Origin of the sequence: Nocardioides sp. URHA0032 (assembly GCF_000620645.1) — a bacterium.
Classification (GTDB): domain Bacteria; phylum Actinomycetota; class Actinomycetes; order Propionibacteriales; family Nocardioidaceae; genus Nocardioides.
On the sequence record NZ_KK211159.1, the window covers coordinates 226,062 to 393,176 of the forward strand.

Here is a 167,115-nt window from a genome sequence, read left to right on the forward strand (position 1 = left end):
GCTCGGCCGGGCGTGGGTCGAGCTGATCGCCCGGATCGAGGGCCCAGCCGTCCAGGAGCTGAACGTCGTCTTCGCGACCGACTGGTTCACCGAGACCGGGGAGAACCTGCAGGGCCTGGTCGCCGCCGTACCGCCACCCCCGACCGACCGCCCGGGTGCGCTCACCGGCGTCGGCGTCCAGGTGGTGCCGAGCGGCCCGGGGTTCGCGACCGAGAACAACCTGCGGCTGTTCAACAGCATGCTGTACTCCGCCGAGCGTCGGCTCTCGCTGACGAGCCCGTACTTCGTGCCGGATGACTCGCTGCTGTACGCCGTGACGACCGCCGCCCAGCGCGGTGTCGACGTCGAGCTGTTCGTCAGCGCGACCGCCGACCAGTTCATGGTCGCCCACGCGCAGCGCTCCTACTACGAGGGACTCCTGACCGCCGGGGTGCGGATCTGGCTCTATCCCGAGCCGTTCGTGCTGCACGCGAAGCACTTCTCGGTCGACGACCGGGTCGCCGTCGTCGGGTCGAGCAACATGGACATGCGCTCGTTCGCGCTCAACTACGAGGTCGTGATGATGATGACCGGCCCGGAGATCGTGGCCCGGCTCGCCGAGGTCCAGGACACCTACCGCGCCCTGTCGACCGAGCTCACCCTTGACGACTGGCAGGGGCGAACCCGCGGGCAGCGGTACGTCGACAACGTGATGCGGCTCACCGCCACCCTGCAGTAGGCCGGATACTGGCCGGCATGACCCAGTCCCGCCGGCGTGCCGCGCTCCTCGTCGTGCTGCTCGCGGTGGTGGTCAACCTGCCCCTCCTGCACAGCTGGTACCAGGACCAGAAGATCGCCTCGTCCGGCAAGGACGTCACCGCCACCGTCGTCGACGACCGGGTCGTGGACGGCGACCAGTTCTGGCTGTCCTTCACGTTCCCGCAGGACGTCGACCCCGACCAGAAGTCCTGGCAGGCCGAGGTGAGCGAGGAGGCGTACGACGACGCGGTCGCCAGCGGCCGGATCACGGTGCGCGTGGCCGACCACGACCCGTCGGCGTACCGCGCGGAGGGCACCGTCGACAGCCGGGTCCCGCTGGTCCTCACGCTGGGCGCCGACCTGATCCTGCTGCTGGTCGTGCTGCTGATCTGGCGGTACGGCGGCCCGCGGCGCGCGCTGCTGCGCGCGGTGGCGCTGGGGGACGTGGAGAGATGCCCACCGGAGACGCTGCTCGAGCGGATCGGCGGGGAGGACTACCTGATCAGGGGCGAGGTGCTCGAGCTGGGGGAGGGCACGGTGACCCTAGACCTGGGCAACCGCTCGATCGTCGTGGTGCTCGACGGACACGCGAACCCCGTCGGCCACCAGCAGGCCGCCCAGGTGCGGGCCCGGCTCGTCAGCTGAGTCGCCGCGCCGTGCCAGCCCGGTGAGGAGCACCCCGACCATCGCGAGGGGTGCGAGGAGCACGAAGGCCATCAGGGCGAGCAGGACGAGCTGTGGTGCGGACATGTCACGCAGGTCCCCCGTCGGGGGGTCAGCGCAAACCTTCCGGCGGCGTGTTCTGGACGACACCGAGGACGTCGGGGTCGCCGCACGCCTCGGCGTACGCCGCGATCCGGCCGCGGATCTCCCGGCCCAGCAGCCACCGCCCGATCGGGTCGGCGGCCGGGCGCAACCAGGACGGGTTCGCCGTCCACGTGTACTTCCAGACCGCCCGGGTGCCGGCGACGCCGTCCCGGGTCTCGGGGGTGAACCGCCACCCGCCGCCGAACGACGCGAAGAACCACGGCCCCCTCTCCATCGTCATGCCCACCGAGGTGGGCGGTCGGTACGACACGTAGCGGCTCACCATCGAGGGCCCGACCCGGGCGCGGGTGTAGGTGCGGACGCCCGCCGCGGGCTGCTCCGCGCCCAGCAGGTGCTGCTTGCGGATGAACGGGTCCCAGCGCAGGCGGACCGCGCCCGTCGTCTGCGAGACGGCGAACGCGGTGTCGGGCGGCACCGGGACCCACGCCTCGGCCGTCACCTGGGGCATGGCACCAGCCTGCCACCGAGCGAGCACATCGAATCCTGCCGGGCCGGGTAGGGAGTCGCCATGACCCGCTTCTCCGCCGACACCCGGGCCGAGGCCGTGGTCGCCGCGCACCGCGCCGACATCTGGGCGGCCCTGACCGACCCGGCGCTGGTCGCCGAGCTCACGCCGTTCGTCCGCCGGATCACCGCCGACGGCGACCACTGGCGCTGGGAGCTGTCCGGGCTCACCGTGCTGGGCGTCGGCGTCGCGCCGGCGTTCACCGAGCTGGTGACGTACGACGAGCCGAGCCGGATCGAGTTCCGCCACGACCCGCCCGCCGGCACGAGCGAGCGGTCGGCGGTCGAGGGGTGGTACTCCCTCGAGGACGCCGAGGGCGGCACCCGCCTGGTCACGGCCCTCGAGATCACCCTGGACCTGCCGCTTCCACGGGCGTCCGAGCGCGCGGTGCGCGGCGCCATGAGCCGGGTGATCGACCAGATGGGCGACCGGTTCTCCAGGAACCTGCTCGCGCACCTCGGCGCCGAGGAGGTCGCGTAGGGACGGCGCACGCGTCCGACTTGCCGGTAACCGACCGGCAGCGAGAGGGTCGGGACATGGCCGCCACCCCCTCGTCGTATTCGATCACGATGCGCCTGCACACCGCGCCCGACCACGGGGTCGTCGGTGCGGTGGCGACGACGATCACGCAGGCCGGCGGCATCGTGACCGCGATCGACGTCGCGGAGTCCAGCCACGAGCGGCTCGTCGTGGACGTGACCTGCTCGGCCAGCGACGCCGCGCACGCGAAGGTGCTCGAGGCGGCCGTCGACGCCCTCGACGGGGTCGAGGTCCACCGGGTCAGCGACCGGACGTTCCTGATGCACATCGGCGGCAAGATCGAGGTCACCTCGAAGGTCCCGCTCCGCAACCGGGACGACCTGTCGATGGCCTACACCCCCGGCGTCGGCCGGGTCAGCATGGCGCTGGCCGAGCACCCGGAGGACATCCCGCGGCTGACCGTGAAGGGCAACTCGGTCGCGGTCGTCACCGACGGGTCCGCCGTCCTCGGCCTGGGCAACATCGGCCCCGGTGCGGCGCTGCCGGTGATGGAGGGCAAGGCCGCGCTGTTCAAGCGGTTCGCGGACATCGACGCGTGGCCGATCTGCCTGGCCAGCCAGGACACCGACGAGATCGTGAAGGCGGTCGAGATGATCGCCCCGGGCTTCGGCGGCATCAACCTCGAGGACATCGCCGCACCGCGCTGCTTCGAGATCGAGCGCCGGCTGCGCCAGTCGCTCGACATCCCCGTGTTCCACGACGACCAGCACGGCACCGCGATCGTCGTGCTCGCCGCCCTCACCAACGCGCTGCGCGTCGTGCGCAAGGAGCTGCCGTCGGTGCGGGTCGTGGTGTCCGGCGGGGGAGCGGCGGGCACGGCGATCGTCACCCTGCTCATCGCCGCCGGGGCCACGGACGTGGTCGTGGTCGACCGCGCCGGGGCGCTCGCGGCCGACGACGACTCGCTCGCGCCGGCGCACCGGCAGCTGGCCGCCGTCACCAACCCGCGCCGGGTGCGCGGCGACCTGCACACGGTCCTGCACGGCGCGGACGTTTTCATCGGGGTGAGTGCCCCCGGCGCGCTGAAGGCCGAGTGGATCCGGGACATGGCCCCCGATGCGGTCGTGTTCGCCCTCGCGAACCCCGATCCCGAGGTCGACCCCGCCGAGGCGGACAAGTACGCCGCCGTCGTCGCCAGCGGCCGATCGGACTACCCGAACCAGATCAACAACGTGCTGGCGTTCCCCGGCGTCTTCAGGGGGCTCCTCGACGCCCGCGCGCACGAGGTCACCATCGACATGCTGCTGCGCGCCGCCGACGCGATCGCGCACGTGGTCGACGACGACGAGCTCAACCCGAACTTCATCATCCCCACCGTCTTCCACCCCGACGTGCCCAAGGCGGTCGCCGCCGCGATCCGCGGCGACTGAGCGGCCGTCGCGGGCGCCCTGACCCGGTCGGGTCGGCCGTCAGCCGCCGCCCTCGCTGGCGTAGAGCGCCGCGCCGACCACGCCGGCCTTGTTGCGCAGCGTGGCGGGCACGATCTCGGTGTCGAGGTCGAGCAGCGGGAGGAACTCCTCGCTCTCCTTGCTCACCCCGCCGCCCACGACGAACAGCTCGGGGGAGAACAGCATCTCCAGCGTCCGGTAGTACCTCGTCAGCCGGTTCGCCCAGTGCTCCCACGAGAGCCCCTCGCGCTCGCGGGCGCTGTTGGCGGCACGCGACTCGGCGTCGTGCCCATCGACCTGGAGGTGACCGAGCTCGGAGTTCGGGACCAGGACGCCGTCGTGCACCATCGCCGAGCCGATGCCGGTGCCGAGGGTCGTGACGATCACCAGGCCCGAGCGGCCACGCGCGGCGCCGTACCGCACCTCGGCGAGACCGGCGGCGTCCGCGTCGTTGACGACGTGCACCTCCCGGCCGGTGGCCTCCGTGAGCAGCTTGTCCGCGTCGGTGCCGACCCAGGACTTGTCGATGTTCGCTGCCGAGTACACGACGCCGTGGCGGACGACGCCGGGCACCGTCACGCCGACCGCGCCCTTGCAGTCGGGGAACTGGGCGAGCAGGTCGACGAACACGTCGCGCACGTTGTCGGGCGTGGACTTCTCCGGAGTGCGGATGCGAACCCGCTCCCCGGCGAACTCACCGGCGTCGAGGTCGACGGGCGCGCCCTTGATGCCGGTGCCGCCGAAGTCGATGCCGAAGGGTTGCTCCGTCATGGCGCCAACCTACGCTCCTGGACTCGCCGCATGGCTGGCGAGGAGACCCGGATGCTGCTCGAGGACGAGCCGGGCTGGCAGATGAACGCCGACCGCGAGAGGTACCGCGCGCTACTTGGCCGGTGAGGCCTTCGTGGCCGGGGCGGCCTTCTTCGCCGCCCGCTTGCGCGGCGCCCGCTGCGAGCGCAACCGGACCCGCGGCTGCCCACCCTCGGGGTGGTCGAGGTCCAGGTAGCTCTGTGCGCCGGCGAGCGCGCTGAGCCGCGGGAAGCCGTAGTGCCGCGGGTCGAAGGCCGCGTGCGTCTTGCCGAGGTAGGTGCCGACCGCGCCGAGCGGTGCCCAGCCGTCCTCCTGCCCGGTGCTGCGAACGGCCGCCTCGAGGATCGTGCGCAGGTCGGGCAGCGAGTCCTCCTCGGCCTCCGCGTCGCTGTCGTCGGGGGTGTCCTGCTCGTCGCGCAGCACCTCGAGGAAGATGAACTTGTCGCACGCCGCCTGGAGCGAGGCGGGGGTACGCCGCCGGCCGAGGCCGTAGACGGTCTTGCCGGACTCCCGCAGCCGGGTGGCCAGCCGGGTGAAGTCGCTGTCGCTGGACACGATCGCGAACGCGTCCAGGTTGCCGGAGTACAGCAGGTCCATCGCGTCGATGATCAGCGCGGAGTCCGTCGAGTTCTTGCCGACCGTGTTCGCGAACTGCTGGACGGGCTGGATCGCGTGCCGCGCCAGCTCGCCCTTCCAGCCGCCGAGCTGTGGGGTCGTCCAGTCGCCGTACGCCCGCTTGACCGTCGGTACGCCGTACCGGGCCAGCTCGGCGAGCAGTGCGGCGGAGTGCGAGGAGGACACGTTGTCGGCGTCGATGAGGACGGCGAGGCGGACGGCGGCGGGCTCGGTCACGCCCCACTCCTACCACCTCCGGGTAATCCGGGTGCCGCGCGCCGCGCGAGGTGTCACGCTCGGCACGTGCCCACCCAGCTCCCCCTGGCGCGCCACCTCGACGGACTCCGCTCCGCGATGGTCGCGTTCGTCCGGTACGCCGACCGCGCCGGCCTGCGCGCGCCGGTGCCGACCTGTCCCGGGTGGACGGTGCGGGACCTGGTCGCCCACCAGGGCATGGTGCACCGCTGGGCCGCCGGCCTGGTGCGCGGCGAGCGGGACATCGACCCCGACGTGCTCGAGGCCGCCGGCCAGGAGGAGTCGGACCCGCTGGAGTGGCTGCGCGACGGCGTGATCGAGCTCGCCGACACGCTGACCCGGGCGCCGGCCGACGTGCAGGCGCCGGTGTTCCTCCATGACGCACCCGCGCCGCGGGAGTTCTGGGCCCGCCGGCAGTGCCACGAGACGACGGTGCACGCGGTCGACGCGCTGTCCGCGGCGCTCGGCCGGTCACCGGATCCCGCCGAGACGTGGATCGAGGTCGACCTGGCGGTCGACGGGATCGACGAGCTGCTCGGCGGCTTCCTCACCCGGCCGCGCTCGCGGCTGCGCTGCGAGGAGGAGTCGGTGCTCGTCGTCGCGCCCGACGACGCGCCCGACTGGTGGCGGCTGCGACTGGGCCCGCGCCCGGCCGTCACCGAGCGGCTCGTCGGCCCGCGCCGCGGCCTCGGCGACGCCGACTGGGTGCTCAACGGCACCGCGGTCGACCTCTACCTCTCCCTCTGGAACCGCTCCGGCCGGCCCGCGCTCGAGGGGACCTGGCGCGAGCAGGCGGCGGTCACCTGGTCCTGACCCGATGAGTCCGCGGCGCGGCCCGGGTCAGAGCTGGCCGACGCTTGCTATGCGTGTGTTCAAGTTTGAATAGATGACGGATCCAGGGAGTCAGGATGATCGAGGCACGGGGGCTCGTGCAGACGTTCCACACGGGACGCGGGAAGAACGCCAAGGAGGTCCGGGCCGTCGACGGCGTCGACCTCGATGTCGCCGAGGGCGAGGTGGTCGGGTTCCTCGGCCCCAACGGCGCCGGCAAGACCACGACGCTGCGGATGCTGACGACGCTGCTCCGGCCGACCGCGGGCACCGCCACGGTCGCGGGCTACGACGTCGTGAGGGAGCCGGTCCAGGTCCGGCGCAGCATCGGCTACGTCTCGCAGGTCGGCTCGACGTTCTCCGGTGCGTACGCCGGCGACGAGGTCGTCGACCACGGGATGCTCTACGGGATGAGCCGGGCCGACGCCGTACGCCGGGGCCAGGAGCTGTTCGAGCGGCTCCAGCTCGACGGGCTCTGGACCCGCCAGCCCAAGAACATGTCCGGCGGCCAGAAGCGCCGCCTCGACGTCGTGATGGGGCTCATCCACGACCCGACGCTGGTCTTCCTCGACGAGCCGACCACCGGGCTCGACCCGCAGGCGCGGGCGAACCTCTGGGACCACATCGGCGACCTGCGCGCGCGGCACGGTGCCACGGTCTTCCTGACCACGCACTACCTCGACGAGGCGGACGCGCTCGCGGACCGGATCCTGATCATCGACCAGGGCCGGATCGTCGCCGCCGACACCGCGGACAACCTCAAGGCCCAGGTCGCGGGTGACCTGGTCGACCTCGAGGTCGCCGCCGACGACCAGGTGGGCCTCGCGGCCGCGAAGCTGGGCGCGATCGCCGACGGGGTCGAGACGGACGGCCACCACGTGCGGGGGCGCGTGGGCCGCGCGGGGCGCGTCGTACCCGGGCTGCTGCGGGAGCTGGACGCCGCGGGCGTCACCCTCGACTCGATCGAGGTCGCGCGGCCGACCCTGGACGACGTGTTCCTCACCCTCACCGGCCGGTCGCTGCGCGACGCCGAGGCCGGCTCGGAGAAGGACGACGACAAGGAGCAGGTGCCGGCATGAGCTTCACGCGAGAGAGCACGATCGTGTTCCGGCGGCAGATCCGGATGAACCTGCGCAATCCCGCGTGGGTGCTGATCGGGATCATGCAGCCGGTGCTCTACCTGGTGCTGTTCGGCCCGCTGCTCGAGCCGCTGGTGTCGTCGTTCGGCACCGGCACCGACAACGCCTACACGTTCCTCGTGCCGGGTCTGCTGGTGCAGCTCGGCATGTTCGGCGCGTTCTTCGCCGGGTTCGGCCTCATCGGCGAGTGGCGCGAGGGCGTGATCGAGGCCGAGCGGGTGACTCCTGCCAACCGCTCCGCACTGCTCGTCGGCCGGCTGATGCGGGACGTCAGCCAGCTGTTCGTCCAGGCGGTCATCCTGGTCGCGCTCGGCTACGTGATGGGCCTGCGCGGCTCGTTCGGCGGCATCGTGCTGGGGATCCTGATCACGCTGATCATCGGCGCGGCCTGCGCGGCCGCCTCGAACGCGCTCGCCCTGACCACCAAGAGCGAGGACGTGATGGCGCCGATCATCAACATCGTGATGATGCCGGTGCTGCTGCTCAGCGGCATCCTGCTCCCGATGACGATCGGGCCGGAGTGGCTGCAGAACGTCAGCGACCTGATGCCGTTCAAGTACGTCGTCGACGCGGTCCGCGACTCCTTCTCGGGGAGCTTCGGCACCTCATCGGTCCTCTGGGGCACCGTCTGGGCGGTCGTCCTCGCGGTGCTGGGGACCTGGTGGGGCACCGCGACGTTCCGCAAGGAGAACGCCTGACGGAGACGCGCCAGCCGATCCGTCGATGGTGGTCGAGCGAGCTGCACGGCTGGGCTCTCGACGAGCTCGCCCACCGAGGCAGCCCGGAGGCCGCTTTACAATTCATCTCCACTTGTCAAGTCGCTTGACATTTCGTACGGTTCTGTCAAGCAACCGACGAGGCCTACGGAGGCATGGGGATGTCCGAGCAGATCGCGAACAGCACCGTCCGGGCGGGGTCGACCGACTCCTGGCGGGACCGCAAGCGCTACCTCTGGCTGATCGGCCTGGTGGTGCCGTCGCTCGCCTTCATCGGGTACGCCGCCTGGGCGCTGACCGGCTGGGGCATCTGGTTCTGGATCGGCCCGGTCGTGATCCTGGGCGTCGTCCCGGCGATCGACCTGGTGGCCGGGCTCGACCGGTCCAACCCTCCCGACGACGTGATCGAGGCGCTGGAGCGGGACCGCTACTACCGCTGGATCACCTACCTGTTCCTGCCGATCCAGTACGCCGGCTTCGTGGGCGCCATGTGGCTGATCGCCGGTGACGACCTCTCGACGTTCGCCAAGATCGGCCTCGCCGTGAGCATCGGCTGCATCGGCGGCATCGGCATCAACACCGCGCACGAGCTCGGCCACAAACGCGAGGAGAACGAGCGCTGGCTCTCGAAGGTCGCGCTGGCGCAGAGCTTCTACGGGCACTTCTACATCGAGCACAACCGCGGCCACCACGTCCGGGTCGCGACCCCGGAGGACCCGGCCAGCAGCCGGGTGGGCGAGAGCTTCTACCAGTTCTGGCCGCGCACGGTCGGCGGCTCCCTGAGGTCCGCGTGGAACCTCGAGAAGCGCCGCTACGCCCGCAGGCAGCAGCACCCGTTCCGGATCGGCAACGACGTGCTCAACGCCTGGCTGATGTCGGTGGTCCTCTGGGGCGCGCTGGTCGCCTGGCTCGGTGTCGGGATCCTGCCGTACCTGGTGGTCCAGGCCGTCGTCGGCTTCTCGCTCCTCGAGGTCGTCAACTACATGGAGCACTACGGGATGCTGCGCCAGAAGGTCGGCGTCGGCGAGCGCCAGCGCTACGAGCGGGTCGACCCCACCCACTCGTGGAACTCCAACAACATCGCGACCAACGTGCTGCTCTACCACCTGCAGCGGCACAGCGACCACCACGCCAACCCGACCCGCCGCTACCAGTCCCTGCGCGACTTCGAGGAGAGCCCGGTGCTGCCGACCGGGTACGCCGGCATGATCGTGCTCGCGATCGTCCCCGCCGTCTGGCGCCGGGTGATGGACCCGCGGGTGCTCGCGCACTTCGACGGCGACCTGTCGCGCGCCAACCTCAGCCCCCGCAAGCGCGACAAGATCCTCGCGAAGTACCCCCCGCCCGCCCCGGCCGGCACCTCGGGCGGTCCGGGCGGCGCCGCCGCCGGCGTACCGGCCGAGGAGGTGCTGGCCGCCCGCTGCCCGGGCTGCGGCTACACGTACCGGGTCGAGGAAGGCGACGAGCACGAGGGCTTCGCGGCCGGTACGCCGTGGGCGGACGTGCCCGACTCGTGGTGCTGCCCGGACTGCGGCGTCCGGGAGAAGGTCGACTTCGTCCCGCTGACCGAGGCGGTGGCGTGATTCCTACACTGGAGGCCATGGCCTCCGCGATGCGTGACCGCGTCGTCGAGGCCGCGGTCGCGATGACCACCGAGTCCGGGTGGGCGGCCGTCACCATGGGCTCGATCGCCGAGCGGGTCGGCGTCAGCCGGCAGACCGTCTACAACGAGGTCGGCACCAAGCCGGGCCTGGCCGAGGCGATGATCCTGCACGAGCTGGACCGGTTCCTCGGCATGGTGACGGCGGCCTTCGACGAGCACCCGGCCGACCTGGTCGACGCGATCCGCGCGGCGTCGCGCGGCGTCCTGGAGCTCGCGCAGGACAACCTGCTCCTGCACGCGGTCGTCTCGGCGACCCACGGCGCGGACACCGAGCTGCTGCCGCTGCTGACCACCCACGCCGAGTCGCTGCTCGCGGCCGCGAAGCTCGTCGTGCGCGACCGGGTCGCGCCGTACGACGTCCGCCTCGACGAGACGCACCTCGACGCTGCCATCGACATGGTCGTCCGGGTGGTGCTCAGCCACGTGATGCAGCCGTCCGGCCCGCCGGCGCGGACCGCCGAGGACATCGCGTGGATCGCCGCGCGAGTGCTCCGCGGCTAGGACGCTCACGCAGCGGCGCGGGCCTCGGCCACCTCCGCTGCATCCCTGAATGCGCGAGGCGTGATCCGCGGGTGCTCGAGGCCGAGCCGGTCGACGTGGTCGGCCCGGCATCGGGGTTTTCGACGATCTCTCCTAGGCTCTTCGAAGTGAGCGACTCCTCCGGATTGCCCGGCGTACGCCTCGGCACGGTGACCGGCCGGGCCGTGGTCCTCGCCGCCGTCCTCGGATCGGGCATGACGATGCTCGACGGCACCGTCGTCAACGTCGCGCTGCACACGATCGGCGAGGACCTCGACGCCTCGCTGGCCCAGCTGCAGTGGGTGTCCAACGCCTACCTGCTGTCGCTGGCCAGCTTCATCCTGCTCGGCGGCTCGCTCGGCGACCGCTTCGGACGGCGCCGGGTCTTCGTCGTGGGCACGGTCTGGTTCGCGATCGCCTCGCTGCTCTGCGGGATCGCGCCCTCGCCTGGGGTCCTGATCGCGGCCCGCACGCTCCAGGGCGTCGGCGCCGCGCTGCTGACACCGGGCAGCCTGGCGATGATCCAGGGCGCGTTCGTGCGCGAGGACCGCGCGAAGGCGATCGGGTCGTGGTCCGGGCTCGGCAGCATCGCCGCCGCGATCGGGCCGTTCGTGGGCGGTGCGCTCGTGCAGTACGCCAGCTGGCGCTGGATCTTCCTGATCAACCTGCCGATAGCGGTCGTCACCGTCGTCACCGCGCGGCGGGCGGTGCCGGAGACGCTCGACCCGCAGGCACCCCGGGAGTTCGACGTCGTGGGGGCGGTGCTCGCCGCACTCGCCCTCGGTGGCCTGACCTACGCGCTCATCGAGTGGGGGAGCCCGCTCGCCCCGTGGGCCGTGCTGGTGATGGTGCTCGCCGCTGCCGGGTTCCTCGTCGACGAGCGCCGCAGCGACCACCCGATGCTGCCGCTCGGCATCTTCCGGGACCGCACGTTCAGCGCCGCGAACCTGATGACGATGGTCGTGTACGCCGCGCTCGGCGCGGTGCTGTTCTTCCTGGTGCTCCAGCTCCAGACCGTGAGCGGGTACGGCGCGCTCGAGGCCGGCGTCTCGACGCTGCCGATCACGCTCTGCATGCTGTTCCTCGCCCCGCGCGGTGGCGAGCTCGGCACCCGCATCGGCCCGCGCATCCCGATGACCGTCGGTCCCCTGGTGATGTCGGCCGGCGCCCTCCTGCTGATGCGGGTCGGCGCGGACGTCAACTACTGGACGGACGTGCTGCCCGGACTGACCGTCTTCGGCCTCGGCCTGGCCCTGATGGTGGCGCCACTGACCGCCACCGTGCTGGCCGCGGCCCCGGACGAGCACGCGGGCATCGCCAGCGGCGTCAACAACGCCGTCGCCCGGGCCGGCTCGCTGCTCGCGGTGGCCGCGCTGCCGGTCGCCGTGGGCCTGATGGGCGCGGACTACGCGGACCCGGCGGTCTTCGACGCGGCGTACGGCCAGGCCGTGATGATCTGCGCCGGGCTGCTCGCGCTCGGCGGCGTGATCTCGTGGGTGACGATCCGCGACGCAAGGGTCTAGACTCGGCGACGTCGGTGCGCATCACGAAACGAGTTCCACCATGCGCAACAAGTCGTCCCACGTCCAGACCCTGACCCGGCTGCTGGAGCAGTCCCGGTACGAGGTGCTGCCCACGCCCTCGACCGAGGACAAGGTGCTCGCCCACGTGCCCCGGGACGTGGGGGTGACCGTCACCGCCTCGCCGGGCAAGGGCCTGGAGGCGACGCTTGACCTGGCGGAGCGGCTGACCGGCCACGGGTACGCCGTGGTGCCGCACCTCGCCGCGCGGATGGTGTCCGGCCGCGCCGAGCTCGCGGAGATCTGCGAGCGGTTGACGGGGAAGGGCATCACCCGGATCTTCGTTCCCGGCGGGGACGCCGACCCGGCCGGGGACTACCCCGACGCGCTGGCGCTCCTCGAGGACCTCGCGGACCTCGGCCGGCCGTTCGCCCACGTCGGGATCACCGGCTATCCCGAGTCGCACCCGACCATCCACGACGACCTGACCGTGCAGTCGATGTGGGACAAGCGGCGCTTCGCCACGCACGTCGTCAGCAACCTGACGTTCGACCCCGCCGTGATCCACGACTGGGTGCACCGGATGCGCGGGCGCGGCATCACGATGCCACTGCTGCTGGGCATCCCGGGCCCGGTGGACCGCACCAAGCTGCTCGCGATGGCGACCAAGATCGGGGTGGGCGAGTCGACCCGGTTCCTCGCCAAGCACAAGGGCACGTTCGCCCGGCTCGCGGCGCCGGGTGGCTTCACCGGCGAGCGGTTCCTCGAGAAGTGCGCACCGACCCTCGGCGAGCCCGCAGCGCTGGTCGAGGGGTTGCACGTCTTCACGTTCAACCAGGTCGCGGAGACCGAGGCCTGGCGGCAGGACCTGCTCGCTCGCCTCCGCAACCGATGAGTCGAGGAAGCGGGCCCAGCGGGACCGGGTGGCGCACCTTCTCTACGACGTGAGGCGCTGGACCGACGGAGGCACCGGCAGGTCGGCCGACCAGGGCGCCGGGACCGGAGGGTCGTAGGACGTGCGGACCGGCACCAGGCCGCTCCATACGTCCGGCTCGGCACCTGCCTCCGCGGGCGTGGCCGGCCACTCGGCGGCGACCTTCAGCAGCCAGTTGTCGGCGCCGATCGGCAGCGACAGCGCCGTGGTGCTCGCGAGCTCCTTGCGCGTCGACGCCCGGACCTCGGTCGTCCGACCAGGGAGCAGGGTCTCGCTGAACACGTCGAGCGCCGCCTCCTTCGGGTCCACGGCAGTGAGCGATCCGCGGATCGTCGCGGACCGGTAGTTGACCGACGACTCGAACGTCGTCGGCGCGACCACGAGGGCGTCCAGGGCGAAGACCGTGAGCACGGCGGCCGCGCCGGCGCCGACGGCCCGCAACGCACCTGCGCCGGTCGAGCCGTGCAGCAGGACCCGGTCGCCGTCGCGCGCGTAGAGCATGGGTACGGCGAGCGGCGCGCCGTCCACGACCGTCGAGAGCACGCCGGCCCACTGGGAGTCGAGCAGTGCGTCGAGCGCGGAGCGGTCGGTCACGCCGTACTCGCTGAGGCGGTTCAGGTGGGACGTCATCCGAGCTGGCCGTCCGGACGACCCGTTCGGACGACGTCCGGCGGGGCGGGCGCGAGGTCGAGGGCGTGCACGTCCTGAGGAGGGGTGTGGTCGTTCGCGAACGCCAGGTGCCGCTCCAGCAGCTCCCGGACGTCGTCGGCGCGGGGATCGTCGTCCCCGATCACGCCCTCCATGGGCGCAGGCTAGCCGCTGACCGAGATGACGGTCTTGTCTCCGGTGCGGCCGACGGCGTGCTCGAAGGCCGCGGCGGACCGCTCGAGCGGGAACCGGTCGCTCACCAGGTCGTCGAGGTCGACCCCGGTGGTCGCGAGCCGGATCGCCCGCGGGTAGGTCTCGTGCATCCGGCGCACCATCGCGAAGGTCAGGCCCTTGCGGCGCGCCGGGGCGGCGGGGAACGCCGACAGGGGCGTCGAGGGGATCCCGCCCAGCGCGAGTCGGGCGCCGGGCCGGGCGCACGCGACGGCCGTGGCGATGCCGGCGTCGGCGCCGGCCATCTCGACCACGACGTCGACGCCGCGGCCCGCGGTCGCGGCCATCAGCTCGCCCTCGACCTCCTCGGGCGACCAGGCCGCGTCGGCCCCGAAGCGCAGGGCGGTACGCCGCCGGTGCGCCAGCGGCTCGGACACGAAGACCCGTGCCGCGCCGGCGCGGCGGGCGACCGCGGCGGCCAGCACCCCGATCGGGCCGGCTCCCACGACCAGCACGTCGTGGCCGGCGCGCACGTGGGCGTGGTCGACCGCGTGGATGGCGACACCCAGCGGCTCGAGCAGCGCGCCGGCGTCGTCGCTCATCCCGTCGGGGAGCGGGAACAACAGCTCGTCGGGCCACACCAGCCGCTCCTGCAGGCCGCCGTCGAGGCTCTCGTGCCCGGCGAACCGGATGTTCGGGCACAGGTTGCCGTGGCCCTCCAGGCACTGCTCGCAGCGCCCGCACGGGATCGCGGGGTCGACGGCGACGCGACGCCCGGCGTACGGGCCGTCGAGGGCGCGGCCCGCGAACTCGTGCCCGGGCACGACCGGGTCGCCGATCGAGACCTCGCCGGTGCCGCCCTCGGCGTACCAGTGCAGGTCCGACCCGCAGAGCCCGACCGAAGTGACCGCGACCGTCGACCAGCCGGCGGGCGGCGCGCCCGGGTCGTCGGCCTCCTCGATCCGGAGGTCCCCGACGGCGTGGAGCTTCGCGACACGGTGCACGCGCCACATCATCCCCGCTGGGCGCCGGCGCCGCCTCGTCAGGCGACGAAGATGCAGAACGGGTGACCGGCGGGGTCCGCGAACACGTACAGCGGCTCCTCGTCGTCCGCCGTGCGGTCGAGCAGGACCGCGCCGCCGAGCTGCAGCACGCGCTGGCGCTGGAGCTCCAGGCTCGCCACGTCGGGGACCGCCATGTCCAGGTGCAGCATCATCTGCTGTTCGCCGGGCCGGTCCGCCTCCGGCGTCCACACCGGCGCGACGTACTCCGGGTTGGCCTGGAAGGCGAGGCCGTGCGGGCCGTCGTTCGGCCGGAGCACCAGCCAGTCCTCCTCCTCGCGGTGCGTCTCGTCGCCGGGCCGGTACTCGTAGCCGAGCAGGTCGCGGTAGAAGTCGCCCAGCCGCCGCGGGTCGTGGCAGTCGAGCACGGTCTGGCGGACGACGGGGTGGCTCACCCGGCGACGGTACGACGCAGTGCGTCCTCGAGGCGAGCGTCGCCGGTCTCGACCACGGTGAGCGGCAGCCCGATCCGCTCCGCCGCGGAGGACGCCAGCCGGCGCAGCTCGTCGTCGGGGCGCTGCGCGAGCCAGACGACCCGCGTGTAGTTCCCGAAGTAGGCCTCCCGCAGCTCCGGCCAGCGGTCCAGGCCGAGCTCCTGCTCGACGGTCCGCGCGAAGGACCTCACCAGGAAGTCCGTGAGCAGGTAGGTGCCGGGCTGCGCGTCGAAGAACGTCTCGATCCGCGATGCGCCCGCGTAGAGGTCGTAGCAGTGCAGGCCGGGCAGCCGGGCCAGCCCGAGCTCCTCGCACACCTCGTCGAGCGCGCCGTACGTCCCGCAGTCGGCGTACCCCACCACGACGGAGTCGTAGGTCGAGGCGAGCGTGCTCGCCAGCGCGCGCACCTCGCCCGCGATCAGCTGGGGCTGGTTGTGCAGCAGCGGCGGCAGCGGGTGGACGTCGACCGGCCAGTGGTTGCGGTCCACGATCTCCTTGCAGGGCTGGGCGATCGCCCCGCAGGCGATGAGGGCGACCCGGTCAGAACCCGAGCTGGTCGACGAACCGGTCGTTGAAGTCGGTGCGGTCGGAGAGCTCGACATAGGTCACCTCCTCCAGCAGCGCCTGGGCACCGGCGCGCTCGCGCACGGAGAGCAGCGCCATCTTCGCCCCCTCGCCCGCGACGTTGCCGGCGGCCACGATGCGCAGGACCGGCAGCTTCGGCACCAGCCCGATGCGGACGGCCGACGCGGCCGAGAGGTAGCTGCCGAACGAGCCGGCGAGCAGCACCTGCTGCACGTCGCGGTGCTCGAGGCCGAGCTCCTCGAGCAGCAGCGTCCAGCCGGTCGAGATCGCGGCCTTCGCGAACTGCAGCTCGCGGACGTCGCGCTGCGACAGCACCACGCAGTCCTCGGGCTCGGCGTCCGGTGTCGGGCGGTGCAGGACGAACACCCGCTCCTGGGCCCCCTTGGAGTTGCTGAGCATGGTGAGCCGGTCGGCCAGCGCGGGCGCCACCTCCTTGGCGACGTCGTCGGCGACGTACCGCCCGGACGCGTCGAGCAGGCCCGCCTTCACGAGCTCGGCCACGGCGTCGACGAGACCCGAGCCGCAGAGACCCTTCGGCTCGACGTCACCGATGACCCCGAGCTCGACCGTGTCGCCGAGCCGGACGACCTCGATCGCGCCGTCGGCGGCGCGCATGCCGCAGCGGATCGCGCCGCCCTCGAATGCCGGGCCGGCCGGCGCGGCGGTCGAGAGGATCCGGTCGCCGTCGCTGACGACGATCTCGCAGTTGGTGCCGACGTCGATGAACAGCCGGGTGCGCTTGTCGCGGTCCATGCCGGTGGCGAGCATGCCGGCGACGATGTCGCCGCCGACGTACGCACCGAGAGCGGGGAAGAGGGTGGCCCGGGCCCGGGGGTGGAGGGTCAGGCCCAGGTCGGAGGCGAGCAGGTCCGGCGGCTGCGCACTCGACATGATGAACGGCGCGACGCCGAGCGGCTCCGGGTCGATCCCGAGGGCCAGCGCGGTCATCGTGGCGTTGCCGGCGACGGCGACCTCGTAGACATGGGTCGGGTCGACGCCGCCCTCGTCGCACACCTGGGCGGCCAGCGTCGCGAGCGTCTCCTGGGCGGCGGTCTGCAGCCGACCCAGCGCGGCCGGGTCCATCATCGTGGCGCTGATCCGGGTGATCACGTCGCCGCCGAACGGCTGCTGCCGGTTGAGCATCGAGGCGACCGCGACCGGCGTGCCGGTGCCGACGTCGAGCAGCGTCGCGACGACCGTGGTGGTGCCGAGGTCGAAAGCGATGGCGTACTGCTGCCGGGTCGTGTCGCCGGGCTCGACCTCGATCAGCGCCTCGTCGACGACGACCGCGGTGACCTTGAAGTCGGCCTGCCGCAGCACGGTCGGGAGCCGGCGCAGCAGGTGCAGGTCCGGCACCGGCTCGAGGTCGTCGACCGCCGCGAGCAGCCGCGCCAGGTCGGTGCGCTGGTCGGCGAGGGTGGGCTCCTCGAGCTCGACGTACCGCTTCTGGATCGCCGGTCGCAGGATCACCTGCCGGCCGACCCCGACGGTGGCGGCCTTGGGCCGGGTGGTCAGAGGGGGTACGTCGACGGTCAGGTCCCGTGTCGCGTTGACCAGGCAGGCGAGCCGCCAGCCGGCGTCCAGCTGGTCGCGGGTGAACGTCTTGACGTCGTGGCGCGTGATCGGGCTGGGGCCGTCGATGCGCACCTTGCACTTGTGGCAGGTCCCGTGGCCGCCGCAGGTGGAGTCGATCGCGATGCCGTTCCACGACGCGGCGTCGAAGACGGTGACGCCGGGCGGCACCCGGACGGTCCGCTGGGCATCCTCGACGGTGAACGAGAGGTCGACCCGGCCGGTCCCGTCGGGCTGAGCGCCGTCGTGGAGCTCCGTCACGCGCTCGCTGCCGCCTTCGCCCGGTGTGCGGCGATCCACGCCATGCCCCACTCGTCGTGGCCCAGGAAGACGTCGGCGGCCTTGACGGCCTCGACGATCTGCGGGGTGCGGGTGTCCATGATCGCGCTGGTGAGCCCGGCGGTCATCGCCATCGGCAGCCACGCGGCTCCGAGGGTGTGCCGGTCGGGCATGCCGAACGACGTGTTGGACGCGCCGCAGGTCATGTTCACCCCGTGCTCGTCGCGGATCCGGCGCATTGTCTCGAAGGTCACCAGCGTGGTGGAGGTGTCGGCGCCGATGGGCATCGCGAGCGGGTCGATCACGATGTCGGCCTGGGCGATGCCGTACTCCTCGGTGGCCACCCGGATGATCTTCGCGGTGAGGTCCAGGCGCTTGTCGGCCTCCATCGGGATCTCGTCGTGGTCGTTGGGCAGCGCGATGATCGCGGCGTCGTACCTCTTGACCAGCGGCAGGATCGCGGCCAGCCGGTCGTCCTCGGCGGTGACGGAGTTGACCAGCGCCCGGCCCTGGTAGACCGACAGCCCGGCCTCGAGCGCCTCGACGACCGAGGAGTCGATGCAGATCGGCAGGTCGCTGATCGACTGGACGAGCTGGATCGCCTTCGCGAGCAGCTCGGGCTCGTCGGTGAGGGGGACGCCCATGTTCACGTCGAGCACGTCGGCGCCGCCCTCGGCCTGCGCGATGACGTCCCTCTCGATCGCGGACAGGTCGCCCGCGCGCAGCTGCTCCTGGAAGATCCGGCGGCCGGTGGGGTTGATCCGCTCGCCGATCAGGCAGAACCGCTGGTCGTGGCCGAGCACGACCTCGCGGGTCGCCGACCGCAGGACCGTGTGGAGCGGCTCGCTCATCCGGGGTCCCCTCGAAAGTGCGGGCTGGAGGAGCGAAGCGGGGGAAGCTCGCAGCTTCGAGGGGTGGTCATGCGGGGACCTTCGCGCGCCGCGCCTCGAGCATCGCCTTGGCCTTCTTGACCGTGGCCGAGGCGTCGGCGGCGTACCCGTCGGCGCCGACGGCGTCGGCGTACTCCTGGGTGACCGGGGCGCCGCCGACCATGACCACCACGGAGTCGCGGAGGCCGGCCTTCTCGAGGGCGTTGATGTTGGCCTTGAACATCGGCATCGTGGTGGTGAGGAACGCCGAGAAGCCGACGATGTCGGGCTGGTGCTCCTCGATCGCGGCCACGAACTTCTCCGGCGCGACCTGGACGCCGAGGTCGATGACCTCGAAGCCGGCGCCCTCGAGCATGATGTTGACGAGGTTCTTGCCGATGTCGTGCACGTCGCCCTTGACCGTGCCCATCAGGAACTTGCCGACCGTCTGCACCCCGGTCTCGGCGAGCAGCGGCCGGAGCCGCTCCATGGCACCCGCCATCGCCCGGCCCGCGATCAGCATCTCGGGCACGAAGAAGTCGCCGCGCTCGAACCGCGCGCCGACCTCCTCGAGCGAGGGGATGAGCGCGTCGAAGAGCAGCGTCTGCGGCTCCATCTCGATCGACAACCCCTCCTCCGTCAGCTCGAGCACCCGGGGTGCGTTGCCGACCAGGGTCTCGTCGTAGAGGCCCTGCAGGATCTCCTCCGGTGAGGTCATGCCACACCCTCCTTGGGTGCTGAGCCGCGCAGCAGCGTCGACAGCTGCGTGGCGTGGGACGACAGGTTCTTTCCGAGCTCCTCGAGGCGGTCCTCGAGGCGTGTGGTGGGTCCCGAGATGCCGAGCGCGGCGACCACGTCGCCGCGGGCACCGTGGACCGGTACGGCGACGCCGCTCAGGCCGATCTCGAGCTCGCCGTCGGTGACCGCCCAGCCGCGCTGGCGGGCGCGCTGCCCGTCGCGGACGAGGAGGGCGGGGTCGGTGATGGTGTTCTCGGTCAGCGCCGCGAGCGGCCCCGCCGGGACCGGCAGCGCCTGCCAGGCGTAGAACACTTTGCCGAGCGCGGAGGTGTGCGCCGGCACGTCGATCTCGGTCCAGTCGCGGGTGCCGAGCAGGTAGCGGCTGTCGACCTGGGCGACCTGCACGACCTTGTCGCCGCGGGCGACCGAGAGGTGCACGGACTCCGAGGTCTCCTCGCCGATCCGCTCCAGCGCCGGTCGCGCGAGCCGGACCAGCTCCTCCCACGGGTCGTGGCGGGCGGCGTACAGCCAGAACAGGCTGCCGGCGACGTACGAACCTCCGGCGTCGCGCTCCAGCAGGCCCCCGCGCTCGAGCGCCGCGAGCATCCGGGAGGTGGTCGACTTCGCGAGCCCGCTCGCGGCCTGGAGGTCGGCGAAGCTCAGCGGCGCGTCGGCGTGCACGACCGTCTCGACCAGCGCCGCCGCGCGGTCGACGGCCTGGGTGCCGGTGCTCGCCTCTGCCCTCGTGGATGACACGTGCTTCCGTCCTGTTCCATGTTGTGGAACGCTGGTCCCACATGATGAGGTTAGGCAGGAGGAGCGATGTTCCGCAACCGGATGCCCCGTTACGAGGTGCTCTCCGAGGACGCGATGGCGACGCTGGACGCCGGTTGGCGCCGGCTGGTCAGCGAGATCGGCGTCGAGTTCATGGACGCCCGGGCCCGGGACCTGTTCGCCGCGGCCGGGCAGCGGGTGGAGGAGAACACCGTCTTCCTGGACCCCGACTTCGTGCTGGAGCAGGTCGCGAAGGCGCCCCGTGAGTTCGACATCCAGGCCCGCAATCCCGAGAACTCCGTGCACATCGGTGGCGACGCGATGGCCTTCGGTGCCGTGTACGGCCCGCCGTTCGTGCGCCAGGGCGACGTGCGCCGCGACGGCACCATGGAGGACTTCCGGAACTTCGCCAAGCTCTCGCAGTCCTTCGGCGTGCTCGACTCCGCCGGCGGCGTCGTGACCGAGCCGAACGACACCCCGCTCGACAGCCGGCACCTCGACATGACGTACGCGCTGCAGACGCTCACCGACAAGATCTACATGGGCAACGTGGTCTCCGGCGTCAACGCTCGCGACACGATCGCGATGACCGAGATCCTGTTCGGCTCGCGCGAGGCGATCGAGGAGACCCCGGCGCTGATCTCGCTGGTCAACTGCAACAGCCCGCTGCGCTGGGACGACCGGATGCTCGAGGCGCAGTTCGAGTACTCGGCGGCCAACCAGCCCGTCGTGCTCACGCCGTTCATCCTGATGGGCGCGATGTCGCCGGTGACGATCCCGGCCGCGCTCGTGCAGCAGATGGCCGAGGCGCTGTCCGGCATCGCGCTCTCGCAGCTGATCCGGCCGGGCTGCCCGGTGGTGTTCGGGTCGTTCCTCTCCAACATCGACATGCAGTCCGGCTCGCCCACGTTCGGCACGCCGGAGTCCGGCATCGGCCTGCTCTGCACCGGCCAGATCGCACGGCACTTCGGGCTGCCGTTCCGCACCGGCGGCGGCCTGACGTCCTCGCAGGTGCCGGACGCGCAGGCCGGCTACGAGGCGATGATGACGCTGCTGCCGACGTTCCTCGCCGGCGCGAACTGGGTGATGCACTCCGCCGGGTGGCTCGAGGGCGGCCTGGTGTCGGGCTACGAGAAGTTCGTCATCGACTGCGAACTCGTGCAGATGCTCCAGCACGAGTTCACGCCGCTGGAGATCGACGAGGCGTCGCTGGCCTTCGACGCGCACCAGGAGGTCGGCCACGGCGGCCACTTCCTCGGCGCGATGCACACGATGGAGCGCTTCCGCACCTGCTTCTACCGCCCGTTCCTCTCCTCCTCCGAGAACTACGAGCGCTGGATGCGCAACGGCGCCAAGGACACCGCGGCCCGGGCCGCGGACATCTGGCAGAAGCGCCTCGAGGAGTACGAGCAGCCGCCCCTCGACGAGGCCGTCCGCGAGGAGCTCGAGGCCTACGTCGTACGCCGTCGCGCCGAGCTCGGGGACTGACCCGCTCTCACGGTCGAGTCGGGGGTTCTGACGGTCGAGTCGGGAGTTCTGACGGTGGAGGTGCCGCGGTCCAGACCGGCTCGCCGGGGTACGTTCAGGATCCGGGCGGTCGGGGAACCGTGCCGGCATGACGACGCTGCAGGACCGACCGGTGCGGGAACGCCGGCCGCACCCCGCCGCATCCACGCCGACGTCCCGACGCGAACGGGACGAACCGCGGCGGGCGCCCACGGTGGCGCTCTCGGAGCTGATGGGCCGACGGCCCGACCTCCACGACGTCTACCCGCCCGCGACGATCGCGGCCGACTCGATCCTCTGGTCGGCCTGAGCAGATCCGTGGGTTGTCCGCCGAAACCCGCTCGACACGCCGTGTCGCCTCGGCGTGTCGCGCGGGTTTCTCCGGTCAGCCGGAGAAACCCGCCCCGCTACCGGAACACCACCGTCCGCGACCCGTTCAGCAGCACCCGCGACTGGGAGTGCCAGCGGACCGCGCGGGAGAGGACCTGCGCCTCGACGTCGCGGCCGGCGCCGACCATGGCGTCCTGGTCGTAGGAGTGGTCGACGCGCATCACGTCCTGCTCGATGATCGGGCCCTCGTCGAGGTCGCCGGTCACGTAGTGCGCGGTCGCGCCGACCAGCTTCACGCCGCGGTCGAAGGCCTGGTGGTAGGGCTTCGCGCCCTTGAAGCTCGGCAGGAACGAGTGGTGGATGTTGATCGCCCGGCCGGACAGCGACCGGCACAGGTCGTCGGAGAGGACCTGCATGTAGCGGGCCAGCACGACCAGGTGGACGTCCAGCTCCTTCACCAGCGACAGCAGCCGCGCCTCCGCCTCCGGCTTGGTGTCGGGCGTGACGGGCACGTGGAAGAACGGCACGCCGTACGACGCCGCCATCTCGGCGGCGTCCTCGTGGTTCGAGACGACGGCCGGCACCTCGATCTGCAGGGAGCCGGTGGAGGTGCGGAACAGCAGGTCGTTGAGGCAGTGCAGGTGCTTGGACACCATGATCAGCGTCCGGTACGGCGCCCGCGCGTCCCAGAGCTCGAAGCGCATCTCGAACTCCGCGGCGATCGGCGCGAACTCGGCGCGCAGCTCCTCGGCCGTCGCCGGCCCCGGCACCTCGACGTCGATGCGCATGAAGAACGTGCCGCTGAGCCGGTCGCCGAACTGCTGGCTCTCCAGGATGTTCCCGCCGCGCGCGACCAGGAACCCGGACACGGCGTGCACGATGCCGGGCCGGTCCGGGCAGGAGAGGATGAGCACGAAGTCGCCGGCCGCGATGGTCGGGGGCGCGAGAGAGGGCACGGGACAACCTTCGCATCAGTGTTGCGCTGGCAGAAACGCGTCCTGCGATACGCAACAGATCTCCGCTACTGTCGCCATCGTGAACGACGCGAGCGCCGGCGTCCAGTCCGTCGACCGGGCGCTGACCATCCTCGCGGTCCTCGCGCGCGTCGGCGAGGCCGGCGTCACCGAGATCGCGGGTGAGCTCGGCGTGCACAAGAGCACGGCGTTCCGGCTGGTCTCGACCCTCGAGTCGCACCGGCTGGTGGAGCAGACCACCGACCGCGGCCGCTACCGCCTCGGGGTCGGTGTCCTGCGGCTGGCCGGCGCTACGACCGCGCGGCTCGACCTGGTCCAGGAGGCGCGACCGGTCTGCCGCCAGCTCGCGGCCGACACCGGCGAGACGGTCAACATCGCCGTCCTCTCCGAGAGCTCGGCGCTCTACCTCGACCAGGTCGCGGGCACCTCGGCATTGCAGCCGCACAACTGGGTCGGGCAGCACATCCCGCTGCACGCCACCAGCAACGGCAAGGTGCTGCTCAGTGGACTGGACGAGAAGCGGGTCGCGGAGGTGCTCGGCTCGCTGTCGCGCTACACCCCGCTCACCATCACCAAGAAGGCCAAGCTGCGCGCCGAGCTCGAGCAGGTCCGCGCGCAGGGGTACGCCGTCGCCGTCGACGAGCTCGAGGAGGGACTGACCGCGGTCGCCGCCCCGATCCGCAACGCGCACGGTGACGTGATCGCGTCGATGAGTGTCTCCGGCCCGACGTTCCGGCTCCCGGACGCCCGCGTCGACGAGGTGCTGCCGCAGCTCGTCGAGGCCGCTGCCGAGGTCTCTCATCGGCTCGGCTGGGGTCACCGCTGAGTCACAAGTCGGCTGCGGCGCTTGACGACCGGGTGACCGGACTCCATATTCAGGACAACAAGTAAGTTGCGCTGAGAGCATCGAGTTGCGTGATACGCAACTCAGGATGGGGTCGCAGGTGGCCGAGCTCTACCTCGACGGCGCGTGGACGAGCGCGCAGGGTGAAGCGCGCCGCGAGATCCGGTGCCCGGCCGACGGCTCGCTCGTCGCCGAGGTCGACGAGGCCGGCGCCGAGGACACCGAGCGCGCGATCGCCGCGGCGCACCGCGCCTTCCACCACGGATCCTGGCCGCTGCGGTCCGCCCGGGAGCGCGGCGACCTGCTGCTCACTGTCGCCGACCTGCTCGAGCGGGACGCCGACGAGGTCGCGCGGATGGAGTCGCTCGACACGGGGAAGCGCTTCGTCGAGAGCCAGTACGACGTCGCCGACGTCGTCGCGGTCTTCCGTCACTACGGGCGGGTCGCCGCCGAGGACGCCGGCCGGATGGTCGACACCGGGAACCCCGACGTCGTCAGCCGGATCGTGCACGAGCCGGTCGGCGTCTGCGCGCTGATCACGCCCTGGAACTACCCGCTCCTCCAGGTCTCCTGGAAGGTCGCGCCCTGCCTGGCGGCGGGCAACACGTTCGTCCTCAAGCCCAGCGAGCTGACCCCGCACACCGCGATCCACCTGATGCGGCTGCTCGAGGAGGCCGGGCTGCCCGCGGGCGCCGGCAACCTCGTCCTCGGCGCCGGCGCGACGGCGGGTGCGCCGCTGGCCGTCGACCCCCGCGTCGACCTCGTCTCCTTCACCGGCGGTCTGGAGACCGGACGGCGTCTGATGGCGGCCGCGTCCGGGACGGTGAAGCGGGTGGCGCTCGAGCTCGGCGGCAAGAACCCCAACCTGGTGTTCGCCGATGCCGACCTCGAGGTCGCCCTCGACTTCGCGCTCACGGCGGTCTTCCTGCACTCGGGCCAGGTCTGCTCCGCGGGCGCGCGCCTCGTCGTCGAGGAGTCGATCCACGACGACTTCGTGGACCGGCTGGTCGAGCGCGCCGAGCGGATCCGTCTCGGCGGCCCGTTCGACGACAAGGCCGAGACCGGCCCCCTCACCAGCGCCGCCCATCGCGACAAGGTGGAGGCGTACGTCGCCCGTGGGATCGCCGAGGGAGCCGTGCTCAGGACGGGCGGGCGGCGCCCCGACGACCCGGCGTTGGCGGACGGCTTCTACTACCTGCCGACCATCCTCGACGGCTGTCGCAGCGACCTGTCGGTGACCCAGGACGAGTCCTTCGGCCCGGTGCTGACCGTCGAGACGTTCCGCGACGAGGACGAGGCGGTGCGGATCGCGAACGACTCGATCTACGGCCTGGCCGGGGCGGTCTGGACCCAGGACGCGGGCAAGGGCCAGCGGGTCGCGGCCCGGCTGCGGATGGGCACGGTCTGGATCAACGACTACCACCCGTACGTCCCGCAGGCGGAGTGGGGCGGCTACAAGCAGTCCGGGATCGGCCGCGAGCTCGGCAACGCCGGCCTCGAGGAGTACCGCGAGACCAAGCACGTCTGGCACAACATCCGCCCGGCCGAGCAGCGCTGGTTCCAGGGATGAGCCGCGACCGGTACGACGTCGTCATCGTGGGTGGTGGCTCGGCCGGGTGCGCGCTCGCCAACCGGCTCTCCGCCGATCCCGGCACCTCGGTGCTCGTGCTCGAGGCCGGGCGCTCGGACTTCCGCATCGACCCGTTCATCCACATGCCCGCGGCGCTGCCGTTCCCGATCGGGAACCGGCTCTACGACTGGAAGTACGAGACCGACCCGGAGCCGAACCTCGACAACCGCAAGGTGTTCCACGCCCGCGGGAAGGTGCTCGGCGGCTCGTCCTCGATCAACGGGATGATCTTCCAGCGCGGCAACCCCCTCGACTACGAGCGCTGGGCCGCCGAGCCGGGGATGAAGGAGTGGGACTACCTCCACTGCCTGCCGTACTTCAAGAAGATGGAGAACTGCCTCGCCGGGGCGGACCGCTGGCGGGGCGGCGACGGCCCCCTCGTCCTGGAGCGCGGACCGGCCGACAACCCGCTGTTCGGCGCGTTCTTCGAGGCCGTCCAGCAGGCCGGCTACCCGCTGACCGACGACGTCAACGGCTATCGCCAGGAGGGCTTCGCGCGGTTCGACCGCAACATCCATCGCGGCCGCCGGCTCTCCGCCGCCCGGGCCTACCTCCACCCCGTGAAGGACCGGAAGAACCTGAAGGTCGAGACCCTCGCCTTCGTGACCGGCGTCCGCTTCGACGGCAAGCGCGCCGTCGGCGTCGACTACGTGCGCGCCGGCCGCGCCCGCCGTACGGCGCACGCCGGCGAGGTCATCCTCTGCGGCGGCGCGATCAACAGCCCGCAGCTGCTCCAGCTGTCGGGCATCGGGGACGAGGACCTCCTGAAGCAGCACGGCATCCCGGTCGTGCACCACCTCCCCGGCGTCGGCGCGAACGCGCAGGACCACCTCGAGGTCTACATCCAGCACGCGTCGAAGCAGCCGGTCTCGATCGCGCCGGGCCTGAAGTGGCGCAGGCGGCCGGGCATCGGCTACCAGTGGCTCGTCCACCGGAGCGGCCTCGGCGCGACCAACCACTTCGAGGGCGGCGGCTTCTGCCGCAGCAACGCCGACGTCGACTACCCGAACCTGATGTTCCACTTCCTCCCGGTCGCGATCCGGTACGACGGGTCCGCGCCGACCGAGGGCCACGGCTACCAGGTGCACATCGGCCCGATGTACGCCGACACCAGGGGCCACGTGAAGATCCGGAGCCGCGACCCCCGGCAGCACCCCTCGATCCTCTTCAACTACCTCTCGACGGCGAACGACCGCCGCGAGTGGGTCGAGGCGGTCCGGGTCGCACGCAGCATCCTCAACCAGCCCGCGTTCGCGCCGTACAACGACGGTGAGCTCTCGCCCGGCGCCCAGGTCGAGACCGACGAGCAGATCCTGGACTGGGTCCGCGCGGACGCCGAGACCGCGCTGCACCCCTCGTGCACCGCGAAGATGGGCGTCGACGAGATGTCCGTCGTGGATCCCGGCACGATGCGCGTGCACGGCGTCGAGGGTCTCCGTGTCGTTGACGCCTCGGTGTTCCCCTTCGTCACCAACGGCAACATCTACGCCCCCGTCATGATGGTCGCCGAGAAGGCGGCCGACCTGATCGCCGGCAACACGCCCCTCCCGCCCGCCGACGTGCCGTACTACCGCTACCGCGACGGCATGCCCCTCAACCCGGAGGAACTCTCATGAGCGACGCCGCACTCACGGTCAAGAACCTCTGGAAGATCTTCGGCCGGGGCGCCGACAAGGTCGTCGGTACGCCGGACGCGGACCTCTCGCGCGCCGACCTGAAGGAGAAGACGGGGTGCGTGGTCGGCGTGCGCGACGTCTCGTTCGACGTCGCCCCGGGCGAGGTGTTCGTGGTCATGGGCCTGTCCGGCTCCGGCAAGTCCACCCTGGTCCGCTGCCTCACTCGGCTGATCGAGCCCACCTCCGGCGAGGTCGTGATCGACGGCCGCGACATCACCGGGGCCAGCGAGAGCGAGCTGCGCGACCTGCGGCGTACCCATGCCTCGATGGTGTTCCAGCACTTCGGGCTGCTCCCGCACCGTCAGGTGATCGACAACGTCGCCTACGGCCTGGAGGTCCGGGGCATGAGCCGCAAGGAGCGCCGGGCCAAGGCCGGGGAGGTCGTCGACCTGGTCGGTCTCAGTGGCTACGAGATGTCCTACCCCGACCAGCTCTCCGGTGGGATGCAGCAGCGGGTGGGCCTGGCTCGCGCGCTCGCCAACGACCCGTCGCTGCTGCTCTTCGACGAGCCGTTCTCCGCGCTCGACCCCCTGATCCGGCGGGACATGCAGAACGAGGTGATCCGGCTCCACCACGAGCTCGGCAAGACGATGGTCTTCATCACCCACGACCTGCAGGAGGCGCTCAAGCTCGGCGACCGGATCCTCATCATGCGCGACGGCGCGATCGTCCAGATCGGTACGCCGGACGAGGTGGTCGGCGCCCCGGCCGACGACTACGTCAAGGACTTCACCTCCGACGTCCCGCGCTCGCACGTCCTCACGCTGAAGTGGGTGATGCGGGAGCCGCGGCCCGACGACTCCACCGAGGGTCCGGTGATGAGCCCGGACACGATCGTCCGCAAGGCCGCCCACGCCGCGCTGGCCTCCGAGCACCCGCTGCGGGTGGTCGACGGTGACCAGCTGGTCGGGATCGTCGACGACGACGCGATCCTCCGGGTGGTCGTGGCGGAGGAGTCGATCGCATGAGCGTCGCCACCGCGGGCGCGAGGACCCGGGTCCGCAGCGACGACGCGGTCGTCGCGGCGCTGCGTGCCCGGTGGCGCCTGTGGGCGCTGCTCGCGGTGGTGGTCGGGTGGATCGTCATCTGGTGGTTCGCCGAGGGCAAGCACACGCTCGAGATCTCGACGTCGGCCATCACCGACGTGCACGCGCGGCTGCAGGACCTCAGCGACTCGGTGTCGAACGCGTTCGCGTCCCAGTCGAACTGGCTGGTGGCCGCGGTGAACTACTTCGCCGACAAGCTGGACCTCTGGTTCACTCGGCTGCAGCACCTGTTCACCGTCGCGCCGTTCCCGCGGCCGCTGCCCCAGGTCGGCTGGCTCGGCACCATCGCCCTCGCGGCGCTCGTGACGTTCGCAGTCTCCGGCTGGCGGCTGGTGCTGCTGGTGGTGCCGGCGTTCCTGCTGTTCGGGACCCTCGGCTACTGGACCGACTCGATCGACACCCTGCTGATCACGCTGTTCTGCGTGGTCATCGCCTGCGTCTTCGGCATTCCGCTCGGCGTCTGGATGGCCCACAGCAAGGTAGTGACGGCGATCGTCACGCCGGTGCTCGACGTGATGCAGACGATGCCGTCGTTCGTGTACCTCCTGCCGGCAGCCATCCTGTTCGACATCGGCCCGGCCGCGGCGATCATGGTCACGCTTGTCTACGCGGTCCCTCCGGTGGTGCGCATCGGTGCCCACGGCATCCGCACCGTCAACCCGGGCGTCCTCGAGGCGACCAGCTCGCTCGGTCAGAGCCGGCTGCAGCGCCTGACGAAGGTCGAGCTGCCGCTGGCCAAGCGCACGATCATCGTCGGCGTCAACCAGACGACGATGGCCGCGCTGGCGATGGCGACCATCGCGGCCTACATCGACGGGCCAGGGCTCGGCCAGCCCGTCCTCGACGGACTCCAGCGGGGCCAGCTGGGCACCGGGTTCGTGGCCGGCACCTGCATCGTGATCCTCGCCGTCATGCTCGACCGCGTCACCACCGCGGCCAGCGTGCGCGCCGAGCAGGCCCGGCGCGCGGGCGACCGGAGGCGCCGGTTGCGCCGGCTCGTGCTCGTCATCGGGTCAGTGGGCACGCTGATCGCGCTCTACTTGTCGCACATCTATGTCTGGGCGAACGAGTTCCCGTCGCGCCCCGACCTCGGCACCCCGATCAGCAACGCCGTCGACGACTTCGGGACGTGGTTGCTCACTGACCTGTCGGGCTTCACGTCGTCGATCCAGACGGGCTTCACCAACCACTTCCTGAACCCAGTGCAGAGCGTGGTCGCCGAGTCGCCGTGGTTCGTCACCGGCACCGCGATCCTGCTCATCGCGGCGATCGTCGGTGGTGTCCGGGCCTTCGTCGCGAGCGTGGTCTGCCTCGCCGGGATCTACGCCCTCGACCTCTGGTACAACGCGATGGTCACGCTCACCTCCGTCCTCGTGGCCACGGTGTTCGTCGTCGCGATCGCGGTGGTGCTCGGCGTCGCGATGGGCCGCAGCCTCGCCGTCGACCGCGGGCTCCGACCGCTCCTGGACGCGGGGCAGACGATTCCGCCGTTCGTGCCCTTGATGTTCGTGCTGATCCTTTTCTCCTCGAACCGGTTCACCGCGATCATCGCGGCCGTGATCTACGCCGTACCGATCGCGACCAAGCTCGTCGCCGACGGTGTCCGCGGCGTGTCGGCGGAGACGATCGAGGCGTCCCGTTCCACCGGGGCCAACCGCTGGCAGGAGATCACCAAGGTGCAGCTGCCGATGGCCCGCGGCTCGGTGCTCCTGGCCACCAACCAGGGCCTGCTCTACGTGCTGTCGATGGTCGTCATCGGCGGCATGGTGGGTGGCGGCGCCCTCGGCTTCGACATCGTCAAGGGCTTCCGGCAGGCCGACTACGCGGGCAAGGGTCTCGCTGCCGGGATCACGGTCGTGCTGCTCGGGATCATGCTCGACCGGATCACGACGTATGGCGCGCAGCGGGCTTCGGGGTCCAGTCAGCCGTCATCGCGGCGCCTCACCAGGCTCCGTTTCGCGGAGCGGCTCGCTCCCAACCGAGGAAGGGTGTAAAGAATGAGAGTCAAGCGCACACAGGGGGCCATCGCCGCCCTGGTGACGGCGTCGGCGCTCACGCTCGGTGCGTGTGGCGGCGACTCCATCAAGAACGCAGACCAGCCCGCTGGGGGCAAGGACTGCGGCGAGATGAACATGGCAGTCAACCCCTGGGTCGGCTATGAGGCCGACGCGCACGTGGTCGGCTACCTCGCCCAGACCAGGCTCGGCTGCACGGTCAACTACAAGAACCTCGACGAGCAGGTGTCCTGGAAGGGCTTCGGCAGTGGCTCGGTGGACGTCGTGATCGAGAACTGGGGGCACCCGGAGCTCCAGAAGAAGTACATGTCCGACCAGGGCGGCGACGGTACCGCGGTCGACGCCGGCCTGACCGGGAACGACGGGATCATCGGCTGGTACGTCCCGCCGTGGCTGGCCGAGAAGTACCCGGACATCACCGACTGGAAGAACCTGAACAAGTACGCCGACATGTTCAAGACCAGCGAATCCGGTGACCTGGGCACGCTCTACGACGGCGACCCCGGCTTCGTCACGAACGACGAGGCGCTGGTCAAGAACCTCGACCTGGACTTCAAGGTCGTCTATGCGGGCAGCGAGAACGCGCTGATCCAGGACTTCCGCAACGCCCAGCAGAACAAGACCCCGATGATCGGCTACTTCTACGAGCCGCAGTGGTTCCTGTCCGAGGTGCCGCTGGTCAAGGTCGACCTGCCGAAGTACACCGAGGGCTGCGACGCGGACCCGGAGAAGGTCGCGTGCGACTACCCGCCGTACCCGCTGAACAAGGTCGTGTCGTCGTCGTTCGCCGACTCAGGCAGCCCGGCGTACGACCTGGTCAAGGCGTTCAAGTGGACCAACGACGACCAGAACCTAGTCGCCAAGTACATCGCCGAAGACCAGATGGACCCCGACGACGCGGCGAAGAAGTGGATCGACGCCAACCCGGACAAGGTCGACGCCTGGCTCAAGGCCGCCGGCGTCAGCAGCTGACCCGCTGACCGACGCTCACTCGTCCCGGCCGGGGGGTTGACCTCCCGGCCGGGGTCGGGTGATCCTTGAGTAGTTCCGTAATACGAATCCTGTTGCACGATACGCAACACACTCGGACACAGACCGGAGAGTTCCATGGCCACCGTCCCCGCCTCGGCCAAGGTCGTCGTGATCGGCGCCGGCATCGTCGGCAACAGCCTCGTCCACCACCTCGCCCGGCTCGGCTGGCGCGACATCGTGCAGCTCGACAAGGGCCCGCTGCCCAACCCCGGCGGCTCGACCGGGCACGCGTCCAACTTCATCTTCACCGTCGACCACTCGCGCGAGATCACGGACCTCACGCTCGACTCCGTGAAGCAGTACCAGGAGATGGGGGTCTTCACGCAGTCCGGCGGCTTCGAGCTCGCCCGCACCGAGGAGCGGATGGAGGAGCTGCGGCGCCGGATGTCGAGCGCGCGGGCCTGGGGCATCGAGGCCGAGCTGGTGAGCCCGGACTTCGTCAAGGAGAAGGTCCCGTTCATCGAGACCGACCAGTTCATCGGCGCCTTCTGGACACCCGGCGTGGGCGTCGTCGACTCCCTGCGCGCCGGCACGATCATGCGCGAGCGCGCGATGGAGCTCGACGCGCTGACCGTGGTCGCGAACGTCGAGGTCACCGGCCTCGACGTCGAGGGTGGCCGGATCCGCCGGGTCCGCACAGACGGAGGCGACATCGAGACCGAGTACGTCGTCATCGCGTGCGGCGTCTGGAGCCCGAAGATCGGCGACATGGCGGGCGTCTCGATCCCGCTGACCCCCGCCGTGCACCAGATGATCAGCGTCGGACCGTGCCCGCAGCTGGCCGAGCGGGAGGGCGAGATCTCCTTCCCGATCGTCCGCGACATGGACACCTTCTGCTACGAGCGCCAGCACGGCGCCGACATGGAGGTCGGCTCCTACGCGCACCGCGCGATCCTGCACGAGCCGGAGGAGATCCCCACCATCGAGCAGTCCAAGCTGTCGCCGACCGAGATGCCGTTCACCTCCGACGACTTCGACCCGCAGCTCGAGCAGGCCTACGAGCTGATGCCGGAGCTGCTCGGTGCCGAGGGCGCCGAGATGCGGTACGCCATCAACGGCCTGCTGTCGCTCACCTGTGACGGCTGGCCGATCCTCGGCGAGAGCGAGGTCCAGGGTCTCTGGACGGCGGCCGCGGTCTGGATCAAGGAGGGCCCGGGCGTCGGCCGTGCGGTCGCCGAGTGGATGGTCAACGGGCACTCGGAGATCGACGTCAGCCACAGCGACATCGCACGGTTCCACCCCCACCAGAAGCGCCGCGAGCACACCCGGCTGCGCACCACCGAGTCGTTCATCAAGACCTACGGGATCATCCACCCGGCCGAGCAGTACGAGTCCGACCGCGACCAGCGGCTCGCCCCGATGCACGAGTCGCAGAAGAAGCTCGGCGCGGTCTTCTTCGAGACCGGCGGCTGGGAGCGCCCGTTCTGGTACGAGTCGAACGCCGCGCTCCTCGATCAGTACGGCGACGCGGTGATGCCCCGCGAGCACGAGTGGGACTCGCGCTGGTGGAGCCCGATCATCAACGCCGAGCACCTGCGGATGCGTGAGGCGGCCGGTGTCATCGACCTCTCGGCGTTCGAGATCTTCGACATCGCCGGGCCGGGCGCGCTCGCCGCGGTGCAGATGACCTGCGTCGCGCAGTGCGACGTGCCGGTCGGCAAGGTCGTGTACACACCGGTGCTCGACGCGGCGGGCGGCTTCAGGTCCGACCTCACCGTGATGCGCCTCGGTGAGGACCACTTCCGCGTGGTGACCGGCGCCGCGCACGGCCCGGCGGACCGGCAGTGGTTCGCGCGCCACGTGCCCGACGGCACCACGCTCACCAGCCGCACCGACGACGTGGTGACGATCGGGCTCTGGGGCCCACGGGCGCGCGACATCCTCGCCGGGCTCACCTCGGACGACGTCACCGACGGTGGCTTCGGGTTCCTCACCTGCCGCGAGATCCAGGTCAAGGGCACCGCGGTGCTCGCCTCGCGGATCTCCTACGTCGGCGAGCTCGGCTGGGAGCTGTACGTCGCGGCCGACGACGCCGCCGGGGTGTGGGACACGCTGCTCGAGTCGGGTGCCGCGCACGGCGCCGTACCGGTCGGCATCGGGGTGTATGGCACCACCGGCCGGATCGAGAAGGGCTACCGGGCCTTCGGCTACGAGCTCGACGCCGAGCGCTCGATCGTCGAGGCCGGGATGCAGCGGCCCAAGGTCAAGGCTGCCGACTTCGTGGGGCGCGATGCGTACCTGGCCCAGCGCGCTCGGCTGGATTCCGGGGAGGCGCCCGCGTCGGTGCTGTGCACGCTGGTCGTCGACGACCACACGTCGGCGTCCGGGGTGAAGCGGTACATGCTCGGCGGCGAGCCGATCCTGCGTCGCGACGGCGGGACGCTGACCGACGGGCACGGCCACCACCCCTACGTCACGACCGCCGGCTCGGCGCCGTCGCTCGGCAAGCACCTGCTGCTGGCGTACCTGCCGCCGGAGGAGGCCGTGATCGGCAACGACCTGGCCGTGTCGTACATGGAGGAGCTCTACCCGGTGACCGTCGGCTCCGTCGACGCGACGCCGCTGCTCGACCCGGCCAACGAGCGACTGCGATGAGCACCCTCGTCTGCGTGAAGCGGGTCGTCGACTCCTCCAGCGAGGTCGTGCTGACCGAGGACGGTCAGGCCGTCGACGGGCGGTACGCCGGGTTCACGATGAGCGCGCACGAGGAGTGTGCCGTGGAGCTCGCCGTGCGGATCGGCGCTGCCACGGTGATGACGCTCGGGGACGCCGACGCGGTGGAGCAGCTGCGCGCGGCGCTGGCCGTCGGCTGCGAGGCCGCGACCCACGTGGTGGCCGACGCCCAGGCGTTCGGCCCGGCCGACGTCGCGCGCGAGGTCGCGGCCATCGTCCGCGACGGCGGGCACGACCTGGTGCTGCTCGGCAACGACGCCGCGGACACCGGCGACTTCCAGGTCGGCATCCGCCTCTCCTACGAGCTCGGCTGGCCGGTCGTCAACGGCGCGACCCTGGTCTCCGTCGACGACGGCGTGGTGACGGCCGAGGTCGACGGGCCGGACGGCCACGAGACCTACCGGGTGCCGCTGCCCGCCGTGGTGACCGTGCTCGAGGGCGGCGTCGCGCCGCGCTACCCCTCGGTGCCGGGCCGGATGAAGGCGAAGAAGGTGCCGATCGAGGAACGACAGCCGTCCGCCGCGCCGGCCGGCCCCGCCCGGGTCCGGCTCCTGCTCCCGCCGCCCGCGCCGTCGACCGTGCAGGTCCTCGGCAAGGGCCCGGAGGCCGCGGCCGCCGTGGTCGACCTGTTCGAGCAGCTCGGGGTGCTGGCCCGATGATCGTGGTGCTGGTCGAGGTCTCGCCGTCCGGCGAGCCGGTCGAGGTGTCCCGCGAGGCGGTCACGTTCGCGCGGTCGCTGTCCGCCGCCGGCGGTGGCGTCCCGGTCGACGTGGTCGTGGTCGGTACGCCGTCCGGCGCGCTGGTCGAGACGATGGCGGGGTACGGCGTCCGCCGGGTGCACGCGCTGACCGGCCCCGCGTTCGAGGCGTTCTCCGGCGCCGCCTGGGCGTCCGGGATCCTCACCGTCCGGGAGCAGGCCGGTGCCGTGGTCGTGCTGGCCGCCGGGACCCCACGCGGCGGCGAGGTGATGGCACACGTCGCCGCCCGCGCCGGCGTACCGATGGCCGCGAACGTGCTGTCCTTCGGCGGGCTCTCGCCGTTCGTCGTCACCCGCCAGGTGGTCGGCGGTGCGGTGCTCGAGGAGATGCAGCTGTCCGCGCGGCCGGCGGTCTTCACGGTGGCGGGGCACGCGGTCGAGGCCGCTCCGGCCGAGGCACCCGGTGCGGCCGAGGTCGTCATCGAGACGCCGTCGGTGGCGGACGCGGATCTCGTGGCCCGGGTGGTCTCGACCGAGGAGCCCGAGGCCGACCTGTCCGGCTCGCTGAAGTCGGCCCGGGTGGTCGTCGGTGCCGGCCGCGGTGCCGGCTCGGCGGACGGCTTCGAGGACATCCTCGAGCTCACCGCGCTGCTCGACGCCTCGCTCGGTGTCTCCCGGGTGGTGACCTCGCTCGGCTGGCGGCCGCACCACGAGCAGGTCGGCCAGACCGGGTCCCGGATCTCGCCGGACCTCTACATCCCCTGCGGCATCAGCGGCGCCATCCAGCACTGGGCCGGCTGCTCGTCGGCGAAGCACATCCTCGCGATCAACACCGACCCCGAGGCACCGATGGTCACCCGCGCGACGCACGCCGTCATCGGCGACCTGCACGAGGTGGTGCCGGCGATCAACGCGGAGATCCGGCGGCGTCGGGGATAGGCACGGCTCCGGCGGGGTAGACGTACCCTGAATCCGGGGAGGGACCATGCGACTGGGGCGTGCGCTGGGTACGGCGGCATTGGCCTGCGCGCTCCTGACCGGGTGCAACGGGAGCACCGAGGCCGGCGACCCGGCACCCAGCGAGACGACGAGCACGACCCCGGCGGCCAGCGGCCAGACCGCGGCACCCGCGCTCGACCCGAAGCACGCGGTCGACCCGCCCGGCCGGCGTACCGGCCTGATCGCGCCGGCCGACATCGTCGCGAACGGCTCGAAGACGATCCCGCAGGACAAGGTCGACGCGATCCGCAGGCTCGACGGCGTCCTCGACGTCGAGCAGATCTCCTTGGCGTCGGTGCCGGTCGAGAACCGGACCCTGAGCGTCGCGGCTGTCGACCCGGCGACGTACCGGAACTGGGTGACTAAGTCCGCGAGCGCCCAGGCCAACCAGGTCTGGAACCGGGTCGCCGGCGGCGAGCTCGCGATCCGCCCCGCCCTGGAGAAGCGGGCGCCGATCGACAAGGAGGGGTTCCTCGCCCTCGGCAGCACCGCGGATGCCGCGAAGGTGCACGTCGGGGCCTATGCGCAGCAGTCCTGGCTGGTCGACGCGGTCGTCAACGAGACCTGGATCAAGGACCTCGACATGACCGAGGGCAACGCGCTGCTGATCCGCACCGGCGGCACCGCGCCGGAGCCGCTGCGCAAGCCGATCGAGAGGATCCTCCGGGGCACGGACGCCGCGGTCTCGATGACCGACGTGGTCGCCCGCGAGGGCCTCGACCCCGGCGTCGTCCAGACCGCGGTCGTCGTCGGCACCATCGCCGACGCGGTCGGCACGTTCCGCTACACCGTGCTCTCCGGCGGTCACATCGCTCCCGACCCGGCCTGGGTGAGGAGCCACATCGCCACCGAGCCGGTGCCGATCCTCGGCAACGTCACCTGCAACAAGCTGATCTTCCCGCAGCTGCGTGCCGCGCTGGAGGACGTGATCACCCAGGGCCTGGCCGACACGATCCACCCGACCCAGTACGCCGGCTGCTTCTACCCGCGCTTCATCGCCGGGACGACCACCCTGTCCAACCACGCGTTCGGCCTCGCCCTCGACATCAACGCGGTCGAGAACCAGCGCGGGACCGCCGGCCGGATCGACCGCGGCGTGGTGGCGATCTTCAAGCACTGGGGCTTCACCTGGGGCGGCGACTGGCACTACACCGACCCGATGCACTTCGAGATGAATCAGCTGGTGCAGCCTCGCTGACGAGGGGTGGTCGAGCGGTGGCAGAACTGACAGGGGCTGCGGGCCGACAGTGGTGGCGACCGACATGGCAGCGAGGCGGTACGGCGGGCTCGGGACGAGGTCGCTTCCCGGCTTGCGGGTCCGCCGCAGCTCCCACGAAATCTCTGCTGAAGAAACTTTCCTGGATTGTCCAAATGCTGGTCAAAACAAGGGTTCTGAGCGTCCGACTGTCGGTGGCCGGTGCTTGGGTTGAACCATGACAGCGATGACCACACCCCGACACCGGGTGTCGGTCGCTGTCTCGCGGATGCGTGGTGCGGCCGACGCCGTGGTCGATGCGTCGGTGTGGTCCATGGATGCGGTCGAGACGGCGGGGACGCTGGTCGAGCTGACCCGGTTGGAGGCGCAGGTCTCCGAGCTGAAGGCCCGGGTCGCCGCGCACGCCGAGGAGCTGCACGTCGGTCAGAACGTCGGCGCGTCCAGTGCCGCGAGCTGGCTGGCCCACGAGACGAAGGCGACCCGGGCCGCGGCGTACGCGGCGGTGCGGCTCGGCCGTGACCTGGAGGCGCATCGCCCGACGCGGGACGCGCTGGCCGCTGGGCGGGTGTTGGCCGACCAGGCGCGGGTGGTGATCCGCTGGGTCGAGGACCTCCCGGACACGGTCCCGGCCGCGAAGGTCGCCGAGGCCGAGGCGCACCTGCTGGCCCTCGCCCGGCACCACGACGCGACGGCGTTGAACCGGCTCGGGAAGCACCTGTTCGAGGTGGTCGCACCCGCGGAGGCCGACGCCCGCGAAGCCGCACTCCTGGCCAAGGAGGAGGCCGCCGCCGCCAAGGCCTGCCGGCTCTCGATGTACGACGACGGCCAGGGCAAGACCCACGGCACCTTCACGGTCCCCACCCTCCACGGCGCCACCCTCCGGAAGATCCTCGGCGCCCTGGCCGCACCTCGGCACGTGGCCGCCACCCAGGGGCCTGGTGTGGTGCGGCCGGACACCCCCGAGGCGTGGGGGCGGGCGTTGTGCGAGCTGATCGAGCGCTACCCCGCCGACCGGCTCCCCACCACCGGCGGCGTCTCCGCGACCGCGGTGGTGCTCCTCGACCTCGACGTCCTGCTCGGCCGCCTCGAGAAGGCCGGGGTGCTGGACACCGGGGAGAAGATCTCCCCCGCCCTGGCCCGCCGGCTGGCCTGCCAGGCCGGGATCATCCCGGTCGTCCTGGACGGCGACTCCCAGCCGTTGGACGTGGGCCGCAAACGGCGCCTGTTCAGCGAGGCCCAACGGACCGCGATGCTGGTCCGCGACCGCGGCTGCCGCGCCGAGGGCTGCGACCGCGCCACCGGCCTGCACGCCCACCACAAGCAGCGCTGGACCGACGGCGGCCACACCAACCTCAAAGACGGCATCTCCCTGTGCCCCTGGCACCACGCCCGCGCCCACGACACCGGCTACCGGACCACCCACCACCCCAACGGCGACGTCACCTTCCACCGGCGAACGTAGGAGACGCATCCGGGCTCGAACGGCGGTCATCGCGTGCCGAGCCTGGGATCAGGTGAGCCGCTCGAACACCATCGTCGCCTGGATCCGGTCCCCGCCCCCAAGCCCCTTGCTGCCAGAGGCGGCTGTGGAGATGGTGTGGAGTCGGTAGCCCAGTGCTGCCTGGGCATTGATGGCGTTCTCCAACTCAGGCAGGTTCCCCGAGCCGGTCCCCCACAACTTCTCCTTCAGAATCACCTGGAGAACCACGTAGCTGGCGCGCTGCGGAGCCGGGCGCGCCTGGGCTCCGGCGACAGCCTCCGCCTCGATCGTGCGGGCCGCTCCGGGGAGGCCGCCGCGGGTGGCAACCTGCGGCGGCTGAACGTCGTCCGTCCACTTCTCGCCATCCCACCAGCGCTTGCTGCCGGTGCCGTCGTCGTACCAACCTGCGTGAGTGTTGCCCACGATCTCCCCGCCTGCCGACCTCCGAACAATGCGCGTCGACATGTTACGTCGCGCTGACACCGGGTGGGAGGACGCGGCCCTCGAAAGCACAGTTACGTACGGGAGCGCGTTCGTGGCTAGGGTGCCGCTGCGGCCGGTGCGGACTCCAATCCGCTCGCCGCACTGGTGCGTACGGTCTCGTGCTCGGGGTGCACCGCCGTCCAGGACGTCGTTGGTACCCCGACTGGTCGGCCCTCGTCGGCGGCCATGTCGGGCGGGCGAGCCGCCTCGTCATCAGGCCGACCTCGCAGACCTGGACCTGGTCCAACCGACCAGCCACCCGAGCATCCTGGGCGCGGTCCACGTCGGTGGGACGGTGCGCGATCCCTTCCACGGCCACCGCTAACGTCAGGGTGCATGCGCGCCGCCCAGGTAGTCACGACCACCGGTCCCGCCGACGTCGTCGTCAACGACGTGCCCGAGCCGACGCCCGGGTCCGACGACGTGCTCGTCGAGGTGCACAGCGTCGGCATCTCGTTCCCGGACCTCCTGCTGAGCAAGGGCGAGTACCAGATGAAGCCGGAGGTGCCGTTCACGCTCGGCGTGGACTTCGCCGGCACGGTCGTCTCCGGCCCCGACGGCTTCGAGCCGGGCCAGCGGGTCGCCGGCGTCGGCGGTTGGGGCGGGGCGGCCGAGCTGGTCGCGAACCCGGCCATGTCCACCTTCGCCCTCCCCGACCACGTGTCGTACGACGAGGGCGCGGCGCTGCCGATGAACTACCTGACCGCGCAGTTCGCCCTCGCCGAGCGCGGAGGCCTCGAGGCAGGCGAGACCGTGCTGGTGCACGGCGCCGCCGGCGGCGTCGGCACCGCGACCATCCAGGTCGCCAAGGGGTACGGCGCCCGCACGATCGCCGTGGTCAGCACCGAGGAGAAGGCCGAGGTCGCGCGGACCGCCGGTGCCGACGAGGCCGTCCTGCTCGACGGCTTCCGCGACGCGGTCAAGGACCTCACCGGCGGGAAGGGCGTCGACGTGGTCGTGGACGTCGTGGGCGGTGACGCGTTCACCGACTCGCTGCGCAGCCTCGCGCCGCAGGGCCGGCTGCTCGTGGTGGGCTTCGCCGCCGGGCAGGGCATCCCCGAGGTGAAGGTCAACCGGCTGCTGCTCAACAACGTCGACGTCCGCGGTGTCGGCTGGGGTGCGTACGCCATGGTCCGGCCCGGCTTCATGCAGCAGCAGTGGCAGGAGCTGCTGCCGATGCTGGAGTCCGGGGTGGTCAGGCCGCCGATCGGCGCGACGTACGACCTCGACGGCTTCGGTCAGGCCCTCCTGGACATGGAAGCGCGCAAGACCCTCGGGAAGTCGGTCGTCCGGGTCCGCTGATCGCCGCCACCCCACCCGCGTCAGCTCGGGTCGACGCCGATGTCCTCGAACCACAGGTCGGGGCGGTCGGCGATGAAGCGCTCCATCAGGTCGATGCACTCCGGGTCGTCGAGCAGCACGACCTCGACGCCGTTCTCCGCGAGCCACTCGTGACCGCCGAAGAACGTCGTCGCCTCGCCGATCACCAGACGGGAGATGCCGAACTGGCGGACCAGGCCGGAGCAGTACCAGCACGGCGAGAGCGTCGTGACCATCGTGGTGCCGGCGTAGGTGCGCTGGCGGCCGGCGTTGCGGAACGCCGAGGTCTCGCCGTGCATGGACGGGTCGTCGTCCTGCACCCGGCGGTTGTGGCCGCGACCGAGCACGGTGCCGTCCGCGGCGACCAGCGCCCCACCGATGGGGATACCGCCCTCGGCGAGGCCCACCCGGGCTTCCGAGACGGCGACGGCCAGCCAGTCGCGAGCGGTGGCGAGGTCGAGCGTCATGCCGCGGACCGTACCGCGAGCGGCTTGAAGAGCACGGCGTAGAGGAGCGCGGCCAGCGCGAAGCCGACCACGGGGGTCAGGTCGCCGATGCCCGGGTGCGCCTCGGCCACGGGCCCGACGTACTTGGTCTGGCTCGAGAACAGCCACACCGAGACCACCGTCGCAGCCACGAACGCGATCGGTCCGGCCCAGTTCGAGTAGCCGCGCTCGAGCAGCGCCCGCGGAGGTACGCCGCCGCCGCGCAGCAGCCGGTCGGTCAGCACGACGCCGAGCCACGGGGCCACCCAGTAGGCGATGACGAGCAGGAAGTTCTCGTACTTCGCGCCGGCGTCCGAGAGCCCGGACCACGCGAAGAGGAAGCCGATCACGCCGAACACCAGCGCGACCAGTGCCCGCCGGATGTGGGACGGGATCTTGATCTCGAGGGCGAGGAAGGCCATCGAGCCGGAGTAGATGTTGAGCACGTTCGCGCAGACGGCTCCCAGCGCGATGCAGAGCAGGGTGAGGTCCCCGATCGCGGTGGGGAGCAGGTCGGTGAAGGCCGTGGTGGGGTTGCCGAGGAACGCGTCCGCGCCGGTCGTCACCGCCGCCGCGCCCGCCAGCTCCAGCAGCACGCACGCGCCGAAGATGCCGAGCCCGGAGAACAGGAAGACCTGGCGACGGTCGGCGTCGGGCGCCAGGTAGCGGGTGTAGTCGGAGGCGTACGGGTTCCAGCCGGCGGCGTACCCGAAGCTGGCGGCGGCCAGCAGCATCCAGCCCCCGAAGCCGCCGCCGCCCCCGGCGGCACCGGCGTCGGCCTTCGTGAAGACGATGACGGTGGCGACCGCGAAGACAACCGCGAGCAGGGGGAACGCGTAGCGCTCGAAGACGTGCACGAGGTTGTAGCCGAAGAACGCGACCACGACCTGGGCGACCACCACCACGAGCAGGCAGAGGACGTCGGGCAGGTCGGTGAGCGAGGCCAGGGCCAGCGCGCCGCTGACGCTGTTGACCGCGAACCACCCGATGCCGGCCATCAGCGCGTTCACGGTGGCCGGGATCGCGTTGCCCGCGAAGCCGAACGCCGAGCGCGCCGCCACCATCTGCGGCAGCCCGGTGCGCGGGCCCATCGTGGAGAGGTACCCGTGCGTGAGCGCCCCGGCGAGCGTGCCGGCGACGATCGCTGTCGCCGCCTGACCGAAGCTCAGTCCGAAGAACAGCGTGCCGAGCGCGCCGACGAAGACGGTCGCGAACTCGAAGTTCGGCGACGCCCACGTCCAGAGCAGCTGCACGGGCCGGCCGTGCCGTTCCTCCAGCGGGATGAACTCGATCCCGCCGGGCTCGATCGCGCCGACCTTGGTGCCGTAGTCGCGCTCGTCCGCAGGCATCTCGAGTGAGGACATGACGGGAGTATCCGCCATCAGCGGGCTAGGGTCGTCGCGTGAGCACCCTCGACGAGGCCCGCGAGGGCATGAACCCCGACATCCGGCCGCAGGACGACCTCTTCGGCCACGTGAACGGCCGCTGGCTCGACGAGACGGAGATCCCGTCGGACCGCTCGAGCTGGGGCCCCTTCGTCCAGCTCGGGGACGCCGCCGAGGAGCACGTGCACGCGATCATCGAGGACCTCGCGCGGCAGGTCGCCGAGGGCGCGGACGTCGACGACGACGCCCGCAAGATCGGTGACCTCTTCGCGTCGTTCATGGACGAGGACACCGTCAACGCCCGCGGCACCCGGCCGATCCGGCCGCTGGTCGACGCCGTGGCCGGCCTGCGCGACGTCCGCGACCTGGCGGCCTTCCTGGGCGAGTTCGAGCGGATCGGCGGGCACGGCCTGTTCGGGTCCTACGTCGACACCGACTCCAAGGACTCCGACCGCTACCTCTTCAACCTCGTCCAGGGCGGCCTGGGCCTGCCGGACGAGTCGTACTACCGCGACGAGAAGTTCGCCGAGGTGCGCGAGAAGTACGTCGCCTACCTGACCCGGCTGTTCACGCTCGCGGAGCACGACGGCGCGGAGGCGGCGGCCTGGACCGTGCTCGACATCGACACCCGGCTCGCGGCCGGGCACTGGGAGCGGGCGGAGACCCGCGACGTCCAGAAGACCTACAACCTGATGACCAAGGCCGAGCTGGTCGAGCTGGCGCCGGCCTTCGACTGGGACGCCTACGTCACGAACCTCGGCGGCTCGGACGAGACGCTCGCCGAGGTGTGCGTGCGCCAGCCCTCCTACGTCGCCCACCTCTCCGGGGTCCTCGAGGAGGTCGGCATCGACGAGTGGCGGCACTGGCTGCTCGCCCACGTGCTGCGCGCCTCCGCCGGGTACCTCACCGACGACTTCGTCGAGACCAACTTCGACTTCTACGGCCGCACCCTCAACGGCACGCCCGAGCTGCGGGCCCGCTGGAAGCGCGGCGTCGCGCTGGTCGAGGGTGCGATGGGCGAGGCGGTCGGCAAGGAGTACGTCGCCCGGCACTTCCCGCCCGCGTCCAAGGCGATGATGGACGACCTGGTCGCGAACCTGCTCGCGGCGTACCGCCAGTCGATCTCGAAGCTCGACTGGATGACCGACGAGACCAAGCAGCGGGCGTACGAGAAGCTCGACACGTTCCGCCCGAAGATCGGCTACCCGGAGAAGTTCCGCGACTACTCGCGGCTCGAGGTCACGCGCGACGACCTGCTCGGCAACGTGGCGGCGGCGTCCGCGTTCGAGACCGACCGGCAGCTCGCGAAGATCGGCTCGCCGGTCGACCGGGACGAGTGGTTCATGCTCCCGCAGACCGTCAACGCCTACTACAACCCGGGCACCAACGAGATCTGCTTCCCCGCGGGCATCCTCCAGAAGCCGTTCTTCTCCCCGGACGCCGACGAGGCCGAGAACTACGGCGGCATCGGCGCGGTGATCGGCCACGAGGTCGGCCACGGCTTCGACGACCAGGGTGCGCAGTACGACGGCGCCGGCAACCTCAACGACTGGTGGACCCCGGCCGACAAGGAGGCCTTCCAGGTCAAGTCGCGGGCGCTGATCGAGCAGTACGACGCCTTCGAGCCGCGCAACCTGCCCGGTGAGCACGTCAACGGCGCGCTCACCGTCGGTGAGAACATCGGCGACCTCGGTGGGCTGACGATCGGACATACGGCGTACCTCATCGCCCGGGACGGAGCGGCCTCGGTCGAGGACCGCCGGAAGCTGTTCATGAACTGGGCGTACTGCTGGCGGACCAAGCGCCGCAAGGAGCAGGACCTCCAGTACCTCACCATCGACCCGCACAGCCCGCCGGAGTTCCGCGCGAACATCGTGCGCAACCTCGACGAGTTCCACGAGGTCTTCGGCACGGCGGATGGGGACGGCCTCTGGCTTGACCCGGCCGAGCGGGTCCGCATCTGGTGATCTCCTTCGAGTGGGGCCCCACCGGGGCCGCCTCGATCGTCGAGCCCGGCGGGATCGCCGTGGTCGTCGACGTGCTGTCGTTCACCACCACGCTGAGCGTGGCGGTCGAGCGCGGGATGACGGTCTACCCGTTCCGCTGGAAGGACGAGCGTGCGGTGGCGTACGCCGAGGAGCGGGACGCCGTCCTGGCGACCGGCCGGTCGGTGCGCGACGGGGTGAGCCTGTCGCCGGCGTCCGTGCGGGCGGCGGAGGGCGTCGAGCGGCTGGTGCTGCCGTCGCCGAACGGCTCGGCGATCGCGTTCGGCCTCGCCGGGGCCGGCGCCACCGTCGTCGGTGCCTCGTTGCGCAACGTGTCGGCGGTCGCGCGCTGGCTGGCCGGGCGGGACGAGCCGGTCGCGGTGGTCGCTGCCGGCGAGCGCTGGCCCGACGACACCCTGCGGCCCGCGGTCGAGGACCTCTGGGGTGCGGGCGCGGTGATCGCCGGGCTCGTCGACCTGGGCCGCTCCGGGCTGACCGCGGAGGCACGGGTGGCCGAGCGGGCCTACCGCGCAGCGGCGTTCCCCGATGACCTGGTCGCGTGCGCGAGCGGCCAGGAGCTGGTCGGGATCGGGTTCGCGGCGGACGTCGACGTCGCCGCCGAGGTCGACGCGACAGACGTCGTGCCGGTGCTCCGCGGGGAGGCGTTCGTCGCCGGATCGCCCGTCGAGTGACGCGAGCTGGCTCTCTCCGAGGCGAGATCGCAGCCAGTTCACGTCACTCGACGAGGACCGGGGCTCAGCTGAAGCGCTGGTACGTCACGGTCGGGTAGTAGAGCGTCGTACCGCTGCCGCCGGTGTCGGTGACCTTGAGGCTCAGGGTGTGCTGACCCTTGCCGATCTTGGTGCAGAACTGCACCGCGCCCTGGTCGAGCGTGGTGCCGTAGGCGAGGTACTTGCTGCCCTCCGACGTCCCGACGCCGTCGCGGTAGAGCTGGACCGACGACCCACCGCTGTACGACATCGCGTACAGCGTCACGAGCACCGTGTCGGTGCCCTTCGTGGGACCCTTGACCTGCAGCTGCGAGCCCTCGACCTCGGCGGCGGCGCCGGCGGCCAGACCCTGGTAGTCGGTGGCCCGCCGGGACATCGAGATCTCCTGGCCGCCCGAGCAGCTGGAGACGAGCGACCGGGCCTCCGGGCGCGGGGGCAGGCGGTGGGCGCCGCCGTCGGCCTGGGCGCTCGTGCCGGTGAGTGCGGCGCCACCGGCGAGGGCGAGGGCCGCGGCGCCGGCGGCCGTGATGGTGCGGAAGGTGGTGATCATGGCTGCTCCTGTGACCGGCGGCCCCGAGTGAGCCGCGCTGGTGGTGAGGAGCGCGTCGTCCACAGGCAGATACCACCCGCTCCGGTCCTGTCACCGGCGGCTGGTAGACAGGCGGCATGACCCGAGGCTCCGTGACCCGTGGCACCGCGACGCCAGGAGCGGTCACCCGGGAGGGGGCCGAGGCCCATCTCCGTGCTCTCGTCGGGAGCGACGACGCGGTCCTGCGCGAGGACCAGTGGGCGGCGATCGAGGCGCTGGCCGTCGACCGGAGGCGCGCGCTGGTCGTGCAGCGCACCGGCTGGGGCAAGTCCGCGGTCTACTTCGTCGCGACCCTGCTGCTGCGGGAGCAGGGCGCCGGGCCGACCGTGATCGTCTCGCCGCTGCTCGCCCTGATGCGCAACCAGATCGCGGCCGCCGAGCGGGCCGGCATCCGCGCGGTCACCATCAACTCCACCAACATGGAGGACTGGGAGCCGATCCAGGAGGCGATCCGCGCCGGCGAGGTCGACGTGCTGCTGGTCAGCCCGGAGCGGCTGAACAACCCCGGGTTCCGCGACGAGGTGCTGCCCCGGCTCGCGGCGACCTGCGGCCTGCTCGTCGTCGACGAGGCCCACTGCATCTCCGACTGGGGCCACGACTTCCGGCCCGACTACCGGCGGATCCGCACGCTGCTCGGCGACCTGCCCGACGGCATCCCCGTGCTGGCGACGACGGCGACCGCCAACCAGCGGGTGACGAACGACGTGGCCGAGCAGCTGGGCACCGCCGGGTCCCTCGGCGACGTGCTGGTGCTGCGGGGATCGCTGGACCGCGAGTCGCTCCGGCTGGGCGTGGTCCGGCTGAAGACCCCGGAGCAGCGGCTGGCCTGGCTCGCCGACCACCTCGCCGAGCAGCCCGGGTCGGGCATCGTCTACTGCCTGACCGTCGCGGCCACCCAGGAGATCGCGGACTACCTGCGCTCGCGGGGCCACGACGTCGCGGCGTACTCCGGCCAGACCGAGACCACCGAGCGGCACGCCCTGGAGCAGGACCTCGCCACCGGCCGGGTCAAGGCGCTGATCGCCACGAGCGCCCTCGGCATGGGCTTCGACGCGACCCTCGGCTTCGTGGTCAACATGGGGGCGCCAGCGTCCCCGGTCGCCTACTACCAGCAGGTCGGCCGTGCCGGCCGTGGCACCGACGAGGCGACGGTGGTGCTGCTCCCGGCGATCGAGGACCGCGACATCTGGGCCTACTTCGCCTCGCTGGCCTTCCCGCGCGAGGAGCAGGTGCGCCGCACCCTCGAGGTGCTCGCCGAGGAGGGTCGCCCGCTCAGCACCGCCACCCTGGAGACGTACGTCGACCTCAACCGCACCCGGCTCGAGACGATGCTGAAGGTGCTCGACGTCGACGGCGCCGTACGCCGGGTGCGCGGCGGCTGGGAGGCGACCGGCCGGCCGTGGACCTACGACGAGGAGCGCTACCGCCGCGTCAGCGAGGCGCGCGAGCGTGAGCAGCGCGCGATGCTCGACTACATCGCGACCGACGGCTGCCGGATGCGCTTCCTGCGCGAGCAGCTCGACGACCCGGAGGCAGCGATCTGCGGCCGCTGCGACAACTGCGGGGGCCTGAGCCTGTCGGCCGACGTCTCCGCGGCCGCCGTCGAGGAGGCCGGCGCCCGGCTGTCCCGGCCCGGCATCCCCGTCGAGCCGCGCAAGATGTGGCCGACGTCGCTGGCCAACCTCGGCCTCGACCTCAAGGGCAAGATCGCCGACACGGCCGGGGAGGGCCGCGCCGTGGCCCGGCTCACCGACCTCGGCTACGGCAACGCGCTCCGGGAGCTCTTCGCGCCCGGGACGGCGGACGGCCCGGTGCCGATCGGGCTGGTCAAGGCCGTGATCGAGGTGCTGGGCGACTGGCAGCCGGCGGTCGACGGGATCGTCGTGGTCGAGTCCGCGAGCCGGCCGGCGCTGACCGCCGACCTGGCCGACGGGCTCTCGCGCTACCTGCAGGTCCCGGTCGTCGGACGCTGGGCGATCGTCGACCCGGACGTGCTCCCCGGGCAGGGTGCGGCCAACTCCGCACAACGCGTCGCGGCGGTCGGCCGCCGCTTCGCGCTCCAGGCCGACGACCTGTCCGGACAGCGGATCCTCGTGGTCGACGACCTCGTCGTCACCGGCTGGACCCTCACCCTCGCGGCCCGGGCGGTGCGGGCGGCCGGGGCGACGGAGGCCCGGCCGCTGACGCTCGCGACCACCACGTAAAATCAGGGAGTGAACCGCGTTCCCGTCCTCGCCTACTTCGCCGACGATCCCACCCGGACGTACCAGCTGATCCAGTGGCTCCCCGTCCTGGAGCTGCTCGACCAGCAGCAGCCCGTCGGCCTGGTGCTGCGCGACCCGGAGTCGGCCCTGGTGCTGCGGGAGCGGACCCGGCTCCCCATCTCGGTCGCCCCAGCCTTCGCCGAGCTCGCCGAGCTCTACGCGGAGCTGGACGCCAAGGTCGTCCTCTACTGCAACAACTCGGTGCTCAACTTCCAGTCGCTGCTGCACACCGGGATGCTGCACGTGCACATCAACCACGGCGAGAGCGACAAGCAGAGCATGGCGTCGAACAACGCCAAGGCCTACGACCGCGTGTTCGTCGCCGGCGAGGCCGCGGTCCAGCGGTACGCCGCCGAGGTGCTCGAGCTCGACACCGCCAAGCTGGTGCGGACCGGCCGCCCGCAGCTCGACCTGCGACCGCCCTCGCTGCTCGAGCCGAGCGACCGGCGTACCGTCCTCTACGCCCCGACCTGGGAGGGCGACGCCGAGTACAACGACTACACCTCGGTCGACACCCTCGGCGTCGAGATCGCCCGCGGCATCCTGGCCGTTCCCGAGGTGCGGCTGGTCTACAAGCCGCACCCCAAGGTCACCACGAGCGAGACGCCGGCGGTCCGGGACGCTCACCACGCGATCCTCGCGCTCGTCGAGGCGGCGGGGCCGCTGCACCGGTCCGTCACGTCCGGCGACATCCTGGCGGTCCTGCCGGACTGCGACGCGATGGTCACCGACGTGTCGTCGGTCGGGCTGGACTGGTTGTACCTGCGCACCGAGCGCCCGATCTTCATCACCGACCGGCACCACGACGCCGACCGGCTCCGCCGCGACGTCCCGGTGAGCCGGTGCGCGGACGTGCTCGCCGACGTCGACGCCGCCGAGGTGGCGGCGCTCGTGGCGGCCCGGCTCGAGCACGACGAGCACCACCTCGCCCGGGTGGCGATGCGGCACCACTACTTCGACGACCTCGGGATCGGCGAGAGCACGGCCCGCTTCATCGAGTCGGTGTCCCAGCTGGCGGCGCTGCGGGACCGCCTCCTGGGCGCCGTCGCGATCACCGCCTGACCGGCGGCCCGCCACCGGCGGCCCTGTTCAGCGGCTAGAACACGTTCTACTCTGCCGCCCATGGACAGACCCCTGCGCGTGATCCAGTGGACGACCGGCAACATCGGGCGGCGGTCGCTGCACGCGATCCTCGGCCGCCCGGACCTCGAGCTCGTCGGCGTGTACGCGCACGGTGCGGAGAAGGTCGGGCGCGACGCGGCCGAGCTCTGCGGCTGGCCGGCGCCGACGGGCGTCCGCGCGACGAACGACGTCACCGCGCTGCTCGCGCTCGGCGCCGACGCGTGCTGCTACAACCCGCTGTGGCCCAGCATCGACGAGCTGTGCGCACTGCTCGAGGCGGGGGTGAACGTGTGCAGCTCGGCCGCCTGGATCACCGGCGGCAAGCAGTCGCCGTCCGACCTGGACCGGGTCCGGAAGGCCTGCGAGCGCGGCGGTACGTCGATCTTCGGCAGCGGCGCCCATCCCGGACTCACGAACACGGTCGGGATGGTGCTGAGCGGGGCGTGCGAGCGGGTCGACGAGATCCGGATCACCGAGTCCGTCGACTGCTCGACGTACGAGAGCGCGGAGACCCAGACGGCGATGGGGTTCTCCCAGCCGCCGGACACCCCGGGCCTCGGCGAGAGCGTTCGCCGGGAGAGCGAGGTGTTCGCCGAGTCGGCGGCGATGATGGCCGACGCGATCGGGGTGACCCTGGACCGGCTGACCTTCGACGTCGAGTTCACGGCGGCGACCGGCGACAGCGACCTCGGCTTCATGACCATCCCGGCCGGGACCGTCGGCGGCGTGCTCGGCTACCACCGCGGCTGGGTGGGCGACCGCAACGTCGTGAGCGTCGGCTTCAACTGGGTCATGGGCGAGCACACGGTCCCGCCGAAGCCGCTCGCGCACGGGCACGTGATCCAGGTGTTCGGCGTGCCGAACATGCGCACCGTGCTGCACTGCCTCCCGCCGCAGGACTGGACGGAAGGCTTCATGGACCTCGGCATGATCTACACCGCGATGCCGGTCACCAACGCCGTGCCGGCCGTCGTCGCCGCACCGCCCGGGATCGTGACGCTCGCGGACCTCCCGCCGATCACCGGACGCGTCCGACGCTAGGCGGTGCCGACGACGAGGACCCGGAGGTCACCCGCTCAGCCGATCAGCTCCTCGATGGCGGAGACGAGGCGTGGGTCCTCGGGCTCGACCTTCGGACGGAACCGGCCGACCACGGACCCGTCACCGGCGACGAGGAACTTCTCGAAGTTCCATTGCACGTCGCCCGCCTCGCCCTGCTCGTCGGGCGTCGAGACGAGCGCCTCGTAGATCTCGTGGCGGCCCTCGCCGTTGACCTCGATCTTCTCGGTCATCGGGAAGGTCACGCCGTACGTCGCGGAGCAGAACTCGGCGATCTCGGAGGCCGAGCCGGGCTCCTGGCCCATGAACTGGTTGCAGGGCAGGCCCACCACGGTGAACCCGCGGGCGGCGAACCGCTCCTGGAGCTCCTCCAGCCCGGTGTACTGCGGCGTCAGGCCGCACTTCGAGGCCACGTTCACCAGCAGCGCCGGCCGGCCGCCGGTGATCTCGCCGAGGGTCGTGGACGTGCCGTCCAGCCGGGCGATCGGGGTCGAGAGGATGCTCATGCGGCCAGCCTAGGCAACCCCCGGCCGGGCCCTGGACGCTGCCCCGTCAGCCGGCCTGCTCGAACAGGGACACGATGATGCCCTCGGGCCCGCGCACGTAGGCCATCCGCACGCTGCCCTGGTACTCGCCGATGCCGCCGACGAGTCCGTAGCCGTCCGCGGCAACGGCGTCGACGGCCGCGTCGAGGTCGCCGACCTCGAAGGACACGTTGCGCAGGCCCAGCTCGTTGGCCATCGCCGCGGGCGAGCCGGGCACGTGGTCGGGCGTGACGAAGCTCGAGAGCTCCAGCCGGCACCCGCCGTCCGGTGGGCGGAGCATCACGATCTCGCAGTGGGCGCCGGGGATGCCGCATACGGTCTCCACGAACTCACCCTCCACGGATCCCCTGCCCTCGACCTCGAGGCCGAGCCCGACGAAGAACGCCGTGGCCGCGTCGAGGTCCGCGACGGTGATGCCGATGTGATCGAGACGGTGCACGTGGGCCACGCCGCCATCCTTCCAGCCGGCTGTCGTGTCGGCGCGGTCCCGTTCGTGGTGGGGGTAGAGAGTGGTCACCAGGACCACCGGGACAAGAGGAGAAGTCCGATGACTCGATACCTGCTGAGCGTGCACGGCCCCGCCGAGACGACCGAGTTCGGCAGCTACGGCTCCCGGGAGGAGATGGAGGAGTCGTTCGCCGAGACCGGCGCGTTCAACGAGAAGCTCCGCGCCGAGGGCTACTGGGTGTTCGCGGGCGGGCTGGCCCCGGCCTCGAACGCGACCGTCGTCGACGGCCAGGGCGACCGCCCGGTGATGACCGACGGGCCCTACCTCGAGACCAAGGAGGTCATCGGGGGCTTCTGGATCATCGACGCTCCCGACCTCGACGTGGCGCTGGCGCTGGCGGCGGAGGGCTCCCGGGCGTGCCGGGGCAAGGTCGAGGTCCGTCCGTTCGACGGCCTCGGCTGAGCGCCGGGCCGGTGCGCGCGCCCGGAGGGACGCGGGTGTAGGCGCCGCGGGCTACCGTCTCCGCGTGTCCTTCGTCCCCGTGACCGGCCCGGCGACCTTCCGCCCCGCCGAGCCCCCACGGGAGGGCGTCGTGGAGTTCACGGACGCGAAGCGGACCGTGAGCCTGCCGATCCGGGCGGCGCTCCCGGTGCTCGCGAAGGCCCGGTCGCGCGAGGACCTGCACCCCAGCGTCGGCCTGCTCTCCGGGGCGGCGCTGCTCGGCATGCGGATCGTCGCGGCGGGCAAGTTCGCGCCGTCCGGGGACCCGCCGCACTGGCGGGCGGCGGGGCTGGACGCCGACGACGAGGACCGGATCGGGATGCTCGCCGCGGGCAGCGGCGAGCAGGAGCGGGTGGTCCGCGACCTGGTCGACGCGATCGCCGACGCACTGCCACGCGGCGCACCGACCACTGCTGCGGCACCCGTACGACGTCCGCAGCGGCCGACGTTCGAGCAGCGGCTGCAGGCGCGGCTGGCCCGCCACCAGCGGCTCGACCCGAGGGACCTGCCGCAGCTCGTGACGCTGTCGCTGCGGGTCGAGGCGGACGAGGAGGAGCTGGTCGCGGGCGCCGTACGCCTGGTGCCGCAGGCGCACGACGACCAGAACCCGCTGCACCTCTGCGACCTCGCGCTGCTCTGGACCGGCACCGTCGACGAGCACGGCTTCGGCGACCGGGCCCGGACCCACGCCACCATCGCGTTGCGCGCGGCCGCCGACGCGTGGCCGGTCCTCGACCGGCTGCTCGAGCTGCGCGTCCCCGACGAGATCACCCTCGACACCGACGAGATCGTGAGCCTGCTCGACGAGGGGGTCGGGGCGCTCCGGGCCGCGGGCGTCGACGTGCTGTGGCCGCGGAGCCTGGGACGCGACCTGACCGCCACGGCCGTCCTCGACCGAGCGGCGCCGGGGCCGGGCAGCCGGGAGGAGCCCCTCAACGACCCGACCCTCGGCCGGGACGCGCTGTTCGCGTTCAACTGGCAGGTCGCCCTGCACGGCGACCCCCTCTCCGCCGAGGAGATGGACCAGCTCGCGAACGCCGCCAGCCCCCTCCTCCGGCTGCGGGGCAGCTGGACCGTGGTCGACCCGGCGATCGCCGGGAAGGCCAGGAAGCGGCTGATCCGCACGGTCAAGCCGGCCGAGGCGGTCGCCGCCGCGCTGACCGGCACCGCGCAGGTCGCCGCGCCCGGTGGCGAGCAGAGCGAGGAGCAGGTCGTCGTCGGGGCCTCGCTCCTGAAGGTCCGCGAACGCCTGCTGACCGCCGCGACCCGCGAGCCCGTCGAGCCGCCGGCCGCGCTGACGGCGACCCTGCGCGACTACCAGCGGCACGGCCTCACCTGGCTGGCCGAGATGACCGGGCTCGGCCTCGGCGCCTGCCTCGCCGACGACATGGGCCTCGGCAAGACCGTCACGCTGATCGCCCTGCACCTGCACCGGGCCGGGACCGGGCATGGCGGGCCCACCCTCGTCGTCTGCCCCGCCAGCCTGCTCGGCAACTGGGAGGCCGAGGTGCGCCGGTTCGCGCCCGGCGTACCTGTCGTCCGGTTCCACGGCACGTCCCGCGACCTGCAGGCGGCCGGGAGCGGCTTCGTGCTCACGACGTACGGCACCATGCGGAGGTCCGTAGCACTCGAGGTGGCCGACGAGGGTGGTTGCGGAGGTGGTGGCCTACTGGGTACGCGGTGGGGCCTGGTCGTCGCGGACGAGGCGCAGCACGTGAAGAACCCGCGCACCGCCACGGCCCGGGCGCTCCGCTCGATCGGGAGCGCGGCCCGCGTCGCGCTCACCGGCACGCCCGTCGAGAACGACCTGACCGAGCTCTGGGCGATCCTCGACTGGGCGACGCCGGGCCTGCTCGGCAGCCGCAACGCGTTCCGCAAGGTGTGGGCCGCGCCGATCGAGTCGGGGCTCGAGCCGAGCAAGGCCCGGCAGTTCGCGGACCTGATCGGGCCGTTCCTGCTGCGGCGCCGCAAGTCCGACCCGGGGATCGCGCCCGAGCTGCCGCCCAAGACCGAGACCGACCACCCGTTGCGGCTGACCCGGGAGCAGGTGGTCCTCTACGAGTCCTTCGTGCGCGACACGATGGCGCGCATCGAGCGGGCCGACGAGGACAGCCGCCGCGGGCTGGTGCTGATGCTGCTCACCGGGCTGAAGCAGATCTGCAACCACCCCGACCACTTCCTCAAGCGGTCGGGCGCGCGGCTGTCCGGCCGCTCCGAGAAGGTCGACCTCCTCGACGAGCTGGTCGGCACGGTGCTCGCCGAGGACGGCGCGGTGCTCGTGTTCACCCAGTACGTCGCGATGGCCCGGCTGCTCGAGGGACATTTGGACCGCGCCGGCGTACCCCACCAGCTGCTGCACGGCGGGACGCCCGTGCGCGAGCGCGAGGCGATGGTGGACAGGTTCCAGGCAGGAGCGGTGCCGGTGTTCCTGCTGTCGCTCAAGGCCGGTGGCACCGGGCTGAACCTGACCCGCGCCGACCACGTCGTGCACGTCGACCGCTGGTGGAATCCCGCCGTGGAGGAGCAGGCGACCGACCGCGCCTACCGGATCGGCCAGACCCGGCCGGTCCAGGTGCACCGGATGATCACGCAGGGCACGATCGAGGAGAAGGTCGCCGAGCTGCTGGACCGCAAGCGGGCACTGGCCGACGCCGTGCTGGGCCGGGGCGAGGCGGCCCTCACCGAGCTCAGCAACGACGAGCTCCGCGACCTCGTCGCCTACCGGGAGGACTGATGTCCTCGGTCCTGCACGCCCGCGTCCCGCCCCGGCGCGCGGCCGCGCGGGCCGGCACCTGGTGGGGCAAGGCGTGGGTCCGCGCGGTCGAGGAGGCGGCGTACGCCGAGTCGGACCTGCGCGCCGCCCGGACGCTGGCCCGCGGCGGCCACGTCGGCCAGATCGCCACCGAGCCGGGGCGGTACGTCGCCGCGGTCGAGGACGGCACCGGGCTCTGGACCGTGGAGGGCACGATCCCCGTCCTCGACCCGCGGGACGTCGACGCGCTCGTCGAGGCCGTGGCCGCGGAGTCCGGCCGGGTCGCCGCGCTGCTCGCCGGCGACCTCCCGCACACGCTCGTCGAGCACGCCGAGGAGGCTGGTGTCGAGCTGCTCCCGTACGGCGGGGAGCTCGGCTCGACGTGCACCTGCGACCACTGGGCCGACCCGTGCACGCACGCGCTCGCGGTGCTCCAGCAGCTGGCGTGGCTGGTGGAGGCCGACCCGTTCGTGCTGCTCCAGCTGCGCGGACTGGCGCGCGACGACCTGCTGGCCCGGTTGCACGCCCGGAGCGAGCCCGACGAGGACGACGACGAGGGCCCCGACCTGGACGCCGCCGTCGAGGCCGCGCTCTACGCGGCCCGGCTGCTCAGCGACGCTGCGGACCCAGGGCGCCCAGCGTCATCTGGGTGAGGACGCTGCGCATCTGGTCGTCCGGGAGCAGGCCGCTGTGGGGGGTCGAGTTGATCAGCCCGAAGGCTGCGTGCGCCATCGCCCGCGCGGTGGCCCGGTCGAGCGACGGGTCGAGGGTCCCCAGCTCGGCGGCCCACAGATCGACGTACTCCCGCTGCAGGGCGCGCACCTGCTCGCGCGCGTCCGCCGGCAGCGACTCCCAGTCGCGGTCCTGGACCACGATCAGGGGGCGGTGCCGGAGGGCGAAGTCGACGTGCCAGTCGACCAGCGCGGCCACGGCCGCCGACGGCCCGTCGGCGGCCGACACCCGCTCCCGGCCGACGCGGAGCAGCTCTTCGCTGATCGAGACCAGCATCTCGGCGAGCATCGCCTGCTTGGACGGGAAGTGCTTGTAGAGCGCCGGCCCGGAGATCCCGCACGCGGCGCCGAGATCGGCGACCGAGACGCCGTGGAACCCACGACTGGCGAACAGCTCCGCCGCGGTCTCGAGGATCTGGTTCCGGCGGCTCACGCGGTCAAGGTTAGCGTTCACTAACTGTCGTGGTAGCACGTTCGTGCTGCCGCGGACGGGGCCTGGAACCGGTGCGCCTGTGTCATGCCGACTGACAGCGTCCGTCCGTAACGTCCGAGAGCGGTGGCAACGGCGCCACCCTGTCTCTCGGAGGACCATCATGAAGTCTCGTCTCGCGTGGGGATCGGCCGGAGCGGCCGTCCTCTCGATCGCGACCGCCGCCGCGGCCGTCGCCAGCCCGGGCGTCAGTCCGGCGCACTACTCCCACGCCCTCGATCCCGGGGGGTACGTGACGATCACCAAGACGGTGGAGACACCGCCCATCCCGCCGCAGCCGGACATCGTGCTGATGGCCGACACCACCGGGAGCATGGGGTCGAGCATCGCCAACGTGCGCTCGAACGCCGGCTCGATCCTGGGCCAGGTCCAGGCGGCGCAGCCGACCGCGCAGTTCGCCGTCGCCGAGTACAAGGACGACGAGTCGACCTCACCGTTCGCCTACCGGGTCGACCAGCAGCTCACGGGCAGTGCCGCCGCCGCGGTCACCGGCATCAACGCGTGGTCCGCCGGTGGCGGTGGCGACGAGCCGGAGGCCTGGCTCGGGGCCCTCGGCCAGGTCCCGTCGACGATCTCGTTCCGCCCCGACAGCACCCGGGTGCTGGTCATGTTCGGCGATGCGCCGAGCCACGACCCGTCCCTCGGCTTCACCGAGGGCAGCGCGACGAGCGGCCTCGTGGCCGCCGGGGTCCAGGTGATCGCGATCAACGTGAACGGCCAGAACGGCGCGCACCTCGACAGCTCCGGGCAGGCCACGCGGGTCACCGCGGCGACCGGTGGATCCCTGGCGGCCGCCGACCCGGACCAGGTCGCGGCCACCATCTTGAGCGCGCTGCGGAACCTGCCGGCGGTCGTCACCCACGACACGACCTGCGACCCGGGCGTCAGCCTGTCGTTCGACCAGCCGGCCAGGACGGTCACCTCCGGTGACACCACGACGTTCGACGAGACCATCACGCTCGCCGGCGACGCACCGCAGGGACAGACCGTCACCTGCACGACCAGCTTCCTTGTCAACGGCGGGCTCCCGGGCCCGGAGTTCGTGCAGACGGTCGAGATCGCGGTCAACGACGTCACACCACCGGTGGTCACCGTCGAGAGCAAGACCGTCGAGGCGACCTCGCCGAGCGGCGCCAGCGTGTCGTACGACGCCAGCGCGGTCGACAACGTCGACGGTCCGCTGACGCCGGCGTGCACGCCGCCCTCGGGCAGCACGTTCGCGCTCGGCGCGACGACCGTGACCTGCCAGGCGACCGACGCCGCCGGCAACACCGGCACCGGCACGGGGACGATCACGGTCCGCGACACCACGGCGCCGTCCGTCGGCTGCCCGGAGGGCCCGAACCCCGGCGGTCACGTGCCCGGCTCGCACAACCCGGACGGGTTCTTCGAGCTGGTCGGGACCGACGCCGTCGACACGGCGCCGCGGGTGTTCCTGCGCGACACGGGCAGCGGCACGGTCTGGGGACCGTTCGCGTCCGGGCAGGACGTCAAGTACACGGAGAACAACGCGAAGCCGTCGATCAAGCAGATGCCGGGGGGCATCTGGAAGATCACCGGAACCGGCGACGCGGAGGTCTTCGCGACCGACTTCAGCGGCAACACCTCGGACCCGGTGGCCTGCCGGGTGCCGCCGCCGCCGAAGTGATCCCGGGCTGAGCTGACCGTGGGGCGGAGGACCACGTCCTCCGCCCCACGGCTGCTCTCATCCGGGGTCAGTCGTGCTGCGGCTGCCCCTCGGTCGCCTGCTCGGCGATCTGGCGGCGTACGTCGTCCATGTCCAGGTCCTTGACCGCGGTGATCACCTGCTCCAGCGCGGGCGCCGGCAGGGCGCCGGGCTGGGCGAAGACCAGGATGCCGTCGCGGAACGCCATCAGCGTCGGGATCGAGGTGATCTGCGCCGCTGCCGCCAGCGACCCCTCCGCCTCGGTGTCGACCTTGCCGAACACCACGTCCTCGTGGCGCTCCGCAGCGGCCTCGAAGACCGGCGCGAACTGCCGGCACGGTGCGCACCAGGACGCCCAGAAGTCGACGAGCACGATGTCGTTCTCGACGACGGTCTGCTCGAAGGTGTCGGAGGTCAGGGTGGTGGTGCTCATGCCTCTCCCAACGACCCGCCCCCTCCCCGCATTCCGCCGAGTCCGGATTGAACGTTGGACCGCTTGGTTAATGATCGCTAACCTGAGCCCGTGAGCCACATGAAGGAGCTGGTGGAGGAGCTTCGCGACCGGATGGCGGCCGCGCGGCAGGGCGGGAGCGAGGCGGCCCGGGCCAAGCACACCGACCGGGGCAAGCTGCTGGTGCGCGACCGGGTGGACCGGCTGCTCGACCCCGGCAGCCCGTTCCTGGAGCTGAGCCCGCTGGCGGCGTACGACATGTACGGCGGAGGCGTGCCCAGCGCCGGGGTCGTCACCGGCATCGGTCGGGTGGGTGGTCGCGAGGTCGTGGTGGTCGCGAACGACGCGACCGTCAAGGGCGGCACCTACTACCCGATGACGGTCAAGAAGCACCTGCGCGCGCAGACCGTCGCGGCCGACAACCAGCTGCCGTGCGTCTACCTCGTCGACTCCGGCGGCGCCTTCCTGCCGATGCAGGACGAGGTGTTCCCCGACCGCGAGCACTTCGGCCGGATCTTCTTCAACCAGGCCAACCTCTCCGCCCGCGGCATCCCGCAGATCGCCAGCGTGATGGGCTCCTGCACCGCCGGCGGCGCGTACGTCCCCGCGATGTCGGACGAGACCGTGATCGTGCGCAACCAGGGCACGATCTTCCTCGGCGGCCCGCCGCTGGTGAAGGCCGCGACCGGCGAGGTCGTGACCGCCGAGGAGCTCGGCGGCGGCGACGTGCACGCCCGCACCTCCGGCGTCGTCGACCACCTGGCCGAGGACGACGCGCACGCGCTCGCGATCGTCCGCAGCATCGTCGGGACCCTCGAGCGGCGGCCGGCGGGCGCGCCGTACCAGCTCGCCCCCGTCGAGGAGCCGCACGAGGACCCCACCACGCTGTACGACGTGGTCCCGGCCGACACCCGGACGCCGTACGACGTCCGGGAGGTGATCCGCAGGGTCGTCGACGGCAGCCGGTTCCACGAGTTCAAGAAGCTGTACGGCGAGACCCTGGTCACCGGCTTCGCGCACGTCTGGGGCCACCCGGTCGGCATCGTCGCGAACAACGGCATCCTCTTCAGCGAGTCCGCGCTCAAGGGCGCGCACTTCATCGAGCTCTGCAACCAGCGCGGCATCCCGCTGGTGTTCCTCCAGAACATCACCGGCTTCATGGTCGGCAAGGAGTACGAGAACGGCGGCATCGCCAAGGACGGCGCCAAGCTCGTCACCGCGGTCGCCTGCTCGGTCGTCCCGAAGTTCACGATCGTGATCGGCGGCAGCTTCGGGGCCGGCAACTACGGCATGTGCGGGCGCGCGTACGACCCGCGGTTCCTCTGGATGTGGCCGAACGCCCGGATCTCGGTGATGGGCGGCGAGCAGGCCGCGTCCGTCCTCGCGACGGTCGCGGGCCGGCCCGACGACGAGGAGTTCAAGGCGCCGATCCGGGAGCAGTACGAGACCCAGGGCTCGCCGTACTACTCCACCGCGCGGCTCTGGGACGACGGCATCATCGACCCGGCCGACACCCGGCGCGTCCTCGGCATGGGCCTCGCGGCCGCCGCCAACGCCCCGACGCCGGCGCCCTCCTACGGCATCTTCAGGATGTGATGGCGATGCACACGCTCCTCGTCGCCAACCGGGGCGAGATCGCCCTGCGCGTCATGCGGACCGCCGCCCGCCTGGGCATCCGCACCGTCGCGATCTACACCGACCTCGACACGACGGCGCCGCACGTGCGCGCCGCCGACGAGGCGCGCCACGTGTCGAGCTACCTCGACATCGACGCGGTCGTCGCGGCCGCGCAGGCAGCCGGTGCCGACGCCGTGCACCCCGGCTACGGGTTCCTCTCCGAGCGCGCGGCGTTCGCCCGCGCCCTGGAGGCGGCCGGCATCACCCTCGTGGGCCCGTCCGCCGACGTCATGGACGCGATGGGCCGCAAGGACGCCGCGCGCGAGATCGCCGTCGCTGCGGGGGTCCCCGTGGTGCCGCGTGGTGAGGACGCCGGGTTCCCGGTCCTCGTGAAGGCCGCCGCGGGCGGCGGCGGCAAGGGCATGCGGGTCGTCCGCGAGGAGTCCGAGCTCGAGGAGGCGAAGGCGGCGGCGGCCCGCGAGGCGCTGAGCGCCTTCGGCGACGACACCCTGCTCGTGGAGAAGTACGTCGAGCGCGGCCGGCACATCGAGGTCCAGGTGCTGGCCGACGCGCACGGCAACGTCGTCCACCTCTTCGAGCGGGACTGCTCGACCCAGCGCCGCCACCAGAAGGTGCTGGAGGAGGCGCCCGCGCCGACGATCACCCCCGAGGTGCGCGCGCTGGTCACCGGCAGCGCGGTCGCGCTCGCGAAGCACGTCGGTTACCGCAACGCCGGCACCGTCGAGTTCCTGCTGGACGACGCCACCGGCGAGGCCTACTTCCTCGAGATGAACACCCGCCTCCAGGTCGAGCATCCCGTCACCGAGGCGATCACGGGCACGGACCTGGTGGAGCTCCAGCTACGGGTGGCCGACGGCGAGCCGCTGCCGATCACCCAGCACGATGTGACCGCCACCGGCCACGCGATCGAGGCCCGGGTGTACGCCGAGGACTCGTTCCACGGCTTCCTCCCGCAGGCGGGCCGCACGTCGATCGTCCGCTGGCCGGAGGGCGTCCGGGTCGACCACGCCCTGGAGCCCGAGCAGGTCGTGAGCACGTCGTACGACCCCATGCTGGGCAAGATCATCGTGCACGGGTCGGACCGTGAAGCAGCGCGCCGGGCGCTGGTCGCGGCGCTCGACCACACGGCGATCCTCGGCCTCACGACGAACGTCGGCTTCCTCCGCGCGCTCGCCGCGAGCGACGAGTTCCGCGACGCGACCATCGACACCGCCTGGCTGGACCGCAACACCGTGCCGGCGCCCGACGACGAGCTGCCCCGCGTGTTCGTCGCATGGGTGAGCGCGATGCTCGCGGCCCTCGAGGACGGCGACCAGCCGTTCCGGTCCGACGGCTGGCGCTCCGGCGCCGACCCCGCGCCGACGATCGTGGAGCTGGACCGGCCGGTCGTCGTGGACCGGTACGCCGGCCGCGTCGACGACCTGCCCGTCCGCCAGGTGTACGGCGCGAACCACACGCTCACCCTCGAGGTCGGCGGCGAGCTGCGCACGGCCGTCGTCAACGTGCAGCCGCACGTGGCCGAGGTGGCGTACCGCGGCCAGCGCTTCGTGTTCGAGCGCCCGGACGTCTTCGGCGACCACGCGGTCGACGTCGGCGGCGGCGTGATCACCGCGCCGATGCCCGGCACCGTGCTCGACGTCCGGGTCGCCGACGGCGAGCTGGTCGAGGCGGGCCAGGTGCTCGTCGTCCTGGAGGCGATGAAGATGGAGCTGTCGCTGAAGGCGCCGTTCGACGGCACGGTCTCCGGGCTCAGTGCCACGACCGGTGGCCAGGTCGCGCTGGGCCACACGCTGCTGGAGGTGGAACCGCATGAGTGAGCTGCCGATGACCGTCCGCGCGGACGGCCTCCCCGAGCGGGTCACGATCTACGAGGTCGGACCCCGCGACGGCCTGCAGAACGAGAAGACCCTCGTGCCCACGGGCGTGAAGGCGGAGTTCGTGACCCGGCTGCTCGCGGCCGGGCTGCCGGTCGTCGAGGCGACCAGCTTCGTGCACCCGAAGTGGGTGCCCCAGCTCGCCGACGCGGCCGAGCTGATGGGGCTGCTCGGCGAGGCCGGTCGCGACTGCCCGGTTCTGGTCCCGAACGAGCGCGGCCTCGACCGCGCCCTCGAGCTGGGCGCGCGGCACATCGCCGTCTTCGGCTCCGCGACCGAGACGTTCGCGCAGAAGAACCTCAACCGCGGCCTGGACGAGCAGTTCGCGATGTTCGAGCCGACCGTGCGGCGCGCCCGCGACGCCGGGCTCGACGTCCGCGCCTACGTCTCCATGTGTTTCGGCGACCCGTGGGAGGGCGGCGTACCCGTCGAGCAGGTGGTCGGCGTCGGCAAGCGGCTCATCGACCTCGGCGCCAGCCAGCTCAGCCTCGGCGACACCATCGGCGTCGGTACGGCGGGCCACGTGACCGCCCTGGTCTCCGCCTTCGAGGCCGCGGGGACGGCCACCGGCCAGCTCGCGATGCACTTCCACGACACCTACGGCCAGGCGCTCGCGAACACCCTCGCGGCGCTGCAGGCCGGCATCACGACGTTCGACGCGAGCGCCGGCGGCCTCGGTGGCTGCCCGTACGCGAAGAGCGCCACCGGCAACCTCGCCACCGAGGACCTCGTGTGGATGCTCACCGGGCTCGGCATCGAGCACGGGGTGGACCTCGGCGAGGTCGTGGCGACCAGCGTCTGGATGGCCCGCCACCTCGGGCGCCCCAGCCCGTCCGCCGTCGTCAGGGCACTGGCAGAATCCGGGGCATGAGCCGGAGGGTCTACCTGCACGTCGGTGCGCCGAAGACGGGGACGACCTACCTCCAGGACCGGCTCGCCCTGAACGCCAGGTCGTTGAGCGCGCACGGCGTGCACTTCCCGACCACGTCACCGCTGGTCAGCCCCGGGCTCGCGCACTTCCGCGGGGCGCTCGACCTGCTCGGCCAGGACTGGGGCGGCGCCCCCGGCCACGCCGACGGCAGCTGGGAGGCGCTGGTACGCCGGGTGCGCCGGCGCTCCGGCACCGTGGTGATCAGCCACGAGATCCTCGCCCCGGCCACGCCCGCCCAGGTGGCGCGCGCGATGCGCGACCTGGCCGGGAGCGAGATCCACGTCGTCTACACCGCCCGGGACCTCGGTCGACAGGTCCCGGCCGCGTGGCAGGAGAGCGTCAAGCAGGGCCGGCGGTGGAGCTACAAGCGGTTCCTGGACCGGTTCGAGAAGGGCAGGACCTGGTTCTACCGGGCCTTCGACGTGCCGCGCGTGCTCGGCACGTGGGGCGCCGGGCTGCCGCCCGAGCACGTGCACGTCGTCACCGTCCCGCCCTCCGGTGCGAGCGACCAGACCGCCGACCCGCTCTGGGGGCGGATGTGCGGCGTGCTCGGCATCGACCCGGCGTGGGCCCCGCTCGACAGCGACCGGTCGAACCGCTCGCTCGGCATCGCCGAGACCCAGGTGATCCGCCAGCTGAACCGCCGGATGGACCGCCAGGCCCGTCGCGAGTCGTCGTACGACGAGCTGATCCGCGACATGCTCGCCCAGGGCGAGCTGGTCCGGCGGCGGTCGGCCGCGGTGACGCTGCCGCCGGAGCGGCACGCCTGGGCCGAGGAGCAGGCGGAGCGCTGGATCGAGTGGATCGTCGGCAGCGGGGTGGACGTCGTCGGCGACGTCGAGGAGCTGCGACCCGCCCCCCACGACCCCGCCGAGCGCTGGCGCGATCCCGACAGGGTGCGCGCGAAGCGGCAGCTCGGCACCGCCCTGGACGCGCTCGCCGCGATGACCCGCGAGGCCGCGCGCCGCCCCGACCCCGAGCGCCAGCTCGGCCAACGGGTGCGCGCCGGCGTCCAGCGGGTCCGAGAGAGATGAGCGAGGACACTCCCGGCGTACGCCGCGCGTGGGGCTGGACCGCCCACCTCCTGGAGGGCGGCACGACGCCGTGGCACGACTGGATCGAGGAGGGCGCGCCGCGGGGCCGGTACCTCCCCGGCGCGCAGCAGCTCGAGCTGCTGCGGCGGCTCAACGCGACGGGCCGCCCCGGTGTCGGGCTCGCCGGCCGGGTGCTCGACGCGAGCGCGCCCGGACGCGGCCGCCCCGACCTCGAGCTCGAGGGCGCCGTGGAACGGCTGGCGTTCGGACCGCCGCCCGTCGATCCCGCACGCCTGCCCGACGACGAGCTGATCCGGGTCGCGGCCAACGTGCTCGCCGAGGATGTGGTCGCGGCCGGGCTGCCGGACCAGCGCCACCAGGCCCGGCCCCGGCTCTGGCGCACGAAGTACCGCCTCGTGGGCGACCCGGTGCTCGCCGACCCGATGCGAGCCGCCCTGGTCGCCCAGGGTCGGCCACCGGGCGGGCGCGGCTCGACGGTGCTGGTGCTGGGCACCGACGCCGGCACCATGCTCACCCACGCCTGGACCGCGGGCAGCCTTGCCGACGGAGCGCCGGCCTGGCGGGACTGGCTGGCCGGACGCGCCCGCGGCCGCGCGCTGCCCCGCCGCGTGGACCTGCTCCGCACCGCCCGCGCCTGGGCCGAGCGCGTCGGCCCCGAGCGGGTGCGCGTGGTGCTGGACGCCGCCGAGGTGCCCCGGCTCGTCGGGGTGCGCCGACCGCTGCCGGGCCCCCACCCGCTGTCCGCCGACGCCACCGACCTGGCTCGCCGGGTCGGCCAGGTGCTCGGGCTGCTCGCGTCCCCGGGCCGCAAGCGGGCGCTCGTGCACCAGGCCCTGCTGCCGAGGCTGGTGGCCGTGGGGGGGCCGCCGCTCGTCGTACCCCCGGAGCACGCGGACTGGCTGCACGCGCGGGCGGTGCGGGTCCGCGACGGCCTGCTCCGTGCTGGCTACGCTGTCCACGGTGACCCCGACCGTCTGCTGCCGGTCGAACGGGCCGGAGTTCCCGAGCCGTCGGATGCCGGGGTCCTCGCGCTGGCGATGCGCCTGCTGCTGGAGCCCGGAGAGAAGTAGAGCCTGGTGAGCAAACGAGTCCTGCTGCACGTCGGCACCCCGAAGACCGGTACGTCGTACCTCCAGGACGTGCTGTTCCGGAACCGGCGCACCCTCGCCGGCCACGACATCCTCTATCCGGCGGACCGCTTCGACGCCCACTTCCTCGCCGCGCTGGACCTGATGCGGCTGCCGTGGGGAGGGCTGGAGTCCGAGGCGGTGGGGGCCTGGGACGCGCTCGCCGAGCAGGTGCGCCACCACCGCGGCACCTCGATCATCAGCCACGAGATCCTCGCGACCGCCTCGCGCGCGCAGGCCGGCCGCGCGCTGGAGTCGCTCGGCCACGGCGCCGGCGCGGAGGTGCACCTAATGCTGTCGGTGCGCGACCTGGTCCGCCAGATCCCCGCGGAGTGGCAGGAGAACGTCAAGCACCGGGCGTCGCTGACGTACGGCGCCTTCCTCGACCAGATCCGTGACCCCCAGCGGCAGAGCCGGATCGCCACCTGGTTCTGGGGCGTCCAGGAGCTGCCGGACATCCTCAACCGGTGGGGGCACGACCTGCCGCCCGAGCGCATCCACCTGGTCACGGTGCCGCCGGCGGGCGGGCCGCAGCGGCTGCTGTGGAAGCGCTTCAGCCTCGCATTCGGGCTCGACGGGATCGACCTGGAGCTCGAGGGCGAGCGGTCCAACCCGTCGCTGGGCGCACCCGAGACCGCGCTGGTCCGGCGGATCAACCGCGCCGCCAACCGCGAGCTGAACCCGGCGGACTACCGCCCGCTCGTCCGGGAGCTCCTCGCGCACCAGACCCTCTCGCGGCGTACCCGCTCGCCGCGGCTGGCGCTCCCGCCGGACGCGCACCCCTGGGTCGGTGAGATCACCCGGTCGTGGATCTCCGAGATCGAGCGGCGGGGGTACGACGTGGTCGGCGACCTGCACGACCTCGACGGCGCGCCCCCGGTGGTGCGGTACGCCGACCCGGACCACCCGTCGGAGAAGCAGGTGGCCGCCGCGGCCCTCGACGCGGTCAAGGCGCTGCTGCTGGAGGGTGCCCGGCTGCGGCAGTCCGAGGAGCGGCTGCGCCGCGAGCTCGAGGAGACCCAGCGGGCGCTCGAGCGCTCCTACCTGCGCCCAACGTACCGCTGGCGCGAGAAGCTGGTCCGCCGACTGCAGACCGGGGCGACCGGCCGCGGCCTGCTCAAGGCCTACCGGCGGTTGCGCGGCCGCAGCTCGCGCGCCGCGTAGATCCCGACCCGCCAGGTCGCCCAGCCGTCGGCACCCATGCCGAAGGCGCCGCCGACGATCGGGGTACGCCGGGCGATGCTGATCGCCAGCCGCTTCCCGCCGACCCGCTGGATGAGGTCGGTGGCCACCTCGGCCGTGAGCACCCGGGACAGGTCGGGGTCGTGGACCGGTGCCGTCGCGATCGCCATCGGCGGGCCGGGGAGCTGGCGCTCCTTGAGCTTGCGGTCCACGGCCTCGCGGCCGAGCATGCAGGTGAGGATGGCGTTCTCCACCCGCGGGTCGCCGAGGTCGTAGCCGCGCAGGTGCGCGATGCACGCCACCATCCGGGCCTGCACCAGTGCGAGGCCGGCGAGGTTCGCCGGGATCGTGACCGTCGCGGTGAGCACGCCGCCGAGCCCGGTGAGCAGCCCCTGGGCGCCGGCGTACCGGACATGGGTCTCGACCACCTCGTGCACGGAGCCGAGCCTGTCCGCACTCTCGGCCGCGGGCTTCAGCGGGCCCAGGCCGTCGATCGCGCGGTGCAGCGCCTCGCTGACGAACGAGTGCGTCAGGTCCGGGGCCAGGTGCGGGACCCGCGGCGCGACGCGCTGGGTCACCAACCGTCCGGCACTCGTCACCACGCCCATGCCGTCGATCGTACGGTGGCCGCCTTAAGGTCGAGCCATGCCCGCCGAACCGTCGCCGACGCGCTGGGCGTTCGGCGATCCGTCGGGCTACGACCCGCTCGACGACCTGGTCGCGGTCGGCGCCGACCTGGAGCCGGGGACGCTGCTGGCGGCCTACCGGCGCGGTCTCTTCCCGATGCCGTCGGGCGAGGCGGGCGACCCGATGTTCTGGTTCTCCCCCGTCCGCCGCGGCGTGATCCCCCTGGACGGGCTGCGGGTGTCGCGTTCGTTGCGCCGGTCGGCGCGGGACTTCGAGGTCCGCGTCGACACGGCGTTCGCCGACGTCGTCGCCGGGTGCGCCGACCCGTCCCGTCCCTCGGGCTGGATCGACGGCGAGATCGCCGCGGCGTACCTGCGCCTGCACCGGCTGGGATGGGCGCACTCGGTGGAGGCCTGGCGGGAGGGCCGGCTGGTGGGCGGGCTGTACGGCGTGGCGATCGGCGGCCTGTTCGCGGGCGAGTCGATGTTCCACGTGGAGCGCGACGCGTCGAAGGTCGCGCTGCTCGCCCTGGTCGAGGTGCTCTCCGACGCGCACGCCGCCCAGCGGGTCCTCGACGTGCAGTGGCTGACCCCGCACCTGGCCTCGCTCGGCGCTGTCGAGGTGTCGCGGGCGGCGTACCTGCGCCTCCTGCCGGCAGCGCTCGCGGTCCCCGCGCCGGACTTCGGTCGCGCGAACCGCCCCCCAGGGGGCAGGGTGGGTCCATGAGGACAGCACTCGCGCTCGCCGGATTCGTGCTCGTCATGGGCAGCCTCGTCGGCTGCAACAGCGACGACAGCAGTGGCGGGGACACCGGCAGCAGCGGCAGCAGCGGCAGCATGCCGACCACCGCGTCGAAGGAGGACTTCTGCGCGAACTTCCGGTCGCTCGCGGAGGACCTCGGACGGCTGGACCCGAAGGCGGACCCGTCCTCCGCGGTGAGGACGCTGAAGGACGCGGTGGCGGAGATGCGGTCCACCGGCACCCCCGAGGACATCCCGGACGACGCACGGCACGGGCTCGAGGTCACCCTCGACGCGCTCGGCGGCCTGCCCGACGACGCGAGCGCCGAGGACATCAGCGGCCTCGCGGACACCCTCAGCGACGCCGAGCAGAAGGACGCCGACGCGTTCGACTCCTACCTCGAGGACGAGTGCGGGTCGCTCGGATGACGAGGGTCGGCGCGGTCGCCGGAGGGCTGGCCCTCGTCGCGGCGCTGACCGGCTGCAACGGGGACTCGGACGGCCGCGACGGCGCCGAGGCGTCGACGGCGGACTTCTGCGCCGCCTTCAACGACCTCTTCGACGAGGTGCTCGGCGCCGACGCAGCGGACTCGGCGGCGACGGTCCGGGCGTTCAAGTCGTGGGCCGTCGACATCGAGAAGGTCGGTGCGCCGGCGGACATGCCGGACGACGCGCGGCACGGCTTCGAGCTGTTCGTCGAGCAGGCGAAGGGCATCGACGACGACGCCACCCTCCAGGACCTCGAGCAGCTCGACGAGGGCCTGAGCGACGCCGACCAGGCGGACGGGAAGGCGTTCAACAGCTGGACGACCGACAACTGCCCGCTCGACCTGCCGACGTCGAGTGCGAGCTGATCGGGAGGAGTTTGCTCGATCCCGCCCGGACCTCCAGGGCGCGCGCTAGCGTGCGGTCGTCGATTCGGCGGCACCCGCGCACGAGCCCGTCGGTCCTGGAGGTCTGCTCATGTCGAAGTCGCGCATCTTCCTGCGGCCTCACGTCGCCGTGGTCCTGGCAGTTGCCCTGCTCGTGGCCGCCGGTGGTGTCGCGTACGGCGTTGCCGGTCGTCAGGGTGGTGATCGTCCCTGGCCGACGGCCCGTCACATCTACGCGTGCGTGGACCCCGGCACCCGGGTCCTGAGCCGGACGCAGGTCGGTGAGCCGTGCCCACCCGGCGCGAAGAAGATCGGGTGGAACGTCGAAGGCGTGGCCGGAGCCCGAGGTCCGATCGGGCCCGAGGGCGTGGCGGGTGAGGCCGGCCACGCCGGTCCGGCAGGACCCGCAGGTCCGCCCGGACTGCCCGGTGCCGACGGTGCCGATGGCGCGGACGGTGCCGACGGTGCGGACGGTGCCGACGGCGCCGACGGCGCCGACGGTGCTGACGGTGCCGACGCGATCTCCGAGTACGCGGAGTTCTTCGCGCTCATGCCGCCCGACAACCCGGCCACGGTGGCGATCGGCGGGGACGTCGACTTCCCCCAGGACGGCCCGAGCACCGGCTCCATCGTGCGGGCCGGTACCGACTCGTTCGTCCTGCCGCGCATCGGGACCTACCGGGTGTCGTTCTCGGTGCCGGTCGTCGAGCCCGGCCAGCTCGTCGTCACCCTCGACGGAGTCGATGTGCCGTACACGCTCGTGGGGCGGCCCACCGGCACCACGGCGATCGCCGGTGAGGCGCTGGTGACGACCACGGTCGTCAACACGGTGCTGACGGTCCGGAACTCGACCTCCGGCTCCGCTCTCACGATCACGCCGTTCTCCGGGGGCACGGGAGCATCGGCGGCCACCCTGGTCATCGAGCAGCTGCAGTGAGCTGACGACCGGCATTCCTGCCCTGGGCGGGGCCTGGTGAGGACCCGGCACACAGCCTCGTCACCGCGACCGGGTCACGTCATACCGGCTAGACGACCTGCGGCGGCCCGTCGTACTCGCTGACCATGGAGCGGCCGGCTGCCGCCCAGTCGAGCATCCCGCCGGCGAGGTTCACGACCTCGTGCCCCTGCTGCTGCAGCCACATCGCCGCCTGCGCGGACCGGCCTCCGACCTTGCAGACCACCAGCGTCTGCGCGTCCGGGAGCTCGGCGTGTCGGGCCGGCAGCTCCGACATCGGGATGTGCAGCGCGCCCTCGATGTGGCCGTACTGCCACTCCACGGGCTCGCGCACGTCGAGCACGACGAGGCCCTCGGGGAGCGGGTCGGGGACGCGGTCGATCGTCACGGTCGGGATCACTTGAGGAGCCTGCTCATTCGTCGGTCGGCCAGCGGCTTGCCGCCCGTCTGGCAGGTCGGGCAGTACTGGAGGCTGGAGTCCGCGAACGACACCTCGCGCACGGTGTCGCCGCAGACCGGGCACGGCTGACCGGTGCGCCCGTGCACCGCGAGGTTCGACTTCTTCTCGCCCTTGAGCTCGCTGGCCGCGAGTCCGCGCGACCGATCGACCGCGTCGCCCAGCGTGGTGCGGAGGGCGTCGTACAGGATGTGGAGCTCGTCCTCGGTGAGGTTGCCGGCAGGCTTGAACGGCGACATCTTCGCGGCGTGCAGGATCTCGTCGGAGTAGGCGTTGCCGATGCCGGCGATGGTGCCCTGGTGGCGCAGCACGCCCTTGAGCTGCTTGCCGCCCTCCCGCTCGAGGATCTCCTTGAACCGCTCGATCGTGAACTCGTCGGTCAGCGGGTCCGGCCCGAGGCTGGCGACGCCGGGCACGTCGTGCGGGTCGCGGACGACGTACGCCGCCAGGCTCTTGCGGGTGCCCGCCTCGGTCACGTCCAGCCCGGACCCGTCGTCGAGCACCACCCGCAGCGCGAGCGTGGACTTCGGGCTCGGCTTCGGCGGGATCGTCGGCACCTCCTCGCGCCACCGCACCCAGCCCGCGCGGGCCAGGTGCAGGACCAGGTGGACCCCCGACGCCTCGATGTCGAGGAACTTGCCGTGCCGGCTCACGTCGTCGACCAGCGTCCCCTCCATCGCGGTCAGCGGCGGGTCGAAGGTCTTCAGCGCGCTGAACTGGGCCAGGTGGATCTTCGCGAAGGCGTGCCCGTCCAGCCGGCCCTTCAGGTCGAGGGCCAGCGCTTCCACCTCGGGCAGCTCGGGCACGACCCGATCCTAGGCAGGAACCGGTGACAGGCTGCTCCTGTCGGGCGCATGATGGTGGTGTGCCCGCCGTACGCCCGCTCCCGCAGACGGGGTCGATCTACCTCGACGCCCGCGGCGGCGACCGCGCCCTCCGGGTGTCCTGGCACGAGGAGTCCGGCATCGTCGTGCTCTCGCTGTGGCGCCAGAACGTCTGCGCCGGCTCGTTCCGCCTGGGCATCGAGGACGTCCCGGCGCTGATCGAGGTGCTCCGCGAGGGCCTGGTGCACTCCTACGAGCAGGCCCGCGACCGGCTCGGCGCCGTCGAGTCCGCCTGACCCCACCAGCTGTAACGCGGGCGCGTTTCTACGGAGTCCGCTAGACAGCCGGGTAGCGTCCCGGCGTGGACCCGATCCGGAACCCGTACGCGCCGGGAGCAGGCCAGCGCCCGCCCGAGCTGGCCGGCCGCGACCGGGAGCTGGAGCAGTTCGAGATCACCCTGGAGCGCGTCGCGGCGGGGCGGCCGGAGCGGAGCATGGTCCTCAGCGGCCTGCGCGGCGTCGGCAAGACCGTCCTCCTCAACGCCCTGAGGGGCCAGGCGGTACGACGGGCGTGGGGGACCGGCAAGATCGAGGCCCGTCCCGACCAGAGCATCCGGATCCCGGTGGCCCAGGCGGTGCACGCCGCGGTCCGCGAGGTGGCGCACCGGCACCGCGACCCCGACCGGGTCGACGCGGTCGCCGGGGTGCTCAAGAGCTTCGGGACCAGGACCGCGCTCGATGACCGCAAGGGGATGCGCTGGACGCCGCCGGTCGACGTGCCGGCCAGCCGGGGCCGCGCCGACTCAGGCGACCTCGAGCTCGACCTGGTCGAGCTGTTCACCGACGTCGCCACCCTCGCCGGCGACCTCGGCGTCGGGATCGCGCTGTTCGTCGACGAGATGCAGGACATCGCGCTGCCCGAGCTCGCCGCGCTCTGCGGCGCCTGCCACGAGATCAGCCAGCAGGGTGCGCCCCTGGTGGTCGTCGGCGCCGGCCTCCCCCACCTCCCCGTCGCGCTCGCCGCCTCCAAGTCGTACGCCGAGCGCCTGTTCCGCTACGTCTCCGTCGACCGGCTGCCCCGGGAGATGGCCGACCGGGCCTGGCGGCGCCCGGCGGCCGAGGAGGGGGTGGCCTTCGCCCCGGACGCGCTCGACGAGCTCTACCGGCTCACCGACGGCTACCCCTACTTCGTGCAGGCGTACGGCAAGGTCACCTGGGATGTCGCCCTCGAGTCGCTGATCACGGTCGCCGACGTACGTGCGGCCGCGCCGGAGGCGGAGGCCGAGCTCGCGGTCGGGTTCTTCGGGGCCCGGTTCGACCGCGCGACCCCGGCCGAGCGCGACTACATGTCCGCGATGGCCGACCTGGGCGCCGAGCACGGCGACGGCGCCGTCGCGACCGCCGACGTGGCGCGGCACCTGGTCCGCAAGCCGCAGTCCCTCTCCCCGGCCCGCGACGGCCTGATCAAGAAGGGCCTCGTCTACTCGGCCGAGCGGGGGAGCGTGGCCTTCACGGTCCCGCACTTCGGGAAGTTCCTGCGCTCTCGCTGATGTGCCTGCGGGCCTGACATCATCGGGACGTGGACCTCGTCCAGATCGCCCAGCACGCCGACGACCTCGAGCGGGCGACCGCCTTCTACACGACCCTGCTCGGCACCGGCCCGCGAGCGACGTACGACCCGCCCGGCCTGGTGTTCTTCGACCTCGGCGGGGTGCGCCTGATGATCAGCACCGGCAGCGCGCCGGCGACGATCTACCTCCGGGTCGGCGACATCGACGCGGCGGTCGAGCGGCTCCAGGAGCACCTCGAGTCCGAGCCGCACGTGATCTTCCAGCACGACGACGACAGCCTGGGGCCGGCCGGCACCGACGAGTGGCAGGCGTTCGTCCGCGACACCGAGGGCAACCTCGTCGGCCTGGTCGAGCACCGGCTGCGGTGAGACCCCAGATCGTCGCGCACCGGGGCGCGAGCCACGACAAGGCCGAGCACACCCTCGGGGCGTACGTCGCCGCGCTCGACGACGGGGCGGACGGGCTGGAGTGCGACGTCCGGCTGACCGCGGACGGGCACCTGGTCTGCGTGCACGACCGGGACCTGCGGCGGATCGCCAGCAACCGGGGCATCGTGTCGACCATGGAGCTCGCGGAGCTCGACCAGCTCGACTTCGCGGCCTGGAAGAACCCGTGGGCCGACCTCGACGACGAGGCACCCGACCGCGACGAGCGGCTCGACCGGGTGCTGACGCTGCGCACGCTCTTCGAGACCGTGGCCGACTACGACCGCCGGATCGAGATCGCGGTCGAGACCAAGCACCCCACCAGGTACGGCGGCCTCGTCGAGCGTCGCGTGGTCGACCTGCTGCGCCACTTCGGGTGGGACCGGGCCGGGTCGCCCGCCCGGGTGATGAGCTTCAGCTGGACCGCCTTGCAGCGCGTCGAGCGGCTCGCCCCCGGCGTACCCCTGGTCCAGCTGGTCGAGAAGGCGCACCACTGGCCGATGCTCAGCAAGGTGATCGGCGCCGACTGGCTGGTCGGCCCGGGGATCCGTGAGCTCGCCGACCACAAGAAGCTCGGGCCGCGGATCACCAGGGCCGGCCACGACCTGCACGTGTGGACCGTGAACACCCCGGCCGACCTCGACCTGTGCCTGCGGCTCGGCGCGAAGGCCGTGATCACGGACCGGCCGGCGTACCTGCTCGACCTGCTCGAGGAACGCGACAGATAGCCTCGCCCGCATGGCGAAGAAGTCCCGCACCAAGGCCCGCCCCCACCAGCCGGTCGAGGGCGAGGTCAGCCCGCGGCAGCCCTGCCCGTGCGGGTCCGGCAAGCGCTACAAGGCCTGCCACGGCGCGCCCGGGGGGGCGCCCGCGCCGTTCGTGAGCCGGCCCTTCGAGGGGCTTCCGTCCGAGTGCGACGTCGTCGCGATGCGCGAGCTGGTGCCCGCGGCGACCGCGCCGCTCGCCCTGACGGAGCACGCCGACCGCACCGTCCAGCTCTGCACGCTGCTGCCCATGGCCGCGCCGGCGATGGTCCGCGACAGCGGCGAGATCTGGCTCGGTCTCCAGGTGCAGCACCACTTCGGCGACCCGGCCCGCGACCTCGGCGCCGTGCTGCTCCGGGCGCTCGAGTCCGAGCCGGGGATCGTCGGCCTCACCGACCAGCCCGGCGACGGCCCGCGCCTCCAGGACCTCGTGGCCGGCGACGCGCTGGCGGTGACGGTGCACGACGGCTTCGACTTCTGGATCGCGGACGTCGAGGAGTCCGAGCGGGCCGGGATGGCCGCGGCGCTGGAGCACGCGAACGCCGCCGCGTCCCCGACCGCGCGGCTCACGACCGTCGAGGCGGCGTACTGGACGAACGTCGGGACCAAGGAGCACCTGCGCTGGGTGATGCCCGAGCCGGAGGGCCCGCTGCTCGACGCGCTCGCGCGCCTGCACGCCGCCGGCCGGGACCGGCTGGTCGAGGGGTCGCGGTTCGTCGGCATGTTCCGCGCGCACGGACTGCTCGCCCCGGTGTGGGACCTGCCGCTCGGCACCGGCCCGGAGCCGCTGGAGGAGCCGGCGGAGAAGTTCGCCGCCGACCTGGCCGAGGCCCTCGCCGACGGCTCCGACCTGACGACCGACGAGCGCGCCGCCCGCTCGGGGCTCGCGAACCGTCAGGTCACGCTCCGTTGATTTGTCCTTGAGATCGCGACTCGCCGCGTCCACAGAGTTGTGTGCGCCGCCTCCCGACACGTACATTCGCGGGGCTCGGTCGTTGTCGTATCCCCCGTCGGCAACGGCCGAGCGCCTTCACTTCCCGGGACCGTCGGCAGGTGCTCGTCGCAGCACGAACGGGTGCAGCCGGGCGTAGCCCTTCACCGGCGTCCTCCGCATCTCGCGGAGCGTGTACGCCGGCTCCGCGGCCAGTTCGTCACGGCAGCCGCGGTCGACCAGCACGCTGCCCGGCCGGGCCACGCCGGTGAGCCGGGACGCGATGTTCACCGTGGGGCCGAACACGTCGCCCAGCCGGCTCACCACGTCGCCGTACGCCAGCCCGACCCGCACCGACGGGAACGGCTCCTCGCGCTCGGTGAGCAGCAGCGCCACCTCGGCAGCGGGTGCTGCGCCGTCGACCACGAAGAGCACCTCGTCGCCGATCGTCTTGATGATCCGGCCGCCGTGGTCGACGACCAGCCCGGTCGTCGCGGCCTCGAAGTGCTCGAGCCACTCCACGAGCTCGCGCTCCTCGAGGTGCTTGCTCCGCGAGGTGTAGCCGACGATGTCGACGAAGCCGACGGCGAGTGCGCTCGTCGTACCGCCCTCCCCGGCGGCGGCGACCCGCGCCGACGCGCTCGCGAGGTGCCGGCGCCAGGTGTAGGACTGCAGCGCCTCGACGCGCGGCAGCGCCTCCCGGGCGAGCTCGTCGGACGGGTCGATCGCGGCGAGCAGCGACGCCTGCCACTCCGCGAGCCGGGCGTAGCTCCGCCCCCAGGTCCGCACCAGCGCCGACTGGGAGTCCGGCCCGATCACGCCGAGCTCCATCAGCTCGCGCGCCTGGCGCAGCGCGTCGACGTCGGCCTCGGTGAACGCGACGTCCTCGTCACCGGTCCGCGGGAAGCCCAGCAGCCGCCACAGCTCCTGCGCCAGGTCCAGCGGTACGCCGGCGCGCGCGGCGACCTCCACCCGGTTGAGCGTCGGTGGGCCGCCCAGCAGCAGCGGCTCGAGGTCCAACTACCTGGCCCCGAACCGTTCGACCGCGACCGCCTCGAGTGCGGACTTGAACGACGGCATCTCCTCGCAGAGCGCCCGCACGGCCTCGTCGGTGAAGTGGATCATCTCCAGCGGCGTGAGCGCGACGATCGACGCGGTGCGCAGCGAGTGGTTGACGATCGCGGCCTCGCCGACGATGTCGCCGGGGCCGAGCTGCGCGATCTCGGAGCCGTGCTGCCGCACCGAGACGCTGCCGTCGAGGATCAGGTACGCCTTGTCCGCCGGCGTCCGCTCCCAGATCGGCGACCACCCCTCGGGGACGTGCACGCGGGTGCCGGCGGCACTGATCCGCGCGATCTCCTCCGGAGTGAATGCGTCGTAGAACGAGTCAGCCATGGTCCGCCTCTCTGCTTCTCACCCTCCGCGGCCGATCATGCCCGGGGGCGGCGCTGGGGTAAACCGGCGTCCCACTAGCGTGCCCATCGTGTCTAGCCACCTCATCCGCAGCGCCCGGCTGGTCCCGCTCCGTGACGGCGACCGCGCACCCGACCGACCCGTCGACGTGCTCGTCGAGCAGGGCGAGGTCACGGCGGTCGGCGCGGGCCTCGAGCGCCCGGCGGGTGTCGCCGAGGTGGACGCCGCGGGCCGCTGGCTGATCCCGGGCCTCTGGGACCAGCACACGCACCTGGCCCAGTGGACGCTCGCCTCCCAGCGCCTCGACCTCGCCGGCGCCCGTTCGCCCGAGGACGTCACGCGCGCGGTGGCCGAGCGGATCGCGGCGTACCCCGATCTCCCGGTCGTCGGCTGGGGGCACCGCTCCGGCGGCTGGGACCGCGAGGCGACCGTGACCGAGCTGGACGCCGTGTCCGGCGACACCGCGGTCGTGCTGATCAGCGGTGACGCTCACCACGCGTGGCTGAACACCCGGGCGCTGATGCACTTCGCGATGCCGGTCCGCGACTCCGTGGTCCGCGAGACGGAGTGGTTCGCGGCGTACCCGCGGCTGGTCACGCTGGTCGGCAACGACGGCACGTCGCCGGAGGCGTACCGCCGGATGCTCGACGACGCCGCCGCGCAGGGCATCACCGGCATGGTCGACTTCGAGTTCGGCGCGAGCCGCGAGGAGTGGGCCGAGCGCTGGACGCAGGGCTGCGACAGCCTGCGGATCCGCTGGGCGACGTACGCCGACACCCTCGACGACGTGATCGCCGCGGGCCTGCGCACCGGCGACCCGCTGGCCTGGGACCCGCGGCTGACGATGGGACCGCTCAAGATCATCAGCGACGGGTCGCTCAACACCCGGACGGCCTGGTGCTGCGAGCCGTACGGCGACGCGCACAAGCTGGAGCACCCCGCCGGCCAGCCGAACCTCGACGGCACCGAGCTCCGGGAGCTGTTCGTCCGCGCCCGCACGAGCGGCCTCGAGGTCGCCTGCCACGCCATCGGCGACGCGGCGGTGGGGGAGGCGCTCGCGGCGTTCGCGGAGACCGGCGCCGGTGGCTCGGTCGAGCACGTGCAGATGGCCCGGCGGGACGACGTGCGCCGGATGGCCGCGCTCGGGGTGCGGGCGAGCGTGCAGCCCGCGCACCTGCTCGACGACCGCGACCTGACAGAGCGGGTCTGGGGCGAGCGGTCGGAGCGGTGCTTCGCGTTCCGGTGGATGCTCGACGACGGGGTGGACCTGGCGCTGGGCTCGGACGCGCCGGTGTCGCCGCTCGATCCGTGGCTGGCCATGGCGGCCGCCGTGCACCGCACCGCCGACGACCGCGACCCGTGGCACGGCGAGCAGGCGCTGACCGTGCGCGAGGCGCTGGCCGCGTCCGTCGACGGACAGCCGATGGTGCAGCCGGGGTCCCGCGGCGACCTGGTGCTGCTCGACCGCAACCCGCTGGCCCTCGAGGGCGACACCGCGTCGGTGGGTACGGCGCTGCGCGCGATGGCGTCGGCGTACACGGTCGTGGCCGGCGTGCCGGTCCACGACACGCTCAGCTGAGCTGGTCCAGGATCGCCTGCGCGACCTGCTCCTGCTCGACCGCGAGCGGGTGGTAGGCCAGCGCCGTCTCGGCGCTCGTCACCCGGCCGTTGATCCACGGGTCGTCGGCGCAGATGTCGTGACCGGCGGTGAGGTGCCAGAGGTCGACGTACTCGGCATCGCCCTGCACCGCGCCGCGCCGGACCGCCCGGTCGAGGCCCTCGTTGATGCTGCGGGCGAACGGGTAGTCGCCGTCGGCCAGCGGCAGCAGGTCGCAGGTGCCGGTCTCAGGGATGATCTGCGGGTAGCCGACCACCAGGATGCGGGCGTGCGGTGAGCGCTCGCGCACGCCGCGGACGACGTCGGCGATGTGCCGCTCGATCCCGGCGAGCGTCGTGTGCAGGAGGTCCGGGTCGTCCCGCCGGAACGACCGCGTGCACGGGTCGCCGCCCGGATCGGTGCGCGCGATCTGCATGCACCGGCCGAGGACCCCGCCGAACAGCTGGCCGTCGTTCCCGCCGAGCCCGATGGTGACCAGGTCCGTCGTGCGCCGGAGGGCATCGAACTGCGGCGGCACCGATCCGGTGCGGCCGACCTGCGGGCTGAACGTGTTCCGGGTGCTCGCGCCGCTGCAGCTCACGTCGGTCAGCGCGGTGCCCGGCATCGCCTGCGCGACCAGGGCCGGGTAGTTCACGCCCGAGCGCAGGCAGATGGTGCTGGTGTCCGTCGGCGGCACGAGCGGCGCGGCCGTGTACGAGTCGCCCAGGGCGACGTACTGGTCGTACCTCGTCGGCGCCTGGGCCGGTGACCCGGTCGTCCGCGCGGGCGCCGCCACCGGCCGGTCGCCGCCGTCGCTGCCGCTGCAGGCCGTCAGCGCCGCGACCAGCACGGGGAGGACGAGGAGCCGGCGCATGCCACGACCGTACGTGCGAGGTGCGGGAGCCCGCGGCGTGGGTACGGGGCACCCATGTCCGCCACCTCCTCGCTCCCGCGCGAGCCCGCCGACGACCAGTCGCTGCTGACCGTCGTCGTCGCCCTGGTCGCGAACGGGCTGCTCGCGCTCGCGAAGTCCGTCGCCGCGGCCCTCACCGGCTCCGCCTCGATGGTGGCCGAGGCCGCGCACTCGTGGGCCGACACCGGCAACGAGGTGTTCCTGCTCGTCGCCGAGCGGCGGGGCGGGCGGCCCCGCGACGAGGAGCACCCGCGCGGCTACGGCCGCTCGACGTACATCTGGTCGCTGGTCGCGGCGTTCGGCCTGTTCACGGCGGGTGCGGTCGTGTCGGTCTGGCACGGCATCAGCGAGCTCGCCGCCGACTCCACCGAGGCCAGCTTCCTCGTGAACTACGTGGTGCTCGGCATCGCGTTCGTGCTCGAGGGCATCTCGTTCCTCCAGGCCACCCGGCAGGTGCACGGTGCCGCCGAGCGGTTCGGCCTGCACCCGCTGCGCTTCGTGGCCCGGACCTCCAACTCGACGTTGCGCGCGGTGTTCTTCGAGGACTTCTCCGCGTTGCTCGGCATCCTGCTCGCCGGCGGCGGGATCGCGCTCCACCAGCTCACGGGGAACCCGGTCTGGGACGCGGTCGGCTCGATCGCGGTCGGGGTGCTGCTCGCGTTCGTCGCGGTCTTCCTGATGCGCCGGAACATGGACTACCTGCTGGGCGAGGGGCTCACCCCCGAGATGCGGTCCCGGGTGATCGCCAACCTGCTCGAGCACCCGGCGATCGAGCGGATCACCTATCTCCACGTCGAGTACGTCGGCCCGCAGCGGCTCTTCGTCGTCGCCGCGGTCGACCTCACCGGCGACGACCCCGAGCCGCACCTCGCCGTACGCCTGCACCAGGTCGAGGCCGACATCGAGCTGGACCAGCTCATCGAGGACGCGATCCTCACCCTGTCGCTCCCCACCGATCCCGCGCTGGTCCCCTGAGGGTCGAGTCAGAACTCCCGACTCAACGGATCGAATGTCGCGCGACCTCTTGACGGGGAATATGTAAGTGCGCTGAACTAACAAACGTGACGACGATCTCACCGGTGGGCCGGCCGCTCCGGCCGCGCGGGAAGCTCCTCCAGGAGGACACCCGACGGCACCACCGGTCGCTGCTGCTCCAGCAGCTCTTCCGGGAGGGGCCGGCGAGCCGGGCGGACCTGGCCCGGAGCACCGGGCTGACCCGGGTCACGACCTCCGACCTGATCGGTGAGCTGATGGCCGACGGCCTGGTCGAGGAGCTCGGCGCACCGGCCGGGAGCCGGGTCGGAAAGCCGCCGATGCTGGTCGGACTGGCCGCCGACTCGACGCACATCGTCGGCATCGACCTCTCCAACGACGACCGGATGACCGGCGCGGTCATCAACCTCCTCGGCCAGGTGCAGGCCCGGGCCGAGGTGACGATCGACGGCGCGTCGGGCCAGGCCGCCGTGGACAAGGTGCACCGGCTCGCCGCCGACCTGATCGCGTTGACCGACCGCCCGGTGCTCGGCATCGGCGTGGGCAGTCCGGGTGTCGTGGACGCCACCGGCACGGTCATCGACGCCCCGAACCTGGTCTGGGCCGACACCCCGCTCTCGGCGAGCCTGGCCCGGGCCTTCGACCTCCCGGTGTTCGTCGCGAACGACGCGAACACCGCCGTGCTCGGCGAGCACACGTTCGGCGAGACCGGGACCGGTGGCCTGATGGTGCTGCGGGTCGGCACCGGTGTCGGCGCCGGCCTGGTGCTCGAGGGCTCGTTGCTGCACGGCCACCGCGGCGCCGCAGGCGAGATCGGCCACGTCGTCGTCGACCCCGACGGCGAGCTGTGCGCCTGCTCCCGGACCGGCTGCCTGGAGACCATCCTCGCCGTGCCGCGGCTGCGCCGCCGGCTCGCCGAGAGTGAGGACGCCGAGGAGGTGCTCACCCGCGTCGGCGAGCAGCTCGGCGCCGCGCTGGCCCCGGTGGTCGGCACCCTGAACCTGCAGGAGCTCGTGCTGAGCGGCCCGCAGGAGCTGCTGGACGGATCTCTCCGTGAGGCCGTCGACCGCAGCATCCGCTCCCGGACCATGCCCGTGAGCTCCGAGGGCCTGGTCGTCCGGGCCTCCACCCTCGGCGAGGACGTCGTCCTCGTCGGCGCCGCCGTCCTCGTCCTCTCCGGACAGCTCGGCGTCTCCTGAAAGTCCCGTCTCGGGCCGACCCCAACAGAGAAGTTCGCAAGAGAGGAACACTGCGGTGCGTATCAAGAAGACACTTGCGGGTGCTGCGCTGGCCGGTCTGGCCCTCACCGCCCTCGCTGCCTGTGGCAGCGACAGCAGCGACGGAGAAGGCTCGTCGGGCGACTCCGCCCCCCAGGCCGCCGACATCCGGGTCTGGCTCAACGGCACCGACACGCCGGACGAGGCCCGGCAGTGGTTGAAGAAGGCCTTCGAGGAGCAGAACCCCGGCTCCACCCTCACCATCGAGGAGCAGGAGTGGGACGGCCTCGTCGAGAAGCTGACCACGGCCCTGTCCAGCGAGTCGGAGACGCCGGACGTGGTCGAGATCGGCAACACGCAGGCGCCCACGTTCACCTCGGCGGGCGCGTTCTCGGACCTCACCGAGCAGCTCGACTCGCTCGGCGGTGACGACCTGCTCCAGGGCTTCGTCGACGGCGCGACCGTGGACGGCAATACGTACGCCGTCCCCTACTACGCCGGCTCGAAGTACATCTTCTACCGCACAGACCTGTTCGAGAAGGCCGGCATCACCGACGTGCCGACGACGATGGACGAGTTCGTCGACGACGCGATCAAGCTGAAGGACGCCAACCCCGACCCGGCCAACTTCTCCGGCTTCTGGTTCCCGGGCCAGGACTGGCGCAACGGGGCCGCGTTCATCTGGGACGCCGGCGGTGACCTGGCCACGGACGACGGCGGCGAGTGGAGCGGCGCCCTCGAGGACGACGCTTCGATCGCGGGCCTCGAGACCGCGCAGAAGCTCTTCGAGCAGGCGTCGGGCGCGGCCAAGGACGGCAACGAGGCCGACCCGTGGACGCCGTTCTGCGCCGGCGAGACCGGCATGATGTCCACTCCTGGCTGGGTGATGGGCCTGCTCAACGACCCGAAGACCGGCTGCCCGGACCTCGCCAAGAAGGTCGGCGTCTTCGCCCTTCCGGGCTCCGACGGCCAGCCCGCGCCGGTGCTGCTCGGCGGCTCCGACATCGCGATCGCCGCGAAGTCGCAGAACCAGGAGCTCGCCCAGAAGGCGGTCGCCCTGATGCTCAGCGACGACTACCAGACGATCCTCGCGAAGAACGGCCTCACCCCGGCCAAGAGCTCGCTCGCCTCGCTCCTGGGCGACGACATGTTCGCGCAGGCCACGATCGCGGCGGCGTCGAACGCCAAGCTCACCCCGGCGGCGCCGGGCTGGGCGAACGTCGAGGGCTCGCGGGTGCTCGAGGACCTGTTCAGCAAGATCGCCCAGGGCGGCGACGTCACGGAGCTCGCGGCCGCGGCCGACGAGCAGATGAACTCGCAGCTCAACGGCTAGCGGCGCTGCGCAGCGACGCGAGCCCGGCCGGGGCGGTGCAAGCCGCCGCCCCGGCCGTGCCATGCCCGAGACTCGCCCCTGAGAGGTCCAGGAAGGAGGAACCGTGAGCGAGACCGCGCCCCGCCCCCGCCGTACGGCGCTGCCGTACCTCCTGGTCCTGCCCGCCGTCCTCGCCCTCGGCTTCGCGCTGGGCTACCCCCTGGTCCGCCAGGTGCTGCTCTCGTTCCAGGACTACGGGCTGGCCCAGCAGTTCGGCCGGCCGCCGGAGTGGATCGGGCTCGACAACTACCGGGAGCTCGTCACCGACGAGTACCTGTGGCGGGTCACCCTGCGCTCGCTGGTGTTCTGCCTCGTGAACGCGGTCGCCACGCTGGTGCTCGGCGTCGGCCTGGCGCTCTTGATGCGGCACATGTCGAAGCCGGTCCGGATCGCGGTGCAGAGCGCGCTGCTGCTCGCCTGGGCGATGCCGGTGGTCGCGTCCCTGACCGTGTGGCAGTGGCTCTTCGACACCCAGTACGGCATCGTCAACTGGTCGCTGACCAGGATCGGGATGGACTACGAGGGCCACTCGTGGCTGCTGCAGCCGCTCTCGTTCTTCTTCGTCGCCACGGTGATCGTGGTCTGGATGAGCGTGCCCTTCGTGGCGTTCACCGTGTACGCCGCGCTCACCCAGGTGCCCGAGGACCTGGTCGAGGCCGCCGAGATCGACGGCGCCGGCCCCGTCGAGCGGCTGCGCCACATCGTGCTGCCGAGCATCCGCGACGTGCTGCTCGTGGTCGCGCTGCTCCAGGTGATCTGGGACCTGCGCGTCTTCACCCAGATCTACGTGCTCCAGCAGGCCGGCGGCTCCACCCACGACACGAACCTGCTCGGCACCTACATCTACCGGCTCGGCATCGGCGGCGGGAAGTTCGGCATGGCCTCCGCGGTCGCCATCTTCATGCTGGTCCTCACCGTGATCCTGACCGGCCCCTACGTCCGCGCGATGCTCAAGAAGGAGGAGGACTGACATGCCGCGCCCTGTCCGCCGGTCCCTCAAGGTCACCGCGAACCTCGCCGGTGTGGTCGCGTTCCTGCTCTGCGCGTTCCCGGTCTACTGGATGGTCAACAGCTCGTTCCTGCCGCGGAACAGGATCCGTAACCCCGACCCGACCTGGCTGCCCCTCGGCGGCACGCTCGACAACTACCGGACCGTCTTCGAGGGCGACCAGTTCCTCAACGCCCTCAAGATCAGCCTGATGGTCACCGTGCTCACCATCGTGGTCGCGCTGGCGTTCGCGTTCGTCGCGGCCGTCGCGGTGTCCCGGTTCCGGTTCCGCGGGATGAAGTCGTTCGTGGTCGCGCTGCTGGTGATCCAGATGATCCCCGTCGAGGGGCTCTTCATCTCCCAGTACAAGATGCTCGAGGGCGTCAACCTGCTGAACACCGTGGTCGGCCTGTCGATCGTGTACGTCGCCGCCGTGCTGCCGTTCACGGTCTGGACCCTGCGCGGCTTCGTCTCCGGTGTCCCGTACGAGCTCGAGGAGGCCGCGATGATGGACGGCTGCTCGAGGGTGCAGGCGTTCTTCCGGGTGACGTTCCCGCTGCTCGCGCCCGGCCTCGTCGCGACCGGCGTCTTCGGGTTCATCCAGGCCTGGAACGAGTTCACCCTCGCTCTGGTCGTGATGACCCGCGAGGACCGGCGTACCCTCCCGCTCTGGCTGAGCACCTTCACCGACGTCAACCGCGGCACCGACTGGGGCGGCATCATGGCCGGCTCCACCCTGATCGCGATCCCGGTCGTCGTGTTCTTCCTCGTCGTCCAGGGCCGGATGGTGGCGGGCCTGACGACCGGGGCGGTGAAGGGATGAGCCTCGACCGCCTCGGCCTGCAGGTGCTGCTCCCCGGCTTCCCGGGTACGACGCTGCCCGCCGACTGGGCCGATCTTTTCGGCGAGGGCCTCGGCGGTGCGTGCCTGTTCGGCAGCAACACCGCCGACGGTCCCGCGGCGGTCGCCGACCTCACCGCCGCGATCCGCGCGATCGCTCCGGACGCCGTCGTCGCCGTCGACGAGGAGGGCGGGGACGTCACCCGGCTGCACGCGACGACCGGCAGCCCGGTGCTCGGCCCGGCCGCCCTCGGCGCCGCGGACGACCTGGCGCTGACCCGCGCCACCGGCCACGCCATCGGCACCGAGCTCGCGGCCGCCGGCATCGACCTCGACCTCGGTCCGGTCGCCGACGTCAACACCGATCCCGCGAACCCGGTGATCGGCACCCGCAGCTTCGGAGCGGACCCGGCCCACGCCGCCGCGCACGTCGTCGCCTGGGTCGAGGGACTCCAGGCCGCCGGCGTCGCGGCCTGTGCGAAGCACTTCCCCGGCCACGGCGACACCGCCCAGGACAGCCACCTCGAGCTGCCGACGGTGGACGTGCCACTGGCGGTGCTCGAAGCCCGCGAGCTGGTGCCCTTCGCGGCGGCGGTCCGCTGCGGCATCGCGTCCGTGATGACCTCGCACATCGTCGTACCCGCCGTCGACCCGGTGCTGCCCGCGACCCTGAGCGCGCCGGTCCTCGGCCTGCTGCGTGAGCGGATGCGGTACGACGGCGTGATCGTGAGCGACGCCCTCGACATGGCCGGCGCGTGCGCCGGGCGCGGCATCCCCGAGGCCGCGGTGCTGTCGCTGCTGGCGGGCGCCGACCTGCTGTGCATCGGCGCCGACAAGGACACCGGGCTGGTCCGCGAGATCCAGGCCGCGATCGCGGCCGCCGTGCGCACCGGCCGGCTGCCCGAGGCGCGGCTGCGCGACGCCGTCGACCGGATCGCCCGGATGCCGCGGGGTGCCGGGACCCCCGGGCGCCTCGACATTGCTGCCCAGCTGGTCGGAGCGCGGGCTGCGACGACGGTGGAGGGGGAGCTGCCCGACCTGCGCGGCGCGGAGGTCGTGAGCGTCGCGACCGCCGCGAACATCGCTGTCGGGGAGGTGCCGTGGGGGCTGGCCCCGGACCGCGTCGTACGCCCGGGGCAGCACGTGGCGGTCGACCGCTCGGTGGTCCTCCAGGTGCGCGACGCGCACCGGCGTCCCGAGATCGACGTCACCGGTGCCGCGGTCGTGGTGGAGTGGGGCTGGCCCGGTCCGTACGACGGCGGGCCGCCGAGGATCTGCACGCGTGGGTACTCCCGGCCGGGGGCAGTCGTGGTCGAGGAGCTGCTGAGGAAGGCGGGGTGGGAGCGGTGAACGTCGGCCTGGACATCGGGGCCACCAAGACCCTCGGGGTCGTGATCGACGACGCGGGCGAGATCCTCGCCGAGGTGCGCGAGGCCACCGAGCCCGGCACCGAGGGAGTCGTCCGTACGGCGGCGCGCGTCGTGGACGCCCTCCGCGCCGCGACCGGCCAGCCGCTGACGGGCCCGGTCGGCGTCGGCATCCCCGGCCTCGTGGACCACGAGCGCGGCGCGGTGAAGCACGCGGTGAACCTCGGCCTGGACGGCGACTGGTTCGAGCTCGGCGCGCAGCTCGCCGACCGGCTCGGTGTCCGGGTCGTCGTCGAGAACGACGTCAACGTCGCCACCCTCGGCGCCGTCGCCATGAGCGGCGAGGACGACCTCGTCTACGTCAGCATCGGGACCGGCCTCGCGGCCGGCCTGGTGCTGGAGGGCCGGCTCCGGCGCGGTGACCACGGGGCCGCGGGCGAGGTCGGGCACATCCCGGTGGACCCGAACGGCATCGTCTGCGAGTGCGGCCAGCGCGGCTGCCTGGAGACGATCGCGTCCGGCTCGGCCCTCGCCACGGCCTGGCCGTCGGCGGGCCACGTCGCGCCCGCCCAGGCGCTGTTCGGCGCCGCGCAGTCCGGCGACCCGAAGGCGATCGCGCTGCGCGACGAGTTCGCGGCCGGCGTCGCCTCGGCGATCCGGGTGCTCGCGCTCGCCGTCGACCCGCGCACCGTCGTCCTCGGCGGCGGTGTCGCGCAGCTCGGCGAGCAGCTCCGCGTCGCGGTCGCCGGCGCCCTGCTCGACCAGGCCGCGTCCTCGCCGTTCCTCGCCTCGCTCGACCTGGCCGGCCGGCTCCGGGTGGTGCCCGCCAACTACCCCGTGGCCGCCGTCGGTGCCGCGCTGCTCGGCCGATGAGGGGGAGCCGATGAAGGTCCCGGGCCTGGTCGACCTGCAGGTCAACGGCGCGGCCGGCATCGACCTGACCGCCGAGCCGCACCGCCTCTGGGAGGTGGCGGCCGCCCTGCCGGCGTACGGCGTGGTGGCGTTCGTGGCGACCGTCATCACCGCCGACCCTGCGGCGCGGACGACCGCGCTCGCGACGTTCCGCGCGGGCCCGCCCGCCGGCTGGTCCGGGGCCGAGCCGCTCGGTCTGCACTTCGAGGGGCCGATGCTCGCGCCGGCGCGGAAGGGGGCGCACCCCGCGCACTGGCTGCGGCCGCCGTCCCTCGACCTCGTCGACGGCTGGTCCCGCGAGGCCGGGGTGGTGCTGGCGACGATCGCGCCCGAGCTCCCCGGCGCGCTCGAGGTCGTCGAGCGGCTGACCTCGAACGGCGTGCTCGTCTCGGTCGGTCACACGGACGCGACCGCCGCGGAGGTCGCGTCCGCCGTCGAGGCCGGCGCCCGTGTCGTCACCCACCTCGGCAACGCGATGCCGCCCCTGCTGCCCCGCGAGCCCGGCCCGGTCGGCGCGGCGTTCGGCGGCAGCGACCTGGTCGCCGGGCTGATCGTGGACGGCCACCACCTGGACCCGCTGTTCGTGCGGACGGCGTGGCATGCGCTCGGCCCGGACCGGTTCCTGTCGGTGTCCGACACCACCGCGGCGCTCGGCCTCCCCGACGGTCCGGCCCGGCTCGGCGACCAGGACGTCGTCGTCTCCGGCGGTACCGTGCGGCTCGTGGACGGCACCCTCGCCGGCTCGGCCGCCTCCCTCGCCGAGTGCCTGCGGCTGCTGGTCGCGCAGACCGGCTGCTCGCGCGAGGAGGCGGTCGCCACCGCGACGAGCACCCCGCTGCGGCTGCTCGGCCTCCCGCCGCGCGAGGAGACCGTCGAGCTGGAGCTCGGCTGATGGAGGTCGTGATCACCTCCGACGCCGCGACGCTCGCCGCCGACGCGATCGAGGCGCTCGTCCGCCGCAACGCCGCTGCTGTCCTCGGCCTGGCGACCGGCTCCAGCCCGCTCCCGGCGTACCGGGAGCTGGTCCGGCGGCACCGCGCCGGGACCGGTCCGTCGTACGGCAAGGTGCGCTGCTTCCTGCTGGACGAGTACGTCGGGCTGCCCGCGGGCCACCCGCAGACCTACCGGGAGACGATCCTCCGCGAGCTCACCGATGCGCTCGGGATCGACCGCGACCGGGTCAGCAGCCCGGACCCGTCCGACCTGCGGCGAGCCGGAGTCCGCTACGAGGAGGCGATCCGCGCCGCCGGTGGCGTCGACCTCCAGGTGCTCGGGATCGGCGGCGACGGGCATCTCGCGTTCAACGAGCCCGGGTCCTCGCTCGGGTCCTCGACCCGGATCAAGACGCTGACCGAGCGCACCCGCCGTGACAACGCGCGGTTCTTCGACTCGGTGGAGGCGGTGCCGCGGCACGTGCTGACGCAGGGACTCGGCACCATCCTCCGCGCTCGGCACCTGCTGCTCCTCGCCGCCGGCGAGGCCAAGGCGGAGGCCGTCGCGGCTGCGGTGGAGGGTCCGCTCTCGGCGAGCTGTCCGGCGTCGGTGCTCCAGCTGCACCCGCACGCGACGGTGCTGCTCGACGAGGCGGCGGCCTCCGGGCTCGAGCGATCGGCGTACTACCGCGAGATCTGGTCCGAGAAGCCCGACTGGCAGGGTCTCTAGTCAGCCAGGACCCGACGCCGCCGAGAGTCGCCGGCCGAGCTCCTCGACGGCAGCGGACAGCTCGGGCGCGTCGACGACGCGGAAGGTCACCGGGATCGCGGCGAGCTGCCGCGCGTACCAGTCCGGGTCCTCGGTCGTGGCGACCATCCGGGTCCGGTCGCCCTCGGCCTCCTCGAGCCGCGCGAGGCTAGGCGACACCCAGCGCCGGACCCAGACCGGGGGAGCGTCGACGAGCACCTCGACGGCGTACCGCCACCCCTGGGAGAAGTGCGCCTCGACGACCGCCATGGCGTCCAGCCCCTCCGGCGGCGCGAACGTCTCGGGCAGCGACTGCACCCCCGCGATGCGATCGACCCGCAGCACCCGCTGGGCGTCGCGGCTGCGCGACCAGCAGAGCAGGTACCAGTGGCCGTGCCGCAGCACCACCGCCCACGGCTCGACGTGCATCTCCGAGGTGCTCTCGCCGATCCGGTACGACACGCCCAGCAGCCGGCCGGACTCGCAGGCCGCGAGCAGCCGGTCCAGGTGCTCGGCCGAGGCGACGTTGCCGGCGCCGGTCGGCTCGGGCCTGGGCGGCGCCACCCGGTCCGGCAGCACCCGCAGGATCTTCGCGAGCGCGCCGCCCACCACGTCGGCCGGGTCCGCGGCGCCGCGGTGCCCCTCGAGGGTGGCCATCACCAGCCCGGTCGCCTCGGCGGCGGTGAACATGAGCGGCGGCAGCCGGAGCCCCCGGCCGACGCGGTAGCCGCCGTACGGCCCGCTGGCCGACTCGATCGGCAGGTCGGCCTCGCGGAGGATCGCGACGTACCGCCGGGCCGCGCGCCCGGTGACGCCGAGGCCCGCGCCGAGGTCGTCGGCGGTGATGCCGGGGCGCGCCTGGATCAGCTCGAGCGCGAGAAGTGCTCGGGCCGTCGGGGAAGTGGATCGTCCGGGAATGGTCCTAGTGTCGCGCACATGGAGATCACGATCGGACAGGAACCACCGCTCGCCGGTACCGAGGTCGAGGCGCTGGTCGGCTCTCTGGACCGGCTGCGCGGCTACCTGCTGTGGAAGTGCGGCGGCCTCGACGACGCGGCCCTCAGGACGACCCTCGGCCGCTCGACCCTCACCCTCGGCGGGCTGCTCAAGCACCTCGCGGTGGTCGAGGCGATCACCCTCTCGTGGAAGCTGCACGGGCGCGCCCCGTTCGCGCCCTTCGACCAGGCCGACTGGGACGACGAGGACTGGCACTTCCGGGTCGAGGACGACGACACCGCCGAGTCGCTGGAACGGCTCTACGTGGAGTCGGTGGCGAAGGGCCAGGCGCTGCTCGCCGAGGCGGTCGCCGACGGCGGCCTCGACGGTGCGGCGGACGTCTCCGACGACGAGGGCAACCACCCGAGCGTGCGGCGCCTGGTCTTCGACCTGATCGAGGAGTACGGCCGGCACGTCGGCCATGCCGACCTGATCCGGGAGTCCGTCGACGGACTCGTGGGGGAGGACCCCCTTCCGGGCACCTTCCCCGGCATCTACAACGTATAGCGGAGTGGGGGCCTTGCGGCAAGGCCCCCGTCCGGCCTCACCATGGGCCGTCGTGACCGCCTTCGCCCTCGATGCCCACCCCACCAAGGCCGCCCCGGCGCTCGTCACCACCGACGAGCTGCACTTCGCCGCGATGGCGGCGAGCCTCGAGCACTCGATCGCCGACCTGACCGAGCGCCTCGACGCCGAACGCCGGGCGCCCGGCGGGAAGTGGCAGCAGGCGCTGGAGCGCGACCAGGAGGTGCACCGGCTGACGACGCGGCTGCGGACGCTGCGCCGGTTCAGCCTGGACCTCTGCCTGGGCCGGATGGTGTGGGCGGACGGCTCGGAGCCCGTGTACGTCGGGCGCCTCGGGCTCACCGACCGCACCGGCCGCCGGCTGCTGGTCGACTGGCGCTCGCCCGCGGCCGAGCCGTTCTTCGCCGCGACCCCGGCCGACCCGATGGGCCTGGCGAGCCGCCGCCGGTACCGCTGGACCGGCGGCCGGGTCACCGACTACTGGGACGAGGTGCTCACCCCTGGCGCACTCGACAGCGACGTCGCGCTCGACGACGACTCGGCGTTCATCGCCAGCCTCGGGAGCAGCCGGGAGCCGCGGATGCGCGACGTGCTCGGCACCATCCAGGCCGATCAGGACGCGATCATCCGCGCGAGCTCGCGCGGCGCCCTGGTCGTGGACGGCGGCCCGGGCACCGGCAAGACCGTGGTCGCGCTGCACCGGTCGGCGTACCTCCTCTACGCCGACCCGCGGCTCGGCGCCGGTCGCGGCGGCGTGCTGTTCGTCGGCCCGCACCGGCCCTACCTCCGCTACGTCGCCGACGTGTTGCCGAGCCTCGGCGAGGAGGGTGTGCAGACCTGCACGTTGCGCGACCTGCTTCCCGAGGGCGAGGCCGCCGTGGCCGAGACCGACCCGGACGTGGCGCGGCTGAAGGCGTCCGCGGCCGTGGTGGCGGCGGTCGAGCCTGCGGTCCGGTTCTACGAGGAGCCGCCCACGCAGGGCATGGCGGTCGAGACGCCGTACGCCGACATCTGGCTCGGTGCCGACGACTGGGCCGAGGCGTTCGCGGCCGCCGACCCCGGGACGCCGCACAACGAGGCGCGCGACGAGGTCTGGGACGCGCTCGTCGCGATCCTCGTGGACAAGTGCGAGGCCGACGTCCCGCCCGAGCAGCTGAGAAGGGCGCTGGCGCAGGACGAGGCGCTCGTCGACGCGTTCGGCGGGGCGTGGCCGCGCATCGACGCGGCCGACCTCGTGGGCGACCTGTGGTCGGTCCCGGCGTACCTGCGCCGGTGCGCGCCCTGGCTCGACGCCGACGACGTACGGCGGCTGCAGCGCAGCGACCCCCAGGCGTGGACGGTGGCCGACCTGCCGATCCTGGACGCGGCCCGGCAGCGGCTCGGCGACCCGGAGGCGTCGCGGCGGCGGCGTCGCCAGGAGGCCGCCGTCGCCGCCCGGCGCGAGGAGATGGACGCCGTCGTCGACCACCTGATCGAGACCGACGACTCCGAGATGATGGTGATGCGGATGCTGCGCGGGCAGGACCTGAGCGCCGTCCTGGCCGACGAGGGCACCCAGGCCCTCGACCCGGACCTGCTGGCCGGGCCGTTCGCGCACGTCGTGGTGGACGAGGCGCAGGAGCTGACCGACGCGGAGTGGCAGATGCTGCTCCTGCGCTGCCCGTCGCGGAGCTTCACGGTCGTGGGCGATCGCGCCCAGGCCCGGCGCGGGTTCCCGGAGTCGTGGCGCGAGCGGCTCGAGCGGGTCGGGTTCGACGAGATCCGGGAGTCGTCGCTCACCATCAACTACCGCACGCCCGAGGAGGTGATGTCGGAAGCCGAGCCGGTCATCAGGGCCGCCCTGCCGGACGCGAACGTGCCGACCTCCATCCGCAGCAGCGGCCTGCCGGTCGTGCACGGGTCGTACGACGAGCTCGCCCGGGTCCTCGCGCAGCACACCGAGGGGACGGCCTGCGTCATCGGCGACCCGACACTCGCCGACACCGAGCGGGTCCGTTCGCTGACCCCGGAGCTCGCGAAGGGGCTCGAGTTCGACCTCGTGGTGCTCGTGGACCCCGAGTCGTGGAGCGCGGTCGACCGCTACGTCGCGATGACCCGCGCCACCCGGCAGCTGGTGCTGCTCGGTGACGCGGGTCGCCGGTGACGCTCAGAGGTCGATCGGCAGCAGCACCCGGTCGATCGCGTGGGCGATCTGCGGGTTGCCCTTGTTGATGTCGGTCGCGATCACGCGCGGGTTCGGCCGGTCCGGGTCGGCGTCGCCGAGGGTGACCTGCTTGCTGCCGACGTGGACGGTGATCCTGCCGCCCTGGGCCGTCGTGAGCTTGCTGCCGTCGCCCTTGACGACCTTCGCCGCGGTCAGCGTCCGTCCCGGCACCACGTGGTAGAGCAGCACCTGCTCGACGGTGTCGATCCCGGCCGCCTTCGCGATCGCGTTGAAGGTCGCCTTCTCGGTCTTCGGCCACGACTTCGTCAGCGTGTGGGCCAGCTTCCGGAACGCGCGGTCGGTGGGCGCGAAGGCCGTGAGCTTCGTCCTCCCCTTCGCCAGGACGCCGACCGGGCTGTCGGGCTTGGCCTCCAGGACTGCGCCCACGGCGGCGTCGAGGATGTCGAAGTCGCTCCAGTTCCGGTCGAAACGGTGACCGTCGGCCGCGAGGACCTGGGCGATGCTCGTCGGCTTGGCGGCCGCGGCCTGGGCCGGAGCCGGGCCCGCGAACGTGGCGGCGGCGAGCGCCGCGGCCGCGAGGCCGGCGGCGGAGGTGCGGACGGTGCGGTGGATGGACATGGGGTTCCCTCCCGAGGGTGTGTCATGGACACCTGTGGTTCGGAACCCGGCCCCGACCGGATTGGTCCAATCCTCAACCGAGCGCGACCGTGAGCGCCAGCACGGTCTCGGGGTCGTCGAGCCGTTCGCCGTACAGCTCGCGCAGCTGCCCCATCCGGTAGCGCACGGTCTGGGGGTGCACGAACAGCGCGGCCGCCACGTCGTCGCGCCGGCCCTGGTGCAGCAGCCACGAACGGAGCGTGTCGGTGAGCTTCTCCGCGGTGCCGGGGCGCAGGTCGGCGAGCGGCGCGAGCAGCTGGTCCCGCAGGTCGGCGCGCGCGGGCGCGTCGGCGTCGAGGACCAGCTCGACCAGGTGCGCCTCGGTGTCCAGCTCGAAGCCGGCGGCCCGCCCACGCAGCGCGCGGTCGTACGACGCCCGCGCCTCCAGCCACGGCCGGGCCGGACCGGCCAGCGAGCCGCGGTCGGCCAGCGCCCGCAGCAGGCCGGGGCGCCGGCGCCCGTGGGCGTCGGGGACGAGCAGCAGCACGCCGTCCTCGAGCTCGGGCAGGTCGGCGGCCTGGAGGGTCGTCGGTGCGACCGACGAGAGCACCGGTCGCACCTGCGACTCGGGCACGATCACGGCGGTGAGCGTCTCGGGCGGCTCCCAGCCGGCCCGGGCCGCGGCCGCCACGACCTGGTCGACCGGCGACTCCCGCAGCAGGTGGTGGGCGACCCGCTCGAGCATCCGCTGCCGGACCCGGCCGCTCGTCTCGAGCTCGTCGGTGTGGCCCGCCACGGCCGCGGCGGAGAGCTCGTCGATGTAGGCGAACACCAGCTCCGCGAACCCGACCAGGGCCTCGCCGTCCACACCGTTGTCGACGGCCGTCATCGACATCTCCCGCCAGGAGACCCGGGCGCCGATCCGGAACGCCGCGAGCAGCGCCTCGGTGGTCCGGCCGCTGCGGGCCTCGCCGCGACCGAGCTGGTAGGAGCCCTCGACCGCGGGTGCGGTGGGGGTGCCGGCGTCGGCGCCGCGACGGCCGCTGGCCAGCGACAGGAAGCCCGCCAGCGCCAGCTGCACCGCGTTCCGGATGGTCTCGCCCATCTGCCCGCTGAACGCGTCGGTGTAGCTGGGCACCTCGTCGATGATCGCCGCGACCACGTGCTCGGCGACGCCCGGCAGCTCGGCGCGCATCTGCTCGACCGCCGGAGCCGGGAGCCGGAGCCCGTGGTCGGCGGTCCGCCGCGGCGTACGTCGTTCCATATGACCCTCGAATTGTTCGACCCGAACAAATGTGACGTGGATCTTCACGTCCAGTGGTCATGATGTTACGCCCTGCGTGTAGCACACTGGACGCATGAGCATCGCTGTCCCGTCCGGTCGCGCCCGGTCGAGCCGCGGGTTCAACCTGCGCCAGGGCTTGCGCCGGGTTGTCGAGGCGGCCGTCACCCCGCTGGAGATCGACGACGTCCTCGACGTGTTCCACCCGCTGCGCCGCGGCGCGGAGCTGCGTGGGCGGATCGTGGAGGTGCGGCCCGAGACCACCGAGGCCGCGACCATCGTCATCAAGCCGGGCCGCGACTGGGCGGGCCACCAGCCCGGGCAGTACGTCCGGATGGGCGTCGACGTCGACGGGGTCCGCCTCTGGCGCACGTACTCCCTCACCCACGGGCCGCGCCCGGACGGATGCATCAGCATCACCGTCAAGGCGATCCCCGACGGCGTCGTGTCCCACTACCTCGTCCATCGCTCGCGTCCCGGGCAGATGATCCAGCTCGCCCAGGCGCAGGGTGAGTTCGTCCTCCCGCAGCCGGTGCCCGCGAAGCTGCTGCTGGTCACCGCCGGCTCCGGCATCACCCCCGTGATCGGGATGCTGCGCAACCTGTTCAGCCGGTCCGAGCCGTTCCGCGGCGACATCGTGCTGCTGCACTCGGCGATGACCCGGGACGCCGTGATCTTCGGGCCCGAGCTGCGCGGGTACGCCGCGCGCGGGCTGATCCGCCTGGTGGAGCTGCACACCGACCGGCATGGCCTGCTCGACGTCGCTGACCTCGACGAGCTGGTGCCCGACCTGGCCGAGCGGACCGCATACGCCTGCGGGCCCGCCGGCCTCCTCGACGCGCTCGAGGAGCACTACGCGTCGCGTGAGCTGCTGCTCAACACCGAGCGGTTCCGGCCGGTCACCGTCGAGCCCGGCGAGGGCGGGACGGTGTCCTTCGCCGACGGTCGCACCGTCGACGCCGACGGCGCCACCCCGATCCTGGACGCCGCGGAGGGCGCCGGCGTCCTGATGCCGAGCGGCTGCCGGATGGGCATCTGCATGGGCTGCGTGCTGCCGATGAAGGAGGGCGCCGTCCGCGACCTCCGCAACGGCGCGATCACCGTCGCGGTGCCGGGGGAGACCGGCCCGGGCGGCGTACCGATCCAGACCTGCATCAACGCGGCCGCGGGGCCGTGCCACCTCGACCACTGAGAGATCGCGAGGAGACACCATGACCGCCATCACCAAGAAGCCCGAGAACCCGACCGCCCACCTCACCCCCGAGGACATCGAGCAGCTCGGCATCGAGCTCGACGCGATCCGCCAGGACGTGCTCGACGACCGGGGCGCCCGCGACGCGGCGTACATCCGCAGGATCGTCGACGTGCAGCGCCGCCTCGAGCTGGCCTCGCGCGCAGTGCTCCTCGGCTCCGCGCTGCCGCCGCTGTGGGTGCTCGGCACCGTCGGCCTCTCCGTCGCCAAGATCCTCGAGAACATGGAGATCGGGCACAACGTCATGCACGGCCAGTGGGACTGGATGCGTGACCCGAAGATCCACTCGACGACCTGGGAGTGGGACAACGCCTCGACCGCCGAGGGCTGGAAGCACTCCCACAACGAGATCCACCACACGTACACGAACATCGTCGGCAAGGACAACGACCTCGGCTACGGCATCATGCGCGTCGACGAGGACCAGCGCTGGCACCCGATGTACCTCGCCCAGCCGCTCTGGAACCTCATCAACGCGTGCTTCTTCGAGTACGGCATCGCGGCGTACGACCTCGAGCTGGGCAAGAACCTGTCCGTCCCGAAGGAGAAGCGCAGCGAGACCTTCAAGGCCAACGCGAAGAAGACCCTGAAGAAGATCCGCAAGCAGGCCACCAAGGACTACGTCGTCAACCCCGCGCTGGCGATCCCGTTCGGTGGGTTCCTGCCGACGGTCGCGGCCAACTTCACCGCGAACCTGGTCCGCAACGTCTGGTCGCACTCGGTGATCATGTGCGGCCACTTCCCCGAAGGCGTCGAGACGTTCGAGCGGAGCGCGATCCCGGACAACGAGACGCGCGGCGAGTGGTACCTGCGGCAGATGCTCGGCTCCGCCAACATCTCCGGCTCCAAGGCCATGCACCTGATGACCGGCAACCTCTCGCACCAGATCGAGCACCACCTGTTCCCGGACCTGCCGAGCAACCGGTACGCCGAGGTGGCCCCGCGGGTGCAGGCGCTGTTCGAGAAGTACGACCTGAACTACCACGCGGCGCCGCTGCGGCAGCAGGTCTACTCGGCCTGGCACAAGGTCGTCCGGCTCTCCCTGCCGAACGGCTGGCTGGCCACCACCAACGCGAAGAACCTGCCCTCGCAGGCCAAGCTCCTCTGGGCGATGACCACCAAGGGCCCGAAGGTGCGCCGCGCCGCCGCGGCCCGGCTGCAGCAGCAGGCACGGAAGCAGGCGGCGGCTGCCTGAGGCCGAGGGCGGGTTTCTCCGGCTGACCGGAGAAACCCGCGGACACGCCGGGAGGCACGCGGCGTGTCGTCGGGTTCCCCCCGACAACCCCCGGCCCGGGCAGTGACGAGCACGCGGCATGCTTGCCCCATGCGATTCACCGAGCACGAGCTGACGGTCGCCCTGACCGGGGTGGCCAAGAACGTGCTGGCCGTGCAGGACAAGGACGTGCGCAAGGGCCGGCGCACCGAGGACGAGCTGTGGGAGTCGCTCGGCCGCTACCAGCGGTTCGTGGTGCTCGACGGCCTCGGTGACCAGCTGCTGCCGGCCCTCGTCGCGCTCCCGGACGTCGAGGTGGCCACCGGGGAGAAGCCGGCGTACACCGACGAGCAGATCACCGCGGCCGTCGAGGAGCGGATGGGCGAGGAGCGCGGCGTACGGCGCAAGGCGCTGGTCACCGCCCGGGTGGCGTTGGTGAAGCTCGCGCTGGAGTGCCTGCCGCCCCGGCAGGACCCGGACACGCTGACCGTGCCCGACCACCTGTGACCTGGGCGACCTGAGCGACCTGAGCGGACGTCAGCTCCCGAGGGCGGCGTCGACGACCGCCCTCGCCTCGTCCTGCACCTGGGCCAGGTGCTCGGGGCCGCGGAACGACTCCGCGTAGATCTTGTACACGTCCTCGGTGCCGGACGGCCGGGCCGCGAACCACGCGGACTCCGTCGTGACCTTCAGGCCGCCGATCTTCGCGCCGTTGCCGGGCGCCTCGGTCAGCTTCGCCGTGATCTCCTCGCCGGCCAGCGACGTCGCCGCCACGTCCGACGGCGAGAGCGCGGCGAGGGCGGCCTTCTGCTCCCGCGTGGCCGGCGCGTCGATGCGGGCGTACGCCGGCTCACCGTGCCGGGCGACCAGGTCGGCGTAGTGCGCCGAGGGCGAGGAGCCGGTCGCCGCGAGGATCTCGGAGGCCAGCAGCGCCAGGATGATGCCGTCCTTGTCGGTGGTCCACGCCGAGCCGTCGCGGCGCAGGAACGACGCGCCCGCGGACTCCTCGCCGCCGAACCCGAACGACCCGTCGATCAGCCCGGGCACGAACCACTTGAACCCGACCGGCACCTCGACCAGCTCGCGGCCGATGTCGGCGGCGACCAGGTCGATCATCGAGGAGGAGACGAGCGTCTTGCCGATCCGCGCGGTCGACGGCCAGTCCGGCCGCGCCCCCCCGAACAGGTATCCGATCGCCACCGCGAGGTAGTGGTTCGGGTTCATCAGCCCGGCGTCCGGCGTGACGATGCCGTGCCGGTCGGCGTCCGCGTCGTTGCCGGTCGCGAGGTCGTACGACGAGCGCTGCGCGATCAGCGACGCCATCGCGTCGGGCGAGGAGCAGTCCATCCGGATCTTGCCGTCCCAGTCCAGCGTCATGAAGCGCCAGGTCGCGTCCACGAGCGGGTTCACCACGGTCAGGTCCAGGCGGTGCCGCTCCGCGATCTCGCCCCAGTACGCCACCGACGCGCCGCCGAGCGGGTCGGCCCCGATCCGCACACCGGCCGAGCGGATCGCGTCGAGGTCCACCACGTGCGGCAGGTCGTCGACGTAGGTCCCCAGGAAGTCGTACGGCGCAGCCGCGGCCCGGGCCCGCGCGAACGGCACCCTCTTCACGTCCGCCAGCCCGTCTCGGATGATCTCGTTCGCCCGCGCCGCGATCACCGACGTCGCGTCGCTGTCGGCCGGCCCGCCGTGCGGCGGGTTGTACTTGAACCCGCCGTCGTACGGCGGGTTGTGCGACGGCGTGACCACGATCCCGTCGGCGGTGCCGCCGCCGCGGTTGGCGCGGATGATCGCGTGCGACACCGCGGGCGTCGGCGTGTACCCGTCGCGGTCGTCGACCAGCACGGTCACGTCGTTGGCCGCCAGCACCTCCAGCGCGCTCGCCCACGCCGGCTCGGACAGCCCGTGGGTGTCCCGGCCGAGGAACAGCGGGCCGTCGTACCCCTGCGACGTCCGGTAGTCCACGATCGCCTGCGTGGTCGCGAGGATGTGCGTCTCGTTGAACGCCGTCCGCAGCGAGGACCCGCGGTGCCCGCTGGTGCCGAACGCGACCTGCTGGTCGACGTCGTCGGGGTCCGGGACCCCGGTGTAGTACGCCGTCACGAGGTGCGCGACGTCGACGAGGTCCGAGGGCTCGGCGGGCTTACCAGCGCGCGGGTCGCTCATGGCGCCATCATGCACTGTCGCCACGAGTGCCGCGCTCGGCCGGGCTGGCGTACTGTGGGGCGCGCGGGGCGCTCTCGCGATCTTCGTGACGACGGGACCCCATGCCTTCCACCGGGACCACCACCCACCCGACCCTCCCCGCCGTGATCAGACGGGTCGCCCTCAGCCTCCTCGTCGCCTGCGCGGTCCCGGCGGCGCTCTTCTACGCGTGCGTGCGCCTCGAGGGCGTGTGGACCGCGATCTTCGCCGCGCTCGCCTGGTCGTACGGCGCGATCGCGTGGCGTGCCCTCACCCGCAGACGGGCCTCGGGCCTGCTGGTCCTCACCGCGCTCGTGATGACCGGCCGGACGCTCGTCGCGCTGCTGACCGACAGCACCTACCTGTACTTCCTCCAGCCCATCATCAGCGACGGGCTGATCGCGTCGGCCTTCATCGCGACGCTGGCCTCGGCGCGGCCGATGGTCGCGCGCCTGGCCGGCGACTTCTACCCGATGGACGACGAGCTGCACCTGAGGCCGCGGATCCGGCGGCTCTTCTGGTACCTCACCCTCATGTGGGCGCTGCTGTGCCTGGCGAAGGCGGTCGCGACCCTGTGGCTGCTCGAGTCCCAGTCGCTGCAGACCTTCGTGCTCGTCAAGGGCGTCTCGATGCTGCTGCTCAACGCCCTGGCGGTGGTCGCGACGATCGGCGCGGCGACCCTGGTCGCCCGGCGGGAGGGCCTCCTGCCCGTTCCCGTTCCCGTGCCCGTCCCCGTACCTGCCTGACCCGTCAGCCGATCGCGTCCAGCACCTCGAGGTCGTCCTCGTCCAGCTTCAGCCGGGACGCCGCGAGGTTCTCCTCCAGGTGCGCCACCGACGAGGTGCCGGGGATCAGCAGGATGTTCCGCGACCGCTGGAGCAGCCAGGCCAGCGCGACCTGCATGTGCGTCGCGCCGTGCCGCTCGGCCACGTCCGAGACTGCCGACAGCTGCAGCGGGCTGAAGCCGCCGAGCGGGAAGAACGGGACGTACCAGATGCCGTGGGAGTCCAGCTCGTCGATGAAGTCGTCGTCCTCGCGGTGCGCGACGTTGTAGGCGTTCTGCACCATCGCGACCGGCGCGATGTCCTGCGCGATCTTCACCTGCTCCGGCGTGCAGTTGCTCAGCCCCAGCTCGCACACCAGCCCCTGCGACTGCAGGTCGGCGAGCACCGTCCACTGCTCCTCGAACCCGCCCTCGACGCCGTCCATGAAGCGGAGGTTCACGCCGCCGAGCCGCTCGACGCCGAGCCGGCCGAGGTTGTCGTGCACGGCCTCCTTGATCTCGTCGGGCGCGAACGCCGGCAGCCAGGCGCCGTCGTCGGTACGGCGCGCGCCGACCTTGGTGACCAGCACCAGCTCGGGCGGATAGGGATGCAGGGACTCCCGGATCAGGTCGTTGACGACGTACGGCCCGTAGTAGTCGCTGGTGTCGATGTGGTCGACGCCGAGCTCGATCGCGCGCTGCAGCACCCGCCGGGCCTCGTCCGGGTCGGCCGGCGGCCCCATGATCCCGGGACCCGAGAGCCGCATGGCGCCGTACCCGATCCGCTTCACGTCCGAGAGTCGCTTCATGTCGTCCTACTCTGCGTCGTCGCGCCTCGCGAACCAAGGGCCGTCCACGACCTAGCCTGTCGGGGAGATGAGGTTCGCGCGTGCGGCCGCCCTGCTGGGCGTGGCCCTGCTGTGGTGGGCGTTCGGCCCGGTCGTCCTGCTGCTGGCCGCCGGCTCGCTGTACTTCCGCCGGGTCCGGGAGTGGCTCCGGCCCACCCGCCGCGTCGTCGTCCGGTGGGCCGTCGCCGTGGCGGCGGTCGCCGTGCTCGGGTACGCCGTGCCCGACGGCTGGGTGCGCATCCCGCCGGGCGCGGGCGCGCTCGTCGCCCCGTCGTACGTCGGCCGGCCCGCGATCGTGACCACCGGTCGGGTCACCGCGCCGCTGGGGGAGTCGCCGCGGGTGACGACGAAGTCGTACGGCACCTCCGACTGCCGCGAGATCGGGTTCGACACCCACGGCCGGCTGGTCACCACGTGCGGCGGGACGCTGCGCCTGCTGGACCCGGAGAGCCTGCGCCAGCTGGCGTCGAAGGACCTGGGCACGGACTGCCCGCCGGTGTTCGGCGTGGTCGGCGCCCGCGCCCTGGTCGCGGCCGGCGGGCAGCTGCTCGCCGTCGCGACCGCGGACGCGGAGGGCGCACCCGACCTGACGACCGCGGCCACCGTCGACCTGCCCGACGTCGGCTGCCTCACCGGCATCGGCGCCGACGCGCACGGCCGGACCTGGTTCTCGGCCGCCGACGGGGCCGTCGGGCTCGTGGACGGCGACCGGGTCCGCACGCTGGACCTCGACGACCACGTCGACCGGCCGCTCGCGATCGCGGACGACGCCGTGTACGTCGCCGGGGCGGACGCGCTGCACAAGGTGATCGCCGCACGCGGCAAGCCGGTCCTGGCCTGGTCGTCGGCGTACGACGGGGGCGAGCGGGGCAGCGCGCCGGTGGTGCTGCCGTCCGGGCTGGTCGCGGTCGCCGACGACCGCGACCCGCGGCTCCAGGTCGTGCTCCACCGCGGCGACACCGGCGACGTGGTCTGCCGGGTCGAGCTGTTCGAGGACGACGAGAGCGCCACCGACGGCGGGATGGTCGCCGCCGGTGACGGCGTGCTGGTCCTCAACTCGCACGGGTACGCCGGACCGCTGTCGACCGCCCTCGGCCGCACGACGACCGGCGGCATCGCGCGCGTCGACGACCGCTGCGCGGTCAGCTGGGAGTCGGACCTGGACGCACCGAGCGGCGCTCCGGCGATCTCGCCCGAGGCCGGGCTGGCCTACGTCTACACGAAGCGGCACAGCTGGCTCGGCGTCGACGCGTGGTACCTCACCGCGGTCGACCTCGACAGCGGTCGCGCGGTCTGGGCGCGGCGGACGGGGCTCGGCGTGCTGCGCGACAACCACGGCGGCGCCGTCGCGCTGGGCCCGGACGGCTCGGCGTACGTCCCGGTGCTGGGCGGGTTCGTGCGGGTGCACGACCGGGACTGACGCGACCGGTCAGGGGTAGCGGATCCCGGTCACCTCTTCGCTGAGCTGCCACAGCCGGCCCTGCGCGGCCTCGTCGTACGACAGCCTGGTGCTGGTCGTGACCTTGGGCCGGCCGCCCCACTCCAGGAAGCCGTCCGGCCCGACGTACGTCGCGCCGGGCAGGTCGGCGGTGGCGGCCATCAGCGTCGGCCAGGCTCCCTGGTCCGCGGAGTTCGGCGAGACGGCCTTGATCACCGCGTCCAGGATCGAGGCGCGGCCGCCCGTGGCGCGGCCGTACTGGCCGTTCGCCGCGAGGTGCGTCGAGGCGAAGCCGGGGTGCGCGGCGAGGGCCTTCACCGGGAGCTCGGCACGGCGCAACCGGCGGTCCAGCTCGTAGGTGAAGAGCAGGTTGGCGAGCTTCGTCCGGGCGTACGCCGGCCAGCGCTGGTAGCGCCCCCGCTGCACCCGCGGGTCCTCGAGCGGCGCGGTCCGCGCGACCCGGTGCATCTGCGACGACACCGTCACGACACGGCCGTCCTCGCTCGCGGCCAGCTGCGGGAGCAGCAGGCCGGTCAGCAGGAACGGGCCGAAGTGGTTGGTCGCGAGCTGGAGCTCCAGGCCGTCGGCGGTGCGGTGGTCCGGCGTGCCCATCACCCCCGCGTTGTTCACCAGCACGTGGATCGGGCCGAGGCCCGCGACCTCGACGGCCGCGCGGCGCACCGAGGCGAGGTCCGCGAGGTCGACGGTGAGCTCCTCCAGCCCGGCGTCCGGCACCTCGGCGAGGATCGCGGCCCGCGTCTCGGCCGTCCGCTCCGGTCGGCGTCCGGCCAGCACCACGCGGGCGCCGTGCCGGGCGAGCTCGAGCGCGGTGAAGAATCCCAGCCCGCCGACGGTCGGTCCCGTCACCAGGGCGGTCCGGCCGGCCAGGCCGGGGAGGTCGGCCGGCGTCCAGGGGTCGGTCGCGGTCTTCACGGTGTGGTCGCGAGTGCGTCGAGGATGCTCTTACCCAGGGTCTCGTCGCCGTCGACCAGCAGGGTGCCGGGCTCGGGCTCGCACCGGCCACCGGCGAGCCGGATGAACGCCTCGCGGTCCATCCGCAGGCACACGTCGGGCGCGTCCGGCGCGTCGGGCAGCCGCTCACCCCGGCCGGCGTCGGTCACGGCGAACGCGAACGACGCGCTGCCCTCCATCTCCAGGACGGCCGTGGTGCCCGCGGGCGCGCCGACCCGCTTGGCGAGCACGTAGCCGAGGCTCTCCGCGAGGTACTCGGCCGTGTGCCGGGCGGCGGGCGAGTCCAGGCCGCCGGGGCGGTCGGTCGCCCGGCGTACGTCCTGCTCGTGCATCCACACGTCGAGCGGCCGGTTGCGCAGCAGGGTGCGCCAGCTCCACGGGACGCCGCCGAAGATCCGCTCCGGCCGGGCGTCCCCGTCAGTGGGCGGGTCCGCGACGAGCGCGGTGTGCCGGGCGGTGGCGGCGGCGCGGATCTCGTTGATGATCGCGTCCGGGTCGGCGTCGCGGCGGTTCACGACGCCGATCTCGGTGTAGAGCCCCATCGGCCCGGTGACGTGCTCCGGGTCGCCGATCTCGGCGGTCTCCTCGGGATTGCCGGCGAGGATGCCCTCGAGATGGGCGATGTGGGAGGCGACCGCCTTGACGTCCCAGCCCGGGAGGTCGGTCGGCGCGGACCAGTCCTCCGGGCCCAGCTCCTCGAGGAGGTCGGTGAAGTCGTTGATGGCCTGCCACCAGACGTCGACGTACCCGCTGAGCAGCTGCTGGTCGGTCATGCGTCCGACCCTAGATCAGGAACTTCACCGCCAGCACGGCGACGTCGTCCTCGAGCCGGCCGGGCACCAGGTCCGCGAGCACGGCCTCGAGGAAGTCCTCGACCGGCTTGCCGTGGTGCCGGGCGGCGGCCTCGCGGAGCCGTTCCAGACCATCGGAGAGGTCCTCGCCGCGGCGCTCGACCAGGCCGTCGGTGTAGAGCAGCAGCACTGACTCCGGGTCGATCGTGGCGCGGTTGTCCGCGCGGTCGGCGGACGGCTGGACGCCGACCATCAGGTCGGGTGTGCCCTGCTCGAGCAGCCGGGGCACCCCGTCCGGGCCGACGACCAGCGGCGGCGGGTGCCCGGCGTTGGTCCAGCGCAGCGAGCGGCCGCCGTGCCCGTCCTGCTCGATGCGCGCGTAGACGAGGCTGGCCATCCCGTCCACGGCGAGGTCGTGCATCGCCTGGTCGAGCCGGGCGACGTTGCGTGACGGCGCATCGTCCACCGTCCACGCGATCGCGCGCAGCATGTTGCGCAGCTGGCCCATGATCGCGGCGGCCGCGATGTCGTGGCCGACGACGTCGCCGACCATCAGGGCGGTGGCCCCCGACGGCATCACCACGGCGTCGTACCAGTCGCCGCCGACCTGGTCGCGCGAGGCCGCAGGGTGGTAGCGGGCGGCGAGCTCGAGGGAGTCGGGCTGCGGCAGCCGCGGGAGCAGGGAGTTCTGGAGGGTGACGAGGGCGTCGAGCCGCTCCTGCACCAGCTGCGCGCGCTGGAGGGCCTGGGCGGCGTACGACGTGAGCGCGTCGATCGTGACCCGGTCCTCCTCCGAGAGCTCCCGGGTGGACTGCCACAGCAGCACCAGGCTGCCCAGGACCTCGTCGCGGCTGACCAGCGGCACGAACGACCGCGCGTCGCCGACCTGCTCGGTGGTGTCGAGGTGCGGGTAGAGCTCGTTCTGGATCCGCTTGTCGGCGAAGTGCAGCGGCTGCCGGCGCAGGATCGCGGAGCCGAGCGGGTTGGTCTCGTCCAGGGGGAGGTCGCGGTTGTTGTGAGCGGAGGTCCAGCCGCCGCCGGGGTAGTCCACGTAGCGCAGCCGCTTGCCGGCCTCGTCGACGTCGAACAGCCAGATCCCGGCGCGCAGGCACCCGAGGTGCTCGAGCGAGGTGCGCTCCACCGCGCGGGCCACGTCGGTGAGCGTGCGAGTGGCGGACAGCGCCTCGCTGAGGGCGAGGAGCACCCGGCTGCGGTGCGCCAGATCCTGTTGGGAGAGCTCGGTGGAGCAGGCGCTCGCGAGGTCCTCCAGCAGCTGGAGGTCACCGGCAGACCACGCGCGGGGCGCGCCGGGGACCGCACACAGGGCACCGACGATCGCGCCGGTGTGGTCGGTGATCGGCCAGCCGGCGTACTCCTCGCCGACGACCGGCCCCTGGGCCTCGACCACCGGGCGAGCGCAGGCGTCGGCGGACGTCAGTGACACCCGCGCGTCCGCGACGCCGAGCGACTGGCGCACCATCCGGGCGTACCGGTCGAGCGGCGGGTCGGACTGCACCTGCGCACGCTAGCGGCCCGGCCGGATTCGCGGCTCACCCCAAAGCAAGGGAAATGGCGATCAGGAGCATGGTCGCCCCGATCAGCAGGTCCAGGACCTGCCACGCCCGCGGCCGGGCCAGGACGCCGCCGGTCGCGCGCGCGCCGTACCCCAGCGCGGCGAACCAGATCGTGCTCGCCACGCAGGCGCCGACCGCGAACCACCACCGGCCGACGTCGCCGTGGTGGTTGGCGATCGAGCCGAGCAGGAGCACGGTGTCCAGGTAGACGTGCGGGTTCAGCCAGGTCAGGGCGAGGGCGCGGACGGCGACTCGCCGGCTGCTGCTGGCGGGGCCCCCGTTCGACGCGCGCAGGGCCTCCGGCGTGCGTGCCCGCAGCAGCGAGCTGACGCCGTACCACGTGAGGAAGGCGACGCCGAGCCAGCGCACCACGTCCAGCGCCCAGGGGGCCTGCTCGACGATCGTGCCGATCCCGGCCACGCCCGCGGCGATGAGCACCACGTCCGAGAGCGTGCAGATCGCGACGACCAGGCCGACGTGCTCGCGCGCGAGTCCCTGGCGCAGCACGAAGGCGTTCTGCGCGCCGATCGCGACGATGAGCGACAGGCCGGTGACGAGGCCGGCGGCCAGGGAGTCGAGCACGCGGCCACGCTAGGGCGCCGGTCACGTGAAGGCCAACGAAGGATTCTGTAGAAGGTTTAGCATCGCTTCATGGACCTCGTGCCGTCCCAGCTCGCCGCGCTGGTCGCGATCGCCGACCACGGCACGTTCGAGGCGGCCGCGCGGCACCTGCACGTGACGCCGTCCGCGGTGAGCCAGCGGATCCGCGCCCTGGAGTCCTCGATCGGCCGGGTGGTCGTGCAGCGGACCACGCCGTGCCGGCCGACCCCCGACGGCGAGGTGCTGCTCCGGCTGGCCCGTCAGGTGCAGCTGCTGCACGACGAGGTCAACGACGCGCTCGCGCACAGCGCGACCAACGTGGACCTCCCGGTCGCCGTGAACGCCGACTCGCTGGCGACCTGGTTCCGCGGCGTCGTCGGCGAGGTCGCGGGGTGGGTCGACGTCGCGCTCCGGCTGCACGTCGAGGACCAGGCGTTCTCGGCCGGGCTGCTGCGCAGCGGCGACGTCCTCGCCGCGGTCACCTCCGAGCCGGGCGCCGTGCAGGGCTGCTCGGTCGAGCGGCTCGGCACCCTGCGCTACGTGCCCGCGGCCGCGCCCGCGCTGGCCGAGCGCTGGCGGCGGGGCCGCGGGCCCGACTGGGCCGCGATGCCGATGGTGGTGTTCAACGAGAAGGACGCGCTCCAGCACGACGTGCTCGCGGGGCGGGGCGTCTCCGAGCCGCCGGTCGTGCACCGGGTCCCGACATCCGCGGACTTCCTCGAGGCGGTCTGCCTCGGCCTGGGCTGGGGAATGGTCCCCGAGCCGCAGCTGGGTCCGGCGGTCGCCGCCGGCCGGGTGGTCCCGCTGGCCGGCCGGCTGCACGTCGACGTACCCCTGCACTGGCAGCGTTGGCGCCTCGACTCACCCGTGCTCGACCGGCTCACCGACGCCGTACGCCGATCCGCGCGGTCCACCCTGCGCGCCCCCGAAACGCCGAGTCGGCGCAGTCTCAGCTGAGACTGCGCCGACTCGGCGTCGGGTAGGTCAGAAGGACGACTCGTCGAGGTCCATCAGCGCGAGGTCCACGGACTCGGCGATCGCGCGCTCGGCGGCGATCCTCGGCAGCACGTTCTGCGCGAAGAACTGGGCACCGGCGACCTTGCCCTCGTAGAACGCCTTGTCCTTGCCAGGCTCGCCGCCCAGCTTCTCGAGGGCGACCTCGGCCTGGCGCAGCAGCAGCCAGGCGCAGACGACGTCGCCGAGCACCATCAGCAGGCGGCTGGTGTTGAAGCCCACCTTGTAGATGTTGCGGACCTCGTCCTGCGCGGACATCAGCTCGTTGATCATGTGGCCGACGATCGCCTGGGCGTCCTCGAGGCCCCGGGCCAGCAGCTCGCGCTCGTTCTTCAGGCGGCCGTTGCCGGCCTCGCTGTCGAGGAACTTCTGGATCTCGCCGGCGAGATGGCCGAGCGCGGCACCCTGGTCCTTGACGATCTTGCGGAAGAACAGGTCCTGGCCCTGGATGGCCGTCGTGCCCTCGTAGAGGGTGTCGATCTTCGCGTCGCGGACGTACTGCTCGATCGGGTACTCCGTGAGGAAGCCCGAGCCACCGAAGGTCTGCAGCGACTCGGTGCCGAGCAGCGTCCACGAACGCTCCGAGCCGTAGCCCTTGACGATCGGCAGCAGCAGGTCGTTGACCTTCTCCGCCAGCTCGTCCCGCTCGCCGGCGTGCTCGGCGATCATCACCTGGTCCTGCCAGGAGGCCGTGTAGAGCACCAGCGCGCGCATCGCCTCGGCGTACGACTTCTGCGTCATCAGCGAGCGGCGTACGTCGGGGTGGTGGGTGATCGTGACGCGCGGCGCGGTCTTGTCGCCGGACTTCGCCAGGTCGGCGCCCTGCACCCGCTCCTTGGCGAACTCGAGCGCGTTGAGGTAGCCGGTCGACAGGGTCGCGATCGCCTTGGTGCCGACCATCATCCGGGCGTTCTCGATGACCTGGAACATCTGCGCGATGCCGTTGTGGACCTCGCCGAGGAGGTAGCCGACGGCGGGCTCGCCGCCACCGACACCCGGGTCGCCGAAGGTGAGCTCGCAGGTGTTGGACACCTTGATGCCCATCTTGTGCTCGACGTTGGTGACGTAGGCGCCGTTGCGCTCGCCGAGCTCGCCGGTCTCGACGTCGAAGTGGTACTTCGGCACGACGAACAGGCTCAGGCCCTTGGTGCCGGGGCCGCCCGCGCCCTCGACGCCGACCGGCCGGGCCAGCACCATGTGGATGATCTGGTCGCTGAGGTCGCTCTCGGCGGAGGTGATGAAGCGCTTGACGCCCTCGATGTTCCAGGTGCCGTCGTCGTTCCGGGTGGCCCTGGCGCGGCCCGCGCCCACGTCGGAGCCGGCGTCCGGCTCGGTGAGCACCATGGTCGTGACCCAGCCCCGGTCGACCACGAGCTGGGCGATCTTGCGGTCCCGCTCGTTGCCGTTGCGGTGCAGCACGCCCGCGAACATCGGGCCGGCGCCGTACATCCAGATCGCCGGGTTGGCGCCCAGCACCAGCTCGCCCATCGCCCAGCAGATGCTGGAGGGCGCCGGCGTGCCGCCGAGCTCGGCGAAGGTGTTCAGGCGCCAGAACTCCGCGGCCATCCACGCCTCGTAGCTCTTCTTGAAGGCCTCGGGCACCGGCGCGGTGTGGGTGGCCGGGTCGAAGACCGGCGGGGTGCGGTCCGCCTCGACGAACGATGCGGCGAGCTCCTCGCGGGCCAGCCGGTCGACCTCGGCGAGCACCTCGCGGGCGGTGTCCGTGTCGACCTCGCCGAACGGACCGGTGCCGAGGACCTCGTCGCGGCGCAGTACCTCGAAGAGGTTGAACTCGATGTCGCGGATGTTGCTCTTGTAGTGGCTCACGGCCCCACCTTCGCCAGATCGGTGCAGATTCGTACTCGTCGGTAACAACAAGGGTACGTACTGGTCAGTAACCCCGCAACCGCGCCCGCGCAAACGTCCGGGGACGGGTGGCGTACGACACCGGTGCGGCGACGGGACCGTCGGCGATTCTCCTGGCACCGGTAGCCCCCAAGATCGAGTGAGCAAGTCGACACATCTGACACACTGGACGCATGCGAGTTTCCGCGAAGTCCGACTACGCCTTGCGTGCGCTGATCGAGATGACGTCGCGGGCGGACGGTCGCGCGGTCAGCGCGGAGGAGCTCGGCCGCCTCCAGGACATCCCGCACGGGTTCCTGCAGGCGATCCTCGCGGACCTGCGCCGCGCGGGCATCGTGATGTCCCAGCGCGGCCAGTCGGGTGGCTGGCGGATGGGTCGCGCCTCGACCGACGTCTCGGTCGCCGACGTGATCCGTGCGGTCGACGGCCCGCTGGTCTCCGTCTACGGCCTGCGCCCCGAGGCGGTCACCTACAACGACACCGCCGATGTCCTCCAGCACGTGTGGATCGCGGCCCGCCGCTCGCTGCGCGACGTCTTCGAGAGCGTGTCGATCCAGGACCTCGCGGACCGCAAGCTGCCCGTCGAGGTCACCTCGCGGACCGCCGACGAGGACGCCTGGCAGCCGCACTGAGCCGGCCGGGCCGGGCGACGTCGGTAGAACGTGTTCTACCATGGCGCCATGATCACCTCGGACGCCATCACCTGGACCGCGCCGAACGACGAGCACCCGGCCCGGACGGCATCCCAGCGGTCCTACTCCGCCGTAGCGAAGGGCGACCTCGCCGAGTGGCTGACCGTCTACGCCGAGGACGCGGTGCTCGAGGACCCGGTCGGGCCCTCGATGTTCGACCCCGAGGGCAAGGGCCACCGCGGGCACGACGGCATCGCGGCGTTCTGGAACCTGGCGATCGCCCCGATCGCGAAGTTCGAGTTCGAGATCCACGACTCGTTCGCGAACCCGGGCAGCAACACCTGCGCGAACATCGGCCGGATCCGCACGTCGTTCCCCGACGGCAGCCACACGACCACCGAGCTGATCATGGTCTACGTCGTGAACGACGACGGCCGCGTCGCCTCGATGAAGGCCTACTGGGAGCCGGACCGCACGATGGCGACCTTCACCAAGGGCTAGACCCGGACGTGCTCCGCCACCCAGTCGACGAGCGGGCGGAGCCGCTGCCAGTCGGTGCGCACGAGCTCGAGCAGCTCGGGGGTGTGGATCACCGGCTCGAAGCCGAGCGGGTGGCCGGCCGTCAGTGACCGGTGCCGGAGCAGCTCGATGCGTGGGTGGTCGGCGTCGTACCCGCGCGGGCTGGTCTTGAGCCGGTCGCCGCCGATCTCGAAGCCCTGTTTCTCCAGCGTGGCCAGGACCCGCTCCAGGCCGGGGCCGAACCGGTCGTGCGCGACGGCCTGGCGGAAGGCCGCCAGCCGCGGACCGCTCGCCTCGTAGAACCCCGCACCGGTGCGAATCCCGCGTGGCGACACCTCGACGTACCAGCCGGTCGCCTCGCCGACGCGGACGAACGCGCCCTGATGGGTCTTGTACGGCGTCTTGTCCTTGGCGAACCGGACGTCCCGGTAGGGCCGGAAGATCTTGGCGCTGCCGAACTCCGGCTCGAGGGCTGCGCACAGCGCGCTCATCGGCGCCTTGACGGCCTCGTCGTACACAGCCTTGTGCTTCTCCCAGAACGCCTTCGTGTTGTCGACCTCGAGGTCGTCGTAGAAGTCGAGGGCGGCGACCGGGAAGCCGTCGAAGGATGCACTCACCCGCCCGAGAGTACGAGACGGGATGGCCGCGCCCGCTGCGGCGCTGCCACCCCGCCGTTCCATCGGAACCCCATGCTCCGACACACCGTCCAACGCAACCGATCCGGATGCGTGACGGGCTCCGGGACGTTTTCTTCACGAAAGGACGGCGGTGACCTGCTCGTCGCCCTGCTCGGCCATCGCGGTCACGGTGATCGCCTGGCCACCGCAGCGCGGCGCCGAGAGGAACGCCCGCCCGCCGGGCGACTCGTAGGCGACGGTGAGCCCTTCGGCGGCGGTCCAGCGCATCAGCGCGGCCGGATCGCCCTCCTGCTGGGGGTCGCGCACGAACCACGCGGCGTCCCCGCACCACACGAGCGTGCCGGCCGTGCCGGGGCCGAGATCGGCCTCGCCGTCGGCAGAGCGTGCGTAGAAGTGCGCCTGCTCGATGCGGTGCTCGTTCGGGATCACCGACCACACCGCCCCGTCGTCGGTGAGCAGGCCGTCCCAGGCGGTGCAGTCGGGCACCCCCGGGAACGGCGTGCCGGCCGTGTCCTCCAGCGAGAGCAGCGTGCGGCACGACGGCCGGCCGGAGTCGAAGCTCAGCACCGAGGCGCCGGCCGGCGTGATGTGGGCACCGTTGAAGCCCGTCCGCCCGGGAGCGCACCAGCCCACCTGCGACTGGCGGGTCGCCAGGTCTACCTCGGCGACGCAGTACGAGCCCTTGCTCACCGTGGCGTGCAGGAGCCGGCCCTGGCCGAGTGCCCACGTGCCGCCGTTCGTGGTCGGTACGTCGGACGTCCCGTCGATCGTGAACATCTTGCCGGTCCTCAGGTCGGTCACCTGCGCCCGGCTGGGCTGCTGCTCGGTACGGTCCTGGAGCACGACCACCGCCCAGTCGGCGTCCATCAGCGCGTCGCTGACCCGGAACCCGGACGTGGGCCCGCCGCTCTCGTCGCGCGGGCCGTCCAGGGACCAGGTGCCGCCGTTGTTCTCCACGGTCAGGGTCCAGGGTCCGTCGGTGGTGACGCTGTCGCGTACCGGGCCGTCGACCGGCTCCCAGTCGAGCTCGTCGTGCGCCGGGCTGGCGGGGGACGACGAGGACGCCGTGGCCTGCGGCGCGCTCGGCGACGACGACGCCGTCGGGGACGGCCCCGGCGCCCGCTCGGCCTCGCGGCCGTCGCTGCTGCAGCCGGCCAGCGCGAGGACGAGAGCCGCGGCGCCGGCGTACCGGGCGGCGAGCATCAGACCCCGACGTTGTGGGCGTAGTGGGTCTCGTTCGCGCGGTAGCTCTTGTACGCGTCTCGCCACTGGACGCGGTCGATGTACGGCTCGGACGGGTCGAACCGCTGCTGGTTCCAGGGCTCGAAGTAGCCGAGCACGTCCGGCTTCTTGCCGAGCTTCGCGTAGCCGCGGCCGACCTGGAAGTGCCCGGAGGCGTCGTCGTCGAGATACGGGTAGAAGCGCTTGAGCAGGATCGGGTGCAGGACCACCGGCGCCTTGTAGTCGTGGATGTGCCGCATCATCAGCAGCATCCACTGGGAGAAGCTGTAGTGGCCGATGTCGAGCACGATGTACGGGCCGGCGTGCGACTGCTTGTCCCAGCCGGTCGACTGGTTGACGACGCGGGCCATGTCGTTGATCGAGGTGCCGCTGGTCGTGGTGTGCAGGCGCTTGGCCCACCAGCCCTGGGGCTGCCGCTTGTGCCGCCAGCCCCACACGATCATCTGCATCGAGGTCGGGCCGCACCAGTACGTGCGGGTCTGCGCGGCGACGTCCTTGGGGTCGAGGATCGCCGACCGCGGCGGGTATGCGCTCATCGGCTTCACCGCCGACTTGGTCGCGCTGGCGCTCGGCTGCGTCGGCGTCCGCGTCGGTGAGCTGGTGGGCGCCTTGGTGGGTGACTTGGTGGGGCTCTTGGTCGGGGTCGGCATCGCGGTGTTGGGGGTCGACGTCTTCCGGGCCACGGGTACGGCGGCGCGCGCCTCGGGGTGGTTCGCCAGGAAGTCGGCGGGCAGCGGCACGCCCTCGATCTGGTGCCGCAGCAGCCAGACCTTCGCGACGGAGCGGGCGGCCATGGTCAGCTCGGCGCGGTCGGCGGCGGCGCGGGTGGCCGGGCTCATCCGGGCCTCGCGGAGCAGCGCGGCCTCGGGCGACAGGTCGCCGGTGTTCTCGACGGTACCGGCCGAGCGGGCCGCCATCCGGGCGGCGGTCGAGACCCGGGACCGGACCTGCGCCTCGGTGTCCTCTGTCCAGCCGGCGCCGAGGCAGTACCGCTGGCCGTCGAGGTCCGCGCAGCGCACCAGCGACGCGGCCAGCTGCTCCGGCGACGCCTTCCCGGACACGCGGCCCAGGCTGCGGCCGGCGGCGACCACGCGGTCGATCTCGGCCTGCATGGCGGGCGTGACCGCCGAGAAGCCGGCGGTGTCGGCCGGCCGGAGCGCGCCCACCTTGCCGTCGCCGGACGGGACGAGCGAGCCGTCGTCGTCGCCGCGTGGGATGAACGGCGTGAGGGCGAGGAGCAGGGCCAGGGCGCCGACGACGATGACGATGCTGCGGCGGGACATCGAGGACCTCGAGACTCACAGGGGGAAGGGAGCCGTTCCACTGTCACCTCTCGCCACTTGAATAGTCAAGTGCACCACCAGTCACACGGTGGCGTGGGCGCGTCGTGCTGACCTCAGGGCCGGAGGTGGAGCGGATGACGAGACTCGAACTCGCGACATCGACGTCGCACGGAGTGTCGCGCTCGTGAGCGCAGGGGTGTGGAGCGGATGACGAGACTCGAACTCGCGACATCGACCTTGGGAAGGTCGCGCTCTACCAACTGAGCTACATCCGCATGACCGCTGGGGTCGCGGAGATACTAGTCGATAGGCCAGAGCGTCGGACGCTTCGGGTCGAGCCCGTCGCCGGCCGACCGGCCGGTCCGGACGGCGCCGGGCCGAGCGCCGGTAGGGTGCCAGCGTGCTGCTGTCTGACCGCGACATCCTGGCCGAGATCGATGCCGGCCGGGTCGCCCTCGAGCCCTACGACCCCGAGATGCTCCAGCCGTCGTCGATCGACGTCCGGCTGGACCGGTTCTTCCGGGTGTTCGAGAACCACAAGTACCCGCACATCGACCCCGCGGCGGACCAGTCCGACCTGACCCGGATGGTGGAGCCGGACGGCGACGACCCGTTCATCCTGCACCCGGGGGAGTTCGTGCTCGGGTCGACGTACGAGGTGGTGACGCTGCCCGACGACATCGCCGCCCGGGTCGAGGGCAAGTCGTCGCTCGGCCGGCTCGGCCTCCTGACGCACGCGACGGCCGGCTTCGTGGATCCGGGCTTCAGCGGGCACGTGACGCTGGAGCTCGCGAACGTCGCGACGCTGCCGATCAAGCTCTACCCGGGCATGAAGATCGGGCAGTTCTGCTTCTTCCGGCTCACGTCGCCGAGCCAGCACCCCTACGGCTCGGAGAAGTACGGCTCGCGCTACCAGGGCCAGCGCGGCCCGACCCCGTCGAAGTCGTTCCAGAACTTCCACCGCACGCGGATCTGAGGCCGGCTCGTCGGCCCGGCCGACGTGCTCAGCCCTCGATCCGGTCCGCGAACCGGCGCAGCCGCTGCGCGAGCAGGTGCCGGTGGGCGGTCGCGGGGATCTTGGGGGCGCTGGCGCGGGCGATCCGCTCGGCGAGCTGCTGGCGGTTGGCCTCGGACTCGAGGGCCAGGTTTCCGTACTCCATGACGTTGCTCCTCGGTGCTCGTGCTGGTGGGTTGGTGGTGGTCAGACCTGGGTCAGGACGATGTCGCCGCTGACGACCTTCGCCCGGACCTCGACGTGGTCGGCGCCCTCCTGGGGCTGACCGACGCCCTGGAGGGTGGAGCGGATCTCGCCCGAGACGGTGGAGATGTCGGTCCACACGGGTACGCCGGCCGGGACGCCCACGCGGACGTCGCCCGACGCGCCCTTGGCCGTCATCCGCCCGCGGCGCGCCGTGGTCACGACGACGTCGCCGGAGCCGGTGGTCACGCTGACGTCGCTGCCGGCCTCGCCGACCTTGATGTCGCCCGAGCCGGTCTTGACGACGACCGGCCCGTGGGTGGTCCACAGCTGGACGTCGCCGGAGCCGGTGCTGACCATCAGCGTCGCACCGGCGTCCACGACGAGGACGTCGCCGGAGCCGCTCTTGGCCTTGAGCTCGGCACGCGCCTCCTCGACCCGGATGTCCCCGGACCCGGTCTCGACGACGAGCGCACCATCGGCGGTGTCGACCTCGACGTCACCGGAGCCGCTCTTGATCTGGCCGACGCCGACCGTGCCGGTGACGGTGATGTCGGCGCTGCCGGTCCGGATCGAGAGCTCGCTGCCGGTCGGCAGCTCGACCGTGACCTCGAGGCGGTTGTCGGTGCCGAAGAACCCGCCCCGCTGCTTGGGCCCGATGACGCTGATGTGGTCGCCGTCCTGGCGGACCTGGACCTCGGCGGCGTCCCGACCGGAGATCGCGACATGGGTCTCGGTCGTGTCGGTCGCCGTGACCCGCACCGCGCCCTTGCCGATCTCGGTGAACAGGCGGACGGGCTGGTGGGTCTCGAAGTGGTACTCGGACATGGCTGTCTCCTGGGATGAGGGTGTGCTCGTCCACGGGTCCGGCCTGCTTGCCGGACCCGCGAGCTCGGGTGGGGGTGGGCGCTAGACCCAGCCGGTCATCCGGCGGTTCGCGCGCTTGCCGCCGAAGGGGTCGTTGCCGCTGAGGAACGGGATGCTGGACAGGTCGATGTCGACGTTGATCGCGCCCTCGCCGCGGGTGGCGGCGCGGACGACGTTGACCAGCCAGGTGTTGAGCGAGTGGCCGGAGCGCGCGGCCATCTCCTCGGCCCGGGTCTTGACCGACTCCGGGATGCGGAGGGTGATCCGGGCGACGTTGCCGTCGGACTCGTCGGACTCGTCGGTCGCGGCCGGTGCCGGAGGGGCCGCCTCGGCCGGTGCGGCCTCGGTCGTGTGCACCACGAAGTCGAGCTCGCGACCGCTGAGGCGGACGTCGACCCCGCCGTTCGCCATCTCGGCGGTGATCTCGGCGGCGGCCTGGCTGACCGCCTCCATGAGCGCGAGCCGGGCGGCCGGGTCGAGGGCGAACGCGAGGCGCTCGGTGGCCTCGCGGGCCTCGGGCCCGGCGGCCTCGGCGGCGGCGACCAGGTCCCGGCGGAGGCCCTCGACGTACGGCGTGATGTCCATGCGCATCACTCTGACATCACGCTGACATCATGTCAAGCACGATGTGACACCAGATGACGTCACGACGACGCCGCGCTGGTGCCGAGGTTTGTCCTCCGCGACATCGGGGCACGTCCACCGATGGTCTTCCCTCGGGTGTGAAAGGCGTCCCCATGCTGAGTCCGACAGTCCTGGCGAGCACCATCATCGATGCGAGCCCGGTCGACTACCTGATCGTCTTCCTCTACTTCGCCGTCGTGCTCGGCATCGGCCTGCTGGCCCGGCGGCAGATCTCCGACTCCCTCGACTTCTTCCTCTCGGGCCGCTCGCTGCCCGCGTGGGTCACCGGCCTGGCGTTCATCTCCGCCAACCTCGGCGCCGTGGAGATCATGGGCATGTCGGCGAACGGCGCCCAGTTCGGCATCCCCACGGTGCACTACTTCTGGATCGGCGCGATCCCCGCGATGCTCTTCCTCGGCGTCGTGATGATGCCGTTCTACTACGGCTCCAAGGTGCGGTCGGTCCCGGAGTTCATGTTCCGGCGGTTCGGCACCGGGGCGCACCTGGTCAACGCGATCTCGTTCGCGGTGGCGCAGCTCCTGATCGCGGGCATCAACCTGTTCCTGCTGGCCAGCATCGTGCACGCGCTGCTGGGCTGGCCGCAGTGGCTGACCCTCATCATCGCTGCCGCGATCGTGCTCTCCTACATCACGCTCGGTGGCCTGAGCGCCGCGATCTACAACGAGGTCCTGCAGTTCTTCGTGATCGTGGCGGCGCTGCTGCCCCTCACCCTGATCGGCCTGCACCGCATCGGTGGCTGGAGCGGCCTCAAGGACGGCATCACCAGCGCCGCTGACGCCCACCCCGACGCCATGGCGCCGGCCGCCGACCAGCTGAACTCGTGGCCCGGTACGGCGCTCACCGGCTTCTCCTCGGACTTCCTCTCGGTCGTCGGGATCGTGTTCGGCCTCGGGTTCGTGCTCTCCTTCGGCTACTGGACGACCAACTTCGTCGAGGTCCAGCGAGCGATGGCGTCGAACTCGCTGTCCTCGGCGCGCAAGGCCCCGATCATCGGTTCCTTCCCCAAGATGTTCGTCCCGTTCATCACGATCCTCCCGGGCATGATCGCCGCGGTCCTCGTCACCGAGGTGGCTCACGTCAAGGCCGGCGAATCGGTCGCGGGGGGCTCGTCGGGCGATGGGGTCACGTTCAACGACTCCCTGCTCTACCTGATGCGCGACGTACTGCCCAACGGGCTGCTCGGTGTCGCGATCGCCGGCCTGCTGGCCGCGTTCATGGCCGGCATGGCGGCGAACGTCTCGGCGTTCAACACGGTCTGGAGCTACGACCTCTGGCAGCGGTACATCGTCAAGGACCGCGAGGACAGCTACTACCTCGTCGTCGGCCGGATCGCGACCGTCGCGGCCGTGGTCATCGCGATCTTCACCGCCGGCCTGGCGTCGAACTACACGAACATCATGAACTACCTGCAGACGCTCTTCGGGTTCTTCAACGCACCGCTGTTCGCCACGTTCATCGTCGGCATGTTCTGGAAGCGGATGACGCCCACGGCCGGCTGGGTCGGGCTCGTGTCCGGCACGCTCGCGGCGGTCATCGTCGGCATCGCGAGCGAGGACGCACTCGGCTCGCTCAGCCAGGGCTGGATCGGCATCAGCGGCCAGGGCGCGTCGTTCGTCGCCGCCGGGGCCGCCTTCGTCGTCGACCTGGTGCTCAGCGTCGTCGTCTCGGGCTTCACCGAGCCGAAACCCGCCGATGAGCTGCGCGGGCTCGTCTACTCCGAGACCCCGCGCGAGGACCTCGTGGACCCGCACGAGAAGACGTACCCGTGGTACCAGCGCACGCTCCCGCTCGCGGGCATCTCGCTGGTGCTGGTCATCATCTTGAACGTGATCTTCTGAGGAGGCTGGGATGGCACGCATTCAGCACACTGCGGGGGTCTTCGACATCCGCAACGTCATCGGCGGCCTGATCGGCCTCTACGGGATCATCCTCACCCTGATGGGGCTGTTCGGTGACGAGGAGGGCGACAAGACCGGCGACGTGAACGCCAACCTCTGGGCCGGCCTGATGATGCTGGTCTTCGGCATCGCCTTCGTGACCTGGGCCCGGTGGCGCCCGGTGGTGGTCCAGGTCGACGAGACCGAGCCTCCCGCCGACCCGGGTCACGACCCGGGTCACGACGCGGGGTAGTAGGCGAGGGCGACGATCGAGTCGCCCTCGCGGTACACGTCGAGCCGCACCGGACAGCCGGTGCGGTCCGGCGACCGCACCAGGACCGAGAACGCGTCCGCCGTACCTGCCACGGACGGGTCCGGTACGCCGCAGCTGCCGAGCCCCTCGTCGGTGCGGGCGATCCGGATCGCGGGGATGGCGTACCGGAGCGGGTGCTCGGTGACCATCGCGACCTGGTCCGAGGCCCTCGCCAGGCCGCTGAGCACGCCGGTGCCCGCCCACGCCTCCGGTCGCTCGGCGTCCCTGCGGTCGAGGACGACCGGGGTCGCGTCCCCGGCGAACACGAAGACCCGGTCGGCGAACGGCGGCGGCCCGCCGCGGCCGTTGGCGAAGTCCAGCAGCTGCCACGCCGTCGCGCGGTCCTGGTAGTCGGTCAGGCAGGTCAGGCTCGCCGGCAGCGACGTGTAGACGGTGATCGGGTCCCCACGGTGGTACGCCGTGCCCGGGGCCGGGTCGCTCGCCACCACCCTGCCGAGCACCTCGCAGTCGCGCGCCCCCTCGACGGTCACGTCGAAACCGCGGCTCTCCAGGAAGTCCTCGGCGTCGGCGCCGTCGTACCCGAACAGCGACGGGACCTGGTCACCGCGCAGTCGGTCGGGGAGCGGCTGCTCGGGCCGGGTCACGGCGACGATCAGGGCGATCGCTGCGACGACTGCCAGGAGGGCGCCGACCCCGAGCCGACGCCGGGTGTCTTCACGCGGTGTGGCGCCGAGGACCGCGTCGTGCAGGGCGTCCAGGACGAGCGGGTCGGGGTCCTCGGCGCGTCTGATCGACCGGCGGTTCCCGTCCAGGACCCGCTGCACCACCGCCGGAGCCTCCTCGTCCGGGACGCCGAGGTCGACCGCCGCGCGCACCAGCGAGTGCCAGCGCGCGTCGAAGTACTCGCCGGGGTCCACCCTCCTAGCGTTCACCGCCCATGGCTGGACCGCCAGGTGTGACCGGTCAGAGGTCGAAGAGCGAGCCCGACTCGTTGATGTCCACGCCGGTCTTCGGCTGCTGCGCCTCGCCGCTCGCGGGCGGCTTCGGCTTCTCCTTCGACTCAGGCTCGGGCTCGGGCTCGGGCTCGGGCTCGGGCTCGGGCTCGAGCTCCTCCTCGGCCTGTGGCTCCTCGGCCTTCGGGGCCTCGGCTTCCGGGGCCTCGGCTTCCGGGGCCGCCGCGGGCTCGGGGGCGGCGATGTCGAAGAGCGACCCGCCCTCGGCGATCTCCGCGGTCGCGGGCGCCGCTGCCGTCGGCTCGGCCTTCTTCGGTGCCGCCTTCGGTGCTGCCTTCGGTGCTGCCTCCGGCGCGGGCTCGGCCTTCGCCTCCTGAGCGGCAGGCTCGTCGGTCGCGATGTCGAAGAGCGACCCGACCGTCGACCGCTCCGACTCCGGGGTGTCGCCGGCGATGTCGAACAGCGAGCCCACCGAGGCGGTGTCGCTGGCGACCTGGGTGACCTCGGTCTGGGTCTCGGCGGTCGGTTTCGCCTCCGCGGTGGCGTCGGTGTCCCCGCCCAGGTCGAACAGGGAGCCTCCGGAGGACGCCGGCTTCGCGGCCTGCGCCTCATCGGCGACCGACTTGTCCTCGGTGGCGGTCTCCGAGTCGGCCGGGGTGTCGAAGAGCGAGGAGCCGCCGGACGCCTTGGCCGCCGGACCGACGTCCGCGGTCTCGGTGACGGTGTCGGCGGTCTGCGTCTCGTCGCCGGCCTCCGGCTCGGCCTTCGTCTCGACCGTCGTACCGGCCGAGCGAGCCGCGGGGGCGCCACCGGCGCCGGGCGCGAGCCTGGTCGCCCGCTCACCCTTGACCGAGGCGAGCAGCATCTGCGCGACGTCGAGGACCTCGACCTCCTCGCGCGCCTCGCCCTTGGCCTGCTGGGCGGTCAGCCCGTCGGACAGCATCACCCGGCAGTAGGGGCAGCCGACGGCGATCTGGTCCGCGCCGGTGCCGACGGCCTCGACGGTGCGGTTGACGTTGATCCGCTCGCCGATGTTCTCCTCCATCCACATCCGGGCGCCACCGGCGCCGCAGCAGAAGGACCGCTCGCTGTTCCGCTCCATCTCGACGAGCTCCGCGCCCGGCAGCACCTGGAGCAGCTCGCGCGGCGGCGAGTAGACGCCGTTGTGGCGGCCGATGTAGCACGGGTCGTGGTAGGTGATCGTGCGCTTCTTGGCGCCCTCGCCGTCGCGGACCGGCGTCAGCTTCCCTTCACGGACGAGCCGGTTCAGCAGCTGGGTGTGGTGCACCACCTCCAGCTCGATGCCGAACTCCTTGTACTCGTTCTTGAGCGTGTTGAAGCAGTGGGCGCAGGTCGAGACGACCTTCTTGACCTTGAACTCCTTGAAGGTCTCGACGTTCTGTGCCGCCAGGCCCTGGAAGACGAACTCGTTGCCGGCCCGCCGCGCGGAGTCACCGGTGCAGGTCTCGCCGTTGCCCAGGACGCCGAAGCTCACGCCGGCGATGTCGAGCAGCTCCGCGACCGCACGCGTGGTCTTCTTCGCCCGGTCCTCGTAGGCGCCGGCGCAGCCGACCCAGAACAGCCACTCGACCTCGTCGAGCGACTCGAGGTCGTCGCCGACGACCTTGACCTCGAAGTCGAGGTCCTTGGCCCAGTCCATGCGCGCCTTCGGCGACATGTTCCACGGGTTGCCGTTGTTCTCCAGGCCGCGGAACAGCTGGTTGAGCTCGCTCGGGAAGTTCGACTCGACCAGCACCTGGTAGCGGCGCATGTCGACGATGTGGTCGACGTGCTCGATGTCGACCGGGCACTGCTGCACGCACGCGCCGCAGGTGACGCAGGACCACAGCACGTCGGGGTCGATGACGCCGGCGCCGCTGTCGGGCATGTAGAACCAGTCCTCACCCGTGTCGCCGACCAGCGGGCGCTCGACCTCCAGCGTGAGCGTGTCGTTGCCCTCGAGGGTGGCCTCGCGCTTGTCCTCGGCCGCCAGCAGGTACGGCGCCTTCCGGAAGGTGGCGTCGCGCAGGGCCATGATCAGCAGCTTCGGCGACAGCGGCTTCTCGGTGTTCCAGGCCGGGCACTGGGACTGGCAGCGGCCGCACTCGGTGCAGGTCGCGAAGTCCAGGACGCCCTTCCAGGAGAAGTCCTCCACCGCGCCCACGCCCAGCTTCGCGTCCTCGTCGAGGTCGTCGATGTCGTCGAGGGTGACCGGCTTGCCGGCCGAGACCAGCGGCTTCACCGCACCGAGCGCGACCGGCTCGCGACCGAAGAGCACGTTGATCGGCGCCATGAAGATGTGCAGGTGCTTGGAGTTCAGCACGAAGATCAGGAACACCAGCATCACGCCGATGTGCAGGAGCAGGCCGATGCCGATCAGGGCGGTGCTGTCCGGCAGCACCGTGCCGAGGCCGTAGGAGACGAACGCCGCCTTGCCGTAGCCGTTGCCGGTGCCCATGTCGCGCGCCTGGACGGCGCCGCGGAACAGGAACATCGTCCACACGACGTTGAAGATCATGAACAGCGTGAAGTACGCCGGGCCGAGGTGCGAGCCGAAGAAGCGGGACCTGCGGCCCAGCTGCCGGGGCTGGTTCCGCAGCCGGATCGCCCAGAAGACCACCAGGCCGAGGGTGCACATCACCGCGATGAAGTCCTGCAGGAAGCCGAGCACGGCCCAGTTGCCGAAGACGAACCAGCTCCACTCCGGGTTGCGCGTGAGCAGGACCGCGTAGGCCTCGAGGTAGACCGTCGCCAGGATGAAGAAGGCCCACATCACGAAGAAGTGGGCGGTGCCCGGCACGGTCCACTTCAGCATCTTCCGCTGACCGAACACCTCGACGACCTGGCGCTTGACCGCCGCGCCGAGGCGCCCGGTCACGCCCGCGACCCGGTCCGGGGCGGGCTGGCCCGACGTGATCAGCCGGTACAGGAACCAGATCCGCTTCCCTGCGATCGGCAGGGCGATCGCGTTGATCACGAGGCCCAGGATCAGCGTTGCAGTCACTCGTCGACTCCCTGTCGGCTGGTCGTTCGGTCGCGCCGGGGTGCGCGACCGTGAGCCTATTCGCCGGCTCCGGCCACGTCAGCGCCCGGAGGACGTGAGAAGGATCCTACCGGCTGGTAACTTCAGGTCCGGCGCAGCCCGGTCACCCGGCCGGTGCCGGAGAACGTCACCGTGACCGTCACCTTCGGGTCACCGGGCGCCTTCGCGCAGAACGAGTACGTCGAGCCGAGCCGCTCGTACGGCTGCCCGACCGCCTCCATCACCTGCTTGGTCGTCATCCCCCGGTGGATCAACGCGGTCGCCCGGTCGACGCCCTTGCGCAGCTCGGGGTTGCGGCACGAGTCGGGTGCGATGCCCTCCGCGCGCTCCCACATCTGGAGGTACGCCTCGGCACCACGCTCCATGTCGGCCTCGATCCGCGCGCCGTCGCCCTTCTGCTCGGACTCCGCGACCTCGGTGAGGTCCTGGATCCAGTCCGGGTAGAGGCCGTACTGCGCGACGCCGTCGACGTTGATGTCGTAGACCCGCTCGCCGGCGTGCTGCTGCTCGACGGTCACGCCGCCGAGGCCCGTGAACGGATAGCTGACCGGGTTCGGCACGTCGGCGCCACGGGGGTCGCCCTGTGCGCCGAGTCCGTTCATGTCGGCGCCGTACCCGATGCCCCAGTAGTAGCGCGGGTCGGCCCAGCCGACGTGCGCCTTCCACTTCTCCACGAATCCGGTCGAGTCGCCGGCGTACGGCGTGATGAAGCCGCCCTCCTCGTAGATCCGCGGGTAGGCGTCCGGCGTCGACCAGGAGTGGCTGGAGACGACGCCGTGGTAGCCCAGGTCGTCGATCTGGTCGAGGGCCGCGGTCCGCGCCTTCACGCTCATGTGGTCGGGGTCGAAGATGATGTGCTCCCGGGCGAGCTTGCGGATCGTGTACTCGCCGAGGGTGGTCAGGCCGCGGGAGTTGCAGTGGTCCGGGGGCGGGTAGACCGGCGCCGCCGGCAGGTTCAGCGGGCCGAACAGCTCGGCGACCGCCCCGAAGAGCGCGTCCTGCTGGCCGGCTGAGATGTCGGGGGCCGCCAGCTGGTTGTGGTCGTGCGCGCCCGGGATGTCGGGGTCGCAGTGCTGCATGTCCCAGTACGTCCCGGTCTCGAGGAAGTTCGCGGAGTTCACCGCGGCGCCGACCTCGCCCTCGTCGCCGGCGATGCCGGACAGCGCGTTGTCGAACTTGTTGACCAGCTCCATCTGGCGGACGCCGAGCTTCTTCACCTCGTCGACCTGGCGGGAGATGTCGTCGACGTCGCAGGCCGGCACGTCGCCGCCGGGCTCGGCCTTGAACGTGCAGCCGAACGGGACGCTGGTCTCGATGCCCATGATCACGGCCATCTTCCCGGCATTGATCACCTTCCGGGCCTGCCACGGGTTGCGGACGATCCGGTAGAAGCCCTTGCCCGGGCCGCCGAACTGGGCGTCGATGTAGTCCTGCATCTGGTACATGTCCGACGCCTGGAGCCGGATCGAGTCCATGTCGTCGCAGGAGTTGTGCTTGATCGGGTAGAGCTGGCACAGCTGGTTGTTCTCGACCAGCAGGTTCACGAAGATCCGCTGCCCGCCACGCCAGGACCGCTCGAGCCACCGGTAGTAGGTGCCCTCGTGGGTGAGCGAGTTCGGCGCCGGCCAGTCCTTGAACGTCGGCCAGCCGACCGGGTCGTGGTGCGGCTCGCCGGAGAGCACCGACTCGAGCACGCCGCCGTACCCGCCGGTGGCGGTGTGGTCGGGGCAGTCGACCAGTGCGTACGGCGCGCCGTACTGGTCCCAGGGCTTGCCGCAGTGCGCGTCGCCGCCGAGGAACTCGAAGGCCATGCCGTGGGTGTGCGCGTCGACGTACCCCCGGACCTCCTGGTACGGCGTGATGCCGGCGTGCGGCCGGCCGCGGACGTCGATCTGCGACTCGGGGTACGCCGTGCAGCCCGTCGTCAGCGTCGGCCGGAAGCTGCGGGCGCCGTCGACCTCGAGGGCGCCGGTCGCGTTCTGGAACGAGTAGCGACCGGTGCCGACCCTGGCGATCCGCCAGACGGTCTCGGCGCTCGGCGCGTCCGGTCGGTCGCCCTCGGCGACCACGAAGCGACGGTCGGCGTCGTAGATGAGGTACCGGCCGAGGTCGGTCGGCTTGAAGTAGAGCGGCTCGCCGCCGGGGGTGAGCGAGTAGCACCCGTTGGCCAGCGCGTACCGGTCCTCCGGGTGCTCGAGCCGCTTCTCCGTCACCGGGACGCTGGTGAGCTGGGGGTCGGGGAGCTCGCGCTCCCGCTCGACGTACGCCGCGGCAGCAGCCTTCTCGGCGGCGGTGGTCGGGTCCCTGGTCACGTCACCGAGCTCGCCGGCGCGCGAGATCGCGTTCTTGTCGGCCTCGAGGCTGCCGAGCGCGTTCTGCGCGAAGGCGTAGCGCTGGTTCAGCCCGCCCGCGCGCAGGCCGGTGGCGCCGCCGAGCGAGATCGCCACGGCCACGGCGGTCGTGCCGGCCAGCGTGGCCCAGATCAGGCGGCGGGTGGTGGGGCGGACGGTCACCGGCGGAGCTCCTTCGCGTGCGAGTGCCCCTCCAACGAGCGGAGCGGGACCGGGTGATGGTTCCCGGTGCCCGCCCCCGGCGAACCGAGGTCTAGCCCGGCGGCGTCACCGTCCCGCTGATCCGACGGGTCAGCAGGCCGGCGGTGTGTGTGACGGCCTCCGGGAGGCCGTCGGCGTCCGAGTCGTCGGGGTAGGTCACCGCCACGGCGGCGACCGGGTGCCGGTTGTGGTCGAGCACGGCGACCGCGACGCTCGCGAGCCCGGGCGTGACCTCGCCGTCCTCGACGGCGTACCCGCGCTGCCGGGTGTCGGACAGCAGCGCCCGCAGCGCGCTGGGGGCAGCCGGCCCGCGGCCGTGCCGCTCCACGAACTCCGTGGCCGACGGGTACAGCGCCCGCACCTGGCTGGCGGGCAGCCTCGCGAGGATCGCGCGCCCGCTCGCGGTCAGGTGGGCCGGCAGCCGCACCCCGACGTCGGTCACCAGTGGCGGGCGACGCGGTGCGCGCTCCTCGACGACGTACAGGACCTCGCGGCCGTGCAGGATCGCGAGGTGCGCCGACTGCGCGACCCGGTCGACGAGGTCGGCGAGTGGGCGGCGGGCGATGCGCTGGAGCGGCTCCTGGCGCGCGTACCCGCTGCCGAGCTCGAACGCCGCCGGGCCGAGGCCGAAGCGGTGCTCGTCGGCGAGGTGCACGACGAAGCCCTCCTCCTCCATCACGTGGAGGAGGTGGTACGTCGTGCTGCGCGGCAGCTCGCACGCGCGCATGATCCGGTCGAGCGGGACCGGGTCGGGCTGGCCGGCCAGGAACCGCAGCACCCGCAGCGCCCTGGTCGCAGCGGGCACCTGGCTCATGGCGCGAGACTAGGGCCCTAGCTCGAGCGGTGCCGTCCCTCGGGGTCGATCTGTTCGGCCTCACGCAGGACGTCCTCCTGGCGGGCCTCCTCCTGGTGCAGGCCGTGGGTGGCCTCGGTCGCCCGCTGCTCGGCGCGCTCCGCCTCGGCGCGGGCGATCTCCGCGCGGGCCTCGGCCTCCGCGGCCTCCTGGCGCGCGACGTCGACCGAGGGCTCGTGGGCGGCGGCCTTGGTGCGCAGCTCTGCGGCCCGCTGGCGGTTCTGCTCCTGGCGGCGCCGGTTCAGCGTCACGACGACGGCGGCGATGATCGCCAGGATCACGACGATCACGATGATCCACACGATGACCTTCATCTGTTCTCCCTCTGTCTGGTCCCCGACGACGCCGTACCCCCTGTCAGCTCAGTTCACGCTCCTCGCGGACCGGTACCAGCGGCAGGGCGGCCAGGGGGAAGGCCGCCGCGAGCGCGAACGTCGCGGCGTACCCGGCGTGGGTGACGGCCAGCCCGGCCAGCGGTGGGACGGCGGAGGCGGCCAGGAACTGGGCGGTGTTCTGGATGCCGAGGGCGCGCCCGGACCAGAACGGGCCGGCCCGCTCCGCGACCGCGGTGAACGCGAGCCCGTTGTCGGCGACGGTCACCAGCGTCGCCACCACGACGAGCAGGACGGCGACCGCCAGGTCGAGCGCGGCGGTGAGGCCGAGCAGCGCCATCGTCGCGGCCGCGGCGACCGACACCCAGCGCAGCGGCCGCATCCGGCCGCCGACCACGTCGGAGAGGTGGCCCACCCCGATCCGGCCGAGCGCGCCGACGACCTGGGCGACCGCGACCACGGTGCCCGCCGCGGCGGGCGACCAGTCCCGGTCCTGCACGAGCCAGACGAGGGCGAAGGTCCAGACGAGGAACTGCGGCACGACGAGCAGCACGGAGACACCGTGGATGCGGGCGAGGTAGGAGTCGCGGCGGTACGGGTTCTCCGCCGCGGCCACCGCCGACCGCTCCGGTCGCGGGGGGTCGACGACGACGACCGCGACCACGAGGGCCGCGAGGGCGCATGCGATGGTCGGCACCCAGATGGCGGCGTGCACGCCGGCGCCGTCGGCGACGACGGCGATCGAGATGGCGGCGACGCCGACGCCGACGGGCTGCGCCATCTGCCGGACGCCCATCGCGAGCCCGCGCCGCTCGGGCGGGAACCAGCCCACGACCACCCGCCCGCCGGCGGCATTCGTGCTCGCGGCGGCCGCGCCGGCGAGGAACAGCGTGACCACGAGCAGCGCCGTACCGCCGGAGAGGGCGGCCGCGAGCCCCGCGGCCGTGGTCGCGGCGAGCCCGGTGAGGAGGGTGAAGCGCTCGCCGCGCCGGTCCGCGACCGCGCCCCACGCCACCAGCGTGAGCATCACGCCGAGCGTCGGTGACGCGGCCACCAGGCCGGCCTCGGCGAGGGTCAGGCCGCTCGCGTGCAGCGCCGGGATGAGGAACGCCGGGCCGTGCACCATCACCGCGGTCGCGGCCTGGGCGAACGTGCTCGCGGCCAGCATCGCCCAACGACGCGCGGCGCCGACGGCGTGCGCGGGGCCGAGCGTCTGGGTCACCCGACCCAGTCAACTCTCCCGCGCACGGCGTACGGCGCCGCGTCTCGTGGAGTGGTGTGTGAGAAAGCCGTCAGCGGATCTTGGCCTGGGCCACGCCCAGGTCGATCACCGCGCCGGTGCCGTCGAGCAGCGTGATCCGCAGGGCCACCACGGAGATGCCGAACTTCGACTTCTGGACGATGTTGCGCTCGAGCTTCGCCACGCCCGGGATCTCGATGACGTCGGAGTCGGGGAAGCTCTGCGGCTCGCCGTTGGCGGTGATGGTGCCGAGCGTCGTGCCGTCGGTGTTCGAGGTGGTCTTGCCGTTCTGGCGGGTGACGTTGGCCTGTCCGACGACGGCGTCGACGACGAGCTGTCCGTCACCGAGGTCGAGACCGGCCACCGAGCCGCGCTCCATCGCCACGCTCTTGCCCGGGAGCTGCTTGCCCGACTGCTGGCTGCGCAGGCCTTGGACGATGATCTGGTCGCCGAGGTCCACGTCGGCGATCGCCTTCGTGTGCACCTCGCCGTCGGTGCCCTGGCAGGGCATCAGCGAGAGCGGGGTCCGCCCGCTGGTGACGCTGTCGTCCGCGGCCTTCGACCGGGTGGCCGAGGAGTAGCCGTGGAACGTGCCGTGCTTGATGCCGTCGAGCGCCTGGGCCGCCGCGTGGCCGACCGTGAGCCGGGTCGCCGACGGGATGAAGGTGACCCGGAGCGCGTTCGACTCGGCGGTCGCCCCGCTGTCGGCGACGGTCTTCTTGGACTGGCCGACGGTGATCCTGGCCAGGCCGGGGATCTCGACCGGCTGGCCGGGCGTCGGCAGCTCCAGCTCCTGCGCGTCACCGGTCGGCGACACGAACTGCAGCTCGCCGAGGTTCACCTTGGTCTCGGCGTGGAAACCCTTGTCGTCGTGCCAGGCGTGGGCGAGCGAGGTGATCGCGCTGATCCGGAGGGTGCCGAGCCCGCTCTGGGCGAGGACGACGTTCGCGGTGCGGTTGCGGGCGTACGAGTGGACACCACCGTCCTTGCGGGCGGTCCACAGGTCGGTGCGCACGCCGCTGACAGTGCCGGCGCCGCCCGGCAGGGCGGCCTGCGCCTCGTGGTTCTCGCGCTCCATCCCGACCTTGGTGCCACAGCCGATCGCCATGAAGGCGGTGTCGCGCGAGCCGGCGGGGACCTGGCCGCCGCTGGCGCGCGTGCCGTAGCCCGCGGCCTTGAGTGCGAAGCCGGCCTCGCGGCTGCTGCGCTCGATGGCCGTCTGCGCCGTGGCCGTGCCGGAGGCGGCCGTCAGGCCACCGGTCAGTAAGGTCGTAGCGGCGATCACCGCGGCCGTTCTGGTGAGGCGTGTCATCTGCTGGTGCTCCCTGTGGTCGCGGCGTCCCCCGTGCAGGTCCCCGACGCCGAGTCGTCTGGTGTGTGGCTGTTGTTCCCCCCAACGGACCGTTCCATACCCGCGTTATGCCGGCGTGACGCACGTCTCGGATGCCAGACATCGGCCGGGGCGGCGCTCTGGTGGGGTGCCGGGGCGGGCAGGAGGATGGCGGCATGGTCACTGTAGGAGTGGGGCCGGTGTCGCCCCAGGAGCTCGTGGCGGTCGCCCGCGACGGTCAGCCCGTCCAGCTGGGCGAGGATGCGCTGGCGGCGATCGCCCGCGCTCGCGACGTCGTCGAGGAGCTGGCCGCGGCGGAGACCCCGACGTACGGCGTCTCGACCGGGTTCGGCGCCTTGGCGACCCGCCACATCCCGACCGGGATGCGCGCCCAGCTGCAGCGCTCGCTGGTCCGCTCGCACGCCGCAGGCTCCGGGCCCGAGGTCGAGCGCGAGGTGGTGCGCGCGCTGATGCTGCTGCGGCTGTCGACCCTGGCGACCGGTCGCACCGGCATCCGGGTGGAGACCGCCCAGCTGCTCGCCGGCCTGCTCGCGCACGGCATCACGCCGGTGGTGCGGGAGTACGGCTCGCTCGGCTGCTCCGGCGACCTGGCACCGCTCTCGCACTGTGCGCTCGCGCTGATGGGCGAGGGCAGCGTGCGCGACGCCTCCGGCGCGCTGCTGCCCGCCGCCGAGGCGCTCTCCGCGGCCGGCCTGGAGCCGGTGGAGCTCGCCGCCAAGGAGGGGCTGGCGCTGATCAACGGCACCGACGGCATGCTCGGCATGCTGGTGCTGGCGATCGAGGACCTGCGGATGCTGCTGCGCACCGCGGACATCGCCGCGGCGATGTCGGTGGAGGGCCAGCTCGGCACCGACCGGGTGTTCGCACCGGAGCTGCAGGCGATCCGGCCGCACCCGGGCCAGGCACTGTCCGCCGCCAACCTCACGCGACTGCTCGCCGACTCCGGCGTCGTCGCCTCGCACCGGGGCCCGGACTGCAACCGGGTGCAGGACGCCTACTCGCTGCGGTGCTCGCCGCAGGTGCACGGCGCCGCCCGCGACACCGTGGACCACGCCGCGCTCGTCGCCGGCCGCGAGCTCGCCGCGGCCGTGGACAACCCCGTCGTCGTCGGCGACCGCGTCGAGTCGAACGGCAACTTCCACGGCGCGCCCGTGGCGTACGTGCTCGACTTCCTCGCCATCGTCGCCGCGGACGTGGCCTCGATCAGCGAACGGCGTACCGACCGCTTCCTCGACAAGGCACGCAACCACGGGCTGCCGCCGTTCCTCGCCGACGACCCGGGCGTCGACAGCGGGCACATGATCGCCCAGTACACGCAGGCCGCGATCGTGTCCGAGCTGAAGCGGCTCGCCGTACCCGCCTCGGTCGACTCGATCCCCTCCAGCGCCATGCAGGAGGACCACGTGTCGATGGGATGGTCCGCCGCGCGCAAGCTCCGTCGCGCCGTCGACGGGCTGACCCGGGTGGTCGCGATCGAGGTGCTGACCGCCGCCCGCGCGCTCGACCTGCGCGCGCCGCTGGTGCCGTCGCCGGCGACCGCTGCCGTCGTCGGCCTGCTCCGCTCCTCCGGCATCGAGGGCCCCGGCCCCGACCGCCACCTGTCGCCCGAGATCGAGACCGCCGTCGGGCTGGTCGCGTCGGGCGCCGTCCTCTCAGCCGCCGAGTCCGTGATCGGAGAACTGTCGTGAAGGAAGTACGTGCCGCCCGTGGCACCGAGCTGACCGCCCGGTCGTGGCAGACCGAGGCCCCCCTGCGGATGCTGATGAACAACCTCGACCCCGAGGTGGCCGAGCGCCCGGAGGACCTGGTCGTGTACGGCGGCACGGGCAAGGCCGCCCGCTCGTGGGAGGCGTACGACGCGCTGGTGCGCACCCTCACGACGCTCGGCGACGACGAGACGATGCTCGTGCAGTCCGGCAAGCCGGTCGGCGTGATGAGGACGCACCCGTGGGCGCCGCGGGTGCTGATCGCGAACTCGAACCTGGTCGGCGACTGGGCGAACTGGGAGGAGTTCCGCCGGCTCGAGGACCTCGGCCTCACGATGTACGGCCAGATGACCGCCGGGTCGTGGATCTACATCGGCACCCAGGGCATCCTCCAGGGCACCTTCGAGACCTTCGCGGCCGTCGCCGACAAGAAGTTCGGCGGGACGCTGGCCGGCACTATCACCGTGACCGCCGGCCTCGGCGGGATGGGCGGCGCGCAGCCCCTGGCGGTGACCATGAACGACGGCGTCGCGATCTGCATCGAGTGCGACGACTCGCGCATCCAGCGCCGGATCGACCACCGCTACCTCGACGTCCGAGCCGCCTCGCTGAAGGAGGCCGTCGAGTTGGCGGTCGCCGCGCGGGACGAGCGTCGCGGGCTCTCGATCGGGGTGCTCGGCAACGCGGCCGAGCTGCTGCCGCGGCTGCTCGAGATGGAGGCGCCGATCGACGTCGTCACCGACCAGACCTCGGCGCACGACCCGCTCTTCTACCTGCCGGCCGGGGTGCCGTTCGAGGAGTGGGAGGCGCGGCGTACCGCCGACCCCGAGGGCTTCACCAAGGAGGCCCAGGCCTCGATGGCCACCCACGTCCGGGCGATGGTCGAGTTCCAGGACCGGGGCGCCGAGGTCTTCGACTACGGCAACTCGATCCGTGACGAGGCGCGCAAGGGCGGCTACGACCGCGCCTTCGAGTTCCCGGGCTTCGTCCCGGCCTACATCCGGCCGCTGTTCTGCGAGGGCAAGGGCCCGTTCCGCTGGGCCGCCCTGTCCGGCGACCCCGCCGACATCGCCGCGACGGACCGCGCGATCCTCGAGCTCTTCCCGGAGAACGAGCGGCTGCGGAAGTGGATCACGATGGCCCAGGAGAGGGTCCACTTCCAGGGCCTGCCGGCGCGGATCTGCTGGCTCGGGTACGGCGAGCGCCACCTCGCCGGCCTCAAGTTCAACGAGATGGTGGCGTCGGGCGAGCTGAAGGCGCCGATCGTGATCGGCCGCGACCACCTCGACTGCGGGTCGGTCGCGTCGCCGTACCGCGAGACCGAGGCGATGCTCGACGGCTCGGACGCCATCGCGGACTGGGCGATCCTGAACGCGCTGGTGAACACCGCGTCGGGCGCGACCTGGGTGTCGTTCCACCACGGTGGTGGCGTCGGCATGGGTCGCTCGCTGCACGCCGGCCAGGTCTGCGTCGCCGACGGGACCCCGCTCGCGGCCGAGAAGATCGAGCGGGTGCTCACCAACGACCCGGGCATGGGCGTGATCCGCCACGTGGACGCCGGCTACGACCGCGCGGTGGAGGTCGCGAACGACCGCGGCGTTCGGATTCCCGTGTCAGAGTGAGCGCGTGACGACCCAACCGGTCCGGTCCCGGGCCACGCTGACCGACATCAGCTCCCGCGCGTGGGAGCACCCCGCCGACCGGGGCGCGCTGGTCGCGCTGCGGAAGCTCAAGGGCTTCGACACGATCCTCAAGGCGATGGCCGGGCTCTTCAACGAGCGCGCCGTGCGCCTGGTGTTCCTGGGCTCGGCCGTCCGCGCGGACGAGCGCCAGTTCGCGAACCTGCACCGGATCCTCAGCGAGGTCGGCCGCACGCTCGACGCGCCGGAGCTGCCCGAGCTGTACGTCGTCGCCAACCCGGCGTTCGGCGCCCTCACGATCGGCATGAACAAGCCGTTCATCGTGCTCAACTCGGGACTCGTGGACCTGCTCGACGAGGAGGAGCTGCGCTTCGTCGTCGCCCACGAGCTCGGCCACGCGATGAGCGGCCACGCGGTCTACCAGACCCTGCTGCAGCGGATGATCCAGCTCAGCGGCGTGCTCGCGGCGATCCCCGCAGGTGGCCTCGGGCTGCGCGCGATCATGGCGGCGCTGTACGAGTGGTCGCGCAAGGCCGAGCTGTCCGCCGACCGCGCCGGCCTGCTCGCGACCCAGGACCCGGCGACGGCGTTCCGCGTGCACATGCAGCTCGCCAGCGGCGGTCACCTCGACGACCTGGACACGACGTCGTTCTTCGCCCAGGGCCAGGAGTACGACGACGCCGACCTGCGCGACTCCGTGCTCAAGCTGCTCCTGATCGAGAACCGCTCGCACCCGTTCGCCGTGGTGCGGGCGAGCGAGCTCCGCAAGTGGGTCGACTCCGGCGAGTACACGCGGATCCTCACGGGTGAGTACCCCCGCCGGCAGGACGACGACCAGGCGAAGGTGACCGAGGCCGCGGCCGAGGCGGCGCGCAGCTACTCCGACGCCTTCAGGCAGAGCCAGGACGCGCTCGGCAAGATGGTGCACGACGTCGCCGGAGTGCTCGGCAGCGTGAAGCTCTGGCTGGACGAGCAGCTGCGCCGGGGCCAGGACTGAGCGGCTCCCGCAGCCTCGTCGAGCTCCTCGACCGGTTCCCTGAGGGCTGGTCCGAGGCGACGTACGACGGCCGCCGGTACGGCGTCACCAAGACGCTGCGTGCCGGCGGCCGTGCGGTGTCGCTGTACGCCGAGGCCCTGGACGGCTCCGACGTGGTCAGCACCAACGCGTACCTGACGACGGTGGCCCAGGAGCTCCGCCCGTGCGAGATGCCCGCGGCGAAGGTCCTGGACTTCCTGGAGCGCGCGGAGCGCTAGTAGACCCTCCGCCGGGTGCCGCCCATCGGCACCAGGTTCAGGATCAGGCCGACGACCAGCAGGATCGCGCCGATGGTGGTGAGCACCGGGATGTTCGCCAGCAGGCCGATGATCAAGAGGATCAGACCGAGAATCACCATTTCCGTACCTCCCTGTGAGTGTCCCAGGAGGTGCGTACCCAGCGCGGCGTCCGCCGCAAACCTTCCGGTGGATCAGCCCAGGGCCCGGATCGCCTCGTCGATCGCGAGCGTGCGACGGGCGGACTCCACGTGGAGGTTCTCGACCATCCTGCCGTGGTAGGTGACCACGCCAGAGCCCTGCCCGTCCTCGAACGCGGCGATCAGGCCGCGCGCGTCCTCGACGGCCTGCTCGGAGGGGGCGAAGGCGGCGTTGGCGCCGTCGACCTGGCCGGGGTGGATGAGGGTCTTGCCGTCGAAGCCCATCTCGCGGCCCTGCCGGCACTCCGCGAGGAAGCCGTCGGTGTCCTGCACGTCGTTGTAGACGCCGTCGAGGATCGCGATGCCGGCGGCGCGCGCTGCCAGCAGCGCGGTGTGCAGGCTGGGAAGGATCGGGGCGCGGCCGGGCACGTGCTCGGCGTACAGCTCCTTGACCAGGTCGTTGGTGCCCATCACCAGCGTGCTGAGCCGCTCGGACGCGCGGGCGATCGCGAGCGCGTCGAGGATCGCGACCGGCGTCTCGACCATCGCCCAGACGGTGGTGTGGTCCGGGGCGCCGTACCGCTCGAGCGCGTCGACGAGCTGCTGCACCTCGGCGGCGCTGTCGACCTTGGGCACGACGACCGCGGCCGGGCCGGCCTGCGCGGCGGCCGCGAGGTCGGCCTCGTGCCACTCGGTGCCGATGCCGTTGACGCGGATGGTGACGGTGCGCCGGCCGTAGTCGCCGCTGGCGGCGGCCGCGCAGGCGGCCTCCCGCGCCGCCGGCTTGGCGTCCGGGGCGACGGCGTCCTCGAGGTCGAGGATCAGGCCGTCGCAGGCGATGGACTTCGCCTTCTCCAGCGCGCGCTCGTTCGAGCTCGGCATGTAGAGGACGCTGCGGAGGGGAAGGAAGTCGCTCACGCCTCCACCTCGTCGTACTGCTTCTTCAGCTCGGGGTCGATGGCGGCGAGCTGCTCCGCGAGCTCGACCATCACCAGGCACTGCTTGAGGGACGCGTCGTCCTCCATCTTGCCGTCGAGCATCACCGCACCGGTGCCGTCGCCCATCGCGGCGACCACGCGCCGCGCGTGCGCGACGTCGGCGACGCTGGGGCTGAAGACACGGTTGGCGATGGTGACCTGCTTGGGGTGCAGGCTCCAGGCGCCCACGCAGCCGAGCAGGTAGGCGTTGCGGAACTGGTCCTCGCACGCGACCACGTCGGCGATGTCGCCGAACGGGCCGTAGTAGGGGTAGATCCCGTGCATCGCGCACGCGTCGACCATCCGCGCGATCGTGTAGTGCCACAGGTCCTGCTGGTACGTCGCGCGGCTGGCCTCGATGTTCGCCACGCCGTTCTCGCTCGGCGGGTCCTCGCGGACCAGGTAGCCGGGGTGACCGCCGCCGACCCGCGTGGTCTTCATCCGCCGGTCGGCGGCGAGGTCGGCCGGGCCGAGGGAGACGCCCTGCATGCGCGGGCTGGCGCCGCAGATCTCCTCGACGTTCGCGACGCCGCGGGCGGTCTCGAGGATCGCGTGCACGAGGACCGGCTTCTGCAGGCCGGCCCTGGCCTCGAGCTGGGCGAGCAGCCGGTCGACGTAGTGGATGTCCTCGGCGCCCTGCACCTTCGGCACCATCACGACGTCGAGCTTGTCGCCGATCTGCGGGACGAGCGTGGTGAGGTCGTCGAGGACCCACGGGCTGTCGAGCGCGTTGACGCGGGTCCACAGCTGGGTCGGGCCGAAGTCGGTCTCCTGGGCGATCTTCACCAGGCCGTCCCGGGCGGCGACCTTGTTGTCGGCCTTGATCGCGTCCTCGAGGTTGCCGAGCAGCACGTCGACGGTGCCCACCATGTCCGGCACCTTCGCGGCCATCTTCGGGTTGCTCGGGTCGAAGAAGTGGATCGCCCGGCTGGGCCGCGCCGGGATCTCGGTGAGGGGGGTCGGTGCGCCCACCGCCAGGGGCCGGAAGAAGTCCTTCGCGCTGCGGGATCCGCTCATGCGCCGGAACGTAGCAGCGGATCGCTACCCGTCGGTATGACGGATCTGACAGTCAGCCGTAGGTGTAGAAGCCGCGGCCGGTCTTCCGGCCGAGCAGGCCGGCGTCGACCATGCGCTGCAGGAGCGGCGGGGCGGCGTACAGCGGCTCCTTGAACTCCTCGTACAACGACTCCGCGACCGCCTTCGTGGTGTCCAGGCCGATCAGGTCGGCCAGCGCCAAGGGACCCTGCGGGTGCGCGGCGCCGAGCACCAGGCCGCGGTCGATGTCCTCGGCGGAGGCGAAGCCGGACTCGAACATCCGGATCGCGGAGAGGATGAACGGGATCAGCAGCGCGTTGACCACGAAGCCGGCGCGGTCCTGGCAGTCGATCGCCTGCTTGCCCAGCCCGTCCTGCACCCACGCCCGCGACCGCTCGGTCGTGTCGCCGGAGGTGAGCAGGGAGGGCACCAGCTCGACCAGCTGGAGCACCGGCACCGGGTTGAAGAAGTGGATGCCGATGACCTGCTGGGGCCGCGAGGTCACCACGCCCAGCTTCATGATCGGGATCGAGGAGGTGTTGGAGGCGAGGATCGCGTCCGGGGTCGTGACGATCGTGTCGAGCTGCCGGAACAGCGCGACCTTGGCGGCCTCGTCCTCGACGATCGCCTCGACCACGACGTCGCGGTCGGCGACGGCGTCCAGGTCGGTGACGACCCGGACCCGGCCCAGGACCTCGTCGACCGAGTCGATCTTGCCCTTCGCGGCGGCGCGCTCCAGCGACCTCTCCAGCCGGCCGAGCGCGGCCTTCGCCGCTTCCTCGCCGGACTCGACGACCACCACGTCCTGGCCGGCGCGCGCACTGACCTCGGCGATGCCGGAGCCCATCAGGCCGCCGCCGACCACACCCATGTTCTTCATGACCCTCCCTCGGGACGTCTCCTCCGGAGATTCCACCAGTGCCGCTCACGGGGAGGTACGGCGGGCTCCGTACGCCGGCTCCGTCGTGCCTCGCGACGCTCCCGCCAGGCGGCCACGGTGGCCTCCACGTCCCGCGGCATCGTGATCAGCGGCGGGCCAGGGTGCAGCGAGTACCTGGCCCGGACCACCCTGGCGTTGAAGTCCTCGACGTGCCGGCGCACCTCCCCCTCGGAGAACAGCTTGTCCAGCGCGTCGTCGAGCTCGGCGTCCTCCTTGCGGAGCGCGATGCTCGGCGGCAGCACGGTGATCCGCTCCCGCTCGACCAGCTTCTTCAGCCACCAGTCCGGGTCGTGGTGCTCGCCCAGGCCCTCGATCGGCTTCCCGGCCCCGGGGAGGTTCTCGAACTCGCCACGCTCCATCGCCTGCCGGATCTGCAGGTCCACCCAGGTCTGCTGCTGCTCGATGCGCGCCCGGGCGGCCGCCGATCCCGACGCGGGCACGTCCCTGCGCTCGGGACCGCGATCCGGACGGCCCTCCGACCTCTCCTCGCTCTCGGGCACTCTTCGACGATAGTCCCTGCCGAAACTGCTCCCGGCCGGGCCGATCGAGAGCATTTTCGCCAGGGACTACCGGAAACCGCCTACCGCAGGGCGGGCGTGGGCTCCTCGGCGACGTGCCGGGGCAGCATCAGGAGGGCGAACGCCGCGAGCAGGGCAGCGACGGCGCACACGGTCCAGACGGTGAGGTAGCCGGAGAGCGGGGCATGTCCCTTCGCCGGGTCCGCGATCGAGCCGGTGGCCGAGAGCGCGATCGCGAAGATCGCGGAGGCCATTGCGCCGCCGACGGTCTTGGTCGCGTTCGTCATCCCGGTCGCGAAGCCGGTCCGCTCCGGCGGTGCCGCGGCGGCCGCGGTGGCCGGCAGCGCCGCGACGAGCGCGCCCGAGCCGAGACCGGCGACGGCCATGTTGATCAGCGCCTGCCAGGTGTGGTCGTGGAACGGCAGCCACAGCGCGTACCCGACGGCGACCAGCAGCGCCGACGTCACCAGCGCGCCGCGCGCGCCCAGGAGCCGCGTCGTCAGCGGCAGCGTGAACGCGCCGACCGCCAGGAAGATCACGTACACCCCGATCAACGTCGAGACGAAGCCGGCGGTCGCGCCGAGGCCGTAGCCGGCGACGTCCGGGTCGGTGCGGGCGAACGTCGACAGCGGGATCTGCGCCCCGAGCACCGACATGCCGAACAGGAACGCCGTCAGCTGCACCGGCCACTGACCGGGCGCGCGGAGCAGGCCGATGTCCACCAGCGGCTGCTCCTGGGCCTCCTCGTAGCGGACGAACGGCACCAGGGCCAGCAGGCCGAGGACGACCAGGCCCCAGGCCGGCACGCTGCCGGGGCCGTCGAGGCGGATCACGATCAGGCCGGCCATCACCAGGCCGAGCGCGGTCGTCAGCAGGGCCAGGCCGCCGAGGTCGAGCCCGCCGGTCGACGTACCGGGAGCGTCCTCGATGCCGAACCAGATCACCACGAGCACGACCGTCACGACGATCGCCGGCAACGCCAGGAGGAACGTCATCGACGTCGCCTCGACCAGGGCGCCGCTGGTCACCGCGCCGATGATCACGGCCAGCTCGAGGGCCCCGACGAGGACGGCGGCACCCCGGCGGGTGAGCAGGTTCTGCCGACCGGTGTCGGCCGTACGCCGGTGGATGATCGCGACCTCGAGCGGCAGCCACACGACGTACGCGCCCTGGACGGCGAAGCCGATGAGGAACGTCGTGAACGACGGCGCGAACGCCAGGATCCACGAGCCGAGCGCGGTGACCGCGGTGGAGAGCAGCAGCACCTTCTTGTGGCCGACCAGGTCGCCGAGCCGGGCCAGCGGAGGTACGACGAGCGCGGACACGATGAGCTGGGCCGCCTCGAACCAGTTGACGTCGGCGTCCTTGATGTCGAGGTGGTCGGCGATGTCGCTGTAGATGGGCGTGTAGAACCCCTGGAGCACACCGCTGGCGAGCTCGACGCAGACGAGGAACCCGACGATCGCGAGGAGGCTCCGCGCCCGGGGGTCGGCCGTGATGCTCACTCGGGGATCCTCTCGATCAGGCGCTGGTACCACCGCACGCCGTCGACGAAGGCGTCGACCCCGAGGTGCTCGTCGTACGCGTGGATCGACTCCCGCTGGGCCTTCGTCATCCGGAACGGCGCGAACCGGTAGACCCGGGTGCAGATCCGGGTGAAGAACCGCGAGTCGGTGGCCGCCATCATGACGTACGGCGCGGGTACGGCGTCGGGGAACACCTCGCGGATCGTGGCCTCGAGCAGCCCGAACGCCTCGTCCATCGGCGACACCGGGCTCGGTTCGTGCTGGTCGACCACGCTCACCCGGACCTGGTCGTCGTCGATCGTCCGCCGGACGTGCTCGAGGACCGAGGCGACCGTGTCGCCGACCATGATCCTAACGTTCACCCCGGCCCGCGCCGTGCTCGCGATGACGTTGAGCGCGGGCGACCCGGACAGCGTCGTGATCGCGAACGTCGTCCGGGTCATGGCGGCCGGCTCGGGGCCGGCCGCGATCAGCACCCGGGTCAGCAGCGGGCCCAGCCGCCCGGCGTTCGCCATCAGCGGCCGCAGCGCGGCGGACGCGTGCGGCGCCAGCCGGCGGAGCAGCTCGACGGTCGGCTCGGGGGTGCTCGCGGACATCTGGTGGCGGTCCAGGCGGGTGATGGCACGCGCCAGTCGGGCGGTCGGGCCGTTCCTGGCTGGGGTCGACGCGTGCCCGCCGCGGCCCTCGACCCGCAGCTCGAGGGAGGTCACCCCCTTCTCCGTCACGCCGATCACGCCGATCGGGGCGGCCACGCCGGGGAAGGCCTCGGCCGCGATCGCGCCACCCTCGTCGAGGACGAACCACGGGCGTACGCCGCGCCGCTCCAGCTCTGCCACGGCGAGCGGAGCCGCGTCGCCCGAGACCTCCTCGTTGCAGCCGAAGGACAGCCAGACGTCCTGCGCGGGCACGAAGTCCTGCTCGAGCAGGGTCTCGACCGCCTCGCACGCCGCGACCAGCTGACCCTTGTCGTCCAGGGTCCCGCGGCCCCAGACCGCGCCGTCGTGGATCTCGGCGCCGAACGGCGGGTGCGTCCACCGCTCCTCGTCGTCGACGGGTACGACGTCGAGGTGGGCCATCAGCACCACCGGCCGGTCGGCGCTCCGCCCGGGCCAGTGGAACAGCAGGCCGTGGGTGTCGACGGGGGTCGGCTCGAGCCGCTCGTGCAGCAGCGGGAACTGCGTGGCCAGCTCGGCCAGGAACGCGTCGAACACGCCGACGTCGACGAGGCTGCGGTCGCGGTGCGAGACGGTCGGGATCCGGACCAGGGCCTGCAGCTTCTCGACTCCGCGGTGCGTCACGGCCCGAGGCTAGTCCGTCTCGGATGCGAGACCCGCGGTACGGCGCGGTCGTTGACCGCGGGACGTCGCCCCGATGGACTGGTCCCGTGTCACCAACGCCCGCGATGCACCAGGCCGTCCATCGGCTTGCGCGGCCGCTTGGTCGACGACCCGGCCGCCCCGACGGTCTCGGCCGCGTGGCCGATGGTCACGACACCCACCGGGTCGAAGTCGTCCGGTATCGCGAACGCCGCGCGCACCGCGTCCTCGCGGACGGGTGGGATGCCGATGAAGCAGGAGCCGAGGCCGTGGTCGGTCGCGGTCTGCAGCATCAGCAGCGCCGCCATCGCGGTGTCCATGTCCCAGAACGGCTTCGGCCACCGGGCCTCGTCCTGGTCCGTCCAGCCCTTGTCGCCCTCGGCGTACCGCCGCAGGTACGCCGCCTTGCTGGAGCACGGCAGGATCACGACCGGCGCCTTCATCATCCCGGCGAGCCACGTGTCCGGGTGGGCGGCGTCGTCCGCGGTCACGTCCCAGAACCGCGCGACGTCCTCGGGAGTGTCCAGCAGCAGGAACGCCCAGCCCTGGCTGAAGCCGGCGTTCGGGGCGCGGGTCGCGTTGCGCAGCGCCAGGTCCACGATGTCCGGGTCGACCGGTTCGGTCGAGTAGTTGCGGACCATCTTGCGGCGGCGGACCACGTCCTGGAACTCCATGGGAGGAACTGTGCCGGATGACTTCGAGCGGATGTGGAACGACCTCGCCCCGGTCGGGCGGTCGGCCACGTCCGGCGGCTACTTCCGGCAGCCGTTCACCGCTCCCGAGCAGGAGCTCCGCGCCTGGTTCGAGGCCCAGTGCGCGGCGCGCGGGCTGCGGGTGGAGGCCGACGGGTTGGGCAACGTCGTCGCGTGGTGGGACGCCGGCTCGGGCCCGGGTCTGCTGACCGGTTCGCACCTCGACTCCGTGCTGGACGGTGGGGCGTACGACGGCCCGCTCGGCGTCGTCTCCGCGCTGGCCGCCGTCGACCTGCTGCGCTCGCGCGGGTTCGCGCCGGCGCGACCGATCGGGGTCTCGGTGTTCGCCGAGGAGGAGGGCTCCCGCTTCGGGCTGGCCTGCCTCGGCTCACGGCTCGCGACCGGCGCGATGGCGTGGGACCGCGCCCGGGAGCTGACGGACCGCGACGGCGTGGCGCTCGGTGACGTGGTGCCCGGCGGCACGTCGTCCCTGCTGTCGTCGGTGGGCACGTTCGTGGAGCTGCACGTCGAGCAGGGCCGCGACCTGGTCGACCGCGGCGAGGCGATCGGGGTGGCGAGCGAGATCTGGCCCCACGGGAGGTACCGCTTCGAGTTCGCCGGCGCCGCGAACCACGCCGGCACCACGCGGATGGAGGACCGCGTGGACCCGATGCTCACCTACGCGTTCACGGCGCTCGGGGCGAACAAGCAGGCACGCCTGGCCGGGCAGCGGGCGACGTTCGGCCGGGTGGAGGTCACGCCGAACGGCACCAACGCCGTACCGTCCCTGGTCCGGGCGTGGCTCGACGCGCGGTGCGCGAGCGACGCCGAGCTGGAGGAGCTGGTCGAGGCGATCACCGCGCAGTCCGCGGACCGGGCCGCCCGCGACGGGACGACGCTGACGATGACGCCCGAGTCGGTGTCGCGCGCGGTCGCGTTCGACCCGGCGCTGGCCGCGCTCGTCGCCGCGGACCACGAGGGCGGCGACTGGCCCGTGATCCCGACCCAGGCCGGGCACGACGCCGGCATCCTGGCCGCGGCCGGGATCCCGACCGCGATGCTCTTCGTGCGCAACCCGACCGGCGTCTCGCACTCCCCGGCCGAGCACGCCGAGATGCCCGACTGCCTGGTCGGCGTCTCCGCCCTCGCCGACACCCTGGAACGGCTCGCCCGGTGACCTCCTACCTGCTCGAGCGGGCCTGGGTCGACGGCGCCGTCCGGGACGACGTGCTCGTCGAGATCGAGGGTGGTCGCTTCGCGAGGGTCTCTCCGGCTGACCGGAGGAACCCGACCGGAGACGCCGCCACCCTCCGCGGCCTCACGATCCCGGGCCTCGCGAACGACCACAGCCACGCGTTCCACCGGGCGCTGCGGGGCCGGACCCAGCGGGAGCGCGGCACGTTCTGGACCTGGCGCGAGCAGATGTACGCCGTGGCGGAGCAGCTCACCCCGGACAGCTACTTCGCCCTGGCGCGGGCCACCTACCGCGAGATGGCGGCGTCCGGCTACACGAGCGTCAGCGAGTTCCACTACCTCCACGACCCGGAGCCCGCGATGGGCGACGCGTTGCGAGCAGCGGCAGCCGAGGCCGGCATCGCGATCACGCTGCTCGACACCTGCTACCTCAGCAGCGGCTTCGGCGCGCCCCCCGAGGGCGTCCAGCTCCGCTGGAGCGACGGGACGGCGGAGCGGTGGGCCGAGCGGGTCGGCGACGGGCCCGCCGCGATCCACTCCGTCCGGGCCGTCCCGCGCGACCAGCTGCGCGTGTTCCGGGGCCGGGCGCCGCTGCACGTCCACCTCTCCGAGCAGGTGGCGGAGAACGAGGCGTGCCTCGCGGCGTACGGCGTCACCCCCACCCGGCTCCTCCACGACGAGGGGCTGCTCGGCCCCGGCACCACGGTCGTGCACGCGACCCACCTGACCGACGAGGACGTCGACCTGCTCGGCAGCACCGGGACCAACGCCTGCATCACCCCGACGACCGAGCGCGACCTGGCCGACGGCATCGGCCCGGCGCGCCGGCTCGTCGCGGCGGGCTGCCGGATCAGCATCGGCAGCGACAGCCACGCGGTGATCGACCCGTTCGAGGAGCTGCGCGGGCTCGAGATGGACGAGCGGCTCGCGACGCAGGTGCGCGGCCACTGGTCGGCGGCCGAGCTGCTCGCGATCGGCGCCGGCGGGCAGATCGCGGTCGGGGAGCGCGCCGACCTGGTCACGATCGGCACGACCGGGCCGCGCACCGCCGGCACCGGGGCCGACGAGAACACCGCGGTCTTCGCCGCCACCGCGGCCGACGTCACCCACGTGGTCGCGAGCGGCCGGGTGGTCGCCACCAGGGACGACCACGAGGAGATCGGGCGCGAGCTCGACGAGGCGCTGAGCACACTCTGGGGGAGAGCACCGTGACCACGACCCTGATCACCAACATCGGCGAGCTCGTCACCAACGACCCGGAGGCCGAGGACCTGCTCGGCCTGGTCCAGGACGCCGCGCTCGTCGTCGAGGGCAGCCGGATCGCCTGGACCGGCCGGGCCGCCGACGCACCCGACGCCGACGAGCGCGTCGACCTCGGCGGCCGGGCAGTCGTGCCCGGCTTCGTGGACTCCCACTCCCACCTGGTCTTCGCCGGCGACCGGGCCCAGGAGTTCGCCGCGCGGATGGCCGGCACGCCGTACGCCGCCGGCGGCATCCGCACGACCGTCGCAGCCACCCGGGCGGCCACCGACGAGCAGCTCACCAGCCACGTCGCCCGGCTCGTCGAGGAGATGCGTCGCCAGGGCACGACGACCGTCGAGATCAAGAGCGGCTACGGCCTCACCGTGAAGGACGAGGCCCGGAGCCTCGCGGTGGCCCGGCAGTTCACCGAGGAGACGACCTACCTCGGTGCGCACGTCGTCCCCGACGGCGACCCGGGGGAGTACGTCGACCTCGTGACCGGCCCGATGCTCGACGCGGCCCGGGAGCACGCCCGGTGGATCGACGTGTTCTGCGAGCGCGGTGCGTTCGACGCCGACCAGGCCCGCGCCATCCTCGGGGCCGGCGCCGGGGCCGGCCTGAGGGGGCGGCTGCACGCCAACCAGCTCGGCTACGGGGACGGCGTCCGGCTCGCCGCCGAGCTCGGCCTGCTCGCCGTGGACCACTGCACCTACCTGGCCGACGAGGACGTCGACGCGCTCAGGGACAGCGGCACCATCGCCACCCTGTTGCCCGGCGTCGAGTTCTCCACCCGTCAGCCCTACCCCGACGCCCGGCGGCTGATCGACGCCGGGGTGCGGGTGGCGATCGCGTCGGACTGCAACCCCGGCTCCTGCTTCACCAGCTCCGTGCCGCTGTGCATCGCGCTCGCCGTGCGCGAGATGGGGATGACCCCGGCCGAGGCGGTGCACGCGGCGACGTACCGCGGGGCGGAGGCGCTCGACCGCGACGACGTCGGCGCGCTGGTCGTCGGCCGGCGGGCGGACCTCGCGGTCCTGGACGCCCCCACCCACGTGCACCTGGCGTACCGCCCCGGCGTCCCCCTCGTCGTCCAGACCTGGATCGCCGGGCGACCAGGCTGAGCGTCTCGACCTACGGTGGAGGCATGTACCTGGAGAACCTCGTCTTCGACGCCGTCGACCCGCAGCGGCTGGGCCGCTTCTGGGAGGCGGTGGTCGGCGGCGAGCGGCTGACCGACGTGCCCGAGGGCTTCGAGACGCGGCTCGCCGTCGAGGGCGGGCCGGTGCTCGACCTGTGCTTCCAGCGGGTCGCCGAGCCGGCGCCCGGGCCGCCGCGGCTGCACCTGGACCTCGCGGGTGGGGACCGCCAGGCCGAGGAGGTCGAGCGGCTGCTGGGGCTGGGCGCACGGCACCTGTACATCGGCCAGGGCGACGTGCCCTGGGTGGTGCTCGCCGACCCGGAGGGCAACCCGTGCTGCGTGATGGAGGACCGGGCGGCGTACGCCGGGACCGGACCCGTGGCGGCGCTCCCGCTCGACTCGGCCGACCCGGAGCGGGATGCGGCGTTCTGGTCCTGGCTGACCGGCTGGACCGCCACCGACGGTGTCGCGCCGCGGTCGCTGCGCCACCCCTCGCAACGCGGCCTGCTGCTCGAGCTCTGCCCCGAGCAGGCGCCCAAGGGGACGGCCAAGAACCGGCTGCACCTCGACGTCCGGCTCGACGCGGGAGAGGACCCCGACGACGTCGAGGCCCGCATCGCCGAGCGTGGTGGACGGCGGATCCACCCCGGCTGGGGCGACCTGCCGTGGCGCACCTACCTCGACCCGTCCGGCAACGAGTTCTGCGTCCTGCCGGTGTCGACGTCGGGCGCCTAAGGCACCCGTCCCCGGGAGATAAGGCACCTGCCCGATGTGCGGGCCTACCTCAGCCGACGAACCTCGTGATCACCACCGAGGAGCTGAGGAGCCCACCATGTACGACAACACCATCCACCGTGACTACGTGAAGTCCGAGCTGGAGTACCGCCTGGACCGGATCCGGGACGAGTTCACGGGCCGGCGCCGGCGCAAGCAGCTGCGTCGCCGGGACGACGGGGAAGCGGGCTGGACGACGGTGCGCTGACAGGCGCACCGTGATGGCCCCGGAATTGATCCAGCACACGACCACGGAAGAGGAGACAATCACCGGCGTGACACACACCAGCCGGACCCTGGTCGGCCGAGACGCCGAGCTGGCGGAGGTCGCTTCGCTGCTCGGCGTCCGGCCGTCCGTGGAGATGGTGAACGGCGAGACGACCGCCGTGCTCCTCTCGGGCGACGCCGGCGTCGGCAAGACCCGGCTGCTCACCGAGCTCCGCGACCTCGCCTTCACGGAGGGCTGGCAGGTGTTCGCGGGCCACTGCCTCGACTTCGGCGACTCGGCCCTGCCGTACCTCCCGTTCTCCGAGGTGCTCGGCCGGGTCGCCGCCGACCTGCCCGACGTCGTCGACGAGGTCGCCACCGCCTACCCGGCGCTCGCCCGTCTCCAGCCCGGCCGCCGGATGATGGGCCAGGCCCGCGACGACAGCCACGCGCTCGATCGCGGCGAGCTGTTCGAGGCCGTCCACGCGCTCCTCGAGGCGGCCGCCGCCAAGGCGCCGCTCCTCCTCGTCATCGAGGACCTCCACTGGGCCGACCAGTCGACCCGCGACATGCTCAGCTTCCTCTTCTCCCGCCCGTTCGGCGGCCCGGTGGCCCTGGTCGCGTCGTACCGCTCCGACGACCTGCACCGCCGCCACCCGCTCCGCCGCCAGGTGGCGGAGTGGTCCCGCCTGCGGGGCGTGCGCCGCGTCGCGCTGTCGCCGCTGTCCGACGACGCGGTGCGCGCCCTCATCGCCGAGCTCGTCCCCGACGGCCTGTCCGAGAAGGAGCTCGCCGACATCGTCGGCCGCGCGGAGGGCAACGCGTTCTTCGTCGAGGAGCTCACCAGCGCCGCGGCCGGGCCCGGGCGCTGGGTGCCGGCCGACCTCGCGGACGTGCTGCTCGTGCGCCTCGACCGGCTCGACGACAACGCGCGGCAGGTGGTCCGCGCCGCCAGCGTCTCCGGCCGGAAGGTCGCCCACGACCTGCTCGTCGAGGTCTCGGGCCTCGGTGCCGACGAGCTCGACGAGGGCGTGCGGAAGGCCGTCGAGATGAACATCCTGGTCGCGACCGACGGTCGCTACAACTTCCGGCACGCCCTCCTCGGCGAGGCGGTGTACGACGACCTGCTGCCCGGCGAGCGGGTCCGCCTGCACGAGCGGTACGCCGCCGCGCTCCAGTCCGGCGCCGGCAGTGGGACGGCAGCCGAGCTCGCGCGGCACGCCCGGCTCGCGCTCGACCTGGACACCGCGCTCACCGCGAGCATCCAGGCCGGCAACGAGGCCAGCCAGGTCGGCGGCCCGGACGAGGCGGCCTACCACTACCAGCAGGCGCTCGAGCTCCTCGTCGACCCGCGCCGCTGCGCCCAGGTCGACCTCGACCTGTCGAAGCTCGTGGTCAGCGCCGCCGAGGCCCTCTCGGCCAGCGGTGACCCGGAGCGCGCCGTGAAGGTCATCGTCGAGCAGGTCGACCGGCTCCCGACCGACGCCCCGACCGCCTGGCGCGCGCGGATGCTGTCCACGCAGGCCCACCTGATGACGATGATCGAGGGGAAGGACGACCCGGCGGCGATCTCCGAGGACGCGGTCGCGCTGGTGCCCGACGGCGAGACCGGGCTGCGCACCCGCGTGCTCGCCAACCACGCCCGGGTGCTCGCGAACACGGGCCGCTACGACGAGGCGCAGAGCGTCGGCATGGAGGCGCTCACCCTCGCCGAGAAGCTCGACCTCAGCGAGCTGGCCTCCGACGTCATCACCACGCTCTCCGGGCTGAAGAAGGCCGGGCCCAAGGAGGGCCTGCGCGAGGCACTGCGCGACGCGGTGGCCCGCGCCGAGGAGTCCGGGGCGCTCTCGTCCGAGCTGCGGGCCCGCTACCTGCTCGGGCGCTCCTACGAGGACTGGGCGGAGTTCGAGGAGACCGAGGAGTGGTTCCGCAGCACCGTCGACCGCGGCGCCGCCGCCGGGATCCCGTTCGCGCCGTGGGCGTTCGAGGCCCGCTGGCAGCTCGCCTGGGTGTACGACGTGCTCGGCCGCTGGGACGAGGCGATGGCGCTGACCGATGTCGCGGCCGACAACCCACCGCCGATCCCGCGCGCGCTGCTCGAGCCGCTGCGGCTGCACATCCGGCTCGCGCGCGGCGAGGACATCGCCCCGGACGCCCGGTCGCTGCGGAAGTTCTGGGCCCGCGAGGGCGGCGTCGCGATCAACGCCGCCGCGGTCGAGATCGACGCCGCCGGCTACCGCGGCGACGCGGCCGGCGCCGTGGAGGCGTACGACGGGGTCGTCGCCGTGCTCAGCCGCATCTGGCACGAGTGGTTCAGCGCGCGCATCCGGCTCGGCGCGCTCGCCGTCGCCGCGGTCAACCGTGCCGTGCCGAGCCTCTCCACGGCCGAGCGCACGGCGTACGCCGTGAAGGTCGACCGCATCCACGCCGACGGCCACGTCGTGCTCGACCGGTACTCCGACCCCTCCGGCCACTGGGGACCCGAGGGTCGCGCGTGGATGAAGCGGCTCGACGCGGAGACGCTGCGGTTCCGCTGGCTGGCCGGGATCGACGCGCCGCCGCAGGACGCCCTCGTCGACACCTGGCGCGACGCGATCGCGCTGTACGAGGACTTCGGCCACGTGCACGAGCTGGCCCGGGTCCGCACCGCGCTCGCCGGGATTCTGCGCGCGACCGGTGACGTCGCGGCGGCTCGCGCGCTGGGCGACCGGGCGCGCGACGCCGCGCACCGGCTCGGCGCCGTACGACTGCTCGAGGACCTGCGTGCGATCGGCACCACGCCGGTGCGGGCCGAGGCCGCACCCGACGCCCTGACCCCGCGCGAGACCGAGATCCTGGCGCTGGTCGCGGAGGGCCGGTCGAACGGCGAGATCGCCAAGCAGCTGTTCATCAGCGCGAAGACCGTCTCGGTCCACGTGTCCAACATCCTGGGCAAGCTGGACGCCTCCGGCCGGACCGAGGCGGCGGCGATCGCAAGGCGCCGGGGGCTGGTGTAGCGCCCACGAGCCAGGGGTACCGCTTGTCCGCCGGACCGCCGCGCAGCAGACTGGCGATCACCCACGCACACAGGAGGACGCATGACACCCGAAGAGCCCCTCAGCGACGACGAGATGACGACTGCTCCGGCGGGTGACCCGCTGACCGGCGGCGACGCCGACGGCACCGACGGCGGCGACAGCGACGGCACCGACGGCGGCGACAGCGACGGCACCGACGGCGGCGACAGCGACGGCACCGACGGCGGCGACAGCGACGGCACCGACGGCGGCGACAGCGACGGCACCGACGGCGGCGACAGCGACGGCACCGACGGCGGCGACAGCGACGGCACCGACGGCGACGCCTCGGACGGCGACGGCACCGACGGGGACGCCTCCTGAGCGCTCTCGACCTGCTCAGCGGTGACGCCCAGACCTTCCTCACGAAGGTCTGGGCGTCGCGCACGCACCTGCACCGGGCCGATCCGGACGCCCTGGTCGGGCTGCTCTCGCTCGACGACGCCGACCACCTGCTCACCTCGACCGCGATCCGCACGCCGTCGATCCGGATGGCCAAGGACGGCGCGGTGCTCCCGGAGTCGGCGTACACCCGCAGCGCCACGCTCGCCGGCAAGTCGCTGTCCGGCCTGGTCGACGGGCGCAAGGCGCTCGCGCTGTTCCACGACGGCGCGACCGTCGTGTTCCAGGGCCTGCAGCGCTACTGGCCACCGCTCACCGAGCTGGTCGCCGAGCTGGAGCTGGAGCTCGGCCACCCCTGCCAGGCGAACGCCTACCTCACGCCGCCGGGCTCCCAGGGCTTCGCCGTCCACTCCGACTCCCACGACGTCTTCGTGTTCCAGACCGCGGGCTCCAAGCTGTGGGAGGTGCACGGCCAGGACGGTCCCGAGGAGGTGCTCCTCGAGCCGGGGCTCTCGATGTACCTGCCCACCGGCACCCCCCACGCCGCCCGCGCGCAGCAGACCGTCTCGCTGCACGTCACCCTCGGGATCAACCAGCTGACCTGGCGCGGGCTCGTCGAGCGCTCGCTGAAGGACGTCGTCGCATCGGTACCGGACGAGCACCTGCCGGCCGGCTACCTGCACGATCCCGGCGAGCTCTCCGCGGCACTCGCCGACCGGCTGGCCGCGGTGGCCGACGCCGTACGCCGGGTCGACGCGCCCGCGGCCGTCGAGGCGGAGATCCGCCGGTTCCTGACCAGCCGCCCGCCCCGGCTCCCGGGCGGCCTGCACGACGTGCTGGGCGAGGTCGATGCCGACACCGTGCTCCGCCGCCGGACCGGCCACCCCTGCGTGCTGCTGGACCGCGGCGACCGGCTCGAGGTGCTCCTCGGCGACCGCGCGATGACGGTCCCCGCCTGGATCCGGCCGGCGCTCGACGAGATCCGCGCCCGTGACGAGCTGACGCCCGCGGACCTGCCCCTGGACCTGCAGAGCAACCTGGTCCTCTGCCGGCGCCTGGTGCGCGAAGGGCTCCTGGCGATCGGGTGACCCCCCAGCATCGGGCGTGGCGCTGCGCGGCCGAGAGCCTCCTGCGGGACGAGCCCGTCGCCGGCACCGCGACCCACGTCCGCACCTGGCTGCTGCTGGAGCACGTCGGGCCGTGGGGTGACGACGCGCTCCTCGACGCCCGCCTCCCCGACGGGCTCGGGGCGGCGCTCAAGCAGCAGGCGAAGGCCTACCGCGCCAAGATCCTGCTGATCCGCCGGTTCAGCTCGAAGCCCGACGGCGACGGCGTCCGGGTGTTCGCGGCGTACGCCGACGCGGCCCGGCCGCGGATCGAGACCGGCGTGCTGGGCGACGAGCGGGAGGTGCTCGACCTCGACCTCACCGCGTTCCGCGAGGGCGGGTCCAGCGGGCTGACGGCGTACGACGGGTCACTGTTCTGCGTGTGCACCAACGGCCGGCACGACGCCTGCTGCGCCGAGCGCGGCCGGCCCGTGGCGAAGGCGCTCGACGCCGCGCACGCCGAGGAGACCTGGGAGGTCTCGCACATCGGCGGCGACCGGTTCGCCGCGAACCTCGTGGTGCTGCCGCACGGCCTCTACTACGGCCGGCTCGACCCGGTCTCCTCGATCGCCGTCGCGGGCGCGCACCTGGCCGGCGAGCTGGACCTCGACCACCTGCGCGGCCGCGCGTCGTACCCGATGGCCGTCCAGGCTGCTGAGGTCGAGCTGCGTCGCGAGCTCGGGGCGACCCGCGAGGACGACGTCGTGCTGCTGGGGCAGTCGCGCGACGGCGACGTCACGACCGCGACGTTCGGCGTTGCCGGCGGCAGGTACGACGTGGCCGTGCGCACCACCCACGACCCCGCGTCCGCGGCCCGGCTGACCTGCAAGGCGCAGCGCGACAACCCGGTGCCGCGGCACGACCTCCTCAGCGCGGTCAGGCGAGCCTGACGACGGCGGGGAAGGAGGCATCTACGAGAACGCCGCCAGCACGTGCTTGTGCAGGTCCGGGTAGCGCATCAGGTGCGCGCCGCCGTTGATGTCCAGCACCTCGCCGGTCACCCACTCCGCGGTCGCCAGGTACAGCGCGGCGGACGCGATCTCGTCGGGCCGGCCGGAGCGGCCGAGCGGGGTGTTCTCGAGGTAGTCGTCCTCGATGCCGGGGATGTCCATCGCCGGCTGGGTCAGCGGCGTGACGACCAGGCCGGGAGCGATCGCGTTCACGCGGATGCCGCGCGGTGCGAGCTCCAGCGCCGCGACCTGGGTGAGCATCGAGAGGCCGGCCTTCGACGCGCAGTACGGCGCGAGCCCGGCGCCGGGCTGGCGCGCGTTCAGCGAGGACAGCGAGATGATCGCGCCGCCCGCGGAGAGCCGGAGGCCTGCCTGCTTCGTCACGATGAACGCGCCGGTCAGGCAGACGTCCACCACGCGGCGCCACTCGTCGACGGCGAGGTCGACCACGTTGCCGAGCGTGGAGACGCCCGCGCTGTTGACCACCACGTCGAGCCGGCCGTGCGACGCGACGACGCCGTCCAGCATCGCCGCGACCGAGTCCTCGTCGGTCACGTCGGTGGCCGGGAGATCGGCGACGACCACCCGCCACCCGTCGGACTCGAACGCCGTCGCGATCGCCGCCCCGATGCCCGACGCGCCGCCCACCACCACCGCTACCCGGCCCTGCTCCATGGCTCCTCCGAAGGGATTGTTGACGCGTGTCAAGTCCGGACACTAGCGTCCCGCGCATGGCGCGACCCACGACTGCGGTGATCGGGGCGGGCATCAGCGGGCTCACGGCCAGCAAGATGCTCGACGACTACGGCATCCCGTACACCACGTTCGAGTCCTCCGACCGGGTCGGCGGCAACTGGGCGTTCGGCAACCCGAACGGGCACAGCTCGGCGTACCGCTCCCTCCACATCGACACCTCGAAGCACCAGCTGTCCTTCCGGGACTACCCGATGCCCGAGGACTACCCGGACTTCCCCCACCACACCCAGATCAAGGACTACCTCGACGGGTACGCCGACGCATTCGGCCTGCGCGAGCACATCGAGTTCCAGAACGGCGTGGTGCACGCCGAGCGGCTCGCCGACGGCGGCTGGGACATCCTGGACCAGGCAGGCGAGCACCGGCGCTTCGACCTGCTGGTCGTCGCGAACGGGCACCACTGGGACCCGCGGTTCGCGGACTTCCCCGGCGAGTTCACCGGCGTCACCCTGCACTCGCACCACTACATCGACCCGCGCACGCCGATGGACTTCACCGGGCAGCGCATCCTGATCGTCGGGATCGGCAACAGCGCCGCCGACATCGCGGTCGAGCTGTCCAGCAGAGCGCTCGAGAACGAGGTCGTGCTCTCGACCCGCTCCAGCGCGTGGATCGTGCCGAAGTACTTCGCCGGCAAGCCGGCCGACAAGTACTACCGGACCTCGCCCTACATCCCGCTGAAGTGGCAGCGGAAGTTCGTCCAGGTGATGCAGCCGGTGACCGCAGGACGGCCCGAGGACTACGGACTGCCGGCGCCGAACCACAAGTTCTTCGAGGCGCACCCGACCCAGTCGGTCGAGCTGCCGCTGCGGCTCGGCTCCGGCGACGTGGTCGCCAAGGGGAACGTCGCCCGACTCGACGGCGAGACCGTGCACTTCGAGGACGGATCCAGCCAGGACTTCGACGTGATCGTCTACGCGACCGGCTACAACATCACCTTCCCCTTCTTCGACCCCGGGTTCCTCAGCGCGCCCGACAACCGGATCGACCTCTACAAGCGGATGTTCAAGCCCGGCATCGACGACCTCGTCTTCGCCGGGTTCGCCCAGGCGACGCCCACGCTGTTCCCGTTCGTGGAGTGCCAGGCCCGGCTGCTCGGCGCGTACGCCGCCGGCCACTACCGGCTGCCGCCGGTCGCCGAGATGGAGCGGGTGATCGTCGAGGAGACCCGGAAGTACACCGGCCACATGGTCCCGACGGCCCGGCACACCCAGCAGCTGGACTACTTCCTCTACGAGCACGACATGCGCACCCGGGAGATCCCGAACGGCCTCAAGCGTGCGAGGGCCGACGGATGAGCGCGACCAAGGGCGACGAGCGCCGGACGGCCCTGCTGGCCGCGCTCGAGGAGTACCTCGAGCAGTCCAGCCTGGACGACATCAACATCGCCGACATCTCCCGGCGGGCGGGGGTGACCCGGTCGGCCTTCTACTTCTACTTCGACAACAAGGCGGCCGCCGTCGCCGCGCTCTACGAGGAGATGTACGCCGAGGGCTTCGTCGCGGCCGAGGTGCTCGGCGGCGAGGGCAGCGTGCACGACCGGATCTCGACGGCGATCCGCGCGATCTTCGTCGGCTGGGGCAACCGCACCCACCTCTACCGCGCGATCCTCGACGCCCGCGCCGCGAGCCCCGCCGTACGCGACCAGTGGGACGCCTTCCAGCAGTCGTACGTCGACCTGGTCGCCGAGCTGGTCGCGGGGGAGCGGGCGTCCGGTGCGGCGCCGGACGGGCCGGACGCGCACGCGATCGCGACCGCGCTGCTCGACCTGAACGACCGCACCCTCGAACGGCTGGTGCGCGCCCCTGAGGGCTTCGACTGGGACACGCACCTGGAGTCGGTCGTGCACGTCTGGCTGGCCGCCATCTACGGGAGGGACGCATGAAGTACCAGGAGCTGACCTTCCGGTCCGGCGACGACGAGTGCCACGCCTGGCACTTCACCGGGGAGGGCGACGTGCTCGCGACCGACGCGGGCCGGCCGGTGGTCGTGATGGCGCACGGCCTGGCCGGCACCAAGGACTCCGGGCTCCAGCCGTTCGCCGAGGCGCTGGCCGCCGCCGGGCTCGACGTGCTGGCCTTCGACTACCGCGGCTTCGGAGCCAGCGGCGGCGCGCCGCGGCAGACGGTGTCGATGGCCGACCAGCTCGACGACTACCGCGCCGCGATGGCGACGGCCGCCCGGCTCCCGGGCGCCGACCCGGAGCGGCTGGTGCTCTGGGGTGTCTCGCTCGCGGGCGGCCACGTGCTCGCCGCGGCTGCGCACCGCGACGACGTCGCGGGGGTCGTTTCGCTGACGCCGCTCGTCGACGGGATGGCCGCGGGCCGGCACGCGCTGGCCCACCACAAGCCCTCGGCGATGCTCCGGTCCACGGCCCTCGGGATCCGCTCGCGGCTGGGGCGCGCGCGGATGATGCCGGTGGTCGCCCGGCCCGGCGAGCTCGGCGCGCTCACGCTGGACGGCTGCCTCGAGGACTACCTCGCGATCGCCGGGCCGACGTGGCGCAACGAGGTGGACGCGACCGTGGGGCTCGAGCTCGGCAATCACCGCCCGGGCAAGCAGGCCAGGCACGTGCGCGCTCCGCTGCTCGTGCAGATCGCCGACCTGGACCGGAGTGCGCCGCCGCACGCGGCCGCGAAGGCGGCGTTCGCCGGCCGGGCCGAAGTGCGCCACTACCCCTGCGACCACTTCGACGTCTGGCCCGGCAAGGAGTGGCACGAGCCCGCCGTACGCCACCAGGTGGCGTTCCTGCGCCGCCACCTCACGCCAAGGTTATTGACGCATTTTCAATAGCGGGCGTAGCCTCCGGGAGGTGACCACCCTCGACGACGTCAGCAGGCTGACCAGCGAGCGGTTCCGCCGGATGAGCCCGGGCAACCAGGACAAGCTCCCGCCGGTGGACGGCACCGGCCTGCCGCCGGGACCGAGGTGGCCGGTGCTGATCCAGACCGTGGGGCTGCTGCGGTTCCGGCACCGGTTCCACCCGTACCTGCGCCGCAAGTACGGCGACGTCTTCAGCGTGCGGCTCGCCCCCGGCGGCCGGCCGCTGGTGTTCTTCACCCGGCCGGAGCACGCGAAGGAGATCTTCGCCGGCGACCCCGAGATCTTCCACGCGGGCAAGGCCAACGGCATCCTCGGCCCGATCATGGGCGAGCACTCGCTGCTGCTCCAGGACTCCGGCGAGCACAGGCGCGCCCGCAAGCTGCTGATGCCGGCGTTCAACGGGCACGCGCTGCGGGAGTACCAGGCGCTGGTCACCGAGGTCGCGAGGGCCGAGGTCGCGACCTGGACGCCGGGCGAGGACTTCCGCTCGCTCGACCGGATGAACCGGCTCACCCTCGAGGTGATCCTCCGCGTGGTCTTCGGCGTCACCGACGAGCAGCGGCTGGCCGAGCTGCGCCCGCGGGTGAACAAGACCGTGAACATCAGCCCGGCCGTGCTGCTCGGCTGGGGCTACCCGTGGCTGCAGCGGTTCAGCATCTGGAAGGACACCATCGAGAACCAGCTCGAGCTCGACCGGCTGATGTACGCCGAGATCCGCGAGCGGCGTACCGCTCCCGACCTCGCGGACGGCACCGACGTGCTGTCCCGGCTGATCGTGCAGGGTGAGGACGGCGACGCCCTCAGCGACACCGAGCTCCGCGACCAGCTGGTCACGCTGCTGCTCGCCGGCCACGAGACCACGGCGAGCGCGCTGGCGTGGGCGCTCTACGAGGCCGGCCGCGACCCGGAGCTGCTGGCGCGCTGTCGCACGGCCGCAACAGGGGGCGACGACGAGTACCTCGAAGCGGTCTTCAAGGAGTCGATGCGCCTGCACCCGATCATCCCGATGGTGGTGCGCACGCTGATGGAGCCGGCCACGATCGGCGGCTGGGACCTGCCGCGCGGCGCCACGGTCGGGCCGTCGATCATCCTCGCCCACCAGCGCGACGAGAACCATCCTGACCCGTGGACATTCAAGCCGGAACGCTTCCTCGGCCAGAACCCGCCGCCCAACACGTGGATCCCGTTCGGCGGCGGGGTGCGCCGCTGCATCGGTGCCGGCTTCGCGCAGATGGAGGGCGTGGCGGTGTTGCGCGAGGTGTTCGCGTCGTACGCCGTCGAGACCGTCGGCGACGACGAGCCCAAGGTCCGCAACATCACCAGCGTCCCGCGGCGCGGCGCGCGGATCCGGGTTCGCTGATCGGCTCGCGCTGGTGAGGACGACCGGCTGCGGTTCACCGGCGCCTCGTGATCAGAGATCGCCCGTCAGGTGGGAGAGCTCGTCGCTGGTGTTGACCGGCACGTGCGGCACGCCGGGCGGGATGTAGACGAAGTCGTCCGTCCCCGCGACGGCGTGCTCGACGAGATCCTCGCCGTACCAGACCTCGGTCTCGCCCTCGATCACGTAGATCGCCGTCTCGTGCCCGGCATGCCGGTGCGCCTTCGCCCGGACGCCGGGCGGGATCGCGAGCAGGTGGGCGCACAGCCCGACGGAACCGACGCTCTGCGCCGACAATCCCTCGACTGGTCGATGCCCTGCCGCGACGTCGTACGTCCTCCGGTCGGGATCACCCGCAGCGTCGGTTCCATGCCATCGCCCTCCTCGCTCGGTGTCATCGATCGACATCCAACCGCAGTGTTCGCCCCCGGCGAAGTCAGTCGGTAGTCGCAATTCCTGCTGATGTCGGTGGAGGTTTGCGGCGCATGCCTGGAGCACGGTTGGCGGTCGAGCAGCGGCAGCGTCGCAAGGCCCCAGGCGATGCGGCACCAACGAGAACACCAACGGCCTGACTCCGCCGTACTGGCCCCACGACGCCGACCTGCAGACCAGACCCAGGCCGCGTGCGGTGGCAACAATCATGTGAGTCCGGGGCTTGCCATCGGCATAGGAGAGGCGTACAATCGAACACATGTTCGAATCGTTCCGGGACTGCGTCGAGTCGCTCGACGCCGCCGGGATGACCGACGCCGAGCGGATCGACCTGATCCGCGAGCTCGAGCAGCTGAAGTGCGCCGCCGAGGCCGCCCAGGCCGAGCTCGCCGCCGCCCTCGGTGAGGGACGCGGCGCGGCCGCACAGGTGGCGCTCGCCCGCCGCGAGTCACCGCACCGCGGCCAGCAGCATCTCGCGCTGGCGCGGGTGCTGCTCGAGCTGCCGCACACCCGCGCGGCGTTCCGTGCCGGGCGGATCACCGAGTGGCGCGCGACGCTCATCGCGCGCGAGACGGCATGCCTGTCGCTGCAGGACCGCCGGGCCGTGGACCGGGCGATCGCCGGCGACGCCGAGGCCCTGGAGTCGTACTCCGACCGGGTCGTGCTCGGTGAGCTGCGCAAGCTCGCCGCCCGGCTGGACCCGGCCTCGGTCGCCGAGCGCCGGCGCCGCGCCGAGTCCGAGCGGTGCGTGACCGTCCGGCCCGCGCCGGACACGATGGCGTACCTCACCGTGCTGCTGCCCGTCGCCCAGGCGGTCGCCTGCTACGCCGCCCTCACCCGCGAGGCCGACACCGCGGTGGCCTCCGGGGAGCCGCGCAGCCGTGGCCAGCTGATGGCCGACACCCTCGTCGCCCGGGTCACCGGTGCGCCGCTGGTCGATGGCCGCCCCGTCGTCCCGGTCACCCTCGGGCTGGTGATGACCGACGCGGCGCTGCTCGCCGGCGGCCACGACACCGCCCACCTGCCCGGCCACGGCCCGATCCCCGCCGAGCTCGCCCGGTCCCTGGTCGCCGACCACCTCGACACCGGCTCCCGCCTGTGGCTGCGCCGCCTCTACGCGTCGCCGGACACCGGTGAGCTGGTCGCGATGGACTCCCACCAGCGCCTCTTCCGCGGCCGGCTCCGCGAGTTCCTCGACCTGCGCGACCAGTTCTGCCGCACACCCTGGTGCAACGCCCCGATCCGCCACCGCGACCACGTGGTCCGCGCCGCCGACGCAGGCACCACGACCGCCGCGGCCGGCCAAGGGCTCTGCGCGACCTGCAACTACGCCAAGGAAGCCCCCGGCTGGCGAGCCAGACCCTCGCCCGAGGCCCGGGGCCACGCCGTGGAGATCACCACCCCCACCGGCCACACCTACACCTCCCACGCCCCACCCCTGGTCGCGCTGCGCGCCGGTGCCTACCGGCAGGTCGACGACGGAGTGTGGACGCTCGTCGCCTGATGCTGCCCCCTGCAGGGGATGTGTCGACCGGCGAGCAGGACCACAATGAGGTCATGACCGACGGCGACGACTTCCTGGCCTGGATCGGGTCCGCGCTGCACGAGGCCGAACGGGCGCTGCACAACGGCGACCCGTGGCCGCGGCGTGCCCTCTGGTCCAGCAACGAACCGGTCAGCGTCCTGGGTGCCTGGCGGAACGCTCATGGTCAGCAGGAGATCGACGAGCTCTTCGAGGCACTCGGCGCGAGCTTCTCCGACTGCACCTCGTACGCGTTCGAACCGCTGTCGTACGACGTCGTCGGTGACATGGCCTACACGGAAGGTCTGGAGCACACCTCGGCATCGGTCGATGGCGAGCCTCGTACCTACACCCTGCGCGTGACGCAGGTCTACCGCCGCGAGGGTGGCGTGTGGCGGGTCGCCCACCGTCATGCCGACACGGTGACCGAGTAGCAGCGCGATGCTGCGACCGCGCGACACCCCTCACGCCGTGGACGCCGAGACGACGGACCGGATCGAGCGCACCTTTCTCGTCGTCCGCATCGTGCGCGGCAGTCTGCTGCTCCTGTTCCTCATCGTCTGTCTGGGCGCGACCGTCGCCAAGCCCTGGCCGGCCGGCGTGATCGTCGCCGTCGCACTCGCCGCCGCCCTCCAGGCTGTCCGGCTCACCATGAGCGTCCGTCACTACCTGCACGTGGCAGGCCCGCGCCGGTGGCCGGCCGACGGCGCTTGACCGCCATGGCAGCGGCTCCAGACGATGGTCCCCGGTCGGTCAGGTGGTGAGGTCGTGCGCGATCTGCGCAGCTGGTTGCTTGCTCGCGACGGAAGTCTGCGCGCAACCCGGCGCGCCGCACGGACGGCGATCATCATGCCGACCCTGTTCGCCATCGGGTACGAGGTCATCGGGAACCCGACGGTAGCGACGTACGCCGCCTTCGGCGCGTTCGCGATGCTCCTGCTCGCCGACTTCCCGGGGACGCTCCTCGAGCGGCTGGCGGCGCAGACCTCGCTGGTCGCTGTCGGCTGCGTGCTCATCTCGCTCGCGACGTTGGTCTCGAGGGATCCGTGGTTGTCGGCCGCCGCGATGTTCGTCGTCGGGTTCCTCGTGCTCTTCGCCGGCGTGGTGAGCTCGACCCTCGCAGGGGCGAGCACGTCCATCCTGCTGAGCTTCATCCTGCCCGTCGCTGCCGCCGCCGGTCCGGCAGCGATCCCGGACCGATTGCTCGGTTGGCTCCTGGCCGGGATCGTCTCCGTGCCCGCGGTGGCCCTCCTCTGGCCGGTACCCCGCAGTGACCCACTACGGTCCGCCGCGGCAGAGGCGTGCCAGCAGCTGTCGGCCCGGCTGACGGCGGAGATCGCGCACTGGCACGGCGAGACCGGTGAGGACGTGGACACGGCGGTCTCGCGCGCCGAGACCGCGCTCGCCGACCTGCGTGCGACGTTCCTGGCCACGCCGTACCGGCCGTCGGGCCTCACCACCGCGACGCGCGCCGTCGTTCGTCTGGTGGACGAGCTGGTGTGGCTCAGCGTGATCCTCGAGCAGACTGCCAACGTCCGCCACCGGGCATCCGACCCCACGGCGCGCGAGGTCAAGTCGGCAGCTGCGGTCCTGCTCGACCACGCCGGCCGGGTGCTCTCGCTCTCGAACCCACCACAAGACAGCCTCCAGGACCACCTGGACGACCTCGTCGACGCTCGCCGAGCGATGGAGGCACGGGCACTCGAGATCGTGGAGCTGCCGCGCGGCGTGCGCCCTGCCGAGGAGCTCGTGGCCGCGCTCCGCCCGGGCTCTCGAGCCCAGGAGCTCTCGTTCGTCGTCACCGGCATCGCGGCGAACATCGAGATCACGACGGCGGCCGAGGGACGACCCTGGTGGAGGAAGCTGCTCGGTCACCGACCGCCGGGCCTCGCCGGGCCGATGACCTCTGCGCAACAGCGGGCGCTCGCGCACGTCGAGCCGCACTCGGTGTGGCTCCGCAACAGCGTCCGCGGCGCGATCGCGCTCGCCGGTGCGGTGCTGATCGCGGACCTGAGCGGAGTACAGCACTCGTTCTGGATCGTGCTCGGCGCGCTGTCGGTGTTGCGCTCCAACGCTCTCAGCACGGGTCAGAGCGCTGTCCGGGGACTGGTCGGGACGACGATCGGGTTCGCGATCGGCGGACTCCTGGTGCTCCTCATCGGGACGAGCACCGAGCTCCTGTGGGTGCTGCTCCCGGTCGCGATCCTTGCCGCCGGCATAGCGCCGGCGGTCTCCTTCACAGCCGGTCAGGCCGGGTTCACGGTCACCCTGCTGATCCTCTTCAACATCATCAGCCCGGCCGGGTGGCAGGTCGGTCTGGTCCGCATCGAGGACGTGGCCATCGGGTGCGCGGTGAGCCTCGTCGTCGGAACCCTGTTCTGGCCCAGGGGAGCCACCGGCGTCTTCCGCCAGGCCCTGACGGAGGCCTATGCGGAGTGCGCCGCCTACCTGTGGGCCGTCGTCGAGAGCGGCACCGCGTCGCACGGATCGCCGACAGGGGCGGACAGCGCGGGGTTGCGGGCCGCTGCCGCCGCGCGTCGTCTCGATGACGCCTTCCGCGCATACCTTGCCGAGCGCGGCCACAAGAGGCTGAGCCTCGCCGAGGTGGCGTCCCTGATGACCGGGGTCGCCGGGCTCCGGCTGACCGCCCAGGCGGTGTCGGAGCTCTGGCCGGGCGACGAGATGCGGCGGGTCGACGTGCCTCGCGCTCAGCTGGAGGTCGTGATCGCCACCGAACGGGTGACGAACTGGTTCACTGCAATGGCTCAGGCGATCACGGGCTCGGGAACCGTTCCGCGCGCACTCCCGGAGGACGGCTCCTCCGGCCGCCGGATCGTGGAGGCCCTCGACGAGGACCTCGCGTCAGTGACGGCGTCCGAGGGGTCGGTGCGGGCCCACACGGTGCGCCTGGTGTGGACCAGCGATCACGTGGACAGCGCCCGGCGCCTGCAGGAGCTCATCGAGCAGCCATCGCGCAGCGCCGCCGGCTCGTCGCGTCGCGTCGACCGACCCTCCGGGTGAGCGCAGGCTGCGACCATCGCGACCTGCGGGTGAGGTCCGCCGACGTACGTCGTGTCGTCGACGCTGTCGGACCCACCGGCCTGGCCGGACGCGACGGTCGTCAGCGGTGACCCGCTCCCCGGTGATCTCCCGACAGACCGGGGACGAGCCGATCTTCGCCGGCCCGGCCGACGTCGATCTGGGGCTGCTCGAGAGCCGGACTCAGGGCCGATGCGCTGGCGGTGCCGGGATTCCGTCGCCGGAGCGAATGGTCTCGACGATCTCGCAGCCTCGCACGGTGTCGCTCGGGTCGGGTCGGCGCTCGTAGGTCAGCCGGTCGTGTGCTCCGGGGCCGCAGTCGATGATGTCCGGCTGGTGGTCGCTCGGTGCGACGACGAAGTCTCGCCCGGGCCCCATGTGGACGACGTCCGTCTCGTTGCGGGCTGAGCGCTGGCGGCCCAGGTAAGCCTGGTCGGGTCCAGCGCCACCCGAGAAGTGGTCACTGCCGCCGTTGTCGACGAGCAGATCCAGGCCTGACCCACCGCGCAGCCGGTCGTCGCCCGGACCCCCGGTGAGATGGTCCCGGCCGGGGCCACCGTAGAGGGTGTCGTCGCCCGTGCCACCTCGAGCGTATTCGTCACCGTGGCGGCCCGTGGGGCCAAGCCGGACCACGTCGTCTCCGGCCCTTGCATCGACGTGGTCATCGCCACTGAAGGTCACGATCGTGTCTGCGCGAGCGGTGCCGACGACGTCGTCAGACCCGCGCGACCCACGAACGCTGTCGGCGGTAGCGGGAAGGGCGATGGCGGTGACACATGCCGCACCCGCGATCGACGCGGTGAGGACACGAATTCGCACTGGCGCTCCCGAGATGACCTGGATGCTTCCGGACAGGGACACGATCGTAGGTCGCGCATGTCGTCCGGGGACCGAATTGCCATGGACCATGGTCGTTAGTACCAGGCGCGCCCATCGGGACGGGCGAGCGCGGACAGCGGCTACCAAGAGACCTCACGCAGGGTCGATCGCGCGCGGTTCCTTGCTTTCGTGATCATGATGGCGACTGCCGGTCGCCCGAGGTCTCGCGCGCCTGCACGAGCAGGCCCATGTCGTCACGGCACGCCCAGTGCTCGACGATCATGCCGTCGGCGACGCGCCAGAGGTGGATGAAGGTCCACGTCACTCGCGTGCCGGACGCCTCGGTGCCGCTGAGCAGTGGCATGGTCGACGCACGATGAGTGCCGTGCAGGGTCAGGTGCTGCGCGACCAGGTCGCCCTCGCCGACGAGGTGGTGCTGCTCGAGCGAAACCGGACCGAGGTCGACGTCGATCGCGCGCAGGATGTCCCGCAGTCCCTCGCGACCCTGTGGACCGGCGGCGTGGTTGACGAAGTCGGCCGCGACCAGGTCGTCGAGCACTGTGTCGTCGCCGGCCTGCTGCCGCCGGAACATCTCGGCGACGACGTCCCTGGCTCTGCCCTCCTTCGGGGCATCGTCAGGGCCGCCCAGGTCACCGGCCGTCATGCCCTCCGGATGGCCGGGTGGCCACTGGACCAGCTCGATGCGGTACCCGTCGGGGTCGGTGAGCATGGCCGTCCAGAAGGTGCTCGAGCCGTCCGGGGAGGTCGGCGCCTCCGTCTCGATCCCACCGTCGGCGCAATGGCCGACCGCGGCGCGCACGTCGTCAACCGCGATGACCAGGTGGTTGAAGCCACCGGGCTCCACCTCCCCGCGGCTCGGGTCGTGGACCAGCTCCAGGCTGACGAAGGGTTCCCGAGGGAGCTTGAGCATCGTGAGGTGGCCGATTGGTGTGTCGGGGACCTCGCCCACCACCTGGTAGCCGAGTGACGTGTAGTAGGCGACCGAGCGTGCGCGGTCGCTCACCCGGAGACCGACGTGCAGTGTCCTCACGAGGCGTCCTCTCTTCCTGGTTCCAGCAACCGGCCGAAGCCGCGGACGACGACCGGGGTGCCGAGGCTCTCGTTGACCGACCACAGGAGGACTTGGTTGGACTCGAGGACGGGTCGGTCGAGGTGCTGCTCGAGCGGGTCGACGGCTTGGGCGGCACGGAAGCCGTTGCCGCCCAGGAAGACCGCATCGACGTCGCCGGGCACGTTCTCGGCGACCCAGTCGACCACCTCGGCGGGCTCGACGAGAGCCGGGTCGTCGGTGACGTCGGCCAGGTCGGCGCACCCGACCGAGAAGCCCTGGTCGCGAAAGTACGCCGCCCCTCGGGAGTTGAGGTCCTCCCCGAACCACGGCGGGTGCACGACCGCCAGGCGCTCTGCGCCGAGGCGACGCAGCGCGTCGACGGCGGACGCGGGTGTCGAGCAGACCCGAACGTCCCACCGATCGGCGAGCCGTGCGACGCGCTCGCGCTCGGCGCGGTGCCCGAGAACGTAGGCCGTGCTCGTCGAGGCGTAGGCGATCGCCTGCAGGCGCCTCGGGTCGAGCTCCGCCGCGGCCGCGTCGACCACCGACGGGTCCGCGTGGGCGCGGAGCTCCTCGGGCGAGGTGGGAGCCGAGCCGTCCGGCAGCAGCGAGATGCGGCGTACGTGAGTGCGGACAGCCCTACCTGCCATGGTGCAGAACTCCTCGTCGGCCCCCGCGGCGGCGTGCGGGGTAAGGATCCCGACGTCGATCATCCGTGCGCCGACGGCCGGTAGACCAACAGCTGGCTCCGACCGTCGAAGGTCCGTGACTCCAGCAGTTCGAGGTCGAAGTCACCGGCACCGGCCAGGACCGGGCTCGTTCCCGTCCTGCCCGAGATCACCGGGAAGATCGTCAGCTCGATGCGGTCGACCAGGCCTGCAGCCATCAGCGACCGGTTGAGCGACAGGCTCGCCTGGGAGCGCAGAGGCACGTCTGACTCCTCCTTGAGCCGGGCCACGATCTCGCCCGCGTCGCCGCTGGCGACGGTCGCGTCCGGCCAGCCGAGCGTGTCGTGCAGGGTCGAGGAGATGACGGTCGCCGGCATCATCAGCGTCCGGCGGTTCCACTCGTCCTGGTTGTGCGGATCCCCCGAGCGCAGCAGGATGTCGGCGTTCTCGCGGAACGTCGTCGCCCCGAAGACCATCCGCTGTGGGGTGTCGAACAGCGACGCCCGGTGCTGCAACAGCTCCGGCCCCTGCTTGCTCCAGTAGCCGCCCCAGTCGCCGTCGGGCCCGTAGGACCCGTAGCCGTCCAGGGTGGAGAACACGTCCCACGTGTAGCTGGCAGCCATCTGGTGACCTCCCGTGTGAGCGATCCGAAGAGCGACGTTCGTCCACGCCGACCAAACAGATGTGGTTCGTTGCGCCATTGAACTTCGCTCGTGCCCAGCCGACGCTCTCCGTCGATGTTCGTCAAGCCCTGACCGTCGAGCGCAGCACCCGCGCCGTGCTCGCCATCGTCGAGAGTCCAGGCAGCCGGGGTCAGCATGCGCACGGTCGCCGAGCGGCTCGACACAGGACTGCCCTTGCTGCCGGGGCGACCGCACATCGGCTGCCGGTTGCCTATCGAGCGGTGCTCGTGCCGGTGGGGGTATCGGTGTCGCCCATCCCCGGCATGTCGGTATCGGCGGGCTCCGGCGACGAGCTCGGATCATGCGCGGCCCAGTACCCGACGTTCAGGTCGTGGTGCACGGTGTGCCACCAGTCCCACGTGGACGGGTGCTCGTAACCATCGACAGTGCCGAGCAGCAGCCCGCTGTTGTCGGTCCACACGAAGTGCATCGCGTCGGCGACGTAGTCGCAGAAAACGCGACCGTTCGCCTGCATCGCCTCGAGCCGGTCGCTGCGGGATTGCGCCAGGGTGATGCCCCTGGGGTGGTGGTACTCGTGGTTCCAGCTGATCTCGCCGTTGGTGCTGTGGCCGTTGCAGTTGCGTTGGTTGGCTCGGAAGGGTCGTCCGGTGAGAGCTTCGGCAGCGGCGACGTAGCCGTCGTAGAGCGCGTGGACCGACGGGTAGCGGCGCAGATCCACGTGCGCGACACCGACGTCGGGAGAGGTGCACACGACGTGGTCACCGCCAAGTGCCTGGCAGGAGGAGACCGGCAACCGGTCGTCGTCGAGCTTCTCGATGGCGGTCAAGATCGGGTTGTCGGTCGTGGAGGACGTGGGGAGCCGCTCGGTGGCGAGGCTGTTGCCGTCGTGCGAGAAGACCCAGACCGCCGACCCGGCCGCCGCACCGGCCACGACGCACGCCGCTGCCGCGGCCAGCACCGCCCGGCGTCGCCGCTCGTGTGCCGGGTCCCGCCGCGGGCTCGGCTGGCCGGACGCTGAGTGGTCGGATGTCGGCGCACCCGGGGGCGGGGGGCCTGGTGGCGGGGAGCTCGCTGCTGACTCAGGGGTCTTCCCGGTCGGCGAAGCTTCTGCACTCCCGGGCGGATCGGCGTCACCGTGTGGCGGCGGCTGGGTGGCGTTCGGGTCCGAGTCACGCGGCTGGCGACCGACGGGGGCGCTGCGGGACAGCAGCCTTCCCCAGCGTCCCGAGGACCCCAGCGCGGCGCCCGCGGCGGCGGTGAAGTCGCGGCAGGTGGCGTAGCGGTCGACGGGGTCCTTGGCCATGGCCTTGGCGAGCACGCCGTCGAGCGCCTCGGGCAAGCCGACGCGCACCGTGCTCGCACATGGCGCCGGCTCCTCCACGTGCGCCCACAGCACCGCGGCGTCGACGTCACGAACGAACGGCGCGCGCCCTGTGAGGCACTCGAACAGTACGCATGCCAGCGCGTACTGGTCAGCGCGCCCGTCGATCGGGTGGCCCTGGATCTGCTCAGGCGCGACGTAGTGCACGGTTCCGACGAACTGGCCGGTGTCGGTCAGGCCGGACCGGGACAGAGTGTGCTTCGCGATGCCGAAGTCTGCGAGGTACACGTGGTCCGGGTCGTCGGCGTCCGCCCCGGCCTCGAGAAGGATGTTTCCCGGCTTGACGTCGCGGTGTACCAGCCCGTGCCGGTGTGCGAGGTCGAGCGCTCGACCCGCCTGGGTGGCCGCGTACAGCGAGTCGGCTGGAGTGAGCCGGTGGTGATCGCGGATCAGCGTGCGCAGGTCGGAGCCCGCCACGTACCGCATCGCGATGAACAGCAGGTCCTCGTGCGTGCCCATGTCGTAGATGGGGATCACGTTGGGGTGGGTCAGGGATGCAGCCGTGCGAGACTCCTGGAGGAACCGGGTCCGGAACACGTCGTCCTCGGCAAGCTCCGGCGCCAGCACCTTCAGCGCCGCCAGGCTGCCGAGCCTCGGGTTCTCGGCCTGGTAGACCACGCTCATGCCGCCGCGGCCGAGGACCGCCAGGAGCCGGTAGCCGGCGAACTCGTCTCCGACCCTGGGAAGTGTCAACACGCGGCCACCTCCGTACCTGCGCGTGAGGGCGTGTCGAAGCCGGGTCGGGGCCGTCCCTCCTTGGTGCGTTCTCGCCATTCTGCGCGCTGCTTTCCTCACCGAGCCATACCGCAACTTGAGGACACCCCACGAGGACGGGCTGACTATGCTCCCGGCAAGGGCACGCGCGTGCCGCCCCGGCCGGAAGGGGCTTCAGCCGTGGAGCACACCCTGCGGACGGTGTCGTTCGGCGTGCTCGGCCCGCTCGTGGTTGACGTCGGCGATCACCCGGTGCGACTCGGCGGCCTGAAGCTGCGGCGGGTGCTGGCGATGCTGCTCATCAACGCGGGACGCACGGTGTCGGTCGACCGGCTCATCGAGGGGCTGTGGGATGATCAGCCGCCCGACGGCGCGGTGAACACTCTTCAGGTTCACGTCTCGCACCTGCGGCGCGTCCTGGCCGACGGCGAAGTCCCGCTGGTCACCCAGCCCCCCGGCTACCAGCTGCGGGTCCGCCCCGAGCAGCTGGATCTTCTGCGCTTCGAGCAGCTCGCCGGGTTGGCGCGCGAGCGCGCGGACGCCGATCTGCCGGCTGCGGCGGCGGAGGCGCTGAGTGAAGCGCTCAGCCTGTGGCGTGGCCCGGCGCTGGAGGACATCGGCTCGGGCTTGTTCGCCGACAACGCGCGCACGTTCCTCCACGAACGACGCTGGGGGGTCACTGAGGACCTGCTGCGACTGCGGCTGCGGCTGGGACAGTACCCCGTGGTGGTCGAGGAGTGCACGGCCATGGTGGCCGAGCATCCGCTGCGGGAGTCGTGGTGGGAGCTGTTGATGGTGGCGCTGTACCGGGCCGGCCGCCCGGCGGAGGCGCTGGCGGGCTACCAACGTTGCCGTCGGGTGCTGCTCGAGGAGCTCGGCGTCGAGCCGATGCCCCAGCTTCAGCGACTGGAGCGGCAGATCCTCAACCATGACCGCCGGCTGGATCCGGGTCCGGCGACGGCGTCGGTCGTGCTCCGGCGGCCCGTCGGTGTAGGACGCGAGGCCGGCGCGACCACGCAGCTGCGAGCCCAGCGGCTCGACTCCGTGTTGGAGGTCGACGAGCTGTCGACGGTGCCGCTCGGAACCCGGACGGTCATCGGGCGGAACGACGAGTGCGACGTGGTGCTGACCAGCCCGGAGGTCAGCCGGCGTCATGCCGAGATCCGACTGGTCAGCGGCCGGCACCTGCTGCTCGACCTGTCGTCGGCCAACGGCACGTGGCTGGCGGGCGAGCCTGTCCTGCAGCGACTCCTCGATGATGGCGACGTCGTCAGCGTCGGTCAGCATCAACTGCGGTACCGGATCCGGCGAGTGCCCTCCTAGTGGGCGACGTGCCGACGCCCCTGGCTCTGTGAGCACAGGGGCGCCGGCGGGTCGGTCGTCTCGCTCAGGTCAGCGCCCGGTAGCAGGAGTTGATGTTGTACGACGAGTAGCCGTACGCGTACCAGTCCGTGCGCTGCTTGGGAGTGCCGTGGTCGCCGCCGGCGATCGACGCGAGAGTGTTGTAGCCCTCCCAGTAGTCGGAGTTGTCGAGCCGGTGGGTGACCGTCAGGCCGTACCGGGTGTACATGCCGGCGAGGCAGTCGGCGAACAGCTCTCGGCCGAGAGTTCCGGATGCGCTCTTCCAGCCAGCCATGAACATGATCTCGTGCCCCCACTCGTGGGCGAGGATCACGCCGGGGGCGTAGTCGCCGTACGTGTTCAGCAGCCCCTGTGTCCAGCCGGTCCCGATGTAGATCTGGCCGAGGTACGGCCGGTCGCAGGCGAACGAGTTGCTGGGCGACATCGTGAAGCCGCAGGCCGTGATCGTGCTGTTGTAGTAGTAGACCGTGGGCTGCGCGTAGTACGCCGACCACCCCCAGCTGCGGAAGTTGGTCGCCCAGAAGTTGTTGATGTCACCCATCAGGTAGCTGACGGTGCCTTGGGACGTCGTCTGGGGGCTGGCGAGGGCGTTCGCTGGTGCCCCGGTCAGAGCGACGACGACCAGGGTGATCGATGCGGCGAGCGCTGCAGCGAGCGCCTTGTGGGCCCGGGCGAGAGGGGATCGCGGCGTCTGGTGGAAGCGGGTGTTGTGAAGCATCTCGAGGTTCCTTTCGGGTGGACCGCGTGCGGCGGTCTCGGTTGGAACCACGTTGTGGCGCAGCGCTGAAGGCCCTCTGACGTCCGACTGAAGGAGTCGACGGCGTTGTGCGCCCACCGTGAGCCGCAGACGCGGCCGCACAAGCCCGAGCGGATGCGCTACGCGCTGCAGATGCGGACGTCAGAATGTGATCGCATCGAGCCAAGCAGAGCGTTCACACTCTGTCGGTGATGGAGATCCGGGAAGGCGACTAAGGCGTTCGACGCACCACGAAGGCGGGGTCGATGGTCCGCAGGGTGTCGGGCTCGAAGCCGTGCTTGACGCCCCAGAGCACGGCCTGGGAGCGACGTTCCACTCCCATCTTCCGGTAGGCCGAGCGGATGTAGGTCTTGACCGAGTTGATGCTGAGGAAGGCGCGGTCGGCGATCTCCTGGTTGCTCAGCCCCTGGGTGATCAGGGCGATGATCTCGGCTTCGCGCGAGGACAAGCCGGCAGAGCGTCCGGGCCAGTCGCCTCGTCCGTCCACGCTCGACTCGTTGTTACCGGGCAGGATCACGACCTCGCCCGCGACGACCCGCTTGAGCGCGTTGACGATCTGAGGCCCGGTGAGAACCTTGGAGAGGTAGCCACGGGCTCCGCCAGCGATCGCTTGCACCACCATCTCTGGCTGGACGTTCCAGGAGTAGACCACTACCTTCGCACCGCTGTCCCGGACGAAGTCCTCGAGGTCTATCCCCTTGCCCTGGATCTGGGCGAAGGTGTCGAAGAGGACCACGTCAACGTCGCTCAGGACGCTCTGGGAAGCGCCGGTCTCGACGACGTCGATGCTCTCGTTGGCGAGGAAGGTGGCGACTCCGGCAACCACGACGGCGTAGTCATCCACGATGGCCAGGCGGATCCGAGGTTGGTACACCTCCCCACCGTAGTGCGGCTTTCGCGGAGCGAGCGTGGGGCGACCCGTCATCGGCACGAGCGCGGTCGCCGATCCGGGCGAAGGTAGCCGCTCTGGCCCGTGCGAGGCCCAGCGAGACCCCAATTTCAGCGATGTCTCGCGACAGGGGACTCGAGTTCTTGCCGACTCGGTCGAACATGACAGGCCTGCACGCGTCGAGACGCGCTGTGGTCGAGAAGATCCGAAGAAGTGCGTGGAGTTGAGGGGGAGTCATGCTTCGAAGATTGACCGCTGCAGTGTCCATGGTGGTGTTCACGCTTCTCGTGCCCGCCGGACCGGCCGAGGCCATGTCGGGAGAAGCGGTCTCGGGCGCTGGCACGTTCACCGCCAACAGTCTGTGCCCCAGTGGCAGAGAGTTCACGATCGATGCCGTGGGCAGCGGAGACGCTGATGCCGCCACCGGCTCGTTCTCCTACTCCTGCGGGAGTACCGGTCAGCTGGCGAGCGGGACCATCGACTGCCTGCGGGTCGTCACGCAGCCGGGACGGAACAACGTGGTGTCCCACTACGCGACCATGGGTGGCGTGGTGACCACGGCGTCGGCGACGCCGTTCACGGGACTACCTGCCGGCACGGCTGTGACCGTCACGGTCTACGACGAGAATTCCTCGGTCTTCACGGTCCCCCAGTTCGGCGTCACACCCGCGGCCACGAGATGCTCGAGCAACGATGGTGGTCAAGCCCAGACCATCGCCACAGGTGATGTCGACATCGTCATCACCCAGGACGTCGATGGCGACGGTGTCGTCGATGGGCGCGACAACTGCCCGGAGGATGCCAACACGCGTCAGTTGGATCCGGACGGGGATGGACTCGGTGAACCGTGCGACAACTGCCCGGATGTCGCCAACGGCGGCCAGGCCGACACCGACGGTGATGGGGTCGGGAACGCGTGTGACTCCACGCCGACCGGGGACACCGACGCGGATGGTGTCGACAACGCGGTGGACAACTGCCCGGCT

Annotated in this window: 162 protein-coding genes and 1 tRNA gene (1 of these 163 cut by a window edge); 95 read left to right on the forward strand and 68 right to left on the reverse strand. The window is 72.2% G+C overall.

What is annotated here, in order from left to right; translation table 11 throughout:
* Both cls and N538_RS0114805 read left to right on the forward strand, forming a co-directional pair.
* Positions 1–718, forward strand: the 3' end of a protein-coding gene (gene cls / locus N538_RS0114800) for a cardiolipin synthase (protein ID WP_036570691.1). 773 nt of this gene lie to the left of the window's left edge; only the last 718 of its 1,491 coding nucleotides appear in the window; the start codon falls outside the window, past its left edge; it ends in the stop codon at positions 716–718.
* 17 nt (positions 719–735) lie between these two features.
* Positions 736–1,383 (forward strand): hypothetical protein, encoded by a 648-nt coding sequence (locus tag N538_RS0114805; protein WP_028637925.1) that lies wholly within the window; start codon positions 736–738, stop codon positions 1,381–1,383.
* Between the two features lie 130 nt (positions 1,384–1,513).
* Here the strand turns inward: N538_RS0114805 and N538_RS0114810 are convergent, their stop codons facing one another.
* Positions 1,514–2,014 carry an SRPBCC family protein gene (locus N538_RS0114810; protein ID WP_028637926.1) on the reverse strand — a complete coding sequence of 167 codons (501 nt, stop codon included), beginning with the start codon at positions 2,012–2,014 and terminating at the stop codon, positions 1,514–1,516.
* Between the two features lie 60 nt (positions 2,015–2,074).
* Between N538_RS0114810 and N538_RS0114815 the strand changes: the two genes are divergently transcribed.
* Entirely contained in the window at positions 2,075–2,551 is a 477-nt protein-coding gene (locus N538_RS0114815) for an SRPBCC family protein (protein ID WP_028637927.1), read from the forward strand.
* Positions 2,552–2,607: 56 nt separating this feature from the next.
* The gene (locus N538_RS0114820; protein WP_028637928.1) at positions 2,608–3,981 is read left to right on the forward strand and encodes an NAD-dependent malic enzyme; all 1,374 of its coding nucleotides are present in this window, start codon (positions 2,608–2,610) and stop codon (positions 3,979–3,981) included.
* 39 nt (positions 3,982–4,020) lie between these two features.
* Here the strand turns inward: N538_RS0114820 and ppgK are convergent, their stop codons facing one another.
* Both ppgK and N538_RS0114835 read right to left on the reverse strand, forming a co-directional pair.
* Entirely contained in the window at positions 4,021–4,770 is a 750-nt protein-coding gene (gene ppgK, locus N538_RS0114825; protein ID WP_028637929.1) for a polyphosphate--glucose phosphotransferase, read from the reverse strand.
* A 111-nt stretch (positions 4,771–4,881) separates the two neighbouring features.
* Positions 4,882–5,661 (reverse strand): NYN domain-containing protein, encoded by a 780-nt coding sequence (locus N538_RS0114835; RefSeq protein WP_028637930.1) that lies wholly within the window; start codon positions 5,659–5,661, stop codon positions 4,882–4,884.
* 66 nt (positions 5,662–5,727) lie between these two features.
* On the opposite strand from N538_RS0114835, the gene N538_RS0114840 reads away from it, so the two are divergent.
* The 7 genes from N538_RS0114840 (at position 5,728) to N538_RS0114870 (ending at position 12,962) form a co-directional block, all read left to right on the forward strand.
* Positions 5,728–6,492 carry a maleylpyruvate isomerase family mycothiol-dependent enzyme gene (locus tag N538_RS0114840; protein WP_028637931.1) on the forward strand — a complete coding sequence of 255 codons (765 nt, stop codon included), beginning with the start codon at positions 5,728–5,730 and terminating at the stop codon, positions 6,490–6,492.
* A gap of 95 nt (positions 6,493–6,587) precedes the next feature.
* Entirely contained in the window at positions 6,588–7,589 is a 1,002-nt protein-coding gene (locus N538_RS0114845; RefSeq protein WP_028637932.1) for a daunorubicin resistance protein DrrA family ABC transporter ATP-binding protein, read from the forward strand.
* Complete coding sequence (locus tag N538_RS0114850) at positions 7,586–8,347, forward strand: ABC transporter permease (protein ID WP_028637933.1); 762 nt, start codon at positions 7,586–7,588, stop codon at positions 8,345–8,347. The genes N538_RS0114845 and N538_RS0114850 overlap by 4 nt, the downstream gene beginning before the upstream one ends.
* Positions 8,348–8,526: 179 nt before the next feature.
* Entirely contained in the window at positions 8,527–9,948 is a 1,422-nt protein-coding gene (locus tag N538_RS29720; RefSeq protein ID WP_028637934.1) for a fatty acid desaturase, read from the forward strand.
* Positions 9,949–9,965: 17 nt separating this feature from the next.
* Positions 9,966–10,529 carry a TetR/AcrR family transcriptional regulator gene (locus N538_RS0114860; protein WP_036570695.1) on the forward strand — a complete coding sequence of 188 codons (564 nt, stop codon included), beginning with the start codon at positions 9,966–9,968 and terminating at the stop codon, positions 10,527–10,529.
* 146 nt (positions 10,530–10,675) lie between these two features.
* Positions 10,676–12,070 (forward strand): MFS transporter, encoded by a 1,395-nt coding sequence (locus N538_RS25635; RefSeq protein ID WP_036570697.1) that lies wholly within the window; start codon positions 10,676–10,678, stop codon positions 12,068–12,070.
* A gap of 40 nt (positions 12,071–12,110) precedes the next feature.
* Positions 12,111–12,962, forward strand: a complete 852-nt coding sequence (locus N538_RS0114870) for a methylenetetrahydrofolate reductase (protein WP_051549318.1) — start codon at positions 12,111–12,113, stop codon at positions 12,960–12,962.
* Positions 12,963–13,004: 42 nt separating this feature from the next.
* On the opposite strand, the gene N538_RS0114875 is transcribed toward N538_RS0114870, so the two are convergent.
* From N538_RS0114875 to N538_RS0114915, 9 genes are all read right to left on the reverse strand, one after another.
* Positions 13,005–13,631: a pyridoxamine 5'-phosphate oxidase family protein gene (locus N538_RS0114875; protein ID WP_051549319.1), complete on the reverse strand. Its 627-nt coding sequence runs from the start codon at positions 13,629–13,631 to the stop codon at positions 13,005–13,007.
* Complete coding sequence (locus tag N538_RS28550; RefSeq protein WP_155992117.1) at positions 13,628–13,804, reverse strand: hypothetical protein; 177 nt, start codon at positions 13,802–13,804, stop codon at positions 13,628–13,630. The genes N538_RS0114875 and N538_RS28550 overlap by 4 nt, the downstream gene beginning before the upstream one ends.
* A gap of 9 nt (positions 13,805–13,813) precedes the next feature.
* Positions 13,814–14,824 carry a zinc-binding dehydrogenase gene (locus tag N538_RS0114885; protein ID WP_155992118.1) on the reverse strand — a complete coding sequence of 337 codons (1,011 nt, stop codon included), beginning with the start codon at positions 14,822–14,824 and terminating at the stop codon, positions 13,814–13,816.
* Positions 14,825–14,862: 38 nt separating this feature from the next.
* Entirely contained in the window at positions 14,863–15,276 is a 414-nt protein-coding gene (locus N538_RS0114890; protein ID WP_028637939.1) for a VOC family protein, read from the reverse strand.
* Positions 15,273–15,803, reverse strand: coding sequence for a DUF1638 domain-containing protein (locus N538_RS0114895; protein WP_197025352.1), 531 nt, complete (start codon positions 15,801–15,803; stop codon positions 15,273–15,275). The genes N538_RS0114890 and N538_RS0114895 overlap by 4 nt, the downstream gene beginning before the upstream one ends.
* A 52-nt stretch (positions 15,804–15,855) precedes the next feature.
* The gene (locus N538_RS0114900) at positions 15,856–17,733 is read right to left on the reverse strand and encodes an ASKHA domain-containing protein (RefSeq protein WP_197025353.1); all 1,878 of its coding nucleotides are present in this window, start codon (positions 17,731–17,733) and stop codon (positions 15,856–15,858) included.
* A complete protein-coding gene (locus N538_RS0114905) occupies positions 17,730–18,602 on the reverse strand; it encodes a methyltetrahydrofolate--corrinoid methyltransferase (protein ID WP_028637942.1) in 873 nt (290 codons plus the stop codon). Before N538_RS0114905 ends, N538_RS0114900 begins: the two co-directional genes overlap by 4 nt.
* Positions 18,603–18,669: 67 nt before the next feature.
* Positions 18,670–19,338 (reverse strand): corrinoid protein, encoded by a 669-nt coding sequence (locus N538_RS0114910; protein ID WP_036570700.1) that lies wholly within the window; start codon positions 19,336–19,338, stop codon positions 18,670–18,672.
* A complete protein-coding gene (locus tag N538_RS0114915) occupies positions 19,335–20,114 on the reverse strand; it encodes an IclR family transcriptional regulator (protein WP_028637944.1) in 780 nt (259 codons plus the stop codon). The genes N538_RS0114910 and N538_RS0114915 overlap by 4 nt, the downstream gene beginning before the upstream one ends.
* Before the next feature lie 66 nt (positions 20,115–20,180).
* Here N538_RS0114915 and N538_RS0114920 point away from each other — a divergent pair, with 66 nt between their 5' ends.
* Together N538_RS0114920 and N538_RS0114925 are read left to right on the forward strand one after the other, a co-directional pair.
* The gene (locus tag N538_RS0114920; RefSeq protein WP_028637945.1) at positions 20,181–21,620 is read left to right on the forward strand and encodes a trimethylamine methyltransferase family protein; all 1,440 of its coding nucleotides are present in this window, start codon (positions 20,181–20,183) and stop codon (positions 21,618–21,620) included.
* A 127-nt stretch (positions 21,621–21,747) separates the two neighbouring features.
* Positions 21,748–21,948, forward strand: coding sequence for a hypothetical protein (locus N538_RS0114925; RefSeq protein ID WP_028637946.1), 201 nt, complete (start codon positions 21,748–21,750; stop codon positions 21,946–21,948).
* Positions 21,949–22,045: 97 nt separating this feature from the next.
* On the opposite strand, the gene purU is transcribed toward N538_RS0114925, so the two are convergent.
* Positions 22,046–22,924, reverse strand: coding sequence for a formyltetrahydrofolate deformylase (gene purU / locus N538_RS0114930; RefSeq protein WP_231496230.1), 879 nt, complete (start codon positions 22,922–22,924; stop codon positions 22,046–22,048).
* 79 nt (positions 22,925–23,003) lie between these two features.
* On the opposite strand from purU, the gene N538_RS0114935 reads away from it, so the two are divergent.
* From N538_RS0114935 to N538_RS0114985, 11 genes are all read left to right on the forward strand, one after another.
* Complete coding sequence (locus tag N538_RS0114935; RefSeq protein ID WP_231496231.1) at positions 23,004–23,768, forward strand: IclR family transcriptional regulator; 765 nt, start codon at positions 23,004–23,006, stop codon at positions 23,766–23,768.
* Positions 23,769–23,874: 106 nt separating this feature from the next.
* Positions 23,875–25,356 carry an aldehyde dehydrogenase family protein gene (locus N538_RS0114940; RefSeq protein WP_155992119.1) on the forward strand — a complete coding sequence of 494 codons (1,482 nt, stop codon included), beginning with the start codon at positions 23,875–23,877 and terminating at the stop codon, positions 25,354–25,356.
* A complete protein-coding gene (betA, locus tag N538_RS0114945; RefSeq protein WP_028637950.1) occupies positions 25,353–27,032 on the forward strand; it encodes a choline dehydrogenase in 1,680 nt (559 codons plus the stop codon). Before N538_RS0114940 ends, betA begins: the two co-directional genes overlap by 4 nt.
* Positions 27,029–28,060 (forward strand): quaternary amine ABC transporter ATP-binding protein, encoded by a 1,032-nt coding sequence (locus N538_RS25640; protein ID WP_036570703.1) that lies wholly within the window; start codon positions 27,029–27,031, stop codon positions 28,058–28,060. Before betA ends, N538_RS25640 begins: the two co-directional genes overlap by 4 nt.
* A complete protein-coding gene (locus N538_RS25645) occupies positions 28,057–30,132 on the forward strand; it encodes an ABC transporter permease (RefSeq protein ID WP_081790499.1) in 2,076 nt (691 codons plus the stop codon). The genes N538_RS25640 and N538_RS25645 overlap by 4 nt, the downstream gene beginning before the upstream one ends.
* 3 nt (positions 30,133–30,135) lie before the next feature.
* A complete protein-coding gene (locus N538_RS0114960) occupies positions 30,136–31,125 on the forward strand; it encodes an ABC transporter substrate-binding protein (RefSeq protein WP_028637951.1) in 990 nt (329 codons plus the stop codon).
* Between the two features lie 135 nt (positions 31,126–31,260).
* Complete coding sequence (locus N538_RS0114965) at positions 31,261–33,780, forward strand: GcvT family protein (protein WP_028637952.1); 2,520 nt, start codon at positions 31,261–31,263, stop codon at positions 33,778–33,780.
* Positions 33,777–34,517 carry an electron transfer flavoprotein subunit beta/FixA family protein gene (locus tag N538_RS0114970; protein ID WP_028637953.1) on the forward strand — a complete coding sequence of 247 codons (741 nt, stop codon included), beginning with the start codon at positions 33,777–33,779 and terminating at the stop codon, positions 34,515–34,517. The genes N538_RS0114965 and N538_RS0114970 overlap by 4 nt, the downstream gene beginning before the upstream one ends.
* A complete protein-coding gene (locus N538_RS0114975) occupies positions 34,514–35,494 on the forward strand; it encodes an electron transfer flavoprotein subunit alpha/FixB family protein (RefSeq protein WP_028637954.1) in 981 nt (326 codons plus the stop codon). The genes N538_RS0114970 and N538_RS0114975 overlap by 4 nt, the downstream gene beginning before the upstream one ends.
* A gap of 46 nt (positions 35,495–35,540) precedes the next feature.
* Positions 35,541–36,752 carry a M15 family metallopeptidase gene (locus N538_RS0114980; protein WP_028637955.1) on the forward strand — a complete coding sequence of 404 codons (1,212 nt, stop codon included), beginning with the start codon at positions 35,541–35,543 and terminating at the stop codon, positions 36,750–36,752.
* 244 nt (positions 36,753–36,996) lie between these two features.
* On the forward strand, positions 36,997–38,232 hold the full coding sequence (locus N538_RS0114985; RefSeq protein WP_231496232.1) for an HNH endonuclease signature motif containing protein: 1,236 nt from the start codon (positions 36,997–36,999) through the stop codon (positions 38,230–38,232).
* Positions 38,233–38,280: 48 nt separating this feature from the next.
* Here the strand turns inward: N538_RS0114985 and N538_RS28030 are convergent, their stop codons facing one another.
* Positions 38,281–38,673 carry a DUF2510 domain-containing protein gene (locus N538_RS28030; RefSeq protein ID WP_197025354.1) on the reverse strand — a complete coding sequence of 131 codons (393 nt, stop codon included), beginning with the start codon at positions 38,671–38,673 and terminating at the stop codon, positions 38,281–38,283.
* A gap of 396 nt (positions 38,674–39,069) precedes the next feature.
* Between N538_RS28030 and N538_RS0114995 the strand changes: the two genes are divergently transcribed.
* Positions 39,070–40,035, forward strand: coding sequence for an NADPH:quinone oxidoreductase family protein (locus tag N538_RS0114995; protein ID WP_028637958.1), 966 nt, complete (start codon positions 39,070–39,072; stop codon positions 40,033–40,035).
* 20 nt (positions 40,036–40,055) lie between these two features.
* On the opposite strand, the gene N538_RS0115000 is transcribed toward N538_RS0114995, so the two are convergent.
* Positions 40,056–40,520, reverse strand: coding sequence for a nucleoside deaminase (locus tag N538_RS0115000; protein WP_028637959.1), 465 nt, complete (start codon positions 40,518–40,520; stop codon positions 40,056–40,058).
* Positions 40,517–41,902, reverse strand: coding sequence for a purine-cytosine permease family protein (locus N538_RS0115005; protein WP_197025355.1), 1,386 nt, complete (start codon positions 41,900–41,902; stop codon positions 40,517–40,519). The genes N538_RS0115000 and N538_RS0115005 overlap by 4 nt, the downstream gene beginning before the upstream one ends.
* A gap of 38 nt (positions 41,903–41,940) precedes the next feature.
* Here N538_RS0115005 and N538_RS0115010 point away from each other — a divergent pair, with 38 nt between their 5' ends.
* Both N538_RS0115010 and N538_RS0115015 read left to right on the forward strand, forming a co-directional pair.
* The gene (locus N538_RS0115010) at positions 41,941–43,890 is read left to right on the forward strand and encodes a M13 family metallopeptidase (RefSeq protein WP_028637961.1); all 1,950 of its coding nucleotides are present in this window, start codon (positions 41,941–41,943) and stop codon (positions 43,888–43,890) included.
* Positions 43,887–44,600 carry a 2-phosphosulfolactate phosphatase gene (locus N538_RS0115015; RefSeq protein ID WP_231496233.1) on the forward strand — a complete coding sequence of 238 codons (714 nt, stop codon included), beginning with the start codon at positions 43,887–43,889 and terminating at the stop codon, positions 44,598–44,600. Before N538_RS0115010 ends, N538_RS0115015 begins: the two co-directional genes overlap by 4 nt.
* A 64-nt stretch (positions 44,601–44,664) precedes the next feature.
* Here the strand turns inward: N538_RS0115015 and N538_RS0115020 are convergent, their stop codons facing one another.
* Positions 44,665–45,189 carry a hypothetical protein gene (locus N538_RS0115020; protein ID WP_028637963.1) on the reverse strand — a complete coding sequence of 175 codons (525 nt, stop codon included), beginning with the start codon at positions 45,187–45,189 and terminating at the stop codon, positions 44,665–44,667.
* Positions 45,190–45,305: 116 nt separating this feature from the next.
* Between N538_RS0115020 and N538_RS25650 the strand changes: the two genes are divergently transcribed.
* From N538_RS25650 to N538_RS0115035, 3 genes are read left to right on the forward strand one after another with little or no spacing between them, the layout of a single operon-like run.
* Positions 45,306–47,432 carry a RecQ family ATP-dependent DNA helicase gene (locus N538_RS25650; RefSeq protein ID WP_051549321.1) on the forward strand — a complete coding sequence of 709 codons (2,127 nt, stop codon included), beginning with the start codon at positions 45,306–45,308 and terminating at the stop codon, positions 47,430–47,432.
* A 9-nt stretch (positions 47,433–47,441) separates the two neighbouring features.
* Positions 47,442–48,554 (forward strand): CDP-glycerol glycerophosphotransferase family protein, encoded by a 1,113-nt coding sequence (locus N538_RS25655; protein WP_051549322.1) that lies wholly within the window; start codon positions 47,442–47,444, stop codon positions 48,552–48,554.
* A gap of 60 nt (positions 48,555–48,614) precedes the next feature.
* Positions 48,615–49,655, forward strand: coding sequence for an NAD(P)H-dependent amine dehydrogenase family protein (locus tag N538_RS0115035; RefSeq protein WP_036570706.1), 1,041 nt, complete (start codon positions 48,615–48,617; stop codon positions 49,653–49,655).
* Positions 49,656–49,690: 35 nt separating this feature from the next.
* On the opposite strand, the gene N538_RS0115040 is transcribed toward N538_RS0115035, so the two are convergent.
* Entirely contained in the window at positions 49,691–50,179 is a 489-nt protein-coding gene (locus N538_RS0115040) for a glutathione peroxidase (protein WP_028637965.1), read from the reverse strand.
* A 46-nt stretch (positions 50,180–50,225) separates the two neighbouring features.
* Positions 50,226–50,666, reverse strand: coding sequence for a VOC family protein (locus N538_RS0115045; protein WP_028637966.1), 441 nt, complete (start codon positions 50,664–50,666; stop codon positions 50,226–50,228).
* Between the two features lie 99 nt (positions 50,667–50,765).
* Here N538_RS0115045 and N538_RS0115050 point away from each other — a divergent pair, with 99 nt between their 5' ends.
* The 3 genes from N538_RS0115050 to N538_RS25660 all read left to right on the forward strand — a co-directional run bounded on the left by N538_RS0115050 (position 50,766) and on the right by N538_RS25660 (position 54,572).
* Positions 50,766–51,128, forward strand: a complete 363-nt coding sequence (locus N538_RS0115050; RefSeq protein ID WP_028637967.1) for a YciI family protein — start codon at positions 50,766–50,768, stop codon at positions 51,126–51,128.
* A 64-nt stretch (positions 51,129–51,192) separates the two neighbouring features.
* Positions 51,193–53,901 (forward strand): DEAD/DEAH box helicase, encoded by a 2,709-nt coding sequence (locus N538_RS0115055; protein WP_028637968.1) that lies wholly within the window; start codon positions 51,193–51,195, stop codon positions 53,899–53,901.
* The gene (locus N538_RS25660) at positions 53,901–54,572 is read left to right on the forward strand and encodes an SWIM zinc finger family protein (RefSeq protein WP_051549323.1); all 672 of its coding nucleotides are present in this window, start codon (positions 53,901–53,903) and stop codon (positions 54,570–54,572) included. The genes N538_RS0115055 and N538_RS25660 overlap by 1 nt, the downstream gene beginning before the upstream one ends.
* Here N538_RS25660 and N538_RS0115065 read toward each other — a convergent pair.
* Complete coding sequence (locus tag N538_RS0115065) at positions 54,529–55,083, reverse strand: SACE_7040 family transcriptional regulator (protein ID WP_231496234.1); 555 nt, start codon at positions 55,081–55,083, stop codon at positions 54,529–54,531. The genes N538_RS25660 and N538_RS0115065 overlap by 44 nt on opposite strands.
* Before the next feature lie 160 nt (positions 55,084–55,243).
* On the opposite strand from N538_RS0115065, the gene N538_RS27520 reads away from it, so the two are divergent.
* Entirely contained in the window at positions 55,244–56,788 is a 1,545-nt protein-coding gene (locus N538_RS27520; protein ID WP_051549325.1) for an HYR domain-containing protein, read from the forward strand.
* Positions 56,789–56,855: 67 nt separating this feature from the next.
* Here N538_RS27520 and trxA read toward each other — a convergent pair whose 3' ends face one another.
* On the reverse strand, positions 56,856–57,239 hold the full coding sequence (trxA, locus tag N538_RS0115075; protein WP_028637970.1) for a thioredoxin: 384 nt from the start codon (positions 57,237–57,239) through the stop codon (positions 56,856–56,858).
* Between the two features lie 99 nt (positions 57,240–57,338).
* Between trxA and N538_RS0115080 the strand changes: the two genes are divergently transcribed.
* Genes N538_RS0115080 through N538_RS0115105 form a run of 6 tightly spaced genes read left to right on the forward strand, consistent with a single transcriptional unit; the run spans position 57,339 to position 65,046 of the window.
* Entirely contained in the window at positions 57,339–58,853 is a 1,515-nt protein-coding gene (locus N538_RS0115080; RefSeq protein WP_028637971.1) for a carboxyl transferase domain-containing protein, read from the forward strand.
* Between the two features lie 5 nt (positions 58,854–58,858).
* Entirely contained in the window at positions 58,859–60,712 is a 1,854-nt protein-coding gene (locus N538_RS0115085) for an acetyl/propionyl/methylcrotonyl-CoA carboxylase subunit alpha (protein ID WP_231496235.1), read from the forward strand.
* Positions 60,705–61,640, forward strand: a complete 936-nt coding sequence (locus tag N538_RS0115090; RefSeq protein ID WP_028637973.1) for a hydroxymethylglutaryl-CoA lyase — start codon at positions 60,705–60,707, stop codon at positions 61,638–61,640. Before N538_RS0115085 ends, N538_RS0115090 begins: the two co-directional genes overlap by 8 nt.
* Complete coding sequence (locus N538_RS0115095) at positions 61,637–62,734, forward strand: hypothetical protein (RefSeq protein WP_028637974.1); 1,098 nt, start codon at positions 61,637–61,639, stop codon at positions 62,732–62,734. Before N538_RS0115090 ends, N538_RS0115095 begins: the two co-directional genes overlap by 4 nt.
* Positions 62,731–63,825, forward strand: a complete 1,095-nt coding sequence (locus tag N538_RS0115100) for a hypothetical protein (protein ID WP_028637975.1) — start codon at positions 62,731–62,733, stop codon at positions 63,823–63,825. Before N538_RS0115095 ends, N538_RS0115100 begins: the two co-directional genes overlap by 4 nt.
* Before the next feature lie 6 nt (positions 63,826–63,831).
* Positions 63,832–65,046, forward strand: a complete 1,215-nt coding sequence (locus tag N538_RS0115105; RefSeq protein WP_028637976.1) for a hypothetical protein — start codon at positions 63,832–63,834, stop codon at positions 65,044–65,046.
* On the opposite strand, the gene N538_RS0115110 is transcribed toward N538_RS0115105, so the two are convergent.
* Positions 65,007–65,672, reverse strand: coding sequence for an EcsC family protein (locus tag N538_RS0115110; RefSeq protein ID WP_028637977.1), 666 nt, complete (start codon positions 65,670–65,672; stop codon positions 65,007–65,009). The two genes, N538_RS0115105 and N538_RS0115110, sit on opposite strands and share 40 nt — an antisense overlap.
* Positions 65,673–65,709: 37 nt before the next feature.
* On the opposite strand from N538_RS0115110, the gene aat reads away from it, so the two are divergent.
* From aat to N538_RS0115130, 4 genes are all read left to right on the forward strand, one after another.
* Entirely contained in the window at positions 65,710–66,417 is a 708-nt protein-coding gene (aat, locus tag N538_RS25670) for a leucyl/phenylalanyl-tRNA--protein transferase (protein WP_051549327.1), read from the forward strand.
* The gene (locus N538_RS0115120) at positions 66,414–66,860 is read left to right on the forward strand and encodes a hypothetical protein (RefSeq protein ID WP_155992120.1); all 447 of its coding nucleotides are present in this window, start codon (positions 66,414–66,416) and stop codon (positions 66,858–66,860) included. The genes aat and N538_RS0115120 overlap by 4 nt, the downstream gene beginning before the upstream one ends.
* Entirely contained in the window at positions 66,857–67,285 is a 429-nt protein-coding gene (locus tag N538_RS25675; RefSeq protein WP_155992122.1) for a hypothetical protein, read from the forward strand. Before N538_RS0115120 ends, N538_RS25675 begins: the two co-directional genes overlap by 4 nt.
* A 109-nt stretch (positions 67,286–67,394) precedes the next feature.
* Entirely contained in the window at positions 67,395–68,240 is an 846-nt protein-coding gene (locus N538_RS0115130) for a hypothetical protein (RefSeq protein ID WP_081790502.1), read from the forward strand.
* 88 nt (positions 68,241–68,328) lie between these two features.
* Here N538_RS0115130 and N538_RS0115135 read toward each other — a convergent pair whose 3' ends face one another.
* Both N538_RS0115135 and N538_RS0115140 read right to left on the reverse strand, forming a co-directional pair.
* Entirely contained in the window at positions 68,329–68,658 is a 330-nt protein-coding gene (locus N538_RS0115135) for a rhodanese-like domain-containing protein (protein ID WP_028637980.1), read from the reverse strand.
* Positions 68,655–69,521, reverse strand: coding sequence for an Fpg/Nei family DNA glycosylase (locus tag N538_RS0115140; RefSeq protein ID WP_028637981.1), 867 nt, complete (start codon positions 69,519–69,521; stop codon positions 68,655–68,657). Before N538_RS0115140 ends, N538_RS0115135 begins: the two co-directional genes overlap by 4 nt.
* A 59-nt stretch (positions 69,522–69,580) precedes the next feature.
* On the opposite strand from N538_RS0115140, the gene N538_RS0115145 reads away from it, so the two are divergent.
* The 5 genes from N538_RS0115145 to N538_RS0115165 all read left to right on the forward strand — a co-directional run bounded on the left by N538_RS0115145 (position 69,581) and on the right by N538_RS0115165 (position 73,211).
* Complete coding sequence (locus N538_RS0115145) at positions 69,581–69,835, forward strand: hypothetical protein (RefSeq protein WP_051549328.1); 255 nt, start codon at positions 69,581–69,583, stop codon at positions 69,833–69,835.
* 65 nt (positions 69,836–69,900) lie between these two features.
* Positions 69,901–71,088 (forward strand): ATP-binding protein, encoded by a 1,188-nt coding sequence (locus tag N538_RS0115150; protein ID WP_028637983.1) that lies wholly within the window; start codon positions 69,901–69,903, stop codon positions 71,086–71,088.
* 29 nt (positions 71,089–71,117) lie between these two features.
* On the forward strand, positions 71,118–71,477 hold the full coding sequence (locus N538_RS0115155; RefSeq protein ID WP_028637984.1) for a VOC family protein: 360 nt from the start codon (positions 71,118–71,120) through the stop codon (positions 71,475–71,477).
* Positions 71,474–72,262 (forward strand): glycerophosphodiester phosphodiesterase, encoded by a 789-nt coding sequence (locus tag N538_RS0115160; protein ID WP_028637985.1) that lies wholly within the window; start codon positions 71,474–71,476, stop codon positions 72,260–72,262. The genes N538_RS0115155 and N538_RS0115160 overlap by 4 nt, the downstream gene beginning before the upstream one ends.
* A 10-nt stretch (positions 72,263–72,272) precedes the next feature.
* A complete protein-coding gene (locus N538_RS0115165) occupies positions 72,273–73,211 on the forward strand; it encodes a DUF5926 family protein (protein ID WP_028637986.1) in 939 nt (312 codons plus the stop codon).
* Positions 73,212–73,328: 117 nt separating this feature from the next.
* On the opposite strand, the gene N538_RS0115170 is transcribed toward N538_RS0115165, so the two are convergent.
* On the reverse strand, positions 73,329–74,249 hold the full coding sequence (locus N538_RS0115170) for an adenylate/guanylate cyclase domain-containing protein (RefSeq protein ID WP_028637987.1): 921 nt from the start codon (positions 74,247–74,249) through the stop codon (positions 73,329–73,331).
* Entirely contained in the window at positions 74,250–74,624 is a 375-nt protein-coding gene (locus N538_RS0115175; protein ID WP_028637988.1) for a Crp/Fnr family transcriptional regulator, read from the reverse strand.
* Between the two features lie 88 nt (positions 74,625–74,712).
* Here N538_RS0115175 and N538_RS0115180 point away from each other — a divergent pair, with 88 nt between their 5' ends.
* Complete coding sequence (locus N538_RS0115180) at positions 74,713–76,221, forward strand: amidohydrolase (protein ID WP_028637989.1); 1,509 nt, start codon at positions 74,713–74,715, stop codon at positions 76,219–76,221.
* On the opposite strand, the gene N538_RS0115185 is transcribed toward N538_RS0115180, so the two are convergent.
* Positions 76,214–77,113, reverse strand: a complete 900-nt coding sequence (locus tag N538_RS0115185; RefSeq protein WP_028637990.1) for an SGNH/GDSL hydrolase family protein — start codon at positions 77,111–77,113, stop codon at positions 76,214–76,216. The genes N538_RS0115180 and N538_RS0115185 overlap by 8 nt on opposite strands.
* Positions 77,114–77,167: 54 nt before the next feature.
* Here N538_RS0115185 and N538_RS0115190 point away from each other — a divergent pair, with 54 nt between their 5' ends.
* From N538_RS0115190 to N538_RS0115230, 9 genes are all read left to right on the forward strand, one after another.
* Complete coding sequence (locus N538_RS0115190; protein WP_051549329.1) at positions 77,168–78,127, forward strand: cation diffusion facilitator family transporter; 960 nt, start codon at positions 77,168–77,170, stop codon at positions 78,125–78,127.
* Positions 78,128–78,213: 86 nt separating this feature from the next.
* Positions 78,214–79,344 carry an ROK family transcriptional regulator gene (locus N538_RS0115195; RefSeq protein ID WP_231496236.1) on the forward strand — a complete coding sequence of 377 codons (1,131 nt, stop codon included), beginning with the start codon at positions 78,214–78,216 and terminating at the stop codon, positions 79,342–79,344.
* Positions 79,345–79,399: 55 nt separating this feature from the next.
* On the forward strand, positions 79,400–80,695 hold the full coding sequence (locus N538_RS0115200; protein ID WP_197025356.1) for an extracellular solute-binding protein: 1,296 nt from the start codon (positions 79,400–79,402) through the stop codon (positions 80,693–80,695).
* 103 nt (positions 80,696–80,798) lie between these two features.
* The gene (locus tag N538_RS0115205) at positions 80,799–81,704 is read left to right on the forward strand and encodes a carbohydrate ABC transporter permease (protein WP_028637994.1); all 906 of its coding nucleotides are present in this window, start codon (positions 80,799–80,801) and stop codon (positions 81,702–81,704) included.
* A gap of 1 nt (position 81,705) precedes the next feature.
* Positions 81,706–82,545: a carbohydrate ABC transporter permease gene (locus tag N538_RS0115210; RefSeq protein WP_028637995.1), complete on the forward strand. Its 840-nt coding sequence runs from the start codon at positions 81,706–81,708 to the stop codon at positions 82,543–82,545.
* On the forward strand, positions 82,542–83,912 hold the full coding sequence (locus tag N538_RS25680) for a glycoside hydrolase family 3 N-terminal domain-containing protein (RefSeq protein ID WP_051549330.1): 1,371 nt from the start codon (positions 82,542–82,544) through the stop codon (positions 83,910–83,912). The genes N538_RS0115210 and N538_RS25680 overlap by 4 nt, the downstream gene beginning before the upstream one ends.
* Positions 83,900–84,802: an ROK family protein gene (locus tag N538_RS0115220; protein ID WP_028637996.1), complete on the forward strand. Its 903-nt coding sequence runs from the start codon at positions 83,900–83,902 to the stop codon at positions 84,800–84,802. The genes N538_RS25680 and N538_RS0115220 overlap by 13 nt, the downstream gene beginning before the upstream one ends.
* A gap of 10 nt (positions 84,803–84,812) precedes the next feature.
* On the forward strand, positions 84,813–85,733 hold the full coding sequence (locus N538_RS0115225) for an N-acetylglucosamine-6-phosphate deacetylase (RefSeq protein ID WP_051549331.1): 921 nt from the start codon (positions 84,813–84,815) through the stop codon (positions 85,731–85,733).
* Positions 85,733–86,503 carry a glucosamine-6-phosphate deaminase gene (locus N538_RS0115230; protein WP_028637998.1) on the forward strand — a complete coding sequence of 257 codons (771 nt, stop codon included), beginning with the start codon at positions 85,733–85,735 and terminating at the stop codon, positions 86,501–86,503. Before N538_RS0115225 ends, N538_RS0115230 begins: the two co-directional genes overlap by 1 nt.
* Here the strand turns inward: N538_RS0115230 and N538_RS0115235 are convergent, their stop codons facing one another.
* A complete protein-coding gene (locus tag N538_RS0115235) occupies positions 86,504–87,457 on the reverse strand; it encodes a helix-turn-helix transcriptional regulator (RefSeq protein ID WP_231496237.1) in 954 nt (317 codons plus the stop codon).
* On the opposite strand from N538_RS0115235, the gene N538_RS29065 reads away from it, so the two are divergent.
* Together N538_RS29065 and helR are read left to right on the forward strand one after the other, a co-directional pair.
* Positions 87,458–88,024, forward strand: coding sequence for a mycothiol transferase (locus tag N538_RS29065; protein WP_028638000.1), 567 nt, complete (start codon positions 87,458–87,460; stop codon positions 88,022–88,024).
* A 52-nt stretch (positions 88,025–88,076) separates the two neighbouring features.
* A complete protein-coding gene (helR, locus tag N538_RS0115245; protein ID WP_028638001.1) occupies positions 88,077–90,185 on the forward strand; it encodes an RNA polymerase recycling motor ATPase HelR in 2,109 nt (702 codons plus the stop codon).
* 3 nt (positions 90,186–90,188) lie between these two features.
* Here helR and N538_RS0115250 read toward each other — a convergent pair whose 3' ends face one another.
* Together N538_RS0115250 and N538_RS0115255 are read right to left on the reverse strand one after the other, a co-directional pair.
* A complete protein-coding gene (locus tag N538_RS0115250; RefSeq protein WP_028638002.1) occupies positions 90,189–90,824 on the reverse strand; it encodes a fasciclin domain-containing protein in 636 nt (211 codons plus the stop codon).
* 73 nt (positions 90,825–90,897) lie between these two features.
* The gene (locus N538_RS0115255) at positions 90,898–92,067 is read right to left on the reverse strand and encodes a PucR family transcriptional regulator (RefSeq protein WP_028638003.1); all 1,170 of its coding nucleotides are present in this window, start codon (positions 92,065–92,067) and stop codon (positions 90,898–90,900) included.
* A gap of 94 nt (positions 92,068–92,161) precedes the next feature.
* On the opposite strand from N538_RS0115255, the gene N538_RS0115260 reads away from it, so the two are divergent.
* The 3 genes from N538_RS0115260 to N538_RS0115270 all read left to right on the forward strand — a co-directional run bounded on the left by N538_RS0115260 (position 92,162) and on the right by N538_RS0115270 (position 95,057).
* Positions 92,162–93,277, forward strand: coding sequence for a ferredoxin reductase (locus tag N538_RS0115260; RefSeq protein ID WP_028638004.1), 1,116 nt, complete (start codon positions 92,162–92,164; stop codon positions 93,275–93,277).
* 19 nt (positions 93,278–93,296) lie between these two features.
* On the forward strand, positions 93,297–94,532 hold the full coding sequence (locus N538_RS0115265; protein WP_028638005.1) for a fatty acid desaturase family protein: 1,236 nt from the start codon (positions 93,297–93,299) through the stop codon (positions 94,530–94,532).
* Between the two features lie 129 nt (positions 94,533–94,661).
* Positions 94,662–95,057, forward strand: a complete 396-nt coding sequence (locus N538_RS0115270) for a hypothetical protein (protein WP_028638006.1) — start codon at positions 94,662–94,664, stop codon at positions 95,055–95,057.
* 30 nt (positions 95,058–95,087) lie between these two features.
* Here the strand turns inward: N538_RS0115270 and pgm are convergent, their stop codons facing one another.
* Positions 95,088–96,719: a phosphoglucomutase (alpha-D-glucose-1,6-bisphosphate-dependent) gene (gene pgm, locus N538_RS0115275; RefSeq protein ID WP_028638007.1), complete on the reverse strand. Its 1,632-nt coding sequence runs from the start codon at positions 96,717–96,719 to the stop codon at positions 95,088–95,090.
* Between the two features lie 101 nt (positions 96,720–96,820).
* Between pgm and N538_RS25685 the strand changes: the two genes are divergently transcribed.
* The gene (locus N538_RS25685; RefSeq protein ID WP_051549332.1) at positions 96,821–97,483 is read left to right on the forward strand and encodes a VC0807 family protein; all 663 of its coding nucleotides are present in this window, start codon (positions 96,821–96,823) and stop codon (positions 97,481–97,483) included.
* A gap of 4 nt (positions 97,484–97,487) precedes the next feature.
* On the opposite strand, the gene N538_RS0115285 is transcribed toward N538_RS25685, so the two are convergent.
* The gene (locus tag N538_RS0115285; RefSeq protein ID WP_028638008.1) at positions 97,488–98,309 is read right to left on the reverse strand and encodes an oxidoreductase; all 822 of its coding nucleotides are present in this window, start codon (positions 98,307–98,309) and stop codon (positions 97,488–97,490) included.
* A gap of 67 nt (positions 98,310–98,376) precedes the next feature.
* On the opposite strand from N538_RS0115285, the gene N538_RS0115290 reads away from it, so the two are divergent.
* The gene (locus N538_RS0115290) at positions 98,377–99,768 is read left to right on the forward strand and encodes a PQQ-binding-like beta-propeller repeat protein (RefSeq protein WP_028638009.1); all 1,392 of its coding nucleotides are present in this window, start codon (positions 98,377–98,379) and stop codon (positions 99,766–99,768) included.
* 9 nt (positions 99,769–99,777) lie between these two features.
* On the opposite strand, the gene N538_RS0115295 is transcribed toward N538_RS0115290, so the two are convergent.
* From N538_RS0115295 to N538_RS0115310, 4 genes are read right to left on the reverse strand one after another with little or no spacing between them, the layout of a single operon-like run.
* Positions 99,778–100,719, reverse strand: coding sequence for an oxidoreductase (locus N538_RS0115295; RefSeq protein ID WP_028638010.1), 942 nt, complete (start codon positions 100,717–100,719; stop codon positions 99,778–99,780).
* Positions 100,716–101,531, reverse strand: coding sequence for a maleylpyruvate isomerase family mycothiol-dependent enzyme (locus tag N538_RS0115300; RefSeq protein WP_028638011.1), 816 nt, complete (start codon positions 101,529–101,531; stop codon positions 100,716–100,718). Before N538_RS0115300 ends, N538_RS0115295 begins: the two co-directional genes overlap by 4 nt.
* A gap of 10 nt (positions 101,532–101,541) precedes the next feature.
* A complete protein-coding gene (locus N538_RS25690; protein WP_051549333.1) occupies positions 101,542–103,065 on the reverse strand; it encodes a PP2C family protein-serine/threonine phosphatase in 1,524 nt (507 codons plus the stop codon).
* Between the two features lie 34 nt (positions 103,066–103,099).
* On the reverse strand, positions 103,100–103,705 hold the full coding sequence (locus N538_RS0115310; protein ID WP_028638012.1) for a LysE/ArgO family amino acid transporter: 606 nt from the start codon (positions 103,703–103,705) through the stop codon (positions 103,100–103,102).
* A gap of 69 nt (positions 103,706–103,774) precedes the next feature.
* Between N538_RS0115310 and N538_RS25695 the strand changes: the two genes are divergently transcribed.
* Positions 103,775–104,680: a LysR family transcriptional regulator ArgP gene (locus tag N538_RS25695; protein WP_036570720.1), complete on the forward strand. Its 906-nt coding sequence runs from the start codon at positions 103,775–103,777 to the stop codon at positions 104,678–104,680.
* 27 nt (positions 104,681–104,707) lie between these two features.
* Here N538_RS25695 and N538_RS0115320 read toward each other — a convergent pair whose 3' ends face one another.
* On the reverse strand, positions 104,708–106,564 hold the full coding sequence (locus N538_RS0115320) for an acyl-CoA dehydrogenase (RefSeq protein ID WP_028638013.1): 1,857 nt from the start codon (positions 106,562–106,564) through the stop codon (positions 104,708–104,710).
* A 212-nt stretch (positions 106,565–106,776) separates the two neighbouring features.
* Between N538_RS0115320 and N538_RS0115325 the strand changes: the two genes are divergently transcribed.
* Positions 106,777–107,235: an RrF2 family transcriptional regulator gene (locus tag N538_RS0115325; protein ID WP_028638014.1), complete on the forward strand. Its 459-nt coding sequence runs from the start codon at positions 106,777–106,779 to the stop codon at positions 107,233–107,235.
* Positions 107,236–107,283: 48 nt separating this feature from the next.
* On the forward strand, positions 107,284–107,736 hold the full coding sequence (locus N538_RS0115330; RefSeq protein ID WP_051549334.1) for a nuclear transport factor 2 family protein: 453 nt from the start codon (positions 107,284–107,286) through the stop codon (positions 107,734–107,736).
* Here the strand turns inward: N538_RS0115330 and N538_RS0115335 are convergent.
* From N538_RS0115335 to N538_RS0115350, 4 genes are all read right to left on the reverse strand, one after another.
* Positions 107,733–108,371, reverse strand: a complete 639-nt coding sequence (locus tag N538_RS0115335; RefSeq protein ID WP_028638016.1) for a DUF2461 domain-containing protein — start codon at positions 108,369–108,371, stop codon at positions 107,733–107,735. The genes N538_RS0115330 and N538_RS0115335 overlap by 4 nt on opposite strands.
* Before the next feature lie 135 nt (positions 108,372–108,506).
* The gene (locus tag N538_RS0115340) at positions 108,507–109,595 is read right to left on the reverse strand and encodes a hypothetical protein (RefSeq protein ID WP_028638017.1); all 1,089 of its coding nucleotides are present in this window, start codon (positions 109,593–109,595) and stop codon (positions 108,507–108,509) included.
* Entirely contained in the window at positions 109,595–110,917 is a 1,323-nt protein-coding gene (locus tag N538_RS0115345) for a hypothetical protein (RefSeq protein WP_028638018.1), read from the reverse strand. The genes N538_RS0115340 and N538_RS0115345 overlap by 1 nt, the downstream gene beginning before the upstream one ends.
* Before the next feature lie 199 nt (positions 110,918–111,116).
* Positions 111,117–111,192 (reverse strand) — tRNA-Gly (locus N538_RS0115350).
* A 125-nt stretch (positions 111,193–111,317) separates the two neighbouring features.
* On the opposite strand from N538_RS0115350, the gene dcd reads away from it, so the two are divergent.
* Positions 111,318–111,893: a dCTP deaminase gene (gene dcd, locus N538_RS0115355; protein ID WP_028638019.1), complete on the forward strand. Its 576-nt coding sequence runs from the start codon at positions 111,318–111,320 to the stop codon at positions 111,891–111,893.
* Between the two features lie 28 nt (positions 111,894–111,921).
* On the opposite strand, the gene N538_RS28555 is transcribed toward dcd, so the two are convergent.
* From N538_RS28555 to N538_RS0115370, 3 genes are all read right to left on the reverse strand, one after another.
* Entirely contained in the window at positions 111,922–112,077 is a 156-nt protein-coding gene (locus tag N538_RS28555; protein WP_155992126.1) for a hypothetical protein, read from the reverse strand.
* A 41-nt stretch (positions 112,078–112,118) separates the two neighbouring features.
* Positions 112,119–112,943 (reverse strand): DUF4097 family beta strand repeat-containing protein, encoded by an 825-nt coding sequence (locus tag N538_RS25700; protein ID WP_051549335.1) that lies wholly within the window; start codon positions 112,941–112,943, stop codon positions 112,119–112,121.
* A gap of 81 nt (positions 112,944–113,024) precedes the next feature.
* Complete coding sequence (locus tag N538_RS0115370; RefSeq protein ID WP_036570723.1) at positions 113,025–113,567, reverse strand: pilus assembly protein HicB; 543 nt, start codon at positions 113,565–113,567, stop codon at positions 113,025–113,027.
* A gap of 152 nt (positions 113,568–113,719) precedes the next feature.
* On the opposite strand from N538_RS0115370, the gene N538_RS0115375 reads away from it, so the two are divergent.
* Together N538_RS0115375 and N538_RS25705 are read left to right on the forward strand one after the other, a co-directional pair.
* The gene (locus N538_RS0115375; RefSeq protein ID WP_028638021.1) at positions 113,720–115,465 is read left to right on the forward strand and encodes a sodium:solute symporter family protein; all 1,746 of its coding nucleotides are present in this window, start codon (positions 113,720–113,722) and stop codon (positions 115,463–115,465) included.
* A gap of 10 nt (positions 115,466–115,475) precedes the next feature.
* A complete protein-coding gene (locus N538_RS25705; RefSeq protein ID WP_051549336.1) occupies positions 115,476–115,757 on the forward strand; it encodes a hypothetical protein in 282 nt (93 codons plus the stop codon).
* Here the strand turns inward: N538_RS25705 and N538_RS29070 are convergent.
* The 7 genes from N538_RS29070 to N538_RS0115415 all read right to left on the reverse strand — a co-directional run bounded on the left by N538_RS29070 (position 115,742) and on the right by N538_RS0115415 (position 126,063).
* Positions 115,742–116,695, reverse strand: coding sequence for a PASTA domain-containing protein (locus N538_RS29070; protein ID WP_028638022.1), 954 nt, complete (start codon positions 116,693–116,695; stop codon positions 115,742–115,744). The genes N538_RS25705 and N538_RS29070 overlap by 16 nt on opposite strands.
* A gap of 46 nt (positions 116,696–116,741) precedes the next feature.
* Complete coding sequence (locus N538_RS0115390) at positions 116,742–119,735, reverse strand: heterodisulfide reductase-related iron-sulfur binding cluster (protein WP_028638023.1); 2,994 nt, start codon at positions 119,733–119,735, stop codon at positions 116,742–116,744.
* 122 nt (positions 119,736–119,857) lie between these two features.
* Positions 119,858–122,287 (reverse strand): hypothetical protein, encoded by a 2,430-nt coding sequence (locus N538_RS25710; RefSeq protein ID WP_051549337.1) that lies wholly within the window; start codon positions 122,285–122,287, stop codon positions 119,858–119,860.
* A gap of 91 nt (positions 122,288–122,378) precedes the next feature.
* Positions 122,379–123,140 (reverse strand): IclR family transcriptional regulator, encoded by a 762-nt coding sequence (locus N538_RS0115400; RefSeq protein ID WP_028638024.1) that lies wholly within the window; start codon positions 123,138–123,140, stop codon positions 122,379–122,381.
* A gap of 17 nt (positions 123,141–123,157) precedes the next feature.
* Complete coding sequence (locus N538_RS25715; RefSeq protein WP_051549338.1) at positions 123,158–123,493, reverse strand: hypothetical protein; 336 nt, start codon at positions 123,491–123,493, stop codon at positions 123,158–123,160.
* A gap of 43 nt (positions 123,494–123,536) precedes the next feature.
* Positions 123,537–124,733, reverse strand: a complete 1,197-nt coding sequence (locus N538_RS0115410; protein WP_028638025.1) for an MFS transporter — start codon at positions 124,731–124,733, stop codon at positions 123,537–123,539.
* A 70-nt stretch (positions 124,734–124,803) separates the two neighbouring features.
* Positions 124,804–126,063 carry a choice-of-anchor P family protein gene (locus tag N538_RS0115415; RefSeq protein WP_155992130.1) on the reverse strand — a complete coding sequence of 420 codons (1,260 nt, stop codon included), beginning with the start codon at positions 126,061–126,063 and terminating at the stop codon, positions 124,804–124,806.
* Between the two features lie 194 nt (positions 126,064–126,257).
* Here N538_RS0115415 and hutH point away from each other — a divergent pair, with 194 nt between their 5' ends.
* From hutH to N538_RS29360, 4 genes are all read left to right on the forward strand, one after another.
* On the forward strand, positions 126,258–127,790 hold the full coding sequence (gene hutH, locus N538_RS0115420) for a histidine ammonia-lyase (protein ID WP_028638027.1): 1,533 nt from the start codon (positions 126,258–126,260) through the stop codon (positions 127,788–127,790).
* Positions 127,787–129,430 carry a urocanate hydratase gene (hutU, locus tag N538_RS0115425; RefSeq protein WP_028638028.1) on the forward strand — a complete coding sequence of 548 codons (1,644 nt, stop codon included), beginning with the start codon at positions 127,787–127,789 and terminating at the stop codon, positions 129,428–129,430. The genes hutH and hutU overlap by 4 nt, the downstream gene beginning before the upstream one ends.
* 4 nt (positions 129,431–129,434) lie before the next feature.
* A complete protein-coding gene (locus N538_RS25720) occupies positions 129,435–130,445 on the forward strand; it encodes a M48 family metallopeptidase (RefSeq protein WP_036570727.1) in 1,011 nt (336 codons plus the stop codon).
* A 116-nt stretch (positions 130,446–130,561) separates the two neighbouring features.
* Positions 130,562–130,702: a hypothetical protein gene (locus tag N538_RS29360; RefSeq protein ID WP_231496238.1), complete on the forward strand. Its 141-nt coding sequence runs from the start codon at positions 130,562–130,564 to the stop codon at positions 130,700–130,702.
* On the opposite strand, the gene N538_RS29075 is transcribed toward N538_RS29360, so the two are convergent.
* The 8 genes from N538_RS29075 to N538_RS0115475 all read right to left on the reverse strand — a co-directional run bounded on the left by N538_RS29075 (position 130,699) and on the right by N538_RS0115475 (position 137,846).
* Entirely contained in the window at positions 130,699–130,842 is a 144-nt protein-coding gene (locus N538_RS29075) for a hypothetical protein (protein WP_197025357.1), read from the reverse strand. The genes N538_RS29360 and N538_RS29075 overlap by 4 nt on opposite strands.
* 72 nt (positions 130,843–130,914) lie before the next feature.
* Entirely contained in the window at positions 130,915–131,778 is an 864-nt protein-coding gene (locus N538_RS0115445) for an HpcH/HpaI aldolase/citrate lyase family protein (RefSeq protein WP_028638030.1), read from the reverse strand.
* Entirely contained in the window at positions 131,775–132,854 is a 1,080-nt protein-coding gene (locus tag N538_RS0115450) for an HpcH/HpaI aldolase/citrate lyase family protein (protein WP_028638031.1), read from the reverse strand. Before N538_RS0115450 ends, N538_RS0115445 begins: the two co-directional genes overlap by 4 nt.
* A gap of 52 nt (positions 132,855–132,906) precedes the next feature.
* On the reverse strand, positions 132,907–133,752 hold the full coding sequence (locus N538_RS0115455; RefSeq protein ID WP_028638032.1) for a 3-hydroxybutyryl-CoA dehydrogenase: 846 nt from the start codon (positions 133,750–133,752) through the stop codon (positions 132,907–132,909).
* Positions 133,749–134,312, reverse strand: coding sequence for a J-domain-containing protein (locus tag N538_RS0115460; RefSeq protein WP_036570730.1), 564 nt, complete (start codon positions 134,310–134,312; stop codon positions 133,749–133,751). Before N538_RS0115460 ends, N538_RS0115455 begins: the two co-directional genes overlap by 4 nt.
* Before the next feature lie 80 nt (positions 134,313–134,392).
* Positions 134,393–135,835, reverse strand: coding sequence for an MFS transporter (locus N538_RS0115465; RefSeq protein WP_028638034.1), 1,443 nt, complete (start codon positions 135,833–135,835; stop codon positions 134,393–134,395).
* Positions 135,832–137,154: a M20 family peptidase gene (locus N538_RS0115470; protein ID WP_028638035.1), complete on the reverse strand. Its 1,323-nt coding sequence runs from the start codon at positions 137,152–137,154 to the stop codon at positions 135,832–135,834. Before N538_RS0115470 ends, N538_RS0115465 begins: the two co-directional genes overlap by 4 nt.
* 89 nt (positions 137,155–137,243) lie before the next feature.
* Entirely contained in the window at positions 137,244–137,846 is a 603-nt protein-coding gene (locus tag N538_RS0115475) for a nitroreductase family protein (protein WP_028638036.1), read from the reverse strand.
* A gap of 10 nt (positions 137,847–137,856) precedes the next feature.
* Between N538_RS0115475 and N538_RS0115480 the strand changes: the two genes are divergently transcribed.
* From N538_RS0115480 to N538_RS0115520, 9 genes are all read left to right on the forward strand, one after another.
* Complete coding sequence (locus tag N538_RS0115480) at positions 137,857–139,041, forward strand: allantoate amidohydrolase (RefSeq protein WP_081790505.1); 1,185 nt, start codon at positions 137,857–137,859, stop codon at positions 139,039–139,041.
* Complete coding sequence (locus N538_RS0115485; protein WP_028638038.1) at positions 139,038–140,270, forward strand: formimidoylglutamate deiminase; 1,233 nt, start codon at positions 139,038–139,040, stop codon at positions 140,268–140,270. Before N538_RS0115480 ends, N538_RS0115485 begins: the two co-directional genes overlap by 4 nt.
* Positions 140,267–141,421, forward strand: coding sequence for an imidazolonepropionase (hutI, locus tag N538_RS0115490; RefSeq protein WP_028638039.1), 1,155 nt, complete (start codon positions 140,267–140,269; stop codon positions 141,419–141,421). Before N538_RS0115485 ends, hutI begins: the two co-directional genes overlap by 4 nt.
* 23 nt (positions 141,422–141,444) lie before the next feature.
* Positions 141,445–142,173 carry a VOC family protein gene (locus N538_RS0115495; RefSeq protein WP_028638040.1) on the forward strand — a complete coding sequence of 243 codons (729 nt, stop codon included), beginning with the start codon at positions 141,445–141,447 and terminating at the stop codon, positions 142,171–142,173.
* Positions 142,174–142,270: 97 nt separating this feature from the next.
* Positions 142,271–142,420: a hypothetical protein gene (locus N538_RS28570; RefSeq protein ID WP_155992132.1), complete on the forward strand. Its 150-nt coding sequence runs from the start codon at positions 142,271–142,273 to the stop codon at positions 142,418–142,420.
* Positions 142,421–142,487: 67 nt separating this feature from the next.
* Positions 142,488–145,415 carry a helix-turn-helix transcriptional regulator gene (locus tag N538_RS29545; RefSeq protein ID WP_028638041.1) on the forward strand — a complete coding sequence of 976 codons (2,928 nt, stop codon included), beginning with the start codon at positions 142,488–142,490 and terminating at the stop codon, positions 145,413–145,415.
* A gap of 81 nt (positions 145,416–145,496) precedes the next feature.
* The gene (locus N538_RS27525; RefSeq protein ID WP_028638042.1) at positions 145,497–145,799 is read left to right on the forward strand and encodes a hypothetical protein; all 303 of its coding nucleotides are present in this window, start codon (positions 145,497–145,499) and stop codon (positions 145,797–145,799) included.
* A 167-nt stretch (positions 145,800–145,966) separates the two neighbouring features.
* Positions 145,967–146,905, forward strand: a complete 939-nt coding sequence (locus tag N538_RS0115515) for a JmjC domain-containing protein (RefSeq protein WP_331279525.1) — start codon at positions 145,967–145,969, stop codon at positions 146,903–146,905.
* Positions 146,902–147,813 carry a sucrase ferredoxin gene (locus N538_RS0115520; RefSeq protein WP_028638044.1) on the forward strand — a complete coding sequence of 304 codons (912 nt, stop codon included), beginning with the start codon at positions 146,902–146,904 and terminating at the stop codon, positions 147,811–147,813. The genes N538_RS0115515 and N538_RS0115520 overlap by 4 nt, the downstream gene beginning before the upstream one ends.
* A 21-nt stretch (positions 147,814–147,834) precedes the next feature.
* Here N538_RS0115520 and N538_RS0115525 read toward each other — a convergent pair whose 3' ends face one another.
* On the reverse strand, positions 147,835–148,581 hold the full coding sequence (locus N538_RS0115525) for an SDR family NAD(P)-dependent oxidoreductase (protein WP_231496239.1): 747 nt from the start codon (positions 148,579–148,581) through the stop codon (positions 147,835–147,837).
* Positions 148,582–148,604: 23 nt separating this feature from the next.
* Between N538_RS0115525 and N538_RS25730 the strand changes: the two genes are divergently transcribed.
* The 4 genes from N538_RS25730 to N538_RS0115545 are packed head-to-tail and all read left to right on the forward strand — an operon-like array spanning position 148,605 to position 152,812.
* A complete protein-coding gene (locus tag N538_RS25730) occupies positions 148,605–149,927 on the forward strand; it encodes a flavin-containing monooxygenase (protein WP_036571055.1) in 1,323 nt (440 codons plus the stop codon).
* Positions 149,924–150,514 (forward strand): TetR/AcrR family transcriptional regulator, encoded by a 591-nt coding sequence (locus tag N538_RS0115535; RefSeq protein ID WP_028638046.1) that lies wholly within the window; start codon positions 149,924–149,926, stop codon positions 150,512–150,514. Before N538_RS25730 ends, N538_RS0115535 begins: the two co-directional genes overlap by 4 nt.
* Positions 150,511–151,422, forward strand: coding sequence for an alpha/beta hydrolase (locus N538_RS0115540; RefSeq protein WP_028638047.1), 912 nt, complete (start codon positions 150,511–150,513; stop codon positions 151,420–151,422). The genes N538_RS0115535 and N538_RS0115540 overlap by 4 nt, the downstream gene beginning before the upstream one ends.
* Before the next feature lie 19 nt (positions 151,423–151,441).
* Complete coding sequence (locus tag N538_RS0115545; protein WP_155992134.1) at positions 151,442–152,812, forward strand: cytochrome P450; 1,371 nt, start codon at positions 151,442–151,444, stop codon at positions 152,810–152,812.
* A gap of 51 nt (positions 152,813–152,863) precedes the next feature.
* Here the strand turns inward: N538_RS0115545 and N538_RS25735 are convergent, their stop codons facing one another.
* Entirely contained in the window at positions 152,864–153,127 is a 264-nt protein-coding gene (locus tag N538_RS25735; protein WP_051549339.1) for a cupin domain-containing protein, read from the reverse strand.
* Between the two features lie 394 nt (positions 153,128–153,521).
* On the opposite strand from N538_RS25735, the gene N538_RS25740 reads away from it, so the two are divergent.
* The 4 genes from N538_RS25740 to N538_RS25745 all read left to right on the forward strand — a co-directional run bounded on the left by N538_RS25740 (position 153,522) and on the right by N538_RS25745 (position 157,805).
* Positions 153,522–154,766: a DUF222 domain-containing protein gene (locus N538_RS25740; protein ID WP_197025358.1), complete on the forward strand. Its 1,245-nt coding sequence runs from the start codon at positions 153,522–153,524 to the stop codon at positions 154,764–154,766.
* 53 nt (positions 154,767–154,819) lie between these two features.
* Entirely contained in the window at positions 154,820–155,218 is a 399-nt protein-coding gene (locus N538_RS0115560; RefSeq protein ID WP_028638049.1) for a nuclear transport factor 2 family protein, read from the forward strand.
* A gap of 7 nt (positions 155,219–155,225) precedes the next feature.
* A complete protein-coding gene (locus N538_RS0115565) occupies positions 155,226–155,498 on the forward strand; it encodes a hypothetical protein (RefSeq protein ID WP_028638050.1) in 273 nt (90 codons plus the stop codon).
* Between the two features lie 135 nt (positions 155,499–155,633).
* Positions 155,634–157,805: an FUSC family protein gene (locus N538_RS25745; RefSeq protein ID WP_051549340.1), complete on the forward strand. Its 2,172-nt coding sequence runs from the start codon at positions 155,634–155,636 to the stop codon at positions 157,803–157,805.
* Positions 157,806–158,006: 201 nt separating this feature from the next.
* Here the strand turns inward: N538_RS25745 and N538_RS28035 are convergent, their stop codons facing one another.
* The 5 genes from N538_RS28035 to N538_RS29080 all read right to left on the reverse strand — a co-directional run bounded on the left by N538_RS28035 (position 158,007) and on the right by N538_RS29080 (position 163,100).
* Positions 158,007–158,684 carry a calcium-binding protein gene (locus N538_RS28035; protein WP_197025359.1) on the reverse strand — a complete coding sequence of 226 codons (678 nt, stop codon included), beginning with the start codon at positions 158,682–158,684 and terminating at the stop codon, positions 158,007–158,009.
* Between the two features lie 151 nt (positions 158,685–158,835).
* Positions 158,836–159,693, reverse strand: a complete 858-nt coding sequence (locus tag N538_RS28040) for an ester cyclase (RefSeq protein WP_081790512.1) — start codon at positions 159,691–159,693, stop codon at positions 158,836–158,838.
* Complete coding sequence (locus N538_RS25760; RefSeq protein ID WP_036570735.1) at positions 159,690–160,427, reverse strand: maleate cis-trans isomerase family protein; 738 nt, start codon at positions 160,425–160,427, stop codon at positions 159,690–159,692. The genes N538_RS28040 and N538_RS25760 overlap by 4 nt, the downstream gene beginning before the upstream one ends.
* Positions 160,424–161,005 carry a dihydrofolate reductase family protein gene (locus N538_RS0115590; protein ID WP_028638052.1) on the reverse strand — a complete coding sequence of 194 codons (582 nt, stop codon included), beginning with the start codon at positions 161,003–161,005 and terminating at the stop codon, positions 160,424–160,426. Before N538_RS0115590 ends, N538_RS25760 begins: the two co-directional genes overlap by 4 nt.
* Positions 161,006–161,276: 271 nt before the next feature.
* Entirely contained in the window at positions 161,277–163,100 is a 1,824-nt protein-coding gene (locus N538_RS29080) for a serine/threonine-protein kinase (protein ID WP_197025360.1), read from the reverse strand.
* A gap of 201 nt (positions 163,101–163,301) precedes the next feature.
* Between N538_RS29080 and N538_RS0115600 the strand changes: the two genes are divergently transcribed.
* Positions 163,302–164,444, forward strand: coding sequence for a BTAD domain-containing putative transcriptional regulator (locus N538_RS0115600; RefSeq protein WP_028638053.1), 1,143 nt, complete (start codon positions 163,302–163,304; stop codon positions 164,442–164,444).
* Positions 164,445–164,508: 64 nt separating this feature from the next.
* On the opposite strand, the gene N538_RS27535 is transcribed toward N538_RS0115600, so the two are convergent.
* Positions 164,509–165,201 (reverse strand): neutral zinc metallopeptidase, encoded by a 693-nt coding sequence (locus N538_RS27535; RefSeq protein ID WP_028638054.1) that lies wholly within the window; start codon positions 165,199–165,201, stop codon positions 164,509–164,511.
* A gap of 250 nt (positions 165,202–165,451) precedes the next feature.
* The gene (locus N538_RS0115610) at positions 165,452–166,114 is read right to left on the reverse strand and encodes a LuxR C-terminal-related transcriptional regulator (RefSeq protein WP_036570737.1); all 663 of its coding nucleotides are present in this window, start codon (positions 166,112–166,114) and stop codon (positions 165,452–165,454) included.
* A gap of 263 nt (positions 166,115–166,377) precedes the next feature.
* Between N538_RS0115610 and N538_RS29375 the strand changes: the two genes are divergently transcribed.
* A partial coding sequence (locus N538_RS29375) for a thrombospondin type 3 repeat-containing protein (RefSeq protein WP_231496240.1) occupies positions 166,378–167,115 on the forward strand: 738 nt, incomplete at its 3' end.

Coding starts and splice junctions, on each gene's coding strand:
- N538_RS0115020 (WP_028637963.1), bottom strand. CDS start 45,189: ATGATCACCACCTTCCGCACCATCACGGCCGCCGGCGCCGCGGCCCTC.
- N538_RS0115590 (WP_028638052.1), bottom strand. CDS start 161,005: ATGGCTGCCAGCTACACGTGGGACGTGTTCTCCACCCTGGACGGCTAC.
- N538_RS0115250 (WP_028638002.1), bottom strand. CDS start 90,824: ATGTCCATCCACCGCACCGTCCGCACCTCCGCCGCCGGCCTCGCGGCC.
- N538_RS0115450 (WP_028638031.1), bottom strand. CDS start 132,854: ATGAGCGGATCCCGCAGCGCGAAGGACTTCTTCCGGCCCCTGGCGGTG.
- N538_RS0115455 (WP_028638032.1), bottom strand. CDS start 133,752: ATGAAGAACATGGGTGTGGTCGGCGGCGGCCTGATGGGCTCCGGCATC.
- N538_RS25650 (WP_051549321.1), top strand. CDS start 45,306: ATGACCCGAGGCTCCGTGACCCGTGGCACCGCGACGCCAGGAGCGGTC.
- N538_RS25685 (WP_051549332.1), top strand. CDS start 96,821: ATGCCTTCCACCGGGACCACCACCCACCCGACCCTCCCCGCCGTGATC.
- N538_RS0115325 (WP_028638014.1), top strand. CDS start 106,777: ATGCGAGTTTCCGCGAAGTCCGACTACGCCTTGCGTGCGCTGATCGAG.
- N538_RS0115340 (WP_028638017.1), bottom strand. CDS start 109,595: ATGCTCGCCGCCCGGTACGCCGGCGCCGCGGCTCTCGTCCTCGCGCTG.
- N538_RS0115300 (WP_028638011.1), bottom strand. CDS start 101,531: ATGACCGACCAGCAGCTGCTCAGCGGGTACGTCGACGTCTGGTGGCAG.
- aat (WP_051549327.1), top strand. CDS start 65,710: ATGCCCGCCGAACCGTCGCCGACGCGCTGGGCGTTCGGCGATCCGTCG.
- N538_RS0115080 (WP_028637971.1), top strand. CDS start 57,339: ATGAAGGAGCTGGTGGAGGAGCTTCGCGACCGGATGGCGGCCGCGCGG.
- N538_RS0115370 (WP_036570723.1), bottom strand. CDS start 113,567: ATGGACATCACGCCGTACGTCGAGGGCCTCCGCCGGGACCTGGTCGCC.
- N538_RS0114965 (WP_028637952.1), top strand. CDS start 31,261: ATGGCCACCGTCCCCGCCTCGGCCAAGGTCGTCGTGATCGGCGCCGGC.
- N538_RS0115230 (WP_028637998.1), top strand. CDS start 85,733: ATGGAGGTCGTGATCACCTCCGACGCCGCGACGCTCGCCGCCGACGCG.
- N538_RS28550 (WP_155992117.1), bottom strand. CDS start 13,804: ATGGAGGGCGTGATCGGGGACGACGATCCCCGCGCCGACGACGTCCGG.
- N538_RS0115330 (WP_051549334.1), top strand. CDS start 107,284: ATGATCACCTCGGACGCCATCACCTGGACCGCGCCGAACGACGAGCAC.
- N538_RS0115415 (WP_155992130.1), bottom strand. CDS start 126,063: ATGACACGCCTCACCAGAACGGCCGCGGTGATCGCCGCTACGACCTTA.
- N538_RS0115035 (WP_036570706.1), top strand. CDS start 48,615: ATGGACAGACCCCTGCGCGTGATCCAGTGGACGACCGGCAACATCGGG.
- N538_RS0115535 (WP_028638046.1), top strand. CDS start 149,924: ATGAGCGCGACCAAGGGCGACGAGCGCCGGACGGCCCTGCTGGCCGCG.
- N538_RS0114960 (WP_028637951.1), top strand. CDS start 30,136: ATGAGAGTCAAGCGCACACAGGGGGCCATCGCCGCCCTGGTGACGGCG.
- N538_RS0114905 (WP_028637942.1), bottom strand. CDS start 18,602: ATGAGCGAGCCGCTCCACACGGTCCTGCGGTCGGCGACCCGCGAGGTC.
- N538_RS0114820 (WP_028637928.1), top strand. CDS start 2,608: ATGGCCGCCACCCCCTCGTCGTATTCGATCACGATGCGCCTGCACACC.
- N538_RS25745 (WP_051549340.1), top strand. CDS start 155,634: ATGCCGACCCTGTTCGCCATCGGGTACGAGGTCATCGGGAACCCGACG.
- N538_RS25740 (WP_197025358.1), top strand. CDS start 153,522: ATGTTCGAATCGTTCCGGGACTGCGTCGAGTCGCTCGACGCCGCCGGG.
- N538_RS0114910 (WP_036570700.1), bottom strand. CDS start 19,338: ATGACCTCACCGGAGGAGATCCTGCAGGGCCTCTACGACGAGACCCTG.
- N538_RS28555 (WP_155992126.1), bottom strand. CDS start 112,077: ATGGAGTACGGAAACCTGGCCCTCGAGTCCGAGGCCAACCGCCAGCAG.
- N538_RS0115190 (WP_051549329.1), top strand. CDS start 77,168: ATGTCCGCCACCTCCTCGCTCCCGCGCGAGCCCGCCGACGACCAGTCG.
- N538_RS0115270 (WP_028638006.1), top strand. CDS start 94,662: ATGCGATTCACCGAGCACGAGCTGACGGTCGCCCTGACCGGGGTGGCC.
- N538_RS0115225 (WP_051549331.1), top strand. CDS start 84,813: ATGAAGGTCCCGGGCCTGGTCGACCTGCAGGTCAACGGCGCGGCCGGC.
- hutH (WP_028638027.1), top strand. CDS start 126,258: ATGGTCACTGTAGGAGTGGGGCCGGTGTCGCCCCAGGAGCTCGTGGCG.
- N538_RS0115085 (WP_231496235.1), top strand. CDS start 58,859: ATGCACACGCTCCTCGTCGCCAACCGGGGCGAGATCGCCCTGCGCGTC.
- N538_RS0115475 (WP_028638036.1), bottom strand. CDS start 137,846: ATGGAGTTCCAGGACGTGGTCCGCCGCCGCAAGATGGTCCGCAACTAC.
- N538_RS0115005 (WP_197025355.1), bottom strand. CDS start 41,902: ATGTCCTCACTCGAGATGCCTGCGGACGAGCGCGACTACGGCACCAAG.
- N538_RS25645 (WP_081790499.1), top strand. CDS start 28,057: ATGAGCGTCGCCACCGCGGGCGCGAGGACCCGGGTCCGCAGCGACGAC.
- N538_RS25760 (WP_036570735.1), bottom strand. CDS start 160,427: ATGATCGACGTCGGGATCCTTACCCCGCACGCCGCCGCGGGGGCCGAC.
- N538_RS0115565 (WP_028638050.1), top strand. CDS start 155,226: ATGCTGCGACCGCGCGACACCCCTCACGCCGTGGACGCCGAGACGACG.
- N538_RS0115285 (WP_028638008.1), bottom strand. CDS start 98,309: ATGAAGCGACTCTCGGACGTGAAGCGGATCGGGTACGGCGCCATGCGG.
- N538_RS25660 (WP_051549323.1), top strand. CDS start 53,901: ATGTCCTCGGTCCTGCACGCCCGCGTCCCGCCCCGGCGCGCGGCCGCG.
- N538_RS25730 (WP_036571055.1), top strand. CDS start 148,605: ATGGCGCGACCCACGACTGCGGTGATCGGGGCGGGCATCAGCGGGCTC.
- N538_RS0115345 (WP_028638018.1), bottom strand. CDS start 110,917: ATGTCCCGCCGCAGCATCGTCATCGTCGTCGGCGCCCTGGCCCTGCTC.
- N538_RS0115000 (WP_028637959.1), bottom strand. CDS start 40,520: ATGACGCTCGACCTCGCCACCGCTCGCGACTGGCTGGCCGTCGCCGTC.
- N538_RS0115495 (WP_028638040.1), top strand. CDS start 141,445: ATGTACCTGGAGAACCTCGTCTTCGACGCCGTCGACCCGCAGCGGCTG.
- N538_RS0114985 (WP_231496232.1), top strand. CDS start 36,997: ATGACCACACCCCGACACCGGGTGTCGGTCGCTGTCTCGCGGATGCGT.
- N538_RS28570 (WP_155992132.1), top strand. CDS start 142,271: ATGTACGACAACACCATCCACCGTGACTACGTGAAGTCCGAGCTGGAG.
- N538_RS0115260 (WP_028638004.1), top strand. CDS start 92,162: ATGAGCATCGCTGTCCCGTCCGGTCGCGCCCGGTCGAGCCGCGGGTTC.
- N538_RS0115560 (WP_028638049.1), top strand. CDS start 154,820: ATGACCGACGGCGACGACTTCCTGGCCTGGATCGGGTCCGCGCTGCAC.
- N538_RS29065 (WP_028638000.1), top strand. CDS start 87,458: ATGGAGATCACGATCGGACAGGAACCACCGCTCGCCGGTACCGAGGTC.
- N538_RS0114805 (WP_028637925.1), top strand. CDS start 736: ATGACCCAGTCCCGCCGGCGTGCCGCGCTCCTCGTCGTGCTGCTCGCG.
- N538_RS0114860 (WP_036570695.1), top strand. CDS start 9,966: ATGGCCTCCGCGATGCGTGACCGCGTCGTCGAGGCCGCGGTCGCGATG.
- N538_RS25640 (WP_036570703.1), top strand. CDS start 27,029: ATGAGCGACGCCGCACTCACGGTCAAGAACCTCTGGAAGATCTTCGGC.
- N538_RS0115290 (WP_028638009.1), top strand. CDS start 98,377: ATGAGGTTCGCGCGTGCGGCCGCCCTGCTGGGCGTGGCCCTGCTGTGG.
- N538_RS25705 (WP_051549336.1), top strand. CDS start 115,476: ATGGCACGCATTCAGCACACTGCGGGGGTCTTCGACATCCGCAACGTC.
- N538_RS0114850 (WP_028637933.1), top strand. CDS start 7,586: ATGAGCTTCACGCGAGAGAGCACGATCGTGTTCCGGCGGCAGATCCGG.
- N538_RS25700 (WP_051549335.1), bottom strand. CDS start 112,943: ATGTCCGAGTACCACTTCGAGACCCACCAGCCCGTCCGCCTGTTCACC.
- N538_RS0114975 (WP_028637954.1), top strand. CDS start 34,514: ATGATCGTGGTGCTGGTCGAGGTCTCGCCGTCCGGCGAGCCGGTCGAG.
- betA (WP_028637950.1), top strand. CDS start 25,353: ATGAGCCGCGACCGGTACGACGTCGTCATCGTGGGTGGTGGCTCGGCC.
- N538_RS0115050 (WP_028637967.1), top strand. CDS start 50,766: ATGACTCGATACCTGCTGAGCGTGCACGGCCCCGCCGAGACGACCGAG.
- N538_RS29720 (WP_028637934.1), top strand. CDS start 8,527: ATGTCCGAGCAGATCGCGAACAGCACCGTCCGGGCGGGGTCGACCGAC.
- N538_RS0115255 (WP_028638003.1), bottom strand. CDS start 92,067: ATGGAACGACGTACGCCGCGGCGGACCGCCGACCACGGGCTCCGGCTC.
- N538_RS0114815 (WP_028637927.1), top strand. CDS start 2,075: ATGACCCGCTTCTCCGCCGACACCCGGGCCGAGGCCGTGGTCGCCGCG.
- N538_RS0115040 (WP_028637965.1), bottom strand. CDS start 50,179: ATGAGCATCCTCTCGACCCCGATCGCCCGGCTGGACGGCACGTCCACG.
- N538_RS0115210 (WP_028637995.1), top strand. CDS start 81,706: ATGCCGCGCCCTGTCCGCCGGTCCCTCAAGGTCACCGCGAACCTCGCC.
- N538_RS0115120 (WP_155992120.1), top strand. CDS start 66,414: ATGAGGACAGCACTCGCGCTCGCCGGATTCGTGCTCGTCATGGGCAGC.
- N538_RS0115540 (WP_028638047.1), top strand. CDS start 150,511: ATGAAGTACCAGGAGCTGACCTTCCGGTCCGGCGACGACGAGTGCCAC.
- N538_RS0115175 (WP_028637988.1), bottom strand. CDS start 74,624: ATGGCTGACTCGTTCTACGACGCATTCACTCCGGAGGAGATCGCGCGG.
- N538_RS0114875 (WP_051549319.1), bottom strand. CDS start 13,631: ATGACGTCCCACCTGAACCGCCTCAGCGAGTACGGCGTGACCGACCGC.
- N538_RS0115100 (WP_028637975.1), top strand. CDS start 62,731: ATGAGCGAGGACACTCCCGGCGTACGCCGCGCGTGGGGCTGGACCGCC.
- N538_RS0115130 (WP_081790502.1), top strand. CDS start 67,395: ATGTCGAAGTCGCGCATCTTCCTGCGGCCTCACGTCGCCGTGGTCCTG.
- N538_RS25695 (WP_036570720.1), top strand. CDS start 103,775: ATGGACCTCGTGCCGTCCCAGCTCGCCGCGCTGGTCGCGATCGCCGAC.
- N538_RS25715 (WP_051549338.1), bottom strand. CDS start 123,493: ATGAAGGTCATCGTGTGGATCATCGTGATCGTCGTGATCCTGGCGATC.
- N538_RS0114995 (WP_028637958.1), top strand. CDS start 39,070: ATGCGCGCCGCCCAGGTAGTCACGACCACCGGTCCCGCCGACGTCGTC.
- N538_RS0115375 (WP_028638021.1), top strand. CDS start 113,720: ATGCTGAGTCCGACAGTCCTGGCGAGCACCATCATCGATGCGAGCCCG.
- N538_RS0114940 (WP_155992119.1), top strand. CDS start 23,875: ATGGGGTCGCAGGTGGCCGAGCTCTACCTCGACGGCGCGTGGACGAGC.
- N538_RS0114980 (WP_028637955.1), top strand. CDS start 35,541: ATGCGACTGGGGCGTGCGCTGGGTACGGCGGCATTGGCCTGCGCGCTC.
- N538_RS27520 (WP_051549325.1), top strand. CDS start 55,244: ATGAAGTCTCGTCTCGCGTGGGGATCGGCCGGAGCGGCCGTCCTCTCG.
- N538_RS0114970 (WP_028637953.1), top strand. CDS start 33,777: ATGAGCACCCTCGTCTGCGTGAAGCGGGTCGTCGACTCCTCCAGCGAG.
- N538_RS0115185 (WP_028637990.1), bottom strand. CDS start 77,113: ATGCGCCGGCTCCTCGTCCTCCCCGTGCTGGTCGCGGCGCTGACGGCC.
- trxA (WP_028637970.1), bottom strand. CDS start 57,239: ATGAGCACCACCACCCTGACCTCCGACACCTTCGAGCAGACCGTCGTC.
- N538_RS0115400 (WP_028638024.1), bottom strand. CDS start 123,140: ATGAGCCAGGTGCCCGCTGCGACCAGGGCGCTGCGGGTGCTGCGGTTC.
- N538_RS0114925 (WP_028637946.1), top strand. CDS start 21,748: ATGACGACGCTGCAGGACCGACCGGTGCGGGAACGCCGGCCGCACCCC.
- N538_RS0114870 (WP_051549318.1), top strand. CDS start 12,111: ATGCGCAACAAGTCGTCCCACGTCCAGACCCTGACCCGGCTGCTGGAG.
- ppgK (WP_028637929.1), bottom strand. CDS start 4,770: ATGACGGAGCAACCCTTCGGCATCGACTTCGGCGGCACCGGCATCAAG.
- pgm (WP_028638007.1), bottom strand. CDS start 96,719: ATGAGCGACCCGCGCGCTGGTAAGCCCGCCGAGCCCTCGGACCTCGTC.
- N538_RS0115110 (WP_028637977.1), bottom strand. CDS start 65,672: ATGGGCGTGGTGACGAGTGCCGGACGGTTGGTGACCCAGCGCGTCGCG.
- N538_RS0115265 (WP_028638005.1), top strand. CDS start 93,297: ATGACCGCCATCACCAAGAAGCCCGAGAACCCGACCGCCCACCTCACC.
- N538_RS25680 (WP_051549330.1), top strand. CDS start 82,542: ATGAGCCTCGACCGCCTCGGCCTGCAGGTGCTGCTCCCCGGCTTCCCG.
- N538_RS0115090 (WP_028637973.1), top strand. CDS start 60,705: ATGAGTGAGCTGCCGATGACCGTCCGCGCGGACGGCCTCCCCGAGCGG.
- N538_RS29075 (WP_197025357.1), bottom strand. CDS start 130,842: ATGGTGATTCTCGGTCTGATCCTCTTGATCATCGGCCTGCTGGCGAAC.
- N538_RS0114810 (WP_028637926.1), bottom strand. CDS start 2,014: ATGCCCCAGGTGACGGCCGAGGCGTGGGTCCCGGTGCCGCCCGACACC.
- N538_RS0114920 (WP_028637945.1), top strand. CDS start 20,181: ATGTTCCGCAACCGGATGCCCCGTTACGAGGTGCTCTCCGAGGACGCG.
- N538_RS0115515 (WP_331279525.1), top strand. CDS start 145,967: ATGGCCAAGGACGGCGCGGTGCTCCCGGAGTCGGCGTACACCCGCAGC.
- N538_RS0115095 (WP_028637974.1), top strand. CDS start 61,637: ATGAGCCGGAGGGTCTACCTGCACGTCGGTGCGCCGAAGACGGGGACG.
- N538_RS27535 (WP_028638054.1), bottom strand. CDS start 165,201: ATGCTTCACAACACCCGCTTCCACCAGACGCCGCGATCCCCTCTCGCC.
- N538_RS0114845 (WP_028637932.1), top strand. CDS start 6,588: ATGATCGAGGCACGGGGGCTCGTGCAGACGTTCCACACGGGACGCGGG.
- N538_RS27525 (WP_028638042.1), top strand. CDS start 145,497: ATGACACCCGAAGAGCCCCTCAGCGACGACGAGATGACGACTGCTCCG.
- N538_RS25675 (WP_155992122.1), top strand. CDS start 66,857: ATGACGAGGGTCGGCGCGGTCGCCGGAGGGCTGGCCCTCGTCGCGGCG.
- N538_RS0115165 (WP_028637986.1), top strand. CDS start 72,273: ATGGCGAAGAAGTCCCGCACCAAGGCCCGCCCCCACCAGCCGGTCGAG.